Here is a 230686-nt window from a genome sequence, read left to right as displayed (position 1 = left end):
CTTTCCGAGGGACGCGACCGAGTGGCTCGCGCCAAGGCCGCTCAGGCTTTCGACGCGAAAGCTCACTAGAAGGCTCGCGAAAGAATCAAAGGATCAGTAACTGGGCGGTTCACGCTCTACAAACAGATAAGGTTGAGGCATGACTTCTAGCTTCTACGACGCTGTTGGTGAGGAAACGTTCCGCGCCATCGTGCACGAGTTCTATCGCCAGGTTCGCACCGACGATATCCTCAGGCCGATGTACCCGGAGGACGACCTCGAGGGCGCCGAAGATCGCCTGCGCTGGTTCCTGGTGCAGTATTGGGGCGGCCCTGCAGAGTTCAACGCTCGACGCGGCCACCCTCGCCTGCGGATGCGCCACGCCCCTTTCCGCATCGATACGGCTGCCCGCGACCGCTGGCTTGAGCTCATGGGCAACGCCTTGGCCACCATCGACCGCGAGCAACTGCCCGATGAGCACCGGGCGGCAATGTGGGATCACATGGAAAGAGTCGCGCACATGCTGGTGAATACCCCTGACGAGGTCTAAGGATGCTAGCCGAGCTTTCCGCCGAAACATTTTCGATCCTCGCGGTGGGGTCCTTCGTTGCAGGGACGATCGATGCCATCGTCGGCGGAGGCGGGCTGATCCTCATTCCCCTGATTCTGATCGTCGCACCAGCAACACCCGAAGCCGCAGCAATGGCAACGAACAAACTTGCGGCTGTTTTCGGAACTTCATCTGCCGTCGCTCGCATGCTGCGGGCATCCGATATTCGCCAGAAAATCGACCGCAAACTGGTGGCGTTTGGGGTGCCGCTCGCTTTCGCCTGTGCGGCGTCGGGTGCGCTCTTGGTATCGATGCTGAGCTCCGAGGCTCTAAGGCCTCTGGTGATCTTCCTTCTGCTGGCAGTCGGAACATATGTTGCCCTCAACCCCGGCTTCGGTAAACCTCAACATGCATCGGCACAGAACCGCCACCGCTGGCTCGTAGGACTCTTCGCAGTCGGAATTATCGCCACCTACGACGGTTTCTTCGGGCCGGGCACAGGCACGTTCCTGATCATCGCGTTCACGGCACTTCTCAGCAAATCCTTCGTGGAGTCTGCCGTCCTAGCAAAGATCATCAACATCGCCACCAACTTGGGAGCCCTTACCGTATTCGCCATCGGCGGCCACGTGATCTGGCTCTTCGGTCTAGCCTTGGCGGCCTTTAACGTAGCCGGAGCACAAGTCGGAGCACGTCTTGTGCTATCCAAAGGAACGGGCTTCGTACGCATTGCATTGCTAGTTATCGTCGTAGTTATGAGCATCAAATTGGGCTACGACATTTACGCCGGTTCCTAGCCGCCTAAGTCTTCGCGGTCTTAGCGCGGTCCGGGAACCCGCGCCAGCCCACCAGGTCGTGGCGCATATACGCTTCCTACCAGCGCGTCAATGCGGATCCAACTCCCACCGGCGCTCACGCGAACGAAATCATAATCCCGCAGCTTTTCCCCCGGCTCTGGAACCAAACGCAGGCCGCCGAGTGCCGCGATGGTTCGGCCTTCGAGTGCGACGGAGGTGGCGGCGTCGCTACCGTCCGAGCGTTTCACCGAAAGAACCTGCTGTTCCAGCAGGCTACGGGCGATGCCCATGGGGCCAGAGTTCGCTTCATTTTCCGCTGCCATATCCGCGTGCAGTGTGCGCACCACGCTTCCTGGCACCGTGTCGATCAGCTCAAACCCCTGCTGCGGAGGCAGCGACCCCATCCACATCAAATCCATGTCCGCGCCCAGGTCCAGGAGCTGCTGGCCGGGTTCAAAAGCAACGATTGCCCCCAGTGCCTCGCTGGCATAGGCCACGGAGCCTGACTTACCCGCGCCGCCTACCTGCCCTGGTACACGCACAGAAACAACGCAGCCTAGTGGCGTCGAAATAAAAAGATCCGTCGACCGCTCCCCCACAGCACCTAAGCGCACGAGCGCACCCGGATCCATCACCAGCGCGCGCTTCGTCACTGCGCCTGCGCGCCGCATGGCGCTCACCGCCGCGGTCGCGGATCGCGAGTCAACTATTCCCTGCAGATCGATTGTGACGCCCATAATTCCCCCACCTTAACCCCTCCCCCAGAGCCAAAGCTCGCATAGGTGAGTAGCGCAACATCTAGCGGCGCACTAACGATCAGCTAGTAGCGGGCAGCGGTGGCAGCTTGGCTGGTGACGACTTCCTCGTCACCGGGAATGAGGAAAAGATTAAGGTTGTGGATGTCCTGCTCATTCCATTCGCGGGACTTGCCACTCATCACGTCGATTCCCACCATCACGGCATCGATAGTGCAGGTCACTCGCCCGATGGAATCCTGGATTACCTGGCGCATTGTGCAGGACTTACGTCCCACGCCGATGAAGTAGGAGGCGACGGCCACTTCCGATTCCCCCGGCGACAGAGGGTACGGGTAGTCGATGGTGGTGTGGCGCGCGAACATCGGGGGAACCGCTATGTCCATCTCCATCAGCACGTCTTTGAGGAAGACCATTCGCGCGTCTTGGCCAAATTCCAGGTATTTTGCGTTGTTGACGTGCTGGTATTGGTCGAAATCGGACCACCGGAGTTCGCGGTGGCATGTGTGCCAGCGAGTCCCGGTGGGCTCGTGGTCGATGAAGGGCATTGCGTTTAAAACCTCGCTTTGAACCTCACAAGTAACTTTTGTTTCGTGAACCAATCTTGCCACACCCTTCACATTGGTTCACGTTGTTACACGGTTTTAAGCGAGGAAAACACCTAGCGAGTCAGCTTGCGGTGCGTCACGCGGTGCGGGCGTGCAGCCTCCGGGCCAAGGCGATCGACCTTGTTCTTCTCGTAATCCTCGAAATTGCCCTCGAACCAGTACCACTGCCCCTCGGCAACGTTGCCTTCCCAAGCCAGGATGTGAGTACAGGTGCGATCCAGGAACCAGCGGTCGTGCGAGATGACCACGGCACAGCCAGGGAACTGCTGCAAAGCGTTCTCCAGGGAGGACAGGGTCTCAACATCCAAGTCGTTAGTCGGCTCATCCAGCAGGATCAGGTTGCCTCCCTGCTTCAGCGTTAGCGCCAGGTTCAGGCGGTTACGCTCACCACCCGAAAGCACCTTGGAAGGCTTTTGCTGATCCGGCCCCTTGAAACCGAATGCGGAGAGGTACGCGCGGGAAGGCATTTCATTCTGGCCAACGTGGATGTAATCCAGGCCGTCAGAGACAACCTCCCAAACAGTCTGCTCGGGGTCGATGTTCTCGCGGTTCTGATCCACGTAGCTCAGCTGCACGGTGGAGCCGACCTTAACCTCACCGGAGTCCGGCTGCTCCAGGCCGACAATTGTCTTAAACAGGGTGGTCTTACCCACGCCGTTCGGGCCGATGACGCCCACAATGCCGTTACGCGGCAGGGTGAACGATAGGTCCTTGATGAGGGTACGGCCGTCGAATCCCTTGTTCAGATCCTTGACCTCGACAACCTGGTTACCCAGGCGCGGCGGGGTCGGGATCTGAATCTCTTCAAAGTCGAGCTTCTTGTACTGCTCAGCCTCTGCAGCCATCTCTTCATAACGCTGCAGACGAGCCTTGTTCTTCGCCTGACGGGCCTTCGCGCCGGAGCGAACCCAAGCCAGCTCTTCCTTCAGGCGCTTCTGGAGTTTGGCGTCCTTCTTACCTGCAACCTCCAGGCGCTTGGCTTTGGTCTCCAGGTAGGTGGAGTAGTTGCCCTCGTACGGGTACAGCTTGCCGCGGTCGACCTCACAGATCCAGCCGGCTACGTGATCCAGGAAGTAGCGGTCGTGGGTCACGGCCAGGACCGCACCCTTGTAATCCTTCAGGTGCTGCTCCAGCCACAGCACGGACTCGGCGTCCAGGTGGTTAGTGGGCTCGTCCAGCAGCAGCAGGTCCGGCTCGCTAAGCAGTAGCTTGGCCAGCGCCACGCGACGACGCTCACCACCGGAGAGGTTAGTGACAGGCGCGTCGGCCGGCGGGCAGCGCAGTGCGTCCATCGCCTGCTCGATCTTGGAATCCAGCTCCCACGCATCTGCAGCGTCGATCTGCTCCTGCAGAGTCGTCATCTCTTCCATCAACTCATCGGTGTAGTTGGTGGCCATTTCTTCGGCGATCTCTTCATAGCGCTGGCGGATCTCGAAGATCTCACCCATGCCCTCTTCGACGTTCTGGCGAACGGTCTTTTCCTCGTTCAGCGGCGGCTCCTGCATGAGGATGCCCACGGTTGCGCCGGGATCCAGGAATGCCTCACCGTTGGAGGGCTGATCGATGCCCGCCATGATCTTCAGGATGGAGGACTTACCTGCACCATTCGGTCCCACTACGCCGATCTTGGCGCCGGGGTAAAACGCCATCGTGACGTTATCCAGAATGACTTTGTCGCCGTGCGCCTTGCGCACGTTCTTCATGGTGTAAATGAACTCGCCCACGGTGAACTCTTCTGACCTTTCGTGGTTAGTGTCCCAATGTATTCGCCCACCTAGTGTACGTGGTGCCACCGCGGAAAGGCCTACCTGGGCTACTCCCCCGAGCAGCCCAGGTCAGCTACGCTGCCAAACGCCTAGAAAGGCGTTTTCTCTTCCCCTTCCCGTTCCTCCATGCCGGTGGTGGCCGCACCAACTCCCACAAGTTCCTTGGCGACTTCCTTGGTGACCTCTTGTTCGGCGTTCTTGGCCGCGTTTTGTTCCACCGCCTTGCGAACGTTCACCAATACATTGCGAGCTCCCAGATCCGGCCCGACGTGCGTCGCGCGCACACGCAACACACTGCGGGTCACCGTCTTACCGTCCTCCCCGCTGGCTTCCCACGTGCTCTGGACGATGCGCCCGACCACGATCACGGACATTCCTTTGCCCACTGTCGCGATGACATTGTCCCCCAACGTGCCCCAGCACTGCACTTCCATGTAGCACGGGTCGCCGTCTTGCCACTGTCCATCCGCGCCTTGAAAGCGATGGTTCATTGCCACGCGGAATGTCGTCAACGTCGGCCCGCCGTCGAGCCCCCTGAATCGAATCTGTGGGTTATCTACCGCGTTCCCCACCAGATATGCCTGTGCCAGATTGTTGCTCATCCGACTAGTCCCCTTCCTAATTGCCGCACCGGAGCTTGTTCCCCAGCGCGTGACTCTTATTGATAGCGCGTCGAGGACTTTTTCTTTTTCTTTGTGACGCCACCCTGTGGACAACTCCACTCACGCCCAGGGCTTATCCACAGGCTGAAAGGAAGGGGGTTGACAGTCTGCGACTGGATATGCGTTAGTCCGGATCCTGGTTCGTCTGCTCTTGTGCTGGCTTGTGCTGGGCCTTGTTTTTCGCCTTGTGCTTGGCAGAGTGCAGGGTGCTTTGAACGTCCTGATCGTGGTAATCATCGCCGTAGTAGGCACGGTTACCGGTATCGATTTGACCGGTGGAAAGTCCCGCCAGCATTGCGTTGTAAGCTGCCAGCTCTTCATCCCCAGTACGCTCCTCCTTGCGATCGAAGCGCTTGGCCTCGCGCCGGTCGGAACGTAGCCACTGGAAGCCGTGAGCGATGGAAACGATAAGCAGCGGAATCTCTCCCAGCCCCCAGGTGATGCCTCCGCCCAGGAACTGTTGGTGATCGAGGTCCACTGGGAACGGGAAGTCCAATTGGCTGTAGAAGTCCGCGTTCAGCGGCTCGGAGATCTGCATCATCGCAATACCGAACCATGCGTGGAAGGTCACCATTGCAAACAGGGTCAGCATCTTGATGAAGGGCGAGAGGTGCCGCGGTGCGGCATCTACGCCGATAATCACCCAATAGAAGATGTATCCCGAGATGATGAAGTGCAGCATCATAAACAAGTGCCCGGCGTGCTCAGGCGCGATGGCGTCAAAAAGCGGCGAGAGATACAGGTAATAGAAGCCGACAACGAACTGCGTACCGGCGACGATAGGGTTCGTCAAAAAGCGCGAGACAGGGTTGTTGATGAATACAACCAACCATTCGCGTGGGCCGGCCACACCGTTTCGTCCGGCAGCGGGCAGGGCGCGTAGCAGCAATGTCATGGGGCCGCCGAGAACCCAAAATACGGGCACGGCCATGGAAAGGATCACGTGTTGAAGCATGTGCGGGCCAAACATTGCCATGGAGTACATGCCCAGACCGGAGCTGGTGGCGAACAAAAGGGTGATGTTGCCGACAGACCACCAGATGAGGCGCTGGATGGGCCATTCGATACCGCGCTTCTTGAGGCTCAACCAAGCCCACATGTAACCCGCCTGGAGGATGATCGCGCCCACACCGAAGACGAGATCCAGGCGGAACATGGTGAAGTAGCGCCAGATCGACGGCGGTTCGGTGAGCGTGTAGCCGAGCAGCACATCCTGCTGGGTGAGGTTTACTACCTGCTCGATGGGCGGCGGAATGCGCCCCAGCGACACGGCGATGCCGATGGTGGCGGCCATGATGAAGATTTCCAGGGTGGCGAAGCGGATGAAGGGTGCGCGTTGGGCGCTGGTGGTCTTGCCGCCTTCGCCTTCGCCGTCGTGGAGTTTGGGGATGATGTGGGAGCGCTGCACCCAGCCGAACCAGCCGAGAATCAGGGTCATCACCATCTTCGATACGATGACCAGGCCATATTGGGTGGTAAATAGCTCGTCCAGGTGTACGCGCAGTAGGGCGTTGATGAACCCGGACAGTGCGACGGCGATGATGCAGAACAGAGCCAGGAAGCTGTAGCGCTGCACGATGAGGGCCAGGTGCGGGCCGCGGCGTTTCGCGTGCGCCAGCAAGGCCAGCAGGCCACCTACCCACAGTGAGACGCAGATGATGTGCCAGAGCAGCGAGTTAACGCCGTAGTCATGGTTACCGCCCGCCGCGGAGTGCCCCTCCAGGGCCAGCGGGATAAGCGAGAGAATAGACAGCACCAGGAAGATCGGCTGCCAAATCCATTTGCGCGTGAGCAGTGAAAGCCCACCGGCCACACCCGCAAAGATGGCAACCCAGAGCCAGGCCTTCGACGCCGACACCTGTTCCAGCGCAATCCCCCAGTACTTGGGCTTTAGCACCTCGTTGAGGGGGCTGCCGGAGATGTCCGACATGTACATCGGAATCAGCAGCAGCGATAGGAGTGCGAAGCCGATCATTCCCCAGGTTCCCGTCCGGGAGGCACGAAAGCCATCAAGGGTGAGATATCCCTGCTTATCGGCGGGCGTGCCAAAGGCAGCCATGAGGAACCCGCCAAGGCCAAGGCAAGCAATGAAGATTGCCGCACCGCGGACGAAAGGAAGACCAATGGTGGTCAGCGGACCGGGGTCCGGGATGCCTAGCAGAGCGAGTGATTCGCCGAGGAAGGAGTAACCGATGGCGGCGCCGAAGCACCCGGCGACGAGAGCGCCGATAAGGTACACGAGGCCGGGGTTGCCCAGCTTCGCGGGCTGGGTCGGGGCTTGCGCGGGCTTCGCTTTGGTTTCCGTCTGCGCGGCCTTGGCTTCCGCTGTTTGCTTAGCTTCCTGATCTGCCGGGGAGGACATGTTTGGAACCTTACCCTCCGGTCCGGACAGGGTGAACTCGCGTTTTTGTGATGTCGCTTGCGTCGCGTCCTCGGCAAGATTGCCCACATGAACACACCACGCTTCCCCGGCACCTACCTGCGCGACTGCGCCACACCTACCGGATGATTGCCCCGCGATTTCTGCGCGCATGCGCGTGCATTATTATCTACTCGTATGCCTCCGTAGCTCAGTGGATTAGAGCAGTGGGTTTCTACCCCATGTGTCGCGGGTTCGAGTCCTGCCGGGGGCGCCATTGTCCCGACTTCGGACAACTGTTCGTTTGGGGGGGTACCCCAGCAGACCATCATGCGCACTTCTAAAGTTAGTGAGCATTGACACTCAGATTGGTTTGAAGTACGGTTCCGCCTTATGAAGATCCGTTCCTAATTCGACGCTCACTTAATCATCGTTGACTCGAAGGCGGAACTTGGCATGCATGTTTCTTTTTCCCATCTCTCTTTTACCTGGCCAGACGGCACTCCTTGTTTTTCAGATTTAAGCGCCACATTCAGCGCGCCTTTCACCGGCCTTGTCGGTGCTAATGGCTCAGGAAAATCGACTCTCGCTAAGGTGTTGGCCGGCATCTATCAACCCACTTCTGGCACCGTGACGGCCCCTAAGATCGGCTACCTAGACCAAGATCTGGGGCTTAAAGTGACCGACACCATCGCAGACGTATTCAAGGCCCGCGAGATTTTAGATGCCCTAGCGGAGATCGAAGCGGGCAACTACTCCGAGGAGCTCGCGACCATCGTTGCTGACAACTGGGATCTCAAGGAGAGGATCCAGGCCGCTCTTAGCGCGTCGGAACTGAACTTTTCCCTTTCTCGCAGCGTCGGCAGCTTGTCGGGAGGAGAGGCCGTCGCTGTAGCGCTGACGGCGCTGTTTTTCTCCCAACCAGAGATGATCATTCTTGATGAACCCACGAACAATCTCGACGCCGCTGCCAAGGAGCGCCTACTGCATATGATTGACGCTTCCCCGGCGCCCATGGTGGTCATCTCGCATGATCGGGAGCTGCTCAACCACGCTGACGAGATAGCTGAGCTCTATCGCGGATCATTACGAATGTTTAGCGGGAACTTTGAGCACTACCGTCAAACCATCAACCACGAACAGGAAACCGTGCGGGCCGAAGTCAGTGAGGCCAAAGCCTCCTATCACAAGGAAGTTCGCCAACGTGCCGAGATGCAGACACGGCTTGCCCGTAACGCCCGCCGAGGTAAAGAGTTCGCTACCTCCAAACGCAAGCCTGGAATGGCCATGGGAAATGATAAGAACCGATCCCAGGTCTCGTCAGCCAAGCGTGCCCGTGATGCCGCAGCCTCGGTGTCACAAGCTCGGGAAGGTTATGACTTAGCACAACTTAGGTTGCGGGAGGACACTCACGTTCACATCGAGCTTCCCGATACCAGCCTTCCCAATGCCACACGGGTTCTGAGCAGCGAGCTGTTGACAATCGTCGGCCCCGAACGCGTCCGACTCGCCGGTGCCAATGGGGCGGGAAAAACTACGTTTCTCAATCGGATTGCCAGCGGCGACGTCGACTATGCGCTTCCCCGCGGCTATTTACGTCAACGCATCACATTGCCAGCGGACAAGAGTGTGTGGGAGCTGGTCGCGGAAAGCAATCCGCAGGCTGACCCGCAGTTTATCCGCGACAATCTAGCACAACTGTTGTTCCAGAATGACAGTGTCCACGCGCCAGTGGAGCAGCTTTCCGGAGGCGAGCGGTTCCGTGCCGAGTGCGCACGCGTGCTGCTTGCTTCTCCCGCACCGCAGTTCCTGCTACTAGACGAGCCGACTAACAACTTGGATATCCCCACCGTGGACTGGCTTGTCGACGTCCTCTCCGCTTACCGCGGAGCGTTACTCGTCGTCAGCCACGATGAACACTTCTGTTCGCGCCTTTCGCTGGATCGCACCATCGAGCTTTAAACGCACTTTGCAATAGGCCAGTCGGCACACGAAAGCGGGCGCATAATCGACACCTCAAATGTGCTCAGGCAGCGCTGTCATAAGTCGCGGCATCGTTGCCACTTCAGTCGCGACATCATGGACAAACTGGCGTCTCGGTTTTTCTTTTCCGGAGCGCCGGTTTCGTTTTTTAGCTAGAGTGTCCGACGGATTTCGTCAGGCGCTTTCCTCTGTAAACAGCCCCTTCTTGCCAAGCTCTGCGATCGTGCCGTCTTCGTTGAAGCTCAGCTCCACCACGAAGTAGCGTCTCTCGCTGTCCGCGATCTTCCACGCGCGTTGCTTTTTCTCCGGCTCGATTTCCTCGACTGTCCAGTCCTCGCGCTGATTCGCGATCCCTTCGATGCTCCACACCGGGTCGTCGCATTCCAACAATATGGCGTCGAACTTGACGAACATCACCGACAGATCCGTCTCCCGCATCGGTGGGTTGAACGAATCCATCAAGTAAATCCGGATCTCGGATTCGTCTTCGTTCGGGATGGTTGCGTAACAAGCATGCGAACCAAAGATTTCGAACGCGCTATCCCCTATATCCTCCGAAACGGCTGCCGCTGCAATTGACGGCGCATACAGCTCGTCGCCTTCTTCGCCTTCCTCATCTTCCGTGTCTTCCCCGCTACCCGATTCAGCTTCATCGCCGTCCCACTCGGGAACCTCGTAAGGCACAACTGGGGTCGTAAACCCTGGCAGGTCTTGTTCCTCACCCCACTCGCGCATCGCCTCCGCGGCAAGGCGCCGACCAAGTTCTGCAGCTCCGGAAACAGCCGCTTCATCCGCCCATTCCCACTTGAGAGTCGCAGACTCCACATCAACGGTCGCGACGAGTTCCACTCGAGCATTGGCGAGCTTAACCCGCCCCTGAAACTGGTAGTACTGCTCGCCTTGAATCTCGCCTACGGCAATTCCCCAGTCATCGCCAACGCGTTCTTCGATCTGTTCCATGATGTGCTCACAGCGCGCATGGGCATACAGCGCGGCGTGCTGTCCGACTCTGCGAATATCGGGGATCATGCGACTAAACTAACACTGCCCATTTCGGCACGCAGCTCCATTTTCACACAGCCCCTCTTTCACACATCCTCACCTGTGAAAGGATCCATGACCTACCGACAACTAACCCCTCCTCGCACTAAGGACGCATTAGTGTCCGTCGCAGCTCTCCTCTCCGCCTACGGGCTCCTCGCATTCCAGGCGTTGGGCTTGGCAAAGCTCTCCCTGGACAAGGGAGTAGTCCTCGGCGTTCTGCCATTCATGCTCATCATCGCGCTCGGCGTGCCCTCCTGGCTGTTGGTTCGCTACCTGCGGAAACAGAACATCCAAACTGGCTTCACTTCACTCTCTAAAAGAGGTTGGCATCTGCTCTGGCAGACTCCAGTGACAATCATCGCAGCCGGTGCTGCCACTGCATTTGTCGCCTCAATCTTGGGAATGGAAAATGGCGAGCGTTCCTCGACCTTGACTAGCGCAGGCGAATCCGGGCAGACCCTCCCCATCCTCCTCGTCCTCCTGGCGTATCTGCTGCTTGGTCCGTTCCTCGAGGAGTTGGTTTTCCGTCGGGTTCTCATGGGCTACTTCGACACGCTAATGCCAGCTGCCCTGAGTGTCCTGTTCAGCTCACTGCTTTTCGGTCTGGTTCACGTCTCCCCGCCAGCTATCCTCTTTACGACCTTCCTCGGCATCTCTTGCGCACTGATCACCAGATGGCACGGCACACTATGGGCGGGATTCATCGTTCATATGCTGAACAACCTGGTCGTCGGGCTACTCGTCTTCGGAGTCGCTGGCTAAGCCTCTTGTCCGCACCGCCCGCTATGGTTGTAGCCATGACTGCGAATAGCCGCTTTAACCCTATTGACGCCCTCCGCTCCCTCCCCCTGGAGCAGCTCCCCGTCCCGCTGCCGTTCAGCCTGGGCAAGTCCCAGAAGTCCGCGGAACTTGACCTCCCCGCCCCCACCCCGGGCTCCTACGCCGTCATTACCGGCGCTTCCTCTGGAATCGGTAAGGCCATCGCAGAGGAGCTCGCCCGGCGCGGCTACGACCTCCTCCTCGTCGCCCGCACTGTAGCGCCGATGCAGGAGATCGCGGATGCGTTCCCTGATCGCGATGTGCAGATTCGCTCCGTAGATCTAGCAGATGCCTCCGCCCGAGCAGAATTGTTGGAAGAGCTCCGCACCACCCCGGTCAGCATCATCATCAACTCAGCGGGCATTGCCACCTTTGGCCAGTTCAAGGATCTCGACTGGGACTATGAGCGCCTGCAATTCGAACTAAACGCCACCGCGCTCTACGAACTCACCCAGGCCGTGCTGCCCGGCATGCTGGAACGTGGCGAGGGCGGCATCGTCAACGTCGGCTCCGCCGCCGGCAACATGGCCATCCCTGGAAACGCCACCTACGTGGGCACCAAGGCGATGGTCAACACATTCACCGAATCACTGCATTACGAGCTCAAGGAGCACGGCATTAAGTGCACCCTCCTGGCGCCCGGCCCGGTACGCGAGGCACGCAAGGAAGATGAACAGCTCACCGAGGTTGACGATGCCGTCCCGGATTTCCTCTGGACCACCTATGAGGACTGTGCCTTGGACACCCTTGCCGCACTTGCCAAGAACAAGCTGCGCGTAGTCCCCGGCCCTTTGTCAAAGGCCATGAATTTCGTGTCCACCTATCTGCCGCGGAAGGTCACCGCGCCCATCGTCGGAAAGTTCTACGCCCAAATGGCAGTAGAAAGCGACTGATTACGAGGAGGCGTCACCAAGAAAGACATAGAATTATCAACAACAGAAAGGATCATCCGTGAATAGCACTCCGAATCAAGTTGCCAAGAACGACCGACTCGTATGGGTCGACTGCGAAATGACGGGCCTCGACCCCGACCAGCACGTGCTGGTCGAGATCGCGGTCATTGTGACGGATGCGGAGCTCAACCCGCTGGACGACGGTTTGGACCTGGTGATTCACGCGACCGAGCGCGACCTGGATCGAATGGATGACGTGGTGACGAAGATGCACGGCGAGTCCGGACTGACGGAACAGATCCGCGCCTCCGACGTCACGCTGGAAGAAGCCGAAGAGCGAGTCTTGGAGTACGTGAAGAAGCACGTCCCCACCGCAGGTGTCGCACCGCTGGCAGGCAACAGCATCAGCGTCGACCGGAAGTTCATCACCCGCTACATGCCGCACCTAGACCAGTACCTGCACTACCGCATGATCGACGTCTCCAGCCTGAAGGAACTTGCCCGCCGCTGGTACCCACGTGTGTACAACGGCCAGCCCGCCAAGGGCATGACACACCGCGCGCTGGCAGACATCAAGGAATCCATCCGCGAACTGGATTTCTACCGCCGCGCAATGCTGGTGGAGGCCGACCCGGCCAATGCAGACGTGAACGCCGCCGCGAAGGCAGCGACGGAACGCTTCCCGATCTAGCACCATTTTAACCCGCGTTCAGACCTCCCGACCTGGCATTTTGGTTAAGTCGCGGGGTGTCGGCTAACATGAAATCCGCTGTTTTCAACAGCAATGGTGACTGTAGTTCAGCTGGTAGAGCACTAGGTTGTGATCCTAGGTGTCGCGGGTTCGAGTCCCGTCAGTCACCCCAAATTTTTTAAAGGTCTAGTGATGCTAATGAGTAACACCGATCTTCAAACAGCGTTTCGGGATGTCTTCCGCGGACACCCGGCGGGGGTAACGCTAATCACCGCGACCGTCGACGGCGAGCCCGTCGGCCTCACGGCATCGTCGGTTTCCTCGCTTTCACTCGACCCACTCTCGATCAGTTTCTCGCTGATGAAGCGCACGGGTTCGGCTGGCAAATTACTGCAGTCGAGCAGCATGTTGGTGCACTTTCTTAGTGACGCCCAGTCCCCCATCGCGCACTCCTTCGCCACGTCGGGCGCGGATCGCTTCGCGGAATCTCAAGGGTGGGTAACCGCGGAGACTGGCGAGCCGCTACTTCCGAACTCCCGAGCCGTGATCCGCGCGCGGATTTCAGATACAGCGAAGGCCGGGGAGGCCACGCTAGTGGCTGCGGAAGTGCTGGACGTGTCGGCGACCTCCGAGGACTCTGCGTTGCTTTTCCTTGGCCACGAGTTCTACAGCATCGCGGGGTTGCGCCCCTTCTAACGGCGGGCACTCCCGCCTGACCCACTCCCCTACGCGCGGCGAATAGCTTCGTAGCCCGCCTCGTCGACAGCATCGACAACCTGCTGATCGCTGAGCTCGCCAGCAGTTGCATCATGCTCAAACGTCAACAGCCCCTTGTCTGCACTGACCTCGATATTCGTCACCCCAGGAAGGTTCGCGACCTCCTCCTTTACGGCGTTTTCACAGTGTCCGCAGTTCATCCCCGTGACGTCGTAGCTGTATGTGGTCATGTTGGAAGCCTCTCTTTCCCTAGCTTTATTTCTCTGCTTTATTTTTCTGGCGCCTAGGAAGCACTCGGTATGCACAACATCTCGCAGGGAACATTCATTCCGCGGAACCTCGCACTAGCCAGCGCATCCAGCGGCTCACGGCGCCGATACGCGCCACGATACGTGCGATCCCCCGCCCTCTCAGAGGGCAAATGTCCAAAATCAACGGGTTAACGCGAAAAGCAGAAAAATCGCAAAATTCGCACCCCCTCTGACCTGCGCAAATAGAATAGTTATGTTTTAAGATATGGAATTTTGGACATCTGGCCTGAACCACCACCCCACCGGGGCCCGAACCACCACCCCACAGGCACTCCTCCCCCATGGGATAGCATTATCAACCATGGCCCGCATCCACCACGCCCCCGCCGCGCTGTACACGCAGGCCTCCACCTCCGCGGCCGCCAGCTTTATCCGCCACTATTCCACCAGCTTTTACCTGGCCAGCGAACTCCTCGCACCAACCGTCAAACTACACATCCGCAACATCTATGCCCTCGCTCGCATCGCAGACGAAATCGTCGACGGTACGGCTGAGGCGCTTAGCCAGCCGGCCTGTGGCGTCCAAAAGACCCTCGACGACTACGAACACACCACCCTCGCGGCGCTAGACACCGGCTTCAGCACCGACCCCATCGCGCACGCGTTCGCCCTCACGGCGCGCTGGGCTGGATTCGACCGCGCCTGGACGGTGGACTTCTTCTCGTCCATGCGTTCTGACGCCCCCAGCGCCAAATCCTTGCCTCTCCGCGCATACGTGCACGGCTCCGCGGGCGTGATCGGCTGGATGTGCAACGCGGTATTCGCAGCTCACGCCGTCGAGGCAGGGCGCCCGCTGACCCCGGAGCAACGCGCGGAGACTGATGCGGGAGCCTACGCGCTGGGTAGCGCCTTCCAAAAGGTGAACTTCCTGCGGGATTACCAGGAAGATACGGTCGGTTTGCAGCGTTCCTATCTGCCAAAACTGACAGAGGAATCAAAGGCCACACTAGTCGCAGAGATCCGCGAGGAACTTGCCCAGGCTTATGCGACCATGCACTTGCTGCCGCTATCCGCCCGCGTGGGCGTCGCCGGGGCGCACGACCTCTTCGCTGCGCTGAATGAGCGGCTCGCCCGCACCTCCGTCGAGCAACTAAAAACGGCCCGCATACAAGTGCCGCGAGCCGAGAAGGCGAGGATTATCGCGCGTGCCCTCCCCCGCGCTGCACGCCTGCGTTAGGCGCGCGGCAAGCTCCAGCGCTAGCCGTTAGCGTTACCGGCCTTCCAGGTATTCCACGGGATGTTCCAGTCACCCAACCCGTCGACACCGTTCAGAGTCTCTCCCTGGGTGTTCTTCACCTCAACAATGTCGCCACGCTTCATGTGGTTAAACACCCAGGCGGCGTTTTCCACCGAAACATTCAGACAACCGTGGGAAGTATTGGTGTTGCCCTGCGCGTACACGCTCCACGGAGCCGCGTGGATGTAAATACCCGAGTAGCTCATCTGCGTCGCGTACTGCACGTCAGTCTTGTACGACCCCGCGCCGGTCAGACCGAACGTCGAGGAATCCATGGTCAGTGTCTCAAACTGATCGCCGATGATGTACTTACCATTCGGCGTAGGGTACTCGTAGTCCCTGCCCATAGAAACCGGCATGGTCTGCAGAGTCTTGCCGTTCTTCTTGATGGTCATCATCTTCGTTTTGTCGTCCACGACCGCGCGCACGTCATCGCCGATGGTGAACTTTGCACTGCGGTCCTCACCGCCATACACACCTTCGCCGAGCTTGGTGCCATACAGGTTGGCCTTCACCTTCACCTTGGTGCCTGGCTTCCAATAGTCCTTGGGGCGCCAGCGGAGGTTCTGGGGCGAGATCCAGTAGAAAGCACCTTCCACCTTCGGCGTGGTCTCCACTGTGATGGCATCCTCGACTGCCTTGCGGTCCTCCACTGGGGCGTCGAAGTACAGGGCGATGGTCTGGCCGATGCCAACGGTCGAACCGTCGAGCGGGGCCAGCGCGCCGTTGAGTGTCGTGGCCGGGGAGACGGTCGTGAAGGTCTGCTTGAGTTGCTTATCGCCGGACTTCGCGGTCAGGGTGTATGTGCGCGAGTAGCCGAGTTTCGTGGGCACGGTCCACTTGGTCTTGTCGTCGTTGTACTTGCCCTTGATTTTCTCGCCCGCGTCGTTCGTCAGCGAGACCTTGTCGATCTTCTGGCTACCTTTAACCTGCACATGCTCGGAGACGTCGACATCAGTGCCACCGTCCTTCATGTTGGAGGTCAGTTCGATGTTCTTCTTTTCGCCTTCACCGTCGCTCGTCGAAGCATTCGAACTGATCTTCGGATCGTCGTTATGGTCGATCGTGCACGATGCGGTGAAAGCGACCAGGGCAACGCTTAGCGACGCCGCAGTGATCCGTGAAAAGGTTTGACCCAAAACCTTGGTGCTGCGCAAGTCTTACTCCAAGAAAGAAATGTGTGTGTAGAAAATGTGACTGTCCTAAACCATAACGGTTGCTGTTGGAGGAACGTTAGTGATTTGACCGGGTTTCAGCTGTTCGTAGCGTAAACGTTATAAACGGTGGCGATACCTCCTGGCTTGTATTCGTGCACTCGCTTCCGCCAGGCAGTCCACTCTTGCAGCTAACTTCTAGCCACGCTTGCAGACTGCCAATTATCCGCCCCGACCAGGCGATTTGTGTTGTACACACACCAAGGTATAAAGTTTTCCACGTTGCCGAGGCGCACAGCGCTTCGAATAACGCGGGCTATTAGCTCAATTGGCAGAGCAGCTGACTCTTAATCAGCGGGTTCGGGGTTCGAGTCCCTGATAGCCCACATTCCACCCCCATCGGGATCTATCCCGGTGGGGGTTTTATTTTACCTACCCCCCGACCAGCGCCAGCGGAATAACCGCCCCACCACGGTGGTTATCGTCTGCAAAGGACTCAAAACCCTATAGCAGGCCCACACCAAGGAGGCATCCAAACCACTATGACGGACACGACGGCACACGAGAACTCCCTTTCCCCGCTGAGCCTGCTGGACTTCGCCACCGTCTACAAGGGCGAGCGCCCCGCCGACGCATTCAACCGCTCCGTCCAGTGGGCCCAGCAAGCCGAGAAGCTCGGTTTCAAGCGCATCTGGTACTCAGAGCACCACAACATGAAATCCATCGCCAGCTCCTCGCCTGCCGTCCTCATTGCACACATTGCGGCTAAGACCTCCACGATTAACTTGGGCGCCGGTGGCGTCATGCTCCCGAACCACGCCCCGCTCGTCATCGCCGAGCAGTTCGGCACCCTCGCAGAGCTCCACCCGGGCCGCATTGACCTCGGCCTCGGTCGCGCACCCGGCACCGACCAAATGACCCTCCGTGCCCTGCGCCGCGAGCCTTCCGCGGCGGAGACCTTCCCGCAAGACGTCGCCGAACTCTACGGCTACCTCAACGGCGAGTCCAAGATCCCCGGTGTTGTAGCCGTCCCCGGCATGGGCACTAATGTGCCGCTGTACATCCTGGGTTCCTCCCTATTCGGCGCGCAGCTGGCTGCACACCTGGGCTTGCCTTACAGTTTCGCCAGCCACTTTGCGCCCGCCGCTCTCACGCAGGCCGTGCAGGTCTACCGAGACAACTACCAGCCCTCGGAACGCCACCCGGAGCCTTATGTCATCGCCGCAGTAAACGTCACCGCCGCTGATTCCCAAGAAGAGGCCGATGAGCAGTGGCGCCAGGTCTGCCGCAACCGCGTGCGCGTCATGGCGGGTCGTGGCCGCAGCCTTACGGAAGCGGAACTGGACATGCTCACTGATTCCCCCGCCGGCCAGCAGATCCTGGATATGTTGCGCTACTCCGCCGTCGGCACGCGCGACGTCGTCCGTCGTTACCTCGAGGAGTTCCGTACTCACGCCCAAGCCGACGAGCTCATGGTCTCGCTGCAGTCGCCGTCGACCGCGGAATCCCTGCGGTCTATGGAAATTCTTGCGGACGCCGCCTCACTCCCCCCGTCCAGCACTAACCACTAGACCCCTAGGACTTACTACCCCTGGCGCTGCGTCTCACGCGGCTCCGGCCGCCCGTCTGCCGCGCCCGGACCAAACACCAGCCGAATGATCTGCGGCGCGTAGGCGCCCACCACCAACATGGCGATCATGCGCATTACTTGAATGACCGTGACGATCGGCTGGCTGCCCGCGTCGTGCGCGAATGCGAGGACTGCGTAGATGCCGCCAGGCACGGTGGCCAGGTAGGCGTCCAAAACCTTGAAGTCCCATAATCCCGCGATGGCGAAGGCCGTGCCGATAGAGCTGGCGATCATTAGGGCGATCACCCCCAGAATGACGGGCAGAGCCTTCACGAACTGCCGTAGCGCGCCCTTTGTCAGAGTGCCGCCGGCCTGCACGCCGACGAGCGCATAGGCCAGCTTCTCCAGCAGCCCGTTCGGCGCAATGAACTCGTGCGGCACGCTGAAGACCATCACGCCGATCATGGCGAAAGCAATGCTGAGCAGCAGGTACGGCGAACTAATGCTGAACCAGCGGGCAGTCAGGCGCGTAAACGCCCACACAGTCAGCCCCACGACCACCGCACCGACCACGCCTTGCCAGTTCGTCTGTAGGCCGTCGAGGAGGCTTTCTTTTCTTGTTGACGCCCCCTCCGCCGCGTCTGCTTCGTCGCCCCCGACTTGGGAAAGCAGGGTGACCAGCCCGGGCAGGGTCAAGACGATAATGGATACGCGCAGGTACTGCGTCAGGGTGACAAAGCGTGTGTCCGCATTCAGCTCCCGGGAGAGCATCACCATCGCGCTGGCCCCGCCTGCGAGCGTAGCCAGGACGGAGGTGGCCGGGCCGACCCGGTGAATGCGCACCAACAGCCAGGAGGCCAACAGACACACCGCCAGCGTAACCACCAGCGACATGGCGGTGGGCCCCGCATAGGAGGCAATGGTGCCGACGTTGATAGTCGTCAAAGGCGAGGAACACAAAAGGGCGATGATCACCTGAGAGGGGATCATCGCCTTCTTGGGCGGGCTGACCTGCCGGTCGCTGAAAATGGCATAAATGCCGAAGACGATCAGGAAAGAAAAAATCCACGCGGCAGGAACCCCCACCGCTTCGCAGGCGAAACCTGCGCCGATCGAAAATATGGTCAGCAGACCAAGCGTGGCCAGCTTCTTAGGGCTGGGCAGCGCCAGATTTTGCAACGCTACCCGCTTAGCGGGTTGCAGCCAGCAGGCGCTGGATTTCCTTGATCTGCTTCTTTTCCTTGCGCTTGGAGCCGATCGCCAATGCGGTCAGCAGTGCAACACCGGCGACAACGCCACCGATGATCATCTGCACCTTCGGCTCCTTGAGGGTGTTCACGGCCTGGCCGCGAGCGTCATCCGCCAGGTTCTTCGGATCTGCACGGACGGACAGCTCCTCCAGCGTCCGTCCCAGCTGGCTGCGGGTGCGTTCAATGTCGCGCTGGATGGCATCGATGCTACGGGCCACGGAAGTTTCTCCCTTATTCGAACGTTTAATTGCTACCTGAACATTGTAAATGATCCAGCCCGTCAGCGCTTTCGCTAGGGTGGGGTGCATGACTGAGAACAGCAATTCCACCGCAAACCAGCCCACCCGCCTGCAGGTCGGCGACAAGGCTCCGGAGTTTTCTCTGCCCAGCGATTCCGGCGAAAACGTGCGCCTGGCGGACTACGCGGGCCGCAAGGTGATCGTGTACTTCTACCCTAAAGCTGACACTCCCGGCTGCACCACCGAGGCCTGTGATTTCCGCGATTCCCTCACCGAGCTCAACGGTCAAGGTGTCGATGTAGTCGGCATTTCCCCCGACAAGGTAGAAGCCCTGGAAAAGTTCCGCGATAAGTACGAGCTGACCTTCCCCCTTCTGTCCGACGCCGACAAGTCCGTCATGAAAGCCTATGGCGCATTTGGAGAGAAGAAGAACTACGGGAAGGTTGTTCAGGGCGTGATCCGCTCCACGTTCGTCATCGACGAGGAAGGCAAGATCGCCGTGGCGAAGTACAACGTGAAGGCCACCGGCCACGTCGCACGCATCGCCAAGGAGCTCTAACGCGCGATCATTCGCACATGCGACCGCACTCCCCTTGTACTAGCGGGCGCAAATGAGTCAGAAATGAACACAGCCCCGCTATGTCTGAGCTGCTCCCCATTAGTTGGACTGAGAAATCAGCTACCGACTAGTGGGGAGTAGTTTTCATTGAGAGCACGAAGTTCGCTAAGTGAGCATCAGCGCGAGCAGTTGGTTGAACTATTTGAGCAAGGCATGGGTTATACAGCCGCTGCCAATGCCCTTGGTGTCTCCAAGTATGCCGCCCGTATGCTCTGTCGTCGGTTTAAGCTGCATGGCAGGCTATGTCTTGTGGAGAAACCGATTAAGCAGCAGTACTCGTTCGAGGTCAAGAAGGAAGTTGTCCAACGCTATCTTGCCGGCGAGACAAAGATGGATCTTGCGCGTGAGTTTGGCCTGTCGTCAGATCAGCTGGTCAGTTATTGGTCGCGGCAATGGCGTAACGGTGGCGATGAGGCGTTAAAACCGAAGCCGAAGGGCAGACCCAAAGACTCGGCTGTACCAAAGCCGCTGACCGAAGAGGAGAAGCTACGGCGCCGGATCGCGCGATTGGAAGCGGAAAACGCTTATCTAAAAAAATTGCGGGACTTGAGGAATCAGGGACGCGCCTGAAAGTCCAGGCGATTGTCATCCTCAAGTCGCACCACCGCTTGGAGTACCTCCTAGAGGCAGCAGGTATCCCACGGTCGACGTTCTTCTACCACCAGAAACGCCTCGGCCAGCCAGATAAGCACGCCGAGCTCAAAGACGCGATCCGGGCAAGTTTTGAACGTAACAAGCATCGCTACGGCTATCGACGAGTGCTACTTGACCTGCGTAACCAGGGGTGGGTGGTCAACCACAAACTCGTCTACAAACTCATGCGTGAGATGGGCATTCGAGCCAAGATCCGCCAACGTAGACCTTATGTTTCCTACACCGGGACGATCAGCCACATCGCTGACAACAAACTTGACCGCAAGTTCACCCCGGATCAGCCAAACACCGTCTTTGTCAGCGACGTCACCGAGTTCAGGGTCCAAGGCCGCAAAGTGTATTTGTCGCCGGTGATGGACCTGTTCGACCGCTCAATCGTCGCCCACACCGTGGCTACATCACCGTCGACAGCGTTGACCACCGATTCTTTGTCCAAGGCGATCGCGGCGAGTGCGCCTGAACCCGGGTGGATGATGCACACTGACCAAGGCTTCCAGTACCAGCACGCCTCCTGGCGCGATCTGATCGGTGACAACGGCGGTGTTCAGTCGATGTCGCGTAAAGCCAACTGTTACGACAACGCGGTCATGGAGAACTTCTTCGGGCACTTGAAAACCGAGATGTACCACGGTGAAGTCTTCGACACGGTCGCAGAGTTCAACCAAGCGATCGACGAGTACATCGGGTGGTACAACACCGAACGCGTCCAACAACGACTCAAGGGCCTGACCCCGATGCAATATCGGAATCAGACCCTTGAAGCCCTAACCGCCTAGAATTAAACCAGTCCAACTTTCGGGGGCCAGTTCATGTCAAGCGGGGCTGTAAGAGTTTGTGCGCCTGGGGAGACTTGAACTCCCACGTCATTTTTCTCCCCTGGTATACCCTGCGGCGTTTGTGTTTGTGCTGGTCACGGCCACGCGGTTACTACGGGAATTACGGATATTTCAGTGGCTATCGGCGCTCGTGCGGACTTTTTGCGGACTCTCTAGCCCACCCCAGACACAAAAAAAGACCCCCCGGGGAGCAAGGGGGGGTAGCTCAACCCGGTGAGGAAAACGTGCGTGTGGGGGGCACGCACACAAAAAATGATACACCACGGCTAAGTATGCAGCGCTACTCCAAGTCGTCCCGGATTGATGCAGGCACCGCCGGACCCGAGCCATGCATCCGACGCCACGCGCGAATGTGATCCAGAGCGTGCCGGTACTTCCGCCCCAAATGATCCAGACGATCCTCCATCACCGACACCTTCGACTCCAGCTGCGAAATCGCCTTATCACGCTCCGCTAACCGCTTCTCAGTCCACTCCTGCATTTCGTCCACCATCGCCTGCCACTCCGGGCCACGCGCAGCCTGCATCTTTGCCTGAGCATCAGATCGGACAGATAGACGCGTCCCCTGATACCCAATCAGGCCAGAGGCAACACCGGCCAGCGGGACCCACAGAACGTCCCAATTCACTAGATCGCCACCTTCGGGCCATGCCCGTAGCCCCACAGCACCATCGCAGCGAATGCGAAGTACAGGATGGCTGTGACATAGCCTCGCTCACTGGCGCCAGACAGCCATGCGCCCATGTACAGCAGCCCCCACAAGACGTGGAGGGCCGTGCCTGCCCCGACCATCATGGGGCCGCCCCGGCGTGCCCACACAGCGAGAATCCCCACCAGGCCTACACCTATCCACACCGCAGCTGCTATCCACATGGGGATCCATTTCTCGACTGCAGGCACCGGCTCGTCATCCACTGCGAAAGGCAGGTACGTCACCCCCTTGAGGAGGCACGCTAGCGCGATAATCAGCAGCCCTACCCAGCCGCTAGCCCTAGCGGTTTTGATCCTGTGCATGGCCATTACTACACCTCCTAGGCTGCGTGCCTGCCGTACGACAGCGCGGACTCGTCATAAGCAGCGGAGTCCCGTATGGCATCATCACTGAACGAGGCCGGGGCAGTCCCCACGTACGCGGCCTCCAAGCGCGGGGCCATAGACGGAGTGATCGCCCCAGGCGTGAACGCGTGCACCACCGCCTGGGCGATCGCGATCACAGCACCGATCACTAGCGGCACCCACTCCGGCGCTCCGACCGCCAGGACGGTAGCTATCTGCGCGAGCTGCGCGACGCCACCGGCCACGGCCACGATCGTGTCCTTACGACGCACTGCCCACGGCTGCGTGGCCAGGTACTCCGAGACAGCGACATTAAAGGTATTCTGTGCATCCATTACTTTTTACCTCCCGTACGCGCCCTATCGTCCGCGATCGCGGTGGAGATGATCGCTTCAGGGTCGAGTCCGAGCTTCCGAGCGATGGCCTTGGCCAGCACGAGGGTGCACCAGCTGTTGAGGTCTTGCACCGCCGCGAGACCTCGCGGGGAGAATGTCACATCGGGGTTGACGATGCTGGTGATCGGCGCGTCCTGTGCGCGTAGACGGTTAGCTGATTCGATTGCTGCACGCTTCGTATCGTTGAGAGCTGCTGCGGGCACTCCAGATAGCTCCTTCATAGGGGTTTTTCCTTGAGATGTGGGGGCTGGGGCGGACGCCCGGCCTTCTTTTTGCGCTTTGAGCCGGTCGTAGAAGCGCTGGGCTTCTGCCATCCACGGGCCGTGGTACTTCCCGCCGCGTGCCAGGTGGTACGGGCAGGATGTTTGGCCAGTCTCGCGGTGATCGCGGATGTTCCTGCCGTACTCAGGGCGCCCCAGGTCGTAGTAGAGACAGAGTGCGGCGGCCAGGCGTGCACCCTGTGTGATGACCACGTCACTGATCGGCCAGTCCTGGCTGGCATCGCCGCAGTTGGCATGCTCGATGCCAATGGATTCCTGGTTCCGAACGAGGTTAGCGGCGTGCCACGCGGTATCAGAGTCATTGACGAGCTGGCCGATCCTCCCGGAATTCTCCACCTGGTAGTGGGCGGAGGCCTCGCGTGTCTGCCAGACGTTCCAGCACCCATCTATGGTGAGCACCCCTGCGTTGTGGTGGCGGACAATGTATTTGATTCTCCGCCCGCCGCGCCCTGGCGTGTAGTGCTTGTTCAGGAGCCGGTAAACGTCCGGCTCAACGTTGAGCCAATCCATGCCCATGAGTAAACCCCCAGGTTCATCCCCGGGGGCGGTACTCGACGGCTATCGAGCTTGCAGAAACGTCAGACTGTACTCGCTAGCAATCCCGCGATCAGCGGGTGACATTCCAGCCGCCGACGACGAGAACGTCCACGGATACAACATCGTCCCCGCGGCCAGAAAAACAACCTTCGATGCGCTAGCGAAGCGCGTTGACGTGTCTGACCATACGACAAGACCAGTCGTCCCCGAGGTAGTGGACGTGCCCAAACCACACCCCTTCGAGCCCGAATCCGTACCCCAGCACTGCGTCGCCGAGACCAAATAGATCCCATCGACGGGGGCAACGAGCCGAGGATCGTTGTCACCAGCGTAGGCAACGTCCGCACCACCATTTGACTGCGAACCAACAATCAGCCTGCCGTCCGAGTAGCTACGCAAACGTGTGAACGTGTTCGCTGGCGCGTTATACCACGGGCCGCTCCATACAAGCGACCCGTGAGGTGGGCGCGTCATCGACGACGAGCCGAACACCGCTGTAGCCTGATCAGCGCTGAACACGCCAGCTGGACCTACGGGTCCCGCTGGACCCGTAGGGCCCGTCGCTCCCGTCGCCCCCCGCGGTCCAGCGGGGCCACGGATATTACCTCTACTAGTCCACGCCATACCGGGACCCCTAGCTCAGCTCGTAGACGGTGCCAGTACCCGTGTCGAGATAGTAGTCCCCAGCCAGCGCCCCTGAAATCGAACCAGGCGTGCCGGTACCAGTGAACCACTTAGCGCCACGCTGCCCCGGATCGCCCTTAGGACCAGCACTACCAGCTGGACCTACTGGGCCCGTGGGCCCCTGGATACCCTGCTGACCGGCTGGACCCGCCGGGCCTGCGGGACCTGCCGGGCCGACGAAATCAACTCCACTACCGTCCGGTGGGAAAGCGCTGCCAGACCACACGTACAGGTCACCGTCAGTGTTGACGATGTAGCCTTTACCAGCGTCCTCTGGCGTGAGATTGGTCGGCAGCTGCGAATACCTGTCAACCTGTCCCGCGACCTGCACACTCTTGCCGTCGACACCAGCGGGTCCACGCGCTCCAGTCGCGCCACGCGGCCCCTGCTCACCAGCCGGGCCCTGTGCGCCGCGCGGACCCTCTGGGCCAGGTGCGCCCTGCAACCCCTGGGGACCGGGCTCACCCTTGGGGCCTCTCAGATTGCCCTTCTGCGTCCATGCCATGATCTATCCCTCTTCCAGCTCGTAAATGTCGCCAGTGGTGGTATCCAGCCAGGTGTCGCCCGGCTTAGAGCCCGGTATCACATCCGGCGGTGTGCCCTGCCCCGTCCACATCACGGGGCCAGAGGACGCCGGGCCAGGTTCGCCCTGCAGTCCCCGGGGGCCGCGTGGACCCGCTGGCCCTGGCGACGGATACAGCATCGCATCGCCCACCACCATCGGCTCCGACCTCGACATTGGTATAGCCACTGCCCTGACTCCTATCGTCGCGTAAGGTGGCCCAGGCACATGAGGTGCCACTGGCCACCAGTTTTGATTTCGATCCGCGCTTCGGTGCGATCCGGTATCGTGTCCATGACGGCGGCGGGGATGATCACCTCCGCTATGCCGTCGGCCACATCGAAGTGGTGCCGCTGATCTCCGATGATCGCCACGAGCTCTTCCACGTCCCCGGTGAATCCATAGGTCACGCGGAACTCCCTGCCTACGTAGTGCACTGGCTCCCACCGATACGGCAGCCAATGATGAGCATGCTGAACCATTTACGACACCGGGTAGCTCACGTGCATGGTGATAGGGCCGACCGGGAAACCGCCCTTGATAAATGGCACACCGGTGCCCGGGCCTGGGCTGCCGGCGTTGGCCGCCTGGTAGGTCTGAAGACGCGCGTTCAGCTCACTGGGGTTGGTAAACAGGAGCCCTCTAGTCCATCCTCTTTTGACCAGCATTTCCATGTGCCAGTTGTAGCTACCATCACCGCCATAGCCTGTGGTGTACAGGTGCCCCATAGACCAGGTGTCTTCCTGCCAGTCAGCACACGCCACTGGAAGATCCATGGTGATGGGCCCGTTACCGAGCGTGGCGCCGGTAGAACCGGGGGAAATGTACACGTAGCCGTCGAGCATCCCGTCTACAATGCGGTAGCGTGCCGAGGAGTCGCCGCCATTGCCGAGGCCAACTATCGTGCCGCCACTCGTCCCATCGGGGGAGTTCTTTCCGTAGTAGCGCAGCGTCGGCGTCCACGCACGCCACGGGTTCGAGTCCGTACCCACAGCACGCCACACACCATCATTATCCAAACGCTTAGTGTATTTACCCTGATCAGTCTGGATAAACGTGCCCACCCGCGCGTCCAGCCACGACGGATTATTCAACGCCGAGTCACTGACACGCAGCGGTCCACCATCGCCACCCCAGCAGCGGTAGTCAGCAAAATATGACGCAGTCGTCGTACCAGCAGCACGAGTGACTAGGCAGATCAGCGCGTCATACATCACCCCAGGGATCCGGTTGATCGACGTCTCCACCGGCGAGCTGCTGTTATTCAACGTGCCATTGACAGCCACGAGTGTGGCCGAGTCAGACGCACCCTTCGACCAATCCACCCGCAGACACACCGCGAAGGTTTTCGAGCCAGACGACACCGACGGGATAGCTACCGAGTTCGACCCCGTCGCCCTCACCCTCGTGCCAGCCACAAGCGCCGCTCCAGTGGTGACGCTCACCGTGCCAGAGGAATAGGAGGGCTGTAGGTGTGTGGGGCTATCCACGAGAAAACGCGGCGCCAACGCCTGCGCCATATCCGCATACTGTGCTGGTCCGATCGTCGTATTGGCCGTGGCGACCGTGGTAAAAGCCATTTATGATCTCCGCTCAATCCTCGCGACCCTGCGCGCCGTATCGGCGGCAGTGCCGTAAATCGACGTGTCCAACGTGTCCGGGGTGCCCACCGTCGGGATGACCGCGAACTCCGACGGGGTGATCTTCACCTCCACAGCCGTGACGACCTGCTCCACCTCACCAATGACAGGCAGATCAATCACCGCCAGATCGCCAACGTCGTACTGCAAAGGTCGCTTGTCATCCGTGCCGAACTCCCAGACCGAAGACGCATCGACCGTAGCCTCGATCTCCACATGCGCCCCGGACCTCGACAACTCCACCGACGCCGCAGCATCCATCAAATACTCCTCAACGATCACGTCGAGGAACCCTTCGCGCGTCGCTGCCTTCGTATCCGCTTTCAGGTACGCCTCACGCCGGTTCCACGGCGACTCGGTCTCCACCCCCACGACGCGCTTGAACCGGGACGCGGCGAGGAACTCGCCATTTTGTACGTCGTTGCCGACCACCAGACGCGTCGTCGATGGACGCTTGCGCGTCACCCGCCACTCGGACACGTCCCCTGCGGCCTCCGACCAGCGCAAACCAAGGTCACGATAGGGGACGACGTCGATAACCACGCAGGGTTTGGTGAGATTTAGGTCAGGGGTGGGTTGCGGGTCACCAGGCAACCAGCCCTGCACACGCACCCGGTAGTCCGTATGGGCGATGACCTGCTTAATCACCTCAGCAGGCGACTCCCACGCGCCAGTGAACTGCACATACGGTCCACGCCCCAGATTCGGCAGGATCACCACCGGATGGCCGGCAGAAATAGACCCCACCCGCACAGCTTCTTTAACCACGTACTCCAGCGCGCCAGAAAGCTCGAATTCCTCTTTCGCGGAGATCGTCACGTCACTGCTCAACGAGGGGGACACCACCTCACCATCGAGCAGCGCCCATCCGCCGGCGGCTGTCACGCTGAGCATGGGCTGACCATCACGGGACGTAGCCTCAGCCCTCACAGGGACACTAACGTGACTAACGCCGTTGATCCTCATGCCGATCAGCACCAACCCGTCACACGGCAGCAGCGTGGCAGTCAGATCATTCAACGGCAGCTCCAGCTCTGCCGTGTCCGCCTCACGCTCGTTGAACGTAAACCGCATTTCTTCGAACTCGCCGAGCTTGCCCAAGCGTTGGCCATCCCATGTCCACAGCTCAGCATCGACCGGGTCGTACTGAGCCCCACGGGGGGTGTTGTACAGAGTGCTCACAGCTAGTCACCCCTTCCTAGAACGCCCTCGCGTACTGCTCACGAGCAGTAACCATCACGGAGCTGTTCGCCGACATGCCCTCAGCTGAAATCACCAACGGAATACGATCCCCGGATGGTGCGGGGGCGAAATCCCCACGAATAAATCCATAACGGTTCGATCCGCTGGACTGCTCCACCACAATCCGCTCCGCCGGATCGGTTCGCACCTCCACCACTTCGCCGGCGGGGATGTCACCCGCATAGGTCAGCACACCAGCAGACGTGCCGAACCTCGGATTCGACAGCGGCCCAACCAGTGTCCACACCAGCCACATCGCCCCCTGGCCACGGTTATCAATCACCGCGTTCTCCGCCGTCGCAGCAGACGAGATATACAGTGGCCACCCAGCACCCTGCTTGCCGTAGAACGGGGTGCCAGACCCTCCAGTCATGGCCGACTGTTGGTAGGTGTAGACCTGCTCCACACCCTGCCAGTAGCCGCCATCACCTGTCAGCGCCCACAGCTCCGGCTCCGGTTCCTGCCCGATCCCTGGATCATAGGTGTACTCCGTCTCCGGCGACTCCCACAGCCGCAGCTTCCGCGACCTCACTGTCCCATCAGGGCGAGTGACGATCAGCTCCCCCAGGTGGAACGGAGAGTTTGCCTGCGACCACCACTCATGTGCGAGCTTGTAGTAGTCTTCGCCCGTGTAGAAGCCAGTCTCCGGCGACCATCCCACCGTCACCTTCAACTCATGGATGCCACGCTTGACGCGGCTGGACGCCCACTGCGAATCACCGCGGGTGAAAACGTGCTCTAGTTCCGACCAGCCCCATCCTTTTTGCCCGAGGTCGAGCAGCACACCTTCGGTGCCGTCGGTGAGGTTCCACACCGTGCCTCGGTGGTCTTTCCATTCCACTTTCAATCCCATATGTGCCTCCTAGGCGATCCCGGCGCGGATCTGCGCCCGCAGCTGCATCGTCCGAACTTCACGCAACGGCGCGCTCATGTCAGCCGCCAGCAGCTGGCCGATATGAATCGAGGTGTCCACACCACCAGCAGCAGCACTAGCGTTCTGCACACCGCTCACATCCGCCCGGTAGCCGTCCAGGTTGGCCTTGGTGGCGTCCATCATCTTCTGCGAAGCGGTCACGGCCAGCCCCGCCTTGTCGCTAATACCCTGGGCGAACGCCGTGCCGACGGATCGGCCGGAGTACAGTACCCAGCCTTGGCCTGCGAATGGTCCTTCCTTTGCTGGGGAGAACGGGAACAGGTCACGTGCTTTCTGCACCACAGAACCCACGGCATCGCCGACAGAACCAATCATCGACTTAATACCGTTGATGAAGCCTTGGATCAGCGCTTTACCAGAACCGATCAGCAGGGAACCAATGCCGGAGAAGATGCTCATGATCCTTGAGGGCAAGGTTGACACGAAGGACACTGCTTGTGACACGCCACTGCTGAACGCGCTGGCCACTGACGCCCACATCGACGCAGCCCTAGCGATCGCCGACGATGCGAGGTTCGCGAAGAAACTAATGATCTGCGCCGCGAAACTAGCAACTGCTCCGACGACGGTAGCGACCATGTTGAGGAACCCGGAGATCACACCGGCGACAAACCCCACGATAGAGCCCAACGCCTGGGCGACGAACCCAATGATGACAGCCAACAGCTGCAGGAACACGCCAGCGACCTGGGCAATAATAGAGATCACAGGTGCGACGGCGGCAAGGATGTTTGCGAACGCGGAGACCACGGCGATGATCGCTGGCACCAGCGCGCTGATGACCGGCACGAGTGCGGAGATGATCGTCGTCGCCAGGTTGATGATGATCGGCAAGATCTGCTGAATCACCGGCATCAACGCGCCCAGAAGAATGCCTGCGATCTGAACAAGCGCAGGCAACAAGGGCATGATCGCGGTCATCAACTGCATAAACGCCTCGACCAGTGGAGGCATCAGGGGCACGAGCGTCTGTAACGCCTGCACTAAAAACTGGCCAATCATCAACGCCAATTGCGTCAACACCGGCGCCATCTGTTGAATGATCATGCCAAACATTTGGAACAGAGGAGTAAGCGCCTGCAACGCCGTTGCCAAGACAGTCCCCATGGTCGTGGCGATGACGGTAACCACAGGGACAAGACTTGCGAATGTTTGGGCGAGAATGCCAATGGTCGGAGCGAGCGCAGAGATGACCGGAGCGAGCGCACCAGCGAACGCTGCCACCATCTGACCAATCGCAGGCAACAGTGGCGCCACCGCCAACAGCACCTGGTTAAACGCCGTGCCCAGCATCGTCACAGCAGGGGAGATCGCCGCCAGTCCAGCACCAAGTCCGGCCACCACCGCCGACAAGCCCGGACCAATGGCTTGGATGAAGCTGGCGACAGCAGGTGCGACCGTGGAGCCGATAATCCCCGCAAGCTGCCCGAGCAGCGGCATGATGGTAGCCACCGCAGCGCCCATCGCTGTGAAGAACGTCGTCAACGTGCTCATACCCTGGGCACTGTTGACCCACGCGTTCGTGGAGGCGATGACCTGCCCCAACGTGCCCAAGAACGGCTGACCAGCAGCGTTCATCGCCGCGAACACACCAGAGACAATCCCACCCAACTGCTGCAGCACACCCCACAGCTGTTGCGCTTTCACCACCGCGCCTTCGAAGTAGGCCTGCATGCTGCCGTCTTGGAACGCTGCGGTCATCCTGCCAGCCCAGTCGGACGCCATCTGCGACATCCTCGCTGCCAAGCTCGCGAAAATAGGTGCAGCAGCACCACCGATAGCGACAATGCCCTTCAGAACGTCAGCGAACGCTGCGGACAGGGACGATGCTGCCGACGACGAGCCAGAGATGATTGCCCGCATCGCCTGCAACCCCGCACCCGACGAGACGAACCCCACCACACCAGAGGCAGCACGCCCCATGTCCGTGGCAAGGCCACTCATCGCCGCCTTCAACGGCGCAACCACCGCCGCCAAATCACCAAGGTTCGTCAACTGCGACCAGAAGTTCTGCTGCACCGCCTCCCCAACGCCCTTGAACTGCTCCTTCAGCCCACGCAGCGCGGTCGCACCAGCCTGAGCTGCAGGGGGCAGTTCGGCAATCGCTGCGGCGAACTCCTCCGGCGAAGAAGCCTTTAACGCCTCACCGAAGCCAGAAAAAGAGGTTTTCAGCACGCCTATGGCCATCGCCGCCGACCCCAACGCTGCAGGAGCCATCGCAGCCGTCAACGCCGCCACTGGTGCGACAGCAGACCATGCTGCCGACGCCACGGCAGCGATCGCAGGAGCCAACCCGGCCACACCCACCGTCGCCAACCCGGCGATCGACGTCAGCCTGCCAATAGACCCTGCAGCACCGGAAGCACTGGCAGCCAACCTCGCAACACTGGAGCGGTCAAGATCCATCTTGACGTCAATATCACCAGCCGCTTCTTCCGCGACCTTCGTCGCCCGCCTCGCTTCGGAGGCCAACTGTGCGGACTTCGCAGCCATATCAACGTCAACCTCACCAGCAGCCTTCTCCGCGTTAGCGACCGCACGGCGTACCTGAGCAACGAATTTCGCGTCATCAGGAACAACTTTGATTTTGACCTTATGGCTGCGCTCAATGCGGTCAAGGGTCTTTTTCAGATCCTTGCGGAACTTCGTCGTATCCGGCAACACACGCACACTCGCGCGCCCCACGGTCACGCCACCCGGACCTGCCATGTCCTACTCCAGTTCCACTCGACCGCCGTTTTCAGCAGCCATTTTCCGGTACGCAGCGAACCTCGCTGCCCTTTCTCGACGCTTCAACCCAGCACGCCCCGGGAAGTCCTCCCACTCCCGATACGTCGACTTCTTCTTGCCCTGCGACGCCTGCATCGTCCGCAGAGCTTCCACAGCGTTACGCATGTCGAAGTTGAGGTAGTCCTGGTCTGTCCAGGCCTTGCCTCCCTCGTAGCCCTGCAGGCGTGCCGCATAGCGGGAGGGGCTGTGGTGTAGCCCTGCGATGAGCAGCAGAACCTCCGCCGGATCCCAACTGTGGACGACTTCTGTCAGTCGGAGGCCGTAGACCTCCTGGAAATCCGGCACCAGCGCCGAACCGAAAAGCTCCACCTGCTCATGCAGGGCAATTAGTTTCCCAGCTTCTCCGCCAGTACGTTAAACGCCGCCATCACGGCATTCAGACCGTCTTCCTGGCCACAAAGCCACTTCTCCATCGCGTCGCGATCCTTCGCACGCTCCAACACGAGGTTCTCCATCAACACGATTATCCTCTCCAACTCTTCGATGTTGTCGATGACCTCCTGCTCATCTGGAGTCTCACCCTCGACCCACGCCTTCGGGACAGCCTTCTGCACCTCCGCCAGCTGTCGGTGCACGTGGAACCGAGCAGACGGAAGAGACCCCTGCAGGGAGCGGAACTCCGGAAGATCAGACACGTCAACGTCAGGATTTTCCGTCTTCCCAAACTCTGGGCTCACGCCCTCCAATGCGGGTTTCGGGTCAGTGATCGCGTCCTCCGGGACACCTGCAGGAACATCAGTCTGGGCAGTGGTCAAAGCAACCTCCACAAAAAGAAAAAGCGGGTATGTCCCGCGCATAATCGCACGACACACACCCGCAAAGCGTGGTGCTAGACGCTGTCAGAAGGCGAACGGCCCGACACTTCCGACTGCTGCTGGAAAGCCGGACCAATGAAGCTACCCTTCGGCGCACCAGTCTGCTTCAAAATCGTGTACTTGATCGGCATACCAGCGAACTTCTCCGGATCCAGCTCAATGGAATCATCCGGGCTGGTCGCGGCCTTCGCGTAGTGGAATCCGAACACGTCGAGGCCGTCGATCATCAGCACCAGAATCGACACCTCGGTCGAGGCGTACACATCGGGGAACTCAAATCGACCGTCGGCCTGCACGACCTTGCCGGGGCCGAAGCGGTGAGTCAGAGTCTGCTCATTCCACTCAACCGCAGTGACGGTGATGGACTCGGTGATCTTCGTCTTCGTCAGACGCAGTGCGTCGTTCTCCCACGCGCCCTTCTTCTCACCACCATCGGTGTCGGCGTCGAACTTCGGCAGGTCATCCTCACTGGTGTAGCCGAGAGGCTGGAAATCACCGAGAGCACCAGTAGCGCCGTCGGCGACCCACTTCTTGATCGCAGTGTAGGTAGGGGATGCAGTGCCAGCCGGAGCGATCAGCACCGCACCACGGCCAGGGATGAGGACTGAATTGTCCTGATAGGCAGCCATTAGGCTCTTCCTTTCCTCCGCAGAATTGCAGAGTAGCTTGACGTCAAGGTCTCAGCCCCAGATGGGCTGTGGGGCGACAGACGGACCGGCTCGCTGTCACTCATGATGCTAGAAAGCTTCACCTCATCGCTTTCATCCATCGACAACAGTGCGTCAGCCACTCGATCAGCCTCATCAGCGGCCTGGTCGTAGTCCGCACCCGTGGTGACCAACGCAATGGTGGCGCTGAAGGCCCACCGTTGCCCTGGCAACGCACCGATCGGGCGCACGTTGGAGACTTGCACCACGGTCACGAGCTCATCTGGGGAGTAGGTAGCGTCTTTGCCCAACTGAATCTGCGAGTCCGGCAACAGTGCCCGCAACCCATCACGAATAGCCACCGCGGCGTCGAACCGCTGGTGTGGTGGTTGAACTGTCATGAACCGTTCACCGCCCTCGTCAGGTTGAACTGGCCTGGCACCCACTCACCCAACGAACCGTCACGCTTTTCGGCGAAGTGGCCGTACTCGATCACTGCCGAGGCATAGTGGGTGTTCTCCACGAGACGATCCTTCACGCCCTTCTTCCCCGGTACTGTGCGTACCTCAAATGCTGACGAATACCGTCCAGTGCGCTTGTGTACAGCAGCGTTCGCCTCTGCTTTGGTCTTAATCTCCACCGCGGCTTCCTGCAGAACAGGCTGAACCCCGGGGAGTTTCGCGATCTTCGTTCCCGCGCCCTTATACACGGTCGCCATCACGCAACCCCCTTTTCACACTCGCTTGCCTCAACGTCACCACGTCACGAGCAGTCCGGGTTGAACCACGATGCCGCTTCGGCTCACCAACCACGTTGTACAGCACCCCCTCGGAGTCAATGACCTGTGACAGGTCATCACCAGGGAAGCTGCGACAGTAGAACCGCTTCATGTTCAGCACGCCTGTTTCCCCGGCTGCAGCGTAGGCCGAAATGTCATCCGTCGTGGATTGCTGCATACGGCCAGGAACGCTCACACGACCGATCTCCACAGGTACTAAGCGGCCACGCTCCCCCTCCCGATTCTCACGAAGCACGCACACCACCACATCAGTCGCATGGGTAGAACTCCGCAGGCTCACAGCCACACCTCCTCATCATCCGAGTACCACGGGAACCCGTAGACCGTCCCGTCCGGCACATAGCGAGTGCCAGACCTGCCCACATCGCCCCGATACGTCCCCAGCGTCCCGATACCACTCGCGCGCCGCGCCGTCCGGTACTCCAGAAGCGTCCGCTTCTCGTTAGGGGTGAAAATGTCCGCCTTAGTGACCGTGGAGTCCAGTCCATAGCTGTAATCGCCCTCCGCCTCACGAGTGAACCTGTCAGGGTTGGTGTACATCCGGCGGGTAGCCATACCCAGCACCGCCATAGCCCCCGGCGGCACGTCAGCCGGCGACCGCCAATCACGCCGCGTCAAGTCCAACGCTGCGGCAGACACCATCTCGATAGCCCACGCCGCCAGCCCCTGATCCAACGCGCCGTAGTCACTCGACAGCGACCGCTCGAGGTCAGCCATCTCCACTAGTCGTGTGCGCTCCATCCGGAGCCTCCTTTCAATAAGAAAAGCGCCCCCTGCCCCCGCATTGTTCGGGGCACAGGGGGCACAATCCCACTAGGCAATTAGGCACTCGCAGCCGAGGCAGTCTCAGCAGGAACATCGGCGATAGCATCGACACCCGTCAGCTTGACGATGCGCTGCCCATCGAGAACAGCGGCACCAGCGAACGTATCGACAACCGCGCGATCCTGCAGGTGATCAGGGTCGTAATCCTGCAGGTAACGCAGATTAAAGCCTTGCGCGGAGACAGTCTTCGCGAACGCCGCACCACGAGGGATAGCAGTCGTGCGAGTCACCAGAGTGATCGCATCGCGCTGGTATGCCCACGCCTCATTCGGGTCAATGGTGTAATCGGCGACAATGGTGAAGCCAAAGAGCTTTCCAAGGGTTGCCTGACGAAGCAGGCCACCGTTGTCTCCCGCCTCGTTGACCTTCTGAAGCTGCTTCATGTCCATGATGGCGGCTTCCCAGTTCGCGCCCACCACGAGAGTGCGCCCCACCATGGGGACACCACGCTGAGATAGAAGCTGGTGCGCAGCACGAATAGCAGGAAGCACTTGCGCGTTAGTAGTCGGAGCAAGCTGTGCAGGCTTCACGGATACAGTCTTCTCACCAGAAACAGACCCTCCGAAACCAGCGAACTCAGTTCCCGCATCACGCAGCGCCTTAATCGAGTCATACCCCTTACCATCGGTACCGACATAGGGCTTAGTGGCCTTATCAATCGCAGACAGCCCCTCTGGGACAGTACGGAATGCAGCAATGACTTCCTTGTTGATTGCGTCCGCCACAGACTCGGCCATCGGTGCGATCACCTGCTGCTCAAGATCAGTGATGGTAAACGTCATGAAATCGTCAGGGAGCTTCACAGCGTTGTACACCTGGTCAGTGACCTTCACAGAGGTGAACGGCTCAAACAGATCGGAGTAAGTGATCGCGGCTTCTCCCTTGCGATCCTCCGCCGTGTAGACGCGTGCCTTGTCAATCATCACCGGGCGCTTCACGGTCACAGACGCGCCACGACCCGCGATGAACTCACTGGTAAAATCAGTGTTCACAGTACGCGCCAGAGTGGACTGGTACTTCAGGGCGGCAAGCGAAGAATTCGCCGCCTGCTCAGGGGTGTAAAGAAGATGGTTAGGTGCAGCCATTAGAGCTACCTTTCGTAGATTCGAGCACCGATCTTCGTCAGATCAGTCTCAGCGGAATCACCCTCATCAGATCCAAACCGGACACCATCACTCGGCAACCCACCAGGCACAAAACGCCTGTTCGAGAACAATTCCTTCAGCTTCTCCGCGTCCGCCTTCAGCTCCTCCGAGGTGGAACCCTGCAGCCGCAGCGCCATGTCAGCAGGCAGGCCGGTCTCCTGCGCCGCCATGAACTGCGCCAGCTTATGCTCCGCTGCGGTTGCCCGCTCACGCAGCTTCTGGTTCTCCCGGTTCGTCTTCCGGTTCTTACGGATCAGCTTCTGAATGTCCTCGTCACGGGGAGAATCTTCCTCATCGTCGTCATCGTCCGATGAGTCGTCATCTACCTGCGAATCGGCATCCTCCTGCTCCCGGCTGGAGGTGTCCGCAGACTCCGTGTCGTGGGTGTCGGTAGTGTCCGTGGTCTCGGTAGCCTCAGACTCCACGGCCTGGGTCTCCTGATCACCATCGGTCTGATCATGGGTGGTATCGGTCATGTGCTCCTCTTTCCGCTCCAGGCGATAAAAGATGTGTCATTTGCAGACACCAGGCCTGCAATCACCTACAGCTTGTCTGCGTACTCCCGGTATGCGTCGATCCTCGACAACAAGGCTCTATGCTGCTGTTGCAGCTGCATCACCGGAAGATCACGATCCCCCTGCCCCACACTCCTCAGCGCCGCGATCTCAGAGGCCACACCATTCGCCCGCACCTCCAACTCATCCGCATAATCCAAATACTTCTGCTTATCCCAATTCCCCCGACGATCCACAGGCTTCCTCCCCGCCTTCTTCAAAGCCTTCTGCTCCGCCCGCTCAGCCCGCTCCGAGGCTTTCATCGGCTCCGGACGCGCCCGACGACCCGACGACTGACCCCGCACCGGCGGCTTACGCCTCCGAGTACCCTCCAGCGGTCCATCGTAATTCTCCGGTAGCGTGCCAGACTGCCTCCACCGCTGCCACGCCTTCCACGGATCGGGCTGGCCGGACGCGATCTCAGCCCACTCTTTCGCCAGCCGGTTCCCGTTCCCAGGCAGATCAACCTTCCCGTCGACCATGTACACCGGCTCCAGGGTGCAGCAACAGTGATCATGAACCTTAAACTGACCATCGCCAGCAAAACGTGCGTTCGACCCCTTAAACGAGTCCGACCTGTACAACAGCGCACCAGCCTGCTCCTCACCCGCGTAGTACACCCCACGGGAGGCCAACATCGCACAAAACGGGCACGGATCAGCATCCACCACACGCGCATACCCCAACGGGCCATTGCCCCGGCGAAACTCCTGCTCAATCACCTGACGGCCACCGTCCTCCACGATCTTCGTCGCCTTACCCACCACGGCCTGCTCAATCCTGGCCTGTGCCTCCTCCGCCGAGTAGCCCTTGTGCGACACAGACTTACCCACTCCACGCGTCGTCTTCAGCAGCTCACGGGCAGCATCAGCTGGCTCATACTCCCCCGGCTCCTCAATCGGCGGCGGAGCGTCCGGAGCCTCCACCGCCTGGAATGCACGCATGTAATCCAGAGACAGCTCACGACTACGCTCCCTCATCCGCGCCACATCCGGAGCCACCCGCCTAACAAACACCTCCGACGAATCATCAATGTCGTAATAGTCGAAGGTCTTGCCGAACACGTCGCGGATGAACTTCGCCAGCTTCTCCGCCAACCCCACCTGAGCCAGGCGATGTTGCTCAGTCAGACGCTTACCCCGCTGCGTCCTAGCCACCGCTCACCTCAGTGACCGTCGACGCAGCCTGACGAGAGAAACTAGCATTCAGCGGATCGCGCTCCAGCTCTAGTTCTGCAGCACGCTCCCACTCGACCACGTCAGCAGCCTCAACACCGGGGATCATGCCCCACAAGTTCCGCTTCGGCACGCCCAGCATCTGAGCAGCCTTACCGAGAGCATCCACGGCCTGGGCGAGAGACCTAATCTCCATGTCCTGCCACGACACACGGATCAGCGGATCACGCGCCAAATCCTCCATCCCAGCCACCTTCGCAGCAGCACGCAAAACACTGCTATACGCATCCCCCGCACTCATCTGGCGCTCATACACCTTCTGCGTCAACGGTGCGCGCGCTGCCGCAAGCGCCTCCGCCGAAAGGTTCACCAGCTGACCAGTCAGCGCGTGCGCCGGGGTCTGCGACACAGCAGCCAACGCCTCAATATCCGCACGCCAACCATTCACAAACGGATCCAACGCCGTCGCGTCCAACGTGCCGAACTTCACCCCATCCCCACCAGTCAGGACGTCATCCTGAGCTAACTTGACCTTCAACCGCTCCGCCGCAGCTTCATCAAACGTATCCGGGATAGGATCGCCGTCCTCGTCAACCTGCTCCGGCATCTCCAACCCCGTCGCAGTCTTCACCTTCCAGGAATTGAAGTGCTGCGCCAACAAACGGTCATAGGCTGTCTTATTAATCCGCTGCGCCGACGGGATAAACGGCTCAACCTCACCAATCACCCGCCCATCAAGGTCAAGCTGGTTGGCGAACCTCACCACCGGAACGAAATCCAACCCCGTATCCACAGAGCCGACAATCCGAAGACCACCCATCTCCCCATTACCGCGAGCAGCGTTATCCAACGCCAAGACAACACTCACCCCCGGCAAACGAAGCCTAAACCGCCCCACATCCCCCTCACGCCCCAACAACTCCAACGCCGCAGACGGATACGGCTCCGCACCCAAATCATCAAACTCCACCGCGACCCGACGCGGCGACAACATCCGAATACGAGCAGGCACCTCGCTACCGAACTCCGTACTGGACACAACCGCATACGAGTGCCCGTACGAGATCATCGCCCGGTGGTTCGAGATCTGCTGAGACCGCATACGATTCGCATTCCACAGCCCCCACAGCTCATCGATCCGACCGTCCTCCCCCACGACGTTATCCACGTACATGGCCTGCACGCAGTTGTCCACGACCAGGCGCAGCCATGGCGTGCGCGACAAATCACGCAGAGCCCGGTGCTCACGAGTAGCCAAGCGGGGTACCTCAAAACCCGCATCCAGCTCCGGCCGCAGCCACGAATCAACAGCATCACACTGCCGTCGCTGCCGAGACAGTTTCGAGTTGAGGCGGTCGAAGATCTTCTTGACCTGTAAAGCGTCCATCATGCTGCGTAGCCCTTCTTCTTTTTCTTCACCGGCTCCATATCCAACCCACGAAGCGCCAGAGTGATAGCCCGTAGTGGTTCAACCTTCACCTCACCAAAAGGCGCCCACGTCCACGCGGTTTTCGACTGGCCCACCAAACGACGCCGCGCCGTATGCGCCGCATCATCCAACAACGAGTGCGAGCTGTGGAACAACGTGGGATCCGGCGCGCCATCAGCGTCCACACGAGAAATCCGGTCAAACAGCCCCGCCGATCCCTTCGTGATATCCCCCGTCGTAGCCAGCGACACCGGCACCCCAGCCTCCGCCAGCCGCGGCGCGAGAGCAGCCGCGCCGGAGAACGAGTCGATCACCACGCCGGCATGAGGCCGGTGCTTCTTCACCACGCGGGCGCACTCATCCTGCACCCAGGCCATGCCAGACTTCGCCGCGATAATATCCGCGACCACACGGCCGTCCGATAGCTCCGCCACACCAGCGAGCACCGCCAAATCACGATCAGCAGACACCTCAAGCCCCAAAGAGCGACGCTTCACCCGAGCCCCAGCAAGAACCTCCGAGGTCGCAAAAGACTTCGCCCACAAGTCCACACCAATCGCCGCATCCGTAGACCGATCAGCCCACACACCCAGGCGCTCACGCTGGTACTCCTCCGGACCCATGACATCCAGCTCAACCTCTTGGATCCACTCCCACGACTGCAGATACCCCAACGACGGATTCGACGCAGCCACCGCCTCTGGGGTACGCCAGTCCACCTGCTTCAAGTCCGCCGACCACTCAAAAAATGCCAGATGTTTGTTCGATTCAGGATTTTCAATGGCCTTCTCGCGGAGATTCAGCAGCACCTCGGAGTCGTCAAACCCGGTCGACGAGGTGTACCACACCTGCGGCCTCGGCCGCGACGAAAGCACAGGCAACAAGTCAGAAACGAGGGTTGACGACAGCGCAAAGGCCTCATCGAGAATGACGCAGTCACCCTGCAAACCGCGGCCGTTGCCACGCACACGACTGACGAAGTCGATCCGCCGGCCATCCTTCAGAATGATCGCCGTCTCACGACTATCCGGCATAGATCGCACCTGCTCCAGGAACTCCGGGGTGTTCTCAATGATTTCTCGAATGGCGAGGTACTCCGCCCGAGCTGTCTTAAACAAGTGCGCCGAATGAACCAGCTTCTCCTCACCAAAAACGAACAGGCCGGCCAGCAACCGCCACCGCACGATGCCATTCTTTCCATTCTGACGCGGCACGATCAGACACACCTGAAAAGCAAGCCACTTCCCCGTGACTGGATCCTCCGCCATGGCGTTTCTGGCTACCAGCTGCTGCCACGGCAACAACTCCACCCCACACACCGAGGCAAGATCCGCCAAAATATCCCCCGACGACTGCGACCACTCCGGGGCATGGAAAAAACGCGGCGACTGCTCACCCACCGGCTCCGAACGAGGCGCGAAACCACTGTCCGGAACCATCAGACGATGATCACTCATGCACCCTCCTTAGCTGCGGCCAACCTTTCCTGACGCTTTCGCTTCAACTCGTCCGCCATCGACGGCCCAGATTTCTTCTTTTCTGCCTTCGCCAAGATGCCCAACTTGTTCAAAGTTTGCCCCAAGGCCGATTGCGTCTGGCGCGCCTCGGCGATCATGTTGTTGATCACCACCTGCACTTGTTCTTGGCCTGCCATGGTTTCTTCCACGTTTCCCAGCTCGAACCACAGCGTGTGGTTCGATGACAGCGCCGCCGCGAAACGCTCCAGTCGATCCTTCAACCGGCAAGCCTCCGTCAACAACGCCTCTGACGCAGGGTCAAACTCGTACTGCTCCCGCAGGTCATCCCACATCCGTCGCCCAGCAGCACGGAGGAACTTCGGATACCCATCCTTTTGGCCACCGTCGGCGACGATGATCTTCTCCGTCTTGGCCGTAGATGGCTTCTTCTTCGCAGACGTGCGTCCACGCTGAGAGGCTGCTGGGCTACCTGTCTTCGCCTTCGTCTTCTTCGCCCGCCCCACGTCGATACCCCGCTCATCCTCAAAGACAACCTGTGGGCGCGGAGGCTTCTCTGCCTTCATCCGCTTTTTCTCTCTCCACCGCCGCTTGTACTCAGTATTGGCGTCCCGGCACGGCTGGCATGCCACCTCGTTGTTGCCTGTGTGCTTGCGGTAGCCCGCGACGGTTCCGCACTGTCGTCGCTGCTTTGTGGGATTCTTTTCGCTCATGGTGCCTGCCATCGTGGCACGCCGGGCAATAGGGTTCTTCTATCTCGACATCCACCAATGCGGGCGGTAAACGAGCAGGCAGCGAGGGTAAACCCGCTGAAGGGTGTTCGAATAAAGGTCAGTAAAACGATTACCGGTTTACCGGACGCGAGTGCACATACCAATACCGGGAGGTGGTAGCGACCTGGGCGGCGGGGAGGCCTCCCCCAGGTTAGGGTTACCTATTCGAACACTTCGAGTTCATTGAACGCGTGAAGCTTCACCATTCGATGATTGTTTTTGCTTCTTTTTTTGCTTTTCTTCCATCGCTGCGCTGAGCGTTGCACCTCCTGTGTGCTGGTCGTGCTTCGTCGTGAATCTTTCCGCCGCGTGCGATGGGGACGACGTGGTCGAGGCTGAACGCATAGTCATGCAGTGGTGGGAGTTCCATGTCGATTGGGTGTCCGCATAGCCAGCAGACTGCGAGTTCGGGGTTTCGTTCTAGACGCTGGCGTTGTTGCTTGACGTGTTTTTTCCAGCGCCAGTCGATGGTTCTTTTAGTCATGTGATCCTCCACACAAAATCTAGGCACAACTAGACATGTACATATCTAGTCCTGTATTCTTTAGTTAGTGAGCAGGACAGACCAGCTCACTAGAGAGGAGGCGAGATTATGTCCCCGGATATAATCGCCACCCTCGCGGTCACGGCACTAGCCGGACTCCCCGGATGGATCGACCTGATCCTGAAATGGAAAGACCGCAGGAAATAGGAAACCCGCCCCTGGATAACCGTACTACCCAGGGGCGGGCAACCGCCTCCCACCTTACTTCAGAAAGGACCCATCATGCCACTGCGCACCCTAGCCATCATCCTGCGGTACCTAGCTTTCACCATCTTGCTCATCACTCTCATCAGCTTAAACCCGCCTGCCTGGACGATAATCCTTGCGATCGCGTTCATTGCCGCTACCGCCGTTGTCGACACACTCAGCCGAAAGCCTCGGAGGTAACTCGCATGAACCTCACCGTCATCGATACCACCAATGGGCGCGAATACTGGACGGCAGCACAATGCTCCGCGCACTGTGGCGTGGCTAAGTCCACATTCGCCGCGTACGCCACTCGAGGGCAAGCCCCGACCGTCGTCGCCCGCTTCGATGGACGCACCCCACTGTGGGACGCCGAAGAGGTTAAGGCCTGGCACGCTGCTCGTCCATCACGGCAAACCGACTAGCCCCTACCTACGGGGTTCTCACCTTTGCGTTCGCCTGGCCAGATGCCAAACACCTTGTGGAAATAGTTGCTGGCCAGCCCCTTGGCATTGACGGGTCCTACGTGTGGAGTGAGCAGTGCGACCAGTGTTGTCCAGGGGTGGGCGTTGTTTGCCCATCGAGCTAGTCCCGCGCCACGAGTCCAGTAGTGCTCGAGCTTACGGGCTTTGTGGTCGCCGAGGTGTGTGTCCATACCAGGGATGGTAGGACGCGACTGTAGGGGCGGTTATGCTCCTATCCAAGGGGCGATGAGGGGTAGTGCTGCGAATGCCGCCATGATCAGTAGCAGCAGTGCTATTTCCCAGCGGCGCATGTCTCACCCCTCAGGTTCTGCTCATAAATGTGCCTGGCAACGGCATCCTGCAGCCGCTCCCACGGCTCCGAACGCAATACGCGGTACTTGCCGCGGATGATGTTGTTGATCGTGTCTTTGGGGATGCCTGTGCGGGCGGACAGGCTACGCAGGGAGTCGGTAGGGCGGGCAATCTGTTGGAGGAGATGCTGGGCTTGCTCGATGGGGTGTTCGCGCCGGGAGCCGGTGGTGGACGGTGGTGGGTAGCCGGTGGTGACCCGGCGGTCATGGTAGGTGCAGAGTCCGATTTGGTGGCGGCTGTGGGGGTCGGCGGGGTTGGGGCAGCCGGTGTGTTGGCAGCGTGGCACGTGATTCCTCCGTGGGCTATTTGGGGAGTTCGTGGGGGTGCGTAGTCGGACAGTTTGATCTCGTTGGGTGAGGTGTCCGGCGAGGCGCCGGAGGATCGGGGCGAGCTCTTCAGAGGTCATGTCTGCGAGTGCCTTAGTCATCGAGGGTCTCCGGTTCGTAGGTCGCCTCAAAAATCTCGGGCTTACATGGGTAGAACTCTCCGTGTATCCCACGGATAACCCAGTCGCCAGGGGAAACATGCATCTCGCCCTCCAAGGTGGCGATAACCATGCAACCCGTACCCGCGTCGATGCTCACGCCAGAGGCGGGTACTGGCGCATCTGGATTATTGGTGTCGTATGAACCGACGGTGTTTTCCTCTACCCAGTGGTAGACCTCCATCCCCTCGGCGGGGGATGGGCCATAGAGCATGGCCTCAATGGTGACGGGTTTCTTTGTATAGCGCTTAGGCATTGTTAGATCCCACTTTTGTTGTTCGATCTGTTAGATGTGTGGTGGAGCTTCAGGGTGGTCACTACCTCCACCTCATGGTGTAACCACGCTGCATGTCCTGGCCGGTCAGCGACCGCCAGAAACGACGGAACCAACTTGGTTTACGGTGCTTGCTCATCACTTACCCTCCTTCCCCGCGTACGGCATCAGCTTCTCCGCACGCGCAACGAGGGCTGTTACGGTGCGCAGGATCTGAGTTACCTCGTCACGGTCGGCTTTCGTCCACGCAGCGACCTGATGCGCCGGGGCGCGCCGAACCTGTTGAGGCCTGGGCACTTCCCGCCACCGACGAATCAACTCCCGGAGATATGGCGCATGCCCATGGTCTTTCGTCAGTTGGGACAGGCAGGCGTTGTAGAGCCTCTCGCCCCCCCATCGCTCTAAGCTGCGCTTGTAAGGCCTTCATCGTCTTCTCCATTCAGTTGAGCCCGCACCGCGTCAATCAGCGCGGACTGGGTCAATTCTTTTTGTTCGAGTGCTTGGACGATTCGTGTGTCGATCGTGCCGGTGGTGATGATCCGGATGATCGTTACTGGGTGTGTTTGGCCTTGACGGTTCAATCGCCCGTTGGTCTGCTCGTACAGCTCTAGCGACCATGTTGGGGTGAGCCAGACGAGGACGTGTCCGCCGGACTGGAGGTTGAGACCGTGCCCTGCGGAGGCTGGGTGGATGAATCCGAGTTGGACGCGTCCGGCTTTCCAGTCGGCCATGTCTTGGTCGGTGTCCAGAAGTCGGCCTGTGGGGTATCTGGCGCGGAGGCGCTCCAGGTCGTGTTTGAACCAGAACGCCACCAGGACGGTGTTTCCGGCTGCTTCTTCGATGATGTCGTCGAGGGCGTCAAGCTTCGCGTCATGGATCGCAGTCCAGCTGTGCTCATCGTCTGTGTAGATCGCTCCTCCCGCGAGCTGTTGCAGCTTGCCCGCCAGCACCCCGGCAGATCCTGCATCGACCATCTCTCCATCAATGTCCGCGACCATGTCATCACGGAGCTGCTGGTAGGACTTGGCAGCTGTCTTGTCGAGGTGGACGTGTCTGTCGATGGTAGTGGCTGGTGGCATGTCGAGGTGGTCGACAGCTTTCATGGACACGGTGATGTCAGCAATAGCGTCGTGGATCTGCTCGTCCGCACCACGTTTGAGCTTCCACTCGTAGACCGTGTACCCATTCCGCTTGCCCGGTGTGAAGTACTGATCTCGGTAGGACGTGATGGTCTTGCCGAGCCGCTTGCCTTGGTCGATGAGGCGGAAGGGTGCCCAGATGTCGAGGAGGTTGTTCGGCGCTGGGGTGCCGGTGAGTCCGTAGATGCGCCGGATGCGCTGCCGGTTATGCTTCAAGGCTTTGAACCGCTTGGCGGTGTGGGATTTGAAACTCGATAGCTCGTCGATAACGACGGTGTCGAACGGCCAATCTCCTTTTAACTGCGTGGTGAGCCATGGGAGGTTCTCGCGGTTGATCACCCAGATGTCAGCATCTGTGTGGAGGGCTTGTCGCCGTTGGGTGGGTGTGCCGACCATGACGGCCATGGTGAGGTCGGTGAGGTGGTCCCATTTGTGGAGTTCTTCTGGCCAGGTGTCGCGGGCGACTCGTAGTGGGGCGATGATGAGGGGTTTGGCGACGGTGAAGTCTTCGCTCATCATGTGCTGTAGGGCGGTGAGGGTGATGATGGTTTTTCCAAGGCCCATATCAAGAAACAGGGCGGCTTCGGGGTGGCCGCGGATGAAGTCGATGGCGTACCGCTGGTAGTCATGTGGTTTGTATTTCATGGATGAGGTCCTGGATGTGGTTGGGGTTGTCGAGGGTGCGCACCATGACCCCCAGGGCTTGGAGTTGTTGGTGGCGTCGTTGTTGGAGTGGTCGGGGTTTTTGTCCGGGGGCTTTGACTTCGACGAAGGCGATCTTGTTTTTGGGGAGGATGACGCACCGGTCGGGCATGCCTGCTGTGCCTGGGGAGGTGAATTTGTAGCACTGGCCGCCGGCTTTGCGTACCGCTTGGACTAGCTTTTGTTCGATCTTTTGTTCTAATGACATTTTCTGCTTTTTGGGCGTTTTGGGAACAAAGTCGACCCTGTTTCTAGTTAGGTGGCTGAATTAGGCGTTTTGGGGTGTATTTGCCCTCTAATTGCCTTCCCTGGGTCTTTTACTAATACTTTGTTCCGTTTGTTCCAGTGGTAGTTTTTTGGGGTGTCACCTGCGCTAGCGCGCGGGACAAAGCGGCGGAACAAGATGTTGACTTGTTCCAGTTGTTCCGGGTGGAACAAGATCTGATCGCTCTTGTTCCACAAGCTTGTTCCACCTTGCTAGAATGGCACTTCTGTTCGAATTCGTTCGAATATGCGCTGCTTTCCGTAGATCGGTATACGTCTCTGCTTCCCGGTGTCGTGCCATTCTTCGAGCTGCTGCATGATCGCTGTGATCTCGTGGGAGTCGATCTTGCGCATGCTGTCCGGGTCGCGACCGAAGCACTCTGACCAGATCTCGATCTTGGACACGTGGGCGCGTGGCTCCAGCTCGTCCCACGCCACGTTCGACGCCTCCCAGTGCTCCGAGACCCTGCCAGTCGCCAGGTATAGCCTGCGCGCGTCGAGCGGCACCTGATCCCAATTTCTCGGAATGGGGGTGTCGAGGTATTCGGCGACAATACCGGTGCGGTCGTCGGCTTCGACGGCTTCCGCCTGGGCTTCGAGTGCTGCCTCGGCTACCTCGCCGGTGAGGTAGAGCTTCTCCCCTGCCTTCTCGTAGTGCTTGGCTTCTGCCCAGATCTGCTGCAGGTCTTCATCTGTCAGTGAGGTCACTGGGGTGATGCCCTCACCTGTTACGTTGACGGTCCACCAGCGCCGGTTTCCCGTCGGGTCGCGGAGAAACCCCTCGGTCGCATTGGTGGATCCGACGATGATGCCCTGCCGGGGGTGTGACTCGACCGTGCGCCCGTAGGCAGCGCGGTACTTGTCATCAGTCCTACTGACGAACCCCTTGACCGTCTCCGCGTCCGTTTTCCGCATACCGGCCAGCTCGGCGATCTCGGTGATGAGATTACCGAGCAGCTTTTCCGCGCCGGTTTTGTCGCGCATGTCGGTGATGGTGAGCGCGTCGGAGAACCATTGTCCGCCGAGCTTGGCGAAGATCGTCGACTTACCCACACCCTGCGGTCCGACGAGGGTGAGTACGTGGTCGAACTTCGTGCCTGGGCGGAAGGTGCGACGCACCGCTGCCACGAGCGTTTTGCGCGTCACGGCGTGGGTGTAGTCGGTGTCGTCGGCGCCTAACGTGTCGACGAGGAGCCTGTCGACCCGTGGTGTGCCGTCCCAGGGTGGCAGGGTGTTGAAGAAGTCGCGGACGGGGTGGAAGGCGCGGCTGGTGGCAGCTGCTTGGAGTCCGTCGGTCATCTTCGCCGGACCGTAGAGTCCGTGGTAGGTGCGGTTGATGTAGGCGCGGAGCTGGGCGTCGTCGTTTTCTGTCCATCCGGGTTTGAGTTGTCTCCATGGGAGCATGCTGGGGTCTTGCACTTCGAGGCGTTCGGCGTGTTCGTTGTAGCTGATGTGGTTGATTTTCTGGTCGTGGGTGAAGATGAGGATCCAGTTGTGGAGGGTGTCGGCGAAGGTGCCGTCTTTTTTTGTGTCGAGTTCGGCGAGCCAGTCATGGGTGACGGGGCCTTCTTCCTTGATCTTTTGCGCAGGGGCGCTGTCATTGCGGCTTTTTTGCGCGGTGGGTGCCATTAGATTGAACACCTCCCCAAGGACTTTCATCTGCGTCCGAGCGTTTTCAAGTTTCGTGGGCTGATCATGTTCGATCATGTCGGTCATCGCCGCGTAGGAGGGGCGTTTGTTGACCGGGGTGGCCTCGCCCGCTTCCCCGTCGAGGTGTCCGAACTTGTGGATGCGGACGAGGTCGAAGGCGTTGACCATCTGCCCGCTGGCGGGGTCGGTCGCATGCTGCGAGTAAGCATGCAGCCCGCCGTCGTAGACAACGAGGCCGTTGGCTGAGGTTCCATGCACGTAGGTGTAGCGGTTTTTCGTCGTCCCCTTCTTATAATCACCGGATAAGAATGTGCTGATGGCGTCGTGGATGTCGTAGGTGCGGTTGAAGGCTCCGAGGAGGCCGGGCTTCTCGCGTGGGTCTTGAACCTTCCCGCCGGTTTTTTGCTGGTGGATGATCTCGGCGGGGTCGACGCCAGGCCAGGTGGTCGCATCCGTCCAGTCGGCGTAGCGGTTCAGGTAGTCGTCGGGATTAAGGTCTGGCTTGTCGGTGGAGACTTCCGATCGGTAGTCGCCGTCCAGTGTCTTGGACGGGTGGTACATCAGACGTTCGGGCTGGAAGGTGGTTGGGTCGAACCAGTCGAGGCCGGGGTTGAGGTCTTGGGCGATGCGTCGGGCGATGGCGGTGTATTCGTCTGGGGTGACGTCGCGGGTGAGCCAGACCCACACCCTCCATCGTTGCTGCTGAGCTGTGTGGCTCATGGTGGTGTGGGCGAGCCATGCGACGGGCAGCTGCTTTTGCAGTGTGTTGGGGAGGTCGATGTCTGTGGGGAGGTTGTCGATGTCGAGGGTGATCAGGCTGCGGGCGAGGACGTGGCCTTTTCGCCTCCGGCCTCCCTTGAGGTGCCCTCCGACGAACCCGCCAACGTCCTTGACCTTGTCCTTCGCCGTCTTCTTCAACTTTTCGTATTCGTTGTGCGTGATGTCGACGGTGATGGGGTCGTAGGCTGCTGCGGTGAGGTCTTGGAGGGTGGTGTGGGTGTTGGTCCAGATGGTGGACAGTTTGCTTGGTGCGGTGCTGATCATGAGTTCGCGGTTGCGGTTGACCATAGTAAATCTGTCCTTTTGTTGAATTGTGCGTGTGTTTTTGTGCCCGGCTCCGCCGTGACGCGGGTGTCCACCTTCGTGGAGGTCGGGCTATGCGTGCGGGGTTAGAACCCCAGGCCGGTGTCGGTCGAGGTTTGTCCGCCGACGACCCCGAAGACGTCTTCGGCCTTTGGTGGTTCACCGCCGAGGCGGTCGCCGTCCTTGACCTTCTGCACGCCAATCAGGCTGGCGCCGATGCCCTTGTTGCCGGAGTTGGAGTAGGCGTAGAATTCGACGGCCATGTTGACGTAGCAGCCGGAGTACACGTCGTCTGGGTCGATGACTGGCTGGCGCTGGGCGTTGACGACCATCGGCTGCCTTTTGTTCTTGGCAGCGATGAACCAGTGGCCGGCGAATTCTTCACCGCGTGGTTCGCCGGAGTCGTTGGGCTGGTCGCCGTCGCGCAGTGGCGGGTACTTGGTGTGGGCGGGGTCGATGGCCTGTGTGAAGGTGCGTCGGGTGACGCCTTCGTCGACTGCTGCCTTGATGGCTGCGTTGATGGCCTTGATCGCGTCGGTATCGGTCTTCTCAACGAGGAGGGAGGCGGAGTACTTGGGTTCCGCTTGGTCGTTGGGGGCGTGTGGTTCGTTGAGGTGGGCGTAGGAGAGGCGTCCGTAGACGGTGACGGTGCGGGGGCTGAGTGCCATGATGGTGTGTCCTTTCTTGGGGACGTTGAGCTATCCGGCTTTTCCGGATAGTTGTTTTGATGGTTTGGTGGCCGGTAAATCATCACGACCAGCGGCACACAAGGGATTATTTGACGGGCTGGAACACGGTGTCAGCGGTAGCCACGGACAGCTCCGGGCGCTTATCCGCCACGGGCACCAGAGTGGGCTTGCCCTCCGGCTTCTCGATGAAGCCGCCAAGGAGGGAGTCGAACTGTTTCTTTCCGAGCATCTTGGTGAGGTCGGTGAGGCCGAGCAGCTTTCGCTGGTAGGGGTCGTGGCCTGCGTCCTGGACGGCTTGGGCGACGGCCTCTTGGTCGGTGAACCGGCGGATGGAACGACCCTCAACGAGCTTCAAACCGTCGTATTTCTTGCCTTGGTTGGCTTGGTCGAGGGCGAACTTTTCGACCTTGCCGAGCCACTTCTTGAGCTCGCCGGAGTGGGCGACGATCGTGGCGATCTGATCATCGGTGAGAGTGTCCGGGTCTGGCGCTTCTGGTGCACCGGCAGGGTCGGTGGGGATTACGTTGAAGTACTTAGCTTGCAGCGCGGGGCATTGTGCCGAGTGTTTGCAGAAGGTGCACCAGTCACCGGGGGTGAGTTCACCTTGGCCTGCTGCTGCGAGCTGCGCGGCAGGTTCGACCACTTCACGAGCCCAGGTGGTGAGCTCTTCGATGTCGATCTCCTCCACGCTGACGTTGCGCAGGCGCGGCTGGAAGATGACCATGCGCACGCATCTAATGTCGTAGATCATGCCGTAGCGGGCGAGTGCCCCTAGCGCGTAGAGGCGCATCTGCGGGTTGTTCTCGGCGCTGACCTGCACTCCCTTGCCATATTTCAGGTCGACGATGGTCATGGTGCCGTCGCCAACAATGACTGCGTCTCCTGTGCCGAAGCCGTCGGGGACGATGTGGGAGAAGTCGAGCCGTTCTTCAATAGAGAGGAACGCGGCGGGGCTGGTCTCCTTCGCTAGCGCGAGTTCGGCCATGACGTGGTCAGCGTAGGTGTCGGTGTGGTCCTCCATTTCCTCGTCGTGCCAGTCGGAGACTGGGCGCGTCGATGGCTCACCCAAGAGCTGGCGAAGCTTGTGTTCTGCGAGTTCGTGGGCTGCTGTGCCCTGTTCGGCTGCCTCGCTGGACGTGTCTTCGTAGCGGGTTTCGATCAGCGCGGAGGGTGTGCAGTGGATCCACCTGCTGGCGCCGGAGGCGGACAGGAGCGCGTGGTCACGCTGGGCGTGCCCACCTTCGCCATCTGCTGCTGGTTCGGGCTGCTCCGCCAGACGGCCGAGTGACTTGATCTTCGCCGGGCTAAGCCGCGTCAGATTGGGCTTGTGCGACTGGTTGAGGCTGACGGACTTTTTGTTGATCCCAAAAATCTTGTACACGTCACCGGTGGTGTCTTGCACGTGCGTCGGTTGTGTTTCTGTCATGGTGTTGAGAGCTTGGAGGTTGTCCGGCCAGCCCTCCGGAGGTCTTGTAATTGTTGGTTCGTAGGTCATGGTTACTTGCCTTCGAGTTCTTCCTGGTGGGTGGTGATGATCTCCCATGCCAGGGCGAGCTTGTCGTCCGGGAGATGGGTGATGTTGGTGATGCCGAAGCCTGCGAAGAGTTCGTTCTGGATCCAGTCGGTGCCCTCTGCCTTGGCGATGGTGCGCAGTGCCGTTTGGATCTCGGGCATGGTGGGTGTGGGTGCGGGGTTTGGGATGTCTTCCGATTGTGGTGCTGGTTCCGGCGCTGCCTGTGGTTGTGGTGTTGTCGGCGTTTGTGGGTTTGTGGGGTCGTTCTTGATGGTGTCGTGGGCGTTGACGAGGCCGGTGATGGCGATTTCTAGGAGTTTGACGGTGAGGTCTTTTGTCATCCAGGTCATGGCAGGGGGTGTCCTTTCTATTGGAGGGCGTCGTTGCCCTTGGTGGTGATGCGGTAGACGTTGTCGTGGGGGTCGGTGATGATGTAGCCGTCTCTGGCTAGTTCTTCGAGGGTGGTTTTGGGGACGTGTTTCCCTTGGGTGAAGCGTGTGAGTGGGTCGGTTGGGTAGTCCAAATTGGGTTCCTTTCCTGTTACTTGTCGCTGGCTTCCGTTTCGAGTGGGTGTGTGTCTCCGTATTCGTCCACGATCTGTAGATCGCAGTGTGGGTGTTGGATCAGGAATGTACGGAGTGTGCGGGTGAATAGGCTGTCGTAGTCGGATTCGTAGCCGAGGTAGCCGTGCTGGTGTGCGCGGTAGAGGCCTGCGCGCCGGGTGATTTCTTCGCGTATGCGGGGTAGGTCGCGGAGGTGCTGGCCTACCTCGTGGGCGCTTTGCAGTGGTGGGTTGTGGCTGTCGCATTGCAGGTAGAGATAAATGCTCATAGCTCCCCTTCCCTGATTCTTTTGAGCCGGTCTGCCACTCGTGTGAACATGGTGACAAAGCGCCCTATCTGTTGCTCTTCTTGTGGGGTTTGTGCGCGGGTGAGGCGGTCGCGGGCTTTGTCGGCACGCTGCCTGTAGTGCCCGATCATCGCGTCGATTTCGGCGTGTAGGCGTGCTACCTCCGCATTGTCTGGAGTGGTCATTGCTCCGCCTGTTCTGCGTGGTTGGCTGCGGCGAGTAGCATGTATGCCTGCTTGCGTGCGTCTTGTGGGCTGTATGGGACTTCTCCCACGTCGACTATCCACAGGCGAACCTGGTTGGATTTTCGGATTGCCGTTGTCATTAGGCACCTATCTGATCGCCAGACGGGGGTTCCGTTGGCGCTGGTTCCGTCTGGTTCCGGTGTGTCTGGTGCGAGTAGTCCCGCATCAGCTAGGTCTTGTGCGATGCATTCTGGTTCTTGGCAGGTGTCGGTTCCGTGGGTGCGGATCACGTCCGCTGCTCTGTCTAGGGTGCTCATTCGCCCCACCCACGGCGGAGGATGTGGCGGGTGGTTCCGGCTAGTTGGAAGCTATCTGCGATGTCTTCGGCTGGTCCGGGGACTTCTCCGAAGTTGTGGCCTTGTGCCCATATGTGCTTCAGGCGTATCCAGGGCGTGCCTTTGGGTTTGGCGGCGATGGTGCCTTCGGGGAGTTGTTCGTATTCGTCTTCGGTGGTGACGGTTTCTGGGGTGTCGTGTGGGCGGGCGGGAATGAGCGGGGTGATGAGGGTGACTTCGTAGTTGTGCCATTCGGACTCGTCGGCTGTTTCCCGTGTGGGGGTTACCCATAGACCGGGGGCGATTTTAAGCGCGGGGGTGTTGGGTTGTGTGTCGAACCCGTTGTGTGCGTCCACTAGCCATGATTCGCCTACGGGCACATCTTGGGGGCGGGTGGTTTGGTCTGGGAATGTGAGGGTATCGACGGGCACGAAGATTCCGCGCGCCCCACTTGTCGCTCCGTTGATTAGGTATCTGACGTAGACTTGGCCGTCGTTGTCGGCCTGGTCGTCGGCTATGAGCACATTCCCGTATTGCGGGTGGGTTGCCCATAGGCCTAGTAGTCCGGTGGTGGGTTCCGCGTTGTTGAGCTGGTCTTCCAGCTGGTCGATCTTCTCTTCGAGTTCTTTAGCCTGCTGTCGTAGCTCTTGCAGGCGCTTACGGCTGGTGGTCATTCCGTTACCTCTCCTGTTTCTGTTAGGTCTATGGGGGCTAATGCAAGTAGGTCGTGTTCGAGCTCATTGATGATGTGCCGGGTCACGTCAGCCCCCAGAGCACGAGTAGCAGGGCGGATGATGCGACGAGGGCGAGGATGAATACGACTCCGATGAGAGCTGCGATGTCGCCTAGTGTGGTTTTGCACACAGGACGTTCGACCTGGCTCTCGAGCCGGTTGATCTCGTCGAAGTCTTTCTCGGCCCGGCGCATCACGCGCCGCTCGTATGCAGGGTACGCGGGGTGATTCGTAGGGATCGCCCGCTTTGCTGGTGGGATTGGGAGCACCCTTTTCATCGGCGGAGTGTGGTCATGACGGCTCATGCTGCTGTCTCCTTGATTCCGAAAAGCTGGTTGATGTGATGGCGCGGGAAAATCGTGCGGTTCCCAGCGCGTATGGGTTTGAGCTCTGGGCAGCGGCCTTCGCGGGCTTGCTCGTAGAGTGTGGATTTTGGGATGCCTGTGATCGCGGAGACGTCCGCGAGTGTGTAGGCGTGTAAGGTGGGCATGTGAGTACCTTTCTGGTCATTGGTACGTAGTCCCCCTCCCCTGGTTGCGTCAGGGTGAGGGGGATTTTTTGGTGGGGCGTGTGCTGGTGGGTGGTAGCAGGATGGGCGCGACACCGCGTCTCCTGCTATCCCCTAGGAGCACATCGCGCCCCTGTGCCGCGCCCAGGACTCGCACCTGGGGGGGGTGGCTTCTTCGCGGCTGGTATTTGTATCCGCGCTGGGCGTTGTCTCACCCGTCGGCGCTACCCGACAAAGATGGTGTGGCCACATGTCACCCGTGTCATCGCGATCTAAGAACCACGCTCGACGGTCACCATGCGCCGTATCTCACCAGCGCTATGCACTATGAAATTTTTCAAACATCGCGTCAGATCGGGGTCTGACTTGTGCCCGGGGTGGGAATCGAACCCACCTATAACCATTCGGGCGTTTTGTTGCTGTGGCGGCCTATCCGGTTGGTTTCGCCCCACCTTCCCCGTGAGGCGTTAAGACCCAACCCGCACTAGGCGGCCTTGATGACACCTAAGGGAATGGAGATTCCCGCGGCATCGAGCAGGATCATTCCCGTGGAGAAATTAACTCCCTCTCCATGCCGAGCTCGCCAAACCGTGTGGGGTGACATTTTGAGGACTGTGGCGAGCTCATAGTCGGAGGTGCATCCATGACGCTCGCGGGCCTTGTCGACCACTTCCGCGGCGAGTCGGTACATTGTTTTCACGTGTTCACCTCCAAACTTCCAACTCTTGGCGTTTCTTCCAATTCTTGGCCGCTGCGAACAAACCTACCCTGGAATCTCAAAAGTTGTCAATCAATTTTTGTAATTTCGACCAACAGTTGGTTGTAATTACAAGACTTTACGCAGGTCAGAGCGGGGGTAAAAAATTCCAAAAGCTTGCGACTCGCCCCCACGGTTTCCAATAATTGGAAGCATGAACAACCACAGAGACTGGTTCGACAGCATCACAGACGGTGCATCGAAGGCAGAAGCATCCCGACGCACAGAGATCGCCAACTCAACGCTGTCACACCAATATCGGCACGCGGCCTTCTCGGCCACGAGTGTGATCGCCATAGCGAAGGCGTACGGAAAGAACCCCATCCGCGCCTTGCTGCAGACCGGGTATCTCAGCCAGGACAACGTTGACGCGATGTTCTCCCCCACTCCGATCGACGCGTTCACCGATCAGCAGCTAGTGCGTGAGCTTGCACTCCGGATCAACAGCACGCCTGCCCATTGGGAGGGGACGTTTGAGGAGGTCTTCGAGCGAAACAATGTTATTGATCTCCCAACAAAATCGAACACCAAGGATGAGGATGTCCAGCCCGCGTGGGATAGTGACTGCACCATGCCGGAAGACGCGGTAGCCAAGGATGGAAAGGAGTGGGGCCAACCGGATGACGACGATTACTAGGCTGCTCGACCTAGCCCACGAGCTAGGTGTGCACCTGCAGCACCACGACAACGGCCCGCTCGGGTGGTACTCGAGGTCTTTACGCACGATCTCCACCCGCCGGGGTTTATCGGTGTGGGACTATAAGACCACGCTCGCCCACGAGCTCGGACACGCCTACTACGGCGACTCCATGACCGCCTGCGGGCACCGGCATAGACGCCAAGAGCGGCGCGCCGACCTATACGCCGCCGAGCTGCTCATAGACCGAACACGACTTGTCGACCTAGCTTTGTGGCATCGGGAAGATGCCCACAGCCTGGCGATCGACCTCGAGGTCACACCAGACCTACTCGAACTTTACCTAGACACCTACCCCCTACACCTCACAGGAGAGACAGCATGAACTGCCCCAAGTGCCACTCAGACAACGTCCGCATCGACTTCGTCCAAACCAGCGGACGTTCCCGCCACAAGGGAACCGGCCTGGGCGGAAGCACCAACAATGCACTTCGCGGGATGACCGCCCTGATGACGCTAGGGACGTCCAACCTCGTGTGGAAGAAGTCTCAGGGAGGCTCCGGACATAAGTTCAAGAACGAGCGCATGGCGCTGTGCCAGAACTGTGGCAAGAGCTGGAAAGTGAAATAGCAAACCGCCCCGCGCGTCCTTAGGCGAGGAATGTACGCGGGGCGGAAGTGTCTCTGATAAGACAAGGAAGATTCTACATGGCTATCTCTAAGCGCCAGACCCCCACCGGAAAAACACGGTGGGTAGCCCGCTACCGCGACCATGCCGGCAAAGAACACGCCAAGACCTTCACCACCCAGAAGCAGGCGAAAGCCTTCCTCCAGGAACAGCAGCGCGCCCTACGCCGCGGGGAATGGGTGGACCCAGTTGATGCTCGAATGACCGTCACGGAGCTTTTCGACGCATGGGTAAACAGCGCCCAACGGCGCCCCAGCACGGTCGATAAATACCGTGCCACGGCAAAGAACCTGGGGCCACTGGGAAGTTACCCCGCGGTAAGTGTCTCGCAGCAAGACTTTTCAGACTGGTTTAGACAGCTTGTGGAAGGCCGTCCATGGCATTCAGGGAAGCCTTTGGGAGAGTCGACAGCCCGAGCAATGTCTAGGCATCTGAGGTCCGCGTTTTCATGGGCGCAAGAGCAGGGCATAGTGGGGAGAAACCCCGTTGTGACGCCGAAGGCTGCGACTTCCCAAGCGGTACTTCCGGAGGATATTCCTACCGCTGCGGAAATTACGGCGGTTATTGACTGTGTGAATGATGGAGGGGCGACCTACTGGCACAAGAAGGATAAGCGCACACCGCTGCAGCAGTACACACAGGGGCCATACCCTGTGGTGGCTGACATGATGCGAGTCGCTGTGCTGACGGGGCTGCGTATCAGCGAGCTGTGTGGGTTAGTCGTAGGAGACGTTGATCTGGTCAATGGCATGGTCAAAGTGCGTTGGCAGGTTAACGCGCGCGGCGTCCGGGTGCCGTTGAAGACGTCACGGTCGCGTCGTGACATCCCAGTCAGTGCTGAGTTGGCGCCAATTCTGCAGACGTTGGTTATCGGACGCCCAGCCGGGGATATTTTGTTCATGACTGATCGGGCGCGCCCGTGGGCTGTGTCTCGCGTGTCAGTGGTAGTGAAGCGCGCTCGGGAATATGTTGGCGCCCCTTCTGTGCATTTCCATGCGCTGAGGCATTTTTTCGCGTCGAGCTTGTTGTCGTCTGGGGTTCCGGTGCATGAAGTGTCAGCGGTGTTGGGGCATTCGTCGGCTGTGCTGCTGTCGACGTACGCTCACGTGTTGCCGGGGTCGATGGAGCGGACTCGGTCTGCGATCTCGTCAGCAGTGGGATGCGGACTATTTGCGGACTCTGTTGGGGATCAGAAGCATGAAAAAACCCATCTACCGAGGTAGATGGGTGGTTGTGCGCCTGGGGAGACTTGAACTCCCACGTCATAAGACACTGGAACCTAAATCCAGCGCGTCTGCCAATTCCGCCACAGGCGCAAAAAGAACGCGGATAACCGCGCTTCCCCTTTTATGCTAGCAAGCGAGCCAGCATAAAAAGAAATTAGGTGGATTAAGTGGATTAGGTGGCACAGCCCTGACGGGTAGAATGTGGCACTGTGAACGAACACTCCGAGGTAGACGAAACAACTCACCCGTTTCCGCTGCGCGTTCGCATTATTCAAATCATCTTCCTAGTGCTCGCGGTGATCGCCACCTTGCTGCTGGCGTGGTGGCAGTGGAGCCGTTGGCAATCTAATGGCGGTAGCTTCCAGAACTTGGGTTATGCAATCCAATGGCCCATCTTTGGCATCTTCTTCGTCGTGGCGTACCGCAAGTACATCCAATACGAAAAGGAGCGGCTGCAGGGCGACATCTCCCCTGCTGCTCCTACTCAGCCAACCGATGAAATCACCGAGGTACCGCAGGACTTCCTGCAGGCTGAAGGGGCCGAAGACGTCTTCGTGGATGATAGGCGTAAGCAGGCGCGTATGAGGGCGTCACACAACGGGGCGTACGAGGGCAATGCCGGTAGTGACGGCAGCGACAGTAACGAACAAGAAGCAAAGAAAGAGGGACGCTAAGCAATGAGCAACGAGCAGACGACGGCGATTCACCCGGAGCGTCACGCGCGGGTGGCGAAGTCGCTGAAGGTGTACTCCGTGGCGGCGGTCGTGACCGGTATCTGGCTGCTGATTCTGGTGGCCGAGATGATCTTTAAGTACCTTGTCCTGGGCAATGACAACACCCCGGAGTGGTTCAGCTATATCGGTCCGGCGCATGGCGTGGTGTTTATGATCTACGTGATCTGCTGCCTGGATCTGGGCACGAAGGCCCGCTGGGAGCCCACGAAGTGGCTGACCACAATGCTCGCGGGCGTGGTACCTTTCCTGAGCTTCGTCGTGGAGAAGAAGCGCCGCGAGGAAGTTAAGGCCGCTTTCCAGCTGGACTAGCTTCCGGGTGCATGCTGCGCGGTACGGTGCGTACCCAACGCAATGCGCGGCTACTCGACCAGCGAGGTCTCCACGGCGACTGCGTCGATCTCCTCATCGGTAGGCACGGGCGCACCCATGGCGTGTGGCTCGGCCTCCGGCTTCTCCCACTCGGATTGCAGGCACGCCAGGATCGCGATCGCAGCCGCGCGCGTAGAGACTTGGAGGGTGGAAAGGTCCGGCAGGAAACCCGGGTTGTGGTTGGTTGGGATGTCGATATCCAACCGCCCAGCGGCCTCGGCACGCTGCCACTGGCGGCGTGGGGTAATGCCGATGGTCCACAGCATGTAGGGGCAGCCAAAGGACTTCGGGATCACGGAGAAGTCCTCGGAGGCGGTCCAGGGCTCCATCTCTAGGGAATCCTCGCCGAAGGAGCTGTTGAAGTGGGGGCGGACGACGTCATAGACCTCGGGGGCGTTGTCGGTAGCGCCAAGCAGGCCGACGAATTTGAAATCCGGCTCGCGGTCGGCGCCGGCTCCCATGGCCTCGGCGCGTACCACGCGCTTGATCGCATCCACGCACTTTTGGCGCAGCTCCTCGTCGTAGAAGCGGCAGGAAAGGGAGATTTTCGCGGAATCCGGGATCACGTTATTTGCCTTGCCAGCTTCCACCGAGGCGACGGTGATCACAGCGAATTTATTCGGTGGAACCTCGCGGGAAACAATCGTCTGCAGCTTCATCACTGTCGACGCCGCCAGCACCACCGGATCCACAGATCGGTGCGGCATGGAAGCATGCGCGCCGCGGCCATAGAGAGTGATTTCGATAGTGGTGGAGGAAGTCATCACCGGCCCCGGCGCGGAGTACACATGCCCCGCTGGCCCGGCCACAATGTGCTGTGCCAGGCATACATCGGGGCGGGGAATGATGCGCCCCAAACCGTCGGAGACCATCTTGTGCGCACCGATTGACGCCTCTTCCGCCGGTTGGAACAGTGCCACGACCGTACCGGACCAGTGTGCGCGTTCTTCGTCGAGAATGCGCATGGCCCCTAAAAGGCTGGTGGTGTGCTGGTCGTGGCCACAGGCGTGCATGGTGGCCACGCGCTCACCGGAGGCGTTGAGCTGCGAATAAGTGGAGGCATAGTCCACGCCGGTTTTCTCCGCTACGGGCAGGCCATCGAAATCGGCGCGCATCAGCACCGTCGGCCCTTCGCCGTTTTCCAGCACAGCGGTGATGCCGTAGCCGCCGATTTTGGTTGTGATCTCCCAGTTCGGGAAGGCTTCCAATTCCTTGGCGATCGTCTGTGCGGTCACTTCCTCTGCGCCCGAGAGCTCAGGGTGCTGGTGGAAGAATTTGTAGACGTCCTCCAGCCAACTGAGGTCAGCTTGCGATCCGGCCACAATGCCGCTGGGGCTGGTGGGGCTGAAGGTGGCCTGGTCGCTGTCAGTGCCGGGGGCGGTCACGCGGAGGAGTCCTTTCACTAGTTAGTTGTTCGAGCTTGTGCCTTGCCCCATCATACGTGGCTTAACCCCGCTTCCGTGACGGGCGATGCTACATCTTTGCGGAACTTTAATCCGCTAGTTGCGCCAGGATTTCCACCAGTTGACGCAGGGCTTTACCGCGGTGGGAAACCGCATCCTTCTGCTCCGCCGTTAGTTCGCCCGCAGACTTGCCCGCTAGCTCTTGTTCCTGGCCTACTGGCAACTCGTCGGGTGCGAACAACGGGTCATAGCCGAAACCACCCTCACCCTGCTCGGCGCGCAGCACGCGCCCGTACCAGCGACCTTCCACAGCGTATTCGGTCTCCATGCCACGCTCGGCCGCCACTTCAGCGGGTAGTTGCAGCATGCAGGCGGATACGAAATGCGCCCCGCGCCGCTCGTCCGGCACATCGCCCATCTGCGCCAACAGAAGGTCATTGTTTGCTTTGTCGTCGCCATGACCACCGGACCAGCGGGCGCTCAGCACTCCTGGCATCCCATTGAGCGCATCCACGGCCAGCCCGGAATCATCCGCGATGGTTGGCAGGCCCGCGTGCCGCACGCCGTCGTTAGTCTTGATTCGCGCGTTGTCCGCGAACGTCGCGCCGGTCTCCGGGGTCTCTGGGTATTCCGGCACATCACCCAGCCCCACTAGTTCGACGCCGGTTACGTTTGCCGCTTCCAGCATGCGGTTCAGCTCGGCCAGCTTCTTCTTATTCCTTGAGGCAACCAGTACTCGCATGGCTACTCCTCCCCTGTCGCTTGTCGTAATCCTTTAGAGCGATTCCTTAGAGCTTCTGCGCCAGCGCCGCTCGCTGCGCCTCAATGAGTTCCCGGAGGCCACCTTCAGCCAAGTCCAGCAACGTATTCAGCTCTTCGCGCGTGAACTCCGCAGCCTCGCCGGTGCCCTGGATCTCCACGAACCGTCCCTCAGCCGTCATCGCCACATTCATGTCCACGTCCGCCCGAGAGTCCTCCTCATACGGCAGGTCAAGGCATGGAACGCCATCGATGATGCCCACGGACACTGCCGCGACAGGTGCGCGAAGCGGTTGCCCGGGTACGACGCCCCTCGCTTGCAACACTGCCAAAGCGTCAGCCAGCGCCACATATGCGCCAGTGATGGCTGCGGTGCGCGTACCACCGTCGGCCTGCAGAACATCGCAGTCGATATTGACTGTGTTTTCTCCCAGCTCCTTCAGATCCACGGCGGCGCGCAGCGCGCGGCCGACGAGGCGGGAGATTTCCTGGGTACGCCCCTTGACTTTGCCCTTCATGGACTCGCGGGGCATACGCTCGTGGGTAGAGGCTGGCAGCATGGCGTATTCGGCGGTCAGCCAACCTTCACCGGAATCCTTCTTGAACCGTGGCACGCCTTCCTCGACGCTGGCGGTGCACATCACGCGGGTGTTGCCAAATTCCACCAGCACACTACCTGCGGGATTGCTGGTGAATCCGCGGGTGATGCGTACAGGGCGCAGCTCGTTGGTGGCGCGACCGTCAGCGCGGGTGAAGTTGCTTGGGTTGTTCTCTGCGTTGGAGTTCGTCATGGGGCTTTAGTTTACTAGCTGCCCCGGACGGGCTACTCCCCTATGGTGAGGCGCATACCTGGGCGAGCAACCAGGATCTCTCCGTCGTAGTGGCGGGCAGCGCCGCGGACTGCGCCCTCTGCGTCTCCCCACGGCGGGATGTGGGTAAGTACCAGCTTGCCGACTCCGGCAGCCTGGGCAGCGCGGCCTGCGTCCTCGCCGGAAATGTGCATACCGGTGGGCTGGCCTTCGGAGTTTTCACCCCAGGTGGCTTCGCAGAGGAATACGTCTGCTCCCGCTGCGATGTGGGCCAGGTTGTCGGTCCAGGCAGTGTCCCCCGAGTACACCAGGGAGTTACCTGCGTTGTCTTCCACACGCAGTAGGTAGGCCTCTGTGGGGTGTACGGCGGTGGCGGCGTAAATCGTAAATGGCCCAATGGGGTGGGCTGGATACGTGTTGGCGTCAAAAGGCCCTTCGCCGACGTTATAGGTGGCGATATCGAAAGTATCGGTGAAGTCGTCGGGGCGCTCGGGTGCGTCGGCGCCGGCGGCGGAGAGGTGGCGGTGGGCGATGGTGGGGCCGAGCAGCTGGTGGCGGTGTGGGGCGGGCGCGGTGGGGTGGAATCGGCGCCAGACAAGGAGTGAGGGGAAGTCTAGGCAGTGGTCGGCGTGCATGTGGCTGAAGGCGACGTGGCAGGCGGAGGGGTCGATCCCTTCGGCGCGTTGCATTGCGCTGAGTACGCCGGGGCCACAGTCGAGGAGGACGTCGGCTGTGGCGGGAGGAGTGCTGTGATTAGTTGTGTGGGCAGCCGTTTGGCGGACAATGTAGCCCGACGCGGCGCTGTCGGGTCCCTCGACGCTTCCGGAGCATCCCAGCACTACCAGTTCCATAGCTTGTCATTCTGCCACGAAGAGGTGGTGAATGTGTGAAAGGGCGACCACCGTTGTGTTGGTGGTCGCCCTTTCACAGTGGCACTAGCGGGGACTAGGTGTCCGCGCAGTGACCGGCCTAGGCACTAGCGCTGAGGCTTGTGGCGGTTAGGCCTCGCCATCGCGACGGCGGTGGCGTAGCAGCGGGATGGCACCGATGATCAGAGCCAGGCCGACTGCGAACACGCCGATCACGTTAGCGCCGGTGGAGGCCAGAGTGCTCATCCGCGGGCTATCAACCTGCTTCTGAGACTCACCTCCTCCGTTGCTTACAGAGCCGCCGGTAGTCGTGCCCCCGTTAGCACCCGGCTTGTTCGGGGTGGTGGACTTGCCCGGCGTGGTCGGGGTGCTCGGCTGGGTCGGGGTGGACGGAGTGGTGGACGTGCCCGGCTTGGTCGGGGTGCTCGGCTGGGTCGGGGTGGACGGAGTGGTGGACGTGCCCGGCTTGGTCGGGGTGGACCCGTGCGATCCGCTACCCACAATCGCCCCACCGATTCCTAGGGAACCGATGATGCCAGGCAGGTTAGGCTTCGGCTCGCTCGGCCCACTCGGCTTCGTCGGGTCAGTCGGCTCCGTCGGCTCAGTCGGCTTGGTCGGCTCACTCGGCTTGGTCGGGTCAGTCGGCTCCGTCGGCTTGGTCGGGTCCGTCGGCTCGGTCGGCTTGGTCGGCTCAGTCGGCTTCGTCGGGTCAGTCGGCTTGGTCGGCTCAGTCGGCTCGGTCGGATCCGTCGGGTCCGTCGGCTCGGTCGGGTCCGTCGGCTTCGTCGGCTCGGTCGGGTCCGTCGGCTCGGTCGGGTCCGTCGGCTCGGTCGGATCCGTCGGCTTCGTCGGGTCCGTCGGCTCGGTCGGGTCCGTCGGCTCGGTCGGATCCGTCGGCTTGGTCGGCGCCTCGCACTTGCACTTGGTGCCCACGCGCAGCTTGCGTGGTTGCGGTTCGGACACGACCTTCTCGGAGGTCTCTGGGTCACCGACTGGCTTGCCGTTTTCCAGCTTCCAGGTCTTGGTGATTTCCTTTTCGCCGAAGGCGCCAGCCTGATCCTCAACGACCTTGCCGACCTCGAGATTCGGGTCGTACTCGATGAGAGTGTCGTACGGGGTCTTCTCGGTGTGCTTATCGGTGAGCTCAGTCTGGTTCTTGGCCGGACCAACCTCGATGATGTGCTTAACCGGATCGCTGATCTTCTCGGAGGTGTCCTCCTTGGAGATCTCACCGTTTTCAGCGTTCACCTTGACGGTGTGCTTGACCTCGCCTTGCTTACCCTCCTGGACAACCTTGGTTTCACCAGGCTTCAGGTCAGGGTTGACACGCACCTCGACTTCGAAAGGAGTCTTCTCAGTCCACTCGAACTCGGTGGAGGCAGGCTTGCCCTTGGTGCCGACCTTGATGATCTTCTTGACCGGCTCGGTCACACGCTCGGTTTCGGTCTTGGAGTCCACAACCTTCGAGTTCTCGATGGTCAGGGTCGTGGTGACCTTGTCCTTACCAAGCTTGCCTTCCTGAACAGTTTCCTGCTTTCCGGATTCCATCGTGTCATCGAAGATAACCTCGGTCTCGAACGGCACACCCTTTTCATACTCAGTCTTGTGAGTGCCTTCAGTCTTGGTGCCAACACGGATGATCTGCTTGGTCGGCTCCTTAGTGCGCTCAGAGGTCACGGTCGGGTCGCCGGAAGGCTTGCCGTCCACGATCTTCTGGGTGGAGGTGACAACCTCGGTGCCAACTTCGCCCTTCTGATCAACCTTCTGCTGACCTGCTTCGAGAGAGTCATCGAAGATGATCTCGGTCTCGAACGGAACAGGCTTCTCAACCTTGGTCACCACAGAGGTGTCCTCGGCTGCAGGGCCGTACTCGATGATCTCCTTGACCGGATCCTTGGTCTGCTTCTCCTCAGGGGTCACAGTTGCCTGGTCGCCCTTGGCAGAGAAGTCAGCCGTGTAGGTCTTCTCACCAGGCACGCCCTTCTGGACGACCTTGATCTCACCCGGCTTCAGCTCCGGGTTCGGGCGAGTCTCAACCTCGAACGGAACCTGAGCAGTCCAGGTGACCTTCTCGGAAGCCTCGGACGGTTTGGTGCCGACCTTGATCACCTGGTCGACGGGCTTCTTGGTGATTTCCTCAGTGATCTGCGGATCGCCGGGCTTGGAGTTGGTGATATCGCGCGTGATTGTCACCGTCTTCTCCCCCGGAACACCCTCGGTCACAACCTCAGACGTACCGGCCGGCATGTTCGGATCGAACTCGATCTTCACACCGAACGGAACCTCAGACTTGACCGTCTCAGTGGTGGTGCCGGTGGTCTTGGTACCGACGCGGATGATCTGCTCGGTTGGTTCCTTGGTGCGTTCAGAAGTTACAACCGGGTCGCCGGAAGGCTTGCCGTCCACGATCTTCTGAGTCGAGGTCTCAACCTCAGTACCAACTTCACCCTTCTGGTCAACAACCTGCTGGCCTGCCTCGAGGGTGTCGTCGAAGATGACCTTGGTCTTGAACGGAATCGGCTTCTCGGTCTTGGTCACCAGCTCGCTCGGAGCCAGGCCCGGGCCGTACTCGACGATCCGCTTGACAGGTTCCTTGGTGGTCTCTTCCTCAACTACCTCAGCCTTATCACCCTTGGCAGTGAACTTAGCGGTGTAGGTCTTCTCGCCGTTCTCACCTTCCTGAACAACCCGGGTTTCACCAGGCTTCAGATCCGGGTTCTCGCGAACCTCAGTCGGGTACGGAATTGGAACCTTCCACGTGACTTCCTTGGCGGCCTCGGCAGGCTTGGTGCCGACGATGACCACCTCGTTGACCGGCTCCTCGGTCCGCTTCCAGCTGCCATCCTTGTTCTGCTTCTCCGCGCCGGGCTTGCCTTCAGTTTCTACCTTGTAGGTACCAGCAGGGATGGTGTCGTCGTACTTGTACTCGACGTCGAACGGAACTTCGCGGGTCGGAACGTCGATAACGTTCACCACGGCGTAAGCGGTGTCGGTGGATCCGTCTTCGTAGGTCACGGTCACCGGAATCTTGACCTGGTCCCCAGGCTTCGCATCCGCAGGTGCGGTTGCGGTGACCTGACCATTGTCATCAATGGTGGCCTTCCAACCGGCAGGGACTTCACCCAGCTTGTACGGGTTGTCCTTCGCGACGTTGATGTTCTCCGGCTTGTTGAGAGCGACTGGCAGCGTGGCGGTCTCGCCCGGGTATACCGTTTGTACCGGGTAGGAGGGCTCCGCTTCCCATTTATTGGTCAGCTTCACCACAGTGGTGACGGGAACCACCGAAGTCGACCCGTCCGGGGCTTCGACGGTGACGGTAACAGTCTTCTGGTCACCCGGCTTGGCATCTGCTGGCGGAGTGGAAGTGACGACACCGGTATTCGGGTCGACCTTGTACTTCCAGCCGTCAACTTCCTGCTCGGTGATCGGTTGGTCGTTCTCATCCTTGCCGAACGAGAACTTCGAATCCTTAGGCGCGTCCTGGACGTGGTGCTCCACGGCCTGGTTCGGACCGGTGGTCTGCACGTCGTACACCGGTGCGACGTCGCTCTTCAGCACGACGACGGTGCCCTTGACTTCCTGCGGCTTGTCAACATTGTCATAGTAGGCGAGCACCGGAATATCGAGGATGTAGCCCTCGGGTGCGTTCTTCGGGATCGTCGTGGTGATATCGCCAGTGTTCTCGTCGATCTTGACGGTCCACTTACCGCTCTCATCCTCGACGGTGTACTCGGTCTTGCCGTCTTCGAAAGTGTAGCGCTTTGGCGCCTCGTCGGTCGTGTTACCACTCAGGCCACGTTCCGGGAGCCTCGGCCGGAGAGTGACCTTGGCGGTCGGCTTACCAGTGACCGTGTCGTAATCGGGGATCTTGATATCAACGATCGCCTGGAACTGGGTCTCAATCTCATCGGTGGTGCCATCCGGGTAGGTCGCCTTCACCTTCGGGGTGATGATGCTGCCCGGTGCGACGGTATCGTCAGCCTTCGCGGTGACCTTGCCGGTCTCGTCGACGGTGACGGTCCAGCCCTCAGGCACAGTGGACTCGTCGATCTCGAACTTGGCCGGGTGGACCGGCTTATGCCCCTTCATGATGGACTTGGTGCCCACCTGGGCGGTCAAATCGTCGCCAATCGTGCCCTTCGTCAAACCCGGGCGCACGAGGTCGGTGACCTGGGTGTTGTTCGGGTCGACAACCACGAACAGCTCGAGCCTGTCTGTGGAGCCGTTGGAATACTCCACCGTGATGACAGGGCGCGCGAAGGTGCCCGGCTTTGGATTTTCGGGGGCGGTGACGGTGACGTTGTAGTCCTCGTCCATATCGACAGTCCAGCCCTCGTAGACGTACTTCTCGTCGAGGGTGACCTTGGCTTCGAAGCCACCGTCGCCCTTCTTCTTCGCTAGTTCCTTGATCAGGTCAGGGGTCTGGGTGAAGGTGACCTTCTGCGGCTCGGTCGCAATCGGACCAGTCGCACTATCGACGCCCGAAATGATCGAAGCGTCCGTCTTGTCGTACTTCGGGGAGTGGTACTCCGTGTCATCCAGGGAGAACGCCTTCGAGTCGATGACGTTCGCCTTGTTGTAGCGCTGCAGTGCGTTGGAGCTGGCGAAGGCCTTGCCTTCGCCACTGTTGTTATTCTCAACAGCAGCCTGGAGCTGGTCCACGGTACGTGGCTTCGCCAGTACGGAGAAGTTCACGTTCTTGTCGGTTGCCAGGTCGGTACCGCGGTACTCAGGCCAGGTGAAGAAGACCTCGCCGGTCGTTTCGTCGATACGCAGGTTCTGCGTACCGCCGGAGACGGAAGGGTCGGTGGTGCCGATGAACTTGCCGTTGCCGTCGTAGGCTTCCACGACCATGCGGGACATCGAGTCGTCCGTACCTTTGCCCTTCACAGCAGGAACGTTGATCTTACCGACCTTGGTTTCTTCGCCAGGGACGATCACGTGCTTCTCGAAAGACTCCCACGACACCGTGATCGGGTTACATTCGATGTTCTCGCTCGGCCACGGGTTGACAACAGCACTGAACGCGGTGTTGGGACCTTGCGTGGCTTTCAGGCCGTTAGGGTTGTTTTTCGTGTAGTGACTCTGCCAGGCGTAGCGCACAGTGTTAGGGGCGCCAGCTTCTGCGAACTGCTTGACTTCCGCATCGGTGAGATCCGCAACGAGATTCAAATTTCGTTGGGTGCGGGCAGCTTCGATATTGATGTTCTCGTCAGCCTTGTGGGTAACGTTCTCGCCAAGGAAGGTCTGACCGACATTCATGGAGGGCACCTCGCCGGCATTCAAGACGCCGCCAAGAAGACCCGCATTGCTAAATGACCAATCGGCGAACGTGCGATCCTTCGAGTTGTCGAAGGCAAGGCTCAAGCCCCACAGGGTCTTGTCGGGGCTAGTTGCACCTGGTTCTAGGGTGTTCCAGCTGAAACCGGCTTGACTGCCGTTCGGAGTGCTTTCATTGACAACGCACGATCCGGCCGGCAGGTCGGAGGCCTTCTGGGCGTCCTTCTCCACCGCACCGGACTTGTCGCGGATGCCGCCGCTCAGCGTGGCAGCGGTGGCCTCGGGGGCGAGGGTGCCGTGGGGGAAAATACTGAGCGAACCCAGTGCGAGCGTAATAGCGGAAAGTGCGGCAACGCCCGTGCGGGTATGCCGCCGCGAAGTTCTGGTTCGAGAGGAGTTCATTCTCCGATCCTTCCTTGAAGATAAAGATGCACCAGCTCTCGAGCCACAACCCACGGCAGGGTAGCTGGCCCACAAAGCTGAACTTCGTTTAAATTCACTTTCAAAAAGCACAAAACAGCCTAAGAACTTGCAGATAGTGTATGAGACTTTCCAACCCGCAACAACTAATAGATAGCCAAGAAAACCCCCAACCCCCCACAGGTTCTCCCTAGATAGGGTAGCGAACAAAGATGAGCGCATTCAGGGAAACGCATCAACAAGATAGGAAAATCTTAGTTCTGAAATAGAGCGCTAACGCACCATCTCCGGAATCTGCGACACAGAACTGATCGCCGGCCCCAAGAACCGGCCAGCCAACTTCGCGAACCTCTGCGGATCACCCGTCGACTCAAAGGAAAGATCCACCGAACGGCCCGGGTCTTCGTCTGCAAGCAGGTTCTGCTCCGCTAGCGTCCTATATACCGTCTTAGCCGTCTCTTCCGCACTATTAATCAGGGTGACGTCATCCCCCATCACCAGCTGCACCACCCCAGCAAGCAGCGGATAGTGCGTGCATCCCAGCACCAATGTATCCACCTCCACCGCCTTGAGCGGCGCTAGGTAGTTTTCCGCCAGCCCCATCAGTTGCCGCCCGCTGGTCATTCCTCGCTCCACGAAAGGCACAAATTGTGGGCAGGCCTGCGCATACGCCTCCACACCCGGAATCGCGGCAAAGAGATCCTGGTAAGACCGACTGCTCACGGTCGCCTGGGTGCCAATAACACCAATCTTTCCATTGCGAGTCGCCGCTGCTGCGCGCCGCACCGCGGGCAAAATCACTTCAATGACGGGAATGGAATATCTCTCCCGCGCGTCTCTAATAAACGCCGACGAAGCAGAATTACACGCCACCACAATCATCTTGCAGCCTCGCTCCGCCAATCTATCCGCAATCCTGATCGATAATTCTCTCACCTGCGCCAGCGGCTTGTCACCGTAGGGCGAGTTCGCCGTGTCACCGATGTACACCAGGTTCTCATGTGGCAAAAGATCCACGATCGCCCGTGCGACCGTCAAGCCACCGACTCCCGAATCAAACACACCGATCGGCGCATTGTTCGCCGGTTCTGCTCCGCGTTCCGAAGCTCCTACCATGAACTCAGCCACGTTCCTTATCCACCTCGAACCACATCACGCCAGCTCTGCACCCCGAAGGCTGTCTCTGCCGCCAGCACCGCATGCACAATCGCCCGTTCCACAGTGTTCGCCACTGTGGCCGACAACATACTCATAGCGATATCGTCTACGGCCGTCCTCTCCCCAGTCGCCATCGCAAACAGCGTATCGCCATCCATCGGCATATGGGCAGGTCGAATCGCCCGCGCAATCCCATCATGCCCTGCCAGCGCCAATCTCTTCGCCTGTGCCTTCGATACTGGCGCGTCCGTCGCCACCACCCCGATTGTCGTATTGAGCCTCGGCGCCAGCATCTCTTCCGTTAGCTTCGTGCCGAGCATGTTCCGGTTCTTTAGTCTTTCGACGCCCTCAGCGCCCACCGCCCCACCATCAACGAGGCCGTCCACGAGTCCGTAGCGCGCGAATTCTCCATCCAACTCTGCAGAAACACCCCACGGGATACCGGAGACCGGATCAAAAACTGCCCCCTGTGGGTTCACCACAATGCCAACTGCCACAGTCACCCCGGCTAAAGGAGTATCTGCAGGGAATACCGCACTGGCCTGCCCAAAACCGCCTTTAAGCGCACCTGCGGATGCGCCCAACCCCGCCCCGACATTGCCATTTTCCGCTATGTCGCGTGTGTCCACTGCCTCCACAACATCAAGTGCCGCCGCCGTCGCTACAACCCCCGTAGCCGCATCCGGCCGAGAATCCCAGCGCCCCAGAAGCAGATCAAAAATCACCGCGCCCGGCACAATCGGCACCAATTTGCCCGGGTGCTCGGACCCCAGCACAGGGAAGCCAATTCCTCTGCGCTCCAATTCGGCCATCGCCCCCGTGAGGGCGTCAAGCCCAAAGGCAGAGCCACCACAAAGACCAATAGCGTGCACGGCCTGCACCGTATTGTGGGGCTCCAAAAGATCTGTCTCCCGCGTGCCCGGCCCACCGCCCCGCACATCAACGCTGGCGGTGGCGGACTTCGGCGCAACAATCATGGTGACGCCCGAATCGCCGGCACCGTCCTCGCACACGGCGTGCCCCACTCCAATGCCTGCTACATCAGCTAAGGAATTTGTGGGCCCGGGCGTGCAGCCAAAGAGTTCCACACTCATTGTTCGCCCATCATCGCCGAAAGCAGATTGTCTTGGTGGTACCCCAGCCAATCCAGGTAGTTCTGCGCAGCCATTGCCTGGTCGGAGTTTTCGCCCTCGCCTATCAGGTCCTTCTTGAACTCCTCAAACTGCGCCGAGTGGTACAGGCGAATATCGTTAATCGCACTCAGCCACGGTTGAACCTCATCCTGCGTCAACGAGACATTTACGGAACCATTGGGTCCCAGGTAGTCCACCACAAAGCGCAGGTTCGTCAGCTTCGACTTGATGATTTCCGTCTCGTTCAGCTGGCGGGTCAGGGCTGCATCCCCTTCGACCTCTTCATCCCCCTCACGGAAGAAGCTCGGCAGCAACCGCGCCAACCCCGGATCTCGTGGCGCATCAGCATGTCCGCTGGCCATGCCCGTTAACTCTGCCAGCTCGTCCTTCGGCGCCGTCCGAGCGCGCTCCATCAGCTTGTCGGAAACCGCCACTGCCGAATCACCTAGCATCTCGCGTTCGAGTGGCTCTAGCTGCGTATGAAAACGAGTCCCGCGCAGCAAGCTATTCTTTTTCGTCCACGGCTGCATGTTCGCTCCTTCCTTCCTTATTGACGCCTACCCGTCCGCCCGCTGCATCGTCGCCCACAGCCCGGCGGTCTGCAGTTTCTTTACGTCCCCCTCAACCTTGTCCCGTTCACCGGAGCTCACCACGGCTTTCCCCTCGGTGTGCACCTGCATCATCAGCTCGGTGGCACGCTTGCGCGAATAGCCCAGCACCGTTTGGAAGACATAGGTCACATAGCTCATCAGGTTCACCGGATCGTCCCAACAAATACACATCCACGGCAGGTTGGGCTCCGTTAGTGTCTCAGGCAATTTGTCCGCTACGGGCGTAGCGGCGGGAGCAGCTGGAGAAGTCATAGTTCCCAGAGTACCCACATTGGCTGTCTTCGCTGCCGGGTCCGTGGACAAGCGTGGACTAGCATGGAGCGGGTGAACGATAACACCACAGAAACCACGGGGTCCCGCACCCGCTCCTCCGCGCTACTGACGGACAAGTACGAATTGACCATGCTCGAGGCGGCCATCCTCGATGGCACGGTGAACCGCAGCTGTACCTTCGAGGTCTTCACCCGACGCCTACCCAACGAGCGTCGCTATGGAGTGATCGCAGGTACCGCTCGCGTTCTCAGCGCGGTACGCGACTTCGTGTTCACCGACCAACAGTTGGATCGAATTGACTTCCTACGGGACGAAACCCTGGAGTATCTGCGTAATTTCCGGTTTTCCGGCCACATTGATGGCTACCGGGAAGGCGAACTGTACTTCCCACACTCCCCTGTACTGACGGTGCGCGGAACGTTCGGCGAATGCGTGATCCTGGAAACGGTAATCCTATCCATCCTGAATATGGACTCCGCTGTCGCAAGTGCCGCTGCCCGCATGGTCACCGCCGCGGGCGAGCGTCCGATTATCGACATGGGCGCCCGTCGTACCCACGAATACGCAGCGGTCACCTCCGCGCGTGCTGCTTACCTGGCTGGCTTTGTGGCGACCTCAAACATGGAGGCTGCGCAGCGTTATGGCATCCCTGCCTCCGGCACTGCGGCGCACGCGTGGACCCTGCTGCACACTCGCCCTGACGGAACGCCAGACGAACTTTCCGCCTTTAAAGCGCAGGTCGCTGCACTCGGCACCGACACCACCCTGCTGATAGATACCTATGACATCACCCAAGGCGTGGACAACGCCATCGCCGCAGCCGGCACCGAGCTCGGCGCCGTGCGCATCGATTCCGGTGATCTCGGTGTGCTTACCCGGCGCGTGCGCCGCCAGCTAGATTCGCTTGGAGCAACTAACACCAAGATCGTTGTGTCCTCCGACATGGATGAGTTCTCCATCGCCGCGCTGCGCAGCGAGCCTGTGGATTCCTTTGGCGTCGGCACCTCGGTGGTTACGGGATCCGGTGCACCGACCGCTGGATTGGTCTACAAGCTTGTGGAGGTCGACGGAGTGCCCGTCGCCAAGCGCTCTCGCGGCAAGGCCAGCCTGGGCGGGGCGAAGGACGCTGCACGTTTTAGCCGCCCGTCCGGCACCGCTGTGGAGGAAGTCACCTTCCCCATGGGTAGCGATCTGCCCCAAGCCGATGGACTTAACAGCACCCAATTAACCATCCCGATGGTTCGCGATGGCGAGCTGGTGGAAGGGCTGCACACCTTGGAAGAGTCCCGCGCCCACTGCGCCCAGCAGCTCGTGTCTCTGCCGTGGGAAGGCCTTGCTCTCACCCGTGACGAGCCCGCCCTGCAGGTACGCCACATCAAGGCCTAATAAGGTCAAGGAAAGCCCAAAAGAGCCACCTTAGAACTAGAAATTTATGACCTCCAACGTCCTCGACCTGCTGAGCCTCGCCGTCGCCGACCTCGGCGGGGCTCCGCGCCCCGGACAGCAGAAAATGGCCACCGCCGTAGCCGATGCGATAGACAAGCAACACCACCTTGCGGTGCAGGCCGGCACCGGTACCGGTAAGTCCCTGGCCTATCTGATCCCCAGCATCGCCGCGGCCATAGATTCCGCGTACCCCGTTATCGTCTCCACCGCGACGATCGCTCTGCAGCGCCAGCTCGTGGAACGTGACCTGCCACGCCTGGCTAAGGCTCTCGAACCGGAGCTTCCCCGCCCCTTGGAGTTCGCTATTCAAAAAGGGCGTGGCAACTACTTGTGCCTCAACAAGGTTTCCAATGCACAGACCGATAGCGGCGTGGAGGAAGCCGAAGAATCCCTGCTGGATCGCTCGCAGCTCTCCGCCACCGGTGCGCAAGTCGCCCGCCTGCACGAATGGGCAGGAGAAACTGAAGATGGCGACCGCGATAACCTTCCCCAAGGCGTGAGCGACCGTGCCTGGCGCCAGGTCAGTGTCTCCTCCCGCGAATGCCTCGGTGCTACTCGCTGTCCCTTTGGAGAACAGTGCTTTGCTGAGCGCGCCCGGAATCACGCCGCAGACGCCGACATCGTCGTCACCAACCACGCCTTGCTGGCGATTGACGCTCTTGTGGACGCTCCCGTGTTGCCTGAGCACGACACCGTCATCGTGGACGAAGCCCACGAACTAGAAGACCGTATTACCTCCGTCGCCACAGCGGAACTCTCCCCCACCTCCATCGCCGTGCTGGCGAAGCGCGCTGCGAAGTTGACAGTGTCCGGTGCCGATGCCGCAGGGGATGCCCTGGCCGAAGCAGGTGACAGGTGGACTGAGGCGCTAAAGACGGAGACGGCGGCGTCCAAAAGCAACGACCGTTTCGGCACTGGCATCGAGGGGCGCTGGACGGGGGTGCCGGAGAACCTACAGGTGCCGCTCGCAGCCCTGCGAGATGCGGCATGGAAAACGAACCGACAGGTCAGCGGCATTCCCGCATCCGAGTTCGCGAATGATTCGCAAAAAGCCTCCGAACGGCTGGCGGTGATTGTGGCGACCGAGGAACTCAACGATACGTGCGTGCGGATCCTCAATGCCTCTCGCGTCGGCGAGGGTGCCGCTGATTCTCAGGGCGAGGACAGCGCGACCGCTGAGGATCTCCTCGGCGAGGACGTGGTCTGGTACACCGCTGACGCCGGCACGCATGGTCCCAAGCATGTGGTGCGTGTCGCCCCGCTGAGCGTAGCCGACCTACTGCGGCAGCGACTTTTTGGCCGCAACACGGTGATCCTCACTTCGGCCACGCTGGCTCTGGGAGGAAAGTTCACCTCCATGCTGGCCCGCTGGGGGCTGCCCAAAAACACCGCCACGCTAGATGCCGGCACGCCCTTTGATGCCCGCACCCACGGCATTCTCTACGTCGCCCGGCATCTGCCACCACCGGGGCGCGACGGCGCCAGCGATGCCTCCGTAGACGAAGCCGCCCAGCTCATCAATGCTGCGGGCGGACGCACCCTGGGGCTTTTCAGCTCCAGGCGCGCTGCCGAAGACATGGCCGACCAGCTGCGCACGGTGGTACCCTACGACATCCTGCTGCAAGGTGAGGATTCGATGTCCACGTTGGTGGAGAAATTCCGCAAGAACCAGTCAGCGTGCCTCTTCGGCACTCTAGGGCTGTGGCAGGGTGTGGATGTACCGGGCAAGTCGCTTTCCCTTGTACTCATCGACCGCATCCCCTTCCCCCGACCCGACGATCCACTTCAGCAGGCTCGGCAAGAAGCTGCCGACCAACGCGGTGGCAGCGGCTTTATGGAGGTTGCAGCGAACCACGCAGCTCTACTTATGGCTCAAGGCGCTGGCCGACTGCTGCGTTCGGTCGACGATCGCGGTGTGGTAGCAGTGCTGGATCAGCGCCTGGAGACAAAACGCTACGGCAGCTACATACGCCGTTCCATGCCAGATTTTTGGTACACAACAAAAGGCGACACAGTGCGGGGTGCACTGCGCCGCCTTGTTGCGGACTAACTGGCTGGCGCCAGCTATTTCCTCAGGCTAGGTCTTAGGCCAGGTCTGCGCTGTCGTCGCCAGCTGGTGCCGGCTGGTCTGCGCCGCCGCCGAGCAGGTCATCGATGGTCGGGGCAACGTCCTCGGTGTATACGTCCTCGGAGGACTCGTATACGCCATCGTTGTCGTAGTCGTGAACCTTGGAGTCGCCGATGCCGTCGAAGTCGTTGTCCAGCAGAGCCTCGTCGGTCAAGCCGTCGTTGTCGATGTCCTCGTGCGCCTGGTCGACCCGACCGTCGGCATTGGTGTCTAGGTAGACAGTGTCACCCTGGTCGTCGCCGTCGGTGTCCAGCTCAACAGTGTCGATCTTGCCGTCGTTGTCGCTGTCGTAGGTAATGCCGTCAGAGAGGCCGTCGCCATCCAGGTCTACGTACTCCCCGCCGTCCGGAGCGGTTTCGCCTGCGCCGGTGGACTGCAGGTTGGAGCTACCAGCTGCACCTGCAGCGTCTGCCGGTGCGTCGCCCTCGGAGGCCTCCTTCGGTGCTTCTTCCTTAGGGGCATCTTCCTTCGGTGCCTCTTCCTTCGGCGCCTCTTCCTTCGGTGCCTCTTCCTTCGGAGCAGCAGCTGCATCCGGTGCTGCCGCCGCTTCCGGAGCTGCACCCTGCGCTTGCGTCTGACCAGCCGGCGCGCCGGCGCCACCCGTGGAGTTCCAGATGTCGTCGCCTACGGCCTTCTGTGCTGCGGTCGGAGCACCCTCACCGTAGGAGCCGTCGATGATGCCATTCTCGTCAGAGTCATACTCAGAGTAGTCGGAGATCCCGTCGCCGTCGGTATCGTAACCAACGCTGTCAACCTTGCCGTCGCTGTCGTAGTCGTAAGCAGTGACGTCGTATTCTCCGTCGGCGTTGGTGTCAAACTTCACGTTGTCGGTCGCACCGTCGCTGTCGTAGTCGGTTGCCTTGGTGTCCATCATGCCGTCGTTGGTGGTGTCCGATTCCACGTGGTCGACCACGCCGTCACCGTCAATGTCCTGGTAGACCGTGTCGACGATACCGTCCTGGTCGTAGTCCATCTCCGCGCGGTCGGTCACCTTGTCGCCGTCCTTGTCGTAGACCGTGCCATCCGGGCGACCGTCGCCGTTGATGTCTACCTGGTAGGTGTCCTTCTCGCCGTCACCGTTGGTGTCCTGTGCACCGACGATGTTGCCCTCAACCATGTTGCCGTTAGCGTCCAGTACGTCCCAGCGGCCCAGGGAGTGCTCCGCGCTGCCAGCGTTGCCGGGGGTGGTCATGCCGTTGTTGTTGCCGGTGTTGCCGTTGTTCAGGTTCTCGTTGGACATTGTGTGTGTTTCCTTTCAGTATCTGTAGCCGGGTGCGTGGCTTGCAGTGTTGCTCTTAGTATCCTTCAGGCTCTTTCTCGCTGCCTGTCGGTTATTGAATGGCCAACCCCCAGCAGATGTTCCTTGGGGGTATTTGTTCTGGACGCCCCCTCACCCCAAATCCACTGTTATCCCTGCTATTAGGACATTTCCGCCAATTGAATCCGAAACGTAATTTCGGGGGTAATAACAAACAACCCGAACCTTGCAGATTCCCGAAGCCATAGTTTGTCGGCATACTAGAATGGCATTTGCACACCAAGCAGAAAGGCGATTATTACCGTGACCCCCACCTTGAACGCGTCGGGCCGCTCACCTCAGGCCAGCGTCGAACGCGGGGCCACCATCGCCAGAAAATACAAGATGCACGATGTTGCGGATCGTGTACAAAGACTCGTCAATGCGAAGTACCGCACCTCAGCCATAGTTATCATCGGCGAGGTCAAGCGTGGCAAATCCTCCCTCGTCAATGCCCTGGTTGGCAGGCGTGATTTACTTCCGGTGGACGTCATTACCACGACCAGCGCCCCGATTCGCATTCACACGGAACCCGACCAAGGTGACGACCAACCAGTGCTGGCACGTCTTGTACGCGGCACGAAACATGATCCGATTGACCCATCTGAACTGAAGAATTGGGTGACCCAGGAGGCAGTTGATGCCATCAACCAAGCTCCGAAGGACAGTAAGGAAGTAGCCTCTCTTCCGAGTGCCGCTGAGCTGCTGGTTCCCTACTCTGGTCTGGGCAAAGTGACAATCATTGATACCCCTGGCGTAGGCGGACTCGATGAGCATGCGGTGGCAGCCTCCCTCACTGAAGCCCGCAACGCCGGCGTGTTGCTTATGGTTTGCGATGCGTCCACTCCGATCACCGCACCAGAAATGGATATCTTGCGCCGTGCACGCGAGCAGGTCGGAAGCGTCATCGTTGCAGTCACCAAGACGGACAAGAATGTGCGCCGCTGGCGTTCCATCGTCGCCGATGACCAACGCCTTATCGCCGAGCACTTGGGGCTGGACATCCCAGTCATTGGTGTGTCTTCGTTGCGGGCATTGGACGCGGCGGAATTGGCGTCACCAGAAAAAAGAAGAGAGATCGAACGCCGGTGCGGCATTGCTGAGCTGCGTCAACAGATCATCAATCATGTGAACTCGCCGGGCAACCTCGGCACCGTGACCGCGCTGGAGATCACCAAGTCCACGATGCAGACGATCACGACTGACATCCAGCGCGACATCAAGCTATACGACAAAACAAGCGACGCCGTCGGGGAGCTCGAGGTGGAAAAGCGCAGACTGGAAGCTTTCCGCGATTCCACCAGCGAGTGGGAGCAGCTTTTCATGCGCGATATTCAGCTGAGTCGCAACAAGGTTTCCGCTGGAATGGACGCGGCACTGACGGATGTGAAGACGCGTTGGACAAACCGCATTAACTCCGAAGGAATGCGCGTTTTGCGCAGTAAACCGCAGGTATTTACCAGCCAAATTGAGATCGAGCTGCGGCAAATCATGGAGCGAACCGTGATGTCGATGGTCGGCGAGGTTCTGGCGCGCGCCAACCAATTGTTCCAAGGCCGCCAGGACATGGTGGACCAGGTGCAGCAGCAAATCTTCGCCGCGATGGCTCCGCCGCAGTCGCTGAGCCATGATGTGGAAAAGAAGACCACGGGGTTGGTGGATCCCTCAATGCTGACCATGGGTCTGGTGGGTGCGGGTGCACTGACGGTGGTTATCCCCTTCGCACCAGTTGCCGCGGCTGCCTGGATCGGCGTGAACATGGGCTATCGCGCGATGCGCAACGGTAAGCAGTATCTGCTGTCTTGGTTGCGCGAGACCATCGCAACGACTCGCACGTCCATCAACCGCATGATCGACATCACCATTACCACGGGCAGGACGGAGATCTTGCTGCGTCATCGTTCCGCCATCCGACACGAGCAGCGCAACCTGCAGGGCAAGATCGAATCCGCCCAAAAGATCGCCCGCGAGTCCGAAGCCCAGCGCAAACAGACAATCTCCCGGTTAAAAAAGAACCTGGATATCGTCAATCAGACCATTAGCGAGCTGGACGAGCATCTGGAAACTCTGAAGGCGCGGTCGGGCTCCCGAATTGCTCAACAAGGCGTACCGGTATCAGCACCAGCCAGAATGTAAGGAGGGGACGTAGATGACCCAGGAGAATCAGATTCGGTCGGCCTCTGCGCACCTGAGCCAGCGTGTGTCCGACCTGACCCTGCTGCTAACGCAGGCGGTGGATGCCTTAGCCGGTGGTTCACCGGATCTCGCCGCCCGCGCCAATGAGCTGCGCCTCATGGTTACGCGCCCGCCGCGAGTAGCCATTGTTGGTCGTTTGAAGTCCGGCAAGTCCACACTGGTTAATGCACTTACCGAGAATCTCATTGCCGCCACCGGTGCCCTGGAATGCACCATGGCTGTCAGCATGTATCACAGCGGCGCGCCCGCCCGCGCCGAGATTCACACTGTCGACGGGCAGGTTCTCCGCGTACCGCTCAACAACGGTCCGTTGAACGCCCTTGGGGTACCGCTTAACCAAGTCGACTATATTGACCAGTTCCTGCCCAACCGACGGCTAGAAGAACTCACCCTGATCGATACGCCTGGTACTGCCACCCTGACGGTAGAAAACGAAGAACGCACGCGACGCGTTCTCGTCGACGGGCAGCAGGATACGCGCCGCGCAAGTGGTTGGGCCGACTGCCTTGTCTTTTTGTCGGACTCCGCGCCGCGCGAAGACGAAAAGCAGTTCCTTTCCCAGTTGGGTATGACGCCCCTTAATACAGTGGGCATCCTTTCCCGTGCGGATTCTTTCGGCTCCGGTGCTTTCGGCCCTATCGATCCGCTGCAGCACGCGCGCCAGCACGCCGACAGTATTCAAAAGAAGCTGGTGAGCACGGTGCAGCGCACCATTCCGCTCTCGGGTCTGATGGCCGAATCGGCACTGACGGGCAAGGTCACTGGCGAAGTGGCTCGACAGTTAAGCATGTTGGCGCATTTGGATCGAGAAGGGCTGCTTGACCTTTTAGAGGCCGAAGATCCGTCCCAGATCGTGCCGAATTTCACGGCAACTACCCGCGACAATCTCCTGGACGTCATGGGTGAATACGGTGTGTTTGCCGGACGCAGCATCGCCGCCGAGGGCGGAGCGCCTGCACTTGTGAACTGGATGGTAGAAACTTCCGGCGTGTCGGAGCTCGTGCACCTCCTCACCGGCGACATCACCTACTTCGCTGTACTTCAGCGCGCAGCAAGAATGCTGGATGTGTTGGACGACCTGGCCTCCAACCACCCAGACCTCCAGCACGTGCGGTGGGTGCAGTCGGTGACCCTGGCTCAGCCGGGAATGCACTTCGTCATGCTGTACCGCAGCTACCGCAATACGTATGCAACCACCCCTGATTCGCGCCTTCTTCCGCTGCTTCGAGCCGCAGTGACAGCCGGCCACCCCGCCGAAACCGTGAGATTGCCTCGCGAAACGCCGATCGAGCAAGTCCGTGATGCAATTGAAAATCAAATCGCGGAACTCCAGCAAATGTCCATGTCTCCGCTGTCTGCGGCGGAGGACGAGGCGCGCGAACGTCTGCTGGGTTCTTTCCAATCGGCATTGCAAGCAACACATTAAGCGCCAGACAAGGCGCTACAGTGTAAGCTACTTATGCCTTAAAAACATGTAATTCAGGAGCTGTACTTTTCATGACCAACGCATGGCACCTGGCAATCGACTTCGGAACCTCGAATACGGCTGCCGCGCACCAAAGCCCGATGGGTCGAGACATCACTGCCCTCGCGTTGACGCACCGCTCCAACATTATGCCTTCTGCGGTGTTTCTCGATTCCTCGACAGGCGCCCATGCCGCCAACGATGGTGAACCGAAACTGCTTAATGGTGACTCCGCCCTGGCTCGTGGCCGTCGCGATCCCTCGCGCCTGCTCCTCAGCCCGAAGCGCTACATCGACCACGACGAGGTACAGCTCGCAGCTCGCGATCTCCCACTGACGAAGGTTGTGGGCTCCGTGCTGGGTGCCGTACTCCGCTCCGGCAAGGCTCAGCATGCCAACCAGGATCCCGCGACAGTCACCCTTACTCACCCGGAGGCCTGGTCTGCGCACTCCGTAGATCAGCTGAAGCGAAGTGCCGTCGCCGCAGGTATTCCGGAACAGAACCTGCGCGTGCTTTCCGAGCCGCGCGCTGCTGCTATCCACTACGCCTCGCAACAGTCCGTCTCGCCAGGCTCGCACGTCGCAGTGTTTGACTTCGGTGGCGGCACCCTGGACATTGCAGTGCTGCAGGCGAAGCAGGACGGCAACTTCGAGGTCGTGGCGGCCAAGGGCGATAACAGCCTCGGCGGCCGCACAATCGACAACCTGATGTACCGCTGGGTTCTGGATCAGCTGGAACACGATGACCCGGATCTGGCTGACTACGTGCGCTCCTCCCCGATCACCACGGTGCATGCACTGGAATCCAGTATTCGCGAGGCCAAGGAGATCCTGTCAGATACCTCCTCCGCAACGATCAGCGTCTCTACTCCCCACGGGGAAACCGACTTGCTGATCACCCGCGACGAGTTCAACGGCATCATTGAGCAATCCATTATGCGTTGCGTCGAGTTGACCCGTGCTGCTCTGACCCAAGCGGGCGTCGATTCCACGAAGACCCCAATTTACATGACCGGCGGATCGTCGCGTATTCCATTTGTTCAGGATCGGCTGGGTGAAGTCGGCACGGTCATGACGCTCGACGACCCGAAGACCGTGGTGAGCCGAGGCGCACTGGCTGCGACGCTGCGTGGGTTTACCGGCGGCGCTCCGGTTCAAGGCATGCGCCCGAGTGGTTCCGCTGGACATACCAGCGCTGCCAATGCAGGTGCCGGTGCCGGTGCTGCGGCAGCTGCTGCACGCCCCGGCCAGCCTGATCCGGCAACTTCTCCCGGCATGTCCCGCCCATATCAGAACCCGACTCAGAGTCCGAATAGCGGTTCTCACCAAGGCACGTCCAACGCGACGCAATCGTTCAGCCGTCCGCCGCAGACCGCGGCTTTCGCTCCAAGTTCGGTCAATTCCTACGGCCCTAGCAACTTCGCCGGTTCTCATACTTCCGCTAGCGCAGTGAAATCGAAGAAGTCCAACACTCCGGTGGTGGTCACGGCGTGCCTGGCAATCCTCGCAGTGGTCGTGGCCGTAGGATTCGTCGTTTTCAGCAGTGGTGGCAATGATGGAAACGGAAGTGGTGACGACGGAGGAAATCCGCCCTTTACTGAGGCTAGCCCTTACACCCCAACGAGTACGCCGTACGAGTCGGACTCTTACAAGCCACTGAGTTCCCTCCTGCCCGATGTTAAAGACTATATGCCGACAGGCTTCTACAACCGCCTAACTAGCTGCGATACCAAGGCTAAAAAGCCCTTCTCCCTCAGTGATGCGTTCGAATCCATGGATACGGAGATGTATTCTTGCCTCCCCGAGAGTAGTTCTGTCAAGGATCACTCTTCCGAGTCGATGTACACCGGCTTTAAGTACATTCAAACTGGTGACGATGGTCAGAAGGTCTACGACCACGCCCAGAGCTCAACATTAAAGGGCAAGACTCTGCAGCAAGCAGGCAATGGCTGGCCTGAAATCATCTATTATTCCGGTGGCAAATACTCGATTCCCGATGCCCTCGCCTGGTACCCGGAGAAAAAGGCAGCCATCGTGATCCATGGGCAGCTCGATCAAACCGAGGATCAAACCAAGGAAATGCTGAAGTTCTTCAACCTCATGCCACAGGGCTAGCCGTTTCCACGAACTAGAGCCCCACAACGCCGAGCACGTGTTCAGCGTTGTGGGGCTATTACTTTCTTGAGGGGAACGTAAAGGGGACTTGGTGAGTCGAGGAGGCCGCCCTACCTATGCGCTAGTGACGCCAGCCTCCACCAATGCCGCCTTTAGCTTCGCACGGGCACGGTTAATGCGTGATTTGACCGTTTGAATCGGAATCCCCTGGTGGGCAGCAATGTCCTGGTAGCTCATGCCGGTGTATTCCCGCAGCACGATGACTTCACGGAAATCATCCGGCAACTGAGCTAGCGCCTCTCGAACAACCATTGCAGAGGTCACCTGAGACCCCACCTCCGGGGTCAGAGCGACCTCATCCGCACCTGCGTCTTCCTCCGGCACATCCCGGCGCGAGCGGACGATCTGCAGCGCTGCATTAGAGGCAATGCGGTACGCCCACGTGGAGAACCGCGCGCGTCCATCAAACTTCTCAATGTTCTTCCACGCTGAAGTCAAAGCGTTTTGCAGGGCATCTTCTGCGTCAGCGCGATTGCCCGTAATGGACAAGCAAACAGAAAACATCCTCCCCCAAGCCTGGCGCGCCAGGCGCGCAAAAGCCTGCTGGTCACCCTCATGGGCTTTGGCCAGCAGGTCGCGCTCCTCGTCGCGGGTGAGTTCTTGCCTTACGGTGTTGCTAGTCGACAATTCCGCCACCCCTTACATTCCGCTGAGGTCGGTCAGATCGTCGGGGTGATCGTCCCCATAATGATCGCTGTATGCATCATCAAGGTCACCATCCAGGCCGTCGCCCAGATCGTTGAGACCCTCCAGATCGTCCGTGGCAGCCGGATCATCCGGGGCCTCCTGACTTTCCGTGCCAGCGGTCAGATCGTCTGGAAGTTCATCGCCAGTATCGGGGTTACTATCCGAAGCCTCACTGGGGAGATCGTCCACCGAGGTGGCGTCATCCAGAGTCGAAGAAGAACCGTCGAGATCCGTAAGGTCAACTTCGTCAGAAGCATCCTCCGCGGGGAAGGAATCCAAATCGGGGATGAGATCCCCCTCTGGCATCTCGGTATTCGGGTCGACAGCCACGTCAAACATTTGGTTAAACATGTCGTCGAGCTCCTGTTCCGAAAAACCGGATCCCGAGCCTAGCTGAGCGTCGTTGCCGAAAAGCTCCTCCAGGGAGGGCAGAATTGGGGTGTCTGCCTCGGCGCCAGCGGATGGGCCAACCATGTGTCCTCCGTTATCGATCGAGTCGCTCATCGTTCACCTCCTTTCCACCAACAACAGCGAAACAACAAGACTGCACTGAAGCTGGTCATGCAGGTAGCAGAAAACCGCTTCAGGACAGCTATGTAATGCATGCGGCAGGCAGAAGGTTCCCGCGAGCAATAAAAGAACTGCTTTAAAAGATTATGCACCATGTTGCACATAGTTCAACAGGAAAACCTTGATGACCAGCTGGTTGGTTTAACACCACCCCAAAAGTTAGACAACCAAAACCAAAGAAGTGACGCCGGTAACAGCATACGGCGACTAGAGTGGGGAGGAAGAACAACCGCGTACGGATAGGAGCCCGCCGCAATGCCCATTAAGAGCGACCGCCCAGACATCGAACTCAGCCCGCTTGGGCTCTACGATTACATCTTCGGCAACCTCTCCACCGAGGAGGAAGACCGGGTCGCCGTCATCGACATTGCCGATGGCTCCGAAACGACGTTTGCCCAGCTGCAGAACTACATTGAGTCCACGGCGGGCTGGCTGGCCAGCAAGGGCATCAAAAAGGGCGACGTAGTAGCGCTACACCTGCCCAACTCCTTGAACTTTATCGTCGCAGCGTACGGCCTGTGGCGCATTGGTGCAGTTCCTTCTCCCCTATCTCTGCTTTCTACGCCGGAAAGCGTGACGGAGCAGGTGAAGGACTCTGGCGCGAAGATGCTGCTCACCGTTGCCGCGCTTGGTGACGCCTCGGCTCAGGGGGCTAAGGATGCAGGAATCGAGGAGGACAACATCGTCTTCCTGGATACATCGAAGGGCATGCAACAGATTATGGCGGAGCGCCGCACGGCTCCCGCGGTGGAGATTAACCCGGATGAGGATCTGGCAGTACTCCCCTACTCCTCTGGTACCACCGGGTTGCCAAAGGGAGTGCGTTTGATGCACCGTCAGTTGGTTGCGAACGTACAGCAGGGGCAAGACATTCACCTTGTGCGCCCGGAGGACAAGGTTTACGCCGTGCTGCCGTTCTTCCACATCTACGGTCTGACCGCTCTGGTGAACCTGGCATTGGCGCAGCGCGCCACGCTGGTCGTTGTACCGCGCTTTGAGCTGCAGAGTTTCCTGGAGCACCACCAGAAGTTCGGGGTGACCTTTACTCTTATCGCGCCGCCTATTGCAGTCCAGCTGGCCAAGCACCCCATGGTGGATAACTATGACCTTTCGCAAATGCGCAGCTTCTTTAGCGGTGCTGCAACATTGGATGAAGACCTGGCCTTGGCGTTGGAAAAGCGCTTGGGCATTCATGTGCAGCAGGGCTATGGCATGACTGAGACTTCGCCGCTGGCACATGCCAACGTATCCAAGGACATTAACCGTGGTTCCATCGGCAAGCCTTGCGCAAACACGGAAAGCAAGCTGGTGGATCCGGAAAACCTGGAAGAGATCCCGCTGCCCGCGGAGGGTGTCTCCGAGGTCGGTGAGCTCTGGGTTCGCGGCCCGCAGATTATGGCCGGATACCTGAACAAGCCGAAGGAAACCGCAGCCGCGCTACCGGGCGACGGTTGGCTGCGCACTGGCGATCTGGCTAACTCCGATCCAGAGGGCAACGTCCACATTGTGGATCGCTTGAAGGAGCTGATCAAGTACAAGGGCTACCAGGTTCCGCCCGCAGAGCTAGAGTCCGTACTGTTGAGCCACCCCGAGATCGCTGATGCCGCCGTCGTCGGCGTACATCGCGCTTCAGATGGTGAAGAGCTGCCGAAGGCATTCGTTGTTGCCCAGCGAGGATCTGCACTCAACGAGCAGCAGGTGATGGATTTCGTTGCGGAGCGCGTGGCTCCCTACAAGAAGATTCGCATTGTGGAATTCGTGCAGGGAATCCCCAAGTCCTCCACCGGTAAGATCCTTCGCCGCGAGCTCCGTGAGCGCGACGGCGTCAATTAATCTTCGACGATAGGTACGCGGCGGTAAGTACCGTCGCGAAGGTCCGCATCCTCGATTTCGTGGCGGGAAATCCCCAGGATGAACAGCACCTGGTCGAGGAAGGGGTAGTTCACCGAGGTATCGGCGATCTCCTTGAGCGCTGGCTTTGCATTGAACGCAATGCCCAGACCCGCGGTAGACAGCATGTCAATGTCGTTGGCACCATCGCCTACGGCGACGGTCTGGTTCAACTTAATTCCGTTGGACCAAGCAAATTCCTTCAGGCTCTCAGCCTTGGCCTGGCGGTCGATCACAGGGCCGATGACCCGACCAGTGAGCTTGCCATCAATAATTTCAAGGGTGTTGGCGCGGGCGAAGTCCAGGTCCAACTCGCGTGCCAGTGGTTCGATGACCTGGATAAAACCACCGGAAACCACACCCGTTTTGTACCCCAAACGCTTCAAGGTGCGGATAGTCGTGCGGGCACCGGGGGTCAGCTGAATGTCACGTGCTACTTTCTCCACCACTGAGGCTTCCAAACCGGCCAGTGCCTTGACGCGCTCGTGGAGGGATTCAGCGAAGTCTAACTCGCCACGCATGGCGCGTTCTGTGACCGCGGCAACCTCCGCTTCGCGGCCTGCGTAGGCGGCCAGCATCTCAATGACTTCGTGCTGAATAAGGGTCGAATCAACATCGAAGCAGATGAGGCGCTTGGCGCGGCGGGACAACCCCGCACGCTCGATAGCGATATCCACTCCTACCTCCGTCGTGAGCGTTGCAAGTGCTTTGCGCAGGGGCACACCGCCACCGGGTGCTGGGTTGGCGACTGTAAGGCTCAGCTCCAGCCCAGTGACTGGGTAGTCGGCAATACCGGTAATCGTGTCGATGTTCGCACCGTAGTCAGCCAGAGTTTGGCCGATGCGGGAAATATGAGTCGCAGTCAGCGGACGTCCCAGCACGACCATCACGTGCGTCGAGTGCGGGCGCGTGCTCGACAGATTATCGTCGGCTTCTACGCTGACTCGCATTCCATAGGATGCGAGAGTTTCCTCCAGCCCTTCGCCGAGAGGCTCTAGGTCTTCTTGTCCGACGCCCACTAGCGCCGCCAGCGATAGCTTTCCTCGGAAGACTGACTGTTCAATGTCGAGGAGTTGAACCCCGTAGGAGGATAGTACGCGGAAGAAGGCCGCGGATACGCCCGGCCGATCGGGGCCGGTGACCGTGATGACACTGGGAGCTAAGCCTTCCTGCAGGGTGTCCTCCAGGGCGATCTCAAAGTGCGGATCGTCGGCGAGTGCAGCGCTCGAGGCGGCCTGGGACGACGTGGACGACTGCTGATTGGCGGGAGAGTTGGAGTTGCTGGCGTTATTTGAGGTAGTCACGGGCTATATTGTCCCACTTCCCTACGAGAAGTGATAACTGAACCTGAACAGCTCCCCATTTCACATTCCCCACCTTCAAACTCGCAGTAGTTGCGGCCTCTTTTTGTAGCGATGTTGAAGGCGCGGTCTTGGAGGTCTTAGGCCCCACCACAATCACCACGATTCAGCACCATAATGTCGCTGAATCGGGAATCTGTCCGGGCAAGATTAGGCTCGGCCACAATCGCACGCGTTTGACCTGCCTTTTTGTTTATTGTTCTCGATTTTCATTTAACAGATTCCCGATCTAACGACATGCTTCCTCCAGCTTCTCCCTCTGAGCCATGGAGCTTCCGAGGGCTTTCACTAAACCTGCGGACATACAAAAATCCACACCCTGCGTAGTTAGGGTGTGGATTCAGTGTGCGACTTCCAGAGCAGGAAGCGGTATTGCAGCCTCTACCTGCTCGGCCGCCAAGCACCTAGCGACTGCGCTGGGCAGTTGCAGAGGTGAGGTGGCGTCACCAGACGGTGCACTTAGAAGTGGCGACCGACGTGAGCCTCGTCGCGCATACGCTTAACCATGTGCGGGTGGTGCAACTCGAACGCCGGACGCTCGGAGCGGATACGAGGCATGGAGGTGAAGTTGTGGCGCGGCGGCGGGCAGGAGGTTGCCCACTCCAGGGAGTTGCCGTAGCCCCACGGATCGTCCACGGTAACGACCTCGCCGTAGCGGTAGGACTTGAACACGTTCCACAGGAACGGGATCATCGAGATCGCCAGGATGCAGGCACCCACGGTGGAGACCTGGTTCAGGGTCGTGAAACCATCGGTCGGCAGGTAGTCAGCGTAACGACGCGGCATACCCATGTTGCCCAGCCAGTGCTGAATCAAGAACGTGGTGTGGAAGCCGATGGTGACCAGCCAGAAGTGGATCTTGCCAAGCTTCTCGTCCAGCATGCGCCCGGTCATCTTCGGGAACCAGAAGTAAACGCCTGCGAAGGAAGCGTAGGTCACGGTACCGAACAAGGTGTAGTGGAAGTGAGCGACCACGAAGTAGGAGTCCGAAACGTGGAAGTCCAGCGCCGGGGAGGCCAGCATAACACCGGTCAGACCACCGAACAGGAAGGTGGCGAAGAAGCCAATGGCGAAGACCATCGGGGTCTCGAAGGTCAGGCGACCCTTCCACATGGTGCCCAGCCAGTTGAAGAACTTCATACCGGTCGGCACACCGATCAGGAACGTCATGAAGGAGAAGAACGGCAGCAGCACGGCGCCGGTCACGAACATGTGGTGTGCCCACACAGCCATGGACAGTGCAGCAATCGACAGGGTTGCGAACACCAGGCCAACGTAGCCGAACATCGGCTTGCGGGAGAACACCGGGAAAACCTCAGACACGATACCGAAGAACGGCAGTGCCAGGACGTACACCTCAGGGTGACCGAAGAACCAGAAGAGGTGCTGCCACAGAATAGCGCCACCGTTGCCGGCGTCGTAGATGTGGCCACCCAGCTTGCGGTCGTAGAACACACCAAGTGCAGCTGCGGTCAGGAGCGGGAAGATCAGCAGAACCAGCAGAGAGGTAACGAAGATGTTCCAGGTGAAGATCGGCATGCGGAACATGGTCATACCCGGTGCGCGGAGGCACAGGATGGTGGTGATCATGTTCACGGCGGAGGCGATGGTACCGATACCACCGACGCCGACACCCAGGATCCACAGTTCAGAGCCCACACCCGGAGAGTGCGTAACGTCTGCCAGCGGCATGTACATCGTCCAACCGAAGTCTGCTGCACCACCCGGAGTCAGGAAGCCGAGCAGCATCACGACACCACCAGCGGTGGTCATCCAGAAGCCGAAGGCGTTCAGACGGGGGAAAGCCACGTCAGGGGCGCCGATCTGTAGCGGCATGATGTAGTTCGCGAAACCGAACACCATCGGAGAGCCGTACAGCAGCAGCATGATCGTGCCGTGCATCGTGAACAGCTGGTTGAACTGCTCGTTGGACAGGAATTGCTGACCCGGCTCGAAGAGCTCAATACGGATCAACAGGGCCATCAAGCCACCAATCATGAAGAAGGTGAAGGACATGATTAGGTACATGATGCCCAGGAGCTTGTGGTCGGTCGTGGTCAGCATCTTCCATGCGAGGTTGCCACGTGGCACCTCACCGAAAGGCGCAGGCCGAGCCGGGGAAACCTCATGGCTTTCCCTTGGCGCTACTGCGGTCATATTCTTCCTCCTGACTACGCGTGACCTGCCTTTATTCACCTGCAAGCTCTAGCTAACTCACAGGATCCTTCAGGCAAGCCACCCAAAAGAATGTTTCGTCTGCACCGTTCCCGCGTGGTCGATTTCGTCAATAACCGACCAGAACGGACACAGAATGTTTACATAGTATCCCGTTACTGCGATTTTCAATAGCCCGGGACGAGGCCAAAGCAGCAGAACCCACGTTTTCGGGGGTGCTGCCTCGCTGTTTAGAAGTCGCTGTTTAGAAGTCCCAATCGTCGTCGACCGTATTCTCGGCCTTACCTATTACATAAGAGGAACCAGAACCGGAGAAGAAGTCGTGGTTCTCGTCGCCACCCGGGTTCAGAGCCGAGAGGATCGCCGGAGACACACGAGTCTCGTCCGCCGGGAACAGCCCTTCGTAGCCCAGGTTGTTCAGCGCCTTGTTTGCGTTGTAGCGCAAGAAGCGCTTGACGTCCTCTGTCCAGCCGAGATCGTCATAAAGATCCTCGGTGTACTGTGCCTCGTTGTCGTACAACTCCAGCAGTAGGTCGAAGGTGTGCTCCTTCAACTCCTCCTGGCGCTCCGGGGTCTCCTTCTCCAGTGCGCGCTGGTACTTGTAGCCAATGTAGTAACCGTGCACAGACTCATCGCGGATGATCAGGCGGATAATGTCTGCGGTGTTGGTCAGCTTCGCATGCGAAGACCAGTACATCGGCAGGTAGAAACCGGAGTAGAAGAGGAAGCTCTCCAGCAGCACAGAGGCAATCTTCTTCTTCATCGGATCGTCGCCCTCATAGAAGTCGAGAATGATCTTTGCCTTGTTTTGCAGCTTCTCATTCTCTTCGGACCAACGGAAGGCGTCGTTAATCTCAGGCGTAGAGGCCAGCGTCATAAAGATAGAGGAATAAGACTTCGCGTGAACGCTCTCCATAAAGGAGATATTCGTAAAGACGGCTTCCTCGTGTGGAGTGGCAGCATCCTCGATCAGCTTTACTGCACCAACTGTGCCCTGAATCGTATCCAGCATGGTCAGGCCGGTGAACACACGCATGGTGGCCTGCTTCTCCATGTCATTTAGTGTGGACCAGCTGGGGACGTCGTTGGACAGTGGCACCTTTTCGGGTAGCCAGAAGTTGGCAGTGAGGCGATCCCACACTTCCAGGTCCTTGTCATCTGGGATGCTGTTCCAGTTGATGGCAGATACCGGATCGCCGTCGACGCGGTGTACGGGAGTGTGGGGTGCGTGCGCACTCATCGCTTACGTGTCTCCTTCTCACAGAACGTGCTGATTTTCTTGCTGTCCCTCAGCTTGTGCACTTCGCCCCATGTTACCCCGTTTCCGCGACGCGCCTACCCCTCGGCCGCCACCCCCATTTTGGGGGGTCTTTCTTAATGACGCCCTCAGCGCGCGCTGGAGCCGATTTCAGCCCGGAGCTGGGGGCGTCACTACCTAAAGAGCACGTCAGGATTGGTTTACAGGGCAACCTAAGTAAAGACAGCCTCACCGACTATACAATAGGCTCTGACCTGCATTGATAATATAAGGGTAGCCTGCGTTTGCTAGCCGATTGGATAAACCCTGAGTACGGTGAGCTGCATGGAAATCAACGAGAAGTTTCAGAAGCAATTGAACGAACAGGTCACCGCCGAGCACCAGGCTGCGCTGGTTTACACCCAGCTGGCTTATGAGCTGGACCGCCTCTCCTTCGACGGCATGAGCAGCTGGATGCAGGCACAGGCCGATGAGGAGCGCGAGCACGCTCAGAAGTTCGCACAGCACCTGCTGGACCGCGACGCGCGCGTGGACATCGAGACTGTTGAGATGCCTTCCCTGAAGATCTCCACCCCGCTGGATGCCTTCGAGGCTTCCCTCGAGCACGAGCGTAAGGTCTCCGCACTGATCCGCAATCTGGTGAAGACCGCCGACGAGGTTGGCGACATTGACTCCCGCAACCTGCTGAACTTCTTCCTGGAGGAGCAGATCGAGGAGGAAGCTACAGTAAGCAACATCATCGACCGCATCAAGCTGGTGGGCAACGATGGTTCCGGCCTGCTGCGCATCGACGCAGAGCTGGGCAACCGCTAGCAACCATTAACAAGGCCACTCAACGGCCAATAACAAAAGCCGACTGGGATTCCTCCCAGTCGGCTTTTTCATGCTCGGTGGAGGCCGCCCTCCACCTAGAGCAGGCCGCTCCCCTCCCCACTTAGAGCATGCAGCTCACGCAGCCCTCAACCTCGGTGCCGGTCAAGGCCGTCTGGCGGAGGCGGATGTAGTAGATCGTCTTGATCCCCTTGCGCCACGCATAGATCTGCGCACGGTTGATGTCGCGCGTGGTGGCGGTGTCCTTGAAGAACAGGGTCAGCGATAGGCCCTGATCCACGTACTTCGTCGCGACTGCGTAAGTGTCGATGATCTTTTCGTAGCCGATCTCGTACGCGTCCTCGTAGTACTCCAGGTTGTCGTTCGTCATGTACGGAGCCGGGTAGTACACACGACCGATCTTGCCCTCCTTACGAATTTCGATCTTGGAGGCGATCGGGTGAATCGAGGACGTGGAGTTGTTGATGTAGGAGATGGAACCCGTCGGCGGAATAGCCTGCAGGTTGCGGTTGTATAGACCGTGAGCCTGCACATCGTCCTTCAGCTGTTGCCAGTCCTGCGCGGTTGGCACCTGGATGCTGGAGTTGCCGATGATTTGGCGGATACGCTCCGTCTTCGGTGCAAACTCCGCCGGATCGTAGCGGTCGAAGAACTCGCCGCTGGCATAATCGGAGTTTTCGAAGTTGTGGAACTTCTCGCCACGCTCCTGGGCGATCTTGTTGGATGCCTTCAGAGCTTCGTACATCACTGCTGCGAAGTACGCATTGGTGAAGTCCAGAGCTTCTTCTGAACCGTAGTGGATGTGCTCGCGCCCCAGGAAGCCATGCAGGTTCATCTGTCCCAGGCCAATGGCGTGGGAGTTGTCGTTACCCTGGCGAACCGAAGGAACCGAGTCAATGGAGGTTTGATCTGCCACTGCGGTCAGGCCGCGAATCGCAGTCTCGATGGTCTTAGAGAAGTCCGCAGAGTCCATGGCCTTCGCGATGTTCATGGAGCCCAGGTTGCAGGAGATGTCATCGCCGATGGTCTTGTACGTCAGATCAGCGTTGAACTCCGATGGGGTCGAAACCTGCAGAATTTCGGAGCACAGGTTGGAGTGCGTGATACGACCTTCGATCGGGTTGGCCTTGTTCACCGTGTCCTCAAACATGATGTACGGGTAGCCCGACTCGAACTGGATCTCCGCCAGCGTTTGGAAGAACGCGCGCGCATTGATCTTGGACTTACGGATGCGCGGATCCTCCACCATCTCCTCGTAGTGCTCGGTGATGGAGACATCGGCAAATGGCTTGCCGTAGACGCGTTCAACGTCGTACGGGCTGAACAGATACATGTCGTCATTGCGCTTGGCCAGCTCAAAGGTGATATCCGGGATGACCACTCCCAGAGAGAGCGTCTTAATACGGATCTTTTCATCCGCATTCTCGCGCTTGGTGTCCAGGAAGCGCAGGATATCCGGGTGGTGTGCGTGGAGATATACCGCGCCGGCACCCTGACGGGCACCCAGCTGGTTGGCGTAGCTAAAGGCATCTTCCAGCAGCTTCATCACGGGGATCACGCCGGAGGATTGGTTCTCGATGTGCTTAATCGGCGCACCGGCCTCGCGCACATTCGACAGCAACAGTGCTACGCCACCGCCGCGCTTGGATAGTTGCAGCGCGGAGTTAATGGATCGGCCAATCGACTCCATGTTGTCCTCAATGCGCAGGAGGAAGCAGGACACCGGCTCTCCGCGCTGCTTCTTGCCAATGTTGAGGAAGGTGGGCGTTGCAGGCTGGAAGCGTCCGTCCATGATCTCGTCGACGAGGTTCGACGCCAACTCGGTATCCCCTGCTGCTAGCCCCAATGCGACCATGCATACGCGGTCTTCGAAACGTTCCAAGTAGCGGCGTCCGTCGAAGGTCTTCAGCGTATAGGAGGTGTAGTACTTGTACGCGCCCAGGAAGGACTGGAAGCGGAACTTCTTGGCATAAGCCTGTTTAAACAGGGACTTTACGAAACTGAACTCGTACTGATTCAACACCGCAGGATCGTAGTACTCGTTGTCCACGAGGTACTTGATCTTCTCCTCCAAGTCGTGGAAGTACACAGTGTTCTGATTCACGTGCTGCAGGAAGTACTGGTTAGCAGCCTCACGATCCTTGTCGAACTGGATCTCTCCCGCGTCGTTGTACAGGTTCAACATTGCGTTCAGAGCGTGATAATCCAGCTGCTCCCGCTGGTCAACGGGCTCCTGGACGGTCTTTCCAATCTCGGTGCCAGTCATGTGTTTTGTGTTCTCCTCAAAAACTCGCGCTAAGAAAGTCTATTCGCGCCTATATATTCGTTTCGATTCTAATCAGTGCCCCGGACATGCGCGGGGCGGATGCGGAGCTCTTACTCCGCTGGGTTTTCAACCCGCTGTGTCAGCTTGCTAACTCCCAGCGTCCTTCGTTTCGCAAAGAAGTCTCGAACTCCGCTAAGCCTGCACGCACCCTTTGGACGTCCTCCTCGGTTCCCATCAGTTCAAAGCGATATAGATAGGGAACTTGGCACTTGGCGGAGATCACCTCCCCGGCCTTTCCGAAGTCAGCTCCGAAGTTGATGTTGCCGGAGGCGATCACGCCACGCAGCCACTTACGGTTTTGCTCCACATTGAGGAACTTGATCACCTGTTTCGGCACTGGGCGCGAAAACTCTCCTGTCATCCCTGCTCCCCCGCCATACGTTGGCACTATCAGGACATGTGGTTGGTCGACCAGCAGGGGGGCGTCGCTACGCTTAAGTGGAATGCGACTAGAAGGTAGACCGAGCTTCCGTACAAAGCGGTGAGTGTTCTCTGTCGTGGAGGAAAAATACGTGATCAGCATTGAGCCTCATCCTAAACAGCAATGCGCATAGTCAGTGGTGCGCTAAAAAGAGCCTCCACCGGGGATGGTGAAGGCAATTGGCACGCAGATTAGGCGGCCTCTGCGGTCAGGGTGCGAATGCGATCGGGGCGGAAGCCGGACCAGTGATCTTCGCCGGCAACAACCACAGGTGCCTGCAGGTGGCCCAGCGCCATGACGTAGTCGCGAGCTTCATCGTCGAGGCTGATGTCCACGAGTTCGTAATCAAGACCGGCCTTGTCGAGAGCCTTCTTGGTGGCGTTGCACTGAACACAGGCGGGCTTGGTGTAGACGGTGATCATGGTGGCTGTCATTCTCCTGAATACTTCAAAAATACTTCGGATTGTTCGGCCCGGCGACAATGATTTCTGTGGGCGCTATCGGTGTAGGTTTTCGTCAGTGTACGTCTGGCGGGGCTTATGTACCGCGCCCCTCGTTGACTTGCTTAAGACTACACATCACAAGCGTGTAAGACAACCGCAAAAACACAACATTTTGGGTCGCAATTAATCACTGAACACTACATCTAGTAGTTACAAGTTGAGTATTCGCAGGTGGTAGATTTTCCCACCACTACATCTAGCCACATGAAAAACATGCATGTAATTTCAAAGCATGGATTACGCCAAACAGAGAACCCATCTATGAGCTGGCAAAAGCCCCTCAAGCCATATCTTTGCCACCCCCAAGCAATAAAAATCCCCCGCCTCACGCAACAGTGCGCGAGCACTGAAACGAAAAGACGGGGGGGAAGGTGGAACCCTCTGGCTTTAGCCCTGGCGAGCCTTGAAGCGAGGTTCCTTCTTGTTGATCACGTAGACCTTACCGCGGCGACGAACGACCTGAGCGCCCGGCTTGTTCTTCAGCGACCGAAGGGACTTGCGGACCTTCATCGGGCGCTCCTTTCCTCATCGACTTTCTTTACATCGCCAGGCAACGCAGGCTAAAAACCCGCTTATGCCGCCCGGCACAAACACAAACGATGAGTCTACCCACCGACTCACTCAAAACCAAATAAGTGCATAAGCTGACGGACGGTCTAGCATCGGAAGGCATGAGCCCTTCACCTGAAAAGTCCACCGGCATCCCCAGCCCCTCCCACACCGCGAATGCGCGCCCTCTGCACGCGCGCATTATCGAAGAACTGGGGGTTCGCTCCACTATCGACCCGGCCGCTGAAGTGGAACGTCGTGTGCAGTTCATCGCCAACTATCTGCAGGCCACACGCACCCGAACCCTAGTGCTGGGCATCTCCGGCGGCCAGGACTCCACGCTCGCAGGCAAGCTATGCCAGTTAGCATGTGATCGCCTCAATGAACAGGCCGCCAAGGACCAAGCTGCCGATCAGCCATACCGTTTCTGCGCCGTGCGCCTGCCCTATGGAGTCCAGGCAGACGAGGACGACGCACAGATTGCGCTGGAGTTTATCGCACCGAGTATGGGCGTCACCGTCAACATTAAGGGTGCCACTGACGAAGCAGCGCGAGCAACGAGCGAGGCCCTCGGCATTTCGCACGTCAGCGACTTCAACAAGGGCAATATTAAGGCGCGCGAGCGCATGATCGCACAATATGCGCTCGCCGGGGAACTCGGCGGATTGGTTGTAGGCACGGATCATGCAGCAGAGGCAATCACGGGGTTCTACACCAAGCACGGCGACGGTGCGGCAGACCTCACGCCACTGGCGGGGCTCACGAAGCGACAGGGCGCAGCCCTACTGCAGCACCTCGGCGCCCCCGATAGCACCTGGCAGAAAGTCCCCACCGCCGACCTGGAAGAAGATCGTCCCGCTCTGCCGGACGAAGAGGCGCTCGGTGTGACATACACACAGCTTGACGATTACTTGGAAAGCACCAATGGTGCCGCAGACCTAGATCCGCAGGTCGCTGAGCACATCGAAGGCCTGTGGTTCCGGTCGCGTCACAAGCGGCACCTGCCGGTTGCTCCCCACGACGACTGGTGGCAGGCAGACTAGTTAGAACACGAACTGATCCAGAATCAGTGCGGTGAAGGCTAGGAACCAAGCCACAATTACCAGCAGTGGCATTCCCAGTGCGGAGTGAGGAACGTCCTCCCCCGCTTCACGACGCTGTTCACGCAGGATGTGCACCAAGGTCATCACAAACATTGGCAACGTCGCCGCCCACACCGCCATGCAATAAGGGCAAAGCGCGCCGATGGAGTAGATCGCCGCATAGGCCAGCCAGTGCACAAACACCACGCCCAGCGCCAACCCCGCCAGCGTGCAGTACCACATCCAGCGCGGGAGCTTCGCGCCGACGATGAGTATCACGGCCAAGGTCATCATCACCGGAAAACCAATCAGACCGATAAAGGGGTTGGCGAACCCGAACGCAGATGCCTGATCCGAGGCCATCACGTCCGTACACGAGATCACCTCGTTGAAGGTGCAGGCTGGCTTGAAGTCGGGGTTCAGCGCCATCTGCAGCTTGTCGTGCATGATCAAGGCGGAGAAGATCAGCCCGATCGTGGATAGCACCAGGAAGGTAATACCGAAGCGCTTCGTCGCTCCTAGACCGTTCATGAGTTTTCTCTCTGATTGTTTGTGACGCCCACACCTGTCTCGAACCGCATCGTTGCTATGAAGCGGTAGTTGAGACAGCCACAGCGGAGCCCTTTCACCTCGGTAAGCTCCCTGAGCTGGGCGATTTCCATTGAGAACAGATTAGCACGCTGTGCGCGCTACTCCCCTTTTCCAGCGGTGACAGATACAACAAAACCCCCGGTCGGTGAAGACCGGGGGTTGGAATCCAGTGGAGCTAACGGGATTCGAACCCGTGACCCCCACACTGCCAGTGTGGTGCGCTACCAGCTGCGCCATAGCCCCGCTGCCTACCAGGCGATTTACTTCTAAATCCCTGTGAAGCGAACGGTGTTAAAGCTACAACACTGGAATTAACTTCTCCAAATCGCCTGGTTGCGCTGGGGTAGCAATCGCTTGAGCGCTATTTGCCTTCCAGCACAGTCGGAACCCAGGAGCCCAAAGTCTCATCCGGATTCATCGGCGGGTCGAAGCGCTTGCCATTCTTGTACAGCAATGGCGAGGAGACGTCACCCTCTCGCTTTTCGACTTCCTTGTCATTCTCGCGGGAGATCTTCGCGCCTTCGTCCTTAACGGACTTGTCACGAATCTTCTCAACCACGCCGCCGTCGACGCCCATCTTGTCTGCAGCGTTAGCCAGATCGTCCCACTCCCACTGACGGGTAACGGTGGACTGCTCTTCCATCATCAGGCGGTGGAGGTTCCAAAACGCATCCACGTCACCAGTCTTTGCCACTGCCCAGGCGACAGCCGCACCACGGGTGGAAGGACCGGACTCGTCGCCACGATCCAGGAAGTTCAGGAAGCGGAACTTCACCTTCACCTTGCCGTCTTCCAGTGCCTTCTTCACATCGTCGCTAGAGGCAGTCTCCAGCTGCGCGCAGTAGTGGCAGCTGAAATCCTCGAAGACCTCGACGGTCGGCACGTTGTCGCCTGCATTCTCTGCTTCCAGGGTGACGATGCTGTCCTTGGCCGTCATCTTCACCTTTACCTCATCGTTCGGCAGGCTGATGTTATCGACCTTGTGCTTCTGGTTGTTGTACACAATGAAACCAATGGCTACAGCCGCAATGACGAGAATTGCAATGATTCCCCACAGGAAGCCGTTGCCCCCTTTAGATGCATTAGGGGCCTTAATCTTTTGGCTCACCGAGTGTTCCTTTCCGAAATGGTGACGTGTCTACTGCGCATGAGGGTATCGCAAGAGTCTGGCAAAACACTGAATCGACCCCGTGATTTTACGCAAACCTGCAGCGATTGCCCCAGGGAAAAGGCCGCCCCAATGTTGTGGGTCTAGCCCAGCACGCCATCCACGACAACCTGCGCCTCCTCCAGCACCTTCTCCAGGTGGTCGGCACCGTTAAAGGACTCAGCATAAATCTTGTACTTGTCCTCCGTACCGCTTGGGCGGGCGGCAAACCAAGCGTTTTCGGTGGTCACCTTCACTCCCCCAATAGCCGCGCCGTTGCCTGGAGCCTCCGTCAAGATCGACTCGATCTTCTCCCCCGCCAATTCGGTTGCTTCTACGTCGTTGGCGCTGAGCTTCTTCAGACGCTCCTTCTGCTCACGGTTGGCCGGGGCATCGATGCGCTTGTACTGCGGCGCGCCTAGTTCCTCGGCCAGCTCCCGATAACGCTCTGAAGGGCTCTTGCCGGTCGTTGCCTTAATTTCGGACGCCAACAGGTCAGCGATGATGCCGTCCTTATCAGTGGACCAGACCTGCCCGTTGCGACGTAGAAAGGAAGCACCTGCGGATTCTTCTCCGCCAAAGCCCACGGATCCATTGACCAGCCCCGGCACGAACCACTTGAACCCGACCGGAACCTCCATCAGGTTGCGTCCCATACGAGCCACAACGCGGTCAATCATCGAGGAGCTCACCAGGGTCTTGCCCACGGCGGCCTCTTGCGGCCAGTTCTCACGGTGACTAAAGAGGTATTCGATGGCCACGGCAAGGTAGTGATTTGGGTTCATCAGGCCTGCGTCTGGGGTGACGATTCCGTGGCGGTCGGAGTCGGCGTCATTACCAGTAGCGATGTCATAGGAAGCCCCGCCGGCGCCTGCGACAGAATCGACCAGCGAGGCCATCGCGGACGGCGAAGAGCAATCCATGCGGATCTTGCCGTCAGAGTCCAAGGTCATGAAACCGAAGGCGGGATCGATGGTGGGGTTAACGACCGTGAGATCGAGGCCGTGCACATCAGCGATACGCTCCCAATACGCCACGGAGGCACCACCCATGGGATCGGCGCCGATGCGCACGCCTGCGTTGCGGATAGCCTCGATGTCGATAACCTCCGGCAGAGCGGCAACATAGTTGCCCAGGTAGTTGTGGCTCTCCACTAGTTCGGTGGAAGTGGAACGCAGTACGCCAGCGAGGTTTGCGTCCAGGTATTCGTTGGCACGGCAGGCAATCCAGCTGGTGGCGTCGGTATCCGCAGGCCCACCGGTCGGCGGGTTGTACTTGAAGCCGCCGTCACGTGGCGGGTTGTGAGAGGGAGTCACGACAATACCGTCGGCGCGGCCAGCGTCGTTGCCTTCCGGCCCACCGGGCAGCTGCTTGTTGTACTCCAGGATCGCGAAGCTGACAGACGGGGTGGGCACAAAACCGCGTTCCTGATCCACCTTGACCGTCACGCGGTTACCAGCCAGGACCTCCAGCGCGGTAGCCTCGGCCGGTTCAGATAGAGCGTGCGGGTCACGGCCAATAAAAATTGGACCGTTGATTCCCTGCTCGCGGCGGTAATCGACGATGGCCTGGGTGGTTGCCAGGATGTGTGCCTCGTTAAAGGCTCCATCGAAGGCGCTACCGCGATGACCGGAGGTGCCGAAGCTGACGCGCTGTCCCGGATCAGCCAAGTTTGGAACCGTAGCGGAGTAGGCCTCGAGCAGGGCTGGGATATCGGTGAGGTCTTCGGGGGTGGCGGGCTGGCCAGCGCGTGGGTGCATTTTTAATCCTTCGGTCGGTGCCTGAAGCAGTGGTGCCTTAAAGCAAATTTTTGTGCTCAATATTTATGGTGCCCGATTCTGCACCGTTTTTCAGCGCGCTTGCACCCGAAAAACGCCCCCTTGATGACTCTTTAACAACGGGTAACCGCAACGCGGAACCTATCGAGGAATTTTTGGAAACCGTTTCATCTCTCCCCGCTACCGGCGTACTGTCTGTAGTTCATGCAAGACGTTTCATTCGCGGAGAACCTCCAGAACGTTCTGGATTCGATCGACAAGTTTGTGTGGAGCCAGTGGCTGCTCATCCCACTGCTGCTTCTCACCGGACTTTGGCTCACGTTCCGCCTGCGTGGTGTGCAATTCCGCAAACTGTGGGTAGCGCTGCGGCACGGCCTGATCGACCGCGATGACGAGGGCGGGGAGGGCGACATCACCCAATACCAGGCGCTCACCACTGCCCTGGCTGCGACCGTGGGAGTGGGCAACATTGTGGGTGTGGCCACTGCAATTTCTGTCGGTGGTCCCGGCGCACTGTTCTGGATGTGGGTTACTGGCCTGGTGGGCATGGCTTCGAAGTATTCGGAGGCATTCCTGGGTGTGCGTTTCCGCGTTGCCGATTCAAAGGGCAACGTATCCGGCGGCCCGCAGCGCTACCTGTCGCTAGGTATTCCCGGCGGACTCGGAAAATTCCTCGCGTGGTTCTTCACCATCGCGGCAATCATCGCTTCCTTTGGTATCGGCAACCTGACACAGGGCAATGCAGTTGCCGCTGGTTTGGAAGATACCTTTGATGTCAGCCCCACGGTCACCGGCGCGGTGATGTTCGTGCTCGTGGGTGCGGTACTGTTGGGCGGCATTGGCTCGATCGGTAAGGTCACCTCGGCGTTCGTGCCACTCATGATCCTTATTTATATCGGCGGTGGCCTTGTGGTGCTGACGCTGCACGCCAATGAAATCCCGGCGTCTTTCGGACTTATTTTTAGTGACGCCTTTACGGGAACCTCTGCAACCGGTGGATTCCTAGGCTCGGGGATCCTGCTGGCTATGCAAATGGGTGTGGCTCGTGGCATTTTCTCCAATGAGTCGGGCATGGGGTCGGCTGCAATTGCCGCTGCAGCGGCAAAGACCACCCACCCCGTGCGTCAAGGCCTGGTGTCTATGACTCAGACCTTTATCGACACGATCATTGTGGTGACGATGACCGGCCTGGTGATCATCACCACCGGTGTGTGGGATACCGGTGAGGACAATGCGGCCAACATGACAGCTCAGGCGTTCAGCAAGGGCATCGGCTCGGAGTGGGGCGGCACTATCGTCTCCCTCTCCATCGTCTTCTTCGCTTTCTCCACCATCCTGGGGTGGTCCTACTATGGCGAGCGCAACGCAGAGCGGGCCTTTGGCCCCTGGGCTTCCCTGCCCTATCGCATGCTGTTTACCTGTGTGGTCTTTGTTGGCGCGACCACAGAGATCGGATTGGCATGGACTTTCGCAGATATTGCCAATGGCCTGATGGCACTACCGAACCTGGTGGGTCTGCTGATCCTCTCCGGCCTCATCGCCCGAGAAACCAAGGCGTACTTAGCCTTCGACCCCACCCTGCGGGCACGCCCGGCGGATGTCGAGAAGTTCCTCATCGATACCAAGAACCCCTGGCGCAGCACGCTTTAATGAGGGCACCTGCAGGCAGTTCTAAGTCCATCTGTTTTAATGATTTCGCCTCGCGCGGGAGTGATCTAAATTACAGTCTCGGGCATGACTTTCGCATCGCAACACGGCCTTAACGCACCACTTACTCCCCTGCGCTTTCTGCAGCGTTCTGCCCAGGTTCGCCCGGACAAGGTAGCCGCGATCGACGGGCCACGCCGAATCACCTTTGCGGAGTTCAACCAAGATACGCAAGCCTTTGCTCACGCACTGATCGCCGACCACGTGGCCGAAGGCGATCGTGTAGGCATTCTCGCCGCCAATAGCTACGAGGCTCTGCTGGCACAGTTCGCCGTGCCGCTGGCCTGTGCAGTGACCGTACCGATCAATACCCGTCTGGCTCCGGCGGAAGTCAACTACATTCTCGATCACGCCTCCATCGACGTGCTCATTGGAGAAAAGGAACTGATCGACCCCATCCTCGCTTCCGGAGAAAGGAAACTCCGCCGCGCGGTGTACATCGCCAATAAGGAAGGCGTGGAGCCCCAGGTTGATAGCCCAGCTACTGACCCCGAAGGGGCGTCACTAGTAACGACCTTTAGTGAGTACCTGGCCGAGCATCGCGATGAAGAGCCTCTTCCCTACCGCGTGCGTGACGAGAACGAAACCATCGCGATTAACTACACCTCCGGCACAACCGGCAAGCCGAAGGGCGTGATCTACACCCACCGCGGCGCATACCTGAACGCACTGGGGCAGGCGCACACGCAGCACTTCAGCCACGACACGGTGTATCTGTGAACCCTGCCGATGTTCCACTGTTCCGGCTGGTGCACGGGCTGGGCAGCTATGGCCGTCAGTGCAACCCAAGTGGCGCTGCGCGCGGTTCGTGGCCCGGAGATGTGGGAACTCATCCGTACCGAGGGCGTGACCGCTATGTGTGGCGCACCTGCCGTACTAAACACCCTGGTAGACGACGAAAACAAACGCCGGGTAACAAACCTGCGCGTGACCACAGCAGGCGCACCTCCGAGCCCGACGACCATCACCCGCTGCGAGAACATCGGCGTGGAAGTCACGCACGTCTACGGTCTGACCGAAAGTTACGGCCCGTTTACCGTCTGCGAGGCACAACCCGAGTGGGAGGACATGACGGTTCGCCGTCGCGCGGTGCTGAAGGCGCGTCAGGGTGTGGCGTCCATTACCAACGAGGATGTGCGCGTGATCGAGCCGACGGAAGGCCAGGACGAGGCACTTATCGACGTACCCGCCGACGGTGCGACATTGGGTGAGATTGTGCTGACCGGTAACGGCATCATGGCCGGGTACTTCAACAACGAAGAGGCCACTGCACATGCCTTCCGTGGCGGTTGGTTCCACACCGGCGACCTGGGCGTGATGCACCCCAATGGCTATATCCAGCTGATGGACCGAGCGAAGGACGTGGTGGTTTCCGGCGGCGAGAACATCTCCACCATCGAGGTTGAGCAGGCCGTTATTAGCTATCCGGATGTCTCCGACTGCGCTGTGATCGGCGTGCCGGATGAAAAGTGGGGCGAGCGCCCACGCGCGTATGTGGTGCTGCGCCCGGAGGCTCATGGTACGGATCAGTCCGCGGTGGAAGAGGCCGTGATCGCCCACTGCCGTGCCCACATCGCGGGCTATAAGGTGCCACGTGATGTACGGATTCTGGACGAGCTTCCCCGCACCTCCACTGGCAAGGTGCGCAAGAATGAGCTGCGTGAGGAGGCCTGGGCGGGCCACGAGCAAAAAATCAACTAGCTACTTTCCATCCCTCGCAGTTAACCCAGTATTCGCTAGGCCTTTCCCTTCCCGCTGCCTAAAGGCCGGTTGTTTGTCACGCACGACTTTTACCCTGTGCGCTTATGGGCAATAAAGGTTCTTTTTCTCGACGCCGATTCTTCAAAGCGCTTGGCTTCAGCGCCGGTTCCACAGCTTTCGTGGTGGGGCCGCTTGCAAAGGCGGGCGCACAACCAGCTACGGGAGCAGGCAGTTCCACCCTGGCAGGTAGCGGGCTCACTGGTAGCTCTGCGCTGGGCTCCGCGAGCACCCCGGGGCTGGCGGGCTCGGCCAGCTATACCCCGAGCAATATCGGTAGCTCTGAGACCGGCTGGGTGATGGGGCGCAGGGGAAGCAGTCCGAACGGGACGTTCCTGGCCGGCGATCTGCAGGTGGTAACTGTTACGGAGGATTCCGTCACTATTAGCTGGCTGACGTGGGATGCGAAGGTCAGCATCGCCGAGCGTCCAGTGGGCATGCCCACTGAGGGCACACTGCGCGTATGGCCGGAGGATAATCCGCAAGATACGAAGATCGTCCGCTCCGAAAAGAATGCCTTCTTCCACATCCTGACGGTCGAGGGATTGCAGCCGGAGACTACCTACCGTTTCAGCGCTTCCTCCCACGGTGTCGAGGCAAATGCCACCCACAATTACTTCCAGGAGCACAAACGGGAGTTCACTACCCTGCCGCGCCTCTCCGGTGAGCCTTTGCAGACTGTAGTGGTGGCCAACGATGTGCATATGGGCGAAGCTCAGGACGGCCTGTGGTTCGATGGTTTCCCTCCACCGGCCGTGCCAAACCCACAGTCGGCTCCCTACCCAGAGGTATGCCTGGATGCGGTTATCGATACCGCAGAGAGCTGTGGCGCCACCCACCTTTTCGTCAATGGTGACGTGACCAGTGAGGCTCGCCCAGCAGAGGTTCGCCGAGCCAAGGAGATGCTGGACAAGTTCTCCGGCACATGGCGCGTGACCCGTGGCAACCACGACCGCCCGCACAAGGCGGACGGTTCCTCTGGATACGAGACTGCTACTCCTTATGGCAAGGAGCACTTCGACCCCTTCGGCGATGTTTTCGAACCCCGGCAGCAGGCCTGGATGATGGATCTGGAGCCCGCGGGCGTGCGCGTGATCGGCATCGATTCCACGGAGCTGGATAAGTCCGGCGGGCGGATCGAGCCACAGCAGTTCCGTCAGATCGAAGGCTTCCTGCGCCGCGATCCAAACAAACCGACCGTTCTGATGCTGCACCACCCCATGACGCGCGAAGCCGGCTGGTCGAACGCCGCCGGACCTGCTTTCATCCTGCGCGACCCGGATTTGATCCGACTGCAGAAGATGATCCAAGCAGCCCCGGGCGTGAAGCTGGTGCTGGCGGGCCACACCCACCGCGCCCACCGCGATAAGCCGGACTTGGATACCCACGCGGTTTTCCTGGAGACTCCGGCGGCGAAGAACTGGCCCACCGGCGCCACGCAGCTGCGCTTTTACTCCGACGGCATTGCCGTGAACTTCCGTCACAACATGGGTGAGGAGGCTCTGGACTGGGCCAGCCGTACCCGCTGGACCAACTTCGGTCTGGCGCCGGAGATCCTGCTGGGGCCGACGGACGCGCGCAACCTGGTGGTGCGCTACTAAGGCGCCCCAGCGCGGCTGGAGCGCGCGGCTTCGCTATAGAACCATCGCCGCGACCCAGCCGGCGATCAGCAGCGGAATATTGAAGTGCAGGAACGTCGGGATCACGGAATCCCGGATGTGGTCGTGCTGGCCATCCGCGTTCAGGCCCGACGTGGGGCCTAGGGTCGAGTCGGAGGCCGGGGAGCCGGCGTCACCAAGAGCACCCGCAGTACCCACGATCGCCACAGTAGCGAGCGGCGAGAAGCCCATCGACGCGCACAAAGGCACGTAGATCGTTGCGACAATCGGCAGGGTGGAGAAGCTAGAGCCAATGCCCATGGTGACCACCAAGCCGACCAGCAGCATCACCAGCGCGGCGGCGGCCTTGTTGCCCGCGAACAGATCGGCGGAGGTGTTGACCAGGCTTTCGACCTCGCCGGTAGCCTTCATGACTTCGGCGAAGCCCTGAGCGGTGATCATAATGAAGCCGATCAAGGCCATCATGCGCATGCCAGCGGTGAAGACATCGTCGGCCTTCTTCCAATCAACTGCGCCGGTACCCATGAAGATCGTCAAGCCAACCAGGGCGCCGATCAGAAGCGAATTAGCCTCCATATCCATGGACTGCATAACTACCTGCACGGCGAAGGTCGCGATAATCGCGATGATGGAAACGAAGATCTTGTAGCGGGAGATCTCCTCGTCCGATGTGGTCCCGGCATCCGTGATCGGGCGATCCTCGTACGTGCGTGGCTTGCGGTACGTAATAAACACCGCCACCAACAGGCCACAGAGCATGCCCAGCGCCGGGATTCCCATTGCCGACATCACGTTGATGCCGTCAGTGTTCATACCCGCTTTGGAGATGTTAGCCATCAGAATGTCGTTCAGGAAGATCGAACCGAAGCCCAGCGGAATCCACATGTACGTGGTGATCAGGCCGAACGTCAGGATACAGGTGACCAGGCGGCGGTCCAGCTGCAGCTTATTAAAAACGCTCAACAGCGGCGGAATGATCAGCGGAATGAACGCGATGTGCACGGGGATGAGGTTCTGGCTCATCACGGCCATTGCGAGGATGCCTGCCAGCATCAGCCATTTCGTTGCGGCGACGGCGCGACTCTTTGTTTCTTCGTTTGTGACGCCCAGTCGCCCCAAGATCGAATCTGCCAAAAGCTTGGGCAGTCCTGCGCTGGCTACGGCCATCGCGAAGGCGCCAAGGAGGGCATAGCTCAGTGCAATTTGTGCGCCGCCGGAAAGGCCTTCTTGGAATGCCACCATCGTGGCATCGAGGCCAAGGCCGCTAAGGAGACCACCGATAAGAGCTCCGATGAACAGCGCCAACACCACATGCACCCGAAGCAGGGCGAGGGCCAGCATGACGACGACGGCAACGAGGACTGCGTTCATGCACCTTAGAGTAGTGTGAGGGGCCAGACAATAGGAAATCCCAACAGTAGCTACCGTCCGTAGCGCCGTGTCTGTTTCGTCAGGCGGGCTGCAATATTGGCACCGCTGAGCTTTCGCGCCTGCAGCAAGAACTCCCGCCCTTCCGAATTGCGGGTGAATACCGCGCGCATCGGCAGCCCCACGCGCTCTAACTGCCCCACGAATTCATCCACGTTCTCCCGGCGCGTGCCGATAACATCAGGCACAGACTGGGCGCAGAAGATTCCGCGGATGTGGAGGTGATGCGCGGGCGTAATCAGATAGCGCGCGTTACGGACTTCCCCAGACAGCTGAGACATGGCGTCCGCAAAAAGCTTCCTTTCGGCGAAGGTCCCGCCGGACAGGCGCACATTCGCCCCGACAGCCCCTTCGTCGACGATGGCCATGAGGTTGCGAGTTTCGATCAAGCCGAGTGCGCTCAGCGTGCGCGCTAACGCCGTGGCCTCGGCCTTCAGGCGCTTGGTGGTATCTGTCAGCTGTTGGACTTTCCGCGTGCGCATTAGCGCCGCAGCGCCACCGAGCAGCGCAAGCACCCCGAAAGCCAGCCACTGTCCCCCGACCGGGAGGTGCGGCAGAACGCGCCCCACCGCCAGCCCGAACATGACCGCGAGGAAGAAGATGTAGCCCAGGATAACGTCCAGGTACGGCACTACTCCGGCCGAGGCGGGCTTTTCAACGTCGACGTGGAACTGCATCTCGTAGGGCTGGCCATCCGGCACATTCCCCATGCCCAATGCCTCTAGCCACTGGTTGCGCATGAGATCCCGGCGGAAGGCTCGGGCCAGCATCTGTTCGTTGGCAGCATCGATGCTGCGATAGGCGCGCAGGGGTGGCTCGGCGAAGCAGCGCTCGAAGCCGTTCTCGATCACTGGCGCATCGGCACGCGGCGCGACGAAGGCCTCGAAGCGCTTCTGCAGCGAACGCACGTCGTGCGAGCCCAGGACTTCGAGCGACTCCCCCGCACCGACGTTCAGCGCCTGCGCCCCGCTCTGTACCGCCTGGTCGAGCCATGTCCCGCGCCCGGCACCTTGGCTCGGTTCGCACGTTGCGATATGCCAAATGTTCGCGGTCTTATCTGGAACGGCGGGATCCACCCGGATCACCCGGCCGCGCATCTGGTTGGTCAGCATAAACGCCCGCACGGAGCTGGCGATGATGAGCGCATTGGCGCAGGGTGAATCCCACCCCTCCCCCAGCAGGGCGGCGGTGCCCACCAGGATCGTGAACAGTCCTTCCTGGAAGGCGCGAGTAATGGCGGGAACGGATACCCGCGTGCCGCCGGAAAAGCGCACCTCCACATACTCGTCGTTGAGGTTCTTGGTGGCGGTGACTTCCCCATCGAGGTCCACCGCGAAGCGCTTCACCTCGTCCAGCGCCGCCCGCGGGATGACGATCACCGAACCACTGATGGCGGCGATCCTTGCGGTACCTCCTACGCGCCGTCGCAGTGCTTCGAAGATGGGGATGACGCCCACGTGGACCAGGGCATCGTCGCTGCCCACGCTGGACAGGTAATCCCGTTGGACGTAATCCGCGAGGATCACCAGGCGCAGGTTGTCGGACATCGCGGAGACTTCTTCTTCGGCAATGTCACTAACGGCGCGGATTTTGCCCGCGGAATGGGTGAGGATGCTGTTGACCCTCGTCTCCCCGGTGACGGAAATCTTCCCCTTGTTCAGCAGATTGTTGGCCCGCAGAGCGGAGGCCACTGAAGAGCTGGCGCGGAAGAAGTCGGGGTGATCGATGACGAACTGCAGCCCCAGCTCGCCGGCGAGTTCCGGGCGCTTTTCGCTGAGTATCGCCTGGACATATGGCGCAATCGGATGCCCAGCAGCGGCAAGAAGGATTTTGAGGGCGTAGAAATTCTCCTCGTCGTCGAGGGCCACCTGCAACTGTTCGTCCGTGAGTTGGCCGAGATCCTCCGCCAGTTGCGCCAAAATCCCCTGCCGTTGCAGGTCTACTAACACTTCGTTTCCACGCCGACGCAGCTCGGCGATTTCCTGCTCTTCTGCCTGGCTGGGCTTCGTAACGTAGACGTAGTCCTGATGCGGGCACAGGTTACCGGCGGCCACGAGTTCGGGGGCGAAGATTTCCTCGTCGATAGGGCCGCACAGCTGTTCATAGCGTTGCCATTCGCTGGGGGTGGAATCGTACGGCGGGGTAGCCGTGAGCGCGATGGTGTTGGGCACTGCTTTTCGGCGGCCCAGCTGTTCCATGAAGGCTGTCAGGGCGCGGTGCCACTGGGAGCGCAGGTGGTGTGCTTCGTCGAGGCACACCGTTCCGATGTCGCGGACTGCGTCCAGGATGTCGAGGTCCGCGAAGTCCTCCCCCGTTTCCTCGTCGAGCGCCTGGGTGTATGCGGAGTACAGCGCCTGGTAGGTGATGACCGTCAGGAAGGCCGGGTTGTGTAGCGAGGTGGAACACCACTCCCGCGGGTTCGATGCGCCGTTGTGTTGGAAGTGCGCTGCAAAACGATCGATCCACTGGTCGCGGATAGTGATGGTGGGAGCCAGGATCAGGGCTGGTTTGCCGAGGCGGCAGATAAGTTCCAGGCCGAGAATCGTCTTGCCGGATCCAGGCGCGGCAACGACGTGGATGCGGTGATCCTGCTTCAGGTCATCGAAGCGTTCGAGGATACGCTGTTGATACGGCCGGAAGGTCCCGGCAAAGCGCCAGCTGGGTTGCGGTTGTGTCTCGGGCGCTACCATGCGGGCAAGTCTAACCGATCAGGCACACATGCCCTCCTTGTAGTCAGCGAAAACCTTCGCCTAAATGCGTTCCTACCTCTCCTCTTCCAGACACTGCCCACTAAAACCTTCAAGCTCTTCAGAAGCGCAATATACTATGGACAGCGTCTTTCACCTCGAGCGTTGAAGCTCTATTCACCGAGACAAGCAAACTTGGCACCCAATCAAAGCCGACTCCAGTACATTCCACACAAAACAGACTACAAGGGATAATATGTCACACTTTCACCCATTCTTATCCATCGTGAGCGTCATATCGATAGCAATGGGCAGCGGTCCGATACCCAGCCCTCCGACTCCAATAACATCTGAAAACAAGCCCCCTCTTCCTGAACTAGAAAAATCGATAGAGTACATTCAGTCAGATACCCCCCCTCCGAAGCAATAAGAATAATAAACCAGAAGGATAAAATCACACAACCTTACGCCCTTTCTCAAAGATTTGGCCCTTGTACACTAATTCCGAGAAATATACACGTGAGAACAAGGACCAACAACGGGGATGCTCGAGTAATTGGATTTAAACCAGTTACCATCTGCAACCAAAAGGTTCAATCCATTCGGCACGAAAGTAGACTAAAGTATAAATATTATTTGTGGTGGAAAGACGCTAGCCTTAAGCACGGAGTCCCCACCCGTTCGACAAACAGAGGCGCAGCGCGACTAGAACAAAAAAATATTGAATTCCAATGTAAAGGTCTAGTCAACACTTCTTTCATCGGCAATACGGTAGGCACAGTAGTCGCCAACGGGGTAACCTATCATGCCGTCATTAATACTGATACATTTCGCACCTCCTGTAGAGCCTGAGGAGGCCCCATGCTTAAAGCTGCATACCCGAGCGTGCTCGCACTCTTCTCTCACCAAAAAGAAACTCTTCAAGAAAACTTCGTCGGTGTCGCACGTAATCGAAAACAAGCAGACGCAATGGCCGAATATGTAGAATCAAAAATGTACAGCTGCTGGATTGAAGAAGTAACCATTAAAGACTGGTATAGGACCCTACTCAGAAAACTCCCTTCCGATGTAATCTTTCTGGTTTTCCGATCTGGACCTGCCCAGGAGGAAGAAAGAAGAGCAGACGATTTTGACCCAGAACTAGTGGGGGCGTTCACTTCTAAGCTAGCCGCTGAACGATGCGCGGTTGCCCTAGATCGGAGGGTCGAAACTGGTAACCCCCTGCATAATAAACTAAACCAGCACCATGTTTGGGAAGCACATTATGGCTTTCTCCCTAAATATCTGAAAGCGGATGGCATTCCAATTCCAGCTTGTTAATCGAGCACGGCAAAACCCCAGCTCATTTCTGAACTGGGGAAATGCGTTCTGTGGAGCCGCCGGGAATTGAACCCGGGTCCTTTGCGACCTCGCCAGGGCTTCTCCGTGCGCAGTTCGCTCATGACCTCTGCTCGACCCTCCAGCACTCGCGAACCAGCCTGGATGATGGGCCCAGTTGCTCGAAAGGTGTCCCGCACGGCCCAAGCAACAAAGCCGAGCGGCAAGTCCCTTAAGTCGATGCCAGCTACCGGGTCAGGGACATCCCCGGGCTGACAGACACGCGGTCGCTGTAATTAGGCAGCGAGGGCGTAGTCGCGCTGAGTGTTCTCGGCGCTTATAAATTCGCAGCGACGCTTAAAATCGGTGGTCGTCTGCCTTCACCGGCACGCTTCCCCTGGCTCAATGCACAAAGTCGAAACCAAGTCGACCCCATGATCCCTGCTGCGGAAACGCTGGTACAACAGGAAATTTAACCTTACACCCCTGCACCGCGTCAGTTCAAGAACCCTACTTTTCAGCCTCGTCTTCCGCATCATCGTCCGGCGCGGAGTCGAGCCCAGTCTCGTCCCACTTCGCCTTACGCTCCTTGGACTTCCTATTGTTCTTCACTGCCATGAGTCCCACTGTGATGCCGATGACGATCGGTACCCATACCTTGCTGTAATCGGCCATGAATCCGATCACACGCAGAATCGGCTCCATCCATTCGGGCAGGTGCCAGTCCGGTAAATGCCAATCCGGCCAGGGAATGGAAGGAAGATTAATGTCCGGCCACGGGATCGATGGCAGGTTGATGTCCGGCCAGGGAATACTGATATCCCAGTCGGGTAGAAAGCTAAGTAACCACGCAATTAGTTTGGAAGCCAGGGGGCCTAGCACGATGACGGCCAGCGCCCAGCCACCCTTCCCTAGGCCAGTAATCAGCGGATAGAACCAACGTTTGAACGGTGATTCCTCCATCGCTGCCCAACGCTGCGCCGCCCGCGACCCCTCGGGCGGATCGAAATTCACTACCCCTTCTTCGTCTTTAACCTTTACCTCGAGCATCCAAATATCTAGAAAATTCGAGGTCCACCCCAGGTACGGCGCCGCAAGCGTCACCTCCCCGCCGTATTCCCCGGGTTCTAAGGTCGAGTCGGTCTTTCCCAGGTCAAGTTTCTGGTTAGCCAGGTTCTTAAAGCGTCCGATCGTCACCCCATCACGGCGCACCAGCAGTTCTAGGTCCTTATCTAGGTCTTTTTCCAGCTTGGCGAATTTCTGCACCAGTTTATTGCTGCTCTGGTCGCTGTCTTTACTTGTGGACGCCCCCCTCGTCCCCCGCGGCATCTTCAGCTACCTCTTCCGCCTCCGGCTCGGTGCGGTCTTCTATTTCGGTTTTCTTTTCAGAAGCAGGAAAATCAGGGTCGATCCTCCGCAGTGCATCCGGCTCGCCGATAAACAGCTCAAGCAGCCCAAACTCAGGATGCTTTAGAGACCAATGCTCGACGTCGTCATTTTTCACACGCCCGAAAGTATCAAAACACAATCCCCCGTTCAATAGGGGTCTCCTATGCGTTACCGCACTCTAGCCCTTAATCCCCTTGATTCGGCGCCCCATCTCGCGCGTTATCTCGCGCTCCTCGGTGCGTCGCTTGATGTCTTGGCGCTTGTCATACTCCTGCTTACCGCGAGCCAGTGCCAGCTCCACCTTCAACTTGCCAGAGACAAAATACAACTGCAGCGGAACCAAGGTGTTGTTACCGTCACGAACCTTACCCATCAAAGAGTCGATTTCCCTGCGGTGCAGCAGCAGCTTCCGCGTACGTCGAGGACTGTGGTTTGTCCAATGTCCCATGGAATACTCCGGGATATGGAGACCGCGGAGCCAGACTTCACCTTCATCAATGGTGGCGTAGGCGTCCACAAGAGAAGCCTTACCCTCCCGCAGAGCCTTTACTTCAGTGCCCACCAGCACGACGCCACACTCGTAGGTATCGATGATGTGGTAATCGTGGCGTGCCTTGCGGTTAGTGGCAACGACAAACTGACCCTTGGGGGTCTTTCCCTTTTTCCCCTTCGATTTCCCCGAATCGGTGGGAGTGCTCTTTTTTTCTGCCATGACAGACACACACTACCACCGGGTTCTCCCCTAATGAAAAGGCGTCAATGTTAGTTCTTCACGTACCAGCGCAAGGTCACCTGGGCGGTGACCGCAGCGACGACCACGCCAACCAGCACGACAAACGGCGCCGCCAACCACAGGTCACTGTTAGTAACCCGCGCCACCAACTGTTGGTCGTACACAGCCTTCAGGGCACGGTCCACTACCAGCACCTTAGCTGCGAACATCCCGGCGACAGCCAGCACCGCACCGATCAGGGCGGCCATCATGGCCTCCAACACGAACGGGGCTTGGGTGTACCAGCGCGAAGCGCCGACCATGCGCATAATGCTGGTCTCGCTGCGGCGCGAGTAGGCGGTGATCTGCACCATGTTCATAATCAGGAAGATGGCAGCCACGGCCTGCACAAAAGCAACGATGAACGACGCATTGCGGATGGAGTCCAGGTTTCGCATCGCAGACTGCAGGTTATCGCCTTGATCCACGATATTCGTCACTGCCGGGTTGTCACGCAGCGCTTCGATGGGGCCATCGTTTTCCGGATCCGTCAGGCGAACGTGGAAGGCGGCGGGCAGCGCGTCTTTCTCGGTCTGCTCCACCAATTGCGGATCGGATTCTCCGAATAGTTCCACAAAGCGTTCGTAGGACTGTTCCTTATTGCGGAAGGTCACCGACTTCACGCCCTCGTCACCCTCCAGCTGCTGCTTAATACTGGAGCACTCCGGGGAAGTACATGTGGGATCGGAGCTCGAGATTTTGTCGTCGAGCTGCACCATAACCTCGATGCGGTCGAAGTAAATATCCTTCGTCCGTTCCGTCATCGCACTGAGCAAAAAGCCGGTAGCCAGCAGTGCTAGGGCGATGGAGGTCGTGATGATCATCGCGATGGTCATCGTCATATTGCGGCGTAGGCCCGAAAACGCCTCGCGGAGCACAAAGTTGGTTTTCATAAATGTTTCCCTTATTAACTTCTAGCTTTGCTAGGCCCGGTCTAGCGGCCTACGCCGTACATACCTAGTTCGTCATCGCGCACAAGCTTGCCCTTGGAAAGCTCGATCACGCGCTTACGCATGGAATCAACGGCCACGTCGTCGTGAGTAGACATCACCACGGTCGTACCGTTCTGGTTGATGCGGTTCAACAGCATCATGATCTCTGTGGACGTATCGGGGTCCAGGTTGCCGGTCGGCTCGTCCGCCAGCAGCACCAAAGGCTTATTTACTGACGCCCGCGCGATCGCCACGCGCTGCTGCTCACCACCCGACAGCTCGTGTGGGAAGCGGTTTTCCTTTCCGTCGAGACCGACAGTCTTCAGCGCTGCTGGAACCAGGTGCTGGATCTCCGAGCGCTTCTTGCCGATAACCTCCAGGGCAAAGGCAACATTGTCAAAGACTGTTTTCTTCGGGAGCAGACGGAAGTCTTGGAAGACATAGCCGATGCGCTGACGCAGCTTCGGCACATCGCGACCCTTGATCTTGTTTACGTGATAGCCGGCGACGTGGAGGTCCCCGGAATCCAGCTTTTCCTCGCGCAGAATCAACTGCAGAAACGTCGACTTGCCGGAGCCCGACGGTCCGATGAGGAAGACGAACTCACCCTTCTCGATGTCCAGGGTGATGTTGTCCAAGGCGGGGCGCCCGGACGACCTATAACTCTTGGTTACGTTTTCGAAGGTGATCACGAGCACACAGTGTAGCGAAACTAATGAGCTAAAGATAGTCCAAAGCGACTGAAGTGACTCATGTGACTGCTTTTCTAGAGCCAGAATTCGGCTATCTTCTGTCCCGACGCACCTCAGAATGTAAAGTCACAACCTAATCCGGTTGAAGTTGGCGTCACAAAGAAATGGCGCCAGTACCCTACCCTCCTCGACCCTCCTCGATTTGGCGAGGATAGAAAGAGCTCATGAGCGAAAAGAAGACCGCGACGAAGAACGACAACCAACCCGGGGGCTTCCTCGGAACGATCAAGAAAATCGGAAACAAACTTCCAGACCCATTTTGGCTGTTCGTTATCCTCGGCGGCCTAGTTCTCATCTCCAGTTTCATCTTTAACAAAATCGGTTTGACCGCCACCAACCCGGAGGATGGCAAACCCGTGGAGATCGTGAACCTATTGAGCTCCGAAGGCTTAAAAGAGATCCTCTCAGGCGTGGTGGAGAACTACGTCAGCTTCCCACCGCTCGGCCTCATCATTACTGTCATGCTGGGTGTTGCCGTGGCGGAATACTCGGGCTTGATCAGCGCAGTGGTGCGAGCGATTGTCTCTCGGGTCGGAGCTAAAACCCTGACCTTTGTGGTGGCATTGGCGGGTGTAACAGGTTCCGTGGCCTCCGACGCGGTGTATGTGATTCTGATTCCTCTCGGTGCAGTTTCGTTCCGCGCGGTGGGACGCTCCCCGATCGTCGGTGCCATGGTTGCCTTTGCAGCATCCTCGGCGGGCTTTAACTCCTCGCTAGTGCTCAACATCACCGACGTGCTGCTCGGTGGAATTTCCACCTCGGCAGCACACATCGTAGATAAGGAGTACGACGTCTCCCCGCTGGCCAACTACTTCTTCGTGGCCGCTAGCGCCGTCGTGCTGGCGCTGATCATCACGGTTCTTACCGAGCTATACATGAACAAGCGAGTTCAGGAACTGGTAAACCACGACGAGATCGACTATTCGGAAGTCACCTTTAATACCGGCCGCGAGGGGGACGACGAGCTCGCGGGCAACGTACCGCAAGAAAAAATCACTGCGGCACTGCAGCTTGACGACGATGAATCGCGTGCGCTGCGCGTTACCGGTCTTGCTGCGGCAGTGATGACGGCACTCTACTTTGCCTTGCTTTTCGTTCCTTTCTCTCCGCTGCAGGGCGAGGGCGGCGAGGTAATGTCCAGCCCACTTATCACTGCAGTGGCCGTGCCGATCGGTGCTTCGTTCCTTATCCTCGGCCTGATTTACGGCCTGGGCATCAAGTCCATCACCAAAGCCAGTGACGTTCCGGACTTCATGGCTCGCGGGCTGAAGTCTCTGCTGCCGATGATGGTGCTCTTCTTTGCCGTTTCCCAGTTCCTCGCCTGGTTTAAGGCCTCTAACCTGGGAGCTTGGACAGCGATTAAGGGTGCGGAGCTGCTTCAGAAGGCCGATCTTCCGCCGCTGCTACTCTTCGCTGCCTTTGTGGTTCTGGTAGCGGTAGTCAACCTCTTCATCACCTCAGGCTCCGCACAGTGGGCGCTGATGGCCCCCATCGTTGTGCCGATGTTCATGTACGTAGGCTTCTCCCCCGAGGTCACGCAGATGCTGTTCCGTATCGGCGATTCCCCATCGAACATCATCACCCCGATGAGCCCCTACTTCGCCCTGGCACTAACCTTCCTGCAGCGCTACTACAAGAAGGCGGGAATCGGAACACTAATGTCGCTGGCACTTCCCTATTCCATCGCAATGCTCGTGGGCTGGTTCCTGTTCTTCGCGCTGTGGTGGATGGTCGGCCTACCTCTCGGCCCTGGCACGCCGATGGATTACCACGCCGCACAATAGGGCGTTCCTGCCTGAATTAACCCCGCAACACACATAGTCGACCCCACGGTAGCCCGTTTTACCCCGCCTTATTAGGGTGGAAAACGTACCCGTGCACATAGCTTGGCCAAGGCTCATACATGATGCCCTGGCCAACGACTTAAGAATTGAGGTCGATGTTGAGCAGCCAGGCTAACACCCCTTTACCCAATAGTTCCGATGTCGAAGCGGTGGTCACCAAGGCAATCCACCGCGCCGAGCAATGGCTCGAGATTGAGGAAACCTCGGCATCCACCAAACAGCTAGCGGACATGGTGCACGACCCCGATGGCGTGGAGTTCACCTTTGCCTTCGTCGACCGTGTAGCCCGACCAGAGGACAATGCTGTTTCGGCCAAGGAGTTCGCCAAGATCGCGAACCCCTTCAAGCGCACCGAGCCAGTGCCGGGCTTCATGAGCCTGGTCGATTCGATACTGGTCACTGCTGGCTCCATTGCCGCACCACTGTTACCGAATATCGTGATGCCCATTGCGCGTACCTACCTGCGCACCACTGTCGGTCACCTGGTGCTCGACGCGGAATCCAAAGCCCTGGACCGGATGCTGGATGATTACCGCGACAGGGGCTTCCAGCTCAATCTCAACCTGCTGGGTGAAGCCGTGCTGGGCGAGGCCGAGGCTCAGCGCCGTCTCGATAACACCATCGACCTGCTGAAGAATCCGCGGGTCGATTATGTCTCCGTCAAGGCGTCCTCTGTGGTCAGCCAGCTCAACCACTGGGATTTCGAGGGTTCCATCGAGCGCCTCAAGGATCGCCTACGCCCGCTTTATCGCCAGGCGATGAAGCGCAACCCGCACCCCTTTATCAACCTGGACATGGAGGAGTACAAGGACCTCCACCTGACCATCAAGCTATTCACCGAGCTGCTCGACGAAGAAGAGTTCCGCGACATGGAAGCGGGCATCGTGCTGCAGGCGTACCTGCCTGATACCTTCGATGCTCTCCGGGAACTGGCGGAGTTCGCCGCGCAGCGTCGCGCCAAGGGCGGAGCGAAGATCAAGGTGCGCCTGGTGAAGGGCGCGAACCTTTCCATGGAGCGCGTGGATTCTGAGATCCACGACTGGCCGCAGGCTCCTTTCCTCACCAAGGCGGAAGTCGACGCAAACTATGTGCGCCTGCTGGACTGGATCTTGCAGCCCGAACACGCAGAAAACCTGCGCGTTGGCGTGGCCTCGCACAACTTGTACCACCTGGCACTGGCTCACGAGCTCTCTGTTGCCCGAAACGTCGAGCACCAGCTGGATGTGGAAATGCTGCAGGGCATGTCCCCTGCACAGTCCGAGGCCGTGCGCGATGTTGTCGGCAATATGATCCTCTACACCCCGGTGGTAAAGAAGGAAGACTTCGACGTTGCCATCAGCTACCTGGTGCGCCGCCTGGAGGAAAATGGTGCGAAGCAGAACTTCCTCTATGCACTGTTTACCCCGGAGGATGACGAGACGGACGTCACCGGCATGACCCCGATGCAGGGCCAGGAACTGCGCTTCCGCAATTCCGTCCGCGATCGCTGGGATACCTTCGCCGGTTCGCGTCGTACCCAAAACCGTTTGGAGGAAGAGGCCGCGAAGAAGGGCACCCAGTCCGCAGGCCTGCCGGGCAACTTCGTCAACGAACCCGATACCGACCCGACTCTTCCCGCGAACCGCGAGTGGGCTCTGCAGATCGTCGATCCTACTAACGATCCAGGCCCTGCCCAGACTCCGCAGGTTACGGATCCTGCAGTTATTGACGCCGCCGTCGCGCGTTGCCGCGAGGCCTCCGAGCAGTGGTCTAAGAAGACCGGCGCGGAGCGTGCAGAGCTCCTGGACCGTGCAGCAGATGCACTGGCCAACAACCGTTCAAAGCTGATCTCCGCAGCGGTGTTCGAGGCCGGCAAGACCGTCGCAGAGACCGATCCCGAGGTCTCCGAGGCTATCGACTTCGCCCGCTACTACGCTGAGAGCGCCCGCCAGCTGGATCACGTCCGCGGCTCCGTGTTTACTCCCTACAAGTCGGTGGTTGTCACCCCACCGTGGAACTTCCCGATTGCGATCCCGCTGGGCGGCGTGTTTGCTGCACTGGCAGCTGGCGCTTGTGTGATCATCAAGCCCGCCCCGCAGGTTCTTCGTATCGCAGAGGTCTTCATGGGTATCCTGCGCGAGGCTGGAATTAGCGAGGATCTGGTACAGCTGGTCAACGCAGACGAGGCCGAAGCCGGCAAGCGCTTGGTCAGCCACCCGGATGTAGAGTCCGTAATCCTCACTGGCGCTTCCGAGACCGCGAAGTTGTTCCGTAGCTGGAAACCGCGCATGGTCATTAACGCGGAGACTTCCGGTAAGAATGCAATCATCGTCACACCTGCCGCGGACCCGGATCTGGCGGTCGCGGACATCTTCAAGTCCGCTTATGGCCACGCTGGTCAGAAGTGCTCCGCTGCCTCACTGATCATCACGGTCGGTTCGATCGGCAAGTCCAAGCGCTTTATCAACCAGCTGGTTGATGCGGTGCGTTCCATGAAGGTGGGTCCGGGATCCGACATCTCCACGTACATGAATGGAGTGATCGAAGCTCCGGGAGACAAGCTACTGCGCGGCCTGACCGAATTGGAAAAGGGCGAGAAGTGGCTGGTTAAGCCCCGCAAGCTAAACGACGAAGGCACCCTGTGGTCCCCGGGTCTGCGCGATAATGTGAAGCCCGGCAGCTGGTTCCACACCCACGAGTGCTTCGGCCCGGTGGCGGGCATTATGCACGCCGAGACCCTGGACGAGGCCATCGAGTGGCAGAACTCCACTGGCTTCGGCCTCACCGGCGGCATTCACACCATCGACGTGGAGGAAACTGCCTACTGGCGCGAGCGCGTGGAGGTCGGCAACGCATACGTGGAGCGCGGCATCACGGGCGCCATTGTGCAGCGTCAGTCCTTCGGCGGCTGGAAGAACTCCTCCTTGGGCAGTGGCGCGAAGGCCGGCGGACCGAATTACGTTGCCCAGCAGGGCGTGTGGACCGAAGGGGATATCAGCGAGCTGGCTGCCGGCACCCTTCCGACGCACATCACGCAGCTGCTCCGCGAGATCCGTGGGCTGGGTTCCCCTGCTCTGTCCAAGGACGATCACGTGTGGCTGCGCCGTGCCGCGGAGTCGGACGCCTACGCGATGTCCACCGAGTTCGGCGTCGAGCACGATAAAACGGCACTGGTGGTGGAATCCAATGTGTTCCGCTATAAGCCGCTGCTCGAACCGCTGCGCGTGCGCGTGTCCGAGGGTGCGAATCCTCGCGATCTGCTGCGCCTGAAGCTGGCTTCCGCCGCCACGGGTACAGAGTTGGATATTTCCGCCAACCCGGAGGTTGCCCGCGAGTGGGGTGAGCTGGGCGAGCAGATGCGTACCTCTTCTGACCGGGACTTCGCCGAGGAGATCGCCATCGCTCAGTCTGTGCGTGTCCGCGCCCTGGGCAATAGCCCGGAGGAGTTCTACGAGGCCGCTGCGAAGTCCGGCTCCGTGATCCTGGATCAGGATGTGTTGCCCGATGGTCGCCGCGAGCTGCTACCGCTGCTCCTCGAGCAGGCAATCTCCACTACGGAGCACCGCTTCGGCTACATCCACGGCCTCACCCCTTAAAAGGCTGAGGCTTAGGCCTCCTGCTGCTGCGCCATGCGCCAGCGGATGCCTGCCTCAAGGAAGCCGTCGAGGTCACCGTCTAGCACCTTGCTCGGATCGTTAACCTCGACGTTCGTCCGCAGATCCTTAACCATCTGGTACGGGTGCAGCACATAGTTGCGCATCTGGTTACCCCAGGAGTTCGAGCCGTCGCCCTTGAGCGCATCCATTTCGGCTTGTTCTTCTTGACGCTTCCGCTCCAGCAGCTTCGCCTGCAGCACTCGCATGGCGGAGGCCTTGTTCTGGATCTGCGATTTCTCGTTTTGGCATGTCACCACAATGCCCGTGGGCACGTGGGTCAGGCGTACCGCCGAGTCGGTGGTGTTCACCGACTGCCCACCCGGGCCAGAGGACCGATAGACGTCCACGCGCACGTCGTTTTCATCAATGTCGATGTGGTCGGTCTGCTCCACCACGGGCAACACTTCTACCTCGGCAAAGGACGTTTGACGACGGCCTTGGTTGTCGAATGGGGAAATGCGCACCAGGCGGTGCGTTCCCTGTTCCACGGAAAGGGTGCCGTACATATATTCGCCATGGATGACAATGGTGGCGGATTTAATGCCGGCCTCCTCGGCATAGGAAATGTCGTAGACCTCGACCTTGTGCCCTGCCTTTTCCGCCCAGCGGGTGTACATGCGCAAAAGCATCTCTGCCCAGTCGGCAGCATCCACGCCACCGGCGGCACTGCGAATATTTACCACGGCTTCGCGCTCGTCATACTCCCCAGACAGCATGGTCGTCACCTCAAGAGATTCAATCTCCTGACGCAGTTCTGTCCGCTCTGCATCGGCTAGCTGCACGGCTTCCTTGGCTGCCTCCGGGTCATCCCCGGCCTCTTCGTCGGCCATGTCGTAGAGCACGGGCAGATCGTCCAGACGCTGGCGTAGCCCCGTCACCTTCTTCAGCTTCGCCTGCACACGAGAAAGCTCGGAGGTTACCTGCTGTGCGTAGTCCGGATCATCCCACAGCGAGGGGTCGGCGGACTTACCCTCCAGTTCGCGGGCGCGGTCGCCCAGCTCGTCGAGATCCAGCACCTTCTCGATGGTGGTCAGGGTGCCGTCCAGGTCGCTTAAGTCTGCAGAAACTTCCGGTTGCATAATGCGCAAGTCTACCCCGCGGCATGCACAATGGAATGCATGGCTACTAACGGTTCTGATTCTTCATCCCCTATCCCCGAGGACATGCTGAACGCGATCATTAAGACGTTCATCGTGGCGCATGTCGACGATTCCGATCATCATCTGGCTCAGGCGCTGGTCTACAACGCAGGTCGACTTGCGTGGCGCATGCGTCAGACGGGAGTGGATACAGAGCACAAGACATCTGTCAGCGATGTCGTCACCGCGGCCGATCGGGCTGCGGAGAAGTTCATTGCCGACGCCCTGCGTGCGATCCGCCCTGAGGATGGGCTCTTGGGCGAAGAGGGCACGCGAGTGGAGTCGAAGTCGGGTCGCACGTGGGTTATCGACCCGGTCGATGGAACGTACAACTTCACTACTGGCTCCGATTACTGGTGTTCCGCCCTAGCTTTGGTCGAGGGTGACCCGGATGAACCGGATGCCCTGTTGTTCGGTGCAGTTCACCGTCCGGCGATGGGCTATACGTGGTTCGGCGGTCCTGATATTCCTACGACTCGTGACGCCACTAGCATCAGTCTGTCGAATACCTCCGCGGAGCTGACTTGCCTCGGTGGCTACCTACACCCCACCGATATTGCGGACAGTACCCGACTACGCAGTTGGTCCGCTGTGGCCACGCAGTTTGCCACGGTGCGGATGCTGGGGTCTGCGTCCATTGACTTGGCCTGCGTCGCCGGAGGCGAGCTCGGCTGCTGGATGCAGCACAGCGTGGCCAGCTGGGATTGGTTGCCGGGGCGTGCTTTGGTGGAGGGCGCTGGGGGCGTCACAAAGAAGGAAGAGAAAGACGGCACAACCTGGTTTATTGCCGGGGCGCCGGACGCGGTGGAGCAGGCTGCCACAGCTCTGCGTGAGGCGTAGCCCCTACCCCTTATTCACACCAGTCACATCTTCCCCATAGCCTTACGCGCGCCACAGGGTTATCATGTGTTGCATGACGGACGCGGTTTCCACATATGCAGATGACCTAACCCTGGCGCTTTCGCTTGCCGACGCAGCCGATGCGATCACCATGGCGCGCTTCGAGGCCAACGATCTCAGCGTTGAGTCTAAGCCGGATCTCACCCCTGTCAGCGATGCCGACACCGCCGTGGAGAAGGAGCTGCGCTCTATCATCGCCGCCCACCACCCCGATGACGCCCTGCTGGGTGAAGAGTTCGGCGGCGACGTCACCTTCGCTGGTCGGCAATGGGTCATCGACCCCATCGACGGCACCAAGAACTTCGTCCGCGGGGTACCCGTATGGGCCACGCTGATCAGTCTGCTCGTGGATGGCAAGCCCGTCGTGGGCGTGGTCTCCGCTCCTGCATTGGGTCGGCGTTGGTGGGCAGCCGAAGGCGCTGGGGCGTGGAGACTTTTCAATACTCCAGCCAGCGCAAGCATCGAGGCTGGTACTACTGAGGGCGGAATCCCCTCGGCAGGCGCGCGACAACTTGAAGTATCGAAAGTCGGCCAGGTCGAGGATTCCTCGATCGCCATTTCTTCACTGTCCGGGTGGGCACAATGTGGCAAGCGCGAACAGCTGATCAGCCTCACGGATTCCGCGTGGCGCCTCCGTGGCTACGGTGACTTCTGGTCCTACATGCTGGTCGCCGAAGGAGCGGTGGATATCGCGGCGGAGCCGGAGGTGAGCCTCTGGGATCTGGCCGCACTAGTGCCGATCATTACGGAAGCCGGCGGGCGATTCACTGCCCTCAACGGCGAGGACGGTCCGCACGGCGGATCCGCCGTCGCGACGAACGGCCTGCTGCACGAGGCCACTCTTCAAGCGCTGTCCTAGACCTCTCTAGATCTCTACACGTCGAGTGCCAGGTACACGGTCTCCAGGTACTCCTCGATACCCTCAAACCCACCTTCGCGCCCCAGACCGGACTGCTTCACGCCACCGAAGGGCGCAGAAGCATCCGACAGGGCACCCCGGTTCACGCCCACCATGCCGGCTTCCATTCGCTCGGCAAAGCGCAGCGTCTTTTTCATATCCTCACCCATGACATAACCCGCCAGTCCAAAGACCGTATCGTTGGCGATCTTTAGTGCCTCATCATCACTGGAGACCCGCTGCACAGCAGCAACGGGGCCAAAGATTTCCTGGTTAGCAATCTCAAACTTGGGCGTCACACCCGTAAGCACCGTGGCGGGGTACCAGAAACCATTCGGATCCAGATCAGGGTGCGTCTCCCCCAGCTTCTCCAATGCCTCATTGCCGCCGAGAGCCACATTCGCACCCTCCTCAACGGCCTTCGCAACCAGGTCGCGCACGCCATCCCGCTGCTCTTCGCTCACGAGCGGCCCCATCGTGGTCTTCGAATCAGTACCCGGCCCCATGACGAACTCGCTCATCTTCTGAACCAACCCGGATTCAAACTCGTCGGCCAAAGACTCGTGGACGATGAAACGGTTAGCAGCCACGCACACCTGCCCTGCCCCACGCATTTTGGCCGCGATAGCCTGCTCCACAGCTTTGTTCACATTTGCATGCTCCAAAACGACGAAAGGCGCGTTGCCACCAAGCTCCAGGGATGTGCGGATCGTCTTCTTCGCTGCGGTGGCCGCCAGCGTTTGCCCCACCTCAGTGGAGCCGGTGAACGTCAGCTTGCGCAGGCGATCATCGTCCAGCAACGCGGAAACGCGACGAGCCGAAGACGTCGGCAGGACCTGGAACACCCCATCTGGAATACCCGCAATTCGGCCCAGCTCCGCGAAATACAGCATGGTCAATGGCGTGAGCTGAGCCGGCTTGGCAATCACGGTGCATCCCGCGGCCAACGCAGGAGCAAGCTTGCGGGTAACCATCGCCAGCGGGAAGTTCCATGGAGTAATAGCCAATACCGGCCCCACCGGGCGGTGTGTAGTCACGATGCGTCCATTGCCCGCGGGCGCAACCCGATACTCGCCACTAATAGCCGCGGTTCGCTCACTGAACCACCGCAGATATTCAGCAGCGTAAGTCACCTCGCCCTTCGAATCCGGTAGCGCACGTCCCAGCTCCAGAGACTGCAAAGCCGCCAATTGTTCAGCGTGCTCGTTTACCAGGTCGAACAGCCGTCGCAAGATCTCGGAACGCTCCCGAGGTGCAGTTTCGCCCCACTCTGCTTGCACCTCCACAGCCTTTTCCATGGCCTCTCGCGCATCATCTTCTGTTGCCGCCGCGACTTCCGCGAAAGGCTTCCCCGTGGCGGCGTCAAGAACAGAAAAGGTTTCCCCTTCGGATCCAGAGCGCCAGGCTCCACCCAAGAACAACCCCGTGGGCACCTCGAAGGTTTGCCCGGCTGCGCTCAAAGTAGTGCTGAAATCAGATGGAATGGTGAAAGAAGTCATGCCTCCACATATACGCGCCTTCCGCGCCCACTACATTTACGCGCCTTCAGCGCCCACTACGCAGACCACCACGCACCCGCGGCATTTCCACTACCGTGGAAAGTGACATTTGCAGTGATGAAAGGAGCCCGGCAGTGCCCATGCCACAACAACGCGAATCCGCACATAAGACTCGGGAGTGGAAGAAGCTCACCGAATACGCCGACGCAACACGCGGCACCCAACTGCGGGAGCTTTTCACCGAGCAGCCGGGGCGCTCCAGTGACATGACCTATAACGTTGGCCCGCTGCATGTGGACCTGTCTAAGAACCTCATCGATGAGCGTGGTCTGCGACTACTGCTAGACCTGGCTCGCGCGCGTGGCCTGGAAGATCACCGCAGCGCCATGTTCGATGGCGAACACATCAATAGCACCGAGGACCGCGCTGTACTGCACACCGCGCTGCGCATTCCCGTGGATCGGGAGTTTAGTATCCCGGTTGATTCCGAAACAGGCGAGACACAAGACGTAGCCGCCGATGTACACGCCGTGCTGGGCCGTATGCGCGATTTCGCAAAGGCACTGCGCTCTGGCTCGTGGCAAGGTGTCACCGGCCACACCATCAAGCATGTGGTCAACATCGGCATCGGCGGCTCCGATTTGGGCCCGGCAATGGCTGCACAGGCGTTGCGCCCGTACATGACGGCGGGAATTACGCCACACTTCATCTCCAATATTGACCCTGCGGACGTGGCCGGCACCCTCGACGGACTCGATGCTGAATCCACGCTGTTCGTCATTGCCTCCAAGACCTTCACCACGTCCGAGACACTGGCCAACGCCCATGCCGCGCGCCGTTGGCTGCTGCAAAACCTCTCCGATGCTGGGGTTGAGGTCGAGGGAGATGACGCCATCCGCGACATCACTGCCAAGCACTTCGTGGCCGTATCCACCGCTGCAGAGAAGGTCCAGGACTTCGGCATCGACACGAAGAACATGTTTGAGTTCTGGGACTGGGTAGGCGGCCGCTACTCCGTGGACTCCGCGATTGGCCTGTCGCTGATGGCAGCCATTGGCCCACAGGACTTCATGCGGTTCTTGGAGGGGTTCCACGAGGTAGATGACCACTTCCGCACCGAGCCGTTGGAGATGAACATTCCGGTACTGATGGGCATGCTCGGCGTGTGGTACACGGACTTCCTGGGAGCACAATCGCATGCCGTGCTGCCGTACTCCGAAGACATGGCGCGCTTCCCCGCGTACCTTCAGCAGCTGACGATGGAGTCCAACGGCAAGTCCGTGCAGCTGGATGGCACGCCGGTGGAAATCCCCTCAGGCGAGATCTATTGGGGTGAGCCCGGCACTAACGGCCAGCACGCTTTCTTCCAGCTGCTGCATCAAGGCACGCACCTGGTTCCGGCGGACTTCATCGGCTTTGTGAACCCGCACGACGATGCGGTTGCTGCGGATGGTTCCACCAGCATGCATGACATGTTGATGTCCAACTTCTTCGCCCAGACTCGTGTACTGGCCTTTGGCAAGAACGCAGCAGAGCTGAAGGAAGAGGATGTGGCTCCTGAGCTCATCCCGCACAAGGTGATGCCCGGCAACCGCCCGACCACCACCATTCTGGCTAACAAGCTAACCCCGAAGGCGCTGGGCGCACTGATCGCCCTGTACGAGCACATTGTTTTCGTCCAGGGCGTGATCTGGGGCATCAACAGCTTCGATCAGTGGGGTGTAGAGCTCGGCAAGAAGCAGGCAAACGCACTGCTTCCTGCGGTTACTGGCGCGGAGCGCAGTGACGCCGGCGACTCCTCCACCGACGATTTGATCGCTTATTACCGCCAGCACCGGGTCTAGCGCTAACAAGTGGGATAAGTGATTGGAGACACAGGATTGCTAACACGGAGGTCTGGGGCGTCGATATCTAATACGAACCCCGCTTCCGAGTGGCTTGGAGCGTTGCTTGAAATGCTCTAGGCATTTCTTTCCCCACAAAAAGCGGGGGTTCGCCACTGTCCGAGATTCGCAGTCCTCGCCTTCCCAACAAGGCGGTGCACCGAAATCTGCTAACCCCATCGCGGGATCCCTTAATGGAGTGCCGTTGCTCCTGGCTGTCCCCCTTATGATTCCGTGGTTGGCGATTTATGCAATTTGGGTTGCCCTGCACCCTGGCCAAGGATAAGCACTGTCCTTTCGCCGAGCAGGGCGAGGAGGTCGCGCCCAAAAGTTTAAGCGCAAGAAGATTTAAGCGCGAGAAAGGCTCCTCGCCGAAGCGGGGAGCCTTTAAAGTTGCTGCACTACCAGGGGATCAAACGTCCTTAGAACAGACCCTTGGTGGGCTTGTGCATCACGTCAGTGGTGGTGACTTCGCGGGAGTCAACGTTCTGGTCATTAGAGGTGGACTTGTCCTCCTCCAGACGACCGGTCTGCGTGACGGTGATGTAGTTCACCAGGCGGCCCAGCTTGGTCTTGCCGTCGCCGAAGTTCAGGTTAGCCAGCAGCTTGGACTCACCCGGGTTGACCGGGTTGGACAGGGTGACCTCGAAGCTGCGGACAGACTTGGCCTTGTCGAAGCCCAGGTCGCGAGTGTATGCACCGTTGAACCAGCCCGGAGTGATCAGGCGGTCAACACCCTTTGGTCCCTTTTCGGTGTGAACGTCGATGCGGAAGGTGGTAGCCGGGAAGTCCTGGTAATAGATCTCGGAGCCAACGTTCTTAGCGGAGATGGAAACCAGGCCAGCGAAACCTGCGGACTTGCCAGCAGCAACGTGGATCTCAGGCTGCAGGTCGTACTTCTCGGCCGGAGCCTCAGCTTCCGGCTTCTCGGTAGGCTTCTCAGCCTCTGCCTCTGGCTTCTCAGCCTCTGCTTCTGGCTTCTCAGCGTCAGCGGCCGGAGCCTCTTCTGCTGGAGCTTCAGCGGGCTTCTCAGCCTCATCGGCAGTGACATCGGTTGCTACTACGTCGTTGTTGAAGCCAGGGTCAACGGCGTCTTCTGCGAAAGCGTTGCCAGCGCCTGCGAAGGCGGTGGTCACACCAATAGCGGCAGCGAGGGTCAGGGAAGCTGCATTCTTCTTCATGTGAGGGGGTTCCTTACTTTGTAGAGGTGCGGGTCGAAGCGTTGCGAGAGTTGATGCGAGATGAAGGTATTCAAGCGCTCCGACGCCACGGGAGTTTTAGCGAAGGGGGTTTTAAGCCTCTGCGGCTGCGTCGTCAGCAGGCTTGTCAGCAGCCTCGGAGTCGGCCGGCTTGTTTGCGGCAGCGTCATCGGCTGGCTTGTTGGCGTCGTCAGCTGGCTTCTCGGCCGGCTTGTTAGCCTCTTCAGCTGGCTTGTTGGCGTCGTCAGCTGGCTTCTCGGAAGGCTTCTCCGCATCCTCCGGCTTAGCCGGAACTGCGGAATCAGCCGGGTTGCCGTACAGCTTCATGTTGACCTGGTTCTTCACCGGGGTCAGAGCGGACCACGGGGTCGGGGTGGACCAGGTGCCGTTCGCCTTGCAGAACTGCTGGGTACCGGTCATGTTGATGGTGCGGAAGCCGTAGGTAGCCTCGCCGGTGTGGCCGGCCGGAACGTCGTACGGGCCGATCTTCTGGCCAACATTCCAGCTCAGGGAGTAGGAAGCCTCAGCGCCGATGCTCTTAGCCAGCTCGTAGGCAATTCCGACGCTGCCCTTGCCGCTCTTGGCAGATGCCTCGCCGCCCAGGTTTGCGCTGACCGTCTCGGTGCGGTCGCCCTTGATGCTGATGGTGATGGTCTGGGTCTTGGACAGTTCCTGGGTCAGCGGGATGGTGTTCTTGGACTGGTTGGTAGCAGAGATGGTGCCAGCCGGGGTGAACTTGTCGTCAACCTTGTAGACGACGGTGCGGTAATCCTCACCGGAGTTGCAGACCGGGTGCGGGTTCAGGATGTTGGCCTTGATGTGGTCGCTGCCGTGGGTGGTGTTGACGATCGGCAGGGTGGGGTTCAGCTTCGGGGTTTCCGGGTAGTGCTCTTCCTTGGTGATGGCAGATGCCGGGGATGCGACTGCAGCTGCAACGATGACAGCAGCAGCGGCAGCACTTGCGCCGTTCTTCCACAGGTTCTTCATGTTTTGTGCTCCTCTTGCACGCCCACTGGTCGAAAAATGCGGTCCGACTACAGCCGGTCCGCGTTAGCGAGTGCATTGGTGATGCTGCGATAGTGCACGTCGCTCTACTTCAAAGGGTCTTGCGAGTCTTCGCCCAGGTGGCTTTGTTCGAATCAGGTTAAGGGGTGCCCTCGCCTGGGTGATGCTCGGTATTCGTGAGGACCGCACACCGCTCAGGCTCTGAGTGACGAGATCCAACTTTAGACCCTCGAAGCTTCTCATTGTTCGACAATTTTGCACCGCAGTGCACCACATTCAATCCCAATGTCATCTTGCGTTAACCTCTAGTTAACCGTAGAAAACTTAGCCAACCCTTAAAACGCCTCTCAGGCGCGCCCGAAACGACATTCACTGTTGATGTACCCAATTCGAACTCGATTTCAATTAGCCTCAGGCCGCGACCATATAAAACTCGATCAAACTGTAGCCCCACCCTGTTCCCGCCGAACATTTCTCAAAATATAAGAACCCTCACCCCTTTTTCGAGCAAAACATTTCAACCATCAACCTGCGATTCACCCCATAACCCCCACTTTAGTGAACTTTAGGTAAACTCTTCTCACCAGGCATTTCTTTAATGGACGCGCTACATTTTACCCCAATATGGGGTTATTGTATCTCGCTTCACTACCCCTGCTGGAGCTTCAATCCTCAGTGCCCTTGACAGTTTGGGCACCACCAAATGATGCGCTCCAGCTCGCCTGCATCCAGTTCCGGATCTCCTTCAGCCCAGCGCCCGCCCAACGTCCCCTGCAAAATTGCCGCCCCACACCTCCGGCACGCTTTCCCTGCACGCCCAAACACCCACGTGCTGTACCCTGGCCGGCGATCTCCAGTAAAAACCCGGTGCGGTTCAAGACGGTTGTCCCACATCAATCGTCGCGCCATATCTATAGCCTTGGCGACGCCTTCTTCTCCCACTCTCCCAACTTCCACTTCCGGGTGCATTCCCACGAGGAACATCACCTCAGCGCGATACTCGTTGCCAATTCCTGCAACATTCTTCTGATCCAGCAAAGCAGCCCCCAGGGAGCGCGTGGGCCGTGCCATAATCCGCTCGATTGCCTCATGCCTTCCCACCGTCTCCCACTCATCCGCCAGAATGTCCGGCCCCAAATGCTCCACCACCTGCGGGAAGTCGGCAAAGGGAAAGACCCGCACAAATCCCAGATCGTGCCCTACGATCTCAATCTCTGCCCCTCCCGGATGCTGCGGGCTGAAGCGCAATACAATGCGGGCACTGTAGCCAGGCCGACGCCAGCGTTCACCCGCCCGGTGAATCGCCCATACCCCCTCCATCTTCAGGTGGGTGTGGATCACCCGCTCCCCAATGTGCATGAATAGATGTTTGCCATAGGGCCAGACCCGGTGCACTTCATCCCCATCAAAAGTCTCGGTCGCAAACCGCGGTACACGAATATCCGTGTACCGCACCGTCCGCCCGGTCATCCATTGGAGTCGGTTGGAAAGTTGTAGAACGGAATCACCCTCAGGCACGGATACTCAATCCTTTCGGAGTAAGTCGCGCCCCAGCGGCTACCCAATCCGTCGTATTAATGTCCATCACCGAGGAACCATTGACCTTCTCCACGGTCACAGGACTCAATCGTCCAGCACGGACGGCTTCCCGTAGGACTCGAACCACCAGATCTATTTGCGCTGCGGGAATTGCCGGCGACTCCGATGTGGCGTCATTAAAATCGGGCCGAGCAAAAAACACCACGTTTTTACCTCCGCGAGAGACATACGCCTCGGCGCGACCTGCCGCAACGATAATCATGGCGCCAGCAGAACGCGTGGGAGCCATCAACTCGGCGCTCGAACTACCTGGCTGTACAGTGCTTGAACGCGGCCACGGCAGCGTGGAACCGTAGGGGTTCGCCGGATCCAGAACTGACAGCAGCAGCGGAACGGAGGCTTCCGAATTGTTCATTGCCTCTCCACCACGCCCATCCTGCGCGCGCCGCAATTGGGAGATCACATCGCGCGGGGCAAACTGCGCACCGCCCAGGCCTTCGACGATATAGCCGCGAAGGACTTCACCGGAATCCTCCCAAGCGCTCAAAGTTCGATAAGCCTCGGCAAAACCACCGGCGGCCTTTTCAGCAACGACGGCTCCGCGGGTCACCACCGCATAGCGGTCGATCCAAGCCTCGGACAGCACGAGAGCCTTTTCAGCAGCGTCCGGCCTTTCTACGCCACCGGCACCCGCAGTACCTATAGCACTCACTGGACTAACGCCCGATACCGCCGACCAACGCCCTGGCACGGACGAGTGCGCATTCAATGCCTGTCGGGCTGCTCGCGCAAAACCACTGCGCCCCATCCGTACCCGTCGCACCGAGCCACGCCCCTGGTTTCTCCGCGGTGCGCGATGAGCTTGTTTACCGGTGGTCCCTGCTTCCACCAACCGTGCTCTCAGAGCCGCGAAACTATCGGGAGTAACCAGCCCAGCATCGAAGAGTTCCCACAGCGCCGCGTCCACTTCCGCATGTCCCGCTCCCGTCGCCGACTGCAACTCAGCTGCCAGAAACGCACCACCTCGTTGCAGATGCTCGAGGATCTGCGTGGCCACCATGCCGAGGGATGTCCCTTCCTTCTTTTCGACGCCGCGTTCCAGCCCTGCATCACCTCCCAGCAGGTACTCGGCCATGCCAGTGGGCATAAAACTCACCCAGGCATCCTTGGCTCCGGCCTGTCCGGCACCAGTAGTGAGAACCTCCCCGGTGCTGAGCAGCTCATCTAAATCCCCCGGCTGATAGTCCGGAATGCGAGCTGGAAGCACCAGCGTTTCCCATGCACTGGCGGGAATTGGCACCCCGGCAAGTTGTTCGAGCACGCTGAGGAGCTCCTCGCGCTGCATGTGCCCCAACCCATGCCAGTCAGCCAGGAACTGGGCATAGGTCTGCTGAGTTACGGGTTCCAACGCTCCGCGGGCAGCGGCCAAAGTCGCTGAACGCAGACGGCGCAGCATCCCCGTGTCCACGTATTGCATCTCGGACTGGGCATCTGCCTTTGCGCCACTTGGCGAGACGGAACCGGTGGCGTCCTCGAGAAACACAAAGCGCCCCGAGCTCAAGCGACGCTGCTGTGCTCCCTTAGTATTTTGCGTCCATTTCGTAAGCAGTGCATCGGCCGTTGCGCGTCCCAGGCCAAACTCCGCCGCAGCCTCTGCGGCAGTAGTAGGTCCGCGGTTCTTCATCCACCGCAGCAATAATTGGTCAATGGCATTATCCACCTGATCAACCTGCTCAGCGGCGATGGCAACTCCCGGTGGAACTGGCACTCCCAGCCCATCGCGCAGCAGCGCCATGTCCTCGACAGCAGCCAATTTGGCCTGACCGCCGAAGTTGACCTCCATCAAGCGAGTCGGAATCAATTCGCGCAGTTGATTGAGGCTATCCTCCACTGTCCCCGCCCACGGCTCAAGGCGCTCACACACGCCCTCGGTGCTCAGCGGGCCGAGCGCACGCAGCATATCCACAGCCTGTTCCACGCTGCCAGCCTTGCGCCCCTCCGCCAGCCACTGCGCGGCGTCCACCACGCGCCGTACCGCAGCCGGGTCTAGGGCCATGCCCTCCTCACGGGTGCCCAGTACTTTGGCAAGCAACGCGGGATCCACGGCCAGGGCTGCGGCCCGTTCTGCAGAATCGCCCTCATAAATAAAGGCGCTGGTGTAGGTGAACAACAGCGACTCCGCAAAGGCACTTGGCCCCTCGGTTGTGACCTCCGCCAAACGCACACCACGCTGCCCTAGCCCCGCCACCAAGGTCTTCAAAAAATCCAGGTTGTACACGTCGTGTACACACTCCCGCATGGTCTCCACCATCACGGGGAACTCCGGATGCTCGCGGGCAACATCCAACAATTGGGCGGCACGCTGGCGCTGCTGCCACAACGGTTGGCGCTTGCCCGGGTTTCGGCGCGGCAGCAGCAAAGCCCTAGCTGCGCACTCGCGAAAACGCGCGGCAAACAGGGCGGAGGATCCCACTTCTTCCATCACATCCGATAGCGTGGCCTCTGCCCGCTCGGAACCGTCAAAGCCGTGTTCGCCGAGCAAAAGCTCCATTCCCGGAGGTTCCTCGGAATACGGCAGGCGCAGCACCATGCCGTCATCTCCTGCCACTGCCATTGCGTCGATACCTGTGCGGCGGTTCAGCTCTGCACCCAACGCCAGCGCCCAAGGTGCATTCACTCCCCGACCAAACGGCGTGTGCACCACCACGCGCCAATCACCAATGTCATCGCGGAAGCGCTCGATCAGCACGGTGCGTTCATCCGGGATGATTCCAGCGGTTTCCTTCTGTTCCTGGTAGTAGGCATCGAGGTTGGCGCGAGTGTGGGCGTCCACAAAATCGGCAGAACGTATATCCCCTAAAGTGTCAGAACCCCAGGTACGGCGGTTCTCACCGATGGCCATGCCCAGCTCCACCGGGCGGCCTGCGGCATCACCCACCCAAAATGGCAGTCGACCAGTGTGCCCGGCGGCGGGGGCAACGATCACCTGGTTGCGGTTAATTTCCAAAATCCGCCAACTGCTCGCCCCCAGGGTGAACACATCGCCCACACGAGATTCGTAGACCATTTCCTCGTCCAGCTCGCCCACCCGGCGCGCGCCGTCGTTCTCCCCGGCAGCCAGGAAAACCCCGAACATGCCGCGATCCGGGATGGTGCCGCCGCTGGTTACCGCAAGGCGCTGTGAGCCGGGACGGGCTTCCAGGGTGCCGGCCACAGGGGCGTACACCACGCGGGCTTTTAGGTCAGCGAAGTCAGTAGAGGGATAACGCCCACTGAGCATCTCGACAACCCCATCGAAGGCCTCCCGCGGCAGCGTGGAATAGGGATGAGCGCGGCGTACCACCCGCCACCACTCCTCCACGTCGAGCGCGTCTTTTCCGGCACTCGCCTGCACACTTGCAGCCACGGTCTGCTGCGCCAGCACATCTAGCGCATTATGCACCACGTGCAGTGGCTCCAATTCTCCCTTGAGTAGCCGGTCGACGACCACCACCGCAGCCTCAGCGTCCTGCTTGTGCAATGGGTAGATCGTCGCGTGGCTGGTCGCTCCCACGTTGTGCCCGGCGCGACCACAGCGCTGCACTGCCGCAGCCACTGACGGTGGCGCCCCAACCTGTACCACGTGGTCCACCAATCCCATATCGATGCCGAGTTCCAAGGAACTCGTCGCCACCACGCAGCGCAGTTCACCGGACTTCAACGCTGCCTCAATGTCCGCGCGTTCCTCCTTCGACACGGAACCGTGGTGTGCCCGTGCCACGCCTTCACCGCTGATCCCTCGCACTGCGCCGGACTGTGCCATCAACTGTGCTGGGTCGCGCCGTGTTAAAGCCGCCAGTGCATCGGGATCATGTTCTTTCGCCCACTCCTCGTTGAGAGCCCCGGTGAGCCGCTCTGCTGCGCGCCGGGAGTTCACGAACACGAGGGTGGAGCGGTTTTCCATCACCTGCTGGTAGATCGCCTTTTGCACATGCGGCCATACGCTCTTTTGCTGCGGTAGCGCGGATTCTTTGTCCACGCCACTGGCCACCCGTGCGCCCGAGCCATTCTGTGTGCTGCCACCCACGCCCTCGCCAATGAGGCTGGGGCCAAGCAGTGCCTCATCTATGGGGCCTATTGGTTCCTCTTCTGGCTCTTCTGTTGACGCCCCCTCGTCCGCCACCTCATACTTCGCCAACGCGATGTCCTCCGCTGCCGGAGGATCTTGAAAATCCTCCACCACGCTGGTTACCTGCACATCCCACGATTTCGGCTGCTCTGGGTTCACCACCGTTACCGGTCGATCACCGCCGAGGAAACTAGCAGCCTTATCCACGGGATTCACCGTCGCCGATAGTCCGATGCGCTGAACTGCCTGACCCGTCAACATCTCTAAACGTTCCAATGACAGAGCCAGATGTGTGCCGCGCTTCGTTCCCGCCACGGCATGCACCTCGTCGACGATGACGGTGTCCACATTCGCCAGCGTGGCCGCGGCCTTGCTTGTCAGCATGAGGTACAGAGATTCGGGGGTGGTCACCAAAATCTCCGGTGGATTGCGCAGCAGCTTAGAGCGTTCCGACTGCGGGGTATCTCCGCTGCGCACTCCCACCCGTACGGGCGCTACGGTTTCCCCCATCGCGTCTGCCACGCGCGCAATGCCGGCCAGCGGGGCAGCCAGGTTTCGGCTGACGTCTACGCCCAGTGCTTTCAGCGGGGAAATGTACAGCACCTTGGTGGGACTGGACTTTTCAGGCGTGGGGGCGTCATTAAAAAAAGATCCCCCAGAAAGCTTTGACAGTGACCAGAGAAAAGCCGCTAGAGTCTTGCCAGAACCGGTCGGCGCTACAACCAGTGCATTCTGACCTGCAGAGATAGCCTTCCATGCTTGGGTTTGCACGACCGTCGGCTCGGCGAATACATCCCGGAACCACGCTGCAACGGGGGCATAAAAGGAATCCAGCGGGTCAACAGCCATGTGACCATTTAAACAGACCGCTAAAGTAAGAACTATGACGGCTGAACTCAATGATGCGACGCTGGCCCAGAGACTCGCGCAGGGCACCGGGGAAATCCTCAAAGGCGTAAGAAACGTAGGTCTGCTCCGCGGCACCGAACTCGGGAAAGCGGGCGACGCACTAGCACAGGACTGGATTGCCCGGTCCCTCATCCAGCACCGTCCGAATGATGCGATGTTGTCGGAAGAGGCCGAAGATGACCTCGCGCGCCTGGACAACTCCCGGGTGTGGATTATCGATCCGCTTGATGGCACCCGCGAGTACGCAGGCGGCCGCCAGGACTGGGCCGTGCACATCGCCTTGGCAGAAAACGGCGAGATCGTCGAATCCGCCGTGGGCATGCCGGATCTGGGGCGCGTGTTCAGCAGCGCCGAGGTCCGTGCCGTTCAGGGACAGCGCACTAACCGTCTAGTCATCAGCCAAAACACCACTCCCGCCATTGCAGAGTTCATCGCCGAAGACTTGGGCATGGAGCTGGTCACCATGGGTTCCTGCGGCGCTAAAGCCGTCTCCGTGATCCTGGGAGATAACGACGCTTATGTGCACGCCGGCGGCCAATACGAGTGGGATAACGCCGCTCCTGTGGGCATTGCACAGGCCGCTGGTCTGCACACCTCCCGCTTGGATGGCACCCCGCTGCGTTATAACTGCGAGTCTCCTTACCTGCCGGATCTGGTCATCTCCCGCCCCGACCGAGCCGACGAAATTCTGGCCTCCGCCGCGAAGTTCCACGAGAAGCACGGAGCTTATTCTCTCTAGATGTTTAGCCCCCTTAGCCCTTAAGCTAGGGCGGTATGCTTCCTTTTTCCTTCTTGACGCCCCGCCCGGCCTCCCGCAAAAAACTCCAGCTGGATGCCGATGTGCCAGCCACCTTGCAGGGGCGCTTCGTGCTGGGTGCTCCGGCCAATAACCCGCAGAAGGAGCTTTCGGAAGAGCACCCCTATCCCCTGGTTTTTATCCACGGCACGACGGATAATTCCTTCCGGTGGCAGAAGGCCACGACGTACTTTGCGGCCCGTGGCTACTCTGTGTGGGCCTTTAACTACGGCAAGCCGGAAGTCGGCCGTCCCGCTATACCTGGGGTGTTTGCTGTGAACGATATCGACGAATCCGCCGTAGAGATCGCGGAAACAATCGATTACATCCTGGACGTGACAGGCGCCAGCAAGGTGGATCTAGTGGGACATTCCCAGGGCGGGCTGCACATTAAGAAGTACATTGCAGAACATGGCGGACACGAGAAGGTGCATCGTGCGGTGGGCATTGCCGCGACCTATCACGGCACCACGATGACGGGTATGTCCTCGATCCTGCAGAATCTGGTGGATCGCAACCCGGAGTTTGCGGATCTGGTGGCGGGTAAGGCTGCGGTGCAGCAACTGAACCGTTCAGAGTTGATCCGCAAGCTCAACGAGCTGCCAGATACCCACCCAAACGTTACTTATACGAACATCTACACCTCGAAAGATCTTACGGCCACGCCGAATTCGACGTCCCAGCTGGAGTCGGTCGACGGAGCCGATGTTGCCGAGGCGGAGGTCGGCGAGGTCTGCGGGTTGTTGCTACCCCCGGGGCATGCTTCGCTACCTGAAAACGATCACGTCATTGGCCTAGTGGAATGGGGATTGACCCGCGACCAGGGGGATTGCACACCTGTGCACGTGGGTTGTAACGGTGGCCAACGGTGGAAATTAGGCTATCGTTTCTTCTATGACAACTAAGTATCTCGCAGTTGGGCGTATTCGCAGTGCCGCCCGTGCCAGTGTCGCCGCACTGGCTCTCACCCTGACTTCCTCTCTTTTCTCTGCCGCGCTCGCTCCTGCCGCTTTGGCCTCCCCTAGTGATGACGCCGCCGTGCCAGATGGGCTCGTAGGTAAGCATGTGGCAACTACCCCTGTGAACAATGCCCTGTGCGTGCCTTCGCCGGAACATCCGAATCCTGTCGTTTTCATCCACGGCACGTCGGATAACTCCACGCGCTGGCAGAAGGCCGCCAATGCTCTTACGGAGCAGGGCTTTTGCACCTGGGCTTTCAACTATGGAAAGCGTCAGGATAGCAAGCCGAATCTGCTTGGTCTTTATGCCACGGAGGATATCGACGATTCCGCCAAGGAGATCGCATCAACCATCGACTACATCTTGTCTGTCACGGGTGCAGAGAAGGTCGATTTGGTTGGGCACTCTCAGGGCGGACTTCACCTGAAGAAGTACATCGCGGAAAACGGCGGCGGAGAAAAAGTCGACCGCGTGGTCGGCGTGGCTCCGACATATCACGGCACCACGTTAAATGGCATGGATAAGATGCTGCGCCCGATCATCGAGCGCAACCCAGAACTCGCGGAATCCGTGGCGGGCAAGGCCGGCGTGCAGCAGCTGATCGGCTCGGAGGTAATCAACCGGCTGAACGAGAAGCCGGATACTGACAAGCGCGTGCAGTACACCAACCTGTATTCCTCGGCTGATACCACCGCCACCCCGAACAGCACCTCCCAGCTGAAGTCTGTCGACGGCGCTGACGTGGCCAACGTGGAGATCGGAAAGGCCTGTAACCTTCTGATTCCGCCGGGGCACGCCGCCCTGCCACAGAACAACCAGACCATCGGTCTGATTCTGTGGGGTTTAACACGCAAGGCGGGCGACCATAATCCCACTACCAGCGACTGCGCCAACCCGACCAGCAAGTCGACACTCAAATCCTGACAGGCTCCGCGCCCCGTGCGTGCCACCTCTGACTGTCCGACGTAGACTATGTGGGACTTTGAATTAGAGCAGGAAAGGCAGGCGGAGCGTCAGTGGATACCCAGCAACAGCCAGGCTCCATCCCCACCCCGTATGAAGATCTGCTCCGGCAGATTTTGGAGACCGGTACTCCCAAGGGAGACCGAACGGGCACCGGCACCACCAGCCTGTTTGGTCGTCAGCTACGCTACGACCTCTCTGCGGGTTTCCCCCTGATCACCACCAAATCGGTGCACATTAAGTCCGTGGTTGGCGAGCTGCTGTGGTTCCTCCGGGGTGATTCCAATGTGCGCTGGCTGCAGGAAAACGGCATCCGCATTTGGAATGAATGGGCGGACGAAAACGGTGACTTAGGGCCGGTTTATGGCGTGCAGTGGCGCAGCTGGCCCACCCCGAACGGCCAGCACATCGATCAGATCTCGGGGGCTTTGAACATGCTTCAGACCAACCCCGACTCCCGCCGCAATATCGTCAGCGCATGGAATGTTTCCGAGCTGGACAATATGGCTCTGCCACCATGCCACCTGTTGTTCCAGCTGTATGTGGCAGACGGCAAGTTGAGCTGCCAGCTGTATCAGCGCAGCGCGGACATGTTCCTGGGCGTACCTTTCAACATCGCGAGCTACTCGCTGTTAACTCACATGTTTGCCCAGCAGGCGGGTCTGGAGGTTGGCGAGTTCATCTGGACCGGCGGCGATTGCCACATCTACGACAACCACGTGGAACAGGTAAAGCTGCAGCTTTCGCGCGATCCTCGCCCGTATCCGCAGCTACAGCTAAACAAGGCGGCGGATATGTTCTCCTACGACTTCTCCGATATCGAGTTCACCGGTTACGACCCGCACCCGGTAATCAAGGCAAAGGTGGCCGTATAAATGACGACTAACGAAAAGCCCCACCGTCCGACTGGCTATGAGCCCGGAGATTACCCGGATCTCACCGCCGCAGCGGTGAGCTACGCGCTGGAGGCTAAGGGGATTTCCCGCGACCAGGTTGAGATTGGCATGATCTGGGCACAAACCACCGATGGCGTCATTGGTGATGGCGCAGACATGCCGTGGTATCTGCCAGAGGACTTGAAGCACTTCAAGAACGCTACAAGCGGCTATCCCGTCGTCATGGGGCGCACCTCCTGGGAAGCACTAGACGATGGCTTCCGTCCACTGCCGGATCGCACAAATTATGTGATCACCCGGCAGGATAACTATGACGCCCCCGGTGGCATTGTCGAACCGTCGATCCCCAGCGCACTGGCCAACGCCGCCGAGCAGATCCTGAACGAGCTGACGGACAGCGCCGACAAAGGCGAGGGCGCTGACGACCGCACCCCTACAGTGTGGGTGCTGGGTGGCGGTCAGGTGTACGCCCAGTGCATGCCCGTGGCTGACCGCATCGTCATCACGGAGATTGATATGGAGGCACCCGAACGATTCCAGGTGTATGCACCACTGGTTCCGGAAGAGGAATTTGAAGAGTCGGCGCAGGACTGGCAGGAATCGGAAAAGGGCCACCCGGTCGACCAAGAAGTCGATACCGAGCAGCCCTTGCGCTACCGCTTTTGCACCTGGACGCGACGCTAGTCCAGGGCATCAGTTCATTCTGCGCCTGCTTCGCGCGGCTTCTGCTCTTGGGTTTTGCCGCGCTTTCGCGGATGCTCTTGACGATCGCCTCTGAATCAAGGGTGCCATCCGCTTTGAAGAATCCGACTGATTTTGCCACCCCCGACGTCGCGGCACGGTACGGGACGCCTGGCACCGTGCTCATTGGGCTCGGCTTGGAAGCCGTCGGCGTCCTTATCCTCGTCCTGCTTATGGTCATCGCCGCGCCGCTGAACCTGTACGGCTTGGGCCTGGGGTTCGCCTCCGCGCAGCTGACCGGCACGATGCTGCGGGATATTCCCGTCTATGACTCCAGGCAAGCCTCCGCAACGCAAACGACCGTGTGCCTGGGGCAGTGCTGTAGGCCTTAAGCGTAGGCATAGCCAACGCCGCGCAGTGGTCACTCGTAGCCGCTACCGTATTCTTCGCTCTGAGCTTTGTCGGTGCACTTAGGGTGCTCCGTGCTGCGGGGGGAGAAGGGTGCCCCCGCAAACAACGCCAATCTCGGTGCCCGCGTTAATCGCGTCCCGAATTGATTTTCCACCCGCGTGCTGCTTTGCGTTGCTGCCAGAAGTGACGGTAGATACCGGGGACATCGGAAAGCTCAGAATGCGTGCCCAGCTGGCTGACTTGCCCGTGTTCATCCAAGACTACGATTTGATCAGCAGATTTGATTGTATCCAGCTTATGGGCGATGACAATGAAAGTAGATTGCTCCCGTAGCTCGTCCATCGCAGCAAGAATGTTTGCCTCATTTTCTGCATCGAGCGCGGAGGTAGCCTCATCAAAGAGTACAATCGGCGCTTGTTTGAGAAGCGCGCGAGCTACAGATACGCGCTGGCGTTCACCACCGGATAGAAGCCGCCCGCCTTCACCAACTGGAGTATGCCACCCTAGGCGGTTGGCAATAGAAGTCACGCCTGAAAGATCAGCTGCGCGGAAGACTTCCTCATCGGAGGCGTCGGGACGACCAACGCGGATATTAGCGATTAACGAGTCGTCGAAGAGGTAGACGTCCTGAAAGACCATGGACAGTCTGGACATTAACTGTTCGGTTCCAAGCTCGCGGATATCTACGCCGTCAACCATCACCGCCCCGGAATCTACATCCCAGAATCGCGAAATAAGGCGCGCAATTGTGGTCTTTCCGGAGCCAGAAGGACCGACAATGGCGGTAACGGTGCCTGATCGAGCATGGAAAGCGACATCTACCAATACTGGTTTATCGCCGTATCCAAACGTGACATTACGCAGCTCTACATTTCCCGAACCATCGCCTGGGCGCGGAGTAGTGGGTTCTGGCAGGGAAGGAGCATCGGTGATGAGCTCAGTTTCTGCGAGCGCGATACGGCCGGCATCTAAACCGACGAAAGAAGAACCCAGCTCCTCAAGCGTGCGGGTAAACCTCAAGCTGATTCCGATGATCGCAATTGTTTCTAGTGGCGATAGGGCGCCTTCAACGGCAAAATCCGCGGAGACCATAATGAGAGCCACGATGAAGATCTGCACTACTATGCCGTTGAGTAGCAAAGCTAATGTGGATACCCATAGCTCGCGTATTCGTGCTTTATGGTCGATTTCTAGCGCTTGCTCTAGTGGCGCAAAAACTTGTGATTGTCCTGCCGCGCGCAGGGCTGGTTGACGGTTAGCAAATTCTACGATGCGCTGGGAGAGCTCTTTACTCGGCCCCAGTGTGCGGTTCGATGCTTTCTCACGAATCCATGCAGCCAACTGCATCACCACGAGCGCCAATGGTGCGATGATAAGAAGGACCAAGCCCAGCTTCGGGTTCCAGAAACACGCTCCTACTAACAAGGTGACAAGTGCCGCGCTATCGCGGTATACCGTTCCTTGAATATGCGCAATGGTCTCGGCCGCTACCATAAAGCGATCTGAAACGAGGCGAGATAGGCCGCCAGTATTAGCCGGTACGAACCAGCCGAGCGGTAGCGTTGCTAATTTATCGCCCACAGTCGTGTGCGCGGTTCGGATGAAATCCAAGGCCGTGTGGTAAGAGGCCATGGTTGCGAAAAATCGTAGCGCAAAAGCTACGAGCGCAATTGCCAAAAGCGTCCACATCCATGGTGCGATCGTCGTATCCCCATCGAGTGCCTTTGTAAGTGGCACGAGCGTGAGAACGGCGAGGCCGTCAAGCACGCCCACGATAAGAGATAGACAAGCATACCTTTTATTGAGCTTATGGCCTACAGGGCCTTGCAGCTTTTTGACACTGCGAGTGAGTAGCGGATCACGAAGACGCGAACTAGCAGGCGTAGTGGCATTAGACATGAGAATTATCCTTCATAGGCTTGAGGCAGATTATTTGGTCTGCGCCTTGGATGGACTCCGGCTTGTGGGCGATGACTAAGACGGTCTTGCCTCTGACGAGTGTGGCTAGAGCTGCTTGAATTTCTGCTTCGCAGTCAGGATCAGTTGCCGCAGTAGCTTCATCCAGGATCAAGATTGGGGCATTGGTAACAATTGCCCGGGCAATAGAAATGCGTTGCTGTTGTCCACCGGATAAAGAGATGTCCTCACCAACAACGGTGTCGAGCCCAGCCGGTAAAGCGCGAATATCAGCAGCTATGTGCGCAGCCTCTGCAGCTTGCCAGATCTCTTCATCGCGGGCTTCTGGGCGTGCAAGGCGAATGTTTTCCCGAATACTCATACGCAGTAAGTGAGGATCTTGTAAGACGAAAGCCACAGTGCGGTACAAACTGTCGAAAGTGAGATCACGGATATCCACGTGGTTGATAGTGATTGTGCCCGAATCTGGATCCTGGAAACGCGCCAGCATCGTTGCTGCTGTGGATTTGCCAGCCCCAGAGGGGCCAATCAATGCCGTGACAGTGCCTGCTTTTAGTTGCGCAGAAAAGTCTTGGAGGACTGGTGTGTCTGGGGCGTAGCTAAAGCTGACCTTATGGAACTCCACCTCCATGTCTTGACTATTGGCATCGAGGCTCTTTTGGCCTTCTTTCACGTGGGAAATTGTCATGACTTCATCAAGGCGCAACGCCGCATTGCCAGCGAGCTGGTAAGACCACATCATTTGGCCGACGGTTTGAATCGTGCCCGGGAGCACCAGCGCAATTAACGTTGTTGCGATGACTTCAGCGACCGTTACATAGTCACCAGCTATCAGCAGGGAACCGACTCCTACATTGATAAGGATGAGGACAGGAACCGCCACCACAGATTCTGAGATTGCGCTAACACGCAGAAGAGGACGTACCCACTCGTAATAGAATTCCGCGAATTTTTGGGCAGCTTCGCGATATCGAGCGTGGGCTTTGCCAACGGTGCCGAAAGCCTTGATGACGGAAATACCTTCGGAGAACTCCACCGCAGTCGCAGAGACCTCACCCAGATAATTATCCATTTCCGCAGTTTTTGTGCCCATATCTTTCATTGAATACGCTTGGATTGCTAGGAAAATGGGCACAGTGGCAATAGAAAGAAGACCAAGGCGCCAATCCAAGATAAAGGCATAAACCAGAAGCGCGAGGGGCGTAAAGATCGCGGCGACCTTCTCTACAGGAGCGTGGGCTGTCAGGGTGTGCAGAGTTAACGTATCGTCCTCGACGGCTTTGCGAACTTTGCCGGAATTAGTCTGGCTAAACCACGAGAGTGGTGCTTTCGCAATAGCGGTAATAATTCGGCGCCGGTTAATCCCCACCAGCTTTGCATCAGCGAAGTGGGTGATCGCAAGGGCAAGGAAATAGAAGAATAGCTGGCCCAAAAAAGTAGCAAGTAGCCATTTCACAATGGACGCGACGTCATCAGTATTGCCGTCGATTAGAGCATTTCCCAGTGCCACCAACGCGACGTAGGGTGCTACGGCGAGTATCGAGGATATAAGCGCGAGAAACTGTGCGAAGTAGATGGTTGTTTGCACTGGGGCCAGTAGCTTTTTTAGAGCGACCTGGCCGGCTTTTAGTTTTGCGCGAGCCTCTTCTTCCGGTGACGCACCGTGTGATTCTGGTGCGTGGGTTCCGCTTGATTCTGTGGAACTCTGTCTTATTTCAGACATTTCTTTCTCAATTCTTGTTGATGTCAGTAATATCGATGATTCTGGTGACTGATTCTTGGATGAATTCGTGGTCATGGGTGATGACGATGACCACTGCTCCGCTTGCTGCAAGAGATCGAAGCAGCGCAGAGATGGATTGCAGTTGGCGCCAGCCCACGCCAGAGGTAGGTTCATCGAAGATGTAGACCTCTGCTTGCTCGGCTTGGGCTGAAGCTATGGCTAAGCGTTGCCGTTGCCCACCGGACAGAGACTGCGGATGCCGTTGGGCCATTCCTGCCAGATCGAGGCGATGGAGAATCTCATTGACATCGATGTGGTCCCGCTTCTTCTTTGCCAGTCCGAGCGTGACTTCTTCTTCGGTGGTGGCTGCGAATAATTGGCGGCCAACATCTTGCATCACCATGTACGCGGCACGTCTGCGGGCAGCCGCTCCTACTCGTTTGCTGTTCAAACGGAGATTACCGCCGCGTTTGGGAGAAGCAAGACCACAAATGATCCTGGCGAGGGTGGTTTTTCCAGCGCCGTTGGGCCCGATTAAGGCAGTGACTTCGCCGCTGGGGAAAAATGCGTGGTCAATGTTTAGCACCTCATGCGTGCCATAAGAAAAACAGATGTTGCTTAACTCGAGTCCGCTCCGCTGGGGATCGGCGTTTTCGAGCGTGGGTGGTACCGGCACGCTCGCGGGCAGGGGAACGTGGTGTAAGCTGCGTAGCCCCAATTGTTTGCGTTCGGGTTCGTCTAAGCCATAAAACTCCTGAGCGTGGAAACTCCGCGTTATTTTTCCCTGAGTCAAGTAAATGACTTGGTCAGCGATATCTTTTAAGAAAAAGAGGCGGTGATCAGCGATAATGATCGTTGTGCCTAATTCCTTCAAGCGGTGTAGCACGCGTGCAAGAATATCGATGCTTTCCATGGAGAGATTGGACGTGGGTTCATCGAGAAGCACGAGACTGCCCGGGGACACAAGCGCGCATGCGCATGCCACGGTTTGTAACTGTCCACCGGATAATTCTTTGAATCGCCGGCCCCGAAGATCGTTAATGCCTAGTAGCTCGACCGCTGATTGAATCCTCGACTCAATTTCTGTGGGATCCACACCAAGGTTTTCTAGCCCGAAGGCCAATTCTGCATTGACGCTTTCAGTGAAAAATTGTGTCCTTGGATTCTGGAATACTGAGGCGCTGAACTCGATGGCTCGGAACAGCGGTTCTTCCGTAGGGTTAAAAGCCTGGTCATCCTTTATAATAGTGATGGTGCCTAGTAGCTCTCCTGGATTGAAATGGGGGATGAGCCCGTTGATCAACTTGAGTACCGTGGACTTTCCCGATCCGGAATCACCGGTAATCAGTAGGCACTGTCCTGGAGAGACAGAAAAAGACACATCAGATACACCTTGAATGCCTGGCCGAGCGCCCGATGGATATGTAAAAGAAACGTTGTGGGCGTTTACACTGGTTGCGATACTGCGTTCGTTCATAAGTGGACCTCCATGGGAAGCCAGACAGAGGCAACAACGAGGCCCAACCCAGCTAGTGCAGTTGCATCGACAAGCTTGAAGGAAAGATCGGCGGTGGTGGTCGGGCGTATGGGGCCTCCCAATCCGCGGACAAGAGCGGAGGCAGCGAGCTCATCACCAGCGCGGACGACGGCGCCTAATAAGGGGATGATCAGCATCGCGGACGATTGTGTGGGCTGTGTGATCCAGCTTTTTACTCCAGGCTGGAGACCCCGAAGGACCATGGCATCGCGGATCGCTTTGGCTTCTGCCACGATTATCGGCAAAACGCGCAGGAAAACCGCCGGTGGAATGGTGGCCCAGCCTGGTAAACGCAGGTCCCGCAGTGCTGAGGTCAACGTGGATGGTGTGAGAGTGAGCAAGCCGAATGCGCCGATGGACATGCTGATGACAAAACGGCTTAGCCACGAAAAAATTGCCGCTGAAAAAGCGAAAAATGTGGAGCCAGGAAGCTGTAATAGGCCCCAATACCCTAGATAGGATAATGCAAAAGCGAACAGGCAAATAAGACCATAGTGTGGCTTTACTGTAGCTAGTGCGATGGAGCTGAAGGCGATAGAAATCAGCAGTGTCGGTAGGTGGCCGTGGCTGAGAGCTACCGCATTGATTACTAGAACAGAAAGCAGCACGGTCCGTGGATCGATCGAAGATCGACGAAGCACGCCCTGTTTTTGCAGGCTCACAGGAGACCAGCGCTTTCAAAGTGTTTGCGGCTGACGCGAACTCCGACCTTTCCTCCGATAAAGCCGACGATGAGCGCACAAATGGCCAGTACTCCAATGGTCCATGGCTGGAAGATATCCGACATAGCATCGGCGTATTCTTGACCCATTTGGTCTGCGATATCGACGTAGTATGAGTCCGTATCCAGAATTAGCGGGATAAAAGGCAAAGAAATCCAGACACAGAAGATGCCGTAGGCAATCGGGAAGGACTTGGCAATACTGAGGTGGCTTTTTGTAATAATCAAATCTGCGATAAACCCAAGAATTATGCTTCCCAGCAAGGTCCAGAAGTAGTGTCCGGTGAGCATGAATGCTAATCCGTTAATACCACCGACGAGGGTGAAAGCACCCATTTTGGACGTGCGGACGGCATAAAGCGCTAGCACGATTCCGTTTGCGATTGCCGCGATAAACCATCCAATAAACATGAATTGTGGTCCTGCGAATCCAATCATTCCGCTTATAAAGGTGATTACAAAGTAAAGTGCAGCAAAGATGCCAGCGTTGATGAGATCTCTGGTGTTTAAACGTGCCGTCGACCCACTGGATGAGCTTGTACTCCTTGCGGGCGTAGAGGGCTGTTGGGTCATCGTAAACCTCGATTCATGAACAGCAGGAAAGGTAAGGCTTACCTAATACAGATAATACTCTTTATAAACTACTTCTAGTTTTGATCTGAAGATTCACCCTTAATGGGGGTGAATGCAGATAAGCGGACATCAAACCAGAGCACGACTACCGACTACGCACCGACAAAGTAGGCACCAACGGCAAGACAACCCTGCGATGGGGCAGTAAACTACGCCGCCTCTACATCGGCCGCCGATGGGGCGGGGGAACCAATCACCATGGTGTCTGCATCGACAACCACGTCGACATCAAAATAACCGCCACCGGAGCACAAATCGCTGCCTACACACTTACCGAAGAAAAGATCTACTACAACAAGAAAGACAACGAACTCAGCCCCAGTCGGGGCAACCAAAAACAAAAATCTCGAGACACCGACCGGAACGATGTCTCGAGACTTCCAGCGTGCCCCAGAGAGGAATCGAACCTCCGACACCGGCTTTAGGAGAGCCGTGCTCTATCCACTGAGCTACTAGGGCAATCGCATGACAAACGGCAACCAGCGCTCATCCGCCACCTGCCGACCATGCGAACTACATAATACAAGCCAGGCTTTGTTCCCTGTTAACCAGACCTTCAGCTCATTGACACTAGAGGCGTCAGCACCAAAATCGCCGGCGCTGCACCCGCAGCAAAGCTACGATCGATAAGTATGGGCGACGCAGTATCTAAAGATACCTACACACCGAAACAACGCACCCGCTTCCGCGAGCGGCTCAACGCCGAGCTGGAGGTCTTCGATAAGCACCTTCAAGACTCTGAGTTCATCAACCAGGGCACCATCGGCCTGGAACTAGAGATGAACCTCGTGGACACAAACATGCAGCCCAACCGCTGCAATGAAGAAGTGCTGGCGAAGCTGGAAGAAGCCTATCCGGGCGAATACCAGTCTGAAATCGGCTCCTACAACGTGGAGATGAACCATCCACCACTATCCATCACCGGTCGCGGGTTGGAGCAACTCCAAGAAGGCCTCGACGAACGCCTGCACGCCGTGCAAAAGGCTGCTGAGCAGCTGGATTCCCGCGCCGTGATGATCGGCACCCTGCCAACGCTGACCACTGACTTCCTCAGCGATCCCGCCTGGATGACGGACGAAAACCGCTACAAGGCACTCAACAATGCAGTCCTGGAATCCCGCGGCGAACTCGTGCGCATCCAGCTCGAAGGTGCACTGCCCGGCCGTGTACTCGGCACCGTGGATACCTACCGCCATGACTTCGAGGACATCGCCCCGGAGTCCGCCTGCACCTCCATGCAGCTGCACCTGCAGGTGGCGCCGAACCTTTTTGCCAACGCCTGGAATGCCTCCCAGGCCATCGCTGGCGTGCAAGTAGCGCTCAGCGCAAACTCGCCTCTTTTCGTCGGCCATAAGCTCTGGCACGAATCACGCATTCCCGTCTTCCAACAGGCCATCGATACCCGCACCGCAGAACTCGTCAACCAAGGAGTACGTCCCCGCGTATGGTTCGGCGAACGGTGGATCACCAGCGTATTCGACCTCTTCGAGGAAAACGGACGCTACTTCTCTCCCCTCCTCCCCGAGGACCGCATGGAAGCCGGCACACCAATCATGTCCGGCGACAGTCCCGGCCTGCACTATATGAACCTGCACAACGGTACGGTCTGGCGTTGGAATCGCCCGATCTACGACCCGAACCTGGAACGCTCGCACATCCGCGTAGAAAACCGTCTGCTCCCCGCCGGCCCCACTACCGCCGATATCGTCGCAGACGCTGCCTTCTACTACGGCCTCGTCAAGTTCTTGGGAACGCAGAATCGCCCCGTGTGGTCACGGCTTTCTTTTAACGACGCCCACAAGAACTTCATCACCGGCGCCCGCGAGGGGCTGCGCGCCAGCATGCGCTGGCCACGTCTGGGCAATGTTCCGGTGCGCACGCTCATTACTGAACACCTACTTGACCAGGCAAAGGAAGGGCTTGAGCTACTCGACGTAGATTCCGAACTGATTGACACCTACCTGGGGATCATCGAGGGGCGCGCACGGAGCGGCCAAAACGGTGCCACCTGGCAACTGGATACCATCAACCGACTCGCCCCGAACAGCGAACCGGATTCTGAGGAACGCGCCGAGGCGCTGTCCACAATGCTGCAGCGCTACGTGGCTCACCAAACCTCCGGCCAGCCGATACACACCTGGTCCGTCGAGGGACACGCCTAGCACCCCCTTACTGTGTGCCTCTTTTCCGGGGACTAGCGCCCCTTACTGTGCTCGGCTGTTCCCGGGACTATCGCCCCGTGAAGTGCGGACTGCGCCCCTCAGTTCGCGCCCGGCGCGCCTCCTGCACATCCTCACTGGCCCAGATGGCAGGGATCATCTGCTCCAACTCCGCATCGGCGTACATGTCGGAGCTGTTCAACACTCGTTTTGAATGCTTCATAGACAGCGGAGCCTGCTGCGCCACCCGATATGCGATGGCTGTGGCATCCGGGGTGGCGTCATCAAGCAGTACAGAAAAACCTGTGGCTCTTGCCTGTTCGGCACTTACCCGAGCACCTGCCAAGAACACGTTCCGCGCCAGTGCCCCGCCCATCAGTTCGCGAGCACGGTCGTGGGTCCACAGATCCAGGGCGAAGCCGTGGGCGGCCACGGGCACCCAACAGGCCCCCTCGTCAGAGAAAACACGCAGATCGCACGCCAAGGCGATCTGGCAACCAGCGCCGACAGCAGGGCCGTCTATATCAGCAATAACTGGCACCGGGGCGGTTTGGATGGCCGACAGCATGTTCTCCATGGCTACCCAAAAATCATCGGCATATACGCCACCGGAGAGATCCGCACCGGCACAGAACGCAGGACCCTCGCCACGAATAAGAATGGCGCGCACCCCGGCTGTGGTGTGGGCGCGGACGGCCTCCGCTACTGCATTTGCGATGGTCGCGTTGAGGGCGTTGCGCTTCTCCGGACGATTAAGGGTGATCACACCGACCTGTGGGGCGGTGGGGTCAGCGGATTCGGTGTGGGTGAGGACATGCCCTGTGCTCATGGGTAGGAATGTACCGCAGACAAGCTACCGTGCGCTGGGCTTTCGCTAGAAGGATCTACCCCTCTAGCCCCGCATGGAAGGTAAAGGGGTCACCGCCAATGCGGCCGTCTTCTACGTCCAGAGCCTCGATGGCGGCAACCTCGTCGGCGGAAAGCTCGAAGCCGAAAACGTCGAAGTTCTCGCGCACGCGCTCCACCTTGGAGGAACGCGGAATCACCACATCGCCGCGCTGAATGTGCCAGCGGATGATGGCCTGTGCCACGCTCACACCGTTCTCGGCAGCGATCTTTGCAATGGTCGGGTCGGTCAGGTTCTGCCCCTGCCCCAGTGGCGACCATGCCTCCGTCACAATGCCACGGTCGTGGTTATCCGCGCGCTGCTCAGCCTGGCTGAAGCCCGGATGAATCTCGATCTGGTTCACCGCTGGGGTGTGCCCGGCCTGCTTCAGTGCATCCAGCGCCGCAGGGAAGAAGTTACACACGCCGATACTGATCGCACCGCCGGACTGCTGGATCTCCGCCATCGAATCGTAGGCCTGCACGAACTTATCTGCCTTCGGGCACGGCCAGTGCAGTAGATAAAGATCCACATAATCCAGCCCCAGCTTGCGTTGGGACTCCGCGAAGGCCTCCGTGCCCCGCGCCTGGTCGGCGTTCCACAGCTTAGTGGTGATAAATAGCTCTTCGCGCTGTACGTCGCCCGCATTGACAGCATCGGCCACGGCACGGCCAACGGCTTCTTCATTTCCGTAGATAGCTGCTGTATCGATGTGACGGTAGCCGGTTTCAATTGCGGCACGCACCGAGCTATACGTGTCCTCGTCACTCAGCTGCCATACCCCCAGACCCAATTGTGGAATGGTCTTTCCACCGTTTAATTCTAGGGCTGGTACGACACTCTTAATTTCACTCATACCCCCATTTTTACGCCACTTGAATTGAACTTGCGATTGCGCTGTTAGAAGCTATTTTAGAAACTTTTTCCTACATAAGGCAGAAAACTATTGGAGGCAAAACCCTTTGCTTTATGATACAGTCCGCTGGAACTACCCACGCAGTTAACGTCAAAAACGTTTCATAGGACGAATTTCAAGGAAAACCAAAAACTATATGGAAACCCTTTATATCGACAATCTCAATAAGAGTTACGGGGATCACCAAGTCCTTCACGACATGACTCTGCAGGTCGCACCTGGCGAGATGTACGGCTTCGTCGGCTCCAACGGTGCCGGCAAGTCCACTACGATGCGCATCGCGCTCGGTGTGCTCGCAGCGGATAGCGGCGAGGTACGTATCGGCGATACCCCAATGAACGACGATCTACGCCGTCTCATCGGCTACATGCCAGAAGAGCGTGGCCTTTACGCCAAGGAGAAGATCGGTGACCAGCTGCAGTTCTTCGCCCGTCTACACGGCCTGAACGACGCTACGGCAAAGCGGAATGCAGAAGATTTGCTGGAGCAGCTCGGCCTAGCCGAGCGCGCCGACGACAAGCTGGAAGAGCTTTCTCTGGGTAACCAGCAACGCGTCCAGCTAGCGGCCTCCCTGATCCACGACCCGGAGCTGTTGATTCTCGACGAGCCATTTTCCGGCCTGGATCCCGTTGCCGTGAACGTCATGAGTGACCTGTTGATCGAGCGCTGCAAGGCTGGTGTGCCGGTACTCTTTAGCTCCCACCAACTGGATCTGGTGCAGCGTCTATGCGACCGTGTCGGCATCATCTCTAAGGGACGCATGAAGGCCGAGGGCACCGTCGAGGAACTGCGCACTCGTGGCCCTCTTGTCTATGAAGTACACACCCCAGCGCGCGACTGGTACCCCCAGGACACCCGCCTGGTTGAAGATTTCGGCGAGGGCGTGTTGCTCGAGGCTGAGTCCACTGATTTGGATCAGCAGATCTTGCAGTCCGCATTAGCTGTCGGCCCCGTCCATTCCTTCTCCCGCCGCATCCCGCACCTTGCAGAGCTCTTCCAGGAGGTCGTCGAATCATGAGTTACTCTTCCCCCAAGACCATTGCCATCGTCGCCAAGCGCGAGGTTCAGGTGGCATCCCGCAGCAAGGCCATCATGCTTTCATTGGGCATCGTCGCGGTCATCATGGTCGTCGGTATTGTCGCCGCCGCCTGGTTCACAGGTAAGGACGACGATAACGGAAAGCCTCAGCTCGGCCTAGTAGGGGTTGAGAAGGAATTTATTGACGCCCCCTCGTCATCTAATGCCGAGGATTCAAAGGGGACGGACAGCCCCAGCGGCGTTGATGCTCGCACAATCGACTCCCGCGAGGACGCATCCGCACTGGTCAAGGACGAGGAACTGGATGCAGCTTTGGTAAAGACGGACTCGGGTTACGAGCTACTTAGCAATGGCGATCCAAACCCAGCGATCCTCAACGTAGCCACCACCGCGATCAATGCCAATGCACAAGCTGAGGCACTAAAGAAGGTCGGGGTTTCCCCTGAGGAGTTCGCCAAGGCCACACCGTCAGTACAGCTGGATACGGTGAACGTAAAGGAAGACGACGCAATGGAGGCAAACGGCCCGCAGATTCTCACCACCATGGTGGGCGTAATGCTGATGGCCTACTTCATCATCCTTTTCTCCGCGAATGTCGGCGGGCGCATCACCGAGGAGAAATCCTCGCGCGTGGTGGAGATCATTCTGGCTTCTGCTCGCCCGATGGATTTCCTGGCTGGAAAGATTATCGGCAGCACCCTATTCGGCTTCATCGGCACAGCAGTCCTTCTGGGCATCGGAACCGTCGCCCTGACAGTTTCCGGCCTACTGGGGGATGTTGACTTCGACTACTCCGTCGTCGCCCTCATGTTGGTGGCCTTCTTCATCGGCATGTTGTTCTTCGGCAGCCTCTACGCAGGCGCGGGTTCGCTGGTCTCCCGCACAGAGGATCTGCAGTCCACTCAGGGGCCGATCCTGCTGTTCATCATGGGCATGACCTACGCCCCACTCTTTGGCATCAGCAATATCGAGTCCAACTTTATGCAGGTACTGGGCTGGATTCCGCCGTTCAGCCTGACGGTAGCTCCGATGAACCTCGCAGCGGGCACGATGAGCCTGCCGGAGGTACTACTGAGCTTCCTGATCGCCGCCGTCGTCACGGTGCTGGTGATCGCGCTGGTAGCGCGCGTTTACCGCAACTCCATCCTCCATAATGGCAAGAAGATGACCTGGGCTAAGGCTCTTAAGGGAGCCTAGTGCGCGGCCTTCCCCCGCTCTAAATGCGCAACGCAAAGGCGCCTGCCAGAAGCAGGCGCCTTTGCTTGCACTCTCGTCCTCTACTGCACTGCTAGTTCACTGCAATCAAGTCGATGATGTAAACCAGTGTGCGGCCAGATAGATCCTGCCCCAGCTCGGCCGGACCATAAGCCTTCTCCGGGGGGATGGTCAGCTTACGGCGACCGCCAGCGCGCATGCCAGGGATTCCTTCCTGCCAACCGACAATCAGGCCAGATAACGGGAACTCTAAAGATCCACCACGATCCCAGGAAGAGTCGAACTCCTCGCCAGTATCAAAGTCGACACCCACGTAGTGAACCTCCACCATGCCACCCGCTACGGCCTCAGCACCATCGCCGATCATCAGATCTTCCACCACCAGATCTTGCGGGGCGGGACCAGCTGGGAGGTCGATGTGCGGTTTACTCATGGGAAGTCTCCTTAGATAATGATCGCTTCTCGAACCTTCACCCTAGCAAAACGCGAAACACCCCCTCGGGGGATACGCTTTGCGTAACCAGCCCGAGGGGGCGGCGTCACTCAGAAAAGAACAGAAGTTCTTAGAGCTTGCGCTCGCCTTCGCCAGTGTAGATCTGGCGCGGGCGGTTGATCTTCGCGGTCGGGTCGTTGACCTGCTCCAGGTAGTGAGCGATCCAGCCCGGCAGGCGCCCCATGGCGAACAGGACGGTGAAGAAGTCCGTCGGGAAGCCCATTGCACGGTAGATCAGGCCGGTGTAGAAGTCCACGTTCGGGTAGAGCTTACGGTCGATGAAGTAATCGTCGGCCAGGGCGATCTCTTCCAGCTTCATAGCCAGATCCAGCAGGTGATCGCCACCCAGGTGCTCCAGGATCTCGTGTGCGGACTCCTTGACGATGGCCGCGCGCGGATCGTAGTTCTTGTATACGCGGTGGCCGAAGCCCATCAGCTTCACGCCCAGCTCCTTGTTCTTCACGCGGTTCATGAACTCAGTAGCGTCGCCGCCGTTAGCGTGGATCTCCTCCAGCATCTCCAGAACAGCCTGGTTAGCGCCGCCATGCAGCGGGCCGGACAGGGCGTTGATACCCGCGGCGATGGAGACGAACATGTTGGCCTGGGAGGAACCAACCATGCGGACGGTGGAGGTGGAGCAGTTCTGCTCGTGGTCAGCGTGCAGGATCAGCAGCTTGTCCAGCGCGCGGGTAACTACTGGGTCATCCTCGAACGGCTCGGTCGGGTAACCGAACATCTGGCGCAGGAAGTTCTGGCGCGCGTTCATGGAGTTGTCCGGGTACATGTACGGCTTACCCTTGGACGCGCGGTAAGCGTACGCAGCCAGCATCGGCACCTTCGCCATCAGGCGGTAGGTGTTCAGCTTCTGGTGCTCCGGATCCAGCGGGTTCAGGGAATCCTGGTAGTAGGTGGACAGGATGTTCAGGGAGGAAGCCAGGACGCTCATCGGGTGTGCGTCACGCGGGAAGACGCGGAACTGAGCCTTGAAGTCCTCATCCAGCAGGGTGTGGTTGCGGATGTTGGTGTTGAATTCCTCAGCCTGCTCCTTGTTCGGCAGCTCGCCGTTAATCAGCAGGTAGGAAACCTCGTTGAAGGTGGCGTTGTTGGCCAGGTCTGCGATGTCGTAACCGCGGTAACGCAGGATGCCGTTTGCACCATCAATGTAGGTGATGGCGGACTTGGTGGAACCGGTGTTGACGTAACCGGGGTCCAGGGTGGTCAAGCCGGTCTCTGCCAGCATCTTGCCCAGTGCCACACCGTCGTTGCCTTCGGTGGCGTGGACAATGTCCATTTCGTACTCTCCACCCGGGTAGTGGAGAACGGCCTTGTCCTGATTATCAGTAGCCATTGACATCCCTTTCTGAAATGTTCACGTGCCTGCCCGCAGCGATAGTTAAGCGATTGCTTCGATAAAAGCTTGCGCCGGAACCGTTGGAGCGGAACACAGATTCACGGTTTCACTTAAAAATTGTAGCCGCTTTAGGGCTTCCCCGTATGGCATTGCTTGCATGGCTTAGCCCTCGGGGGGATACGGCACACTGTAACGCTTGTGTGACCCACATGACAGTTTGACAGTCGTGAGCGGGGGTACTCCCGCCGTCAAACTCCGCAATTCTTATATTTTTGGCACCTTTTGGCCAAGTAGAGCTCGCGACGGTCTACCCTGTTAAGGCAAGCACACCTACTAGGTAAAACCCGTACTAGGTAAAACACCTTCTAGGTAAAACGCTGCCCCGCATTAATCAAGCGAATCACCTGAGCGATCTGAGGGAGTCATGAACGCATCTGCCAACGACCAGAACACCTTGCCCACCATTCCCGCGGAGTTCATCCCCGCTGACGGCCGCTTCGGCTGTGGCCCGTCGAAGGTTCGCCCCGCCCAGCTGCAAGCGATCCAGGACAACGCCGCGATCTTGGGCACCTCCCACCGCCAGGCTGGCGTCAAGGACGTCGTTGGATCTGTACGCGAGGGACTTTCGCAGCTGTTTAACCTGCCTGAAGGCTACGAGATTGTCCTATCTCTCGGTGGCGCCACTGCTTTCTGGGACGCAGCCTCGTTCGGCCTGATCCGCAATAAGTCCGCTCACCTGACCTATGGCGAGTTCTCCTCGAAGTTCGCCAGCGTCTCCAAGAAGGCTCCGTGGCTTGACGAGCCGCAGATCGTTGCCGGCGATCCGGGTACCGCCCCTGCACCGAGCCAGCTGGACGGCACCGATGCAGACCTGATTGGTTGGGCTCACAACGAGACCTCCACTGGCGCCATGGTGCCGGTAACCCGCCCGCAGGCTGCGTCCAACGACACCCTGGTTGCCATCGATGCCACCTCTGGCGCTGGCGGCCTGCCTGTCGACATGAATGAGGCTGATGTCTACTACTTCAGCCCGCAGAAGTGCTTTGCTTCCGACGGAGGCCTGTGGCTGGCGGCTTTCTCCCCTGCTGCCCTGGAGCGTGTCGAAGAGATCGCTGCTTCCGATCGCTACATCCCGGCCTTCCTGGATCTGAAGACCGCCGTGGATAACTCCCGCAAGAACCAGACCTATAACACCCCGGCAGTCGCTACCCTGCTAATGCTGGATGACCAGGTGAAGTGGATGAACGCCAATGGTGGTCTAGACGGCATGGTTGCCCGCACCACCGAGTCCTCCCAGACCCTGTACAGCTGGGCAGAGTCCCGTGCAGAGGCTACCCCGTTTGTCCAGGATGCGGATTCCCGTTCCCTCGTCGTCGGCACCATCGACTTCGACGAGAACATCGATGCGGCAAGGATCGCAAAGATCCTGCGTTCCAACGGAATCCTCGATACCGAGCCTTACCGCAAGCTGGGGCGTAACCAGCTGCGCATCGGCATGTTCCCGGCGATCGACCCGGAGGACATCAAGAAGCTCACCGGTGCCATCGACTTCATCCTCGATGGCGGCCACTCAGCCAAGTAATTCTCTGTAGCTCCTTTTCTTCTCCACCCTCCAACTGTGCTTTAAGTATGGTTGGAGGGTGATGTTAATAACACAGCCGTCATTTGCTGCATCACCCGTCAGGAGGCCACGTTGCAAGAGCTGAAATTTGTCGTCGCCGATAGCGATGCCTCGTCACTCGTGCTACGCGCCGTTGACCCCGCCGTCGGCGGCCCAATCGCCGAATACTTTTTGCCTGTCACCGATGAGCTACGCGCTTTTCTTAGTGACGCCCCCACGTCCAGCGCTAATAGCTTGAACCAGGCTAGGCTTTCCGACACTGCGGATGGAGAGGAAGTACCCACGCGCGAAGCGGCCTCAACCGATGCAGATGACGTTCCTGCCTCGACTGCTGCAGCTGAGTCTTCCACGGACACTTCTGCCAACTCTCCCGTTGACGCGGCGGACGCAACAGATACAGCTTCCACCGGTACTGCACCCGCTGCGACGGGCGCTGATAAGGGAGATGAGGAAGCGGAGGAGACCGAGGTGGCGTCGCTGTTCCAGGGGCGCTCTCGAGAACGCACGCAGGAACGCGGCAAGCACCGCTCTAACGCACGACCACATCGCACGAAGATTGGGATGTCTCCACGTGTGATCCAAGATCGCATCCGCCGTGGCGCGACCGTCGCCGAGTTGGCAGACGAGGCCGATACGGATGAATCGCGCATCGAGCCCTATGCATGGCCGATCCTGCAAGAGCGCTCGCGCATCGCCGAGCTTGCGCATGCTGCACTCCCGGTCAACGGCGATGGCGTGTCGAACCAGCCGTTGTGGGAGGTTCTGGCTACCGCGCTCGCAGCCCATGGCGAGGCTCTTTCCGACGCCGAGTGGGACGCATTCCAGAACGATTCAAAGCAGTGGATCGTCACCGTGAGCTGGGAAAAGGATTCCGCCGGGCGCACCGCAGCGCACACCGCAGAATTCATGATGGAGCTTCGTGGGTCGGAGAAGGCTCTGGCTCACCCGCACAACAGCATCGCGGGAGATCTGGTGAACCCGCGCTACGGACAGCCTGTACGCAGCGTCTCCCCAGTGACTCCCCTCCTGCACCCCACCCAAGGTCAGGGCGCAAACAATTGGCAGGACGAGGCAGCACGGCGGGAGGAATTCACCCACTCCGCCGATGATGGTGCCACCGGGGCGGAAACCACTCCCCCCGCTGTACACGGTTCCCCTGCAGACCGAGACGACCGGGGAGATAATGAATTCTTAATACACCCTGACGCAAAGTCTGCGAAGCCTAAGCGGAAGCGCAAGGCCGTCACTCCTCACTGGGAGGACGTCCTGCTGGGTGTGCGTACCAATCCCAAGAAGAAGAACTAGGCGATAGAAGGAGCCACAGCTGTGACCCTGGTGACTTTATGGTTTGTTAATGAGGCCAACCCCAGCACCGTAATGCACCAGGAGCATAAGGTCGATCGCGGTTTTGCCCGCAAGTACCTGGCACAGCTGAACCCTGCCTGGCCGTTAACTCACATCGGCGACTTTGACATGACGCGCAGTGCCACTCCTGGCCCTGACGAGTTCTATATCGGTGGCTACCCGGGACTCTCCGTGGTACAGACGGTGATCCCGGATCTACGGAAACTCTCTGAGCTGCCGGAGCGCTATCGCACACTTGTCAGCGCGGCCGACGTGTACGCCTCGTGCGTAGTGGCAGACCCGGAGACCGCCGCCTCGACAAAACCAGGTGACGGAGGGGATCCGGCTTCTAAGGAGGTCAACGAAACCTTCGGCGGCTTCGCACACTGGGCCGGAGGCACGCTCAAGCGCTCTTTCTGCGCGACCCGCGAGACGGTGTTTGAGGATATTGGCCTGCCGGGTGAGTTTGAGTCCGAGTTCTGGGCTGGCACTACTGAAGCACACGGTATCCAACTTCCGTTTATCCCGGCAGAGCTGGCCACCGCCGCCATCGAATCCTGGCTTGGCTTTTCCATTTCTGGCGCCGGTCCGGCGCTGCCGGTTGCAGCTTTCGCGGTAGACGGACGACCGGAGGCTAAGTCCTCCGAATACGATGGTCTCACCCACGGTCGCTCCACTCCCGAGGACAAGGTTTCCGTGTACGACGATGAGCAGGGCTACGACGATTATGCTGCCCCGTCGCACGAGTCTGAGCCGAGCAGTGCAGAGGTAGCCAAGAACGTACTGAATTCCCTTAGCCGTGGCGCTCGCAAGGGTATTAGCGCTGGCGTGCAGGGGCTTCGCGGGATGTCGAAGAAGCTGGGTGAAGAAGTGCGCCGCCGCAGCCGCGGAAACTAGCGCACAGCCTCGTAGAACGCGATGGCCGCGGCCGTCGCCACATTGAGCGAATCGGTTCCCCTCGCCATTGGAATGCTCGCGCGCACATCCGCCGCACGCATGGCGTGCTCGGTCAGGCCGGGGCCTTCTGCGCCGACCATCACCGCCACCTTCTTTCCCTTCTCACGGGCAGATTCGGTGGCCTCCCGCAAAGTAGTATTCCCCGCTGGGGTCAGAGCCACGACCTCGTAGTCGCGCTTTCGCAACATCTCCAGGTCTCGCTGCCAAGTAGTGGTAGTACCAGGGAATTTTGCCCATGGCAGTCGCAGCACGTGCCCCATCGAAACGCGCACACTGCGGCGGTACAGGGGATCGGCGGTAGCAGCGCCGAACAGGACGGCATCCACTCCCAGCCCCGCGGCGTTGCGGAAGATCGACCCGATATTCTCGTGATCCCCCACACCTTCCAGCACCGCAATCACACCGCTGGATTCTGGAGCATTCTCCACCTGCTCCAGTACCGCTTCCACAGCGCTCACGCCATCGGCGGCGTAATCTCCCCCGTCTGTTCTCGATTCCGTGGAGGGAAGCCGATCTGCCGAGGCAACCAGGCCTCGGTGCATATCGAAGCCCGCAACCTCTTTGAGCACTTCGCGGGACACCTCATAGACGGAGAATTTGGCGTCAACACTAGAAAGAGCGCAAGAAAGCTCGGCCTCGATCGCCCGAAGCTTCCCCGGGAACCCCACAACCGCGCGAGTCGGGTACGGGCTGGCGAGCAGTCGGGGAACGACGAGGGTACCCTCGGCAATGATTAGCTGCTCACCAGACTTTTTATCGGAAGCATTGAGGTTCCGAAAATCGTCCAAGCGCGGATCGGCGGGATCAACAATTCGGATGGGCTCAAGCTCAGGCATTGTTCTAGCCTCGCAGCATGTCCATTACAGGGTCTGCGGCAAAGTACACCACGAACATGATGGCCACGAGGTACAGCAGCGGGTGCACCTTCTTCGCACGACCCCCAACCACGGCCATCAAAACGTAGGTAATGAAGCCCACGCCGATGCCGTTGGCGATGGAGTAGGTAAATGGCATAACGATAATCGTCAAGAAAGCCGGCAGAGCGACATCGAAACGGGCGAAGTCGATGTCCTTAATCTGTGCCATCATCATCGCACCGACGATCACCAGAACCGGAGCAGCAGCCTCAATCGGCACGATCTCGTACAGCGGGGTAAGGAACATCGCCAGGATGAACAGCAGGCCGGTCACCACATTGGCTAGGCCGGTGCGTGCACCGTCACCGATACCAGCAGCCGAGTCCACGTACACGGTGTTCGAGGAGCCGGACACCGCACCACCGACAACCGCACCGGCACCCTCGACGATCAGAGCAGTGCGCAGGTTAGGCAGGCGCCCCTCTTCGTCCGCAAGCTTGGCCTGCTTGCCCAGGGCAGTCATTGTGCCCATTGCATCGAAGAAGTTGGCTAGCACCAGGGTGAAGATCAGCATGCAGGCGGCCAGAACACCTACGCGGGAAAAAGCTCCAAACAAGTCCACAGCACCGACCAGTGAAAGATCCGGCACGCCACCCAAAGAATCTGGCCCCTGCGGAACTGCTAAGTTCCACCCCTTCGGGTTGGGCTCGCCTTCGACGAAGGACGGGCCGGTGTGGGTCACAGCCTCCACGATCATCGCGATAATAGTGTTGGCGACGATACCGATAAACAGGCCACCGCGAACCTGGCGAACTACCAGAGTGCCGCAGATAAACAGCCCCAGAATGAATACGAGCGTCGGCCAGGAAGCAATGGAACCATTAATGCCCAACCCGACGGGGACCGTGGTACCCGCAGCATCTGGAACACGGCGAACAAAGCCAGAGTCGACCAGGCCGATCAAAGCAATAAACAGACCGATACCCACACCGATCGCGGACTTCAACGAGGCGGGAATGGAGTTAAACACCGCTTCACGAAAGCCCGAGACAGCCAGCAGCACAATGACGATACCGTCGATGACAACCAAGCCCATGGCCTCTGGCCAGGTCAGCCCCTCCGTACCGACGAAGGTCACCGCCACTAGGGTATTGATACCCAGTCCTGCAGCAATGCCGAAGGGGTATCGAGCAATAATGCCGAAAGCGATGGTCATCACGCCTGCTGCCAAGGCGGTCACGGCGGCCACACGAGCGGTACCGAGCTCGTCACCATTGATGTCTGCGCTGGTTCCCAGGATCAGCGGGTTCAAAATGATGATGTAGGCCATCGCGAAGAACGTGACCACGCCACCACGGATCTCAGTGCCTACCGTCGACTGGCGTTCCGAGATGTGGAAGTAACGGTCTAGAAAGCCACGAGTTTGGGTTTCGCGGGCCGCTGATTCCTCTGTTTTGTCTTTGCCGGCCTTTGTGGCCCGTGCATCTGCCATGTGGGATTCTCCCCTACCTGTACGAACTGTTCGTGGCTACTACCCCTTCATCAGAAACGTAGGCAGACACCACAATATGAAACGACAAGTAATAAGTAACCACCCCGCAGGGCATTTATGCAACTATTAGGCGCCCCCTGGGCGGCTCTGCGCCGTCGGCGCCTTTGGGCGGCTCTGCGCCACCGGCGCTACTCAAAGCGGGAAAGTCCCTCATCGACATATACGCCGTACCTATTGGTGCCCTCTCCAAGTTCCTCACCAATGGATTCCTCCACCGTGGCCGAGTGCGCGCCGCAGCCGTAATCTTCCTGCACCACCCGCCCGTCGGCGGAAAACTCGTTGGTACATACCCCAATGCCGTTTTCTACGTCGTCGATAGGAAGGTAAAACGCGCAGGTTTCACACTGCAATTCCGCCTGCTTCGCAAACTCAGAGCGCGGCCCATACTCGCCCTCGCGCCATCTCTTGCGAGCTTGTCGGAGTCCGAGGTGCGACAAAGTGTTACCGGCTCGCGGGTTGCGCAAGAAACCATCGCCATCCTGCAGTTTCGCCCATGGCGTGAGCCGTTCGTCGTCGCGGCGCGGCGGCATTGTATCGCCCGGCCCTAAGTCACCTGGCTGCACGCGATCCTCGTATGGCACCCATTCAGGCGCTAGTGCAGCGTGCTCGCCTGCTTGCAGGCTGACCTCATTGATCGTCAAGACCCCACTGCCCGGCACCGTCACCAGCACCACAACCCATTCCCAACCTCGGTAACCAGGCACCTGGCTAGCAAAGCGGTAAATCCCCAACCCTTCGCCGTCCGTCGCGATGCCGAGTGCCTTCCCCACCTCGTCGCCGCCAACTTCCTCCACTGCGGCGCGGGCTAGCTCCCTCGCCTCTGCAGAAAAAAGTATCGGATCTGCCTTAGTCTTCTTACTCACCTGAACCATTATGCCTGCCAGCTTCTCGCCGTGATGCATGATGGTTGCATGTTCTCTTATCGACGCCACCCTCACGCATCTATCCGCCAGCACTATAAGGGGCGCACAGCAGCCCACCTCGCCGCAGCTGTTAGCGCAATGGCCCTGGCTTGTGCGCTGACCGCGTGCGCGGAGGACGATGGGGCGTCACCAGTAAAGAAGGGTGCGACGGCGGAGGAATATAACGATGCGCCGATGCTCGAGGCAAAGGTAGATGAAGTACATCCCTGGGATAAAGCGGCATTTACCCAGGGGCTGGAAGCTAGCGACGATAGGCGATTGCTGGTTGGCACCGGGCTCCACGGGGAGTCGCAGATCTACTACACGAGCCTCGCCGGAGATAAGTCTGACGAACAAAAGCTGGATAAGGAATTGTTCGGCGAAGGGGTGACTATCCATGGCGATACGGTGTGGCAGTTGACATGGAAGGAACACACGGCGATTAAGCGCGATGCACGCACGCTCGAAGAGATCAGCCGCGCCGATTACGAGACCGAGGGGTGGGGGCTGTGCTCGCAGCAGGATCGGCTGGTCATGAGTGATGGGTCGGGAACGTTAACGTTCCGCGATCCAGAGTCTTTCGAAAAGACTGGCTCCGTTGATGTAACAGGCACCGATCAACTCAATGAGCTCGAATGCACTGCAGATGGCATGGTGTGGGCGAATGTGTGGCAAACCGACAAGATTTTGGAGATAGACCCGGAGAGCGGGAAGGTTACGCATGTCGTGGACACAGCTGGGCTATTCCCAGCAGCACAGCAGGACGGAGCGGATGTTTTGAACGGTATCGCGACTGTCCCAGGAAGTTCCCCCGAGGATCGTCGCTTTTATCTCACGGGCAAGCTGTGGGATGAAATGTACGAGGTGAGTTTTGCAGAGCCGCAGGGCTAATAGTGCTGGTATCTAGCACGGGCTAGTAAGAAGAAGTTAACGACGGTGAATTAGGATCGAGAAGCGTGAGCGAGCAAGAGAAAAACGACCCGAAGACCTCCGCTAAGCCTGCGCCGAAGCTATCAAAGAAGCAGCAGCGCAAGCGTGCACAGCGCAAGCAGCTGCTGACAATGGGCGCCATCGTGTTGTTAGTGGTGGTGGTTATCGGCGGTGTGCTGCTCTATAACCGCTGGCAGGACGGAAAGGTTGAAACCTTGCCGCAGGATCAGCGCATCACCGCCGTCGTCGACGGCAAGGAGCAGGAGATCGCGCCTTATTCGGTTTGTGAACTAGACGATCGTGACTGCAAGCCCTCAGAGCCCCACAAGCTGGAGGTTGGCGATGCCAAGGAAGTCACTCTCAAGTTGCCGGAGGATGTATACAACCACGATTGGTCGCTACTGCAGATTTTCGATGACCCGGGGGCAAATCAGGACAACTACTACAAGGGGGACGAACGTCAGGAAGTTACGCTGAAGATCGAAGCGGATGTGAAGTCTAAGGACGGCAGCACTCCGAAGTTGAAGGTTCTGGAGCTCCACTCCATGCTGATCGGGCTGGACGACAACGACGAACAAACCCCCTACGCAACTATCTGGTCGATCGAGATCGCCCAGTAGCTTCCCTAAAAAAGGGACGCGCAGGGGGTTTAAAAAACTAAGGGCTGGGAGGGGGCTATAGCCCGGCTCTCTAGCTATCGAGCTCCCGAGCAATGGTGCGCAGGATTTCCGCCACCTGGCGAGCTTCCTTACGCTCCGGACGGCGGCCGGACTGCAGCACTGGCAGCACACTGTTATCTAGCAGTGTGATCGTATCCTGCACCATCTGCTGAAGCTGTTCTGCATCGTACTTGTGCTGTGCACGGCGAGGACCATTGTCCAACACCGTCATAGTGTGAACCTGAGGTCCACGACGACCGGCGATGAACTCGTACTCAATGCGCTGGCCCTTGACTAGTTCGGTGACGCCGTCGGGCAGCACCTGGGAACCGACGTACACGTCCTCGTCCCCAGGGTTGCTCACGAAGCCGTAGCCGCGGTCTGCGTCGTACCACTTCACTTTTCCGGTTGGCATGGGATCACCCTATTTCCTTTGAATCATTAACAGAATGACCTAGATTAGCCACATTGACGAGGCAGAGCAAATCTCAACAATCACATCCGTTACATCACTAGTGTGAAATGCATCACATTACGAAAGTGTAACGATTTAATCTAGATCCGGTAACTTCCAGGTCAGATCGGGTTTCAATCAACAACCTTAACGTTACATAAAATTTCAATCTTGTCGAAAACGTGACACAAACGTGACAAACCAGTACCGTAGCCCATGACCTTAAGGCGAACGGGCACACTGCTCGACGTCAGAACACTAGAAAGTTCTCGACTTTCAAGAGACAACGAAACAAAAGGTGCCACACAAGGAAGGCACCCGAAGGGAAACTCAGCGAAAATGGCACGTCACGCAAAGACCAGCTCTTTCTCCACCGCAGCACGTCTGTCCGTCGCAGGCGTTGCAGTTGCAGCATCCTCCGCTCTGCTGGCACCGACCGCTTCCGCAGCTCCGGATTCCGACTGGGATCGCCTGGCTCAGTGTGAGGCTGGCGGCAACTGGTCCATCAACACCGGCAACGGTTTCCACGGTGGCCTGCAGTTCAGCCCGTCCACCTGGGCTGCTTACGGCGGCAAGCAGTACGCACCGTACGCATACCAGGCAACCCGTGAGCAGCAGATCGCCGTTGCAGAGCGCGTTCTGGCTGGCCAGGGTTGGGGCGCATGGCCGGCTTGCTCCGCCAAGCTGGGTCTGAACTCCAAGCCGACCCCGCGCAACGCTGCTGCTAAGCCAAAGGCTAAGCCGAAGGCAAAGCCGGCTGCACCGGCTCCGGTTGTAAAGAAGGCCATCAAGGACCTGTCCCGCAATTCCAATACTCTGGCTGTTGACAAGTTCTACGATGCGCTGGTGAAGCGCATCGAGAGCATGGGCTTCTCCGTACCGAAGGAAGTCTCTGACTACTACAACGCCAACAAGAAGTCCCTGAACCACACCTACAAGAAGTACTCCGCTCAGCTGCAGGTCGTTCTGCCTCACTAAGAGCACATAGCTTTACCGGGTCGGCGTACCTTCGCGCGGACCCGGTTTTTCATGCGCACTGTAATGGCGCGCAACATTCACCCCCGCCCCACTCACCTCCCTCATTACCAGCACAAAGCAAAAGGTGGCGCGCCTCTCCGACTAGGGAGGCGCGCCACCTTTTAGATTCAGTTACTTGTTAATAACCGTGAACGAGTGCACGTACGGAAGCTCGGAAGCATCGACGGGGAACTCGATGTCACCGTAGGGGCTCAAAGCGCCCGCGGATTCAGCCACCAGCTCGGTAACAGCGTGGTGACCCTCTGGAATATCGGTCGGCCAGCCTGCGTCGACATAGCCCTTCTTCTCAACGTTAGCCATAGTTGTATCTTTGCACATCATGGCGCAAAAGGACACACGAAGTGGCAATTCCTACCCCACGGCGCCCACCCTCCGCGTCTACCGTTCAACGCAAGTCATTCCTCATTCGCGCTAAAATTGAGCGATTATGCACCCCAACTCCGCGAACTCCAACACCGAAGGTGCCTCCACCGTCCCCGCCCCAAACGGGTTCCCGTCATACGGAGACTGGCTATTTGCCCAGACGGATGAGGCTCTCGCGGATCTGCTCACCCGATTGCTCACCTCCAACCCCACTACCTTCGTGGAGAACCTCACAGGGAACAGCGCTGCTCTTGATAGCCTTTCCGAAGCCGTCACCTCGAAGACCAAGCATCATGCGGATGCATACGGCGATGCCCCTGACCCTGCACTAATCCACCTGACAGCTCTTGAGCTGGCCGTCTGCCACGCGGCCTGCGAACTGGACGCTGTCCATCACCCTTGCACCGTTGCCGAGATCAAAGAAACACTCACCGAACTCTTCGATATAGCCAACACCCCTACTCCAAACCGCCCAACGGATCACGACGTTCGCGCAGCGATACAGTCTTTGTGCACCTGGGGATTAGTTTTTGGCCCAGACTTGTCTCTGCCGGCTCCTGCTGTGCCCGGCGCGGATACAAAGCTCAAGGTTCCACCCCACCTGCCCCGAATGTTTGAGCCTTCTACGGAGCAGCTCTGGCGCTTAGTCGATTCCACCCGCTGCCCCATTCCAACTGCGAAGCTACCCGCGGTTATCGATGAGCTGCCGGCCCGCCAACGCCGCCTCCTATCTACTTTGGCCGCAGGAGGAGGTGTGGGCCATTCAACTTCCCTACACGAGGGTGCAGACCCCTCCAAGCCGCTCCCCACCTTGGTTCGCCACGGCATCCTAGACCAGTTAGACGATACAACCGCACGGCTGACCGGCCGCGTCCAGCAACTTCTCCACGGCACCATCATCACCGACCCAGGTGGGCATTTCACTCCGATAGCTAACGAAGGCGAAGCTATCGCCAGTTCGCGAGCTGACGACGCCGGCACTGCCCAGGCCATTCAACTGATTCAGGATCTCAGCCACCTCATTGAGGATCTCGGCACCAATCCAATCATCCCGCTATCTTCCGGTGGCATCGGCACCCGCGAAATCAATAAGGTCGCTCGCAGGCGCGACGAGTCTGCCGAGAGAACCCTTCATCTGCTTACCTGGCTTATCCACGCAAACCTCCTGGGGCATGGTCGCGCCACCCCAACCCCAGTGGGTCAGCCCGCACGTGACTATTGGGCTCCCACCGAGCTCGCCCTCGATTTCCTCGAGGCCTCCCCCGCCACTGCCTGGGCAATCCTGCTAGTCGGCTGGGCCAATAGCGCCTATGCCCCCTGGTTCGTCGACGATCCTGCCGTTCGCCCCTTTGAATCCGGCACTGCTTCGCACGCCGCTCGCGGCCTGCGCCGAATCTTTCCTAGTCTCTTTACTCACTCTGCTATTGATGACGCCCCTACGCCTGAACCATCAGAACTGCACCGAGAGCTTTGGCGCGTGCGACCCGGCGAGGCCTGGCGAACGACCCCCACCGCTTGGGATGCGGTGTGGGAGGAAGCCAAAGAAGTGGGGGTGTTGGCGTCATTAAGAAGGGACACAGTACCGACCCGGGCGATGAGCGCGCTCCGCGACGTTCTAAACAACAACATGGATCCTGTTGCGAACCTTGCCGAAGCACTTTCGGAAATCCTGCCGGCTCCCGTGGAAGAACTCATTGTCCAGGCCGATCACACGATCATGGCTCCGGGCTTGTTACGCCCCGCGGATCAGACGATGCTGGCGAGGTTCTGCGAGCAGGAATCCGGCGGCATGGCCAGCGTCTGGAGAATGTCTAAGGAATCCGTAGAGCGAGCTCTTCGAGCCGGGCTCAGCGCCGAGGATATCGAGCAATTCCTCGACGACCGCGCCCTGGGCGGAGCGGATAATGTGCCTCAAGCGTTGCGATACATGCTGCATGACGCGGAGCGGAGCCTGTCGCAGGCCACCGCTGGTGTGGCTCAGATGTACCTGAGCGTGACGGATCCCGCGGCACTGGATCGGATTCTGGCGCTGCCGGATATTGACGGGCTCCGGCTGCGCAGGATCGCACCGACAGTAGCCGTTTCCGCTGCTCAGCTTTCGTTTGTGACTGATCGTCTGGAGGCCATGGGCGTGCAATTGCGTTTGGAAGGTGGCCGGGCGCATGCCGATGCTCCTGTGCTCTCCCGGGTGGCTACGCCAACGCGGGAAGGGCTGCAGTCCGCCGACGCCGACGAGAGCGTCATCGCTGGCGCTATCGAAGGATTCCGACGCAGTCACGAGCACGCCGTTGACCTGATGAGCGGATCTATGAAAGACGTCGCGAGTGTGTCCGCAGACCCGGCGGAGAGTCAACGCGACAGAGCCCGCGTCGTCCACTCAGCCGAGGAAATCATGGCGGCTATCTCGCGGGCGTATTCCTCCGGAACGATTGTGCGAATCAGTTACGTCAATCACGAGGGCAAACAGACGAGCGACCAGGTGTCGATCGTGATGATTCGTCCCTCGACTATTGCGGTGGTTTCGGAAATCAGTGGTGAGAGCTTCACTGTGCAACCCCACCGGCTTAGCAGCGTCGAATACTAACCTCTAGGGCGGTTGCAAGAACGGGCTAACATAGTAGGTTGTCCCAAAAATGTAGCTGTGGCCTTGATCTTCGTGCCACAGCCCGAACCCGCTGTGAGGAGCATCCAGCTAGTGAGCATCGGCACCGGCCCCTTGATCGTCCAATCCGACAAAACTGTGCTGCTGGAGATCGACCACGAGCAAGCTCAAGAGGCGCGTACTGCGCTGGCACCATTCGCAGAGCTCGAGCGTGCACCCGAGCACGTGCACACCTACCGCATTACCCCGCTGGCGCTGTGGAATGCCCGTGCCGCAGGCCACGACGCGGACACAAGTCATGGATGTGCTCGAAAACTATTCGCGGTTCCCGGTTCCCCAGCCACTGCTCATTGACATTGCAGACACAATGGACCGCTACGGGCGGCTGAAACTTATCAAGCACCCGGCGCACGGGCTGGTGTTGGAAACGACGGACAGGGCCGTACTAACGGAGATCAGGCGTCATAAAAAGATCAAGCCGATGTTGGGCACAGCGATCGACGAAGACTCCGTGACTGTGCACCCTTCCGAACGTGGCAGGCTCAAGCAGGAACTGTTGAAGGTCGGCTGGCCTGCGGAGGATCTGGCGGGCTATGTCGACGGCGAAGCACATCCCATCGAACTGTCGCAGGAACACGAACAGTGGCAGCTCCGGGATTATCAGGAGATGGCTGTGGAAAGCTTCTGGGAAGGTGGCTCCGGTGTGGTCGTCCTGCCGTGCGGCGCGGGCAAGACCATGGTCGGCGCAGCCTCCATGGCCAAGGCGAAAGCCACCACCTTGATCCTGGTGACTAACACCGTCGCGGGGCGGCAATGGAAGGATGAGCTCGTGCGTCGTACCTCCCTCACCGAGGAAGAAATCGGCGAGTACTCCGGAGAAAAGAAAGAGATCCGCCCCGTTACCATTGCCACCTACCAAGTGGTGACACGCAAGTCGAAGGGCGAGTACCGGGCGCTGGAGCTGTTCGACTCCCGCGACTGGGGGCTCATTATCTACGACGAAGTACACCTGCTGCCCGCACCGGTGTTCCGAATGACTTCCGATCTGCAGTCTCGCCGCCGTCTGGGGCTCACCGCCACCCTGGTGCGCGAGGACGGCCGCGAAGGCGACGTATTCAGCCTGATCGGGCCGAAGCGCTATGACGCCCCATGGAAGGACATCGAGGCCTTCCTGGATCGCATGTCCCCCGGCGGTCTCTCGTCCGTTCCCCAGTCCCTGCGGTATTTGATTGACGACGCCACCAGGGCATTCCAGCAGGGCTCCGCCACCGAACCCCACTCGGCTCGTGTCCCGTCTCGCGTGGATACTCCCCAGCGCAACATCATGGACATCACTGGGGACTCCACCGAGATCGCCTCGGAGATCGACGGCGCCGTGGAGGGTTTTCGCCGCGCCCACGACCAGGCCATCGCCGTGGACCCGGCGGACGGCACGAAGGCCTCGGACACCCGGACCTTCCGCTCGCCGCGGGAGATCATGTCCGAGCTGCGCCGCGCCTATACCGCGGGCACACAGGTGCGCCTGCACTACGTGGACTATGCGGGTGCCACCAGCCATGACTGGATCTCCATCGTGATGATGACCCCCTCCACCATCTCCGCGGTGCTCGAATCCACCGGGGAGAGCCTCACGATCCAACCCCACCGCATCGCTGCGGTGGACGTGCCGTGCTAGAGGTTATGACGCAAGTTTATTGAATTCCAGAGAATTTCTGAACATCCGGCGAGCGAAGGAAACGCCCGGCCATTTCCACAGCTGGCTGAGAAGAATCTCCTTCGATTACAAGGGACGCAATCGCCAATTCCCCTGTCGTTCCAGCGAACCAGCCATTGGAAAGCTTGCCATCAATTTCTGCTGTACCAGTCTTTCCGCCAAGTGCACTAAGATCACTCAACGACCTAGCTGAACCGTGGTCAATTGTTGATTTCATCATCGTCCGGAGGCTTTGAATAGTTGTATCGCTGACATGCTGGTCTGCCTGTTTATTCACTACTGTCTGTTCGCCTTGAATGAGCTGTGGAGGAACAAGCAAGCCGCCGTTAGCGACAGTCGATTGCATGAGCGCAATCCCAAATGGACTAGCTAGAACCTCGCCCTGTCCAATAGAAGCCTCCACACGAGGAGGTCCAGCCGGTGTCCGCGGCACCGAACCAGTAAGTGTGGTCATCCCTGGTACGTCGAAGTCGGAGCCAATTCCGAGTTCTAAAGCAGTCCGTTGCAGATCATCTTCTCCCAAACGATCCGAAATGACCGCTTGGGTTGTGTTACATGATTGGGCGAAAGCTTCTTCCAGTCGAACGCTACCTAGATCGAAGTCATGATCGTTGGGAATCTTGCGTCCAGCGACGGTGATATTGCTAGGACAAGGTAGTTCCTCATCCATGCTGACTGCCCCTGCCTCTAGTGCCGCCGCTGTGGTCACAGTTTTGAACGTCGATCCCGGAGGGAATAGCCCGGTGAGTGCGATTGGCCCTTGGTTATTTGCCTTGTCATTTTGTGCAACGGCAAGGACACCTCCTGTTCTAGGATTGAGCACGACTAGAACTGCGGCACGTTGCTCACTGTCCACTGCTTGTTTTGCTGCGCTTTGCAGTGTGTTATCCAGAGTGGTTGCGATTGGCTGAACTCGGCGAGGCGGCTCAGAGGCTACCGTCGTCATACCTTGTGAACTCTCAGCGCGTATCGACCATCCTGAATTAGCATCGAGCACTGACTCCCAATATTTGTTCAATTCAGCATCCAGCGGAGAGTTAAGAGTTTTGGACACGCTTAAGAGACGCCCCTGCTCCACAGTGGAAATTCCCTCAAAGGTCCTAAGTTGCTCTTGTATCTTCCGGAATTCTTCCTGCCTCAAAGTGAGGAGCACGGTGTCTTCATCCTGAGACTCTCCCAAGGTCTGCTCGATCCACTCCTTAGTCGTTGTGGGAGACACTGGTGCAAAAATCTGGGCCAATTCCTGCGCTCTAGAGGCTATGTCTTTGCGACCTCGTACCTGAATAACTTTCGTCCAGGTCATATATTCATTGCCCAAGCGATCTTTAATTGGAAGATCGTACTGTTTATCTTCAGCAAAAAAGAGTGCGGAATCATCGCTCAACTGAGCTTCGAAGATCGAAGGCAACCATTGAGGCTTACCATCCTGTCCACTAAGGACGAGCCGACCATTGCTCTCCAACTCCACACCATCTTTGGACCAAGTCACATGAGTATTCTGCTTTCCATTGGAAATATCAGATTTTTCGATGTTGACCTTCACACCATGAAGTGACTGCCGAAATTCATGAAGGGCGCGCTCCGGGTCTGGATGATCCAGATACCGTGCAGCCTTGCTGTCATCTCCCGCGTTGAAAGCTTTGAGAAATACGTCTGAGTCTGATTCCCACGGTAGAGCTGAACAGCTGCTCAACATCACTGCGGAGAGCGAACAGAGTGCAATCACCGACTGACGGAAACGATTGTGCTTAGTCATCATGGGAGTGACGTTAAGTGAGACGCATTGGATGCCACCAATATCACATAATGCAATTGTCTCATTTCATTCACATATAGGCGATGGTAGAAGTGTGTATTCAAGTGGCAGAAATTCTAACGAAGAGCGTCCACGAGCAGTCTAGCCACTTCGCCAATAGCACCATCGTGAGTACTCATTGCTTGTTCTGGCACCACCTGTTTCAGCATGATGGACACCACAATGGGCTCCTCGCCCTCAACCTGGATAATCGAAGCTTCACCATGGAGAAGTCCTACAGTGCCCGTTTTTCCATAGATATCAACGCCGCTTGGAGGAAAGCCTGAAGGAACACGGTGACGCCACACCTGCAACCCCAAGAGTTCACACATAGATCGACGTACCGCTGCACTATCGTCTTTCCAAACCTGTTCCAAGTCATTAGTTATTTCCGCCAACGAAGAGACTGCAGAAAACGCTATATCTGTACTTCTCCCCCCTTGGGATTGAACATATTGACGCAATTGTTTCTCCGCCGTCACTAAGCTATTCCGATCTTGCAAGTCATAATGAGGTGGAAACCGTTTAAGAAATGCTTCTCGAGCCCACGCAGGCAGTAGACGCAAAATCTCGTGGGCGGCCACGTTATCTGACACCGATGCGACTTGTTTCATTAAGTCTCGGAGACTCACGTTCACTGCGTCATCAAAGGCAGCGAACCCATACCCTTCGTAAGTTCCTTTGGACGGTGCAACGTCAACACGAAGACGAGGATCCAGATCACCTCGTTGAATCGCTTCCAAAGTGAGGTGGAGGAGCCGGATTTTATATAAGGATGCCACCGTAATTTTCTCGTCTTGTTTGCGTCCGATAGTCACCCCATCGTGCAGTCGCGATGCACACCACCATCCCTCACACCCCGACCGCATCAACACGTTTTCCAGGGCCATCTCCATCCGTGCAGTCATTGGTTAATCCTTCGACAAATTCTTTCGGCGACCACCATGGCCTCGGCGCCATTGTCCATCCCACCTCGGCGAACCACTACATCCACGGAAAAATCGAAACGGGAAGGAAGCTCAATAGCATTGTCAAACTGGTGAAAACCGCGAAATACCAAAGACATCCCCTCCCCTCTTCCAATCAATAAGCCCCTACCTAGAGCATCCTCTGAATCATTAATTTCGCAAGACACACCCGACCGAAATAGCTCTCTCGCCAAACCACTGGCTGCACTTGAATTGTCATTCAGGTTCTCCACCAGCAGATTCAATTGAGACAAGGTCTTATCCAACCTTGAATACCCCGGCGGCACCACTAGATCACGTGACAGAGAAAACTGCCTCGCACTGCGGTGAGTACCCAAGGGAACCGGAGCTTGAACAAGCCCCGCATGAATAGCGCCTTCTTCAACACGGGCAAGAATCTCAACAGAAGGCAGTGACGACAAAACTACTCCATCATGCTGCTGTGCCTTTGCTGCAATACGCGATCCTATCTCGCTTGGAAGCGCACTACTGATGGCCAAACGAAACCCGCTTTGCGCACCACTTCGGATACCGTCAATCATCGAATGCATAGTCTGAAGATCGCGATTAATCACCCGGGCATATGGAAGCAAGGTCAACCCTGCCTCGGTTAGTTTCACTTCCCCCGCCCCTCGGATAAATAGCGGTGTACCTACACCAGCTTCTAAGCGCTTAATGGCATTGGAGACAGGCGGCTGACTCACTCCCAGTCGCGCTGCCGCCGCTGTAAAACTACCGGTCTCCGCTAAAGCCACGAAATACTGCCATTGGCGCAGATTTCCCGTCTGAGCAATCATGGGTCTCAGCATAGTGGAGCACGAGTTCGCACCACTGCAGCGTAAAATGATGTCTTTGGCTTGAGCAACACCGTCGCGGTGGCGTCGATAAACAAAAAGGAAGTGACACACAGCGTGGGCATTGGAAACGGACCGCTCATTGTGCAGTCGGATAAGACCGTGCTGCTGGAAATCGACCACGAACAGGCGCAGGAGGCGCGCACCGCGCTGGCACCGTTCGCGGAGCTGGAGCGCGCGCCCGAACACGTGCACACCTACCGCATCACCCCGCTGGCGCTGTGGAACGCCCGCGCCGCAGGGCACGACGCGGAGCAGGTCATGGACGTGCTGGAAACCTACTCGCGGTTCCCCGTCCCGCAACCGCTGCTGATCGACATTGCCGACACGATGGATCGCTACGGGCGGCTGAAGCTCATCAAGCACCCGGCGCACGGGCTCGTGCTAGAGACGACGGACAGGGCTGTGTTGACGGAGATCCGGCGTCACAAAAAGATCAAGCCCATGTTGGGCGCAGACATCGACGAGGACTCGATCGTTGTGCACCCTTCCGAGCGCGGCAGGCTCAAGCAGGAACTGCTGAAGGTCGGCTGGCCCGCAGAGGACCTGGCGGGATACGTCGACGGCGAGGCGCACCCCATCGAGCTGTCGCAGGAACACGAAGAATGGCAGCTGCGCGACTACCAGGAGATGGCGGCCGATAGCTTCTGGGAAGGCGGCTCGGGCGTGGTAGTGCTGCCGTGTGGCGCGGGAAAGACGATGGTCGGCGCGGCCTCGATGGCCAAGGCAAAGGCCACCACCCTGATCCTGGTGACGAACACCGTCGCGGGCAGGCAGTGGAAGGACGAGCTAGTGCGCCGCACCTCCCTGACGGAGGATGAAATCGGCGAATACTCCGGAGAGAAGAAGGAGATCCGCCCCGTGACCATCGCCACCTACCAAGTGGTCACGCGCAAGTCGAAGGGCGAATACCGGGCGCTGGAGCTGTTCGACTCCCGCGACTGGGGCTTAATCATTTACGACGAGGTTCACCTGCTGCCTGCCCCGGTGTTCCGCATGACCTCCGACCTGCAGTCTCGCCGCCGTCTGGGGCTCACCGCCACCCTGGTGCGCGAGGACGGCCGCGAAGGCGACGTATTCAGCCTGATCGGGCCGAAGCGCTATGACGCCCCATGGAAGGACATCGAATCGCAGGGCTGGATCGCCCCGGCGGACTGCACCGAGGTGCGCGTGCAGCTAACCGAGGCCGAGCGGATGGTTTACGCCACCGCCGAGCAATCCGACAAATACCGACTGGCCGCCACCACCCCGACTAAAACGAAGGTAGTGCGCAAGATCATGGAGATGCACCCGGACGAGCCGACGCTCATCATCGGCGCGTACATCGACCAGCTGGAGGAGATCGCCGAGGAGCTGGACGTGCCCGTCATCGACGGCAAGACCGGCAACGCCAAGCGCGAGAAGCTGTACCAGCAGTTCCGCGATGGCGAACTGAAGACGCTGGTGGTTTCCAAGGTGGCGAACTTTAGCATCGACCTGCCCGGCGCGTCCGTGGCCATCCAGATCTCCGGCACGTTCGGCTCGCGGCAGGAGGAGGCGCAACGCCTGGGCCGCATTCTGCGCCCGAAGCCGGACGGAGGCGGGGCGTTTTTCTACTCCATCGTCGCCCGTGACACACTGGATGCGGACTACGCCGCGCACCGCCAGCGCTTCTTGGCTGAGCAGGGCTACGGCTACCGCATCGTCGATTCTTTCGACCTTTAGAATTATCCCCTGCCTTTAGACCGTCACGTTAAGGAGCCCCATGTCCGCCACCCAGCAACCGATGCAGGTTGACTTCCATTTTGATGTCGACGACGAATACGCCCGTAAGCACAATGAGTTTCTGCGCGATGCCAAGCGCATGCAGGTCTCGGCGGGCATTTTGGCGCTTGTGTTGGCCGTGATTGTGGCTGTTCTGCTGGTGACCGCTGGCACGTACTGGTGGGCAATCGCCATTAGCTTCGCTCTCGGTGTATTCGCACTGTTGTGCCTGGCGCTGATCCCGATCCTGCCGCGAAAGATGGGGTCGCCACAGCAGTACTTCGACATGTATGACCTGGCTCCGGCGATGATTGCAGAGGTCAATGCACGGGATATGGTGCTGTTGATGCTGGTCGACGCCTCCGCAGATCCAGCGCGGACCGTCCCCGCTCTGGCCTATCGCACCGTCACCTCCATTCCGGGAGTTCCTCGGGAGGTCGGCGCCAAAGTGCCGTCTATGGCGGTGACTGGCTACCGTCCTACGCGTGGCCCCAAGGTGTATGAGGAGATTTCCCCAATGCCGGTGGCATGGGGAACCGGGGATGCCAAGGTGTGGAAGCGTGCGGAGCGTGCCATCAGCACGAACCTGTGGAAGCGCCTGGAGGGACTGCTGGATCAGGTGGATAAGGCCAAGGCGGCTCCCCGCAGTGTCTATCTGCTCGACAATCCCGGCGATAAAAAGGCTAAAAACTAACGTAGATCACGATTGCGAAAACCGGGTGATTGATTTCACAATGGTTGCGTAGGTCACTACACTGGCACGCACATTGTTGAACAATCCGGCCGGCGGTGCGGAAAGCGGCACCACTGGCCATACAAGGAGTCGATCACATGTCCACCTCCCGCAACCCGATTTCCATCGACCTCAACGCTGACCTCGGCGAAACGACCGGTGGCAACCCGGTCAGCGACGATGCAGCAATGGTGGCCATCGTCTCTAGCGCCAACGTCGCCTGTGGATTCCACGCTGGCGACCCCCATGCCATTTCCTCCACCCTCGCCGCCGCTGCCGAAAACAACGTGACCATCGGCGCCCATGTGGGCTACAACGATGTAGCTGGCTTCGGCCGTCGCTTCATCGACTACTCCCCTGCGGAGTTGGCCGACGAGGTGCTCTACCAAATCGGTGCTCTCGACGCGCTCGCCAAGGCTCGGGGCACGCAGGTGCGCTACGTAAAGCCTCACGGCGCGATGTACAACACAATCGTCCACCACGAGGCACAAGCAAAAGCCGTCATCGAGGGAATCAAGGCTTTTGGAGCAGATCTTCCCGTGATGTTGCTGCCAGGAGCCGTAGCCGCCACATACGCAGAACGAGCCGGCCTCCGCGTAATCAACGAGGTCTTCGCCGACCGCGCCTACAACCCAGACGGCACATTGGTATCCCGTCGCGAAGCCGGCGCAGTACTACACGACCCGGATACCGTCGCCGACCGCGTTGTCCGCATGGCGCAGGAAGGCACCATCGAGGCCATCGACGGCACCACCATCCACACGTCAGCGGATTCAGTGTGCGTCCACGGTGATTCACCCGGCGCGGTCGCCATGGCAGAGCGCATCGCCGCAGAACTGAAGGCCAACGACATCACTATCGGGAGCTTCCTGTGAGCCACACCGTTTCCCCCGTCGGCACCCGCGCCGTCATCGTAGATCTACCCGACCTCGCCACAGTCATGACTTGGCACGCATCACTTGTCGCCAGCCCCTTGCCCGGGCAGGTCGAAGCCATCGCCGCGGCGCGCACTGTACTGGTTTGTTTCGACGCCCACTCCTCCGCCATCGCAGGCCTGAAGGCACTGCGCGACTTCCGTCCGCAGAGCTCCGCCGAGACCACCCCGCGAGAGGTCACCATCGACGTCATCTACGACGGCGAGGACTTGGCGGATGTCGCAGAACTGATGGGCATTTCCACCGAAGAATTGATCGACCGCCACACGCAGCAAAAGTGGCTGGCAGCTTTCGGCGGTTTTGCTCCCGGTTTCACCTATTGTGTGCCTGCAGAAGACGATCATTCCTACACCTGGGATGTTGCCCGTCGCAGTTCCCCGCGCACAGCGGTTCCCGCCGGCGCCGTGGGTCTGGCGGGACAGTTCTCCGCCGTATATCCCCGCACCTCCCCTGGCGGATGGCAGTTGCTGGGGCACACAACCCAGCCAATGTGGGATACGCACGCCGAGCAGCCCGCCCTGCTGCAGCCTGGCGATACTGTCTGCTACCGCCAGGTGCGCGAATCCATCAACGTGGAAGCAGGTGCTGATACCACGTCCAGCGATGCACACGCTGGCGCCGTAAAGGACGCGTCCACGAGCGCGGGCGTAGGGGCGTCACAAAGCAACAAACCTCACGTGCCCGTCCGACCGAGCCTTAAGGTTCTCGACGCTGGATTGCAGACACTCTTCCAGGACACCGGTCGTGCGGGCTACGGCGACATCGGCGTAAACAGCTCCGGTGCGATCGACCGGGCAAGCGCCTGGGCCGCGAACGATGTGGTCGGCAATTCATCGACGGCAACGGTGCTTGAAAATATCGGCGGCTTGGAGCTAGAGGCTCTGGTGGATACCGCGGTCTGCGTCACGGGTGCACGGGCACAGGTAGCAATCGACCGTAAGACTTTCGAACTCGGTGCCCCCGTACAGGTCAAGGCAGGCCAAACGCTGAAGATCGAACCCGTTGGCGGCAAGGGCAATGGTCTGCGCAACTACGTTGCAGTACGCGGCGGACTAATCACAGACCAGGTGCTGGGTTCCAGCGCGACCGACATTCTCTCGGGCTTGGGACCACAACCCGTAGCTACTGGTGATGTTCTGAAGGCAGGACGTCGAACCGCACAGGCTTCCGTCGGTACGACCACGACCAACCCCTTCGACGGCAGCAATGTCTTGCGCTGTGTGGCCGGCCCGCGCGCTGACTGGTTCAGTGACGAGGAGCTGCAGCGATTCACCGAGATCGAGTGGATCGTTACGGGACAGTCGAACCGCGTCGGGCTCCGCCTGGCACTGCCGGAGGGCAGCGAGGACAGTCACGGTAGCGAGGGCAGCCCCACCCCTACGCCGCTGCAGCGCAGCCGCGACGGAGAACTCGCCAGTGAGGGCATGGTCACGGGCAGCATCCAGGTACCTCCGAACGGTCTGCCCGTAGTGTTTATGGCGGACCACCCGGTAACTGGCGGCTACCCTGTCATCGCAACTGTCGTCGACAAGGATCTTGACAAGGCTGGTCAGCTTGCGCCAGGCGACACAGTGCGTTTCGAACTTATGGAGTTCGATCAGCAGGCACAGCAGTCACAGCAGGCGCCGCAACCACAATAAGACACCCGACACAACACCTAAGAACGCTAAAGGAAACAAGGAACAACCAATGAGCCAAGATACCTTCCCACTGCAGACAGTCCTCATCGCCAACCGCGGTGAAATCGCGATTCGCATCGCACGTGCCGCTCGCGATCTGGGCATCCGTTCCATCGCTGTCGTTTCCGAGGCAGACGTGGACAACCTGCACGCAAAGATCGCCGACGAGGCCTACACCCTGCCTGGCAATACCGCCGCTGAAACCTATATGAATATCCCGGCTCTACTGGACATCGCTCTGCGCGCCGGCGCGGACTGCGTGCACCCCGGCTATGGTTTCCTCTCCGAGAATGCAGACTTCGCTCGTGCCGTCACTGAAGCCGGCCTGACCTGGGTTGGCCCGGCGCCGGAAGCCATCGAGACCTTGGGCAACAAGGTCGCCGCGCGCGCCTTGGCCACCGAGGTTGGAGCCCCGCTGGCTCCCGGCACTCCGGACCCGATCCCGAACTGGGAGCAGGCCCGCGACTTCGCAGACCAGCACGGCATGCCTATCGCGATTAAGGCTGCCTTCGGCGGCGGTGGCCGTGGCCTGAAGGTCGTCCACGACTACAACGACATCGAAGCTGCGTTTGAGTCCGCAGGCCGCGAGGCCAAGGCGGCATTTGGTCGTGGCGAATGCTACGTGGAGAAGTTCTTGACCAAGCCCCGCCACGTCGAGGCGCAGGTACTGGCCGATACGCACGGCAACGTGCGTGTCATCGGCACGCGTGACTGCTCGGTGCAGCGTCGCTTCCAGAAGCTGGTCGAAGAGGCTCCGGCTCCGTTCCTCACCGACAAGCAGCGCAATGACATCATCGAGGGCTCCCGCGACATTTGCCAGGCCGCGAACTACACGGGCGCAGGCACGGTGGAGTTCATTGTCGCCGAGGATGGCACCGTTAGCTTCTTGGAGGTCAATACTCGCGTGCAGGTCGAGCACCCAGTCACCGAAGCCGTGACCGGTGTGGACATTGTCGGCGAGCAGTTCCGCATTGCCGCAGGCCTGCCGCTGAGCTTCGATGAGGACCCAGCTAGCGATGGCCATGCCTTCGAGTTCCGTATCAATGCAGAGGATGCCGCCAACGGCTTCGTCCCCTCCCCTGGCGCCGTGACCCAGTTCGAGATCCCGACTGGTCCCGGCATTCGTGTGGATGCTGGTGTGCGCGCTGGCTCCACGATTCCCGGCTTCTACGATTCGCTGATGGCCAAGCTCATCGTCAAGGGGCCGAACCGTGAGGTCGCGCTGCGCCGCGCCCAGGCCGCACTTGCTGAGATGCGTATCCAGGGTGTACGCACGGTATTGCCGTTCCACAAGGACATCGTGACCCACCCTGCGTTCTGCGGCGATGATCTGCACGTATACACCGACTGGGTGGACAAGGAGTACGAGCCGGGCATCGGCGCTGGCTACGCAGGCTCTTCCCCCGAGGACGTCGAGGATGCGTACACGGAGCGCACCACCCTTACCGTAGAAATCGATGGTCGCCTACACCGCGTGAGCGTTCCTTCCTCCTTCGGCGTTGCTGCTACCCCTTCGGCTGGTGCTGACGCCACCTCGACCTCTTCTGCTGCTGGTTCCAACGCTGGCGCTGACAATTCCGGGGCAGGCGCTTCTACTGCCGGCAACGCGGTGGAGTGCCCCTACACTGGTGTGCTGGTGAAGTGGCAGGTTGCCGATGGCGATTCGGTGGAGGTCGGTCAGCCGATCGCGACGATCGAGGCGATGAAGATGGAATCCACGGTGGAGGCTAAAACATCTGGCACCATCACTCTGGCGAGCCTCAACCCGGGCGACAATGTGTCCAAGGGCGACGCGCTGGGCCACATCGCTTAATCTTGAGCACCGTTGCGTAATAGGCTGTAGTGCTATGCACTCCCAGTCAGCTATTGCGCACTCTCGCCTCCTCGACGGCATCGCCTCCGGGACTTATGCTCCCGGCGAAAAGCTGAACGAGGTGAATGTGGCTCAAACACTGGGAATCTCCCGTAATACCTTGCGGGAGATATTCGCCACCCTGGTTTCGGAGGGGCTGCTGGAGCGGATCCCCAACCGGGGTGTTTTTATTGTGGAACCCACCCGCGAAGATCTGCGTGACATGTACGCCAGTCGCCTGGTGTTGGAACCGGGTGCCCTCTTGTGGGGAGCACGACAAGGGCTACAGAAGCTGGAGGGCATCGTATCCACGGCGGAAAAGCTACGAGATTCCACTGGCCGGGATGCCTCTGATGACGATATCCGCGCGATTGCAGATGCAAACCAGGCGTTTCACCGTGCGATCGTGGTCAGCGCGGGGTCGGAAGGGCTCAATCAGACGATGGATCGTATTTTGGCTCAGATGCGCTTGGGTTTTGTGCGCGCTAACCGACTGAATCACCAGTTCCATGTGGAGTTCATCGCCCAGAACCGAGCCGTAACGGATCTGATTGCGGAGAAGCGCTGGGAACTTGCAGCTAACCAGTTAGCTGGTTCCCTGCAGCACACGCATGACAATATCGATCGCTACTTCGGCTAGTTTGCTGTGCCGGAGTTATAAGGCTTGAGGGTGATAAGGCTTGAGGGTCGAGTCCCCATAACGATCAGGGCACCTGATACTGCACGTCGCGTGCATCGGTAATCAGCATGTGGCCCGGTGCATGGCAAATAGCGAACTCCGGCTGGGACTCCATCACCACCGATTGCGGGGTCACTCCACATGCCCAAAACACCGGAATTGTGCCCGCAGGAATATCCACGGATTCGCCAAAGTCGGGTTGATCCAGGTTCTCGATGCCGATTGCGGTTGGGTCGCCCACATGTACCGGAGCGCCGTGCACTGCCGGGTAACGCGAGGTGATCCGCACCGCATCGGCCACCTGGGAGGCGGGAATTGGTCGCATAGATACAACCATCGGCCCGGAAAACACTCCCGCAGGGGTGGTCTCAATATTCGTCCGATACATGGGCACGTTCCGCCCTTGGGCGATGTGTTCTACTGGCACATTGTTATCCAGCAGTGCTGCTTCGAAGGTAAAGGAGCAGCCGATAATGAAGCTCACCAGGTCATCGCGCCACACGTCACGCACGTCCGGAACCTCCGCTTCCAGCTGCCCATCGCGGTATACGCGGTACAACGGAATATCGCTGCGGATATCGCCATCCACCAGCAGTTCGGAGGAGACCTGTCCAGCCTCTAGCACTCCGAGCAGCGGGCAGGGCTTGGGATTGCGCTGAGCAAAGAGGAGGAAGTCGAATGCCTGTTGCTGCGGCAATGTGATCAGATTTGCCTGCGCGTAGCCCCGTGAGTAGCCGGAGGTGTGTGTCACAGTGCCCCCGCGGAAGATCTCACGCGCCTGTCGTGGTGAGAGCACTCCAGGATTCTGGAATGTCTGCACTTCCACTCCCCTTTCCTTCGAAAAACGTCTTAGGCCCAGATTTCTGGCAACTTGCTCATCGAGCTCCAACCCAGGTAAAGCGTCAACAACCAGGTGACAACGCCTAGAATCAGCAGCCAGGTCGGATACTTGTAGTTCTGCATCAGATCACGGCGGCGCCAGGCTACCCACAGCACAACAGCGAAGCCGATCGGCAGAATCAGACCATTAAACGCGCCGGCAAAGATCAGTAGCTTCTGCGGTGCCTTGTTGAGGACCAGGTAAATCACTGCGCACACAGCGATGAACGCAACAACAAGCCAGTTGAAGGTGGACTTCTTCATAGACTGTGGCGTCACAAAGGTCAACGAGGTGTAAGAGGCACCCACTACGGACGTTAGGCCTGCTGCCCACAGCACCACGCCGAAGAAGCGCACGCCGATGTCACCGGCTGCGTGGCGGAATGCATCAGCGGCCATGTTGTCGCCAGCCAGGGTCACACCCGAGGCGACCACTCCGAGGATTGCCAGGAACAGCAGCATACGCATCACGCCTGTGACCACGATGCCGGAGACCGAGACCTTGGTAATCGTGCCCACGTTATGCACGCCAGTCTGTCCGGAATCGATCATGCGGTGCGCACCTGCAAAGGTGATGTAACCGCCGACGGTGCCACCGATCAGCGTGGTGATCACCAGGAAGTCCACGTCATCCGGAACGACTGTCTGGTAGAGGGCCTCACCCAGCGGCGGTGCGGAAACGACTGCGACATAGATCATCAGCAGGATCATGATCGCACCCAAGCCGACCACGATACGGTCCAGAGCCATGCCCGCACGCTTGGACAGGAAGACGAAAATGGCGATGGCCGCTGACAGACCACCACCGATAAGCGGATTCAGACCAAGCATCGCATTGAGGCCCAGACCCGTGCCACCGATGTTGCCGATGTTGAAGATCAGGCCACCAACGAAGACGAAAGCAGCCATGACCCAGCCGAGCCCCGGCAGAATCTCATTGCCTAGCTCGTTGGCACGCTTACCGGATACGCCCAGCACACGCCAAACATTGAGCTGAATGGCGATGTCCACGAGAATCGATACCAAGATTGCGAACGCAAAAGCTGCGCCCATCTTCACTGTAAAGACGGTGGTCTGGGTGATAAAGCCCGGGCCGATGGCGCTCGTGGCCATGAGGAACATTGCGCCCAGCGATGCGGTGAATGTGGCAGCGCGGGCGGTTTCGGGCTGGTTACCCGTGTGCTCGTCTGTGTTGGACATTAAAGCACCTTTCTATTAGTGATCCGTATCACCTTAGAATGTTGTTCAACAATCTGCAACTGCCTGTCGCAGCCATCCAGCCAGATCATCAATGCGCTGCCGCCACACAGCAGGTGCGGCAATGATGTGCTCACTGTCGTACTCGTAAAACTGCACCTCGGCGCCACTTTCCTCGAAGTACTTCTTAATGACGCCACCCGCGGTTCCCCTGCTATCGAAACGTGCAATGGAAATAGCCGTCGGCACCCCTGCAATATCCACCGCGAACCCCTCCGGGATTCGCGGGCTTAAGGCCGCCAGGAAATTCAAATCCGGCGCCGTGCTCACCACCTGGCCGGCAGCAACGAGCCCACTACCAAAGACGACCAGACCGAATGCCTTCGGCGCCAGCTCCGACTTGATCTGAACGATAGCCTCCGCAACATCCTGCTGACTGAGCTCCCAGGATCCATAGCCAGGTAGTGGATATGTCAGATCCACAATCGTCACCCCGGAGCGCTCCGCTAGTGCCGCGAACAGCGGCAGCCAGAACTGATCGTGGCTCGCACCATCCCCAAACCAACCCGGGCCTCCATGCAGACTGACAGCTACTGCCCCACTGGGGTTAGGGGGCGTCAGAACCGTTCCAACAACCCCATCCGGCAGCGCACCATGCTGTGCTGTCCAGGGCTCTGCTCGCACTTGTGCGGTATAAGCAACGTGGGGCATGCGGTGATCCAAACCAGCCCCCAGCACCAATAAGCTGCTGTGCGCTAGCAGGTCAGGCACCCGCGCCCACATACGCTCAGTATCATCCACGAGGTCCGCGGGGACGGGGCAGGATTGCTCCTTGTAGGTAACCCCCTCATCGGTGACCAGGGAGTTGAAGATCTCCGGGTAATTATCCTCGAAGAAATTATTCAGCTGCTCCAACTGCTGTTGCGCGGTCAGCGGCTCCACGCCCAGCTGCACGTCACGACTGCTGCCGGGCAGGCTCACGATATCGGAGTTCGGGGTCTGCTCACTCATAGTTTTTCATTGTAAGACTTTCGCAAGACTTTCCGAACCCCATATACGTAGCTCCCCTAGTCGGCGATCGCCTCGAGCGGGGATGTCTTTGCCGCCTTATGCGCCGGCCATAGCGCGGCAAGCACGCCAACGATACCGGAGCCAACCACCATTGTAAGTAGCAACTGCCAAGGTAGAACGGCCTTGTCCAGACCTTCGGCGGCCAGCACCTTCACAAATACCCAGCCCAGGCCCACGCCGATCAGCACACCGAGTAGTGCACCGTAGATGGCAATTTGTACAGCCTCTAGGGTGATCATCCGCCTTACCTGTCGGCGGAACATACCCACCGCACGCAACATGCCGATCTCTTGTTTACGCTCGATCACATTCAATGCCAGGGTGTTGATAATGCCCAGGATGGCCACCAGGATGGACAGCGCCAGCATTGCGTTGAGGATCATCAGCAGCTGGTCAATGGATTTCGACACCGTACCTGCGTACTCGGTAGTGGTGAGGACATCAGCCACGATGAAGGGCTCCACCGACTTGCGCACCTTCTCCTGTAGTTCGTGTTCCCGAACGCCGTCCTTAGCGTGAACGAAGATCTGCATAACTCGTAGATCATCGACCTCGGAGATCGGTTTCCCCTGACCGAGGTAGGGCTTGAGCGCAGCTTCATTGAGTAATGTCTGCGGTTGAATCGGCTCCGTATAGATTCCCAGAAGTTTTACTTCGCCTAGCTTTTCTTGGCCTACGCGGTAGATCGGCACGGAATCGCCGACCTTCCACTTCATTTGGCTGGCCTTACTCTCAGAGGCATAGAAGCCGGGCTTTTCAGTCTCCAGGTTTCCGCCCAAGGACTTCAGCCCCATGGACTTCCCCAGATCCCCCTTGTAGAAGAAGGAGAAACTGCCGGAGTAGTTCACGCTGCTTTCACCCTTGGCTTTGCCGACGCTGATGGGTGTCGTGCCGACGGTGGAAAGGGACTCCACACCATCCGTATCTGCCACTGCCTTTTCTACTCCCTTAGGCAATGGGAACCCCTGGTTCGCAGGACCGCTCACCACCAGATCGGACTTGACGGTATCTCCAATCATGTCCTCCATGGCGCTTTTCATCGTCGCACCGACCATGCCAAATGCGGCAACGAGTGCCACGCCGAGGGTTAGCGCGAATGCAGTTGTTGCGGTGCGTCGCGGATTCCTGCGCGAGTTTGTGGACGCCAACTTTCCAACCGCGCCAAAGGGAGCCCCAAGTACGCGTCCCAGTGCTGGGACAACTGGAATCGATAGTGCCGGAGAGACCAGGAAAGTGCCGACAATCACCAGTAGAGCGCCGAGTCCGAGGATCGATGCCCGGTTGCTCGTTTCGGCGTCACTAAGCAACAGCGCGGTAACTGCAGCGGCGACACCCGCAAGAACTACGACCAGCCCCGAAATGGTACGCAACTTCAACGGCGACGAGCTGGAGACATCGCCGGAACGCATCGCCTCGACTGGATGCACGCGACCGGCACGACGGGCAGGTGCCCATGCCGAGAGAATCGTGATCAGGACACCAACGATCAAAGGCAGAATGATTGCCTGTGGGGTCAAGGTGAGCCCTGAGTTCGGGAGGCCGAAGCCGAACTGATCCATGAGAGCGAAGATCCCCTTCGCCAAACCCATGCCCGCGATAATGCCCAGGACGGATCCGACGATGCCAACGAGGATGGCCTCGAACACCACGGAGGTTGTGAGTTGCCCACGTGAAGCTCCCAGGGAGCGGAGTAGCGCGAACTCGCGGATACGCTGCGCCACCACCATAGAGAAGGTGTTGGCAATAATGAAAGCTCCAACGAGAAGGCTGACCAGGCCAAAGGCAAGGAGGAAGTAGGTGACGAAGCTGAGGCCTTCTTTGACCTCCTTGGAGGACTTCTCCACGATCGAGTCGCCGGTAACAACCTTGAAGTCGGGGTACTTCTGCTCAATTGAACTCTTGAGTTGCTCCGGAGATACTCCGTCGCGAGCGGACAGCCAGAAGCCGTCTGGGAAAGTACCGTCCGTGTATCGCTTGATATAAGTCTCAGGATCTACGCCCAAGCCTAGGTAGCCGCCTACGGCAAAATCCGTGTCATAGATACCCACGATCTCGTACTCATGGCTATCCCGAATGTCGATGGCTTTGAGCGTATCGCCGATGTGCACGCCATGCTTTTCCGCAGCATCACCATTAATCATCGCCTCCTTCTCCCCCTTGGGCGCGCGACCGTCAGTCACGTTAACCGAGGGGCCGGGAGCGCCTTCAGTGAAGTCATTGGGGAAAAGTACGGAAGGAGCTCCGCCAGTGCTAAGTTGCTTTCCGTCCTTAGCAACTACTGCAGTGGTTTCGGACGCCATGGAGATACCCATAACATCCTGGTTTTCTTGCAGCTGCTTCTTTGTCTCGACAGTGATTGGCTTGGTCGGATTCTTCTGGGAGACTTCTACGTCTACAGCGGAGTAGACGTTTTCGAAGATTCCGGTGAAGGACTTCTGCATCATGTCAGTGAACATGAAGGAACCGGAAATAAACGCAGTTCCAAGCACTACGGCGATGATCGTGAGAAGGAAGCGAATCTTGTTGGCAAGGACGCTTCGATAGGAGACCTTTGCTACAGCGCGGGTGTGTCTACGCATGACTAGTGATCCTCCAGCTTGCCCATGACTCCGAGGATGGACTCTACATCGGGCTTGGCTAATTCATCGGCGATGCGACCATCGGCAAGGAACACCACGCGATCTGCGTAGGAGGCTGCCTTTGGATCGTGGGTCACAATAACAACTGTTTGCCCATCCTTGTCCACTGCGCTGCGAAGAATGCTTAGCACTTCAGCGGAGCTGTTCGAGTCCAGGTTGCCGGTGGGCTCGTCACCGAAAATGATGTCGGGTCGGGAAACGAGAGCGCGTGCACATGCTACGCGCTGCTGCTGACCACCTGAAAGCTCAGAGGGGCGGTGTTGCAAGCGTCCTTTGAGTCCAAGACGCTGCACTACTTCATCGAACCATTCTTGATTAACCTTCTCCCCTGCAATGTCCAGTGGGAGCGTGATGTTCTCTTTTGCCGTGAGCGTGGGAACCAGGTTAAAGGACTGAAAAATGAAGCCCAGTCGATCGCGTCGAAGAGCAGTAATCTCCTTGTCGCTGAGGGTTGAAATATCGGTATCACCGATATATGCCTTGCCGCTGGAAATGGAGTCAAGTCCGGCCATGCAGTGCATCAGCGTTGATTTGCCGGAGCCGCTTGGTCCCATAATGGCGGTGAATTGGCCGTCGAGGAAGTCGATAGAAATACCGTCAACAGCGCGAACCTCTGTTTCACCGTGTCCATAGATGCGCTGCAGGTTTACAGCGCGAGCAGCGCTATTGGAATGGGTGGTCTCTTTTTGCTGTTGCATTAGCCTAGCTCCCTTAACTCCTCTGTATTCCCCAATATGTATGGGGTAGTGCCTGCTCTGCGGGTAGCACCGCAGGAAAACTATTCGATAAACCTAATTATAAGCTGTGCTTCACGAATTTTCGGAGCCAAGACCAAGATCACAATTGAACATACAAAAAAGACCCAGAGCACTTTCCCCTATTCGGAGAAAGGCTCTGGGCCTAATTCTTTTTAAGTTTTGATGCCGGCGGTGACTTACTCTCCCACACCCTCCCAGGTGCAGTACCATCAGCGCAGGTAGGCTTAGCTTCCGGGTTCGGAAAGGGACCGGGCGTGACCCCACCGCTAACAACCACCGACAAACCACACAGAACAAAACACACACCCAACCAAACCCCAGGGTTCGCTGGTGTGTAGTGCCGTTCCAGACACTGCATAACAAACGCGAGTACACAACCCATGCGACAATCCGAAATCGTCTTAGCCACAACCACAAACGTGGTTCAATGTGTTGAACATCGGCCAATTAGTACCGGTCACCTCCATCACTCACATGACTTCCAGATCCGGCCTATCAACCCCATAATCTATAGGGAACCTCAAAAGAAACCTCATCTCAGAACAGGCTTCCCGCTTAGATGCTTTCAGCGGTTATCCCTCCCATACGTAGCCAACCAGCCATGCCACGGGCGTGACAACTGGCCCACCAGAGGTATGTCCGTCCCGGTCCTCTCGTACTAGGGACAGCCTTCTTCAAGTTTCAACGCGCACGGCGGATAGAGACCGAACTGTCTCACGACGTTCTAAACCCAGCTCGCGTGCCGCTTTAATGGGCGAACAGCCCAACCCTTGGGACCTACTCCAGCCCCAGGATGCGACGAGCCGACATCGAGGTGCCAAACCATCCCGTCGATATGGACTCTTGGGGAAGATCAGCCTGTTATCCCCGGGGTACCTTTTATCCGTTGAGCGACACCGCTTCCACAAGCCGGTGCCGGATCACTAGTCCCTACTTTCGTACCTGCTCGACCTGTCAGTCTCACAGTCAAGCTCCCTTGTGCACTTACACTCAACACCTGATTGCCAACCAGGCTGAGGGAACCTTTGGGCGCCTCCGTTACACTTTGGGAGGCAACCGCCCCAGTTAAACTACCCACCAGGCACTGTCCCTAACCCGGATCACGGGCCGAGGTTCAGATGCCCAATCCGATCAGAGTGGTATTTCACCAACGACTCCACAACCACTAGCGTGACCGCTTCACAGTCTCCCACCTATCCTACACAAACCGAACCGAACACCAATACCAAGCTATAGTGAAGGTCCCGGGGTCTTTTCGTCCTGCCGCGCGTAACGAGCATCTTTACTCGTACTGCAATTTCACCGGGCCTGTGGTTGAGACAGCAGGGAAGTCGTTACGCCATTCGTGCAGGTCGGAACTTACCCGACAAGGAATTTCGCTACCTTAGGATGGTTATAGTTACCACCGCCGTTTACTGGGGCTTAAATTCTCCGCTTCGGACAAAGCGTCCTAACAGGTCCTCTTAACCTTCCAGCACCGGGCAGGCGTCAGTCCGTATACATCGACTTAAAGTCTTCGCACGGACCTGTGTTTTTAGTAAACAGTCGCTTCCCTCTATTCTCTGCGACCACCACCAGCTCAACACGTCGTTCACCAGTAGTGGCACCCCTTCTCCCGAAGTTACGGGGCCATTTTGCCGAATTCCTTAACCACAGTTCACCCGAACGCCTTAGTATTCTCTACCTGACCACCTGTGTCGGTTTACGGTACGGGCCGTACATGCACTCACTAGAGGCTTTTCTCGACAGCATAGGATCACCAACATCCCCACAACGGGTACGCATCACGCCTCACCCTACATGCAGGACGGATTTACCAATTCCTGCGGGCCACACGCTTACACCACAATCCAATAAGTGGCTTGGCTACCTTCCTGCGTCACCCCATCGCTTGGCTACTACCAGATCAGGTCCTACGCATCCACACACCACACACACAAAGTGCATGCAGCATACTTCAGGGCAGTTAGTATCACTGATTCACCATTGGTCGCACACACACGGGTACGGGAATATCAACCCGTTAACCATCGACTACGCCTGTCGGCCTCGCCTTAGGACCCGACTCACCCTGGGAAGATTAGCTTGACCCAGGAACCCTTAGTCATCCGGCGGATACGTTTCACACGCATCATTCGCTACTCATGCCTGCATTCTCACTCGCATAACCTCCACCACACGGTCACCCGGCAGCTTCAACGATCACACGACGCTCCCCTACCAACCCAACAACAGTTGAGTTCCGCGGTTTCGGCGGTGTACTTGAGCCCCACTACATTGTCGGCGCAGAACCACTCGACCAGTGAGCTATTACGCACTCTTTCAAGGATGGCTGCTTCTAAGCCAACCTCCTGGCTGTCTTCGCGATCCCACATCCTTTTCCACTTAGCACACTCTTAGGGGCCTTAACCGGCGATCTGGGCTGTTTCCCTCTCGACTAACGAAGCTTATCCCCCGCAGTCTCACTGCCGCGCTCTGACTTACCGGCATTCGGAGTTTGGCTGACGTCGCTAAGATGATAGTCCCGCTCAACCAACCAGTAGCTCTACCTCCGGCAAGAAACACACGACGCTGCACCTAAATGCATTTCGGGGAGAACCAGCTATCACGGAGTTTGATTGGCCTTTCACCCCTACCCACAACTCATCCCCTCAGTTTTCAACCTAAGTGGGTTCGCGCCTCCACAGCCTCTTACAGCTGCTTCACACTGGCCATGGGTAGATCACCCCGCTTCGGGTCCAGGACATGCCACTCACAACACCCTCATTAGGATTCGGTTTCCCTACGGCTACCCCACATAACGGGTTAACCTCGCGACATGCCGCTGACTCGCAGGCTCATTCTTCAAAAGGCACGCCATCACCCAAAAGGCTCTGACGGCTTGTAGGCACACGGTTTCAGGTACTATTTCACTCCCCTCCCGGGGTACTTTTCACCATTCCCTCACGGTACTCATACACTATCGGTCACAATAAGTATTCAGGCTTACCGGGCGGTCCCGGCAGATTCACAGCAGATTCCACGAGCCCGCTGCTACTCGGGTATCACATCAACCCCAACACCACATGCTTTCACGTACCGGACTCTCACCGTCTACGGCAGGCCATTCCAAACCACTTCCGCTAACACACAATGCCAAGGCACGGCATGGCAGCACCGCACAACACAACCCCACAACCCCACACACGCAACCCCTGCCAGGTATCACACGCATGCAGTTTAGCCAAAATCCACGTTCGCTCGCCGCTACTAGCAGAATCATTATTATTTTCTTCTCCTACGGGTACTGAGATGTTTCACTTCCCCGCGTTACCACCACACAAACTATGAATTCATCCATGCAGCGACCACACACAACTGTGGCCAGGTTTCCCCATTCGGACACCCTCGGATCAACGCTCGATTGACAACTCCCCGAGGACTATCGCGGCCTTCCACGTCCTTCATCGGCTTATCATGCCCAAGGCATCCACCGTGCGCCCTTCACAGACAACACAAAATACTAAGACACCCACACACCAACAACCCACACCACAACAGTGCAGACCATCAGCGCATGAACACAATGATTTCAAACAAAAATCACAAAAAAGAAGATACTCGCGTCCACTATACAGTTCTCAAACAACACAACACCCAAAACAACACAATCACCACTATCGGCAATCACATCACTTCAAGGCGCTCACACAAGGAACAAAATAGATTGTCCCAGACACCCAACAGCCATGACAAACCAAAAACTTCGCTAACCCAACCCCACAAAACAGTGCCAACCCCAACACACGCACACTCTTAAACAAACAATGTGACACGATCCAACAACCAACAACCACAACAAAAATGGTTGAACCGGTTACCTATTCACCCAGAAAAAAATAAACAAAAATACTCCTTAGAAAGGAGGTGATCCAGCCGCACCTTCCGGTACGGCTACCTTGTTACGACTTCGTCCCAATCGCCAATCCCACCTTCGACAGCTCCCTAACAAGTTTGGGCCACTGGCTTCGGGTGTTACCAACTTTCATGACGTGACGGGCGGTGTGTACAAGGCCCGGGAACGTATTCACCGCAGCGTTGCTGATCTGCGATTACTAGCGACTCCGACTTCATGGAGTCGAGTTGCAGACTCCAATCCGAACTGAGACCGGCTTTAAGGGATTAGCTCCACCTCACGGTATCGCAACCCACTGTACCGACCATTGTAGCATGTGTGAAGCCCTGGACATAAGGGGCATGATGATTTGACGTCATCCCCACCTTCCTCCGAGTTAACCCCGGCAGTCTCTCGCGAGTCCCCACCATAACGTGCTGGCAACACAAGACAAGGGTTGCGCTCGTTGCGGGACTTAACCCAACATCTCACGACACGAGCTGACGACAACCATGCACCACCTGTACACCAGCCACAAGGGAAACTACATCTCTGCAGCGATCCGGTGTATGTCAAGCCCAGGTAAGGTTCTTCGCGTTGCATCGAATTAATCCACATGCTCCGCCGCTTGTGCGGGCCCCCGTCAATTCCTTTGAGTTTTAGCCTTGCGGCCGTACTCCCCAGGCGGGGCGCTTAATGCGTTAGCTACGGCACGGGAATCGTAAATAAAACCCCCACACCTAGCGCCCACCGTTTACGGCATGGACTACCAGGGTATCTAATCCTGTTCGCTACCCATGCTTTCGCTCCTCAGCGTCAGTAACTGCCCAGAGACCTGCCTTCGCCATCGGTGTTCCTCCTGATATCTGCGCATTTCACCGCTACACCAGGAATTCCAGTCTCCCCTACAGCACTCTAGTTATGCCCGTATCGCCTGCACGCCCGAAGTTAAGCCCCGGGATTTCACAGACGACGCGACAAACCACCTACGAGCTCTTTACGCCCAGTAATTCCGGACAACGCTCGCACCCTACGTATTACCGCGGCTGCTGGCACGTAGTTAGCCGGTGCTTCTTATCCAGGTACCGTCACCAAAAAGGCTTCTTCCCTAGCGAAAGGAGTTTACAACCCGAAGGCCTTCATCCCCCACGCGGCGTCGCTGCATCAGGCTTGCGCCCATTGTGCAATATTCCCCACTGCTGCCTCCCGTAGGAGTCTGGGCCGTGTCTCAGTCCCAATGTGGCCGTACACCCTCTCAGGCCGGCTACCCGTCGTCGCCTTGGTAGGCCATTACCCCACCAACAAGCTGATAGGCCGCGGGCTCATCTTGCACCGAAAAACTTTCCACCACACACACTAAAGCATGGTCCTATCCGGTATTAGACCCAGTTTCCCAGGCTTATCCCGAAGTGCAAGGCAGATCACCCACGTGTTACTCACCCGTTCGCCACTCGAGTACCTCTGCAAGCAGAGGCCTTTCCGTTCGACTTGCATGTGTTAAGCACGCCGCCAGCGTTCGTCCTGAGCCAGGATCAAACTCTCCATAAAAATGTCATCAGACACAGGCGAGCCTGAAAACCAGGCAAACAAAAAACAAAATTACTGACAAAAGAATTGAAAAAAGGATAAATAAATCACATCAACCAACACCAACAAAACATCGCTGGTCATTGACCGACACAACATACATCCACCACTTCAAACAAAACCATCATCAGCCCAACGCACACCCACAAAAAAGAGGCACGCTGGGATACGCACATTACATAACGTGGAGACGTTAACACCACGCTGGCGTAACCACCATCAACCCACAATCCATATGAGCCAACGAGAAGCTGAAACAAGTCACAAAGCAAAAGACATACAATGCATCAGAATCAACACAAAGGTTGGTCAACAAAGTATCTAAACTTGGTTCATCACGCTATTGAGTTCTCAAACAACCTACGCACACAACAAACAACACCACATCAACAGCGGCAGCCACGTTGCGACGGATTACGAGTGTAAAGCAACCGTGAATCAAAAGCAAATTCCCGGTAAACAACCCGTTGCACTCGCACACAACAAAGACCGTTTTTACAGCTTTAAAATGATTAGCCAGACACGCTCATCAAAGGCTTGCTGCAAGCTACTCACTCACAGCGCCGTGTCGCGCTGACTCGAATAAATGTACACACACCCCACACCAAACACAAACAACCAGGTCAACGCCGATATCTGAGCAATATCAAACGCTTCTAACGCTGAACTCGCTCAATCTCTGCCCCCAAGGAGCGCAACTGCTCCGGGAACTCCGGGTAGCCACGGTCGATGTGGTACACGTCATGCACTTCGGTCTGCCCGTCTGCAACCAAGCCAGCCAGCACCAAACCGGCACCGGCTCGAATGTCAGAACTCCATACCGGAGCCGAAGAGAGCCGCTCCGTTCCGCGGATCACTACGTGGTGGCCATCAATACTTGCGTCCGCACCGAGGCGCATCATCTCATCGACAAAGCGGAAGCGAGACTCGAAGATGTTCTCCGTAATCACACTCATCCCCTCACTCACGGTGCACAGCGCAATCGCCATCGGCTGCAGGTCGGTCGGGAACCCTGGGAACGGCAACGTCTGATAATCCACCGCCTTCGGACGCTCCACCTGCACCACACGGAAACCAGTGGGATACGTCTCCACCTGGGCGCCCGCCAGTTTTAGCTTCTCCAACACCAAATGCAGATGCTGCGGATCAATACCACCGACCGTGATGTCGCCCTGTGTCATCGCCGCTGCATAAGCCCAGGTGCCGGCGACGATACGATCACCCACAACCTCGTGATTCACCGGGTTTAGTCGCTCCACTCCCTCCACGGTGATCGTGTTAGATCCGGCTCCACTGATCTTGGCTCCCATTTCCACAAGCATGTTGCACAGATCCACGATCTCTGGCTCCCGTGCCGCGTTATCCAAGGTGGTGGTTCCCTCTGCCAAAACGGCGGCAGTCAGAATATTCTCCGTTGCCCCCACCGAGGGGAAGTCCAATTTGATCTGAGCGCCATGGAGCTCTTCGGCTTCGGCGACCAGGCAACCATGCTCAATCTTGGTGGTTGCTCCAAGTAATTCCAGTCCAGATTGGTGCATATCAAGAGGACGGGAACCGATGGCGTCACCACCGGGAAGGGCGACCCGCGCCCTATGGCGACGAGAAGTTAGCGGCCCCAAGACCGCGACGGATGCACGGAACTGACGTACGGCCTCGAAGTCCGCGTTGTACTCGATTTCCTCAGGAGTGGTGATGCGAACGACAGAACCGTCGAGCTCCACCTCGCAGCCCAGGCCACGCAGAACCTCGGCCATGTAGGGCACATCGGCAATTTCTGGGCAGTTGGTCAACGTGGTGGTTCCAGGTGCCAAAAGTGCAGCTGACATGAGCTTAAGCACGCTGTTCTTTGCGCCGGACACCTTGATGGCGCCCTGCAGCCTGGTTCCACCGGTTACTACGAAGCTGTCTTTCACGCCCCCTAGCCTACAAAAAATCGCCCCACTCATGGCGGGGCGAGAAACAGGGCTAGATCAGGGCAGTGCGCCGATACGCCGTGCCGCGTTAACAGCCTCGTAGCGAGTGTGCGCTCCGAGCTTGCGCATGACAGAGCGTAGGTAGCTCTTCACCGTCTCTGCACCAATCCCCATCTCGGCTGCGGCTTCCACGTTGGTGTGGCCGAGAGCCACGCAGGCCAAAACATCCAGCTCACGCGCAGAAAGCTTGGTGGTCTGCTTCACGCGCACCGGGGAGACCATTTGGTCGCATAGGACTTCAAGATCTCGCCGCAGTTCATCGTCACCCACACGGTTTGCGAGCATGCGAAGCTTGCTGTGAGTGGCGCGCACCTGTTCCCATTCGGCGCCGGACATCGATCGCACCTGCTTATTTGTGGAGGACGCCGCCGCGTTTGCACCACGACCGGCCTCATTCGTACGCAGCGCCTCATTGACTGCAATGTCCTGCTCCAGGCAACGCGCGGTCATGGTGACCTCTTCGAGCACCTTGTCTCCCATGCGAGCACGAGAGTGCACGCCCGCATACAGCACGCCCCGCACCTCGCGCTTCACGATCACGGGCACGGCAACTACGGAGTGCAGTCCTTCATCTCGAATGTGACGGTCAAAGTCGTGGCTAATGGACTTAGCCCGGGTGTAGTCGGAGACTCCTACGGGACGGCGGGTGGTTACGACGCGGCCACCGACGCCTGCGCCTGGTGCAATCTCAAGGTTGTGCAGCGCCGGCGTGCGCAGCCCTACCCACTTGGAGATCCGCAGCTTTCCTTCGGCGGAGCTCGCCGCGTACATCGTCACCGGGATGCCAGTCGCGTTTTTTAGAGAATTCAGCGCAGAAATGATGACATCTTCGTCATCGCGTTGCCGCTGCTGGTCCACCTGTTCACTCCTCAAACTTGACCTGTGGCGCCTAGCCTTTCGCGGGCATAGACGCCGTGTGAGTAGGGAGTATAGTTCACCCCCTAGCTACCCCCAAAACTGCCCCCATGCTTTCATCAGCAAAAAGGTGCACATCCACTCCTAACCTTTTTGGGGTCTTATTGAGCCTCCGTGACACTTAGATTCCGAATGCGCGCCAGGCTATCGTCGACAACCTTGTCCGAAGTTTTGAGCAGGTGCTTTTCCAGCTTGCCTGAGATCAATGGGATTGATGCTTTTGCCGTGAGGATCGCCTCGACCGTTGTCAGGTCTGAATCCGCCGCCGCATAGATAAAACGGGTTTCCATTGTCCCCATCCCCATCGGCAGCTCCATCGTCGACGTCGCCTCGAACGCACCTTCTTCGTCTAGTTGCGACACATAGGTTTCTTGGAAAGCTAGGGGCTTGTTCTTGTCCTCGGAAAGCTCTTCTAGCTCTTTTTGGGACGCCCTCACGCCAACCCGCGCCCACACTCGACCATCGGGGAGCTCTTTCCGCTCCGCCTCAACAATTTGAGAGTCCGACTTGTCAACCATTCCCTCATCGGTCAGAAGGAACCGTTCGCCCGAGACAACCTCGTAGACCTCGTGAATGGACAGTTCAATGGTGCGGTTGACTTGCTTGGAATGTGCCATAGCCGCAATTGTGCCAGGTTTAACCAAGGAGGGGTTGGCAATGTTTGGGGACTAGCGCCTAGCGGTGCTTCCACTCCGGCTTACGCTTCTCCACGAAAGCGGCCATGCCTTCCTTCTGATCCGCAGTGTCGAACAGGCGCCAGAACTGCTGGCGCTCAGCCTCCACGCCCTCATCCAGAGTCGAGCGGTATGCCTCGTCCACCATCTCAGTGGCGGCGGCCAATGCAACGTGGGACATGCTTGCAACCTTCGCCGCTACCTTTTGAACCTCGTCGGCGAAGCCCTCTGCCGGCAAAATCCGGGAAACCAAGCCACAGCGTTCAGCCTCCTCGGCATCCATCATGCGCCCAGTAAGGATCAGATCCATGGCCTTGTACTTCCCCACGGCACGAGTTAGTCGCTGGGTGCCACCCATACCCGGAATAATGCCCAATGTGATCTCCGGCTGTCCGAACTTGGCGGACTCGCTAGCCAGCAGAATATCGCCCAGCATAGCTAGTTCGCAGCCGCCGCCGAGAGCAAATCCGGAGACCGCGGTGATCAGCGGGGTCTTCAGCTGGGCCAACTTTTCCCAATCTCCAAAGAGGCGCTTTTCGGCTACCTCTGGGTAGACCTCGTCCTTCATTTCCTTGATATCAGCACCGGCAGCAAAACTCTTTTCGCTGCCAGTGATAACGATTGCGCCAATCGCCGGGTCGGCATCCAACGCCTGAGCAGCCGGAACGATTTCGGAAAGCACAGCACTGTTCAGCGCGTTAAGTGCCTTTGGTCGGTCCAGAGTGATCGTTGCGACGGCACCATTGACGGCTACCTGAATGGTTTCATAAGGCTGGTCGGGGTTCACGGGGTTTACTGAAGTTTGGTTTTCGGAAGTCATGGTTGCCATTGAACCAAATCCCCTGAATCTGCGTCTGAGATTCTGGCAAAGCTTTGGGTGCGAAAGGGCGTCACGAGAGAGCGGCCAAACTCAACAGTGGTGTAGGCCGACAAAGAGGTGTAGACTACCCAATATAGACCGATCAGTCTAGAATGAAAGGATCGCCCCCATGGCGAAGATTTACAACAACATCACCGAGCTCATCGGCGGCACTCCCCTAGTTAAGCTGGGCGCCTTCGGCGAAGGCCTGAAGGCTAATGTGCTGTTGAAGCTAGAAGCTTTTAATCCGGCCAACTCGGTGAAGGATCGCATCGGTAAGGCCATCATCGAGGCAGCTGAGAAGGATGGCACGTTGAAGCCGGGCGGCACCATTGTCGAGGCAACCTCCGGCAATACCGGTATCGCACTGGCAATGGTTGGCGCTGCAAAGGGCTACAAGGTTGTCCTGACCATGCCGGAGACCATGTCGAACGAGCGTCGTATTATGCTGCGCGCCCTGGGCGCAGAACTCGTACTAACCCCCGGCCCCGGCGGCATGCAGGGCGCGGTGGATAAGGCCAACGAGATCGTTGAGAGCACCGATAACGCCATCCTGGCACGCCAGTTCGCTAACCCGGCCAACCCAGAGATCCACTACAACACCACTGGTCCAGAGATCTGGGAAGACACCGACGGCGAGGTAGACATTTTCGTTGCAGGTGTGGGCACCGGCGGTACCATCTCCGGCGCAGCGAAGTACCTGAAGGAAAAGAACGAAAAGATCGAGATCGTTGGCGTAGAGCCAGCAGACTCCCCGTTGCTGACCGAAGGCCGCTTCGGACCGCACAAGATCCAAGGCCTGGGCACCAACTTCTTCCCGGAGAACCTCAACAAGGACATCCTGGATCGCGTCATCGATGTTCCGCTGGAGAACGCCACCACGACCGCACGCGAGCTAGCCAAGGCCGAGGGCATTCTCTCCGGCATCTCCTCCGGTGCCGCCGTCTGGGCAGCACTAGAAGAGGCCAAGAAGGACGAGAACGAGGGCAAGACCATCGTCGTTATCGTTCCGGACTTCGGCGAGCGCTACGTCTCCACCCTGCTGTTCGACGACCTGCGCGACTAGTTCTCCGCCCAGCATCCCAGCCACAGAAGTAGGCGCTACCCCCCTTTTTCCGCCTTGCGGTGAAATAGGAGGCAGCGCCTTCTCGTTATAGTGGCTGCGAAAGTTCTTTAGGGCACCTATCTCCCGCCCCTCTATAACCTCCGACCGAAAGACCACACCCTTGAGCATTCTTGGACGCATCCGCGAGGATCTTAACAATGCCCGCGAGCACGACCCAGCGGCCCGTGGCGACGTGGAAAACGCCATCGTGTACTCCGGCCTTCACGCCATCTGGGCGCACCGTGTCTCTCACGCACTGTGGACGCGCGGCCACCGCAGCATCGCCCGCATCATTAGCCAGGCCACTCGCGCCCTAACCGGCATTGAGATCCACCCGGGCGCCACCATCGGCCGGAGGTTCTTTATCGACCACGGCATGGGAGTGGTCATCGGTGAAACAGCGGAAATCGGCGATGACGTGATGCTGTATCACGGGGTAACCCTGGGAGGGTCCGAGCTTGTTCAATGCAAGCGTCACCCAACCATCGGCAATGGAGTGATGATCGGTGCTGGTGCAAAGGTTCTGGGTCCCATCACCATCGGCGAGGGCTCCGCGATTGGCGCCAACGCCGTGGTTACCAAGGATGCTCCCCCACACTCAATCCTCACCGGCATTCCGGCAAAGATTCGTCCCCGCAAGCCGGAGCAGAACACTCCGCTGGTGGACGCCGTGAAGTGGGTCGACGACATGCAGAACAACATCTAAGCGTTCACCACAGCGCCCCTGCGGAGCTTTCCCTTCGAGACCTTTCTCAGTGGGACGCTACGAGGCCAGCAGCTCTTTGAATTCCGGGTTCTTCTCCACGAACGCCGCGACAGCCGAGCAGCTGGCCTTAATCTTTAGGTTCGCCTCCTTTGTACCCAGCAGAGCCTCACTAATAAGAGGCTTAGACAAGCCCTGACCGCGGTACTTCGGATCCACCACAGTGTGGTTGAAGTCTCGTACCCCATCAGCCTGGGAGTACTCTGCAAAGCCAGCCTCCTGGTCATCGACGTAGATGACAAAACGACCCTGGTCTTCATCGTGAACAATACTCTTCGTGACTGACATTGCGGTGTCTTTCCTTTCGCTTCTCTGCCGTTTGCTCTGTACTCGACTACGCTGCATTCGACTACTCGGCACTCGACTACTCAGTACCGAAACAACGTTTATAGCGTCCATGTCGTACACCGCCAGTGTACGTTGACGCACAGAGGCAGAAACACAGCAAAACCCCGGTAGCGTCATTGCTACCGGGGTTGGAATGTGGCCAGAGCCGGGATCGAACCGGCGACCTTTCACTTTTCAGGCGAACGCTCTACCAACTGAGCTATCTGGCCTTCGTGCTCGACCGCTTCCGATTCGAACATCGAAGCGACCCTGACGGGACTTGAACCCGCGACCTCCGCCGTGACAGGGCGGCGCGCTAACCAACTGCGCCACAGGGCCAACATTGCCTGCACAACTAAATAAAACGACCAGACAACAACTTGTCTAAGCCGTCTGTTGCACGAGAATAAACTCTACACAGTGACAAACTTCTAAGGCAAATCAGCTGTTCAACGACAGTTTCTGGAATAACTTCGCTTCACTGGCGAAGTATGAACCGCTTGGAGAATGTGGGCGTCAAAAAGAAAGCAAAAGAAAAAGAGCCCTCCCGGCGCACAAACGCCGGAAAGACTCCAAAAAGCTCTTAACTTGCGACCCTGACGGGACTTGAACCCGCGACCTCCGCCGTGACAGGGCGGCGCGCTAACCAACTGCGCCACAGGGCCGTACTCCCAACGGGATTCGAACCCGTGTTACCGCCGTGAAAGGGCGGGGTCCTAGGCCTCTAGACGATGGGAGCTCTACAAAGTAAGCCAGCGAATCACCGCAGGCTTGCTTAGCAGCTTGATCAGTTTAAACCAGGGGCCAGCGACAGAACAAATCGCCCGTTGAGGTGGGCAAAGCAGCCCCCCTACCCCGCTACGACTACGCACTAATCAGAGACAGACGGGTAATCCGTGTAGCCACGCTCACCACCCACGTAGAACGTGGACTGATCTGGCTCATTGAGGGGCAAATCCTCGCGCCAGCGGCGCACCAAGTCCGGGTTGGCAATCAACTGACGGCCGACTACGACAGCATCCACGTAGTCCAGCTCTAGCTCACGCTGCGCATCCTCCTGAGTAGTCACGGTGCCGAAACCGTCGTTCATGAGTACCTTTGTCACACCGTTAGCGCGAGCCTTGTTTGCCAGAGTCGAGATCAGCTCGCTTTCCGGGTGCGCGTGCAGGAAAGACACATAAGCAAGGTTCAACGGGGCGATGGCATCCAGTAGACCTCCATATGTGGCCACCATGTCCGCCTCGTCTTCCTCAATGACCCCTTGCACATTGTGCCCTGGCGAGAAGCGCACTCCCACGCGGTCGGCGCCGATTTCTTCTACTAGCGCGCGGATTACCATTTCCGACAGACGCCAACGGTTTTCCGGACTGCCGCCGAACTCATCCTCGCGTTGATTGGACGAAGGTGCCAAGAACTCGTGAAGCAAATAGCCGTTTGCGTTGTGGATCTCCACGCCGTCAATTCCCGCGTCGATAGCCCGCCGTGCAGCGCTGCGGAATTCCTCTACGATTCGCGGAATTTCCTCTGTTTCCAGTGCGCGCGGCACTGGAGCCGACATTTTTCCAGCGAATCCACGAACCTGCCCATCCCAATTCAGCGCGCTGGGCGCTTCTGCTTGAGCTCCATCAATGAGATCCGGGTGGCTGGTGCGTCCACCGTGCATGATCTGCATGAAAATAATTCCGTTGGCGTTGTGCACCTCATTAGCCACGTCGCGCCATCCAGCCGCGTGCTCATCGCTTGCAATGCCCGCCTGGCCCGGAAACGCACGATTCGTCCACGCGGGGAAGGTGCCTTCGGTAACGACCAGCCCGGCGCTGGCGCGCTGGGAATAGTACTTCGCATGCAGTTCGCTCGGCAGGCCGCTGTGGCCTGCACGCTGACGTGTCAGAGCTGCCATGGTCACACGGTTGCTCAAGTTATAACGGCCAAGGTTCAAGGAAGAAAACAATGTTGACATGTCACTCTCAACGGAATTTCGCGCAAGATTGTTCCAACGTCCGCGCACTAATTCCCAGCCGACAAAAACAAAACCCCGCCACAGCGCGACCATGATCTCCATGGAAGCGCCCCGACGGGGTAATTGTGAATGTGGGCCCTGTGGGGCTCGAACCCACGACCTGCGGATTAAAAGTCCGTAGCTCTACCAACTGAGCTAAAGGCCCAACGGGGAGCATTCTATCTAACGCCTATGCGAAGCAGAAAATTGCCCCCACCACATAGCTACGCGCAACAGACATGCGCCCAGCCATGAACCCGGCTTTAGCCCTTCATAGAGCCCTTCTCCGCCAGGTTGATGTGGAAATCGAAAGCGGTCTTCAGATCGTGCGGAGTCTGCAGATAGTGCCCCTCAGAGCACGCACGCTCGTAGTACTCCTCCAGCAGCGGACGATAATCCGGGTGAGCGATGGAGATGATCTTCGGGACGCGCTGACGCGGCGCGAGACCACGCAGATCGGCATAACCATACTCAGTGATTACGACCATCGTGTCGTGCTCCGTGTGGTCAATGTGGGAAGCGAAAGGAACGACCGCGGAGATCGCACCATCCTTCGCTGTGGACGGCGAGATAAAGGTGGACAGGAACGCGTTACGCGTGAAGTCACCGGAGCCGCCGATACCATTCATAACCCGAGAGCCCGCCACGTTGGTGGAGTTCACATTGCCGTAAATGTCGCAACCGATCATGCCATTAGACGCGATCAGACCAGTGCGGCGAATTACCTCAGGGTGGTTAGAGATCTGCTGCGGACGCAGGACAATGTGCTCGCGGTAGCGCTTAGCCTCTTCATTCATCTTCTTTGCATAGTCCGGAGATAGCGCGAAAGAAGTAGCGGAGGCGACGGTCATCTTGCCATTGTCGATAAGATCCAGCATGCCGTCCTGGATCACCTCGGTGTAGGCCTGAATGTTTTCGAACTTAGAATCCAGCAGGCCTGCCATCACAGCGTTCGGGACGTTTCCGACGCCGGACTGCATAATGTAGCCGTCGTACGTGAGGCGCCCTGCCTCAACCTCTCCCTCCAGCAGATCTAGGAAGTGGCCGGCGATCTTTTCGGAGATCTCGTCGGTCGGCTTGAACGGTGCGTTGCGATCCTCCGCGTTGGTCTTTACAACAGCTACGACCTTGTTTTGGTCGACTGGAATGAAGGTGGTGCCAATGCGGTCGCCGGGGCGGTTGATCGGAATTGGGGTGCGGTTAGGCAGATCCTGGATCTTGTAAATGTCGTGCATGCCCTCCAGGTCGAGAGACTGCCACTCATTCACCTCGATAATGATCTTGCGCGCAGAGTTTAGGTACTCCACGTTGTTACCCACAGCCGAGGAAGGAATGATGTTGCCAGCTTCGTCAATACGCACAGCCTCCACCACGGCGACGTCGAGATTGCCGAAGAAGCCCTCCTCTACCTGCTGACCCAGGTGGGAAAGGTGGATGTCCTGGTACAGGATCTCACCCGCGTTGATCTTCTTGCGCATCGTCGGGTCAGAGGCGTACGGGGTGCGGTAACGCACTGCGTCCGCTTCCGCCAGTACACCGTCGCAATCGGGAGCGGTGGAAGCTCCGGTAAACACGTCGATTTGGAAGTCTTCGCCTCGCTCATGCAGCTCCTTAGCTTTCTTCGCGATGGCGCTAGGCAAAGCCTTGGGATAACCCGCGCCGGTAAAGCCAGACATGCCAACCTTGTCTCCATGGTTGACGAACTGCGCCGCCTCCTCCGCAGAAACGACCTTGGACTTATAAAACTCGTTGGCAATGCGCTCAGACATCGGTTCCTCCTCGATTGCGGTGTAGCGAGTAGCGGTTTCTCCGCTTTGTTTTCTCAGCCTACATAAATGTGACTTAGCTCGCCTTCACCGTCCAGCCTATTGTTGAACAATCAATGTTGCTACTTCGGCCTATGTTTTACGGCAGCTCTTGACGCCCTTTGGTATTCTTCCCTCCCCAGTGTGAGAATGGTGCCCGTGACTACATCGACCGCAACCCCCACCTCCACCACCGCGAACCGCGCAACCAGCAGTGCCACCCCTGCTAATACTGCCGTTCGAGGCCAACACAGTTCCGATCGCCCGCAAAACACCACCGGCTTCCGGGGGCTGCAGATCGGCAGGATGCAGCTCGACTCCCCTGTGGTTCTGGCTCCCATGGCCGGCGTGACGAACGTCGCTTTTCGCAGCCTGTGCCGCGAACAAGAACGCGAGCGCATGGGCTCTGTCGCCGGCCTCTATGTATGCGAGATGGTAACTGCGCGAGCGCTGGTCGAGCGCAATCCGAAAACTCTGCATATGACAACCTTTGCTCCGGACGAGAGTCCGCGAAGCCTGCAGCTGTACACGACTGACCCGGAGTACACCTACAAGGCAGCAAAGATGATTGTCGACGAGAACCTCGCCGACCATATCGATATGAACTTCGGCTGTCCCGTGCCGAAAGTCACCCGTCGCGGTGGCGGTTCCGCCTTGCCCTATAAGCGCAAGCTCTTTGGCAACATCGTCGCTGCAGCGGTCAAAGCGACTGAAGGTACGGATATCCCGGTCACCGTAAAGATGCGCGTCGGCATCGACGATGAACACCACACACATCTGGATGCAGGTCGCATCGCAGTGGAAGAAGGCGCGGCTGCCGTAGCGCTCCACGGTCGCACGGCTGCGCAGCGATACTCCGGCCACGCGAATTGGAATGAGATCGCGCGCCTAAAGCAACACCTGGCTCACACTGGCATTCCCGTTCTGGGAAATGGCGATATCTTCAAGGCGACAGATGCCCGGGCAATGATGGAACAGACCGGCTGTGATGGCGTCGTCGTTGGCCGGGGGTGCCTGGGGCGGCCGTGGCTATTCGCAGAACTGTCGGCAGAGCTACGCGGGCTGCCAATCCCCTCTCAACCCACCTTGGGAGAAGTCGCTCGCATCATCCTTCGACACGCCGAGCTTCTGGCGGCCCACGACGGTGAGCAGAAAGCCTGCCGGGATCTACGCAAGCACATGACCTGGTACCTCCGCGGCTTCCCAGCTGGCGGCGAACTGCGCCGCAGCCTGTCGCGAGTCAGCAGCCTGGATGAGTTGAAGACTGCTTTGAGTGAGGTTTGGGACTCACCCGCCTTGGCCGAGGACGCCGATGGTGCTCGCGGTCGCCAAGGCTCCCCAGCTAAGGTTGCGCTGCCCGATGGTTGGCTGGACGACCCGGAGGATGAGACGGTGCCCGATGGTGCCGACATCGAAAATAGCGGTGGCTAAACCCTAAGGTCATTTGTAGGGGCTAAACATCGGGGGTTGAACGCCAGCACAATCAAAAACCACAGACTATAGTGCTGGGCATGCGCAAAGAGTACCGAAACCAGCTCCGGGACTTTAACCACAACATTTCACTCATGGCGGATTTCGTTCGCACTACCCTCAATTCCGCCACTCGTTCTCTCCTGGAAACTGATCTCGAGCTCGCGGAGAAGGTTCTCAGTAGCATAGATACGCTGGAGGATCTTCGCGTCAATTCGGTTGCGGCGGCCTTCCAACTTTTGGCTCTCGAGGCACCTGTTGCGCGCGACTTGCGCTTCGTCGTCGCAGGCCAGCATATTGTCGAGGATTTCACCCGCATGGGCGCGCTTGCGGTGCATGTGGCGAAGGTGGCGCGGCGGCGTCATCCAGAAAATGCAGTACCGGCACCCCTACGCCCCTATATCGAAGAAATGGCGCGCCAGTGCGACCAATCCGCGGAGAAGATCCAAGAGCTGCTACGCGATCACAATGTTCAGACTGCGCTTGATCTCATCAAGGATGACGACGCGATCGACGACATCCACCGCCACCTCTTTCAGCTCACTACTCAGCGAGACTGGCCCCATTCCGTGCGTGAGGCTGTAGACATCACGTTGCTTTCCCGTTACTTGGAGCGCTACTCGGACCATGCGGTGGAAATCGGCAATCGCATCGTCTTCATTGCCACGGGTCTCACTCCGGAGGAGTACCAGCGAAAGCAAGAGGACGATGAACTCGAGGAGCGCTTCCGTAAGAAGTTCGACGAACTGCGCTATCGCTACGACACGAACTTCGACTACTAGTAGAATCCGCTAGCTGCTGTAGGCCTTTTGGGCAAACATGGCAGCGTTGAGGGAATCATCGAGCAACTGTTCCGGGGTACGGCGTACATCGAGCTGTATGCCCTTCTCCCCCGGCGTGAGGCGCTGTAGATCCTCCAATTGCGCGACCAAAAGTTCGCGTGGCATGTCAACATCGCCAACCCGATTTTCCATCCGCTCTGCAAGTACATCTTCGGTGCCGTATAGGTGCACGTAGAACACCGTCGCACCCTCCCCGATGTCGCTTAAGATCTCCCGGTGGTCAATGCGCAGTGCGGTGCAGGCTGTCACCGTGTTGTTCCCTTTAGCGGCCTCTCCCGCGATCCAGTCCCGCACGGTGCCCAACCACTTCTTGCGATGGTGCTCAGCGGGTAGTCGGCCGTCTTGCAGGATCTCCAATGCGCCCTCCGGGTGCAGGTCATCTGCTTCTTGGAGCTGCCAGCCGGTCTTCTCGGCGATGGCGCGTGCCAACGTTGTCTTGCCGCTGCCGCTTACTCCCATCACTACGATGTGGAGGGTTGCCGGTGCCTTCGGGCTAGGCTCTGTGCCAGACATGGTGCTTCCTTTCTGGTTGCGGGGCCTTCACTGCCTCCAGTATGCCGTTTCTTTTTGCTATTGACGCCAAAAGCGGGGTTCCGGTGTACCCGGAACCCCGCTAGTGGGTGGCAGGCTCAGCATGAACCGGCCAATATGACACTGTGTGGATTCTCTATTTCCTCTCCTGCCTGTAGGCCAGGCGAAGATTGAGTTTTATCCGAAGCGACCGGAGATGTAGTCCTCGGTCTCCTTCTGCTGCGGGTTCTCGAAAATCTGCTTGGTCGGACCCACCTCGACCAGCTTGCCGGGCTTGCCGGTAGCTTCCAGGGAGTAGAAAGCGGTCTGGTCGGACACACGGGCTGCCTGCTGCATGTTGTGCGTCACGATAACGATGGTGAAGTCTTCCTTCAGCTCGTGGATCAGATCCTCGACTGCCAGGGTGGAGATCGGGTCAAGTGCGGAGCAAGGCTCGTCCATCAGCAGAACTTCCGGCTCGACAGCGATAGCGCGGGCGATGCACAGACGCTGCTGCTGACCACCGGAGAGGCCGCCGCCCGGCTTGTCCAGACGATCCTTAACCTCGTCCCACAGGTTGGAGCCACGCAGTGCACGCTCTGCAACCTCGCGGAGCTTCTTCTTGTTCTTCTCACCCGACAGCTTCAGGCCGGCAACGACATTCTCTTCGATGGACATCGTCGGGAACGGGTTAGCTTTCTGGAAAACCATGCCGATGGTGTTGCGGACGGCCACTGGGTCGATCTTGGAGCCGTAGATGTCCTCACCGTCGAGCAGGATCTCACCCTTGACATAAGCACCGGGGATTACCTCGTGCATACGGTTCAGGGTGCGCAGCACTGTGGACTTGCCACAGCCGGACGGGCCGATGAAGGCGGTAACTGCCTTCGGCGGGATGTGCAGGTTGACGTTCTGAACGGCGTGGAAATCGCCGTAGTAAATGTTGACGTCATTGAGGTCTAGGCGCTTAGCCATTGTGTTGTTCTCCTAGGGTCCTAGGGTTGGCCACCCTCTATGTATGGAGTGGTCGGTTTGTGCAATTGGAAAGGCTTTGTTTTGTTCTAGTCCCGGCAGGGCTAAGGCTCTTGGTCGCCTTAGACCTTGACCGAGTAGCGCTTCGAAATCAGACGGGCGCCAATCATCAGAACGGCGACCAGGAGCACCAGGGTCAGTGCGCAGCCCCACAGGCGCTCCAACACGACCTCGTTACTTCCGGCGCCATAGAGGTCAACCATGTACAGCGGCAGGGACTGCTGGCCACCTTCGAACGGGTTCCAGTTGATCTTGGTGGTGGAACCAACCAGGATCAGCACCGGTGCGGACTCGCCCATCACACGGGCAACAGCCAGCATGATGCCGGTGACAATGCCGGATAGAGCCGTCGGGAGCACGATTTTGACGATGGTCTTCCACTTCGGCACGCCCAGTGCATAAGAGGCTTCACGCAGGTCCATTGGAACAACGCGCAGCATCTCTTCTGCGTTGCGCACGATGATCGGAACCATCAACAGCACCAAAGCAAGGGAAACGGCGAAACCGGAGCGCTCGAAGCCAAACATGGTGATCCACATTGCGTACACGAACAGGGCAGCAACGATGGACGGGACACCGGTCAGGATGTCGACCATGAAGGTTGTGATCCTGCCGAGGAAATTACCGCGGGAGTACTCCACCAAGTAGATGGCGGTGAACACACCGATCGGGATGGACAATGCGGAAGTAACCAGAACCTGGGTCAGGGTACCGATGATTGCGTGAATAGCGCCGCCGCCGGCCTTGTTACGGGGTTGGCCGACCATGTCGTACATCCACCAGTCAGGATTCAAAATTGCCGGCAGGCCTTCGCTGACAACCTTGAACAGCACCCACACCAGAGGCAGCAGGGCCAGGGTCATTGCAAAGTAGATGATGATGGTGGCGGCCTTGTCGGCAGCCTTGCGCTTACCAGAGATCTGAGTGAACAGGTCGGAGGACGAAGAGGACTTCTTCTTTTCTACAGCTACTGCATCAGTCATTGTTCTCGTCTCCTACTTCTTCGCCACAACGGCGCGGGCGGCGGCGTTAACCAGGAAGGTCAACAGGAATAGCACGAGGCCGGCAGAAATGTAGGCGCCCGCCTTCAGTTCATCGTCGAACTCCGGTGCGGCAGCGGCGATGGCGGTCGCAAAGGTAGTACCACCGTCCATCAGCGAGCCGCGGAAGTCCGGAGCACTAGCGATAACCATGTACAGCGCCATGGTTTCACCCAGCGCGCGACCCAGGCCCAGCATTGCACCGGAGATGTAGCCGGACAAACCAAAGGGAAGCACGGTCATGCGAACAACTTCCCACCGCGTTGCACCCAGAGCCAGGGCAGACTCAATCTGTCCCTTCGGGGTCTGGACGAAAACCTCACGGGTAGTAGCAGCGATCACAGGCAGAATCATGATTGCCAGAACGATGCCACCAGTGAAGATGTTTCGGGAGGTAGAGAATGGCGGGGAGCTTCCCTGCTGGTAGTTGAAGAGGAAGAACCCACCTGCCCAACCGGACAGCCACTCGAAGAAGTCGCCCAGCACCGGTCCGAGCACGTAGGCACCCCAGATACCGAACACGATGGACGGCACTGCGGCCAGCAGGTCGATCATGAAGCCCAAGGGCTTGACCAGCTTCTTCGGGCAGTAGTTGGAAAGGAAGACAGCAATACCCAGAGCAACCGGCATAGCCAGGATCAGGGCAACGAGGGAAACTAGAACCGTGGTGAAGAACAGGTTCGGAATACCGAACTGCATCCAGCCACCGTCGTTGTTGACGTAGTCAGTATTCCAACGTTCACCGTAGGTAAAGAAGCTGAGAATACCGTCGCGCAAGCGGTTCAACGCGGGAACTGCCTGCATGATCAGGAACAGGCCGATCAGTCCGATAATTACGGTGATCAGGATAGAAGAGGTCTTTGCCAGAGTTTCGAAGATGACATCACCAGGGCGCTTGACGTGGCCACCGCCGGAGCGCTGACTATTGTCCACCAGCTGGGTGTCTTTCTGCGGCTGAGCGGTGTCGCCCTTCGCCGCAGTGGACTTGGCGACCTCAACCTTATTGGCGTTTGCCATGAGGGATCCTTAAAGGTCGTTATTTAAAACAAGAATGAATGCAAGAAGTGTTTCTCGTCACTACAGACACCGCATTCAGACCGTAACCCCCGGTCGCAAAACGAGCGGGGGTTACAGTGCAACGTGGCCTGCAGCGATAGCTCTTCAAAGAAAAGCTAGCTGAGGAACAAGCGACTACTTCAGAGCCTCAACAGCCTTTTCCAGCTTGGACTTGAACTCGCCGTCCAGCGGGATGTAACCCTGGTCAGCCAGGTCATCATTCTGGTTGTCCAGGATGGTGTACATGAAGTTCTTGACCAGCTTGGCGGTGTTGTCGTCGTAGCCAGCGGAGCAGACGATCTCGTAGGTGGTCAGAACCAGCGGGTACTCGCCCTCATTCTTCATGGAGTACAGAGCCTTGGAGTCAACAACCAGGTCGTTGCCCTCGCCCTTGAACTTAGCCTCGGACAGCGCCTTGTTGACGTTCTCCTTGTTCAGCTCAACCGGGCCAGCACCGAAGTCAACGTTGGCGACGCCAATCTTGTCGTTCTCCTCAGCGTAGCCAGCCTCCACGTAGGTGATTGCACCGTTGGTCTGAGCAACCTGGTCAGCGACACCCTTGGACTTCGGAGCACCGGTACCAACCTTGGTCGGGAACTGCTTGCCCTCGGAATCCCACTCGCCAGAGGAAGCGGACAGGAACTTCTGGAAGTTGTCAGAGGTACCGGACTCGTCGGAGCGGTAAACAACCTGGATCGGATCGGAAGGCAGCTCAACGCCCTCGTTCTCAGCCTTGATGGCCTCGTCGTCCCACTTCTTGATCTCGCCCTTGAAGATCTTGGCGATGGTCTTGGTGGACAGGTTCAGGGTGTCTACACCCTCCAGGTGGTAGGCGATGGCAACCGGGCCGATAACCATCGGCAGGTGCCAAGCGTCGTTGCCCTTGCAGCGCTTCTTAGCGTCTGCAATCTGGTCGTCCTTCAGAGCGGAGTCGGAGCCAGCGAAGTCGACCTGGCCAGCGATGAACTTCTTCTGACCGTCACCGGAACCGGAAGCGGTGTAAGCCAGGGTAGCGCCGGTCTCAGAGAAAGCCGGACCGAAGATGTTCTGGACAGCGTTGTCCTGAGAAGAAGCGCCCTCACCGCGCAGTTCGCCGGAGGCCTCCTCCATCTCGCGGGTGCTTTCGGTTTTGCTCTTTTCGTTGTTGTCAGCGTTGGAGCAGCCGGTCAGGATCAGGGAACCAGCAATAATGGTTGCAGCTGCAGCGCTGGTGCGCTTCATGGTGAACTTCACGAGGTTTTCCTCCGAAAATGTCAGAACTAGAGAAAGTGTCATACAAGAACAGCCCGCAGATGCAGAGGCCGTTCATGCGTCACCAGAAAATCTAATCGGCGCTTATTGAATTAAAGAGTGCTGTAGGTTAACAAACAGTGAACTCTACTATCGGCGCAGGATAGCGTGTATTTTTGGGTGACATTTTGGTGCCAGCACCTCTTGGAAACCACACCTAAAAGCTACCCCCTTGTGGCAGAAAGTGACACAAATTAACTTAGATTTAACCAAATTTACAACTAGGCAAGCCTCCCCGCCCACGCCAAAACTACGCCACCCATATGTTTTGTTAAGGTTTTATTTACCTATTATCTAGTCGCTATTACAAACATCCGCGGTAAACCACGTCGGTATGTACCACCTCAAATCCGAGGTATTTGTAGGTAGAAACAGCAGGAGCATTGTCTCCTTCCACGTACAACTCGATGTGGCCACAACCGTTTTCCACGAGCAGCTTCATTCCCAATAGGGTAACGGCTTGTCCCAGCCCCTTACCCCGTGCATCATCCGCGAGACATACAACATAAACCTCGCCTACTCGTTGACCGGACTCTTTTTCCTTTTCCTCCATCGGGATCTTCGTCCAATGGAAACCCACCAGCCGGTAGACGTTAGCGTCCTCCACTGCACTTTCTGCGGGACAGGGAATTCCCACCCGTTCGACGGCCGACTTCTGATCCCGAACCCAAAGCAAAATCACGCCATCCGGATCGAACCAGTTAGTGTCGCGGGCTGCCCGCAGGCGTTCGACGTCCCATCCGCCCTGCTCTGGATGCCATGCAAACGCCTCATTATTTACCCGAACCCACTCAGCATCCACTGCGTCTGCGTCAAACCGAGCAACCGATTCGTTGTAGGACAACACTTCAATGCCGTGTTCCTCACAGAGTTCCTCTGCCTTCGTGCTCTCAGCTTCAAGCGTTTTGGCAGCCTTGGTCGCCGGCAGGCATTCCAAAGACATCTTCAGTAGTTCACGAGTACGACGGGCGTTTAACGACTCAACGAAACGCTGTGCACCAGCGGAATCTCCATGCGCCCATACATCGATCGCGCCGCTCACTCCCAGCTGATCGCGCAGCGCTTCAAACAAGGCGATACCCACCCCTCGATGTCGCACTTCTGGAGCGACTGCCAGCTCAATCACCAAATCCGGGTCCATCGCCAGCACGCCGACCACACGCTCCTTAGCGGCGTCTTCTGCGCCGTACTCATCGCTCACGGCGATGACGTGCTTGTGGCCAAAGTCCTCGTTCATACCGCGGACGAAAGCCTCGCTGATCGCGGCGACGCCATCAGCCTCAGCGACTTTACGCAACACCTCGTGGACCCCCTCCAGCACCTCGGAGTGCTCCCACAGGTCTTCAAATGTGTTGTAGGTAATAGCCATGTGGCCAATTGTCCCCCAAATTCGGCATGTATGGGGCTGATTGACAGCATTCTTACACCTAGGTTGAGATTGAGATGGCTGAAGCGTGGCGTCAATAAAAAGGCATTGGGGCACCTTGTAACCTTGGAGAGAACCAAAAAGCGCAATTGATCGCCGCGCTATTAGATAAGTATTTGGATGGAGCCCAGAAGGGGGTGACCGGCAAGGTGAAGAAGATCGCATTCCGCGGTGCAGTCGCCCTCGTAGTGCTGCTTTTAGTGGCAGCAGTCGTAGACAACGTGATCGCAGCCCGGGCGGAGCACAAAATCTCCGAAGCGCTCTACGCCGATTCCAATTTGGCAAATCCCCCAAAGGTGCAGGTAGCCGGCTTCCCCTATACCGCCTCGGCACTGAGCCACGAACTGCAAGCCGTGACGGTGGCAGCCAATGACGTCGACGTGCCAGGGTTCGGGTTGATGAGCGTGCATACCTCGGCGCAATACGTCACGGTCTCCGCCGAAGACGTATTTAACGGCACAATTGAAAACGCGCCAGCGCGCAAGGTGTTTACCCGACTACAACTCGACGGCGTATTACTGGGCAATCGCATGGATATTGATGCCCTGCAGATCCAGAACCTGGACGATATTTCACCGCGCGGCGGTTGGGAGACCGAGGCCATTTTCGAGGGCAAGCCCAAAGGGTTTGCCAAGCCCGCCAAGGTGGAAGTGAAACTGCGCATCGTCGCAGGCACCATGAAAATCACGCCTATCAGGATTCTCTCTGCACCCGACGGGCTCGATATCAAAGCCAAAGACGTCAACGACGAAAACAAACTCGATGACAGCATTGCGGATCGAATCAACAACGCTTTTAGCCTGAGCATCCCCGGCAAAAACCTCCCTATGCGGGGCGACCCTGAACGTATTTATGTCTCCGGCGGATCCCTGTTTGTAGAGACCTCAAAGGTCTACACGAAAATCAGCCTCTCCGATCTGGCTCCGCGATCCCGACCCCTCAGTGAAGAGGAGCGTCCCAGCCTATAGGCTTACAGGTATGGCTGAAGAAGAAAATAAGAAGTTTAAAGTCAACGCGAACGACGCGGTTAACCTGGCCGCCGAACAATCCAAGTCCACCAGTGACAAGAACTTGCCGGAGTTCGGCGATCTGCCCATCCCCGATGACACAGCCAACCTGCGCAAGGGGCCAAACCTACACGACGGCCTACTGGCACTGCTGCCACTTATCGGTGTGTGGCGTGGTCAGGGTCAGGCTGCACCTCCCGGCGAGGACGAATTCACTTTCGGCCAGCAGGTCGTCTTCGCCCACGACGGTGAAAACCGCATCAGCTATGATTCCCGTTCCTGGCGGATGGATGACGACGGAAAGCCGACCGAGACCCCGGGCCGTCGCGAGTCAGGCTTCCTGCGCATCAACGATGATGATGAAATCGAGATGATCATCACCCACTCCGACGGAATGGTGGAGATCCTTTATGGCAGTCCGCTGAATGAGCGCGCCTGGCAGCTGGAAAGTGCGTCGACGATGGCGACGGCGACCGGCCCGACCAATCTTGGTCCCGGCAAGCGCCTTTATGGTCTGATGCCGAACAACGATCTCGGCTGGGTCGACGAGCGCCTTATCGACGGCGAGATGGTTCCCTGGCAGTCCGCTCAGCTTTCCCGTGTGGTGGGCTAGCCGGTACTAGCTAGTTTTAGCTGGTTTAGCCAGTTTAGCTAGTTACAGCCTCCCAGGCCATCGCCTCTACTTCATCGGCAACCTCCGGCCATGGCAGGCTCACCCCATCCAATTGGATTACTCGGGCCTGCACACGCACGGAAGAGACAAGCCACACTCCGGCAGCATTCAGCAGATCCTCAACCCGCAGGACTCGTTCCTCGGTTTTCCATCCCCGCTGCTCGGCCAGCTTAAACAGCGCGGCCTGCGACGTGCCTTTGAGAATTCCGACATGGGTCGGAGGAGTGACGAGTCGCCTCTCCCCCGTCGCCGAATCTACTTCTGCGACAACGACAGTGGACGTTGGCCCCTCCAGCACCAGTCCTTCGTCGGAGAGAAAAATTACGTCATCCACTCCACGGGTCTTTGCACTGCGCAATGCCGCCATGTTCGCCGCATAGGAAAGCGTCTTAGCGCCGATAAGCGCCCACGGCGAACGCTCGGAAAGATCGATTCTAAAGCCCCTCTCAGCGGTCATTACTCGCACGCCATGCTTCCGATCGTGCAGTACCTGCTCACTGATAGGCGCGACGGTTACCCATCCGGTCGGTCGGCCCGTGGACTCCCGTCCCCGCGAATAAACCCAGCGCAGCGCGGCCTCTTGTCCGGGGCCGTTTTTCTCTTCAAAGCTCGCCACGGCTAGGTCAGTAGCGCGGAACCAGCGATCGAGTTCCGGTTCGGGCAAATCGAGCATCGCTGCGCTGTGTTGGAAGCGAATAGCATGGCGCTCCCGGTTGCGCACGTGGCTATCGCGAAGCATGAAGGTCTCAAACACTCCGTCTCCGCGCACAGCTGCTAGATCGTCGGCGTAGATCATCGGCACGGTTACGTCTCGAACCTGCGGATCTGCGGCTTCAGCTTCCGCCTCCGTGTCTACGCCACCATTGGTTCCCAGAACGTCAACGACCACGAACTCTGCTTCCCGATTGCTCATGTCTTTAATCCTAATCCCAGCTGTTTAACGGCCCTTGCAGTACCTGCTACTGGCCAGCTCGCCCCACCCCGTCCTACGATAGGTGGCGTGTTTGATCTGACTCACAGCCCGATCCTCGACCATGTCCCCACTGCCAGCGCATTATCAGGCAGGGAGGACACCCTCGGATCGGAGGCGCAGGAAGCTCGAGCCGAAGCTCCAGCCCCGGATGGCGCCACTGCGTGGCACTACGGCAATCCCCTGACCGAGCAGTCACAGGTCGGAAATGGAAAGCCTGGCCTCGTGGACTTCTGGGATCGAGTGGCCATCCGCATCTCAGGAGCAGAGCGCCGCGATTGGCTGAACAATCTAATCTCCCAGAAGGTCAATGCCATCGAACCAGGCCAAGCCACCTTCGGCCTGATCCTCGATGTCAAAGGACACGTCGAGCACTTTTTCGGCATCCTCGCCACCGACGATGCCCTGATCCTCGATACCCCAGCCACCCACGCCGATGCCCTAGAGGACTACCTCCGCAAGATGGTCTTTTGGTCGCAGGTCACCGTAGAGCGACTTCCGTGGGCACGACTCACGGTACTTGGCACGCACCTAGCCGCTGATTCCTTGCTCTTTGCTCACGACGCCACGTCGTCCGCTGTCCTGCGTACTCAGTTGAACATCGACATTCCAGAAGATATGAAGGTACAACTGTGGCGCACCGAAACTATCGGTGAAATTCAGGCCTTGGACCTCTGGGTTTCCCGAGAGCAATTCGTCGATACATGGGATCAGCTCACAGCTGGCGCATTCCACCCCACCGGACGCATGGCTTTTGATGCGTTCCGCGTTCAGGCACGCCTGCCGATCTTGGGTGTAGATACTGACGAACGCACCATTCCCCATGAAATTCCCGCCTTCATCGGCAAAGGCATCAGCGGTGCTACACAGCTAGATAATGCAACCGCCGGCCCCACTGAATCCGCTGTCCACCTCAACAAGGGCTGCTATCGGGGACAGGAGACAGTTTCCCGCGTTCATAACCTGGGCAAATCACCCCGAGTCTTGGTGCTGCTGCAGCTCGACGGATCCGCCAACCGACTACCGGTAGTGGGGGCCGATGTCACCGCTGGCGGACGGGCGATCGGCCGAGTGGGATCTAGTGTGAATGACTGTGATTACGGACCTGTTGCCCTTGCTTTGATGAAGCGGAATGTGGTGGAGAAGGTGGCGTCACACAACAGCGATGTACCACCGATCCTGGTGGACGGGATCGATGCCGCGATCGACTCAGCCGACCTAGAGAAGGCAACTGGCGACAACTCGATCCGACCCGGGCGCGCGGCGATCAACCGCCTGCGCGGGAAGAATTAGAAAAACCTGACACTTCGTTGCCCCCTTAACTCCGCGACGATCATGCAGGTCGCGGGGTTTATTTCGTTGCGCATCCCCCGCGCTTACCGAACGAAGCGGAGGGGCTTTTGGGAAAAAATGATCGCTAACCGCTATGGTGTAGGGCAGGAAGAAACTTAACATGTAAACGAAAAGGGTGGCCGAACTCCCGCGCCACTCGAGGACACCGCAAGGGGGTCAGGCCATGGGTCGCGGCCGTGCCAAGGCAAAGCAAGCCAAGGTTGCTCGTCAGTTGAAGTACAACGCTCCGGAAATGGATCTGGAGAGCCTGCAGAGGGAACTCTCCGGGCAGTCGCAAAACCGGGGCTCCAGCTCCCGACACAACGATAGCTACGACGAGTACGAAGATGACTACAGCGAGTACGCTGCGGAATACGACGACTACGGCGACGATTATGAGGACGACTACTCCGGCAACTCCCGGAAATAGCTAACCTTCCACAGCAAAACTCCCGCCCCTATCCACAGCGCTCCTCAAAGCGCAAGGGGCGGGAGTTTTCTATTCCCGACTAGATAGCCGCCGGTCTTAGTCGTTGACCGGATTGCGGTACTCGCCATCCAGAACCGCACCGGATTGGCCATCCTGTGCCGGGCGTACTTCGCCCAAGCGCCAGGCGTCGATGTGGCGGGCGGTCAGCATAGCCATGGCACGCTCGGCATCATCTTCGGCGACGACGGCAACCATGCCCACGCCCATGTTGAAGGTCTTCTCCATCTCTTCTTGGGAGACCTGCCCTTCCTCCTGGATCAGACGGAAGATTGGGCCAGGCGTCCAAGAGGAGCGCTCCAGCGCGGCGACCAAACCATCCGGGATAACGCGGGCTAGATTAGCTGCCAAACCACCACCGGTGATGTGCGCGAAGGTATGCACATCGCACTCGCTTGCCAGCTTCAGGCAGTCGAGGGCGTAGATGCGGGTGGGCTCGAGCAGTTCTTCTCCCAGTGTGCGACCGAGGGATTCGACGTGTCCGTCCAATGGCAGCCGCTTGGTATCCAGCAGGACGTGGCGCGCCAGGGAGTAGCCATTGGAGTGCAGTCCAGAGGAGGCCATGGCGATCACCACGTCGCCCGGACGCACGCGATCCGGCCCCAGCACATTCGCTTCTTCGACCACACCGACGGAAGTGGCAGAAACGTCGTACTCATCCGGCTCCATCACGCCGGGATGTTCAGCGGTTTCGCCACCCAACAGTGCACAGCCTGCATCCTCACAGCCTGCCGCAATGCCCGCTACGATACTGGCAACGTGCTCGGGTACTACCTTGCCAATGGCGATGTAATCCTGGAGGAACAGCGGCTCGGCGCCACAGACAACCAGGTCATCCACGCACATTGCCACCAGGTCGCGACCGATCGTGTCGTGCTTGTTCATCGCCTGCGCGACTGCCAGCTTTGTACCCACACCATCAGAGGAGGCGGCTAGAAGTGGCTTTTCGTACTTGCCCAAGGCAAACAGACCGGCGAACCCGCCGAGTCCACCGCGTACCTCGGGACGGGTGGCCTTCTTAGCTAGCGGGGCGAAAAGCTCTACCGCGCGATCGCCGGCTTCAATGTCGACACCGGCAGCGGCGTACGATGCGCCCTCTGCCTGCTTCGGGGTGTTCTCAGGGTGCTCACTCATGGCTTGTCCTTAGCTTTCTGGCTTTCTAGCTCTTTACTACTGGGCTGGCTGCTTCTGGGCTTGCTGCTTCTGGGCTTGCTGCTTCTGCATTGTCTCTACCAGTGCTGTATTCGGGTTATCACTTGGCATTCCCAGCGGGAACACACCGTCAAAGCACGCTGCGCAGAGCTCATCCCTGCTTTGTCGTGACGCCTCGATCATCGCCTCGGTCGAAACGAATGCTAGGGAATCCGCATCGATTTCCTTACGGATCCCTTCCACCGGGTCCTCGGGGTTCACGTTATTCGCGATCAGCTCGGTGGGCGAGGCAAAGTCGATGCCATAGAAACACGGCCACTTCACCGGCGGCGAAGCAATACGAACGTGAACTTCCTTCGCTCCTGCTTCACGCAACATCTTGATCAGCGCGCGCTGAGTGTTGCCGCGAACGATAGAGTCATCCACCACTACCAGGCGCTTGCCTTCAATAACCTCGCGCAATGGATTGAGCTTAAGACGAATGCCCAGCTGACGAATTGTCTGTGAGGGTTGGATGAAGGTGCGCCCCACATAAGCATTCTTCATCAGCCCTTGGCCGAATGGAATGTGCGAACCCTGGGCGTAACCAACCGCCGCTGGAGTACCGGATTCGGGAACGGGGATTACCAAATCGCCGTCTGCTGGCGCCTCCTCAGCGAGCTTCCGGCCGATTTCCAGGCGCGTACCGTTGACGGAACGGCCGCGGATGACCGAATCGGGGCGAGCCAAGTAAACGTACTCAAACACGCATCCCTTGTGCTGGGTCTCCGCGAAGCGACGGGAACGTACACCATCACCGTCGATGATCACCAGCTCCCCTGGCTCTACATCGCGGATAAAGCGGGCGCCCACAATGTCCAACGCTGCGGTCTCGGAGGCGACCACCCAACCGCCACCCGCCAGCTGGCCGAGGGAAAGCGGACGCACACCCTGTGGATCGCGGACTGCGTATAGTGCATCGCCGTCGGTGAACAGCACGCAGAAAGCCCCCTTGACCCTGGGGAATAGCTCCATGGCAGCTTCTTCAACACCGTGGCCCTCCCGCGTCTCGGCGGCCAGTAGCGCGCACATCACCAGGGAGTCGGAAGGGTTTTCCTTCGGATCCACCAGCCCTAAGCGCGCTGCCTCCTGGGTGAGCTCACGGTGATTCACCAGGTTGCCGTTGTGTCCCAGTGCCACGTCGGTGCCGTCAGGCGCCATGCGGAACATCGGTTGTGCATTCTCCCAGCTATTGCCACCCGCGGTGGTATAGCGATTATGCCCCATACCGATGTGCCCCTTGAGGGCCTCCAGGGATTGCTCGTCGAAGACCTGGCTCACCAGACCCAGGTCCTTAAATACGACAATTTGGTCGCCATCGCCGACGGCGATACCGGCAGCTTCCTGACCACGGTGCTGCAACGCATAGAGGCCGTAGTACGTCAGCTTAGAGACGTCCTCCCCCGGCGCCCATACACCGAATACGCCACATTCTTCCCGGGGCTCGGTTTCGCCTCGGTCATCGAATGGGCTCAGCAACTGTTCTGCCTCTGTTTGGTTCACTTGGCCTTCAATGTTTGCCACTATCCCGACTTTACTAGCCGATTCGCGCTAACCCAAAGGGATGGGGAAGGATCTCCCAGCCACACATCAAAATCGAAACAGCGGAAGATGCTCCGCGATGGCGGAAGCGCGAGTTCCGGAGGTATCGGCGTCAGAACCAATAAGATCTTCCTGCCCCACAACCAGGCGCAACCACGTTAACGGCGAGCACTGCACAACATTGGGCGGGGTACCGCGGCGATGCTCTAGCCCGGCGATGCATTGAACGGCAGCGAAGGGCGGCACCCGGACTTCGACGGAATGGCCGGGGGCGATCTCCTCGAGTACAGCCAGGGAGAGACGAACGGCCGCCGCAACGTCAGCACGCGGTGGACGGGGCTGATCCTCTGGCTGTCGAACCCACACCGCCACTTTTTCGACGGCACGACGAGCCTCAGCGGACAGTTCCGGACCGTGTAAATGCCTCATACAAAGAAATTGTAGTGCTCGGTAGAACACCGAGTTGTGCGTCACGATAGTATTGGGAAGTTGAACGCGAAAGCGCAGAAGAATCGCAAAATAGCTGCAAAAATAACAGAATTGAAGCAAGCCCAAAAAGAGGAAGGCAGCCACGTGGCAGAAACCACCGAAAGCACCACTCAGAACGAGCAGAACGCACCTGACACCGCGGCTAAGGCTCAACAAGAGTCTGCACATGAGCGCAGCCCGAAGGTCACGTTGCGCTTCCTAGCTGCCCCGACAGACGTGCTGATGGCTGGCGCCATGGGCGTGCACGGCGGCCGCGTATTGGAGTGGATCGATAAGGCTGCCTATGCCTGTGCGGTCGGCTGGGCACAGTCTTATTGCGTGACCGCATACGTTGGCCACATTCACTTCACCCGTCCGATCCCTTCGGGTCACATGGTGGAGGTTCGCAGTCGCATCGCATATACCGGTCGCAGCTCCATGCATATCGTCAACGAAGTGCTGTCTGCTGACCCACGCGAAGGCGTATTCACCCGCGCCTGCGACTGCCTCGTGATCTTCGTGGCTTTGGACGAAAACGGAAAGTCCAAGCAGATCCCCTCGTACGTTCCGACGACCGACGAGGAAAAGCGTGTGGAAGAGGCGGCACTGTCGCGCATCCAGTTGCGCAAGGCAATCGAAGAAGAGATGCTGCGACAGACCTACACCGACAAGTCGACCGCACCGGAGATGGTGAACCGCTTCCTCGCCAAGCCGACGGACGTTAACTGGGGTGGCAATGTGCACGGTGGCACGGCCATGGAATGGATCGATGAAGCCGCCACGGCCTGCACGATGCAGTGGACCGGCGAGCGCACCACGGCGGTGTACGCCGGCGGAATTCGTTTTTACCGCCCGGTACACATCGGCGACCTGGTGGAGGTGGACGCACGCCTTGTGCGTACCGACGAACGTTCGATGACGGTGATGGTGCACCTACGCGCCGGCGATCCGCGTGAAGGCAAGGGAAACCTGCCAGTGGCCATCCACGCGTCGATGACCTACATTGCCGTGGATCTGGACGGTAACCCCCTGCAGGCACGCCAGTACACGCCAGTGACCAACGAAGACAAGCGCCTGGAAGAGCACGCCGCTACGCTGCGTAATCTGCGCAAGGATTTCCTGCCTCGTCCGCTGGTGAGCCCCAGCGACCGCGACTTCCGCTTCGTGGAGTAGCACTATCCCCTAGGAGCCCAACAAAGCTGAAGGGCGCGCGACCAATTGGTCGAGCGCCCTTTGAGGTTTACGGAAACCCTTTTAGATCACCGAGTTATTGCCAGCGGCGTGGCTAAACAGTGCGGGCAGCGTGGACTTCCAGGCTGTGGTCGCCTCGTCAAGAGAGACCACAACGTCGAAGTCATCGTCATGCTGCTTGGCCGGGTCGAGCTCGACCTCCCCGCCGAACGGCAATGCCGGGTAAATACCAGATCCGAAGCGGATGATCGGCTGATCCGCAGCGTCACTTACGCCAGTCAGACCAATCCAGCCGCCGGTCAGTCCGGTCTCGGCCAGGTCGCGCATCAGGTCGCCGTAGTCCTCGCTGCGGACTGCCAGCAAAACGCGGGAGGCCGTCTCAGAGAACAGCCCCACCGCAGCCTGCTGTGCCAGCGTGCGGCCTTCTGCAGTAGCGGACTCATGCTGGCTCAGCAGCGGGTTCACGGCCACTCCCCGACCAGACTGGATTGCCAGTTCAACTACGGCCTGGGATAGGCCGCCTTCAGAGAGGTCATGGGCAGTGACGATCCTGTCGCGTTGGTCGGTGATGAATGCACCCAGGCGCTGTTCCACGGACAGGTCAACCTGTGGAGGCAGGCCTGCCAGCTCATCGTGGACGACCTGCTGCCAGATAGAGCCTCCGAGTTCCTCCCGGGTCTCCGCGCCAACCAGCACCAGGTGGTACTGTTCTTGCTTCTCGTCAGCGGACTGCTTAGGCAGCTGCTGCGGAATACGGCGGGCGCAGTCATCAATGGTGCCCAGCACAGCGATGACCGGGGTCGGCAGGATGGCGGTATCGCCGGTTTGGTTGTAGAAGGAAACGTTGCCACCGGTAACCGGAATGCTCATTTCCTTACAACCATCGGCCAGGCCATGTACGGCCTCGCGGAACTGCCACATGACGGCAGGATCCTCCGGAGAGCCGAAGTTCAGGCAGTTGGAGACAGCGACCGGAGTGGCACCTGTAACCGAGACATTGCGATAAGCCTCAGCCAGCGCCAACTGGGCACCAGTTCGCGGATCCAGGCGGGTGTAACGGCCAGAGGCGTCAGTAGACACCGCAATGCCACGACCGGTCTCCTCGTCGATACGCAGTACGCCCGCGTCGGCGTCCTTGGCGGAAACGGTGTTGCCTCGCACGTAGCGGTCGTACTGCTCGGTAATGTACTCGCGGGAGCACAGTGCCGGGGAGGCCGCGAGGTCAAGAATCTGGCCGCGGACTTCCTGGGCGGTCTCCGGCAGTTCGACGCCACGAGCCTCGTTCAGCTGATCCTGCTCAGCCGGGCGCTCGTAGGGGCGCTCGTACACCGGGCCTTCCTCGGCCATGGTGTGTGCCGAGGCATCCACCACGATCTCGCCGCAGTGCTCAATCACAAGGTTCTCGCCGTCGGTGACGCAACCGATATCGGACGCCAGGACATCCCACTTGCGGCAGATCTCCATGAAAGCGTCGACGTGCTCCGGAGCCACGACGGCGCACATGCGCTCCTGCGATTCGGAAGACAGAATCTCCGCTGCCGTCATTCCCTCGGCGCGCAGGTGGACGTTGTCCAGGTTAATGTGCATACCGCCATCGCCTGCGGATGCGAGCTCGGAGGTGGCACAAGAAAGGCCAGCGCCACCGAGGTCTTGAATGCCGACGACCACGCCGGCGCGGTATAGATCCAGGCAGCACTCGATCAGTACCTTCTCTGCGAAGGGGTCGCCTACCTGCACGGCAGGCAGCTTGCGCTCTGCGCCTTCCTCAAAGGTGTCCGATGCCAGGACGGACACGCCGCCGATTCCGTCCAAGCCCGTGCGGGAGCCGAAAAGGATCACTCGGTTGCCCTTGCCAGAGGCAAAGGCCAGCTTCAGGTCCTCAGTCTTCAAAGTGCCCACACACAAAGCATTGACCAGGGGGTTACCGGCGTAGGAGGCGTCAAAAACAGTCTCGCCGCCAATGTTCGGCAACCCCAAAGAGTTGCCATAACCGCCCACACCCGCAACTACGCCAGGCAGTACGCGCTGGGTATCTGGTAGGTCGGCTGGGCCGAAGCGCAGCTGATCCATCACGGCCACTGGGCGTGCGCCCATTGCCATGATGTCGCGGACAATACCGCCTACGCCCGTGGCTGCACCCTGGTAGGGCTCCACGTAAGAGGGGTGGTTGTGGGACTCGACCTTGAAGGTGACGGCATGGCCATCGCCGATGTCGATCACGCCGGCGTTTTCACCGATGCCGGCAAGCATCTTGGACTTCATTTCGTCTGTCGTGGTCTCACCGAAGCACCGCAAGTGCGTCTTGGAGGATTTGTACGAGCAGTGCTCGGACCACATTACGGAGTACATGGCTAGCTCCGCATCGGTCGGGCGGCGACCCAGGATTTCCTTGATGCGTGCGTACTCGTCGTCCTTCAGGCCCAGCTCGTGATACGGCTGCTCCAGGTCCGGGTTGGCCTTAGCGTCGGCGACCGTGTCGTTGTGAATCATGGGGATCGGGTGCTCCTTGTATCAAGAAATTTAGGAAACGAGCGTGGACAGAACCGACTTGAACAGCCCCAGGCCGTCCAGGGAGGGGCCCGTCAGCGTTTCAACGGCGTGCTCCGGGTGCGGCATCAGGCCAACTACACGGCCATTTTCACTGCACACACCCGCGATCGAATTGCGGGATCCATTGTGGTTCTCGACATAGCGGAACACCACGCGGCCTTCTGCTTCCAGGCGTTCCAGCGTCTCGTCGCTGGCCTGGAAGCGTCCCTCGCCGTGCTTGGAAGGCACTAGAATCTTGGTTCCCTCGGCGAACTGGTTGGTCCAGGCAGTGGAAGTGTTTTCCACGTCTAGGCACACGTCGCGACACACAAAGTGCAGCCCCTCGTTGCGGGTCAAAGCACCTGGCAGCAAGCCGGCCTCCTGCAAGATCTGGAAGCCGTTGCAGATTCCCAAAACCGGGGTGCCATGTTCAGCGGCAGCCACGACGGACTTCATTGCCGGGGCGATAGAGGCGATGGCACCGGCGCGCAGGTAGTCACCGTAGGAAAATCCGCCGGGGACAACCACAGCGTCAACATTCTTCAGATCCTCGTCCGCGTGCCACAGCTCCACCGGTTCTGCTCCTGCCAGGCGCACTGCACGCACGGCATCGACATCGTCGAGAGTGCCGGGGAAGGTGATTACTCCAATGCGGCTGGTCAATTTACTTGGCCTCCGCATCTGCGCCTTCGACGACAACGTCGTAGTCCTCAATCACGGTGTTTGCCAGCAGGTCGGAGGCGATCTTTTCCAGATCTTCACGGGACACTCCCTCGTCGACCTCCAGCTCAAAACGCTTTCCCTGACGTACATCAGCTACTCCGCTGATGCCGATACGTCCGAGAGCGCGGACTACGGCCTGCCCTTGCGGATCGAGGATTTCCTTCTTGGGCATAACGTTGACGACAACACGAGCCATGGCTTCTACATTCTCCCAGCTTTGCGGTATTTTCCCGGTAGGTTACCGCCCCATCGTAACACTGCCGCGCGACAGCTTTTAAGCCACAGATGCCTGCTGGCGATCTGCATAATCGCGGTAGTTCGCCGACTGGTAGCCGCTTTCCCGCAGCAGCTCGAGAATGCGCAGCATATCGTCCGCTACGTCGTCTTTGTCGGCTTTCGCTGCGCTGATGGAAAGGCGGATATCCCGCCCTCGTGTCACGCCGCGACGCACGCTGTTAAGGACGTTTCGACGCCACCACTTCACCGATCCGAACCCGTCGCCAAACGCGAGTACGCGCACCGGGTAACGATCGTCATGGGAAAGATCCCGGATGGTGTACGCATCCGCCGCCACGTCGAACCCGACCTTAGCGGCGGCCTGCAGTGCGTCCTCCGACGCCAGCCAACGGGTCGGCGCAAACACCTTCGGGGCTAGCCCGAGCGCGTCCAGCTGGCGGGTAGCTGCGGAGAGCCGCAGGGTCGCCTCGTGCTGACCGAGCCGGTGGAACTCCCCCTTATCGCTTGTCCCACCGAGCGGCCCTAAACCGCCGAGCAGCAATTCGTGCCCACGGGCAGCGGAATCGTGAATCAATTCCAACGTCGCCCGGTCGTCCTTTAGCCTCCAATCCGGCCCCTGCACCGTAAGCACAAGTCCCGCATGGATTTCCAGAGCGCGGGCGGCATCTCGCATCCGCTCGGCCGCGGTGACAGTGGCCCGGCGCAATCCCGTGATCGTCAGCAGCACACGAGGGGCGCGCTGGGTGCTGAGGTTGGACTGTACGGGGTTCATAGCTGCATAGATTTCCCCACCCAAATGAACGGCAGGTAACGCCAACCCTACATTTGGTTGTCGAGTTGTTGAAAGCTAGCCGAGCAGCTCGGTGGCTCCCATTTTGTCCAGCTCCCAGGCGGTCTCGAAGGCCGCTTGGCGCCACTTGGCATAGCGGCCGGAAACGCCACCATGGCCCGCTTCCATGTCGATGTGCAGTAACACCCGATCCCGGGGATTATCGTCACCGTCACCCGACTTGTCGGCTCCCACTTCACGCAACTTGGCGACCCATTTCGCTGGCTCCACGTACAACACACGGGTGTCATTGAGGCTGGTCACAGCCAAAATCGGTGGGTAGGTCAGATCGGCGGAAACATTTTCGTAGGGCGCGTAGCCGGCCATGTAGTCATAGACTTCCGGGTCGTGGAACGGGTCTCCCCATTCATCCCATTCCGTCACGGTCAGCGGCAGTTCTGGCATGAGCATGCTCGTCAACGGATCAACGAAGGGAACAACAGCCTCAATGCCCGCAAAGCGATCCCCCGCCATGTTCGCCACTGCACCCATTAGCATGCCGCCGGCGGAGCCGCCCTCGGCCACCATCTGCTCACGGGTGGTCATTCCCTCGCGTAGCAAGTGGTCTGCGACGGCCACAAAGTCCGTAAACGTGTTTCGCTTTTCCAGCCCCTTGCCGTGGTCGTACCACAAACGCCCCATTTCGCCGCCGCCACGGACGTGCGCAATGGCGTATACCACGCCACGGTCCAGCATGGACAGACGGAACAGAGAGAACCCAGGGTCAATGCAGTTTTCGTAGGAGCCGTAACCGTACAGCAGCACCGGGTTCGGCTGGTTCACATCCACGTCCGTGCGGTGAATCAGGGAGACGGGAATGCGCGCACCGTCCTCTGCGGTCGCCCACAGCCGCTGGGAGGTGTACTGCGTGGGGTCGAACTCCCGGCCATCGGGGTCAGCCAACACCTGCTGCTCCTTGCGCAGGATCCTCTCCCCCGTTGCCAAGTCAATGTCGTAGACCCGGGGTGGCGTGGTGAAGGCAGTGTAGGCCACACGCAAAACCGGGCTGTCCCATTCACTATTTCCGACAGTGCCGACCCCACAGAGTTCCCCGGGGAATTCGATCCGTTCGAACTCGCCAAAGGCCGGGGTGGAAGATTCGCCGGTCGAGGTGTCGGCGTCACCAAGTTTCATGATGTAGCTGGTCTCCAGCGCATTTTCCCGAGCTTCGAGGACGATGTGGTCGCTGAAGACATCTACGCCCTCCAGTCGCGCATCGTCACGGTGCGGCACAAGTGCTTGCACATCGTCCCAGGAGGCGATCTGGCCAGTTGGGTGGTACCCGAGTTCGCTGTTCGCACCTGTCTTGTTGTGCAGCACCAGCCACAGATCCTCACCACCCACGACTGCATGGTCCACCGCATACTCCACATCAGACTCGCGCGGGATAATGCAGGTCAGCTCGGCATTCGGATCTTCCAGATCGAGGTACCACACGTCACTGGTCACCTTCGACCCCGTATGGACCAGCAGGTAACGCTCAGAGCGCGTGGTTGCCACGCCGGTCCAAAATCGTTCGTCGTCTTCGCGGTACACCAGCTCGTCTTTATCGACGCCCTCACCGACTGTATGGCGCCAGATCTCGTGTGGTCGCCACGCTTCATCGACACGCTGGTAGTACACGGTATCCCTACCGACCCAGGTGGCACCGTAGAAGACGTCCTCGATCTCGTCTTCTAGGTCCTCCCCCGTCGTGAGGTCGCGGATGCGCAGGGTAAAGCGTTCGGAACCAGTCTCGTCTACCGAGTAAGCCAGGCGCGTGCCGTCTTTGGTGACGCTAGCTGCGCCCAGGCTGAAGAACTCCTTGCCCTCGGCTAGAGCATTGCAGTCCAGGAAGGTTTCCTCGCCCGGCGCGGGAGTGCCGGGTTCGATGGTCGGTGGGGTCCAGTCGTCCTTGTCCGCGATGGGAACCCGGCACATGGTGCCATAGCTCTTGCCCTCTTCGGTGCGGGAGAAGTACCACCAGCCCTCGGAACGGACCGGCAAAGACATGTCCGTCTCCTGCACACGGGCCTTAACCTCATCGAAGAGTCGCTCCTGTAGGGGCTTGAGGTGGGCTGTCTGCTGGACGGTCCAGGCGTTTTCCGCCTCCAAGTGCTGGCGCACCTCGGGGTTGTCTTTCTCGCGCAGCCATTCGTAGTTATCCACGAACTCGCGGCCATGGAAGGTGCGGGAATGCGGCACCTTCTTTGCAGTTGGCGGGGCGGTAATTGAATTGCTGTTTGTTTGAGGCGCGTCGTTAATAGGCATACGCGCCATGCTACTCAGACTAAGTAGTCAGGGCTTTAAGCCCCTTTTGAGCCCGCTAGAAGACCTTTAGACGCACTGGCCGATCCAGTCGGAGAAGCGCTTGCCCGAAAGCTTCTCGTAGGCCTCGATGTAGCGGGAACGGGTCGCCTCCACAACAGAACCCGGCAGCGGCGGCGGGGGTGTGCCCTCCGACTTATCCCAGCCCGACTTCGGACCGGTCAGCCAATTGCGCACGTACTGCTTGTCGAAGCTGGGCTGTACCTTGCCCTCTTCGTAGCCTTCGGCGGGCCAGTAGCGGGAGGAATCCGGGGTGAGAACCTCGTCGGCCAACACAAGTGTGCCGTCGGCATCCAGGCCGAACTCGAACTTGGTGTCCGCCAGGATCAGGCCGTGCTCCTCGGCGATAGCTGCGGCCTTCTTGTAGATGGCCAGCGTGGCGTCGCGCAGTTCGTTGGCGCGCTCCTCGCCCAACTCCTCAACAACGACGTCGAAGCTCACGTTCTCGTCATGCTCGCCCAGCTCTGCTTTCGTCGCCGGGGTAAAGATCGGCTCCGGCAGGCGCGATGCCTCAACCAACCCCTCGGGTAGTTCCACACCACACACACTGCCGGTTTCCTGATATTCCTTCAGGCCGGAACCAGTCAGGTAGCCACGCGCCACGCACTCGAAGGGGATCATATCCAGCTTCTTACACAGCATGGCCCGGCCAAGAACGTACTCGGGGATCCGCTCGTCATCCAAAGCACCGGCCAGGTGGTTGGGGAAATCGAGCTCATCGAAGAAGAAGGCGCTCACGGCAGTGAGCACTCGTCCCTTGTCGGGGATTTCCGTTTCAAGGACGTAGTCATAAGCACTGATCCGGTCGCTGACAACCATCAACAGGTTATCCTCATCGACCTCGTAGATCTCTCGCACTTTACCTGCGGAATGATGCTCGTACTCGCACAGTTCTGGACGCATGAGTAGACAGTGTAGCCCTGTACTAGGCTTTTGACTATTTATGCCCAGAACCTTGCGGGCGATCAGCGTTTCCGCTGCTAGTGAATGCTTAGGATTCGCTAGAGAATCTCCCCCGGCGCATATGCCGCAGCCTCCGGGTGGCGCCCAGTGACATCCCCAATGCGTGCCAAGACTCGGGAAACCTGCGACTCTGCCGCGCCGATGAAGGCGTGGCGGTCAGCCAACGCGTCCTCAAGCTGCGGCTCATCCAGTGGGAAGCGGTCGTCGCTGGCAAGACGCTGCACCAGGTCTTGGTCACCACCGTTTTCGCGCATATTCAGCGCTACAGCCACGGCGTGCTCCTTAATTAGCTCGTGGGCCGTCTCGCGGCCTACTCCGGCGCGCACCGCGGCCATCAGGATGCGTGTAGTAGCCAGGAACGGCAAGTAGCGCTCCAGTTCGCGGTCGATCATCGCCGGGAAAACCCCGAACTCGTCCAGGACGGTCAGGAAGGTCTCACACATGCCGTCGAAGGTGAAGAAGGCGTCGGGAAGAGCAACACGGCGAACCACAGAGCAGAACACGTCGCCTTCATTCCACTGTGCACCGGCCAGATCCGCTGCCATGGTCAGGTAGCCGCGCAGCAGAATCTGCATTCCGCCTACGCGCTCGCAGGAGCGGGCGTTCATCTTGTGCGGCATCGCGGAAGAGCCAACCTGGCCTTCCTTGAAGCCTTCCGTGACGGTCTCGTTCCCCGCCATAAGGCGGATCGTCATTGACAGGGAGGACAGCGCGGCGCCAACCTGCACCAGGGCGCTTAGCGCGTCCATATCCAGGCTGCGTGGATAAACCTGTCCGACGGAGTCAAAGACCCGAGAGAAGCCCAGGTTTTCGGCGATGGTGCTCTCCAGCGCCGCCAACTTGGATTCGTCCCCGCCGACCAGATCCAGCATGTCCTGGCTGGTACCCATTGGGCCCTTGATGCCACGCAGCGGGTAGCGGTCCAGCAGATCCTCGATGCGCTCCAGCCCCACCAGTAGCTCATCCGCGGCGGAAGCAAAGCGCTTGCCCAAGGTAGTTGCCTGGGCGGCAACGTTGTGAGAACGGCCTGCCATCACCAGAGACTGGTTCTCGGCTGCCCGTCGGCCAATGCGCGCCAGCACGGCAACAGCCTTGTCGCGGGCGAGCTGTAGGGAGCTAAAGATCTGTAGCTGCTCCACGTTCTCCGTCAGGTCGCGGGAGGTCATGCCCTTGTGAATGTGCTCCTGGCCGGCCAGCGCATTGAACTCTTCAATACGCGCCTTCACATCGTGGCGGGTAACCTTCTCACGATCGGCGATGGAATCCAGGTTGACCTGGTCGATCACCTTTTCGTAGGCCGCGATAGCTTCGGCTGGAACATCCACTCCGAGGGATGCTTGGGCCTTCATGACTAAGATCCAGAGCTTACGCTCCATGATGATCTTGTCCTCTGGCGACCAGATGGCGGTCATCTCCGGAGAGGCGTAGCGATTGGCAAGGACGTTGGAAATCTTTTTCTTAGCAGGCACGCCCCCGAGTTTATGCGCACTGCATAATTTTCGGAATCCGCGCCCGCCCAGCGCCCGCCCCGGCCCTGCCTCGGCTCCGCAGGCTAACTATCCGCGAACTTGTCCAAATCCTTTACCCGCCCCGCGGCGATCAAAATATCGCCAGAGCGGATCACATAGCCTGCCGGCGGGGTGGAAAAGTTTTCGTCTGCGCAACGTACTGCGACGATCGCAATTCCCTCTGGGGTTTCCTCGATCTTGCGCCCGTGCATACACAACGGTGGCGCGAGCTTCGCCATGGCAAAGTCACTGTCGAATTCGATGTATTCCTGGATATGCCCTGCAATGAGGTGAGCCACGCGCCGTCCGGTGTCCCGCTCCGGGCGCACGACGTGGTGCACACCGATCTGTGTCAGGATCTTTGCGTGCGCCTGATTGTCGGCCTTAGCCCAGACGTTCGGTACGCCCAGATCCATCACGGCTGATGCTGTAAGTAGTGACGCCCCCATCTCCGAGCCGATACCGATCACAACTCGTTCTGCGTCTTGCACACCGAGCTGTCGCAGCGCGTCCTGGTCAGTTGTTTCTGCGATCACAGCGTGAGTCAGCAGCGGAGCAGCTTTCGCCACGACCGCTTCGTCAACGTCGATCCCCAGGACTTCCACACCAGATTGGACTAGCTCTTCCCCCAAAGCCATACCAAAACGACCGAGGCCGATGATGATAACTGGAGGATTACTTGGGCGGGAAAGGAACTTAGCCAATGAACGGCCTTTCTACTGGGAAGGAATAGAGGCGTTGATTAGTACGAGCAGCCAGCGCCGCGACCACAGTGATGGGGCCGATACGGCCAACGTACATCAGAACAACGAGCCATATACGGGCGAAATCAGGCAGGTCGGGGGTAATACCGGTAGTCAGCCCCACGGTAGCGAACGCCGAAATGACTTCAAACGTGATTTGGTGCGAGTGGTACTGAGGCAGCAGCAATTGCAGCCCCATGATGGATCCCGCGACGATCAGGAAGGCCATCATGAACACAGCCATGGCTTGGCGGACAATGCGTCCTGGAATACGCCTGCCGGCTACCAGCAACTGTTCGTCGCCGCGCACCTCCGCGATTAGCACTGCAACCAGCAACGCGGCGGTCGTCACCTTCACGCCACCTGCGGTACCGCCGGAACCACCGCCGATGAACATGAGGAAATCGGTCAGCATCAACGAGGAAGGACGCAAGCTCGAAAGATCGACCGAGTTGAAACCGGCAGTGCGGGAAGACACGGAGTGGAAAAACGCTGCCTGCACAGCCGACCAGGGTGACAGCTCACGGAGGCTATTCGTCCACTCCATCACTGCAAATCCAACTGTTCCAATTACCAGCAGAATAGCCGTGCCAATCAGGGTAAAGATCAAGGTCAGAGAGCGTGGGCGCTTCACGTTAGAGCGCCAACGTGCCCTGATTTCGAGGAGCACCGGGAAGCCCAAGCCACCGATGATAATGCCTGCAGCAATGGGCAGAATAATGCCCGCGTCATTGACATAGGGCACGAGGTTATTGGATCGCAGACCGAAGCCAGCGTTGTTGAACGCGGAGATCGCATGGAAAACGCCCTCCCACACTGCAGGCAGAAAGTCATAGCCGTACTGAGTGGCGAAACGAAGGGTGAGGATGATTGCGATGACCAGCTCAATTGCCAGGGAGAAGCCGACGGTGCCGAGGATGACGGTGCGAATTTCGCCAAGATCCCTTCCGCGTTGTTCCGCCGCAGCGCGTAGCCGCCCTTTGACGCCCATCCGTCCAGCGAGCACATAACTCACTACTGTGGCCAGTGTCATGATGCCGAGGCCACCCACCTGAATCAGCGACATGATTACCACTTGTCCGAAATGGGACCAGTAGGTGGCGGTATCCACAACCGTGAGCCCCGTAAGGCACGTGGCTGACGTTGCGGTAAATAGAGCGGTCGTGAATTCCGGGCTTTCCGGTCCGCTGCGTGCGATGGGCAGAAGAAGCAGCAGGGTGCCGGCAAAGATCAATAGCAGGAAGCTGACCGAGACCAGCTGTGCGGGGCTAAAACCTCGCCGACGATTATCGCCAGGGTGTGTAATCACAAGTCGCTACTTTAAACCTATTGCGCTAAGTGCGAAACCCTAACGGAATCTTTACACGAGAGTTTTCTCTCACACTTCTGCCGCAGTGAAAAACGTACGAAAATCACCCGTGCTTAGACGGAAATACGACCCTCAACTGCCGGAAGAGCGATATCCGTGCGGTAGTGCGAGCCTTCCAATTGGATTCCCTTTAGCGTGTCATATGCGTGCTCACGCGCTTCTGCGAGCGTGGCGCCGGTAGCGATGACGTTCAGCACGCGTCCGCCGGCGCTGACCAACTGACCGTCTTTTTCCGCTACGCCTGCGGCCAATACTCCGCGGGATTCGCTGCCTGGCTCTGCACCAGTGATCGGCTGGCCTGTGACGGGGCTGGCCGGATAGTTCTCTGCGGCCAGTACCACGGTCAGGGCGTAGCCTTCCTCCCACTCCAACGGTGGCAGTTGATCCAAGGTGCCCGTAGCCACTGCGTTCAGCACCTCGCCCAGCGGGGTCTTCAACAGGCGCAGCACCGCCTGGGTCTCCGGGTCGCCAAAGCGGCAGTTGAATTCCACCACAGCGGGTCCTTCACTACCCCAGGCCAGACCTGCGTACAGCAGGCCGTTGAAGGGCACGCCCTCAGCAACCATTTGTTTAGCAACGGGTTCGACTACCTCCGTCACAATGCGTTGCACGCCGTCCTCGGGCAGCCATGGCAGCGGGGTGTATGCGCCCATGCCGCCGGTATTCGGCCCTTCGTCGTTGTCTCCGACGCGTTTGTGGTCCTGGGCTGGCAGCAACGGAACAACTGTCTCGCCATCGACGAGGCAGAACAAGGAAACCTCGGGGCCGTCCAAGAAGCTTTCCAACAGCACGGGGTTGCCACCAGCATGTACGGCCTGGATGTGTTCCAAGGCCTCCGCCCGGTCGCCCGTGACT

204 protein-coding genes, 11 tRNA genes, 3 rRNA genes, 1 other RNA gene and 3 pseudogenes (2 of these 222 cut by a window edge) are annotated in these 230686 nt (G+C 58.9%); 74 read left to right on the top strand and 148 right to left on the bottom strand.

Annotated features, from left to right (window positions below; genetic code table 11):
- From pepN to AC06DS_RS05780, 3 genes are all read left to right on the top strand, one after another.
- Nucleotides 1-69, top strand: partial view of an aminopeptidase N gene (pepN, locus tag AC06DS_RS05790; RefSeq protein WP_477100188.1) — the final stretch only. 2619 nt of this gene lie to the left of the window's left edge; only the last 69 of its 2688 coding nucleotides appear in the window; its start codon lies off the left edge, out of view; the stop codon is at nucleotides 67-69.
- A gap of 70 nt (nucleotides 70-139) precedes the next feature.
- Nucleotides 140-529, top strand: a complete 390-nt coding sequence (locus tag AC06DS_RS05785; RefSeq protein ID WP_293791445.1) for a globin — start codon at nucleotides 140-142, stop codon at nucleotides 527-529.
- Nucleotides 530-531: 2 nt separating this feature from the next.
- Complete coding sequence (locus tag AC06DS_RS05780; protein ID WP_477100187.1) at nucleotides 532-1326, top strand: TSUP family transporter; 795 nt, start codon at nucleotides 532-534, stop codon at nucleotides 1324-1326.
- Nucleotides 1327-1346: 20 nt separating this feature from the next.
- On the opposite strand, the gene AC06DS_RS05775 is transcribed toward AC06DS_RS05780, so the two are convergent.
- The 5 genes from AC06DS_RS05775 to AC06DS_RS05755 all read right to left on the bottom strand — a co-directional run bounded on the left by AC06DS_RS05775 (nucleotide 1347) and on the right by AC06DS_RS05755 (nucleotide 7479).
- The gene (locus AC06DS_RS05775) at nucleotides 1347-2063 is read right to left on the bottom strand and encodes a DUF8185 domain-containing protein (protein WP_477100186.1); all 717 of its coding nucleotides are present in this window, start codon (nucleotides 2061-2063) and stop codon (nucleotides 1347-1349) included.
- Nucleotides 2064-2146: 83 nt separating this feature from the next.
- Nucleotides 2147-2629, bottom strand: a complete 483-nt coding sequence (locus AC06DS_RS05770) for an acyl-CoA thioesterase (RefSeq protein WP_473964097.1) — start codon at nucleotides 2627-2629, stop codon at nucleotides 2147-2149.
- 113 nt (nucleotides 2630-2742) lie between these two features.
- Nucleotides 2743-4413 (bottom strand): energy-dependent translational throttle protein EttA, encoded by a 1671-nt coding sequence (gene ettA / locus AC06DS_RS05765; protein ID WP_293791449.1) that lies wholly within the window; start codon nucleotides 4411-4413, stop codon nucleotides 2743-2745.
- Nucleotides 4414-4544: 131 nt separating this feature from the next.
- A complete protein-coding gene (locus AC06DS_RS05760; protein WP_477100185.1) occupies nucleotides 4545-5057 on the bottom strand; it encodes a single-stranded DNA-binding protein in 513 nt (170 codons plus the stop codon).
- Nucleotides 5058-5241: 184 nt separating this feature from the next.
- Nucleotides 5242-7479: a bifunctional copper resistance protein CopD/cytochrome c oxidase assembly protein gene (locus AC06DS_RS05755; protein WP_477101187.1), complete on the bottom strand. Its 2238-nt coding sequence runs from the start codon at nucleotides 7477-7479 to the stop codon at nucleotides 5242-5244.
- A 197-nt stretch (nucleotides 7480-7676) separates the two neighbouring features.
- On the opposite strand from AC06DS_RS05755, the gene AC06DS_RS05750 reads away from it, so the two are divergent.
- Together AC06DS_RS05750 and AC06DS_RS05745 are read left to right on the top strand one after the other, a co-directional pair.
- Nucleotides 7677-7753: transfer RNA gene (locus AC06DS_RS05750), tRNA-Arg, on the top strand.
- Between the two features lie 179 nt (nucleotides 7754-7932).
- On the top strand, nucleotides 7933-9438 hold the full coding sequence (locus tag AC06DS_RS05745; protein WP_408924673.1) for an ABC-F family ATP-binding cassette domain-containing protein: 1506 nt from the start codon (nucleotides 7933-7935) through the stop codon (nucleotides 9436-9438).
- Nucleotides 9439-9633: 195 nt separating this feature from the next.
- On the opposite strand, the gene AC06DS_RS05740 is transcribed toward AC06DS_RS05745, so the two are convergent.
- Nucleotides 9634-10488: a DUF6882 domain-containing protein gene (locus AC06DS_RS05740; RefSeq protein WP_477100184.1), complete on the bottom strand. Its 855-nt coding sequence runs from the start codon at nucleotides 10486-10488 to the stop codon at nucleotides 9634-9636.
- Nucleotides 10489-10575: 87 nt separating this feature from the next.
- Between AC06DS_RS05740 and AC06DS_RS05735 the strand changes: the two genes are divergently transcribed.
- From AC06DS_RS05735 to AC06DS_RS05715, 5 genes are all read left to right on the top strand, one after another.
- A complete protein-coding gene (locus AC06DS_RS05735; RefSeq protein WP_477100183.1) occupies nucleotides 10576-11265 on the top strand; it encodes a lysostaphin resistance A-like protein in 690 nt (229 codons plus the stop codon).
- Nucleotides 11266-11300: 35 nt separating this feature from the next.
- The gene (gene cmrA / locus AC06DS_RS05730; protein ID WP_477100182.1) at nucleotides 11301-12215 is read left to right on the top strand and encodes a mycolate reductase; all 915 of its coding nucleotides are present in this window, start codon (nucleotides 11301-11303) and stop codon (nucleotides 12213-12215) included.
- Nucleotides 12216-12333: 118 nt separating this feature from the next.
- Nucleotides 12334-12906 carry an oligoribonuclease gene (gene orn / locus AC06DS_RS05725; protein ID WP_477101186.1) on the top strand — a complete coding sequence of 191 codons (573 nt, stop codon included), beginning with the start codon at nucleotides 12334-12336 and terminating at the stop codon, nucleotides 12904-12906.
- A gap of 96 nt (nucleotides 12907-13002) precedes the next feature.
- Nucleotides 13003-13078 (top strand) — tRNA-His (locus AC06DS_RS05720).
- A 26-nt stretch (nucleotides 13079-13104) separates the two neighbouring features.
- Entirely contained in the window at nucleotides 13105-13602 is a 498-nt protein-coding gene (locus tag AC06DS_RS05715) for a flavin reductase family protein (RefSeq protein ID WP_477100181.1), read from the top strand.
- 29 nt (nucleotides 13603-13631) lie between these two features.
- Here AC06DS_RS05715 and AC06DS_RS05710 read toward each other — a convergent pair whose 3' ends face one another.
- Entirely contained in the window at nucleotides 13632-13853 is a 222-nt protein-coding gene (locus tag AC06DS_RS05710) for a heavy-metal-associated domain-containing protein (RefSeq protein WP_477100180.1), read from the bottom strand.
- Between the two features lie 382 nt (nucleotides 13854-14235).
- Here AC06DS_RS05710 and AC06DS_RS05705 point away from each other — a divergent pair, with 382 nt between their 5' ends.
- A complete protein-coding gene (locus tag AC06DS_RS05705; protein ID WP_477100179.1) occupies nucleotides 14236-15111 on the top strand; it encodes a phytoene/squalene synthase family protein in 876 nt (291 codons plus the stop codon).
- 20 nt (nucleotides 15112-15131) lie between these two features.
- On the opposite strand, the gene AC06DS_RS05700 is transcribed toward AC06DS_RS05705, so the two are convergent.
- The gene (locus tag AC06DS_RS05700) at nucleotides 15132-16328 is read right to left on the bottom strand and encodes a L,D-transpeptidase (RefSeq protein WP_477100178.1); all 1197 of its coding nucleotides are present in this window, start codon (nucleotides 16326-16328) and stop codon (nucleotides 15132-15134) included.
- Nucleotides 16329-16638: 310 nt separating this feature from the next.
- Between AC06DS_RS05700 and AC06DS_RS05695 the strand changes: the two genes are divergently transcribed.
- Both AC06DS_RS05695 and AC06DS_RS05690 read left to right on the top strand, forming a co-directional pair.
- A tRNA-Lys gene (locus AC06DS_RS05695) sits at nucleotides 16639-16711 on the top strand.
- 156 nt (nucleotides 16712-16867) lie between these two features.
- Nucleotides 16868-17896, top strand: a complete 1029-nt coding sequence (locus tag AC06DS_RS05690; RefSeq protein ID WP_477100177.1) for an LLM class flavin-dependent oxidoreductase — start codon at nucleotides 16868-16870, stop codon at nucleotides 17894-17896.
- A gap of 14 nt (nucleotides 17897-17910) precedes the next feature.
- Here the strand turns inward: AC06DS_RS05690 and AC06DS_RS05685 are convergent, their stop codons facing one another.
- Both AC06DS_RS05685 and AC06DS_RS05680 read right to left on the bottom strand, forming a co-directional pair.
- Complete coding sequence (locus AC06DS_RS05685; protein ID WP_477100176.1) at nucleotides 17911-19074, bottom strand: AbrB family transcriptional regulator; 1164 nt, start codon at nucleotides 19072-19074, stop codon at nucleotides 17911-17913.
- A gap of 10 nt (nucleotides 19075-19084) precedes the next feature.
- Nucleotides 19085-19363, bottom strand: a complete 279-nt coding sequence (locus AC06DS_RS05680; RefSeq protein WP_293791462.1) for a DUF3618 domain-containing protein — start codon at nucleotides 19361-19363, stop codon at nucleotides 19085-19087.
- 88 nt (nucleotides 19364-19451) lie between these two features.
- Here AC06DS_RS05680 and bcp point away from each other — a divergent pair, with 88 nt between their 5' ends.
- Together bcp and AC06DS_RS05670 are read left to right on the top strand one after the other, a co-directional pair.
- The gene (bcp, locus tag AC06DS_RS05675) at nucleotides 19452-19943 is read left to right on the top strand and encodes a thioredoxin-dependent thiol peroxidase (RefSeq protein WP_293791463.1); all 492 of its coding nucleotides are present in this window, start codon (nucleotides 19452-19454) and stop codon (nucleotides 19941-19943) included.
- Between the two features lie 147 nt (nucleotides 19944-20090).
- Nucleotides 20091-21433, top strand: a protein-coding gene (locus AC06DS_RS05670; protein WP_477100175.1) for an IS3 family transposase whose coding sequence is annotated in 2 segments (ribosomal slippage) — nucleotides 20091-20532 and nucleotides 20532-21433 — 1344 coding nt in all. Because the reading frame shifts where the segments join, the coding sequence is not laid out codon by codon here.
- A gap of 340 nt (nucleotides 21434-21773) precedes the next feature.
- On the opposite strand, the gene AC06DS_RS05665 is transcribed toward AC06DS_RS05670, so the two are convergent.
- The 4 genes from AC06DS_RS05665 to AC06DS_RS05650 are packed head-to-tail and all read right to left on the bottom strand — an operon-like array spanning nucleotide 21774 to nucleotide 23735.
- Nucleotides 21774-22121, bottom strand: a complete 348-nt coding sequence (locus tag AC06DS_RS05665) for a hypothetical protein (protein ID WP_477100174.1) — start codon at nucleotides 22119-22121, stop codon at nucleotides 21774-21776.
- Nucleotides 22121-22513: a hypothetical protein gene (locus AC06DS_RS05660; protein WP_477100173.1), complete on the bottom strand. Its 393-nt coding sequence runs from the start codon at nucleotides 22511-22513 to the stop codon at nucleotides 22121-22123. Before AC06DS_RS05660 ends, AC06DS_RS05665 begins: the two co-directional genes overlap by 1 nt.
- An 11-nt stretch (nucleotides 22514-22524) precedes the next feature.
- Nucleotides 22525-22884 (bottom strand): hypothetical protein, encoded by a 360-nt coding sequence (locus tag AC06DS_RS05655; protein ID WP_477100172.1) that lies wholly within the window; start codon nucleotides 22882-22884, stop codon nucleotides 22525-22527.
- Nucleotides 22884-23735, bottom strand: coding sequence for an N-acetylmuramoyl-L-alanine amidase (locus AC06DS_RS05650; protein ID WP_477100171.1), 852 nt, complete (start codon nucleotides 23733-23735; stop codon nucleotides 22884-22886). The genes AC06DS_RS05655 and AC06DS_RS05650 overlap by 1 nt, the downstream gene beginning before the upstream one ends.
- Nucleotides 23736-23739: 4 nt before the next feature.
- Between AC06DS_RS05650 and AC06DS_RS05645 the strand changes: the two genes are divergently transcribed.
- Nucleotides 23740-24048 carry a hypothetical protein gene (locus tag AC06DS_RS05645; protein ID WP_477100170.1) on the top strand — a complete coding sequence of 103 codons (309 nt, stop codon included), beginning with the start codon at nucleotides 23740-23742 and terminating at the stop codon, nucleotides 24046-24048.
- A gap of 348 nt (nucleotides 24049-24396) precedes the next feature.
- On the opposite strand, the gene AC06DS_RS05640 is transcribed toward AC06DS_RS05645, so the two are convergent.
- The 21 genes from AC06DS_RS05640 to AC06DS_RS05540 all read right to left on the bottom strand — a co-directional run bounded on the left by AC06DS_RS05640 (nucleotide 24397) and on the right by AC06DS_RS05540 (nucleotide 41735).
- Nucleotides 24397-24951 (bottom strand): hypothetical protein, encoded by a 555-nt coding sequence (locus AC06DS_RS05640; protein ID WP_477100169.1) that lies wholly within the window; start codon nucleotides 24949-24951, stop codon nucleotides 24397-24399.
- 3 nt (nucleotides 24952-24954) lie between these two features.
- Nucleotides 24955-25197, bottom strand: coding sequence for a hypothetical protein (locus tag AC06DS_RS05635; RefSeq protein WP_477100168.1), 243 nt, complete (start codon nucleotides 25195-25197; stop codon nucleotides 24955-24957).
- A gap of 11 nt (nucleotides 25198-25208) precedes the next feature.
- Nucleotides 25209-25490: a hypothetical protein gene (locus AC06DS_RS05630; RefSeq protein ID WP_477100167.1), complete on the bottom strand. Its 282-nt coding sequence runs from the start codon at nucleotides 25488-25490 to the stop codon at nucleotides 25209-25211.
- On the bottom strand, nucleotides 25491-26588 hold the full coding sequence (locus AC06DS_RS05625) for a hypothetical protein (RefSeq protein WP_477100166.1): 1098 nt from the start codon (nucleotides 26586-26588) through the stop codon (nucleotides 25491-25493).
- Nucleotides 26589-27830, bottom strand: a complete 1242-nt coding sequence (locus tag AC06DS_RS05620; RefSeq protein ID WP_477100165.1) for a Gp37-like protein — start codon at nucleotides 27828-27830, stop codon at nucleotides 26589-26591.
- A 16-nt stretch (nucleotides 27831-27846) separates the two neighbouring features.
- Nucleotides 27847-28743: a hypothetical protein gene (locus AC06DS_RS05615; RefSeq protein ID WP_477100164.1), complete on the bottom strand. Its 897-nt coding sequence runs from the start codon at nucleotides 28741-28743 to the stop codon at nucleotides 27847-27849.
- A gap of 9 nt (nucleotides 28744-28752) precedes the next feature.
- The gene (locus AC06DS_RS05610) at nucleotides 28753-31533 is read right to left on the bottom strand and encodes a hypothetical protein (RefSeq protein ID WP_477100163.1); all 2781 of its coding nucleotides are present in this window, start codon (nucleotides 31531-31533) and stop codon (nucleotides 28753-28755) included.
- A gap of 3 nt (nucleotides 31534-31536) precedes the next feature.
- Nucleotides 31537-31923: a hypothetical protein gene (locus tag AC06DS_RS05605; protein ID WP_477100162.1), complete on the bottom strand. Its 387-nt coding sequence runs from the start codon at nucleotides 31921-31923 to the stop codon at nucleotides 31537-31539.
- Nucleotides 31924-31940: 17 nt separating this feature from the next.
- Nucleotides 31941-32369 (bottom strand): hypothetical protein, encoded by a 429-nt coding sequence (locus tag AC06DS_RS05600; protein WP_477100161.1) that lies wholly within the window; start codon nucleotides 32367-32369, stop codon nucleotides 31941-31943.
- 74 nt (nucleotides 32370-32443) lie between these two features.
- The gene (locus AC06DS_RS05595; RefSeq protein WP_477100160.1) at nucleotides 32444-33058 is read right to left on the bottom strand and encodes a phage tail tube protein; all 615 of its coding nucleotides are present in this window, start codon (nucleotides 33056-33058) and stop codon (nucleotides 32444-32446) included.
- Nucleotides 33058-33477, bottom strand: coding sequence for a hypothetical protein (locus AC06DS_RS05590; protein ID WP_477100159.1), 420 nt, complete (start codon nucleotides 33475-33477; stop codon nucleotides 33058-33060). The genes AC06DS_RS05595 and AC06DS_RS05590 overlap by 1 nt, the downstream gene beginning before the upstream one ends.
- Nucleotides 33474-33794 (bottom strand): DUF5403 family protein, encoded by a 321-nt coding sequence (locus AC06DS_RS05585; RefSeq protein ID WP_477100158.1) that lies wholly within the window; start codon nucleotides 33792-33794, stop codon nucleotides 33474-33476. The genes AC06DS_RS05590 and AC06DS_RS05585 overlap by 4 nt, the downstream gene beginning before the upstream one ends.
- Entirely contained in the window at nucleotides 33778-34155 is a 378-nt protein-coding gene (locus tag AC06DS_RS05580; RefSeq protein WP_477100157.1) for a hypothetical protein, read from the bottom strand. The genes AC06DS_RS05585 and AC06DS_RS05580 overlap by 17 nt, the downstream gene beginning before the upstream one ends.
- Nucleotides 34152-34616 (bottom strand): hypothetical protein, encoded by a 465-nt coding sequence (locus AC06DS_RS05575; protein WP_477100156.1) that lies wholly within the window; start codon nucleotides 34614-34616, stop codon nucleotides 34152-34154. The genes AC06DS_RS05580 and AC06DS_RS05575 overlap by 4 nt, the downstream gene beginning before the upstream one ends.
- 80 nt (nucleotides 34617-34696) lie before the next feature.
- Nucleotides 34697-35785 carry a major capsid protein gene (locus AC06DS_RS05570; protein WP_477100155.1) on the bottom strand — a complete coding sequence of 363 codons (1089 nt, stop codon included), beginning with the start codon at nucleotides 35783-35785 and terminating at the stop codon, nucleotides 34697-34699.
- A gap of 5 nt (nucleotides 35786-35790) precedes the next feature.
- Nucleotides 35791-36321 (bottom strand): hypothetical protein, encoded by a 531-nt coding sequence (locus AC06DS_RS05565; RefSeq protein ID WP_477100154.1) that lies wholly within the window; start codon nucleotides 36319-36321, stop codon nucleotides 35791-35793.
- Between the two features lie 65 nt (nucleotides 36322-36386).
- Entirely contained in the window at nucleotides 36387-37556 is a 1170-nt protein-coding gene (locus tag AC06DS_RS05560; RefSeq protein ID WP_477100153.1) for a VG15 protein, read from the bottom strand.
- A complete protein-coding gene (locus tag AC06DS_RS05555) occupies nucleotides 37549-38964 on the bottom strand; it encodes a phage portal protein (protein ID WP_477100152.1) in 1416 nt (471 codons plus the stop codon). The genes AC06DS_RS05560 and AC06DS_RS05555 overlap by 8 nt, the downstream gene beginning before the upstream one ends.
- Nucleotides 38961-40460: a hypothetical protein gene (locus AC06DS_RS05550; protein WP_477100151.1), complete on the bottom strand. Its 1500-nt coding sequence runs from the start codon at nucleotides 40458-40460 to the stop codon at nucleotides 38961-38963. The genes AC06DS_RS05555 and AC06DS_RS05550 overlap by 4 nt, the downstream gene beginning before the upstream one ends.
- Entirely contained in the window at nucleotides 40457-41191 is a 735-nt protein-coding gene (locus tag AC06DS_RS05545; RefSeq protein WP_477100150.1) for a hypothetical protein, read from the bottom strand. Before AC06DS_RS05545 ends, AC06DS_RS05550 begins: the two co-directional genes overlap by 4 nt.
- A gap of 259 nt (nucleotides 41192-41450) precedes the next feature.
- A complete protein-coding gene (locus AC06DS_RS05540) occupies nucleotides 41451-41735 on the bottom strand; it encodes a hypothetical protein (protein ID WP_477100149.1) in 285 nt (94 codons plus the stop codon).
- A 282-nt stretch (nucleotides 41736-42017) separates the two neighbouring features.
- Between AC06DS_RS05540 and AC06DS_RS05535 the strand changes: the two genes are divergently transcribed.
- Both AC06DS_RS05535 and AC06DS_RS05530 read left to right on the top strand, forming a co-directional pair.
- Complete coding sequence (locus AC06DS_RS05535; RefSeq protein ID WP_477100148.1) at nucleotides 42018-42182, top strand: hypothetical protein; 165 nt, start codon at nucleotides 42018-42020, stop codon at nucleotides 42180-42182.
- A gap of 5 nt (nucleotides 42183-42187) precedes the next feature.
- Nucleotides 42188-42406 carry a helix-turn-helix transcriptional regulator gene (locus AC06DS_RS05530; protein ID WP_477100147.1) on the top strand — a complete coding sequence of 73 codons (219 nt, stop codon included), beginning with the start codon at nucleotides 42188-42190 and terminating at the stop codon, nucleotides 42404-42406.
- On the opposite strand, the gene AC06DS_RS05525 is transcribed toward AC06DS_RS05530, so the two are convergent.
- The 17 genes from AC06DS_RS05525 to AC06DS_RS05445 all read right to left on the bottom strand — a co-directional run bounded on the left by AC06DS_RS05525 (nucleotide 42403) and on the right by AC06DS_RS05445 (nucleotide 53925).
- On the bottom strand, nucleotides 42403-42636 hold the full coding sequence (locus tag AC06DS_RS05525; protein WP_477100146.1) for a hypothetical protein: 234 nt from the start codon (nucleotides 42634-42636) through the stop codon (nucleotides 42403-42405). The genes AC06DS_RS05530 and AC06DS_RS05525 overlap by 4 nt on opposite strands.
- A 101-nt stretch (nucleotides 42637-42737) precedes the next feature.
- Nucleotides 42738-43244, bottom strand: coding sequence for a hypothetical protein (locus AC06DS_RS05520; protein ID WP_477100145.1), 507 nt, complete (start codon nucleotides 43242-43244; stop codon nucleotides 42738-42740).
- Entirely contained in the window at nucleotides 43237-43557 is a 321-nt protein-coding gene (locus AC06DS_RS05515) for a hypothetical protein (RefSeq protein WP_477100144.1), read from the bottom strand. The genes AC06DS_RS05520 and AC06DS_RS05515 overlap by 8 nt, the downstream gene beginning before the upstream one ends.
- A 419-nt stretch (nucleotides 43558-43976) precedes the next feature.
- Nucleotides 43977-45359 (bottom strand): SNF2-related protein, encoded by a 1383-nt coding sequence (locus AC06DS_RS05510; protein ID WP_477100143.1) that lies wholly within the window; start codon nucleotides 45357-45359, stop codon nucleotides 43977-43979.
- On the bottom strand, nucleotides 45340-45624 hold the full coding sequence (locus AC06DS_RS05505; RefSeq protein WP_477100142.1) for a VRR-NUC domain-containing protein: 285 nt from the start codon (nucleotides 45622-45624) through the stop codon (nucleotides 45340-45342). Before AC06DS_RS05505 ends, AC06DS_RS05510 begins: the two co-directional genes overlap by 20 nt.
- Nucleotides 45625-45893: 269 nt before the next feature.
- Nucleotides 45894-48398 (bottom strand): virulence-associated E family protein, encoded by a 2505-nt coding sequence (locus AC06DS_RS05500; protein WP_477100141.1) that lies wholly within the window; start codon nucleotides 48396-48398, stop codon nucleotides 45894-45896.
- 101 nt (nucleotides 48399-48499) lie between these two features.
- Nucleotides 48500-49081, bottom strand: coding sequence for a DUF2815 family protein (locus AC06DS_RS05495; RefSeq protein ID WP_477100140.1), 582 nt, complete (start codon nucleotides 49079-49081; stop codon nucleotides 48500-48502).
- Nucleotides 49082-49187: 106 nt separating this feature from the next.
- A complete protein-coding gene (locus AC06DS_RS05490) occupies nucleotides 49188-50597 on the bottom strand; it encodes a DUF2800 domain-containing protein (protein ID WP_477100139.1) in 1410 nt (469 codons plus the stop codon).
- Nucleotides 50598-50599: 2 nt separating this feature from the next.
- Nucleotides 50600-50965 (bottom strand): hypothetical protein, encoded by a 366-nt coding sequence (locus AC06DS_RS05485; RefSeq protein WP_477100138.1) that lies wholly within the window; start codon nucleotides 50963-50965, stop codon nucleotides 50600-50602.
- A 17-nt stretch (nucleotides 50966-50982) separates the two neighbouring features.
- Entirely contained in the window at nucleotides 50983-51138 is a 156-nt protein-coding gene (locus AC06DS_RS05480; RefSeq protein WP_477100137.1) for a hypothetical protein, read from the bottom strand.
- A gap of 17 nt (nucleotides 51139-51155) precedes the next feature.
- Nucleotides 51156-51446 (bottom strand): hypothetical protein, encoded by a 291-nt coding sequence (locus AC06DS_RS05475; protein ID WP_477100136.1) that lies wholly within the window; start codon nucleotides 51444-51446, stop codon nucleotides 51156-51158.
- Complete coding sequence (locus AC06DS_RS05470) at nucleotides 51443-51649, bottom strand: hypothetical protein (RefSeq protein ID WP_477100135.1); 207 nt, start codon at nucleotides 51647-51649, stop codon at nucleotides 51443-51445. Before AC06DS_RS05470 ends, AC06DS_RS05475 begins: the two co-directional genes overlap by 4 nt.
- Nucleotides 51646-51966: a hypothetical protein gene (locus AC06DS_RS05465; protein ID WP_477100134.1), complete on the bottom strand. Its 321-nt coding sequence runs from the start codon at nucleotides 51964-51966 to the stop codon at nucleotides 51646-51648. The genes AC06DS_RS05470 and AC06DS_RS05465 overlap by 4 nt, the downstream gene beginning before the upstream one ends.
- The gene (locus AC06DS_RS05460) at nucleotides 51963-52658 is read right to left on the bottom strand and encodes a hypothetical protein (protein WP_477100133.1); all 696 of its coding nucleotides are present in this window, start codon (nucleotides 52656-52658) and stop codon (nucleotides 51963-51965) included. Before AC06DS_RS05460 ends, AC06DS_RS05465 begins: the two co-directional genes overlap by 4 nt.
- Nucleotides 52659-52740: 82 nt before the next feature.
- Nucleotides 52741-53022, bottom strand: a complete 282-nt coding sequence (locus AC06DS_RS05455; RefSeq protein ID WP_477100132.1) for a hypothetical protein — start codon at nucleotides 53020-53022, stop codon at nucleotides 52741-52743.
- Nucleotides 53019-53207 carry a helix-turn-helix transcriptional regulator gene (locus AC06DS_RS05450; protein ID WP_477100131.1) on the bottom strand — a complete coding sequence of 63 codons (189 nt, stop codon included), beginning with the start codon at nucleotides 53205-53207 and terminating at the stop codon, nucleotides 53019-53021. Before AC06DS_RS05450 ends, AC06DS_RS05455 begins: the two co-directional genes overlap by 4 nt.
- Before the next feature lie 502 nt (nucleotides 53208-53709).
- Nucleotides 53710-53925: a hypothetical protein gene (locus AC06DS_RS05445; RefSeq protein WP_477100130.1), complete on the bottom strand. Its 216-nt coding sequence runs from the start codon at nucleotides 53923-53925 to the stop codon at nucleotides 53710-53712.
- 211 nt (nucleotides 53926-54136) lie between these two features.
- Between AC06DS_RS05445 and AC06DS_RS05440 the strand changes: the two genes are divergently transcribed.
- The 4 genes from AC06DS_RS05440 (at nucleotide 54137) to AC06DS_RS05425 (ending at nucleotide 56529) form a co-directional block, all read left to right on the top strand.
- Nucleotides 54137-54619: a hypothetical protein gene (locus AC06DS_RS05440; protein ID WP_477100129.1), complete on the top strand. Its 483-nt coding sequence runs from the start codon at nucleotides 54137-54139 to the stop codon at nucleotides 54617-54619.
- On the top strand, nucleotides 54603-55004 hold the full coding sequence (locus AC06DS_RS05435; protein WP_477100128.1) for an ImmA/IrrE family metallo-endopeptidase: 402 nt from the start codon (nucleotides 54603-54605) through the stop codon (nucleotides 55002-55004). Before AC06DS_RS05440 ends, AC06DS_RS05435 begins: the two co-directional genes overlap by 17 nt.
- Nucleotides 55001-55249: a hypothetical protein gene (locus AC06DS_RS05430; RefSeq protein ID WP_477100127.1), complete on the top strand. Its 249-nt coding sequence runs from the start codon at nucleotides 55001-55003 to the stop codon at nucleotides 55247-55249. The genes AC06DS_RS05435 and AC06DS_RS05430 overlap by 4 nt, the downstream gene beginning before the upstream one ends.
- A gap of 77 nt (nucleotides 55250-55326) precedes the next feature.
- Complete coding sequence (locus AC06DS_RS05425) at nucleotides 55327-56529, top strand: tyrosine-type recombinase/integrase (RefSeq protein ID WP_477100126.1); 1203 nt, start codon at nucleotides 55327-55329, stop codon at nucleotides 56527-56529.
- 11 nt (nucleotides 56530-56540) lie between these two features.
- On the opposite strand, the gene AC06DS_RS05420 is transcribed toward AC06DS_RS05425, so the two are convergent.
- Nucleotides 56541-56622: transfer RNA gene (locus AC06DS_RS05420), tRNA-Leu, on the bottom strand.
- A gap of 119 nt (nucleotides 56623-56741) precedes the next feature.
- On the opposite strand from AC06DS_RS05420, the gene AC06DS_RS05415 reads away from it, so the two are divergent.
- Together AC06DS_RS05415 and AC06DS_RS05410 are read left to right on the top strand one after the other, a co-directional pair.
- Nucleotides 56742-57206: a hypothetical protein gene (locus AC06DS_RS05415; protein WP_293791850.1), complete on the top strand. Its 465-nt coding sequence runs from the start codon at nucleotides 56742-56744 to the stop codon at nucleotides 57204-57206.
- 3 nt (nucleotides 57207-57209) lie between these two features.
- Complete coding sequence (locus AC06DS_RS05410; protein ID WP_477100125.1) at nucleotides 57210-57575, top strand: DUF3817 domain-containing protein; 366 nt, start codon at nucleotides 57210-57212, stop codon at nucleotides 57573-57575.
- Nucleotides 57576-57625: 50 nt separating this feature from the next.
- On the opposite strand, the gene AC06DS_RS05405 is transcribed toward AC06DS_RS05410, so the two are convergent.
- The 9 genes from AC06DS_RS05405 to clpS all read right to left on the bottom strand — a co-directional run bounded on the left by AC06DS_RS05405 (nucleotide 57626) and on the right by clpS (nucleotide 70329).
- Entirely contained in the window at nucleotides 57626-59020 is a 1395-nt protein-coding gene (locus AC06DS_RS05405) for an amidohydrolase (RefSeq protein WP_477101185.1), read from the bottom strand.
- 106 nt (nucleotides 59021-59126) lie between these two features.
- A complete protein-coding gene (locus AC06DS_RS05400; protein WP_293791855.1) occupies nucleotides 59127-59780 on the bottom strand; it encodes a non-canonical purine NTP pyrophosphatase in 654 nt (217 codons plus the stop codon).
- 46 nt (nucleotides 59781-59826) lie between these two features.
- A complete protein-coding gene (gene rph / locus AC06DS_RS05395) occupies nucleotides 59827-60588 on the bottom strand; it encodes a ribonuclease PH (protein WP_473964209.1) in 762 nt (253 codons plus the stop codon).
- A 32-nt stretch (nucleotides 60589-60620) separates the two neighbouring features.
- Nucleotides 60621-61457, bottom strand: a complete 837-nt coding sequence (locus tag AC06DS_RS05390) for an MBL fold metallo-hydrolase (RefSeq protein ID WP_477100124.1) — start codon at nucleotides 61455-61457, stop codon at nucleotides 60621-60623.
- A 147-nt stretch (nucleotides 61458-61604) separates the two neighbouring features.
- A complete protein-coding gene (locus tag AC06DS_RS05385; RefSeq protein ID WP_477100123.1) occupies nucleotides 61605-67157 on the bottom strand; it encodes a G5 domain-containing protein in 5553 nt (1850 codons plus the stop codon).
- 291 nt (nucleotides 67158-67448) lie between these two features.
- A complete protein-coding gene (gene murI, locus AC06DS_RS05380) occupies nucleotides 67449-68291 on the bottom strand; it encodes a glutamate racemase (RefSeq protein WP_477101184.1) in 843 nt (280 codons plus the stop codon).
- Between the two features lie 17 nt (nucleotides 68292-68308).
- On the bottom strand, nucleotides 68309-69427 hold the full coding sequence (locus AC06DS_RS05375) for a P1 family peptidase (RefSeq protein ID WP_477100122.1): 1119 nt from the start codon (nucleotides 69425-69427) through the stop codon (nucleotides 68309-68311).
- Nucleotides 69424-69996, bottom strand: coding sequence for a DUF2017 domain-containing protein (locus tag AC06DS_RS05370; RefSeq protein ID WP_476728430.1), 573 nt, complete (start codon nucleotides 69994-69996; stop codon nucleotides 69424-69426). The genes AC06DS_RS05375 and AC06DS_RS05370 overlap by 4 nt, the downstream gene beginning before the upstream one ends.
- 27 nt (nucleotides 69997-70023) lie before the next feature.
- Nucleotides 70024-70329 (bottom strand): ATP-dependent Clp protease adapter ClpS, encoded by a 306-nt coding sequence (gene clpS / locus AC06DS_RS05365; RefSeq protein WP_011273166.1) that lies wholly within the window; start codon nucleotides 70327-70329, stop codon nucleotides 70024-70026.
- A 63-nt stretch (nucleotides 70330-70392) separates the two neighbouring features.
- Between clpS and AC06DS_RS05360 the strand changes: the two genes are divergently transcribed.
- Together AC06DS_RS05360 and AC06DS_RS05355 are read left to right on the top strand one after the other, a co-directional pair.
- Nucleotides 70393-71736: a nicotinate phosphoribosyltransferase gene (locus AC06DS_RS05360; RefSeq protein ID WP_293791861.1), complete on the top strand. Its 1344-nt coding sequence runs from the start codon at nucleotides 70393-70395 to the stop codon at nucleotides 71734-71736.
- A 46-nt stretch (nucleotides 71737-71782) separates the two neighbouring features.
- Nucleotides 71783-73846, top strand: a complete 2064-nt coding sequence (locus AC06DS_RS05355; protein ID WP_477100121.1) for an ATP-dependent DNA helicase — start codon at nucleotides 71783-71785, stop codon at nucleotides 73844-73846.
- Between the two features lie 34 nt (nucleotides 73847-73880).
- On the opposite strand, the gene AC06DS_RS05350 is transcribed toward AC06DS_RS05355, so the two are convergent.
- Nucleotides 73881-75164, bottom strand: coding sequence for a hypothetical protein (locus AC06DS_RS05350; RefSeq protein ID WP_477100120.1), 1284 nt, complete (start codon nucleotides 75162-75164; stop codon nucleotides 73881-73883).
- A gap of 321 nt (nucleotides 75165-75485) precedes the next feature.
- Here AC06DS_RS05350 and AC06DS_RS05345 point away from each other — a divergent pair, with 321 nt between their 5' ends.
- The 3 genes from AC06DS_RS05345 (at nucleotide 75486) to AC06DS_RS05335 (ending at nucleotide 80996) form a co-directional block, all read left to right on the top strand.
- Complete coding sequence (locus AC06DS_RS05345) at nucleotides 75486-77357, top strand: dynamin family protein (RefSeq protein WP_477100119.1); 1872 nt, start codon at nucleotides 75486-75488, stop codon at nucleotides 77355-77357.
- A 13-nt stretch (nucleotides 77358-77370) separates the two neighbouring features.
- Nucleotides 77371-78843 (top strand): GTPase, encoded by a 1473-nt coding sequence (locus tag AC06DS_RS05340; protein ID WP_293791867.1) that lies wholly within the window; start codon nucleotides 77371-77373, stop codon nucleotides 78841-78843.
- Between the two features lie 71 nt (nucleotides 78844-78914).
- On the top strand, nucleotides 78915-80996 hold the full coding sequence (locus AC06DS_RS05335; RefSeq protein WP_293791868.1) for an Hsp70 family protein: 2082 nt from the start codon (nucleotides 78915-78917) through the stop codon (nucleotides 80994-80996).
- Nucleotides 80997-81110: 114 nt separating this feature from the next.
- Here the strand turns inward: AC06DS_RS05335 and AC06DS_RS05330 are convergent, their stop codons facing one another.
- Together AC06DS_RS05330 and AC06DS_RS05325 are read right to left on the bottom strand one after the other, a co-directional pair.
- The gene (locus AC06DS_RS05330) at nucleotides 81111-81683 is read right to left on the bottom strand and encodes an RNA polymerase sigma factor (RefSeq protein ID WP_293791869.1); all 573 of its coding nucleotides are present in this window, start codon (nucleotides 81681-81683) and stop codon (nucleotides 81111-81113) included.
- Between the two features lie 12 nt (nucleotides 81684-81695).
- A complete protein-coding gene (locus AC06DS_RS05325) occupies nucleotides 81696-82247 on the bottom strand; it encodes a hypothetical protein (protein ID WP_476728423.1) in 552 nt (183 codons plus the stop codon).
- A gap of 321 nt (nucleotides 82248-82568) precedes the next feature.
- On the opposite strand from AC06DS_RS05325, the gene AC06DS_RS05320 reads away from it, so the two are divergent.
- Nucleotides 82569-84146, top strand: coding sequence for an AMP-binding protein (locus tag AC06DS_RS05320; RefSeq protein ID WP_477100118.1), 1578 nt, complete (start codon nucleotides 82569-82571; stop codon nucleotides 84144-84146).
- Here AC06DS_RS05320 and serB read toward each other — a convergent pair.
- The 3 genes from serB to nrdF form a co-directional block, all read right to left on the bottom strand.
- The gene (gene serB, locus AC06DS_RS05315) at nucleotides 84143-85507 is read right to left on the bottom strand and encodes a phosphoserine phosphatase SerB (protein WP_477100117.1); all 1365 of its coding nucleotides are present in this window, start codon (nucleotides 85505-85507) and stop codon (nucleotides 84143-84145) included. The two genes, AC06DS_RS05320 and serB, sit on opposite strands and share 4 nt — an antisense overlap.
- Nucleotides 85508-86023: 516 nt before the next feature.
- The gene (ctaD, locus tag AC06DS_RS05310; RefSeq protein WP_293791874.1) at nucleotides 86024-87721 is read right to left on the bottom strand and encodes an aa3-type cytochrome oxidase subunit I; all 1698 of its coding nucleotides are present in this window, start codon (nucleotides 87719-87721) and stop codon (nucleotides 86024-86026) included.
- Between the two features lie 262 nt (nucleotides 87722-87983).
- Nucleotides 87984-88979, bottom strand: coding sequence for a class 1b ribonucleoside-diphosphate reductase subunit beta (nrdF, locus tag AC06DS_RS05305; protein WP_034975901.1), 996 nt, complete (start codon nucleotides 88977-88979; stop codon nucleotides 87984-87986).
- Between the two features lie 342 nt (nucleotides 88980-89321).
- Between nrdF and AC06DS_RS05300 the strand changes: the two genes are divergently transcribed.
- On the top strand, nucleotides 89322-89810 hold the full coding sequence (locus AC06DS_RS05300; RefSeq protein ID WP_477100116.1) for a ferritin: 489 nt from the start codon (nucleotides 89322-89324) through the stop codon (nucleotides 89808-89810).
- Between the two features lie 121 nt (nucleotides 89811-89931).
- On the opposite strand, the gene nrdE is transcribed toward AC06DS_RS05300, so the two are convergent.
- The 4 genes from nrdE to ykgO all read right to left on the bottom strand — a co-directional run bounded on the left by nrdE (nucleotide 89932) and on the right by ykgO (nucleotide 93588).
- A complete protein-coding gene (nrdE, locus tag AC06DS_RS05295) occupies nucleotides 89932-92094 on the bottom strand; it encodes a class 1b ribonucleoside-diphosphate reductase subunit alpha (RefSeq protein ID WP_080719465.1) in 2163 nt (720 codons plus the stop codon).
- A 139-nt stretch (nucleotides 92095-92233) separates the two neighbouring features.
- Complete coding sequence (nrdI, locus tag AC06DS_RS05290; RefSeq protein WP_034984600.1) at nucleotides 92234-92677, bottom strand: class Ib ribonucleoside-diphosphate reductase assembly flavoprotein NrdI; 444 nt, start codon at nucleotides 92675-92677, stop codon at nucleotides 92234-92236.
- 89 nt (nucleotides 92678-92766) lie between these two features.
- Nucleotides 92767-92997, bottom strand: a complete 231-nt coding sequence (nrdH, locus tag AC06DS_RS05285) for a glutaredoxin-like protein NrdH (RefSeq protein WP_034984644.1) — start codon at nucleotides 92995-92997, stop codon at nucleotides 92767-92769.
- Between the two features lie 468 nt (nucleotides 92998-93465).
- On the bottom strand, nucleotides 93466-93588 hold the full coding sequence (gene ykgO, locus AC06DS_RS05280; protein ID WP_005511141.1) for a type B 50S ribosomal protein L36: 123 nt from the start codon (nucleotides 93586-93588) through the stop codon (nucleotides 93466-93468).
- Nucleotides 93589-93749: 161 nt separating this feature from the next.
- Here ykgO and nadE point away from each other — a divergent pair, with 161 nt between their 5' ends.
- Nucleotides 93750-94670, top strand: coding sequence for an ammonia-dependent NAD(+) synthetase (gene nadE, locus AC06DS_RS05275; RefSeq protein ID WP_477100115.1), 921 nt, complete (start codon nucleotides 93750-93752; stop codon nucleotides 94668-94670).
- Here the strand turns inward: nadE and AC06DS_RS05270 are convergent, their stop codons facing one another.
- The 4 genes from AC06DS_RS05270 to pgm form a co-directional block, all read right to left on the bottom strand.
- Nucleotides 94671-95240: a vitamin K epoxide reductase family protein gene (locus AC06DS_RS05270; protein WP_477100114.1), complete on the bottom strand. Its 570-nt coding sequence runs from the start codon at nucleotides 95238-95240 to the stop codon at nucleotides 94671-94673. It lies immediately after the preceding gene.
- A 230-nt stretch (nucleotides 95241-95470) separates the two neighbouring features.
- A tRNA-Ala gene (locus tag AC06DS_RS05265) sits at nucleotides 95471-95543 on the bottom strand.
- 118 nt (nucleotides 95544-95661) lie between these two features.
- Nucleotides 95662-96408 carry a DsbA family protein gene (locus AC06DS_RS05260; protein ID WP_293791909.1) on the bottom strand — a complete coding sequence of 249 codons (747 nt, stop codon included), beginning with the start codon at nucleotides 96406-96408 and terminating at the stop codon, nucleotides 95662-95664.
- Between the two features lie 143 nt (nucleotides 96409-96551).
- Nucleotides 96552-98207 (bottom strand): phosphoglucomutase (alpha-D-glucose-1,6-bisphosphate-dependent), encoded by a 1656-nt coding sequence (pgm, locus tag AC06DS_RS05255; RefSeq protein ID WP_477100113.1) that lies wholly within the window; start codon nucleotides 98205-98207, stop codon nucleotides 96552-96554.
- Nucleotides 98208-98429: 222 nt separating this feature from the next.
- On the opposite strand from pgm, the gene AC06DS_RS05250 reads away from it, so the two are divergent.
- The 3 genes and pseudogenes from AC06DS_RS05250 (at nucleotide 98430) to AC06DS_RS05240 (ending at nucleotide 103291) form a co-directional block, all read left to right on the top strand.
- Nucleotides 98430-99875, top strand: coding sequence for an alanine/glycine:cation symporter family protein (locus tag AC06DS_RS05250; protein ID WP_477100112.1), 1446 nt, complete (start codon nucleotides 98430-98432; stop codon nucleotides 99873-99875).
- A gap of 84 nt (nucleotides 99876-99959) precedes the next feature.
- Nucleotides 99960-101633, top strand: a pseudogene (locus AC06DS_RS05245) (AMP-binding protein).
- A gap of 104 nt (nucleotides 101634-101737) precedes the next feature.
- Complete coding sequence (locus AC06DS_RS05240; RefSeq protein WP_477100111.1) at nucleotides 101738-103291, top strand: metallophosphoesterase; 1554 nt, start codon at nucleotides 101738-101740, stop codon at nucleotides 103289-103291.
- A gap of 33 nt (nucleotides 103292-103324) precedes the next feature.
- Here AC06DS_RS05240 and AC06DS_RS05235 read toward each other — a convergent pair whose 3' ends face one another.
- Nucleotides 103325-104680, bottom strand: a complete 1356-nt coding sequence (locus AC06DS_RS05235; protein ID WP_034975140.1) for a Na+/H+ antiporter family protein — start codon at nucleotides 104678-104680, stop codon at nucleotides 103325-103327.
- 50 nt (nucleotides 104681-104730) lie between these two features.
- Nucleotides 104731-107427 (bottom strand): DEAD/DEAH box helicase family protein, encoded by a 2697-nt coding sequence (locus AC06DS_RS05230; RefSeq protein ID WP_477100110.1) that lies wholly within the window; start codon nucleotides 107425-107427, stop codon nucleotides 104731-104733.
- An 858-nt stretch (nucleotides 107428-108285) separates the two neighbouring features.
- Here AC06DS_RS05230 and AC06DS_RS05225 point away from each other — a divergent pair.
- Complete coding sequence (locus tag AC06DS_RS05225) at nucleotides 108286-108744, top strand: hypothetical protein (RefSeq protein ID WP_477100109.1); 459 nt, start codon at nucleotides 108286-108288, stop codon at nucleotides 108742-108744.
- 48 nt (nucleotides 108745-108792) lie between these two features.
- Here the strand turns inward: AC06DS_RS05225 and ssrA are convergent.
- From ssrA to ftsE, 6 genes are all read right to left on the bottom strand, one after another.
- Nucleotides 108793-109175: a transfer-messenger RNA gene (gene ssrA / locus AC06DS_RS05220) on the bottom strand.
- A gap of 76 nt (nucleotides 109176-109251) precedes the next feature.
- Nucleotides 109252-110007: a hypothetical protein gene (locus tag AC06DS_RS05215; protein ID WP_477100108.1), complete on the bottom strand. Its 756-nt coding sequence runs from the start codon at nucleotides 110005-110007 to the stop codon at nucleotides 109252-109254.
- Nucleotides 110008-110035: 28 nt separating this feature from the next.
- Nucleotides 110036-110245, bottom strand: a complete 210-nt coding sequence (locus AC06DS_RS05210; RefSeq protein ID WP_477100107.1) for a hypothetical protein — start codon at nucleotides 110243-110245, stop codon at nucleotides 110036-110038.
- A gap of 63 nt (nucleotides 110246-110308) precedes the next feature.
- A complete protein-coding gene (gene smpB, locus AC06DS_RS05205; protein WP_477100106.1) occupies nucleotides 110309-110842 on the bottom strand; it encodes an SsrA-binding protein SmpB in 534 nt (177 codons plus the stop codon).
- A 50-nt stretch (nucleotides 110843-110892) separates the two neighbouring features.
- Nucleotides 110893-111795 (bottom strand): permease-like cell division protein FtsX, encoded by a 903-nt coding sequence (ftsX, locus tag AC06DS_RS05200; RefSeq protein ID WP_034975291.1) that lies wholly within the window; start codon nucleotides 111793-111795, stop codon nucleotides 110893-110895.
- A gap of 41 nt (nucleotides 111796-111836) precedes the next feature.
- Nucleotides 111837-112526, bottom strand: a complete 690-nt coding sequence (ftsE, locus tag AC06DS_RS05195; protein ID WP_034975322.1) for a cell division ATP-binding protein FtsE — start codon at nucleotides 112524-112526, stop codon at nucleotides 111837-111839.
- Nucleotides 112527-112750: 224 nt separating this feature from the next.
- On the opposite strand from ftsE, the gene AC06DS_RS05190 reads away from it, so the two are divergent.
- Together AC06DS_RS05190 and AC06DS_RS05185 are read left to right on the top strand one after the other, a co-directional pair.
- Nucleotides 112751-114370 carry an AbgT family transporter gene (locus tag AC06DS_RS05190; RefSeq protein WP_477100105.1) on the top strand — a complete coding sequence of 540 codons (1620 nt, stop codon included), beginning with the start codon at nucleotides 112751-112753 and terminating at the stop codon, nucleotides 114368-114370.
- A gap of 155 nt (nucleotides 114371-114525) precedes the next feature.
- Nucleotides 114526-118005, top strand: a complete 3480-nt coding sequence (locus tag AC06DS_RS05185) for a bifunctional proline dehydrogenase/L-glutamate gamma-semialdehyde dehydrogenase (protein WP_477100104.1) — start codon at nucleotides 114526-114528, stop codon at nucleotides 118003-118005.
- A gap of 11 nt (nucleotides 118006-118016) precedes the next feature.
- Here AC06DS_RS05185 and prfB read toward each other — a convergent pair whose 3' ends face one another.
- Nucleotides 118017-119144 carry a peptide chain release factor 2 gene (gene prfB / locus AC06DS_RS05180; RefSeq protein WP_477100103.1) on the bottom strand — a complete coding sequence of 376 codons (1128 nt, stop codon included), beginning with the start codon at nucleotides 119142-119144 and terminating at the stop codon, nucleotides 118017-118019.
- Nucleotides 119145-119174: 30 nt separating this feature from the next.
- Here prfB and AC06DS_RS05175 point away from each other — a divergent pair, with 30 nt between their 5' ends.
- Nucleotides 119175-120044, top strand: coding sequence for an inositol monophosphatase family protein (locus AC06DS_RS05175; protein ID WP_473964038.1), 870 nt, complete (start codon nucleotides 119175-119177; stop codon nucleotides 120042-120044).
- A 73-nt stretch (nucleotides 120045-120117) separates the two neighbouring features.
- Entirely contained in the window at nucleotides 120118-120963 is an 846-nt protein-coding gene (hisN, locus tag AC06DS_RS05170; RefSeq protein WP_293791926.1) for a histidinol-phosphatase, read from the top strand.
- A gap of 14 nt (nucleotides 120964-120977) precedes the next feature.
- Here the strand turns inward: hisN and AC06DS_RS05165 are convergent, their stop codons facing one another.
- Nucleotides 120978-122501 carry an NAD-dependent succinate-semialdehyde dehydrogenase gene (locus AC06DS_RS05165; protein WP_476728243.1) on the bottom strand — a complete coding sequence of 508 codons (1524 nt, stop codon included), beginning with the start codon at nucleotides 122499-122501 and terminating at the stop codon, nucleotides 120978-120980.
- A 140-nt stretch (nucleotides 122502-122641) separates the two neighbouring features.
- Between AC06DS_RS05165 and pgi the strand changes: the two genes are divergently transcribed.
- Nucleotides 122642-124345, top strand: coding sequence for a glucose-6-phosphate isomerase (gene pgi, locus AC06DS_RS05160; protein WP_477100102.1), 1704 nt, complete (start codon nucleotides 122642-122644; stop codon nucleotides 124343-124345).
- 461 nt (nucleotides 124346-124806) lie between these two features.
- Here pgi and AC06DS_RS05155 read toward each other — a convergent pair whose 3' ends face one another.
- The 4 genes from AC06DS_RS05155 to AC06DS_RS05140 all read right to left on the bottom strand — a co-directional run bounded on the left by AC06DS_RS05155 (nucleotide 124807) and on the right by AC06DS_RS05140 (nucleotide 133084).
- On the bottom strand, nucleotides 124807-125565 hold the full coding sequence (locus AC06DS_RS05155) for a neuraminidase (RefSeq protein ID WP_477100101.1): 759 nt from the start codon (nucleotides 125563-125565) through the stop codon (nucleotides 124807-124809).
- Nucleotides 125566-125676: 111 nt separating this feature from the next.
- Nucleotides 125677-126570 (bottom strand): hypothetical protein, encoded by an 894-nt coding sequence (locus AC06DS_RS05150; protein ID WP_293791931.1) that lies wholly within the window; start codon nucleotides 126568-126570, stop codon nucleotides 125677-125679.
- Nucleotides 126571-127260: 690 nt separating this feature from the next.
- Nucleotides 127261-128106 (bottom strand): DNA-formamidopyrimidine glycosylase family protein, encoded by an 846-nt coding sequence (locus tag AC06DS_RS05145; RefSeq protein WP_477100100.1) that lies wholly within the window; start codon nucleotides 128104-128106, stop codon nucleotides 127261-127263.
- Entirely contained in the window at nucleotides 128099-133084 is a 4986-nt protein-coding gene (locus AC06DS_RS05140) for a DEAD/DEAH box helicase (protein ID WP_477100099.1), read from the bottom strand. The genes AC06DS_RS05145 and AC06DS_RS05140 overlap by 8 nt, the downstream gene beginning before the upstream one ends.
- A gap of 34 nt (nucleotides 133085-133118) precedes the next feature.
- On the opposite strand from AC06DS_RS05140, the gene AC06DS_RS05135 reads away from it, so the two are divergent.
- From AC06DS_RS05135 to AC06DS_RS05110, 6 genes are all read left to right on the top strand, one after another.
- A complete protein-coding gene (locus tag AC06DS_RS05135) occupies nucleotides 133119-133883 on the top strand; it encodes a 3'(2'),5'-bisphosphate nucleotidase CysQ (RefSeq protein WP_034993066.1) in 765 nt (254 codons plus the stop codon).
- Nucleotides 133884-133918: 35 nt separating this feature from the next.
- Nucleotides 133919-134845 carry an alpha/beta fold hydrolase gene (locus AC06DS_RS05130; protein WP_034993064.1) on the top strand — a complete coding sequence of 309 codons (927 nt, stop codon included), beginning with the start codon at nucleotides 133919-133921 and terminating at the stop codon, nucleotides 134843-134845.
- A complete protein-coding gene (locus AC06DS_RS05125; RefSeq protein WP_237744320.1) occupies nucleotides 134835-135824 on the top strand; it encodes a lipase family alpha/beta hydrolase in 990 nt (329 codons plus the stop codon). Before AC06DS_RS05130 ends, AC06DS_RS05125 begins: the two co-directional genes overlap by 11 nt.
- 92 nt (nucleotides 135825-135916) lie before the next feature.
- Entirely contained in the window at nucleotides 135917-136738 is an 822-nt protein-coding gene (locus tag AC06DS_RS05120; protein WP_477100098.1) for a thymidylate synthase, read from the top strand.
- Nucleotides 136739-137443, top strand: a complete 705-nt coding sequence (locus AC06DS_RS05115; protein ID WP_034981157.1) for a dihydrofolate reductase — start codon at nucleotides 136739-136741, stop codon at nucleotides 137441-137443.
- Between the two features lie 113 nt (nucleotides 137444-137556).
- Nucleotides 137557-137832: a hypothetical protein gene (locus tag AC06DS_RS05110; RefSeq protein WP_477100097.1), complete on the top strand. Its 276-nt coding sequence runs from the start codon at nucleotides 137557-137559 to the stop codon at nucleotides 137830-137832.
- Between the two features lie 145 nt (nucleotides 137833-137977).
- On the opposite strand, the gene AC06DS_RS05105 is transcribed toward AC06DS_RS05110, so the two are convergent.
- The 5 genes from AC06DS_RS05105 to AC06DS_RS05085 are packed head-to-tail and all read right to left on the bottom strand — an operon-like array spanning nucleotide 137978 to nucleotide 144322.
- Nucleotides 137978-139750, bottom strand: a complete 1773-nt coding sequence (locus AC06DS_RS05105; protein WP_034993051.1) for an ABC transporter ATP-binding protein — start codon at nucleotides 139748-139750, stop codon at nucleotides 137978-137980.
- Nucleotides 139743-141491, bottom strand: coding sequence for an ABC transporter ATP-binding protein (locus AC06DS_RS05100; protein ID WP_477101183.1), 1749 nt, complete (start codon nucleotides 141489-141491; stop codon nucleotides 139743-139745). Before AC06DS_RS05100 ends, AC06DS_RS05105 begins: the two co-directional genes overlap by 8 nt.
- 7 nt (nucleotides 141492-141498) lie before the next feature.
- On the bottom strand, nucleotides 141499-142968 hold the full coding sequence (locus tag AC06DS_RS05095) for an ABC transporter ATP-binding protein (RefSeq protein WP_473964027.1): 1470 nt from the start codon (nucleotides 142966-142968) through the stop codon (nucleotides 141499-141501).
- Nucleotides 142965-143690 (bottom strand): energy-coupling factor transporter transmembrane component T family protein, encoded by a 726-nt coding sequence (locus AC06DS_RS05090; protein ID WP_477101165.1) that lies wholly within the window; start codon nucleotides 143688-143690, stop codon nucleotides 142965-142967. Before AC06DS_RS05090 ends, AC06DS_RS05095 begins: the two co-directional genes overlap by 4 nt.
- A complete protein-coding gene (locus AC06DS_RS05085; RefSeq protein ID WP_477101164.1) occupies nucleotides 143687-144322 on the bottom strand; it encodes an MptD family putative ECF transporter S component in 636 nt (211 codons plus the stop codon). Before AC06DS_RS05085 ends, AC06DS_RS05090 begins: the two co-directional genes overlap by 4 nt.
- 140 nt (nucleotides 144323-144462) lie before the next feature.
- Here AC06DS_RS05085 and AC06DS_RS05080 point away from each other — a divergent pair.
- Nucleotides 144463-144738 (top strand): annotated as a pseudogene (locus AC06DS_RS05080) (IS481 family transposase); the annotation flags it as partial.
- 30 nt (nucleotides 144739-144768) lie between these two features.
- Here AC06DS_RS05080 and AC06DS_RS05075 read toward each other — a convergent pair.
- A tRNA-Arg gene (locus AC06DS_RS05075) sits at nucleotides 144769-144841 on the bottom strand.
- A 173-nt stretch (nucleotides 144842-145014) separates the two neighbouring features.
- Between AC06DS_RS05075 and AC06DS_RS05070 the strand changes: the two genes are divergently transcribed.
- Nucleotides 145015-146544 (top strand): glutamate-cysteine ligase family protein, encoded by a 1530-nt coding sequence (locus tag AC06DS_RS05070; protein ID WP_477101163.1) that lies wholly within the window; start codon nucleotides 145015-145017, stop codon nucleotides 146542-146544.
- 67 nt (nucleotides 146545-146611) lie between these two features.
- On the opposite strand, the gene AC06DS_RS05065 is transcribed toward AC06DS_RS05070, so the two are convergent.
- Together AC06DS_RS05065 and AC06DS_RS05060 are read right to left on the bottom strand one after the other, a co-directional pair.
- Entirely contained in the window at nucleotides 146612-147370 is a 759-nt protein-coding gene (locus AC06DS_RS05065; RefSeq protein WP_477101162.1) for an enoyl-CoA hydratase, read from the bottom strand.
- A gap of 55 nt (nucleotides 147371-147425) precedes the next feature.
- A complete protein-coding gene (locus tag AC06DS_RS05060; protein ID WP_477101161.1) occupies nucleotides 147426-148283 on the bottom strand; it encodes an aldo/keto reductase in 858 nt (285 codons plus the stop codon).
- A gap of 196 nt (nucleotides 148284-148479) precedes the next feature.
- Here AC06DS_RS05060 and AC06DS_RS05055 point away from each other — a divergent pair, with 196 nt between their 5' ends.
- Nucleotides 148480-149361 (top strand): ABC transporter ATP-binding protein, encoded by an 882-nt coding sequence (locus tag AC06DS_RS05055; RefSeq protein ID WP_293792091.1) that lies wholly within the window; start codon nucleotides 148480-148482, stop codon nucleotides 149359-149361.
- Entirely contained in the window at nucleotides 149358-150578 is a 1221-nt protein-coding gene (locus tag AC06DS_RS05050) for an ABC transporter permease (RefSeq protein WP_293792121.1), read from the top strand. The genes AC06DS_RS05055 and AC06DS_RS05050 overlap by 4 nt, the downstream gene beginning before the upstream one ends.
- A 91-nt stretch (nucleotides 150579-150669) precedes the next feature.
- On the opposite strand, the gene AC06DS_RS05045 is transcribed toward AC06DS_RS05050, so the two are convergent.
- Together AC06DS_RS05045 and AC06DS_RS05040 are read right to left on the bottom strand one after the other, a co-directional pair.
- On the bottom strand, nucleotides 150670-151029 hold the full coding sequence (locus tag AC06DS_RS05045; RefSeq protein ID WP_293792124.1) for an FKBP-type peptidyl-prolyl cis-trans isomerase: 360 nt from the start codon (nucleotides 151027-151029) through the stop codon (nucleotides 150670-150672).
- A 130-nt stretch (nucleotides 151030-151159) separates the two neighbouring features.
- Nucleotides 151160-152437: a citrate synthase gene (locus AC06DS_RS05040; RefSeq protein ID WP_477101160.1), complete on the bottom strand. Its 1278-nt coding sequence runs from the start codon at nucleotides 152435-152437 to the stop codon at nucleotides 151160-151162.
- A gap of 427 nt (nucleotides 152438-152864) precedes the next feature.
- On the opposite strand from AC06DS_RS05040, the gene serC reads away from it, so the two are divergent.
- From serC to AC06DS_RS05025, 3 genes are all read left to right on the top strand, one after another.
- Nucleotides 152865-154022 carry a phosphoserine transaminase gene (gene serC, locus AC06DS_RS05035; protein ID WP_293792130.1) on the top strand — a complete coding sequence of 386 codons (1158 nt, stop codon included), beginning with the start codon at nucleotides 152865-152867 and terminating at the stop codon, nucleotides 154020-154022.
- A 111-nt stretch (nucleotides 154023-154133) separates the two neighbouring features.
- Complete coding sequence (sepH, locus tag AC06DS_RS05030) at nucleotides 154134-155366, top strand: septation protein SepH (RefSeq protein ID WP_477101159.1); 1233 nt, start codon at nucleotides 154134-154136, stop codon at nucleotides 155364-155366.
- 21 nt (nucleotides 155367-155387) lie between these two features.
- Entirely contained in the window at nucleotides 155388-156302 is a 915-nt protein-coding gene (locus AC06DS_RS05025; protein ID WP_473964035.1) for a DUF6928 family protein, read from the top strand.
- On the opposite strand, the gene AC06DS_RS05020 is transcribed toward AC06DS_RS05025, so the two are convergent.
- The 3 genes from AC06DS_RS05020 to AC06DS_RS05010 all read right to left on the bottom strand — a co-directional run bounded on the left by AC06DS_RS05020 (nucleotide 156299) and on the right by AC06DS_RS05010 (nucleotide 159643).
- Nucleotides 156299-157198: a TrmH family RNA methyltransferase gene (locus AC06DS_RS05020; RefSeq protein ID WP_293792136.1), complete on the bottom strand. Its 900-nt coding sequence runs from the start codon at nucleotides 157196-157198 to the stop codon at nucleotides 156299-156301. The genes AC06DS_RS05025 and AC06DS_RS05020 overlap by 4 nt on opposite strands.
- A 4-nt stretch (nucleotides 157199-157202) precedes the next feature.
- The gene (locus AC06DS_RS05015) at nucleotides 157203-158711 is read right to left on the bottom strand and encodes an NCS2 family permease (RefSeq protein ID WP_293792138.1); all 1509 of its coding nucleotides are present in this window, start codon (nucleotides 158709-158711) and stop codon (nucleotides 157203-157205) included.
- 188 nt (nucleotides 158712-158899) lie between these two features.
- Nucleotides 158900-159643 carry a DUF3027 domain-containing protein gene (locus tag AC06DS_RS05010; RefSeq protein WP_477101182.1) on the bottom strand — a complete coding sequence of 248 codons (744 nt, stop codon included), beginning with the start codon at nucleotides 159641-159643 and terminating at the stop codon, nucleotides 158900-158902.
- Nucleotides 159644-159682: 39 nt separating this feature from the next.
- On the opposite strand from AC06DS_RS05010, the gene AC06DS_RS05005 reads away from it, so the two are divergent.
- Together AC06DS_RS05005 and AC06DS_RS05000 are read left to right on the top strand one after the other, a co-directional pair.
- Nucleotides 159683-160564, top strand: coding sequence for a glutaminyl-peptide cyclotransferase (locus AC06DS_RS05005; RefSeq protein ID WP_477101158.1), 882 nt, complete (start codon nucleotides 159683-159685; stop codon nucleotides 160562-160564).
- A gap of 65 nt (nucleotides 160565-160629) precedes the next feature.
- Nucleotides 160630-161223, top strand: coding sequence for a DUF2771 domain-containing protein (locus AC06DS_RS05000; RefSeq protein ID WP_477101157.1), 594 nt, complete (start codon nucleotides 160630-160632; stop codon nucleotides 161221-161223).
- Nucleotides 161224-161293: 70 nt separating this feature from the next.
- Here the strand turns inward: AC06DS_RS05000 and AC06DS_RS04995 are convergent, their stop codons facing one another.
- Nucleotides 161294-161677 (bottom strand): cold-shock protein, encoded by a 384-nt coding sequence (locus AC06DS_RS04995; RefSeq protein WP_293792142.1) that lies wholly within the window; start codon nucleotides 161675-161677, stop codon nucleotides 161294-161296.
- Between the two features lie 378 nt (nucleotides 161678-162055).
- Between AC06DS_RS04995 and AC06DS_RS04990 the strand changes: the two genes are divergently transcribed.
- A complete protein-coding gene (locus AC06DS_RS04990; protein WP_477101156.1) occupies nucleotides 162056-162694 on the top strand; it encodes a resuscitation-promoting factor Rpf1 domain-containing protein in 639 nt (212 codons plus the stop codon).
- A gap of 171 nt (nucleotides 162695-162865) precedes the next feature.
- Here AC06DS_RS04990 and AC06DS_RS04985 read toward each other — a convergent pair whose 3' ends face one another.
- The gene (locus AC06DS_RS04985; protein WP_293792145.1) at nucleotides 162866-163054 is read right to left on the bottom strand and encodes a hypothetical protein; all 189 of its coding nucleotides are present in this window, start codon (nucleotides 163052-163054) and stop codon (nucleotides 162866-162868) included.
- 127 nt (nucleotides 163055-163181) lie between these two features.
- Between AC06DS_RS04985 and AC06DS_RS04980 the strand changes: the two genes are divergently transcribed.
- Together AC06DS_RS04980 and AC06DS_RS04975 are read left to right on the top strand one after the other, a co-directional pair.
- Nucleotides 163182-165701 (top strand): helicase-associated domain-containing protein, encoded by a 2520-nt coding sequence (locus tag AC06DS_RS04980; protein ID WP_477101155.1) that lies wholly within the window; start codon nucleotides 163182-163184, stop codon nucleotides 165699-165701.
- A gap of 111 nt (nucleotides 165702-165812) precedes the next feature.
- Nucleotides 165813-166884, top strand: a pseudogene (locus tag AC06DS_RS04975) (helicase-associated domain-containing protein); the annotation flags it as partial.
- Nucleotides 166885-167410: 526 nt separating this feature from the next.
- On the opposite strand, the gene pbp2m reads toward AC06DS_RS04975, so the two are convergent.
- From pbp2m to AC06DS_RS04960, 3 genes are all read right to left on the bottom strand, one after another.
- Complete coding sequence (gene pbp2m, locus AC06DS_RS04970) at nucleotides 167411-169192, bottom strand: penicillin-binding protein PBP2M (protein WP_016421369.1); 1782 nt, start codon at nucleotides 169190-169192, stop codon at nucleotides 167411-167413.
- 113 nt (nucleotides 169193-169305) lie between these two features.
- Complete coding sequence (locus tag AC06DS_RS04965; protein ID WP_034987125.1) at nucleotides 169306-170136, bottom strand: serine hydrolase; 831 nt, start codon at nucleotides 170134-170136, stop codon at nucleotides 169306-169308.
- On the bottom strand, nucleotides 170133-170993 hold the full coding sequence (locus tag AC06DS_RS04960) for a LysR family transcriptional regulator (protein WP_434820004.1): 861 nt from the start codon (nucleotides 170991-170993) through the stop codon (nucleotides 170133-170135). Before AC06DS_RS04960 ends, AC06DS_RS04965 begins: the two co-directional genes overlap by 4 nt.
- A gap of 114 nt (nucleotides 170994-171107) precedes the next feature.
- Here AC06DS_RS04960 and AC06DS_RS04955 point away from each other — a divergent pair, with 114 nt between their 5' ends.
- The 6 genes from AC06DS_RS04955 (at nucleotide 171108) to AC06DS_RS04930 (ending at nucleotide 178632) form a co-directional block, all read left to right on the top strand.
- On the top strand, nucleotides 171108-172754 hold the full coding sequence (locus AC06DS_RS04955; RefSeq protein WP_477101181.1) for a DNA repair helicase XPB: 1647 nt from the start codon (nucleotides 171108-171110) through the stop codon (nucleotides 172752-172754).
- Nucleotides 172755-172794: 40 nt separating this feature from the next.
- Nucleotides 172795-173487: a DUF3239 domain-containing protein gene (locus AC06DS_RS04950; RefSeq protein WP_477101154.1), complete on the top strand. Its 693-nt coding sequence runs from the start codon at nucleotides 172795-172797 to the stop codon at nucleotides 173485-173487.
- Between the two features lie 137 nt (nucleotides 173488-173624).
- Entirely contained in the window at nucleotides 173625-174401 is a 777-nt protein-coding gene (locus AC06DS_RS04945; RefSeq protein WP_477101153.1) for a LamB/YcsF family protein, read from the top strand.
- Nucleotides 174398-176101 (top strand): 5-oxoprolinase subunit B/C family protein, encoded by a 1704-nt coding sequence (locus tag AC06DS_RS04940; RefSeq protein ID WP_477101152.1) that lies wholly within the window; start codon nucleotides 174398-174400, stop codon nucleotides 176099-176101. The genes AC06DS_RS04945 and AC06DS_RS04940 overlap by 4 nt, the downstream gene beginning before the upstream one ends.
- Nucleotides 176102-176150: 49 nt before the next feature.
- On the top strand, nucleotides 176151-177953 hold the full coding sequence (locus AC06DS_RS04935; protein WP_477101151.1) for an acetyl/propionyl/methylcrotonyl-CoA carboxylase subunit alpha: 1803 nt from the start codon (nucleotides 176151-176153) through the stop codon (nucleotides 177951-177953).
- 34 nt (nucleotides 177954-177987) lie between these two features.
- A complete protein-coding gene (locus AC06DS_RS04930; protein WP_293792162.1) occupies nucleotides 177988-178632 on the top strand; it encodes a GntR family transcriptional regulator in 645 nt (214 codons plus the stop codon).
- A 64-nt stretch (nucleotides 178633-178696) separates the two neighbouring features.
- Here the strand turns inward: AC06DS_RS04930 and AC06DS_RS04925 are convergent, their stop codons facing one another.
- The 12 genes from AC06DS_RS04925 to AC06DS_RS04870 all read right to left on the bottom strand — a co-directional run bounded on the left by AC06DS_RS04925 (nucleotide 178697) and on the right by AC06DS_RS04870 (nucleotide 195067).
- Nucleotides 178697-179497, bottom strand: a complete 801-nt coding sequence (locus AC06DS_RS04925) for a putative hydro-lyase (RefSeq protein WP_448308407.1) — start codon at nucleotides 179495-179497, stop codon at nucleotides 178697-178699.
- Nucleotides 179498-179520: 23 nt separating this feature from the next.
- Nucleotides 179521-180750: an NRAMP family divalent metal transporter gene (locus AC06DS_RS04920; protein WP_477101150.1), complete on the bottom strand. Its 1230-nt coding sequence runs from the start codon at nucleotides 180748-180750 to the stop codon at nucleotides 179521-179523.
- A 45-nt stretch (nucleotides 180751-180795) separates the two neighbouring features.
- Nucleotides 180796-181758: an alpha/beta hydrolase family protein gene (locus tag AC06DS_RS04915; RefSeq protein WP_477101149.1), complete on the bottom strand. Its 963-nt coding sequence runs from the start codon at nucleotides 181756-181758 to the stop codon at nucleotides 180796-180798.
- A 56-nt stretch (nucleotides 181759-181814) separates the two neighbouring features.
- Nucleotides 181815-184397, bottom strand: coding sequence for an ABC transporter permease (locus AC06DS_RS04910; protein WP_477101148.1), 2583 nt, complete (start codon nucleotides 184395-184397; stop codon nucleotides 181815-181817).
- 2 nt (nucleotides 184398-184399) lie between these two features.
- Nucleotides 184400-185155: an ABC transporter ATP-binding protein gene (locus tag AC06DS_RS04905; RefSeq protein ID WP_477101147.1), complete on the bottom strand. Its 756-nt coding sequence runs from the start codon at nucleotides 185153-185155 to the stop codon at nucleotides 184400-184402.
- 223 nt (nucleotides 185156-185378) lie between these two features.
- Nucleotides 185379-185496 (bottom strand): 5S ribosomal RNA (gene rrf, locus AC06DS_RS04900).
- A 145-nt stretch (nucleotides 185497-185641) separates the two neighbouring features.
- A 23S ribosomal RNA gene (locus AC06DS_RS04895) occupies nucleotides 185642-188712 on the bottom strand.
- Between the two features lie 402 nt (nucleotides 188713-189114).
- Nucleotides 189115-190637 (bottom strand): 16S ribosomal RNA (locus AC06DS_RS04890).
- Together the 16S, 23S and 5S rRNA genes form the textbook arrangement of a ribosomal RNA operon.
- A gap of 695 nt (nucleotides 190638-191332) precedes the next feature.
- Nucleotides 191333-192589: a UDP-N-acetylglucosamine 1-carboxyvinyltransferase gene (gene murA, locus AC06DS_RS04885; RefSeq protein WP_434820564.1), complete on the bottom strand. Its 1257-nt coding sequence runs from the start codon at nucleotides 192587-192589 to the stop codon at nucleotides 191333-191335.
- 57 nt (nucleotides 192590-192646) lie between these two features.
- Nucleotides 192647-193507: an acetate metabolism transcriptional regulator RamA gene (gene ramA, locus AC06DS_RS04880; RefSeq protein ID WP_293791142.1), complete on the bottom strand. Its 861-nt coding sequence runs from the start codon at nucleotides 193505-193507 to the stop codon at nucleotides 192647-192649.
- A gap of 158 nt (nucleotides 193508-193665) precedes the next feature.
- Nucleotides 193666-194181 carry a DUF2505 family protein gene (locus AC06DS_RS04875; protein ID WP_477101146.1) on the bottom strand — a complete coding sequence of 172 codons (516 nt, stop codon included), beginning with the start codon at nucleotides 194179-194181 and terminating at the stop codon, nucleotides 193666-193668.
- 58 nt (nucleotides 194182-194239) lie between these two features.
- Entirely contained in the window at nucleotides 194240-195067 is an 828-nt protein-coding gene (locus AC06DS_RS04870) for an enoyl-CoA hydratase-related protein (RefSeq protein ID WP_448307142.1), read from the bottom strand.
- A gap of 160 nt (nucleotides 195068-195227) precedes the next feature.
- On the opposite strand from AC06DS_RS04870, the gene cysK reads away from it, so the two are divergent.
- Complete coding sequence (gene cysK, locus AC06DS_RS04865; RefSeq protein ID WP_476727878.1) at nucleotides 195228-196163, top strand: cysteine synthase A; 936 nt, start codon at nucleotides 195228-195230, stop codon at nucleotides 196161-196163.
- A gap of 160 nt (nucleotides 196164-196323) precedes the next feature.
- Entirely contained in the window at nucleotides 196324-196908 is a 585-nt protein-coding gene (epsC, locus tag AC06DS_RS04860) for a serine O-acetyltransferase EpsC (RefSeq protein ID WP_293791138.1), read from the top strand.
- A gap of 57 nt (nucleotides 196909-196965) precedes the next feature.
- Here the strand turns inward: epsC and AC06DS_RS04855 are convergent, their stop codons facing one another.
- The 8 genes from AC06DS_RS04855 to AC06DS_RS04820 form a co-directional block, all read right to left on the bottom strand.
- Complete coding sequence (locus AC06DS_RS04855) at nucleotides 196966-197253, bottom strand: GNAT family N-acetyltransferase (RefSeq protein WP_477101145.1); 288 nt, start codon at nucleotides 197251-197253, stop codon at nucleotides 196966-196968.
- A 196-nt stretch (nucleotides 197254-197449) separates the two neighbouring features.
- Nucleotides 197450-197522 (bottom strand) — tRNA-Phe (locus AC06DS_RS04850).
- A gap of 35 nt (nucleotides 197523-197557) precedes the next feature.
- Nucleotides 197558-197631, bottom strand: a tRNA-Asp gene (locus tag AC06DS_RS04845).
- A 252-nt stretch (nucleotides 197632-197883) separates the two neighbouring features.
- A tRNA-Asp gene (locus tag AC06DS_RS04840) sits at nucleotides 197884-197957 on the bottom strand.
- Between the two features lies 1 nt (nucleotide 197958).
- A tRNA-Glu gene (locus tag AC06DS_RS04835) sits at nucleotides 197959-198031 on the bottom strand.
- A 132-nt stretch (nucleotides 198032-198163) separates the two neighbouring features.
- The gene (locus AC06DS_RS04830; protein ID WP_477101144.1) at nucleotides 198164-199252 is read right to left on the bottom strand and encodes an alkene reductase; all 1089 of its coding nucleotides are present in this window, start codon (nucleotides 199250-199252) and stop codon (nucleotides 198164-198166) included.
- Nucleotides 199253-199384: 132 nt separating this feature from the next.
- A tRNA-Lys gene (locus AC06DS_RS04825) sits at nucleotides 199385-199457 on the bottom strand.
- A gap of 97 nt (nucleotides 199458-199554) precedes the next feature.
- Nucleotides 199555-201060, bottom strand: a complete 1506-nt coding sequence (locus tag AC06DS_RS04820) for an acetyl-CoA hydrolase/transferase family protein (protein WP_473963475.1) — start codon at nucleotides 201058-201060, stop codon at nucleotides 199555-199557.
- A gap of 342 nt (nucleotides 201061-201402) precedes the next feature.
- Between AC06DS_RS04820 and dusB the strand changes: the two genes are divergently transcribed.
- Nucleotides 201403-202527 carry a tRNA dihydrouridine synthase DusB gene (gene dusB, locus AC06DS_RS04815; RefSeq protein WP_476727890.1) on the top strand — a complete coding sequence of 375 codons (1125 nt, stop codon included), beginning with the start codon at nucleotides 201403-201405 and terminating at the stop codon, nucleotides 202525-202527.
- A gap of 80 nt (nucleotides 202528-202607) precedes the next feature.
- Nucleotides 202608-203348, top strand: a complete 741-nt coding sequence (gene phoU / locus AC06DS_RS04810; RefSeq protein WP_477101143.1) for a phosphate signaling complex protein PhoU — start codon at nucleotides 202608-202610, stop codon at nucleotides 203346-203348.
- Nucleotides 203349-203357: 9 nt separating this feature from the next.
- Here phoU and AC06DS_RS04805 read toward each other — a convergent pair whose 3' ends face one another.
- The 6 genes from AC06DS_RS04805 to mshD form a co-directional block, all read right to left on the bottom strand.
- Complete coding sequence (locus AC06DS_RS04805; protein WP_293791133.1) at nucleotides 203358-203921, bottom strand: gluconokinase; 564 nt, start codon at nucleotides 203919-203921, stop codon at nucleotides 203358-203360.
- A 195-nt stretch (nucleotides 203922-204116) separates the two neighbouring features.
- Nucleotides 204117-204893, bottom strand: a complete 777-nt coding sequence (pstB, locus tag AC06DS_RS04800; protein ID WP_293791132.1) for a phosphate ABC transporter ATP-binding protein PstB — start codon at nucleotides 204891-204893, stop codon at nucleotides 204117-204119.
- A 119-nt stretch (nucleotides 204894-205012) separates the two neighbouring features.
- Complete coding sequence (pstA, locus tag AC06DS_RS04795; protein WP_293791131.1) at nucleotides 205013-205933, bottom strand: phosphate ABC transporter permease PstA; 921 nt, start codon at nucleotides 205931-205933, stop codon at nucleotides 205013-205015.
- Between the two features lie 12 nt (nucleotides 205934-205945).
- On the bottom strand, nucleotides 205946-207007 hold the full coding sequence (gene pstC, locus AC06DS_RS04790) for a phosphate ABC transporter permease subunit PstC (protein WP_293791130.1): 1062 nt from the start codon (nucleotides 207005-207007) through the stop codon (nucleotides 205946-205948).
- A gap of 174 nt (nucleotides 207008-207181) precedes the next feature.
- Nucleotides 207182-208279 carry a phosphate ABC transporter substrate-binding protein PstS gene (gene pstS / locus AC06DS_RS04785; protein ID WP_477101142.1) on the bottom strand — a complete coding sequence of 366 codons (1098 nt, stop codon included), beginning with the start codon at nucleotides 208277-208279 and terminating at the stop codon, nucleotides 207182-207184.
- Between the two features lie 361 nt (nucleotides 208280-208640).
- The gene (gene mshD, locus AC06DS_RS04780) at nucleotides 208641-209705 is read right to left on the bottom strand and encodes a mycothiol synthase (RefSeq protein WP_473963478.1); all 1065 of its coding nucleotides are present in this window, start codon (nucleotides 209703-209705) and stop codon (nucleotides 208641-208643) included.
- 194 nt (nucleotides 209706-209899) lie between these two features.
- Between mshD and AC06DS_RS04775 the strand changes: the two genes are divergently transcribed.
- The gene (locus tag AC06DS_RS04775; RefSeq protein ID WP_477101141.1) at nucleotides 209900-210730 is read left to right on the top strand and encodes an LmeA family phospholipid-binding protein; all 831 of its coding nucleotides are present in this window, start codon (nucleotides 209900-209902) and stop codon (nucleotides 210728-210730) included.
- Nucleotides 210731-210740: 10 nt separating this feature from the next.
- Nucleotides 210741-211382, top strand: coding sequence for a heme-binding beta-barrel domain-containing protein (locus tag AC06DS_RS04770; protein ID WP_293791127.1), 642 nt, complete (start codon nucleotides 210741-210743; stop codon nucleotides 211380-211382).
- Between the two features lie 34 nt (nucleotides 211383-211416).
- Here AC06DS_RS04770 and AC06DS_RS04765 read toward each other — a convergent pair whose 3' ends face one another.
- Entirely contained in the window at nucleotides 211417-212355 is a 939-nt protein-coding gene (locus tag AC06DS_RS04765; RefSeq protein WP_477101140.1) for an aminodeoxychorismate lyase, read from the bottom strand.
- A gap of 78 nt (nucleotides 212356-212433) precedes the next feature.
- Between AC06DS_RS04765 and ygfZ the strand changes: the two genes are divergently transcribed.
- Both ygfZ and AC06DS_RS04755 read left to right on the top strand, forming a co-directional pair.
- Nucleotides 212434-213705 (top strand): CAF17-like 4Fe-4S cluster assembly/insertion protein YgfZ, encoded by a 1272-nt coding sequence (gene ygfZ / locus AC06DS_RS04760; RefSeq protein ID WP_477101180.1) that lies wholly within the window; start codon nucleotides 212434-212436, stop codon nucleotides 213703-213705.
- A 223-nt stretch (nucleotides 213706-213928) separates the two neighbouring features.
- Entirely contained in the window at nucleotides 213929-214174 is a 246-nt protein-coding gene (locus AC06DS_RS04755; RefSeq protein WP_293791124.1) for a DUF3073 domain-containing protein, read from the top strand.
- A gap of 96 nt (nucleotides 214175-214270) precedes the next feature.
- Here the strand turns inward: AC06DS_RS04755 and purM are convergent, their stop codons facing one another.
- The 3 genes from purM to AC06DS_RS04740 all read right to left on the bottom strand — a co-directional run bounded on the left by purM (nucleotide 214271) and on the right by AC06DS_RS04740 (nucleotide 217393).
- On the bottom strand, nucleotides 214271-215365 hold the full coding sequence (gene purM, locus AC06DS_RS04750) for a phosphoribosylformylglycinamidine cyclo-ligase (protein WP_477101139.1): 1095 nt from the start codon (nucleotides 215363-215365) through the stop codon (nucleotides 214271-214273).
- A gap of 36 nt (nucleotides 215366-215401) precedes the next feature.
- The gene (gene purF, locus AC06DS_RS04745) at nucleotides 215402-216901 is read right to left on the bottom strand and encodes an amidophosphoribosyltransferase (protein ID WP_477101179.1); all 1500 of its coding nucleotides are present in this window, start codon (nucleotides 216899-216901) and stop codon (nucleotides 215402-215404) included.
- A gap of 111 nt (nucleotides 216902-217012) precedes the next feature.
- Nucleotides 217013-217393, bottom strand: coding sequence for a sterol carrier family protein (locus AC06DS_RS04740; protein WP_448307117.1), 381 nt, complete (start codon nucleotides 217391-217393; stop codon nucleotides 217013-217015).
- A 144-nt stretch (nucleotides 217394-217537) separates the two neighbouring features.
- Between AC06DS_RS04740 and AC06DS_RS04735 the strand changes: the two genes are divergently transcribed.
- Nucleotides 217538-218605, top strand: coding sequence for an acyl-CoA thioesterase (locus tag AC06DS_RS04735; protein ID WP_448307115.1), 1068 nt, complete (start codon nucleotides 217538-217540; stop codon nucleotides 218603-218605).
- Between the two features lie 81 nt (nucleotides 218606-218686).
- Here the strand turns inward: AC06DS_RS04735 and purL are convergent, their stop codons facing one another.
- From purL to purD, 10 genes are all read right to left on the bottom strand, one after another.
- The gene (gene purL / locus AC06DS_RS04730) at nucleotides 218687-221113 is read right to left on the bottom strand and encodes a phosphoribosylformylglycinamidine synthase subunit PurL (protein WP_477101138.1); all 2427 of its coding nucleotides are present in this window, start codon (nucleotides 221111-221113) and stop codon (nucleotides 218687-218689) included.
- A gap of 30 nt (nucleotides 221114-221143) precedes the next feature.
- Nucleotides 221144-221815: a phosphoribosylformylglycinamidine synthase subunit PurQ gene (purQ, locus tag AC06DS_RS04725; protein ID WP_477101137.1), complete on the bottom strand. Its 672-nt coding sequence runs from the start codon at nucleotides 221813-221815 to the stop codon at nucleotides 221144-221146.
- A 1-nt stretch (nucleotide 221816) separates the two neighbouring features.
- Complete coding sequence (gene purS, locus AC06DS_RS04720) at nucleotides 221817-222071, bottom strand: phosphoribosylformylglycinamidine synthase subunit PurS (RefSeq protein WP_293791118.1); 255 nt, start codon at nucleotides 222069-222071, stop codon at nucleotides 221817-221819.
- Between the two features lie 78 nt (nucleotides 222072-222149).
- Nucleotides 222150-222884 (bottom strand): DUF2334 domain-containing protein, encoded by a 735-nt coding sequence (locus tag AC06DS_RS04715; RefSeq protein WP_293791117.1) that lies wholly within the window; start codon nucleotides 222882-222884, stop codon nucleotides 222150-222152.
- 75 nt (nucleotides 222885-222959) lie between these two features.
- Nucleotides 222960-225200 carry a S9 family peptidase gene (locus tag AC06DS_RS04710; protein ID WP_477101136.1) on the bottom strand — a complete coding sequence of 747 codons (2241 nt, stop codon included), beginning with the start codon at nucleotides 225198-225200 and terminating at the stop codon, nucleotides 222960-222962.
- A gap of 57 nt (nucleotides 225201-225257) precedes the next feature.
- Complete coding sequence (locus AC06DS_RS04705) at nucleotides 225258-226151, bottom strand: phosphoribosylaminoimidazolesuccinocarboxamide synthase (protein WP_448307106.1); 894 nt, start codon at nucleotides 226149-226151, stop codon at nucleotides 225258-225260.
- 98 nt (nucleotides 226152-226249) lie between these two features.
- A complete protein-coding gene (gene purB, locus AC06DS_RS04700) occupies nucleotides 226250-227680 on the bottom strand; it encodes an adenylosuccinate lyase (RefSeq protein ID WP_477101135.1) in 1431 nt (476 codons plus the stop codon).
- 83 nt (nucleotides 227681-227763) lie between these two features.
- Nucleotides 227764-228423 carry a potassium channel family protein gene (locus AC06DS_RS04695; protein ID WP_034973876.1) on the bottom strand — a complete coding sequence of 220 codons (660 nt, stop codon included), beginning with the start codon at nucleotides 228421-228423 and terminating at the stop codon, nucleotides 227764-227766.
- Nucleotides 228416-229771: a TrkH family potassium uptake protein gene (locus AC06DS_RS04690; protein WP_477101134.1), complete on the bottom strand. Its 1356-nt coding sequence runs from the start codon at nucleotides 229769-229771 to the stop codon at nucleotides 228416-228418. Before AC06DS_RS04690 ends, AC06DS_RS04695 begins: the two co-directional genes overlap by 8 nt.
- A 113-nt stretch (nucleotides 229772-229884) precedes the next feature.
- A protein-coding gene (gene purD / locus AC06DS_RS04685) for a phosphoribosylamine--glycine ligase (protein ID WP_477101133.1) crosses the window boundary here: on the bottom strand, nucleotides 229885-230686 show its 3' portion. The gene runs 455 nt beyond the window's last position; the window shows 802 of its 1257 coding nt (coding positions 456-1257); its start codon lies off the right edge, out of view; it ends in the stop codon at nucleotides 229885-229887.

The organism is Corynebacterium sp. TUM25015 (assembly GCF_056393505.1).
Note: the sequence above shows the minus strand (reverse complement) of the source record. Positions and strands in the feature narration are given on the sequence as shown.

Bases quoted from the DNA above. Each gene is read 5' to 3' on its own strand.
- AC06DS_RS05785 (WP_293791445.1), top strand. From the start codon at position 140: ATGACTTCTAGCTTCTACGACGCTGTTGGTGAGGAAACGTTCCGCGCC.
- AC06DS_RS05780 (WP_477100187.1), top strand. From the start codon at position 532: ATGCTAGCCGAGCTTTCCGCCGAAACATTTTCGATCCTCGCGGTGGGG.
- AC06DS_RS05775 (WP_477100186.1), bottom strand. From the start codon at position 2,063: ATGGGCGTCACAATCGATCTGCAGGGAATAGTTGACTCGCGATCCGCG.
- AC06DS_RS05770 (WP_473964097.1), bottom strand. From the start codon at position 2,629: ATGCCCTTCATCGACCACGAGCCCACCGGGACTCGCTGGCACACATGC.
- AC06DS_RS05760 (WP_477100185.1), bottom strand. From the start codon at position 5,057: ATGAGCAACAATCTGGCACAGGCATATCTGGTGGGGAACGCGGTAGAT.
- AC06DS_RS05755 (WP_477101187.1), bottom strand. From the start codon at position 7,479: ATGTCCTCCCCGGCAGATCAGGAAGCTAAGCAAACAGCGGAAGCCAAG.
- AC06DS_RS05745 (WP_408924673.1), top strand. From the start codon at position 7,933: ATGCATGTTTCTTTTTCCCATCTCTCTTTTACCTGGCCAGACGGCACT.
- AC06DS_RS05740 (WP_477100184.1), bottom strand. From the start codon at position 10,488: ATGATCCCCGATATTCGCAGAGTCGGACAGCACGCCGCGCTGTATGCC.
- AC06DS_RS05735 (WP_477100183.1), top strand. From the start codon at position 10,576: ATGACCTACCGACAACTAACCCCTCCTCGCACTAAGGACGCATTAGTG.
- cmrA (WP_477100182.1), top strand. From the start codon at position 11,301: ATGACTGCGAATAGCCGCTTTAACCCTATTGACGCCCTCCGCTCCCTC.
- orn (WP_477101186.1), top strand. From the start codon at position 12,334: ATGACGGGCCTCGACCCCGACCAGCACGTGCTGGTCGAGATCGCGGTC.
- AC06DS_RS05715 (WP_477100181.1), top strand. From the start codon at position 13,105: ATGAGTAACACCGATCTTCAAACAGCGTTTCGGGATGTCTTCCGCGGA.
- AC06DS_RS05710 (WP_477100180.1), bottom strand. From the start codon at position 13,853: ATGACCACATACAGCTACGACGTCACGGGGATGAACTGCGGACACTGT.
- AC06DS_RS05705 (WP_477100179.1), top strand. From the start codon at position 14,236: ATGGCCCGCATCCACCACGCCCCCGCCGCGCTGTACACGCAGGCCTCC.
- AC06DS_RS05690 (WP_477100177.1), top strand. From the start codon at position 16,868: ATGACGGACACGACGGCACACGAGAACTCCCTTTCCCCGCTGAGCCTG.
- bcp (WP_293791463.1), top strand. From the start codon at position 19,452: ATGACTGAGAACAGCAATTCCACCGCAAACCAGCCCACCCGCCTGCAG.
- AC06DS_RS05660 (WP_477100173.1), bottom strand. From the start codon at position 22,513: ATGGCCATGCACAGGATCAAAACCGCTAGGGCTAGCGGCTGGGTAGGG.
- AC06DS_RS05655 (WP_477100172.1), bottom strand. From the start codon at position 22,884: ATGGATGCACAGAATACCTTTAATGTCGCTGTCTCGGAGTACCTGGCC.
- AC06DS_RS05650 (WP_477100171.1), bottom strand. From the start codon at position 23,735: ATGGATTGGCTCAACGTTGAGCCGGACGTTTACCGGCTCCTGAACAAG.
- AC06DS_RS05645 (WP_477100170.1), top strand. From the start codon at position 23,740: ATGAGTAAACCCCCAGGTTCATCCCCGGGGGCGGTACTCGACGGCTAT.
- AC06DS_RS05640 (WP_477100169.1), bottom strand. From the start codon at position 24,951: ATGGCATGGACGCAGAAGGGCAATCTGAGAGGCCCCAAGGGTGAGCCC.
- AC06DS_RS05630 (WP_477100167.1), bottom strand. From the start codon at position 25,490: ATGGTTCAGCATGCTCATCATTGGCTGCCGTATCGGTGGGAGCCAGTG.
- AC06DS_RS05625 (WP_477100166.1), bottom strand. From the start codon at position 26,588: ATGGCTTTTACCACGGTCGCCACGGCCAATACGACGATCGGACCAGCA.
- AC06DS_RS05615 (WP_477100164.1), bottom strand. From the start codon at position 28,743: ATGGGATTGAAAGTGGAATGGAAAGACCACCGAGGCACGGTGTGGAAC.
- AC06DS_RS05610 (WP_477100163.1), bottom strand. From the start codon at position 31,533: ATGGCAGGTCCGGGTGGCGTGACCGTGGGGCGCGCGAGTGTGCGTGTG.
- AC06DS_RS05595 (WP_477100160.1), bottom strand. From the start codon at position 33,058: ATGGCTGCCTATCAGGACAATTCAGTCCTCATCCCTGGCCGTGGTGCG.
- AC06DS_RS05590 (WP_477100159.1), bottom strand. From the start codon at position 33,477: ATGACAGTTCAACCACCACACCAGCGGTTCGACGCCGCGGTGGCTATT.
- AC06DS_RS05585 (WP_477100158.1), bottom strand. From the start codon at position 33,794: ATGGCGACCGTGTATAAGGGCGCGGGAACGAAGATCGCGAAACTCCCC.
- AC06DS_RS05575 (WP_477100156.1), bottom strand. From the start codon at position 34,616: ATGGAGCGCACACGACTAGTGGAGATGGCTGACCTCGAGCGGTCGCTG.
- AC06DS_RS05570 (WP_477100155.1), bottom strand. From the start codon at position 35,785: ATGGCTGCACCTAACCATCTTCTTTACACCCCTGAGCAGGCGGCGAAT.
- AC06DS_RS05565 (WP_477100154.1), bottom strand. From the start codon at position 36,321: ATGACCGATACCACCCATGATCAGACCGATGGTGATCAGGAGACCCAG.
- AC06DS_RS05555 (WP_477100152.1), bottom strand. From the start codon at position 38,964: ATGATGGACGCTTTACAGGTCAAGAAGATCTTCGACCGCCTCAACTCG.
- AC06DS_RS05550 (WP_477100151.1), bottom strand. From the start codon at position 40,460: ATGAGTGATCATCGTCTGATGGTTCCGGACAGTGGTTTCGCGCCTCGT.
- AC06DS_RS05545 (WP_477100150.1), bottom strand. From the start codon at position 41,191: ATGAGCGAAAAGAATCCCACAAAGCAGCGACGACAGTGCGGAACCGTC.
- AC06DS_RS05540 (WP_477100149.1), bottom strand. From the start codon at position 41,735: ATGACTAAAAGAACCATCGACTGGCGCTGGAAAAAACACGTCAAGCAA.
- AC06DS_RS05535 (WP_477100148.1), top strand. From the start codon at position 42,018: ATGCCACTGCGCACCCTAGCCATCATCCTGCGGTACCTAGCTTTCACC.
- AC06DS_RS05530 (WP_477100147.1), top strand. From the start codon at position 42,188: ATGAACCTCACCGTCATCGATACCACCAATGGGCGCGAATACTGGACG.
- AC06DS_RS05525 (WP_477100146.1), bottom strand. From the start codon at position 42,636: ATGGACACACACCTCGGCGACCACAAAGCCCGTAAGCTCGAGCACTAC.
- AC06DS_RS05520 (WP_477100145.1), bottom strand. From the start codon at position 43,244: ATGACTAAGGCACTCGCAGACATGACCTCTGAAGAGCTCGCCCCGATC.
- AC06DS_RS05515 (WP_477100144.1), bottom strand. From the start codon at position 43,557: ATGCCTAAGCGCTATACAAAGAAACCCGTCACCATTGAGGCCATGCTC.
- AC06DS_RS05510 (WP_477100143.1), bottom strand. From the start codon at position 45,359: ATGAAATACAAACCACATGACTACCAGCGGTACGCCATCGACTTCATC.
- AC06DS_RS05505 (WP_477100142.1), bottom strand. From the start codon at position 45,624: ATGTCATTAGAACAAAAGATCGAACAAAAGCTAGTCCAAGCGGTACGC.
- AC06DS_RS05500 (WP_477100141.1), bottom strand. From the start codon at position 48,398: ATGGTCAACCGCAACCGCGAACTCATGATCAGCACCGCACCAAGCAAA.
- AC06DS_RS05495 (WP_477100140.1), bottom strand. From the start codon at position 49,081: ATGGCACTCAGCCCCCGCACCGTCACCGTCTACGGACGCCTCTCCTAC.
- AC06DS_RS05490 (WP_477100139.1), bottom strand. From the start codon at position 50,597: ATGACCTACGAACCAACAATTACAAGACCTCCGGAGGGCTGGCCGGAC.
- AC06DS_RS05485 (WP_477100138.1), bottom strand. From the start codon at position 50,965: ATGACCTGGATGACAAAAGACCTCACCGTCAAACTCCTAGAAATCGCC.
- AC06DS_RS05475 (WP_477100136.1), bottom strand. From the start codon at position 51,446: ATGAGCATTTATCTCTACCTGCAATGCGACAGCCACAACCCACCACTG.
- AC06DS_RS05470 (WP_477100135.1), bottom strand. From the start codon at position 51,649: ATGACCACTCCAGACAATGCGGAGGTAGCACGCCTACACGCCGAAATC.
- AC06DS_RS05465 (WP_477100134.1), bottom strand. From the start codon at position 51,966: ATGAGCACCCTAGACAGAGCAGCGGACGTGATCCGCACCCACGGAACC.
- AC06DS_RS05460 (WP_477100133.1), bottom strand. From the start codon at position 52,658: ATGACCACCAGCCGTAAGCGCCTGCAAGAGCTACGACAGCAGGCTAAA.
- AC06DS_RS05455 (WP_477100132.1), bottom strand. From the start codon at position 53,022: ATGAGCCGTCATGACCACACTCCGCCGATGAAAAGGGTGCTCCCAATC.
- AC06DS_RS05450 (WP_477100131.1), bottom strand. From the start codon at position 53,207: ATGCCCACCTTACACGCCTACACACTCGCGGACGTCTCCGCGATCACA.
- AC06DS_RS05440 (WP_477100129.1), top strand. From the start codon at position 54,137: ATGAACAACCACAGAGACTGGTTCGACAGCATCACAGACGGTGCATCG.
- AC06DS_RS05435 (WP_477100128.1), top strand. From the start codon at position 54,603: ATGACGACGATTACTAGGCTGCTCGACCTAGCCCACGAGCTAGGTGTG.
- AC06DS_RS05430 (WP_477100127.1), top strand. From the start codon at position 55,001: ATGAACTGCCCCAAGTGCCACTCAGACAACGTCCGCATCGACTTCGTC.
- AC06DS_RS05425 (WP_477100126.1), top strand. From the start codon at position 55,327: ATGGCTATCTCTAAGCGCCAGACCCCCACCGGAAAAACACGGTGGGTA.
- AC06DS_RS05410 (WP_477100125.1), top strand. From the start codon at position 57,210: ATGAGCAACGAGCAGACGACGGCGATTCACCCGGAGCGTCACGCGCGG.
- AC06DS_RS05400 (WP_293791855.1), bottom strand. From the start codon at position 59,780: ATGCGAGTACTGGTTGCCTCAAGGAATAAGAAGAAGCTGGCCGAGCTG.
- rph (WP_473964209.1), bottom strand. From the start codon at position 60,588: ATGACGAACTCCAACGCAGAGAACAACCCAAGCAACTTCACCCGCGCT.
- AC06DS_RS05390 (WP_477100124.1), bottom strand. From the start codon at position 61,457: ATGGAACTGGTAGTGCTGGGATGCTCCGGAAGCGTCGAGGGACCCGAC.
- AC06DS_RS05385 (WP_477100123.1), bottom strand. From the start codon at position 67,157: ATGAACTCCTCTCGAACCAGAACTTCGCGGCGGCATACCCGCACGGGC.
- murI (WP_477101184.1), bottom strand. From the start codon at position 68,291: ATGGTAGGAGCTTCGGAACGCGGAGCAGAACCGGCGAACAATGCGCCG.
- AC06DS_RS05375 (WP_477100122.1), bottom strand. From the start codon at position 69,427: ATGAGTGTGGAACTCTTTGGCTGCACGCCCGGGCCCACAAATTCCTTA.
- AC06DS_RS05370 (WP_476728430.1), bottom strand. From the start codon at position 69,996: ATGCAGCCGTGGACGAAAAAGAATAGCTTGCTGCGCGGGACTCGTTTT.
- clpS (WP_011273166.1), bottom strand. From the start codon at position 70,329: ATGACTTCTCCAGCTGCTCCCGCCGCTACGCCCGTAGCGGACAAATTG.
- AC06DS_RS05360 (WP_293791861.1), top strand. From the start codon at position 70,393: ATGGAGCGGGTGAACGATAACACCACAGAAACCACGGGGTCCCGCACC.
- AC06DS_RS05355 (WP_477100121.1), top strand. From the start codon at position 71,783: ATGACCTCCAACGTCCTCGACCTGCTGAGCCTCGCCGTCGCCGACCTC.
- AC06DS_RS05350 (WP_477100120.1), bottom strand. From the start codon at position 75,164: ATGTCCAACGAGAACCTGAACAACGGCAACACCGGCAACAACAACGGC.
- AC06DS_RS05340 (WP_293791867.1), top strand. From the start codon at position 77,371: ATGACCCAGGAGAATCAGATTCGGTCGGCCTCTGCGCACCTGAGCCAG.
- AC06DS_RS05335 (WP_293791868.1), top strand. From the start codon at position 78,915: ATGACCAACGCATGGCACCTGGCAATCGACTTCGGAACCTCGAATACG.
- AC06DS_RS05325 (WP_476728423.1), bottom strand. From the start codon at position 82,247: ATGAGCGACTCGATCGATAACGGAGGACACATGGTTGGCCCATCCGCT.
- AC06DS_RS05320 (WP_477100118.1), top strand. From the start codon at position 82,569: ATGCCCATTAAGAGCGACCGCCCAGACATCGAACTCAGCCCGCTTGGG.
- ctaD (WP_293791874.1), bottom strand. From the start codon at position 87,721: ATGACCGCAGTAGCGCCAAGGGAAAGCCATGAGGTTTCCCCGGCTCGG.
- nrdF (WP_034975901.1), bottom strand. From the start codon at position 88,979: ATGAGTGCGCACGCACCCCACACTCCCGTACACCGCGTCGACGGCGAT.
- AC06DS_RS05300 (WP_477100116.1), top strand. From the start codon at position 89,322: ATGGAAATCAACGAGAAGTTTCAGAAGCAATTGAACGAACAGGTCACC.
- nrdE (WP_080719465.1), bottom strand. From the start codon at position 92,094: ATGACTGGCACCGAGATTGGAAAGACCGTCCAGGAGCCCGTTGACCAG.
- nrdI (WP_034984600.1), bottom strand. From the start codon at position 92,677: ATGCTGATCACGTATTTTTCCTCCACGACAGAGAACACTCACCGCTTT.
- nrdH (WP_034984644.1), bottom strand. From the start codon at position 92,997: ATGATCACCGTCTACACCAAGCCCGCCTGTGTTCAGTGCAACGCCACC.
- ykgO (WP_005511141.1), bottom strand. From the start codon at position 93,588: ATGAAGGTCCGCAAGTCCCTTCGGTCGCTGAAGAACAAGCCGGGCGCT.
- nadE (WP_477100115.1), top strand. From the start codon at position 93,750: ATGAGCCCTTCACCTGAAAAGTCCACCGGCATCCCCAGCCCCTCCCAC.
- AC06DS_RS05270 (WP_477100114.1), bottom strand. From the start codon at position 95,240: ATGAACGGTCTAGGAGCGACGAAGCGCTTCGGTATTACCTTCCTGGTG.
- pgm (WP_477100113.1), bottom strand. From the start codon at position 98,207: ATGCACCCACGCGCTGGCCAGCCCGCCACCCCCGAAGACCTCACCGAT.
- AC06DS_RS05250 (WP_477100112.1), top strand. From the start codon at position 98,430: ATGCAAGACGTTTCATTCGCGGAGAACCTCCAGAACGTTCTGGATTCG.
- AC06DS_RS05240 (WP_477100111.1), top strand. From the start codon at position 101,738: ATGGGCAATAAAGGTTCTTTTTCTCGACGCCGATTCTTCAAAGCGCTT.
- AC06DS_RS05235 (WP_034975140.1), bottom strand. From the start codon at position 104,680: ATGAACGCAGTCCTCGTTGCCGTCGTCGTCATGCTGGCCCTCGCCCTG.
- AC06DS_RS05230 (WP_477100110.1), bottom strand. From the start codon at position 107,427: ATGGTAGCGCCCGAGACACAACCGCAACCCAGCTGGCGCTTTGCCGGG.
- AC06DS_RS05225 (WP_477100109.1), top strand. From the start codon at position 108,286: ATGCTTAAAGCTGCATACCCGAGCGTGCTCGCACTCTTCTCTCACCAA.
- smpB (WP_477100106.1), bottom strand. From the start codon at position 110,842: ATGGCAGAAAAAAAGAGCACTCCCACCGATTCGGGGAAATCGAAGGGG.
- ftsX (WP_034975291.1), bottom strand. From the start codon at position 111,795: ATGAAAACCAACTTTGTGCTCCGCGAGGCGTTTTCGGGCCTACGCCGC.
- AC06DS_RS05190 (WP_477100105.1), top strand. From the start codon at position 112,751: ATGAGCGAAAAGAAGACCGCGACGAAGAACGACAACCAACCCGGGGGC.
- AC06DS_RS05185 (WP_477100104.1), top strand. From the start codon at position 114,526: ATGTTGAGCAGCCAGGCTAACACCCCTTTACCCAATAGTTCCGATGTC.
- prfB (WP_477100103.1), bottom strand. From the start codon at position 119,144: ATGCAACCGGAAGTTTCTGCAGACTTAAGCGACCTGGACGGCACCCTG.
- AC06DS_RS05175 (WP_473964038.1), top strand. From the start codon at position 119,175: ATGGAATGCATGGCTACTAACGGTTCTGATTCTTCATCCCCTATCCCC.
- hisN (WP_293791926.1), top strand. From the start codon at position 120,118: ATGACGGACGCGGTTTCCACATATGCAGATGACCTAACCCTGGCGCTT.
- AC06DS_RS05165 (WP_476728243.1), bottom strand. From the start codon at position 122,501: ATGACTTCTTTCACCATTCCATCTGATTTCAGCACTACTTTGAGCGCA.
- pgi (WP_477100102.1), top strand. From the start codon at position 122,642: ATGCCACAACAACGCGAATCCGCACATAAGACTCGGGAGTGGAAGAAG.
- AC06DS_RS05155 (WP_477100101.1), bottom strand. From the start codon at position 125,565: ATGAAGAAGAATGCAGCTTCCCTGACCCTCGCTGCCGCTATTGGTGTG.
- AC06DS_RS05150 (WP_293791931.1), bottom strand. From the start codon at position 126,570: ATGAAGAACCTGTGGAAGAACGGCGCAAGTGCTGCCGCTGCTGCTGTC.
- AC06DS_RS05140 (WP_477100099.1), bottom strand. From the start codon at position 133,084: ATGGCTGTTGACCCGCTGGATTCCTTTTATGCCCCCGTTGCAGCGTGG.
- AC06DS_RS05135 (WP_034993066.1), top strand. From the start codon at position 133,119: ATGACGGCTGAACTCAATGATGCGACGCTGGCCCAGAGACTCGCGCAG.
- AC06DS_RS05130 (WP_034993064.1), top strand. From the start codon at position 133,919: ATGCTTCCTTTTTCCTTCTTGACGCCCCGCCCGGCCTCCCGCAAAAAA.
- AC06DS_RS05125 (WP_237744320.1), top strand. From the start codon at position 134,835: ATGACAACTAAGTATCTCGCAGTTGGGCGTATTCGCAGTGCCGCCCGT.
- AC06DS_RS05115 (WP_034981157.1), top strand. From the start codon at position 136,739: ATGACGACTAACGAAAAGCCCCACCGTCCGACTGGCTATGAGCCCGGA.
- AC06DS_RS05105 (WP_034993051.1), bottom strand. From the start codon at position 139,750: ATGTCTAATGCCACTACGCCTGCTAGTTCGCGTCTTCGTGATCCGCTA.
- AC06DS_RS05100 (WP_477101183.1), bottom strand. From the start codon at position 141,491: ATGTCTGAAATAAGACAGAGTTCCACAGAATCAAGCGGAACCCACGCA.
- AC06DS_RS05095 (WP_473964027.1), bottom strand. From the start codon at position 142,968: ATGAACGAACGCAGTATCGCAACCAGTGTAAACGCCCACAACGTTTCT.
- AC06DS_RS05085 (WP_477101164.1), bottom strand. From the start codon at position 144,322: ATGACCCAACAGCCCTCTACGCCCGCAAGGAGTACAAGCTCATCCAGT.
- AC06DS_RS05070 (WP_477101163.1), top strand. From the start codon at position 145,015: ATGGGCGACGCAGTATCTAAAGATACCTACACACCGAAACAACGCACC.
- AC06DS_RS05065 (WP_477101162.1), bottom strand. From the start codon at position 147,370: ATGAGCACAGGGCATGTCCTCACCCACACCGAATCCGCTGACCCCACC.
- AC06DS_RS05060 (WP_477101161.1), bottom strand. From the start codon at position 148,283: ATGAGTGAAATTAAGAGTGTCGTACCAGCCCTAGAATTAAACGGTGGA.
- AC06DS_RS05055 (WP_293792091.1), top strand. From the start codon at position 148,480: ATGGAAACCCTTTATATCGACAATCTCAATAAGAGTTACGGGGATCAC.
- AC06DS_RS05050 (WP_293792121.1), top strand. From the start codon at position 149,358: ATGAGTTACTCTTCCCCCAAGACCATTGCCATCGTCGCCAAGCGCGAG.
- AC06DS_RS05045 (WP_293792124.1), bottom strand. From the start codon at position 151,029: ATGAGTAAACCGCACATCGACCTCCCAGCTGGTCCCGCCCCGCAAGAT.
- AC06DS_RS05040 (WP_477101160.1), bottom strand. From the start codon at position 152,437: ATGGCTACTGATAATCAGGACAAGGCCGTTCTCCACTACCCGGGTGGA.
- serC (WP_293792130.1), top strand. From the start codon at position 152,865: ATGAACGCATCTGCCAACGACCAGAACACCTTGCCCACCATTCCCGCG.
- AC06DS_RS05020 (WP_293792136.1), bottom strand. From the start codon at position 157,198: ATGCCTGAGCTTGAGCCCATCCGAATTGTTGATCCCGCCGATCCGCGC.
- AC06DS_RS05015 (WP_293792138.1), bottom strand. From the start codon at position 158,711: ATGGCAGATGCACGGGCCACAAAGGCCGGCAAAGACAAAACAGAGGAA.
- AC06DS_RS05010 (WP_477101182.1), bottom strand. From the start codon at position 159,643: ATGGTTCAGGTGAGTAAGAAGACTAAGGCAGATCCGATACTTTTTTCT.
- AC06DS_RS05005 (WP_477101158.1), top strand. From the start codon at position 159,683: ATGTTCTCTTATCGACGCCACCCTCACGCATCTATCCGCCAGCACTAT.
- AC06DS_RS04995 (WP_293792142.1), bottom strand. From the start codon at position 161,677: ATGCCAACCGGAAAAGTGAAGTGGTACGACGCAGACCGCGGCTACGGC.
- AC06DS_RS04990 (WP_477101156.1), top strand. From the start codon at position 162,056: ATGGCACGTCACGCAAAGACCAGCTCTTTCTCCACCGCAGCACGTCTG.
- AC06DS_RS04985 (WP_293792145.1), bottom strand. From the start codon at position 163,054: ATGGCTAACGTTGAGAAGAAGGGCTATGTCGACGCAGGCTGGCCGACC.
- AC06DS_RS04980 (WP_477101155.1), top strand. From the start codon at position 163,182: ATGCACCCCAACTCCGCGAACTCCAACACCGAAGGTGCCTCCACCGTC.
- pbp2m (WP_016421369.1), bottom strand. From the start codon at position 169,192: ATGATGACTAAGCACAATCGTTTCCGTCAGTCGGTGATTGCACTCTGT.
- AC06DS_RS04965 (WP_034987125.1), bottom strand. From the start codon at position 170,136: ATGACTGCACGGATGGAGATGGCCCTGGAAAACGTGTTGATGCGGTCG.
- AC06DS_RS04960 (WP_434820004.1), bottom strand. From the start codon at position 170,993: ATGATTGCTCAGACGGGAAATCTGCGCCAATGGCAGTATTTCGTGGCT.
- AC06DS_RS04950 (WP_477101154.1), top strand. From the start codon at position 172,795: ATGTCCGCCACCCAGCAACCGATGCAGGTTGACTTCCATTTTGATGTC.
- AC06DS_RS04945 (WP_477101153.1), top strand. From the start codon at position 173,625: ATGTCCACCTCCCGCAACCCGATTTCCATCGACCTCAACGCTGACCTC.
- AC06DS_RS04935 (WP_477101151.1), top strand. From the start codon at position 176,151: ATGAGCCAAGATACCTTCCCACTGCAGACAGTCCTCATCGCCAACCGC.
- AC06DS_RS04930 (WP_293792162.1), top strand. From the start codon at position 177,988: ATGCACTCCCAGTCAGCTATTGCGCACTCTCGCCTCCTCGACGGCATC.
- AC06DS_RS04920 (WP_477101150.1), bottom strand. From the start codon at position 180,750: ATGTCCAACACAGACGAGCACACGGGTAACCAGCCCGAAACCGCCCGC.
- AC06DS_RS04915 (WP_477101149.1), bottom strand. From the start codon at position 181,758: ATGAGTGAGCAGACCCCGAACTCCGATATCGTGAGCCTGCCCGGCAGC.
- AC06DS_RS04910 (WP_477101148.1), bottom strand. From the start codon at position 184,397: ATGCGTAGACACACCCGCGCTGTAGCAAAGGTCTCCTATCGAAGCGTC.
- AC06DS_RS04905 (WP_477101147.1), bottom strand. From the start codon at position 185,155: ATGCAACAGCAAAAAGAGACCACCCATTCCAATAGCGCTGCTCGCGCT.
- AC06DS_RS04875 (WP_477101146.1), bottom strand. From the start codon at position 194,181: ATGGCACATTCCAAGCAAGTCAACCGCACCATTGAACTGTCCATTCAC.
- AC06DS_RS04870 (WP_448307142.1), bottom strand. From the start codon at position 195,067: ATGGCAACCATGACTTCCGAAAACCAAACTTCAGTAAACCCCGTGAAC.
- cysK (WP_476727878.1), top strand. From the start codon at position 195,228: ATGGCGAAGATTTACAACAACATCACCGAGCTCATCGGCGGCACTCCC.
- AC06DS_RS04855 (WP_477101145.1), bottom strand. From the start codon at position 197,253: ATGTCAGTCACGAAGAGTATTGTTCACGATGAAGACCAGGGTCGTTTT.
- AC06DS_RS04830 (WP_477101144.1), bottom strand. From the start codon at position 199,252: ATGTCAACATTGTTTTCTTCCTTGAACCTTGGCCGTTATAACTTGAGC.
- AC06DS_RS04820 (WP_473963475.1), bottom strand. From the start codon at position 201,060: ATGTCTGAGCGCATTGCCAACGAGTTTTATAAGTCCAAGGTCGTTTCT.
- dusB (WP_476727890.1), top strand. From the start codon at position 201,403: ATGCAGCTCGACTCCCCTGTGGTTCTGGCTCCCATGGCCGGCGTGACG.
- phoU (WP_477101143.1), top strand. From the start codon at position 202,608: ATGCGCAAAGAGTACCGAAACCAGCTCCGGGACTTTAACCACAACATT.
- AC06DS_RS04805 (WP_293791133.1), bottom strand. From the start codon at position 203,921: ATGTCTGGCACAGAGCCTAGCCCGAAGGCACCGGCAACCCTCCACATC.
- pstB (WP_293791132.1), bottom strand. From the start codon at position 204,893: ATGGCTAAGCGCCTAGACCTCAATGACGTCAACATTTACTACGGCGAT.
- pstA (WP_293791131.1), bottom strand. From the start codon at position 205,933: ATGACTGATGCAGTAGCTGTAGAAAAGAAGAAGTCCTCTTCGTCCTCC.
- pstC (WP_293791130.1), bottom strand. From the start codon at position 207,007: ATGGCAAACGCCAATAAGGTTGAGGTCGCCAAGTCCACTGCGGCGAAG.
- mshD (WP_473963478.1), bottom strand. From the start codon at position 209,705: ATGGCTATTACCTACAACACATTTGAAGACCTGTGGGAGCACTCCGAG.
- AC06DS_RS04770 (WP_293791127.1), top strand. From the start codon at position 210,741: ATGGCTGAAGAAGAAAATAAGAAGTTTAAAGTCAACGCGAACGACGCG.
- AC06DS_RS04765 (WP_477101140.1), bottom strand. From the start codon at position 212,355: ATGAGCAATCGGGAAGCAGAGTTCGTGGTCGTTGACGTTCTGGGAACC.
- AC06DS_RS04755 (WP_293791124.1), top strand. From the start codon at position 213,929: ATGGGTCGCGGCCGTGCCAAGGCAAAGCAAGCCAAGGTTGCTCGTCAG.
- purM (WP_477101139.1), bottom strand. From the start codon at position 215,365: ATGAGTGAGCACCCTGAGAACACCCCGAAGCAGGCAGAGGGCGCATCG.
- AC06DS_RS04740 (WP_448307117.1), bottom strand. From the start codon at position 217,393: ATGAGGCATTTACACGGTCCGGAACTGTCCGCTGAGGCTCGTCGTGCC.
- purL (WP_477101138.1), bottom strand. From the start codon at position 221,113: ATGATTCACAACGACACGGTCGCCGACGCTAAGGCCAACCCGGACCTG.
- purS (WP_293791118.1), bottom strand. From the start codon at position 222,071: ATGGCTCGTGTTGTCGTCAACGTTATGCCCAAGAAGGAAATCCTCGAT.
- AC06DS_RS04715 (WP_293791117.1), bottom strand. From the start codon at position 222,884: ATGAACCCCGTACAGTCCAACCTCAGCACCCAGCGCGCCCCTCGTGTG.
- AC06DS_RS04710 (WP_477101136.1), bottom strand. From the start codon at position 225,200: ATGGCGCGTATGCCTATTAACGACGCGCCTCAAACAAACAGCAATTCA.
- AC06DS_RS04705 (WP_448307106.1), bottom strand. From the start codon at position 226,151: ATGCGTCCAGAACTGTGCGAGTACGAGCATCATTCCGCAGGTAAAGTG.